At 71.1% G+C, this 211749-nt stretch carries 192 protein-coding genes and 2 pseudogenes; 93 read left to right on the top strand and 101 right to left on the bottom strand.

The annotated features are described in order from the left end of the window. The coding region (locus AB0J93_RS22030; protein WP_363924193.1) for a glycoside hydrolase at positions 1-1385 on the top strand (1385 nt) is incomplete at its 5' end. A 91-nt stretch (positions 1386-1476) separates the two neighbouring features. Here AB0J93_RS22030 and AB0J93_RS22035 read toward each other — a convergent pair. Then, entirely contained in the window at positions 1477-1971 is a 495-nt protein-coding gene (locus AB0J93_RS22035) for a YcxB family protein (RefSeq protein WP_363924194.1), read from the bottom strand. A 272-nt stretch (positions 1972-2243) separates the two neighbouring features. Beyond that, complete coding sequence (locus AB0J93_RS22040) at positions 2244-2537, bottom strand: ATP-binding cassette domain-containing protein (protein ID WP_363924195.1); 294 nt, start codon at positions 2535-2537, stop codon at positions 2244-2246. A 204-nt stretch (positions 2538-2741) separates the two neighbouring features. On the opposite strand from AB0J93_RS22040, the gene AB0J93_RS22045 reads away from it, so the two are divergent. From AB0J93_RS22045 to AB0J93_RS22055, 3 genes are all read left to right on the top strand, one after another. Further along, positions 2742-3767 (top strand): pyridoxal-phosphate dependent enzyme, encoded by a 1026-nt coding sequence (locus AB0J93_RS22045; protein ID WP_363924196.1) that lies wholly within the window; start codon positions 2742-2744, stop codon positions 3765-3767. Positions 3768-3961: 194 nt separating this feature from the next. Then, on the top strand, positions 3962-4846 hold the full coding sequence (locus tag AB0J93_RS22050; protein ID WP_363924197.1) for a mechanosensitive ion channel family protein: 885 nt from the start codon (positions 3962-3964) through the stop codon (positions 4844-4846). A gap of 105 nt (positions 4847-4951) precedes the next feature. Further along, the gene (locus AB0J93_RS22055) at positions 4952-5323 is read left to right on the top strand and encodes a DUF1330 domain-containing protein (protein ID WP_363924198.1); all 372 of its coding nucleotides are present in this window, start codon (positions 4952-4954) and stop codon (positions 5321-5323) included. Positions 5324-5455: 132 nt separating this feature from the next. On the opposite strand, the gene AB0J93_RS22060 is transcribed toward AB0J93_RS22055, so the two are convergent. The 3 genes from AB0J93_RS22060 to AB0J93_RS22070 all read right to left on the bottom strand — a co-directional run bounded on the left by AB0J93_RS22060 (position 5456) and on the right by AB0J93_RS22070 (position 9308). Further along, positions 5456-6625: an MFS transporter gene (locus AB0J93_RS22060; protein ID WP_363924199.1), complete on the bottom strand. Its 1170-nt coding sequence runs from the start codon at positions 6623-6625 to the stop codon at positions 5456-5458. Positions 6626-6778: 153 nt separating this feature from the next. Continuing rightward, on the bottom strand, positions 6779-7975 hold the full coding sequence (locus tag AB0J93_RS22065; protein ID WP_363924201.1) for an MFS transporter: 1197 nt from the start codon (positions 7973-7975) through the stop codon (positions 6779-6781). A 283-nt stretch (positions 7976-8258) separates the two neighbouring features. After that, positions 8259-9308 (bottom strand): zinc-binding dehydrogenase, encoded by a 1050-nt coding sequence (locus AB0J93_RS22070; protein WP_363924202.1) that lies wholly within the window; start codon positions 9306-9308, stop codon positions 8259-8261. A gap of 72 nt (positions 9309-9380) precedes the next feature. Between AB0J93_RS22070 and AB0J93_RS22075 the strand changes: the two genes are divergently transcribed. Genes AB0J93_RS22075 through AB0J93_RS22085 form a run of 3 tightly spaced genes read left to right on the top strand, consistent with a single transcriptional unit; the run spans position 9381 to position 10566 of the window. After that, entirely contained in the window at positions 9381-9974 is a 594-nt protein-coding gene (locus tag AB0J93_RS22075) for a helix-turn-helix domain-containing protein (RefSeq protein WP_363924203.1), read from the top strand. Continuing rightward, a complete protein-coding gene (locus tag AB0J93_RS22080) occupies positions 9971-10156 on the top strand; it encodes a hypothetical protein (protein ID WP_363924204.1) in 186 nt (61 codons plus the stop codon). Before AB0J93_RS22075 ends, AB0J93_RS22080 begins: the two co-directional genes overlap by 4 nt. Before the next feature lie 2 nt (positions 10157-10158). Further along, a complete protein-coding gene (locus tag AB0J93_RS22085; protein WP_363924205.1) occupies positions 10159-10566 on the top strand; it encodes an alpha/beta fold hydrolase in 408 nt (135 codons plus the stop codon). Positions 10567-10658: 92 nt separating this feature from the next. Here AB0J93_RS22085 and AB0J93_RS22090 read toward each other — a convergent pair whose 3' ends face one another. The 3 genes from AB0J93_RS22090 to AB0J93_RS22100 form a co-directional block, all read right to left on the bottom strand. Beyond that, the gene (locus AB0J93_RS22090) at positions 10659-10949 is read right to left on the bottom strand and encodes a DUF427 domain-containing protein (protein WP_363924206.1); all 291 of its coding nucleotides are present in this window, start codon (positions 10947-10949) and stop codon (positions 10659-10661) included. Positions 10950-10977: 28 nt separating this feature from the next. Further along, entirely contained in the window at positions 10978-11475 is a 498-nt protein-coding gene (locus tag AB0J93_RS22095) for a metallophosphoesterase (protein WP_363924207.1), read from the bottom strand. A gap of 112 nt (positions 11476-11587) precedes the next feature. Further along, positions 11588-12169, bottom strand: coding sequence for a TetR/AcrR family transcriptional regulator (locus AB0J93_RS22100; RefSeq protein ID WP_363924208.1), 582 nt, complete (start codon positions 12167-12169; stop codon positions 11588-11590). 67 nt (positions 12170-12236) lie between these two features. Between AB0J93_RS22100 and AB0J93_RS22105 the strand changes: the two genes are divergently transcribed. The 4 genes from AB0J93_RS22105 (at position 12237) to AB0J93_RS22120 (ending at position 15776) form a co-directional block, all read left to right on the top strand. Beyond that, entirely contained in the window at positions 12237-13250 is a 1014-nt protein-coding gene (locus AB0J93_RS22105; protein ID WP_363924209.1) for a hypothetical protein, read from the top strand. 60 nt (positions 13251-13310) lie between these two features. Continuing rightward, positions 13311-14426 carry a MerR family transcriptional regulator gene (locus tag AB0J93_RS22110; protein WP_363924210.1) on the top strand — a complete coding sequence of 372 codons (1116 nt, stop codon included), beginning with the start codon at positions 13311-13313 and terminating at the stop codon, positions 14424-14426. Between the two features lie 92 nt (positions 14427-14518). Continuing rightward, positions 14519-15613: a winged helix DNA-binding domain-containing protein gene (locus AB0J93_RS22115; RefSeq protein WP_363924211.1), complete on the top strand. Its 1095-nt coding sequence runs from the start codon at positions 14519-14521 to the stop codon at positions 15611-15613. A 16-nt stretch (positions 15614-15629) separates the two neighbouring features. After that, entirely contained in the window at positions 15630-15776 is a 147-nt protein-coding gene (locus AB0J93_RS22120) for a hypothetical protein (RefSeq protein WP_363924212.1), read from the top strand. Here AB0J93_RS22120 and AB0J93_RS22125 read toward each other — a convergent pair. The 3 genes from AB0J93_RS22125 to AB0J93_RS22135 all read right to left on the bottom strand — a co-directional run bounded on the left by AB0J93_RS22125 (position 15763) and on the right by AB0J93_RS22135 (position 18243). Further along, positions 15763-16140, bottom strand: coding sequence for a hypothetical protein (locus AB0J93_RS22125; protein WP_363924213.1), 378 nt, complete (start codon positions 16138-16140; stop codon positions 15763-15765). The two genes, AB0J93_RS22120 and AB0J93_RS22125, sit on opposite strands and share 14 nt — an antisense overlap. A gap of 669 nt (positions 16141-16809) precedes the next feature. Then, on the bottom strand, positions 16810-17607 hold the full coding sequence (locus AB0J93_RS22130; RefSeq protein WP_363924214.1) for a GDSL-type esterase/lipase family protein: 798 nt from the start codon (positions 17605-17607) through the stop codon (positions 16810-16812). Positions 17608-17610: 3 nt separating this feature from the next. Continuing rightward, positions 17611-18243, bottom strand: coding sequence for an NAD(P)-binding oxidoreductase (locus AB0J93_RS22135; protein ID WP_363924215.1), 633 nt, complete (start codon positions 18241-18243; stop codon positions 17611-17613). A gap of 68 nt (positions 18244-18311) precedes the next feature. Here AB0J93_RS22135 and AB0J93_RS22140 point away from each other — a divergent pair, with 68 nt between their 5' ends. Continuing rightward, entirely contained in the window at positions 18312-18926 is a 615-nt protein-coding gene (locus AB0J93_RS22140) for a TetR/AcrR family transcriptional regulator (protein WP_363924216.1), read from the top strand. Positions 18927-19052: 126 nt separating this feature from the next. Further along, complete coding sequence (locus tag AB0J93_RS22145; RefSeq protein WP_363924217.1) at positions 19053-19460, top strand: nitroreductase family deazaflavin-dependent oxidoreductase; 408 nt, start codon at positions 19053-19055, stop codon at positions 19458-19460. A 65-nt stretch (positions 19461-19525) separates the two neighbouring features. On the opposite strand, the gene AB0J93_RS22150 is transcribed toward AB0J93_RS22145, so the two are convergent. From AB0J93_RS22150 to AB0J93_RS22160, 3 genes and pseudogenes are all read right to left on the bottom strand, one after another. Then, positions 19526-20209: a hypothetical protein gene (locus tag AB0J93_RS22150; protein WP_363924218.1), complete on the bottom strand. Its 684-nt coding sequence runs from the start codon at positions 20207-20209 to the stop codon at positions 19526-19528. 57 nt (positions 20210-20266) lie between these two features. Beyond that, positions 20267-20798 (bottom strand): annotated as a pseudogene (locus tag AB0J93_RS22155) (GNAT family N-acetyltransferase). Positions 20799-20849: 51 nt separating this feature from the next. Continuing rightward, positions 20850-21688: pseudogene (locus AB0J93_RS22160) on the bottom strand (aminoglycoside phosphotransferase family protein). A 184-nt stretch (positions 21689-21872) separates the two neighbouring features. On the opposite strand from AB0J93_RS22160, the gene AB0J93_RS22165 reads away from it, so the two are divergent. Beyond that, entirely contained in the window at positions 21873-22202 is a 330-nt protein-coding gene (locus tag AB0J93_RS22165) for a hypothetical protein (RefSeq protein ID WP_363924219.1), read from the top strand. 58 nt (positions 22203-22260) lie between these two features. Next, positions 22261-22620, top strand: a complete 360-nt coding sequence (locus AB0J93_RS22170; RefSeq protein WP_363924220.1) for a VOC family protein — start codon at positions 22261-22263, stop codon at positions 22618-22620. A gap of 107 nt (positions 22621-22727) precedes the next feature. On the opposite strand, the gene AB0J93_RS22175 is transcribed toward AB0J93_RS22170, so the two are convergent. Further along, positions 22728-22955, bottom strand: coding sequence for a hypothetical protein (locus AB0J93_RS22175; RefSeq protein WP_363924221.1), 228 nt, complete (start codon positions 22953-22955; stop codon positions 22728-22730). Between the two features lie 132 nt (positions 22956-23087). Between AB0J93_RS22175 and AB0J93_RS22180 the strand changes: the two genes are divergently transcribed. The 7 genes from AB0J93_RS22180 (at position 23088) to AB0J93_RS22210 (ending at position 29327) form a co-directional block, all read left to right on the top strand. Continuing rightward, positions 23088-23585 carry a DinB family protein gene (locus AB0J93_RS22180; protein WP_363924222.1) on the top strand — a complete coding sequence of 166 codons (498 nt, stop codon included), beginning with the start codon at positions 23088-23090 and terminating at the stop codon, positions 23583-23585. An 86-nt stretch (positions 23586-23671) separates the two neighbouring features. Then, positions 23672-25249 (top strand): phenylacetate--CoA ligase family protein, encoded by a 1578-nt coding sequence (locus AB0J93_RS22185; protein ID WP_363924223.1) that lies wholly within the window; start codon positions 23672-23674, stop codon positions 25247-25249. A 2-nt stretch (positions 25250-25251) separates the two neighbouring features. Next, positions 25252-25692: a DUF4188 domain-containing protein gene (locus AB0J93_RS22190; protein ID WP_363924383.1), complete on the top strand. Its 441-nt coding sequence runs from the start codon at positions 25252-25254 to the stop codon at positions 25690-25692. Then, positions 25689-26762, top strand: a complete 1074-nt coding sequence (locus AB0J93_RS22195; protein ID WP_363924224.1) for a hypothetical protein — start codon at positions 25689-25691, stop codon at positions 26760-26762. Before AB0J93_RS22190 ends, AB0J93_RS22195 begins: the two co-directional genes overlap by 4 nt. Beyond that, positions 26763-27722 carry a nitroreductase gene (locus AB0J93_RS22200; RefSeq protein WP_363924225.1) on the top strand — a complete coding sequence of 320 codons (960 nt, stop codon included), beginning with the start codon at positions 26763-26765 and terminating at the stop codon, positions 27720-27722. A 184-nt stretch (positions 27723-27906) separates the two neighbouring features. Further along, positions 27907-28749, top strand: coding sequence for a PHP domain-containing protein (locus tag AB0J93_RS22205; protein ID WP_363924226.1), 843 nt, complete (start codon positions 27907-27909; stop codon positions 28747-28749). Continuing rightward, the gene (locus AB0J93_RS22210; RefSeq protein WP_363924227.1) at positions 28746-29327 is read left to right on the top strand and encodes a histidine phosphatase family protein; all 582 of its coding nucleotides are present in this window, start codon (positions 28746-28748) and stop codon (positions 29325-29327) included. The genes AB0J93_RS22205 and AB0J93_RS22210 overlap by 4 nt, the downstream gene beginning before the upstream one ends. A 116-nt stretch (positions 29328-29443) precedes the next feature. On the opposite strand, the gene AB0J93_RS22215 is transcribed toward AB0J93_RS22210, so the two are convergent. The 4 genes from AB0J93_RS22215 to AB0J93_RS22230 form a co-directional block, all read right to left on the bottom strand. Continuing rightward, positions 29444-30262, bottom strand: coding sequence for an S-methyl-5'-thioadenosine phosphorylase (locus AB0J93_RS22215; RefSeq protein WP_363924228.1), 819 nt, complete (start codon positions 30260-30262; stop codon positions 29444-29446). Next, a complete protein-coding gene (locus tag AB0J93_RS22220) occupies positions 30259-32031 on the bottom strand; it encodes a DUF1996 domain-containing protein (protein WP_363924229.1) in 1773 nt (590 codons plus the stop codon). The genes AB0J93_RS22215 and AB0J93_RS22220 overlap by 4 nt, the downstream gene beginning before the upstream one ends. 153 nt (positions 32032-32184) lie before the next feature. Next, complete coding sequence (locus AB0J93_RS22225) at positions 32185-33573, bottom strand: hypothetical protein (protein ID WP_363924231.1); 1389 nt, start codon at positions 33571-33573, stop codon at positions 32185-32187. Beyond that, positions 33570-34619, bottom strand: coding sequence for an NAD-dependent epimerase/dehydratase family protein (locus AB0J93_RS22230; protein ID WP_363924232.1), 1050 nt, complete (start codon positions 34617-34619; stop codon positions 33570-33572). The genes AB0J93_RS22225 and AB0J93_RS22230 overlap by 4 nt, the downstream gene beginning before the upstream one ends. Positions 34620-34743: 124 nt before the next feature. Here AB0J93_RS22230 and AB0J93_RS22235 point away from each other — a divergent pair, with 124 nt between their 5' ends. Genes AB0J93_RS22235 through AB0J93_RS22265 form a run of 7 tightly spaced genes read left to right on the top strand, consistent with a single transcriptional unit; the run spans position 34744 to position 40099 of the window. Next, positions 34744-35403 carry a glycosyltransferase family 2 protein gene (locus AB0J93_RS22235; RefSeq protein ID WP_363924233.1) on the top strand — a complete coding sequence of 220 codons (660 nt, stop codon included), beginning with the start codon at positions 34744-34746 and terminating at the stop codon, positions 35401-35403. Then, complete coding sequence (locus tag AB0J93_RS22240) at positions 35400-36059, top strand: TIGR04282 family arsenosugar biosynthesis glycosyltransferase (RefSeq protein WP_363924234.1); 660 nt, start codon at positions 35400-35402, stop codon at positions 36057-36059. Before AB0J93_RS22235 ends, AB0J93_RS22240 begins: the two co-directional genes overlap by 4 nt. Next, positions 36056-36697 (top strand): class I SAM-dependent methyltransferase, encoded by a 642-nt coding sequence (locus AB0J93_RS22245; protein ID WP_363924235.1) that lies wholly within the window; start codon positions 36056-36058, stop codon positions 36695-36697. The genes AB0J93_RS22240 and AB0J93_RS22245 overlap by 4 nt, the downstream gene beginning before the upstream one ends. Continuing rightward, positions 36670-37908 carry a molybdopterin-dependent oxidoreductase gene (locus AB0J93_RS22250; protein WP_363924236.1) on the top strand — a complete coding sequence of 413 codons (1239 nt, stop codon included), beginning with the start codon at positions 36670-36672 and terminating at the stop codon, positions 37906-37908. Before AB0J93_RS22245 ends, AB0J93_RS22250 begins: the two co-directional genes overlap by 28 nt. Beyond that, positions 37905-38351 (top strand): hypothetical protein, encoded by a 447-nt coding sequence (locus tag AB0J93_RS22255; protein WP_363924237.1) that lies wholly within the window; start codon positions 37905-37907, stop codon positions 38349-38351. Before AB0J93_RS22250 ends, AB0J93_RS22255 begins: the two co-directional genes overlap by 4 nt. A 24-nt stretch (positions 38352-38375) precedes the next feature. After that, positions 38376-39086, top strand: a complete 711-nt coding sequence (locus AB0J93_RS22260; protein WP_363924238.1) for a response regulator transcription factor — start codon at positions 38376-38378, stop codon at positions 39084-39086. Beyond that, positions 39083-40099 carry a HAMP domain-containing sensor histidine kinase gene (locus tag AB0J93_RS22265; protein WP_363924239.1) on the top strand — a complete coding sequence of 339 codons (1017 nt, stop codon included), beginning with the start codon at positions 39083-39085 and terminating at the stop codon, positions 40097-40099. Before AB0J93_RS22260 ends, AB0J93_RS22265 begins: the two co-directional genes overlap by 4 nt. Before the next feature lie 43 nt (positions 40100-40142). On the opposite strand, the gene AB0J93_RS22270 is transcribed toward AB0J93_RS22265, so the two are convergent. Next, the gene (locus AB0J93_RS22270; RefSeq protein ID WP_363924240.1) at positions 40143-40355 is read right to left on the bottom strand and encodes a DNA-binding protein; all 213 of its coding nucleotides are present in this window, start codon (positions 40353-40355) and stop codon (positions 40143-40145) included. Between the two features lie 45 nt (positions 40356-40400). Then, positions 40401-41384: a sigma-70 family RNA polymerase sigma factor gene (locus AB0J93_RS22275; protein WP_363924241.1), complete on the bottom strand. Its 984-nt coding sequence runs from the start codon at positions 41382-41384 to the stop codon at positions 40401-40403. Positions 41385-41502: 118 nt separating this feature from the next. On the opposite strand from AB0J93_RS22275, the gene AB0J93_RS22280 reads away from it, so the two are divergent. After that, positions 41503-42126: a maleylpyruvate isomerase family mycothiol-dependent enzyme gene (locus tag AB0J93_RS22280; protein ID WP_363924242.1), complete on the top strand. Its 624-nt coding sequence runs from the start codon at positions 41503-41505 to the stop codon at positions 42124-42126. A gap of 42 nt (positions 42127-42168) precedes the next feature. On the opposite strand, the gene AB0J93_RS22285 is transcribed toward AB0J93_RS22280, so the two are convergent. The 3 genes from AB0J93_RS22285 to coaD all read right to left on the bottom strand — a co-directional run bounded on the left by AB0J93_RS22285 (position 42169) and on the right by coaD (position 44495). After that, a complete protein-coding gene (locus AB0J93_RS22285) occupies positions 42169-42765 on the bottom strand; it encodes a GNAT family N-acetyltransferase (protein WP_363924243.1) in 597 nt (198 codons plus the stop codon). Between the two features lie 140 nt (positions 42766-42905). After that, positions 42906-43904, bottom strand: a complete 999-nt coding sequence (locus AB0J93_RS22290) for an RNA polymerase subunit sigma-70 (protein WP_363924244.1) — start codon at positions 43902-43904, stop codon at positions 42906-42908. Between the two features lie 87 nt (positions 43905-43991). Beyond that, entirely contained in the window at positions 43992-44495 is a 504-nt protein-coding gene (gene coaD, locus AB0J93_RS22295) for a pantetheine-phosphate adenylyltransferase (protein WP_363924245.1), read from the bottom strand. 119 nt (positions 44496-44614) lie between these two features. Here coaD and AB0J93_RS22300 point away from each other — a divergent pair, with 119 nt between their 5' ends. Further along, positions 44615-45169: a hypothetical protein gene (locus AB0J93_RS22300; RefSeq protein WP_363924246.1), complete on the top strand. Its 555-nt coding sequence runs from the start codon at positions 44615-44617 to the stop codon at positions 45167-45169. Positions 45170-45214: 45 nt separating this feature from the next. Here the strand turns inward: AB0J93_RS22300 and AB0J93_RS22305 are convergent, their stop codons facing one another. Beyond that, a complete protein-coding gene (locus AB0J93_RS22305; RefSeq protein WP_363924247.1) occupies positions 45215-45844 on the bottom strand; it encodes a GNAT family N-acetyltransferase in 630 nt (209 codons plus the stop codon). Between the two features lie 21 nt (positions 45845-45865). Then, positions 45866-47473: a DHA2 family efflux MFS transporter permease subunit gene (locus AB0J93_RS22310; RefSeq protein ID WP_363924248.1), complete on the bottom strand. Its 1608-nt coding sequence runs from the start codon at positions 47471-47473 to the stop codon at positions 45866-45868. 196 nt (positions 47474-47669) lie between these two features. Between AB0J93_RS22310 and AB0J93_RS22315 the strand changes: the two genes are divergently transcribed. Both AB0J93_RS22315 and AB0J93_RS22320 read left to right on the top strand, forming a co-directional pair. Continuing rightward, positions 47670-48251: an XRE family transcriptional regulator gene (locus tag AB0J93_RS22315; RefSeq protein ID WP_363924249.1), complete on the top strand. Its 582-nt coding sequence runs from the start codon at positions 47670-47672 to the stop codon at positions 48249-48251. A 135-nt stretch (positions 48252-48386) separates the two neighbouring features. Beyond that, complete coding sequence (locus tag AB0J93_RS22320) at positions 48387-49283, top strand: methyltransferase (protein WP_363924250.1); 897 nt, start codon at positions 48387-48389, stop codon at positions 49281-49283. A gap of 148 nt (positions 49284-49431) precedes the next feature. Here AB0J93_RS22320 and AB0J93_RS22325 read toward each other — a convergent pair whose 3' ends face one another. Next, positions 49432-49578 carry a hypothetical protein gene (locus AB0J93_RS22325; protein WP_363924251.1) on the bottom strand — a complete coding sequence of 49 codons (147 nt, stop codon included), beginning with the start codon at positions 49576-49578 and terminating at the stop codon, positions 49432-49434. Between the two features lie 283 nt (positions 49579-49861). Between AB0J93_RS22325 and AB0J93_RS22330 the strand changes: the two genes are divergently transcribed. Both AB0J93_RS22330 and AB0J93_RS22335 read left to right on the top strand, forming a co-directional pair. Then, a complete protein-coding gene (locus AB0J93_RS22330) occupies positions 49862-51100 on the top strand; it encodes a serine hydrolase domain-containing protein (RefSeq protein ID WP_363924384.1) in 1239 nt (412 codons plus the stop codon). Positions 51101-51289: 189 nt separating this feature from the next. Further along, positions 51290-52486 (top strand): FAD-dependent oxidoreductase, encoded by a 1197-nt coding sequence (locus AB0J93_RS22335; protein ID WP_363924252.1) that lies wholly within the window; start codon positions 51290-51292, stop codon positions 52484-52486. Positions 52487-52519: 33 nt separating this feature from the next. Here AB0J93_RS22335 and AB0J93_RS22340 read toward each other — a convergent pair whose 3' ends face one another. The 11 genes from AB0J93_RS22340 to adhE all read right to left on the bottom strand — a co-directional run bounded on the left by AB0J93_RS22340 (position 52520) and on the right by adhE (position 67048). Next, positions 52520-53080, bottom strand: a complete 561-nt coding sequence (locus tag AB0J93_RS22340; RefSeq protein WP_363924254.1) for a GNAT family N-acetyltransferase — start codon at positions 53078-53080, stop codon at positions 52520-52522. 11 nt (positions 53081-53091) lie between these two features. Next, the gene (locus AB0J93_RS22345; protein ID WP_363924255.1) at positions 53092-55479 is read right to left on the bottom strand and encodes an ATP-binding cassette domain-containing protein; all 2388 of its coding nucleotides are present in this window, start codon (positions 55477-55479) and stop codon (positions 53092-53094) included. Further along, on the bottom strand, positions 55476-56420 hold the full coding sequence (locus AB0J93_RS22350) for an ABC transporter permease (protein ID WP_363924256.1): 945 nt from the start codon (positions 56418-56420) through the stop codon (positions 55476-55478). The genes AB0J93_RS22345 and AB0J93_RS22350 overlap by 4 nt, the downstream gene beginning before the upstream one ends. Beyond that, positions 56417-57982, bottom strand: coding sequence for an ABC transporter substrate-binding protein (locus AB0J93_RS22355; protein ID WP_363924257.1), 1566 nt, complete (start codon positions 57980-57982; stop codon positions 56417-56419). Before AB0J93_RS22355 ends, AB0J93_RS22350 begins: the two co-directional genes overlap by 4 nt. Before the next feature lie 29 nt (positions 57983-58011). Further along, positions 58012-58815, bottom strand: a complete 804-nt coding sequence (locus AB0J93_RS22360) for a class I SAM-dependent methyltransferase (RefSeq protein ID WP_363924258.1) — start codon at positions 58813-58815, stop codon at positions 58012-58014. Beyond that, complete coding sequence (locus AB0J93_RS22365; protein ID WP_363924259.1) at positions 58812-60062, bottom strand: MFS transporter; 1251 nt, start codon at positions 60060-60062, stop codon at positions 58812-58814. Before AB0J93_RS22365 ends, AB0J93_RS22360 begins: the two co-directional genes overlap by 4 nt. Then, positions 60059-61081: a dipeptide epimerase gene (locus AB0J93_RS22370; RefSeq protein ID WP_363924260.1), complete on the bottom strand. Its 1023-nt coding sequence runs from the start codon at positions 61079-61081 to the stop codon at positions 60059-60061. The genes AB0J93_RS22365 and AB0J93_RS22370 overlap by 4 nt, the downstream gene beginning before the upstream one ends. Then, a complete protein-coding gene (locus tag AB0J93_RS22375) occupies positions 61078-62154 on the bottom strand; it encodes a PLP-dependent cysteine synthase family protein (RefSeq protein WP_363924261.1) in 1077 nt (358 codons plus the stop codon). Before AB0J93_RS22375 ends, AB0J93_RS22370 begins: the two co-directional genes overlap by 4 nt. Further along, on the bottom strand, positions 62148-62993 hold the full coding sequence (locus AB0J93_RS22380) for a DUF364 domain-containing protein (protein WP_363924262.1): 846 nt from the start codon (positions 62991-62993) through the stop codon (positions 62148-62150). The genes AB0J93_RS22375 and AB0J93_RS22380 overlap by 7 nt, the downstream gene beginning before the upstream one ends. Then, complete coding sequence (locus AB0J93_RS22385) at positions 62990-64264, bottom strand: ATP-grasp domain-containing protein (RefSeq protein ID WP_363924263.1); 1275 nt, start codon at positions 64262-64264, stop codon at positions 62990-62992. Before AB0J93_RS22385 ends, AB0J93_RS22380 begins: the two co-directional genes overlap by 4 nt. 123 nt (positions 64265-64387) lie before the next feature. Then, a complete protein-coding gene (gene adhE / locus AB0J93_RS22390; RefSeq protein WP_363924264.1) occupies positions 64388-67048 on the bottom strand; it encodes a bifunctional acetaldehyde-CoA/alcohol dehydrogenase in 2661 nt (886 codons plus the stop codon). Between the two features lie 171 nt (positions 67049-67219). Here adhE and pflB point away from each other — a divergent pair, with 171 nt between their 5' ends. From pflB to AB0J93_RS22410, 4 genes are all read left to right on the top strand, one after another. After that, positions 67220-69499, top strand: coding sequence for a formate C-acetyltransferase (pflB, locus tag AB0J93_RS22395; RefSeq protein ID WP_363924265.1), 2280 nt, complete (start codon positions 67220-67222; stop codon positions 69497-69499). Beyond that, positions 69499-70278 carry a pyruvate formate-lyase-activating protein gene (pflA, locus tag AB0J93_RS22400; RefSeq protein WP_363924266.1) on the top strand — a complete coding sequence of 260 codons (780 nt, stop codon included), beginning with the start codon at positions 69499-69501 and terminating at the stop codon, positions 70276-70278. The genes pflB and pflA overlap by 1 nt, the downstream gene beginning before the upstream one ends. 107 nt (positions 70279-70385) lie before the next feature. Beyond that, positions 70386-71069, top strand: coding sequence for a GntR family transcriptional regulator (locus AB0J93_RS22405; protein WP_363924267.1), 684 nt, complete (start codon positions 70386-70388; stop codon positions 71067-71069). Positions 71070-71122: 53 nt separating this feature from the next. Next, on the top strand, positions 71123-71608 hold the full coding sequence (locus tag AB0J93_RS22410) for a MarR family transcriptional regulator (protein WP_363924268.1): 486 nt from the start codon (positions 71123-71125) through the stop codon (positions 71606-71608). Between the two features lie 54 nt (positions 71609-71662). Here AB0J93_RS22410 and AB0J93_RS22415 read toward each other — a convergent pair whose 3' ends face one another. The 6 genes from AB0J93_RS22415 to AB0J93_RS22440 form a co-directional block, all read right to left on the bottom strand. Beyond that, the gene (locus tag AB0J93_RS22415; RefSeq protein WP_363924269.1) at positions 71663-72988 is read right to left on the bottom strand and encodes a HAMP domain-containing sensor histidine kinase; all 1326 of its coding nucleotides are present in this window, start codon (positions 72986-72988) and stop codon (positions 71663-71665) included. Beyond that, on the bottom strand, positions 72988-73644 hold the full coding sequence (locus AB0J93_RS22420; protein ID WP_363924270.1) for a response regulator transcription factor: 657 nt from the start codon (positions 73642-73644) through the stop codon (positions 72988-72990). Before AB0J93_RS22420 ends, AB0J93_RS22415 begins: the two co-directional genes overlap by 1 nt. Positions 73645-73773: 129 nt before the next feature. Then, positions 73774-75141 (bottom strand): cytochrome P450, encoded by a 1368-nt coding sequence (locus AB0J93_RS22425; protein WP_363924271.1) that lies wholly within the window; start codon positions 75139-75141, stop codon positions 73774-73776. After that, a complete protein-coding gene (locus AB0J93_RS22430; RefSeq protein ID WP_363924272.1) occupies positions 75138-76217 on the bottom strand; it encodes an alpha-hydroxy acid oxidase in 1080 nt (359 codons plus the stop codon). Before AB0J93_RS22430 ends, AB0J93_RS22425 begins: the two co-directional genes overlap by 4 nt. A 46-nt stretch (positions 76218-76263) precedes the next feature. Beyond that, positions 76264-77844: an FAD-dependent oxidoreductase gene (locus tag AB0J93_RS22435; RefSeq protein ID WP_363924273.1), complete on the bottom strand. Its 1581-nt coding sequence runs from the start codon at positions 77842-77844 to the stop codon at positions 76264-76266. Positions 77845-77913: 69 nt separating this feature from the next. Beyond that, positions 77914-79428 carry an aromatic amino acid ammonia-lyase gene (locus tag AB0J93_RS22440; RefSeq protein WP_363924274.1) on the bottom strand — a complete coding sequence of 505 codons (1515 nt, stop codon included), beginning with the start codon at positions 79426-79428 and terminating at the stop codon, positions 77914-77916. A gap of 73 nt (positions 79429-79501) precedes the next feature. On the opposite strand from AB0J93_RS22440, the gene AB0J93_RS22445 reads away from it, so the two are divergent. Both AB0J93_RS22445 and AB0J93_RS22450 read left to right on the top strand, forming a co-directional pair. Then, entirely contained in the window at positions 79502-81073 is a 1572-nt protein-coding gene (locus AB0J93_RS22445; RefSeq protein ID WP_363924275.1) for an NAD(P)-binding domain-containing protein, read from the top strand. Then, on the top strand, positions 81070-82623 hold the full coding sequence (locus AB0J93_RS22450; RefSeq protein ID WP_363924276.1) for an AMP-binding protein: 1554 nt from the start codon (positions 81070-81072) through the stop codon (positions 82621-82623). Before AB0J93_RS22445 ends, AB0J93_RS22450 begins: the two co-directional genes overlap by 4 nt. A gap of 35 nt (positions 82624-82658) precedes the next feature. Here AB0J93_RS22450 and AB0J93_RS22455 read toward each other — a convergent pair whose 3' ends face one another. Further along, complete coding sequence (locus AB0J93_RS22455; RefSeq protein ID WP_363924277.1) at positions 82659-83849, bottom strand: hypothetical protein; 1191 nt, start codon at positions 83847-83849, stop codon at positions 82659-82661. Between the two features lie 23 nt (positions 83850-83872). Here AB0J93_RS22455 and AB0J93_RS22460 point away from each other — a divergent pair, with 23 nt between their 5' ends. From AB0J93_RS22460 to AB0J93_RS22475, 4 genes are all read left to right on the top strand, one after another. Then, positions 83873-84907, top strand: a complete 1035-nt coding sequence (locus AB0J93_RS22460; protein ID WP_363924278.1) for a hypothetical protein — start codon at positions 83873-83875, stop codon at positions 84905-84907. 110 nt (positions 84908-85017) lie between these two features. After that, positions 85018-86085, top strand: a complete 1068-nt coding sequence (locus AB0J93_RS22465; RefSeq protein ID WP_363924279.1) for a PHB depolymerase family esterase — start codon at positions 85018-85020, stop codon at positions 86083-86085. A 578-nt stretch (positions 86086-86663) separates the two neighbouring features. Beyond that, complete coding sequence (locus AB0J93_RS22470) at positions 86664-87899, top strand: alpha/beta fold hydrolase (RefSeq protein ID WP_363924280.1); 1236 nt, start codon at positions 86664-86666, stop codon at positions 87897-87899. A 126-nt stretch (positions 87900-88025) separates the two neighbouring features. Beyond that, the gene (locus AB0J93_RS22475) at positions 88026-89432 is read left to right on the top strand and encodes an FAD-dependent monooxygenase (RefSeq protein ID WP_363924281.1); all 1407 of its coding nucleotides are present in this window, start codon (positions 88026-88028) and stop codon (positions 89430-89432) included. Here AB0J93_RS22475 and AB0J93_RS22480 read toward each other — a convergent pair whose 3' ends face one another. Continuing rightward, a complete protein-coding gene (locus tag AB0J93_RS22480) occupies positions 89433-90662 on the bottom strand; it encodes an alpha/beta fold hydrolase (RefSeq protein ID WP_363924282.1) in 1230 nt (409 codons plus the stop codon). It lies immediately after the preceding gene. 323 nt (positions 90663-90985) lie between these two features. Between AB0J93_RS22480 and AB0J93_RS22485 the strand changes: the two genes are divergently transcribed. Continuing rightward, positions 90986-92455, top strand: a complete 1470-nt coding sequence (locus AB0J93_RS22485; RefSeq protein ID WP_363924283.1) for a dynamin family protein — start codon at positions 90986-90988, stop codon at positions 92453-92455. Between the two features lie 95 nt (positions 92456-92550). On the opposite strand, the gene AB0J93_RS22490 is transcribed toward AB0J93_RS22485, so the two are convergent. Beyond that, positions 92551-94446 carry an Hsp70 family protein gene (locus AB0J93_RS22490; RefSeq protein WP_363924284.1) on the bottom strand — a complete coding sequence of 632 codons (1896 nt, stop codon included), beginning with the start codon at positions 94444-94446 and terminating at the stop codon, positions 92551-92553. A 482-nt stretch (positions 94447-94928) separates the two neighbouring features. Here AB0J93_RS22490 and AB0J93_RS22495 point away from each other — a divergent pair, with 482 nt between their 5' ends. After that, positions 94929-95579: a hypothetical protein gene (locus tag AB0J93_RS22495; RefSeq protein WP_363924285.1), complete on the top strand. Its 651-nt coding sequence runs from the start codon at positions 94929-94931 to the stop codon at positions 95577-95579. A 91-nt stretch (positions 95580-95670) separates the two neighbouring features. On the opposite strand, the gene AB0J93_RS22500 is transcribed toward AB0J93_RS22495, so the two are convergent. The 4 genes from AB0J93_RS22500 to AB0J93_RS22515 all read right to left on the bottom strand — a co-directional run bounded on the left by AB0J93_RS22500 (position 95671) and on the right by AB0J93_RS22515 (position 103110). Further along, on the bottom strand, positions 95671-97485 hold the full coding sequence (locus AB0J93_RS22500; RefSeq protein ID WP_363924286.1) for a dynamin family protein: 1815 nt from the start codon (positions 97483-97485) through the stop codon (positions 95671-95673). Between the two features lie 154 nt (positions 97486-97639). After that, complete coding sequence (locus AB0J93_RS22505) at positions 97640-99211, bottom strand: hypothetical protein (RefSeq protein ID WP_363924287.1); 1572 nt, start codon at positions 99209-99211, stop codon at positions 97640-97642. Positions 99212-99350: 139 nt separating this feature from the next. After that, positions 99351-101681 carry a helix-turn-helix transcriptional regulator gene (locus AB0J93_RS22510; protein ID WP_363924288.1) on the bottom strand — a complete coding sequence of 777 codons (2331 nt, stop codon included), beginning with the start codon at positions 101679-101681 and terminating at the stop codon, positions 99351-99353. 82 nt (positions 101682-101763) lie between these two features. After that, complete coding sequence (locus AB0J93_RS22515) at positions 101764-103110, bottom strand: ferredoxin reductase family protein (RefSeq protein ID WP_363924289.1); 1347 nt, start codon at positions 103108-103110, stop codon at positions 101764-101766. Between the two features lie 339 nt (positions 103111-103449). Here AB0J93_RS22515 and AB0J93_RS22520 point away from each other — a divergent pair, with 339 nt between their 5' ends. Together AB0J93_RS22520 and AB0J93_RS22525 are read left to right on the top strand one after the other, a co-directional pair. After that, a complete protein-coding gene (locus AB0J93_RS22520; protein WP_363924290.1) occupies positions 103450-104697 on the top strand; it encodes an NAD(P)/FAD-dependent oxidoreductase in 1248 nt (415 codons plus the stop codon). A 7-nt stretch (positions 104698-104704) separates the two neighbouring features. Beyond that, entirely contained in the window at positions 104705-105223 is a 519-nt protein-coding gene (locus tag AB0J93_RS22525) for a MarR family transcriptional regulator (protein WP_363924291.1), read from the top strand. On the opposite strand, the gene AB0J93_RS22530 is transcribed toward AB0J93_RS22525, so the two are convergent. Continuing rightward, the gene (locus tag AB0J93_RS22530; protein WP_363924292.1) at positions 105224-105880 is read right to left on the bottom strand and encodes a hypothetical protein; all 657 of its coding nucleotides are present in this window, start codon (positions 105878-105880) and stop codon (positions 105224-105226) included. A gap of 284 nt (positions 105881-106164) precedes the next feature. Between AB0J93_RS22530 and AB0J93_RS22535 the strand changes: the two genes are divergently transcribed. The 5 genes from AB0J93_RS22535 (at position 106165) to AB0J93_RS22555 (ending at position 111986) form a co-directional block, all read left to right on the top strand. Continuing rightward, positions 106165-108234: a serine hydrolase domain-containing protein gene (locus AB0J93_RS22535; RefSeq protein ID WP_363924293.1), complete on the top strand. Its 2070-nt coding sequence runs from the start codon at positions 106165-106167 to the stop codon at positions 108232-108234. Positions 108235-108276: 42 nt separating this feature from the next. Next, positions 108277-109647 carry a histidine kinase gene (locus AB0J93_RS22540; RefSeq protein ID WP_363924294.1) on the top strand — a complete coding sequence of 457 codons (1371 nt, stop codon included), beginning with the start codon at positions 108277-108279 and terminating at the stop codon, positions 109645-109647. After that, positions 109644-110300: a response regulator transcription factor gene (locus tag AB0J93_RS22545; protein WP_363924295.1), complete on the top strand. Its 657-nt coding sequence runs from the start codon at positions 109644-109646 to the stop codon at positions 110298-110300. The genes AB0J93_RS22540 and AB0J93_RS22545 overlap by 4 nt, the downstream gene beginning before the upstream one ends. Before the next feature lie 45 nt (positions 110301-110345). Continuing rightward, positions 110346-110969, top strand: coding sequence for a DUF6518 family protein (locus tag AB0J93_RS22550; protein WP_363924296.1), 624 nt, complete (start codon positions 110346-110348; stop codon positions 110967-110969). Positions 110970-111056: 87 nt separating this feature from the next. Continuing rightward, positions 111057-111986, top strand: a complete 930-nt coding sequence (locus tag AB0J93_RS22555; protein WP_363924297.1) for an alpha/beta hydrolase — start codon at positions 111057-111059, stop codon at positions 111984-111986. 32 nt (positions 111987-112018) lie between these two features. Here AB0J93_RS22555 and AB0J93_RS22560 read toward each other — a convergent pair whose 3' ends face one another. After that, a complete protein-coding gene (locus tag AB0J93_RS22560) occupies positions 112019-112285 on the bottom strand; it encodes a metal-sensitive transcriptional regulator (protein WP_099846331.1) in 267 nt (88 codons plus the stop codon). Between the two features lie 165 nt (positions 112286-112450). On the opposite strand from AB0J93_RS22560, the gene AB0J93_RS22565 reads away from it, so the two are divergent. The 4 genes from AB0J93_RS22565 (at position 112451) to AB0J93_RS22580 (ending at position 116681) form a co-directional block, all read left to right on the top strand. Continuing rightward, a complete protein-coding gene (locus AB0J93_RS22565) occupies positions 112451-113041 on the top strand; it encodes a rhodanese-like domain-containing protein (protein ID WP_363924298.1) in 591 nt (196 codons plus the stop codon). Then, a complete protein-coding gene (gene sulP / locus AB0J93_RS22570) occupies positions 113038-114798 on the top strand; it encodes a sulfate permease (RefSeq protein ID WP_363924299.1) in 1761 nt (586 codons plus the stop codon). The genes AB0J93_RS22565 and sulP overlap by 4 nt, the downstream gene beginning before the upstream one ends. Before the next feature lie 2 nt (positions 114799-114800). Then, a complete protein-coding gene (locus AB0J93_RS22575; RefSeq protein ID WP_363924300.1) occupies positions 114801-115217 on the top strand; it encodes a carbonic anhydrase in 417 nt (138 codons plus the stop codon). A gap of 78 nt (positions 115218-115295) precedes the next feature. Next, entirely contained in the window at positions 115296-116681 is a 1386-nt protein-coding gene (locus tag AB0J93_RS22580) for a rhodanese-like domain-containing protein (RefSeq protein ID WP_363924301.1), read from the top strand. Between the two features lie 114 nt (positions 116682-116795). Here AB0J93_RS22580 and hisC read toward each other — a convergent pair whose 3' ends face one another. From hisC to AB0J93_RS22615, 7 genes are all read right to left on the bottom strand, one after another. Continuing rightward, positions 116796-117869 carry a histidinol-phosphate transaminase gene (hisC, locus tag AB0J93_RS22585; RefSeq protein ID WP_363924302.1) on the bottom strand — a complete coding sequence of 358 codons (1074 nt, stop codon included), beginning with the start codon at positions 117867-117869 and terminating at the stop codon, positions 116796-116798. Positions 117870-117983: 114 nt separating this feature from the next. Beyond that, on the bottom strand, positions 117984-119210 hold the full coding sequence (locus tag AB0J93_RS22590; RefSeq protein WP_363924303.1) for an ATP-grasp domain-containing protein: 1227 nt from the start codon (positions 119208-119210) through the stop codon (positions 117984-117986). Next, on the bottom strand, positions 119192-120688 hold the full coding sequence (locus AB0J93_RS22595; RefSeq protein WP_363924304.1) for an argininosuccinate lyase: 1497 nt from the start codon (positions 120686-120688) through the stop codon (positions 119192-119194). The genes AB0J93_RS22590 and AB0J93_RS22595 overlap by 19 nt, the downstream gene beginning before the upstream one ends. Then, positions 120685-121737, bottom strand: a complete 1053-nt coding sequence (locus tag AB0J93_RS22600; RefSeq protein WP_363924305.1) for a pyridoxal-phosphate dependent enzyme — start codon at positions 121735-121737, stop codon at positions 120685-120687. The genes AB0J93_RS22595 and AB0J93_RS22600 overlap by 4 nt, the downstream gene beginning before the upstream one ends. 640 nt (positions 121738-122377) lie before the next feature. After that, complete coding sequence (gene xylB / locus AB0J93_RS22605) at positions 122378-123763, bottom strand: xylulokinase (protein WP_363924306.1); 1386 nt, start codon at positions 123761-123763, stop codon at positions 122378-122380. 131 nt (positions 123764-123894) lie between these two features. Beyond that, complete coding sequence (locus AB0J93_RS22610; protein ID WP_363924307.1) at positions 123895-125112, bottom strand: ROK family transcriptional regulator; 1218 nt, start codon at positions 125110-125112, stop codon at positions 123895-123897. A gap of 223 nt (positions 125113-125335) precedes the next feature. Further along, positions 125336-126253 carry an NADP-dependent oxidoreductase gene (locus AB0J93_RS22615; protein ID WP_363924308.1) on the bottom strand — a complete coding sequence of 306 codons (918 nt, stop codon included), beginning with the start codon at positions 126251-126253 and terminating at the stop codon, positions 125336-125338. A 108-nt stretch (positions 126254-126361) separates the two neighbouring features. Here AB0J93_RS22615 and AB0J93_RS22620 point away from each other — a divergent pair, with 108 nt between their 5' ends. Further along, the gene (locus AB0J93_RS22620) at positions 126362-126760 is read left to right on the top strand and encodes a helix-turn-helix domain-containing protein (protein WP_363924309.1); all 399 of its coding nucleotides are present in this window, start codon (positions 126362-126364) and stop codon (positions 126758-126760) included. Between the two features lie 46 nt (positions 126761-126806). On the opposite strand, the gene AB0J93_RS22625 is transcribed toward AB0J93_RS22620, so the two are convergent. Together AB0J93_RS22625 and AB0J93_RS22630 are read right to left on the bottom strand one after the other, a co-directional pair. Further along, the gene (locus AB0J93_RS22625; protein WP_363924310.1) at positions 126807-127262 is read right to left on the bottom strand and encodes a DUF3291 domain-containing protein; all 456 of its coding nucleotides are present in this window, start codon (positions 127260-127262) and stop codon (positions 126807-126809) included. Between the two features lie 22 nt (positions 127263-127284). Next, positions 127285-127899 (bottom strand): helix-turn-helix domain-containing protein, encoded by a 615-nt coding sequence (locus tag AB0J93_RS22630; RefSeq protein WP_363924311.1) that lies wholly within the window; start codon positions 127897-127899, stop codon positions 127285-127287. A 195-nt stretch (positions 127900-128094) separates the two neighbouring features. On the opposite strand from AB0J93_RS22630, the gene AB0J93_RS22635 reads away from it, so the two are divergent. From AB0J93_RS22635 to AB0J93_RS22655, 5 genes are all read left to right on the top strand, one after another. Beyond that, a complete protein-coding gene (locus AB0J93_RS22635) occupies positions 128095-128367 on the top strand; it encodes a hypothetical protein (protein ID WP_363924312.1) in 273 nt (90 codons plus the stop codon). A 106-nt stretch (positions 128368-128473) separates the two neighbouring features. Continuing rightward, entirely contained in the window at positions 128474-128887 is a 414-nt protein-coding gene (locus AB0J93_RS22640) for a DUF6069 family protein (RefSeq protein ID WP_363924313.1), read from the top strand. A 34-nt stretch (positions 128888-128921) separates the two neighbouring features. Further along, a complete protein-coding gene (locus AB0J93_RS22645; RefSeq protein ID WP_363924314.1) occupies positions 128922-129275 on the top strand; it encodes a YciI family protein in 354 nt (117 codons plus the stop codon). 20 nt (positions 129276-129295) lie between these two features. Then, a complete protein-coding gene (locus AB0J93_RS22650; RefSeq protein ID WP_363924315.1) occupies positions 129296-130495 on the top strand; it encodes an RNA polymerase sigma factor in 1200 nt (399 codons plus the stop codon). Next, complete coding sequence (locus AB0J93_RS22655; protein WP_363924316.1) at positions 130492-131070, top strand: dihydrofolate reductase family protein; 579 nt, start codon at positions 130492-130494, stop codon at positions 131068-131070. The genes AB0J93_RS22650 and AB0J93_RS22655 overlap by 4 nt, the downstream gene beginning before the upstream one ends. A 195-nt stretch (positions 131071-131265) precedes the next feature. On the opposite strand, the gene AB0J93_RS22660 is transcribed toward AB0J93_RS22655, so the two are convergent. From AB0J93_RS22660 to AB0J93_RS22680, 5 genes are read right to left on the bottom strand one after another with little or no spacing between them, the layout of a single operon-like run. Further along, on the bottom strand, positions 131266-131733 hold the full coding sequence (locus AB0J93_RS22660) for an NUDIX hydrolase (protein WP_363924317.1): 468 nt from the start codon (positions 131731-131733) through the stop codon (positions 131266-131268). 22 nt (positions 131734-131755) lie between these two features. Further along, positions 131756-133018, bottom strand: coding sequence for a DUF1116 domain-containing protein (locus AB0J93_RS22665; protein WP_363924318.1), 1263 nt, complete (start codon positions 133016-133018; stop codon positions 131756-131758). After that, a complete protein-coding gene (locus tag AB0J93_RS22670; RefSeq protein WP_363924319.1) occupies positions 132999-133517 on the bottom strand; it encodes a biotin/lipoyl-containing protein in 519 nt (172 codons plus the stop codon). The genes AB0J93_RS22665 and AB0J93_RS22670 overlap by 20 nt, the downstream gene beginning before the upstream one ends. Then, a complete protein-coding gene (locus tag AB0J93_RS22675; RefSeq protein WP_363924320.1) occupies positions 133510-134514 on the bottom strand; it encodes a transketolase C-terminal domain-containing protein in 1005 nt (334 codons plus the stop codon). The genes AB0J93_RS22670 and AB0J93_RS22675 overlap by 8 nt, the downstream gene beginning before the upstream one ends. Then, positions 134511-135470, bottom strand: coding sequence for a thiamine pyrophosphate-dependent dehydrogenase E1 component subunit alpha (locus AB0J93_RS22680; protein WP_363924321.1), 960 nt, complete (start codon positions 135468-135470; stop codon positions 134511-134513). The genes AB0J93_RS22675 and AB0J93_RS22680 overlap by 4 nt, the downstream gene beginning before the upstream one ends. Before the next feature lie 681 nt (positions 135471-136151). On the opposite strand from AB0J93_RS22680, the gene AB0J93_RS22685 reads away from it, so the two are divergent. From AB0J93_RS22685 to AB0J93_RS22705, 5 genes are read left to right on the top strand one after another with little or no spacing between them, the layout of a single operon-like run. Further along, positions 136152-137057, top strand: coding sequence for an LLM class flavin-dependent oxidoreductase (locus tag AB0J93_RS22685; protein ID WP_363924322.1), 906 nt, complete (start codon positions 136152-136154; stop codon positions 137055-137057). Further along, positions 137054-137665 (top strand): class I SAM-dependent methyltransferase, encoded by a 612-nt coding sequence (locus AB0J93_RS22690; protein WP_363924323.1) that lies wholly within the window; start codon positions 137054-137056, stop codon positions 137663-137665. The genes AB0J93_RS22685 and AB0J93_RS22690 overlap by 4 nt, the downstream gene beginning before the upstream one ends. Then, entirely contained in the window at positions 137662-138663 is a 1002-nt protein-coding gene (locus AB0J93_RS22695; protein WP_363924324.1) for a thiamine pyrophosphate-dependent dehydrogenase E1 component subunit alpha, read from the top strand. Before AB0J93_RS22690 ends, AB0J93_RS22695 begins: the two co-directional genes overlap by 4 nt. Next, positions 138660-139613: a transketolase C-terminal domain-containing protein gene (locus AB0J93_RS22700; protein WP_363924325.1), complete on the top strand. Its 954-nt coding sequence runs from the start codon at positions 138660-138662 to the stop codon at positions 139611-139613. The genes AB0J93_RS22695 and AB0J93_RS22700 overlap by 4 nt, the downstream gene beginning before the upstream one ends. Then, positions 139610-140833, top strand: a complete 1224-nt coding sequence (locus tag AB0J93_RS22705; RefSeq protein ID WP_363924326.1) for a pyridoxal phosphate-dependent aminotransferase — start codon at positions 139610-139612, stop codon at positions 140831-140833. Before AB0J93_RS22700 ends, AB0J93_RS22705 begins: the two co-directional genes overlap by 4 nt. A gap of 41 nt (positions 140834-140874) precedes the next feature. Here the strand turns inward: AB0J93_RS22705 and AB0J93_RS22710 are convergent, their stop codons facing one another. Genes AB0J93_RS22710 through AB0J93_RS22765 form a run of 12 tightly spaced genes read right to left on the bottom strand, consistent with a single transcriptional unit; the run spans position 140875 to position 155322 of the window. Next, positions 140875-142641, bottom strand: coding sequence for a condensation domain-containing protein (locus AB0J93_RS22710; RefSeq protein WP_363924327.1), 1767 nt, complete (start codon positions 142639-142641; stop codon positions 140875-140877). Positions 142642-142691: 50 nt separating this feature from the next. Further along, positions 142692-142919: an acetyl xylan esterase gene (locus AB0J93_RS22715; protein ID WP_093408987.1), complete on the bottom strand. Its 228-nt coding sequence runs from the start codon at positions 142917-142919 to the stop codon at positions 142692-142694. Next, positions 142912-143466, bottom strand: coding sequence for a holo-ACP synthase (locus tag AB0J93_RS22720; protein WP_363924328.1), 555 nt, complete (start codon positions 143464-143466; stop codon positions 142912-142914). The genes AB0J93_RS22715 and AB0J93_RS22720 overlap by 8 nt, the downstream gene beginning before the upstream one ends. After that, entirely contained in the window at positions 143463-144461 is a 999-nt protein-coding gene (locus AB0J93_RS22725; RefSeq protein ID WP_363924329.1) for a nitronate monooxygenase, read from the bottom strand. The genes AB0J93_RS22720 and AB0J93_RS22725 overlap by 4 nt, the downstream gene beginning before the upstream one ends. Further along, complete coding sequence (locus AB0J93_RS22730) at positions 144454-145311, bottom strand: aminoacyl--tRNA ligase-related protein (protein WP_363924330.1); 858 nt, start codon at positions 145309-145311, stop codon at positions 144454-144456. Before AB0J93_RS22730 ends, AB0J93_RS22725 begins: the two co-directional genes overlap by 8 nt. Further along, positions 145308-146183 (bottom strand): diiron oxygenase, encoded by an 876-nt coding sequence (locus AB0J93_RS22735; RefSeq protein ID WP_363924331.1) that lies wholly within the window; start codon positions 146181-146183, stop codon positions 145308-145310. The genes AB0J93_RS22730 and AB0J93_RS22735 overlap by 4 nt, the downstream gene beginning before the upstream one ends. Continuing rightward, positions 146180-147667: a condensation domain-containing protein gene (locus tag AB0J93_RS22740; RefSeq protein WP_363924332.1), complete on the bottom strand. Its 1488-nt coding sequence runs from the start codon at positions 147665-147667 to the stop codon at positions 146180-146182. The genes AB0J93_RS22735 and AB0J93_RS22740 overlap by 4 nt, the downstream gene beginning before the upstream one ends. Then, positions 147664-149451 carry an ABC transporter ATP-binding protein gene (locus AB0J93_RS22745; protein ID WP_363924333.1) on the bottom strand — a complete coding sequence of 596 codons (1788 nt, stop codon included), beginning with the start codon at positions 149449-149451 and terminating at the stop codon, positions 147664-147666. Before AB0J93_RS22745 ends, AB0J93_RS22740 begins: the two co-directional genes overlap by 4 nt. Further along, entirely contained in the window at positions 149448-151331 is a 1884-nt protein-coding gene (locus AB0J93_RS22750) for an ABC transporter ATP-binding protein (protein WP_363924334.1), read from the bottom strand. Before AB0J93_RS22750 ends, AB0J93_RS22745 begins: the two co-directional genes overlap by 4 nt. A 20-nt stretch (positions 151332-151351) precedes the next feature. Beyond that, a complete protein-coding gene (locus tag AB0J93_RS22755; RefSeq protein WP_363924335.1) occupies positions 151352-152395 on the bottom strand; it encodes a methyltransferase in 1044 nt (347 codons plus the stop codon). 2 nt (positions 152396-152397) lie between these two features. Next, a complete protein-coding gene (locus AB0J93_RS22760; protein WP_363924336.1) occupies positions 152398-153393 on the bottom strand; it encodes a methyltransferase in 996 nt (331 codons plus the stop codon). A gap of 21 nt (positions 153394-153414) precedes the next feature. Further along, positions 153415-155322, bottom strand: a complete 1908-nt coding sequence (locus tag AB0J93_RS22765) for a KedN5 family methylcobalamin-dependent radical SAM C-methyltransferase (RefSeq protein ID WP_363924337.1) — start codon at positions 155320-155322, stop codon at positions 153415-153417. A gap of 854 nt (positions 155323-156176) precedes the next feature. Here AB0J93_RS22765 and AB0J93_RS22770 point away from each other — a divergent pair. From AB0J93_RS22770 to AB0J93_RS22790, 5 genes are read left to right on the top strand one after another with little or no spacing between them, the layout of a single operon-like run. Next, positions 156177-157376, top strand: coding sequence for an aminotransferase class III-fold pyridoxal phosphate-dependent enzyme (locus tag AB0J93_RS22770; RefSeq protein WP_363924338.1), 1200 nt, complete (start codon positions 156177-156179; stop codon positions 157374-157376). Positions 157377-157390: 14 nt separating this feature from the next. Further along, complete coding sequence (locus AB0J93_RS22775; protein WP_363924339.1) at positions 157391-157660, top strand: phosphopantetheine-binding protein; 270 nt, start codon at positions 157391-157393, stop codon at positions 157658-157660. Further along, positions 157657-158349, top strand: a complete 693-nt coding sequence (locus AB0J93_RS22780; RefSeq protein ID WP_363924340.1) for an RraA family protein — start codon at positions 157657-157659, stop codon at positions 158347-158349. The genes AB0J93_RS22775 and AB0J93_RS22780 overlap by 4 nt, the downstream gene beginning before the upstream one ends. 10 nt (positions 158350-158359) lie before the next feature. Then, a complete protein-coding gene (locus AB0J93_RS22785; protein WP_363924341.1) occupies positions 158360-159541 on the top strand; it encodes a cytochrome P450 in 1182 nt (393 codons plus the stop codon). Next, positions 159538-160710, top strand: a complete 1173-nt coding sequence (locus AB0J93_RS22790) for a hypothetical protein (RefSeq protein ID WP_363924342.1) — start codon at positions 159538-159540, stop codon at positions 160708-160710. The genes AB0J93_RS22785 and AB0J93_RS22790 overlap by 4 nt, the downstream gene beginning before the upstream one ends. An 89-nt stretch (positions 160711-160799) precedes the next feature. On the opposite strand, the gene AB0J93_RS22795 is transcribed toward AB0J93_RS22790, so the two are convergent. From AB0J93_RS22795 to AB0J93_RS22820, 6 genes are all read right to left on the bottom strand, one after another. Then, complete coding sequence (locus AB0J93_RS22795; protein WP_363924343.1) at positions 160800-161543, bottom strand: alanyl-tRNA editing protein; 744 nt, start codon at positions 161541-161543, stop codon at positions 160800-160802. A gap of 119 nt (positions 161544-161662) precedes the next feature. After that, complete coding sequence (locus AB0J93_RS22800; RefSeq protein WP_363924344.1) at positions 161663-161962, bottom strand: AzlD domain-containing protein; 300 nt, start codon at positions 161960-161962, stop codon at positions 161663-161665. Further along, the gene (locus tag AB0J93_RS22805) at positions 161962-162669 is read right to left on the bottom strand and encodes an AzlC family ABC transporter permease (protein ID WP_363924345.1); all 708 of its coding nucleotides are present in this window, start codon (positions 162667-162669) and stop codon (positions 161962-161964) included. Before AB0J93_RS22805 ends, AB0J93_RS22800 begins: the two co-directional genes overlap by 1 nt. Then, positions 162666-163637, bottom strand: coding sequence for a kinase (locus AB0J93_RS22810; RefSeq protein ID WP_363924346.1), 972 nt, complete (start codon positions 163635-163637; stop codon positions 162666-162668). Before AB0J93_RS22810 ends, AB0J93_RS22805 begins: the two co-directional genes overlap by 4 nt. Positions 163638-163767: 130 nt before the next feature. Then, positions 163768-164478 carry a class I SAM-dependent methyltransferase gene (locus AB0J93_RS22815; RefSeq protein WP_363924347.1) on the bottom strand — a complete coding sequence of 237 codons (711 nt, stop codon included), beginning with the start codon at positions 164476-164478 and terminating at the stop codon, positions 163768-163770. Beyond that, positions 164478-166322, bottom strand: coding sequence for an FAD/NAD(P)-binding protein (locus AB0J93_RS22820; RefSeq protein WP_363924348.1), 1845 nt, complete (start codon positions 166320-166322; stop codon positions 164478-164480). Before AB0J93_RS22820 ends, AB0J93_RS22815 begins: the two co-directional genes overlap by 1 nt. A 758-nt stretch (positions 166323-167080) precedes the next feature. On the opposite strand from AB0J93_RS22820, the gene AB0J93_RS22825 reads away from it, so the two are divergent. Beyond that, the gene (locus AB0J93_RS22825; protein ID WP_363924349.1) at positions 167081-167653 is read left to right on the top strand and encodes an N-acetyltransferase; all 573 of its coding nucleotides are present in this window, start codon (positions 167081-167083) and stop codon (positions 167651-167653) included. 208 nt (positions 167654-167861) lie between these two features. Here the strand turns inward: AB0J93_RS22825 and AB0J93_RS22830 are convergent, their stop codons facing one another. Further along, complete coding sequence (locus tag AB0J93_RS22830) at positions 167862-168170, bottom strand: hypothetical protein (RefSeq protein WP_363924350.1); 309 nt, start codon at positions 168168-168170, stop codon at positions 167862-167864. A gap of 174 nt (positions 168171-168344) precedes the next feature. Then, the gene (locus AB0J93_RS22835; protein ID WP_363924351.1) at positions 168345-168641 is read right to left on the bottom strand and encodes a hypothetical protein; all 297 of its coding nucleotides are present in this window, start codon (positions 168639-168641) and stop codon (positions 168345-168347) included. 85 nt (positions 168642-168726) lie between these two features. Between AB0J93_RS22835 and AB0J93_RS22840 the strand changes: the two genes are divergently transcribed. From AB0J93_RS22840 to AB0J93_RS22865, 6 genes are all read left to right on the top strand, one after another. Then, positions 168727-169575, top strand: coding sequence for a sigma-70 family RNA polymerase sigma factor (locus tag AB0J93_RS22840; RefSeq protein ID WP_363924352.1), 849 nt, complete (start codon positions 168727-168729; stop codon positions 169573-169575). A gap of 305 nt (positions 169576-169880) precedes the next feature. Continuing rightward, entirely contained in the window at positions 169881-170810 is a 930-nt protein-coding gene (locus AB0J93_RS22845) for an ABC transporter ATP-binding protein (RefSeq protein ID WP_363924353.1), read from the top strand. Further along, positions 170807-171538 carry an ABC transporter ATP-binding protein gene (locus AB0J93_RS22850; RefSeq protein WP_363924354.1) on the top strand — a complete coding sequence of 244 codons (732 nt, stop codon included), beginning with the start codon at positions 170807-170809 and terminating at the stop codon, positions 171536-171538. The genes AB0J93_RS22845 and AB0J93_RS22850 overlap by 4 nt, the downstream gene beginning before the upstream one ends. A gap of 7 nt (positions 171539-171545) precedes the next feature. Beyond that, positions 171546-174713: a permease gene (locus AB0J93_RS22855; protein WP_363924355.1), complete on the top strand. Its 3168-nt coding sequence runs from the start codon at positions 171546-171548 to the stop codon at positions 174711-174713. Further along, a complete protein-coding gene (locus AB0J93_RS22860; protein ID WP_363924356.1) occupies positions 174710-177469 on the top strand; it encodes an FtsX-like permease family protein in 2760 nt (919 codons plus the stop codon). Before AB0J93_RS22855 ends, AB0J93_RS22860 begins: the two co-directional genes overlap by 4 nt. Positions 177470-177590: 121 nt before the next feature. Further along, a complete protein-coding gene (locus tag AB0J93_RS22865; protein ID WP_363924357.1) occupies positions 177591-177773 on the top strand; it encodes an antitoxin in 183 nt (60 codons plus the stop codon). A 61-nt stretch (positions 177774-177834) separates the two neighbouring features. Here AB0J93_RS22865 and AB0J93_RS22870 read toward each other — a convergent pair whose 3' ends face one another. Continuing rightward, entirely contained in the window at positions 177835-178638 is an 804-nt protein-coding gene (locus AB0J93_RS22870; protein ID WP_363924358.1) for a hypothetical protein, read from the bottom strand. Between the two features lie 190 nt (positions 178639-178828). Between AB0J93_RS22870 and AB0J93_RS22875 the strand changes: the two genes are divergently transcribed. Continuing rightward, positions 178829-181909 carry a BTAD domain-containing putative transcriptional regulator gene (locus AB0J93_RS22875; protein WP_363924359.1) on the top strand — a complete coding sequence of 1027 codons (3081 nt, stop codon included), beginning with the start codon at positions 178829-178831 and terminating at the stop codon, positions 181907-181909. A gap of 46 nt (positions 181910-181955) precedes the next feature. Here AB0J93_RS22875 and AB0J93_RS22880 read toward each other — a convergent pair whose 3' ends face one another. After that, on the bottom strand, positions 181956-182381 hold the full coding sequence (locus AB0J93_RS22880; protein WP_363924360.1) for a nucleoside deaminase: 426 nt from the start codon (positions 182379-182381) through the stop codon (positions 181956-181958). Between the two features lie 379 nt (positions 182382-182760). On the opposite strand from AB0J93_RS22880, the gene AB0J93_RS22885 reads away from it, so the two are divergent. Further along, the gene (locus AB0J93_RS22885; RefSeq protein ID WP_363924361.1) at positions 182761-183294 is read left to right on the top strand and encodes a DUF402 domain-containing protein; all 534 of its coding nucleotides are present in this window, start codon (positions 182761-182763) and stop codon (positions 183292-183294) included. A gap of 307 nt (positions 183295-183601) precedes the next feature. On the opposite strand, the gene AB0J93_RS22890 is transcribed toward AB0J93_RS22885, so the two are convergent. The 3 genes from AB0J93_RS22890 to AB0J93_RS22900 are packed head-to-tail and all read right to left on the bottom strand — an operon-like array spanning position 183602 to position 194231. Next, positions 183602-185239 (bottom strand): amino acid adenylation domain-containing protein, encoded by a 1638-nt coding sequence (locus AB0J93_RS22890; RefSeq protein ID WP_363924362.1) that lies wholly within the window; start codon positions 185237-185239, stop codon positions 183602-183604. After that, positions 185236-192501: an amino acid adenylation domain-containing protein gene (locus tag AB0J93_RS22895; RefSeq protein WP_363924363.1), complete on the bottom strand. Its 7266-nt coding sequence runs from the start codon at positions 192499-192501 to the stop codon at positions 185236-185238. Before AB0J93_RS22895 ends, AB0J93_RS22890 begins: the two co-directional genes overlap by 4 nt. Continuing rightward, positions 192498-194231 carry a condensation domain-containing protein gene (locus AB0J93_RS22900; protein WP_363924364.1) on the bottom strand — a complete coding sequence of 578 codons (1734 nt, stop codon included), beginning with the start codon at positions 194229-194231 and terminating at the stop codon, positions 192498-192500. The genes AB0J93_RS22895 and AB0J93_RS22900 overlap by 4 nt, the downstream gene beginning before the upstream one ends. A 201-nt stretch (positions 194232-194432) precedes the next feature. On the opposite strand from AB0J93_RS22900, the gene AB0J93_RS22905 reads away from it, so the two are divergent. The 8 genes from AB0J93_RS22905 to AB0J93_RS22940 all read left to right on the top strand — a co-directional run bounded on the left by AB0J93_RS22905 (position 194433) and on the right by AB0J93_RS22940 (position 201277). Next, entirely contained in the window at positions 194433-195530 is a 1098-nt protein-coding gene (locus tag AB0J93_RS22905) for a 3-oxoacyl-[acyl-carrier-protein] synthase III C-terminal domain-containing protein (RefSeq protein WP_363924365.1), read from the top strand. A gap of 26 nt (positions 195531-195556) precedes the next feature. Then, positions 195557-196408 carry a 3-hydroxyacyl-CoA dehydrogenase family protein gene (locus tag AB0J93_RS22910; protein ID WP_363924366.1) on the top strand — a complete coding sequence of 284 codons (852 nt, stop codon included), beginning with the start codon at positions 195557-195559 and terminating at the stop codon, positions 196406-196408. Between the two features lie 31 nt (positions 196409-196439). Further along, entirely contained in the window at positions 196440-196688 is a 249-nt protein-coding gene (locus AB0J93_RS22915) for a phosphopantetheine-binding protein (protein WP_363924367.1), read from the top strand. A 50-nt stretch (positions 196689-196738) separates the two neighbouring features. After that, on the top strand, positions 196739-197848 hold the full coding sequence (locus tag AB0J93_RS22920; protein ID WP_363924368.1) for an acyl-CoA dehydrogenase family protein: 1110 nt from the start codon (positions 196739-196741) through the stop codon (positions 197846-197848). Continuing rightward, positions 197845-198897, top strand: coding sequence for an HAD-IIIC family phosphatase (locus tag AB0J93_RS22925; RefSeq protein ID WP_363924369.1), 1053 nt, complete (start codon positions 197845-197847; stop codon positions 198895-198897). The genes AB0J93_RS22920 and AB0J93_RS22925 overlap by 4 nt, the downstream gene beginning before the upstream one ends. Before the next feature lie 124 nt (positions 198898-199021). Next, a complete protein-coding gene (locus AB0J93_RS22930) occupies positions 199022-199576 on the top strand; it encodes an RNA polymerase sigma factor (RefSeq protein ID WP_363924370.1) in 555 nt (184 codons plus the stop codon). Then, positions 199573-200640, top strand: coding sequence for a hypothetical protein (locus tag AB0J93_RS22935; RefSeq protein ID WP_363924371.1), 1068 nt, complete (start codon positions 199573-199575; stop codon positions 200638-200640). The genes AB0J93_RS22930 and AB0J93_RS22935 overlap by 4 nt, the downstream gene beginning before the upstream one ends. A gap of 241 nt (positions 200641-200881) precedes the next feature. Then, positions 200882-201277, top strand: coding sequence for a VOC family protein (locus AB0J93_RS22940; RefSeq protein ID WP_363924372.1), 396 nt, complete (start codon positions 200882-200884; stop codon positions 201275-201277). Here the strand turns inward: AB0J93_RS22940 and AB0J93_RS22945 are convergent. From AB0J93_RS22945 to AB0J93_RS22955, 3 genes are all read right to left on the bottom strand, one after another. Then, a complete protein-coding gene (locus AB0J93_RS22945; RefSeq protein ID WP_363924373.1) occupies positions 201266-201934 on the bottom strand; it encodes a helix-turn-helix transcriptional regulator in 669 nt (222 codons plus the stop codon). The two genes, AB0J93_RS22940 and AB0J93_RS22945, sit on opposite strands and share 12 nt — an antisense overlap. A gap of 130 nt (positions 201935-202064) precedes the next feature. Next, positions 202065-204548: a tetratricopeptide repeat protein gene (locus AB0J93_RS22950; RefSeq protein WP_363924374.1), complete on the bottom strand. Its 2484-nt coding sequence runs from the start codon at positions 204546-204548 to the stop codon at positions 202065-202067. 86 nt (positions 204549-204634) lie between these two features. Continuing rightward, positions 204635-205081, bottom strand: a complete 447-nt coding sequence (locus AB0J93_RS22955) for an NUDIX domain-containing protein (protein WP_363924375.1) — start codon at positions 205079-205081, stop codon at positions 204635-204637. A gap of 97 nt (positions 205082-205178) precedes the next feature. Here AB0J93_RS22955 and AB0J93_RS22960 point away from each other — a divergent pair, with 97 nt between their 5' ends. After that, a complete protein-coding gene (locus AB0J93_RS22960; protein WP_363924376.1) occupies positions 205179-205898 on the top strand; it encodes a GNAT family N-acetyltransferase in 720 nt (239 codons plus the stop codon). 207 nt (positions 205899-206105) lie between these two features. Then, positions 206106-206642 carry an ATP-binding protein gene (locus tag AB0J93_RS22965; protein ID WP_363924377.1) on the top strand — a complete coding sequence of 179 codons (537 nt, stop codon included), beginning with the start codon at positions 206106-206108 and terminating at the stop codon, positions 206640-206642. 167 nt (positions 206643-206809) lie between these two features. Here the strand turns inward: AB0J93_RS22965 and AB0J93_RS22970 are convergent, their stop codons facing one another. From AB0J93_RS22970 to AB0J93_RS22995, 6 genes are all read right to left on the bottom strand, one after another. After that, positions 206810-207703 carry a cytochrome c biogenesis protein CcdA gene (locus AB0J93_RS22970; protein WP_363924378.1) on the bottom strand — a complete coding sequence of 298 codons (894 nt, stop codon included), beginning with the start codon at positions 207701-207703 and terminating at the stop codon, positions 206810-206812. A gap of 1 nt (position 207704) precedes the next feature. Next, on the bottom strand, positions 207705-208238 hold the full coding sequence (locus AB0J93_RS22975; protein ID WP_363924379.1) for a redoxin domain-containing protein: 534 nt from the start codon (positions 208236-208238) through the stop codon (positions 207705-207707). Positions 208239-208293: 55 nt separating this feature from the next. After that, positions 208294-209046 (bottom strand): zf-HC2 domain-containing protein, encoded by a 753-nt coding sequence (locus AB0J93_RS22980; protein ID WP_363924380.1) that lies wholly within the window; start codon positions 209044-209046, stop codon positions 208294-208296. Further along, a complete protein-coding gene (locus AB0J93_RS22985) occupies positions 209043-209555 on the bottom strand; it encodes an RNA polymerase sigma factor (RefSeq protein WP_363924381.1) in 513 nt (170 codons plus the stop codon). Before AB0J93_RS22985 ends, AB0J93_RS22980 begins: the two co-directional genes overlap by 4 nt. A gap of 141 nt (positions 209556-209696) precedes the next feature. Beyond that, positions 209697-210092 carry a DUF1232 domain-containing protein gene (locus AB0J93_RS22990; RefSeq protein WP_363924385.1) on the bottom strand — a complete coding sequence of 132 codons (396 nt, stop codon included), beginning with the start codon at positions 210090-210092 and terminating at the stop codon, positions 209697-209699. Between the two features lie 131 nt (positions 210093-210223). Next, complete coding sequence (locus AB0J93_RS22995; protein ID WP_363924382.1) at positions 210224-210739, bottom strand: GNAT family N-acetyltransferase; 516 nt, start codon at positions 210737-210739, stop codon at positions 210224-210226. Between the last annotated feature and the right edge of the window lie 1010 nt (positions 210740-211749).

The raw sequence follows: 211749 nt of genomic DNA on the forward strand, positions 1-211749 counted from the left end.
CCACCTCATTCGGCTTCAACGGCTCCTGGACCAGCAGCAACCCCGCCCCCACCAGCTTCACCCTCAACGGCGTGGCCTGCACCGGCGGCGTCACCCCCACCACCCCACCCACCACCACCCCACCGCCGTCGCCCACCACCCCACCCCCGACCGGGCCGGCGGACATCACGGTCAACAGCGCCACCCGGTACCAGACGATCGACGGATTCGGGGCCGCGACCTCGATCTGGGGCAACGGCACCTGGTCGACGGCCGAGACCCAGACGCTGGTCGGGTTGGGCCCCAACCAACTGGGCCTGTCGATCGTCCGTACCGGCATCTCACCGGAATCCGGTGAGTGGCCGGTCCACGTGAACGCCCTGCGGACAGCCAAGTCGTACGGATCCGATGTGAAGATCCTCGCCTCGCCGTGGACCGCACCGGCGGCGTGGAAGACGAACAACAGCCGGACCAACGGCGGCAAGCTGAGGACCGACTACTACGACGACTACGCGAACCATCTGAACGGCTACGTCCAGTCCATGCGCAACCAGGGCATCACGATCGACGTCACCTCGGTGCAGAACGAGCCGGACTGGCACCCGGACTACGACTCGATGGACTGGAGCGGCACCGAGCTGCGCAACTTCGTACGCGACCACGGGACGCGGGTACAGAACACCAGGCTGATGGTCGCCGAGGCGGTGAACCTCAACTACACCTACACCGATCCGACCCTCAACGACGCGACCGCCCGCAACAACATCGGCTACATCGGCGGCCACCTGTACGGCACCGAGGCCTCCGGCCGGCTGCGGTCCTACCCGCTGGCCGACCAGCACAACAAGCCGGTGTGGATGACCGAGTGGAACCTGCACGAGGCCGACGGCAACGGTTCCAACATCTGGGGCAACCCCAGCAACCAGACGGTCTGGAACGAGACGCTCGACGACATCATGCGTACGGTGCACCGGTCGATGGAGTCCAACTGGTCCGCCTACGTGTGGTGGTACGGCAAGCGCTACTACTCCTTCATCGGCGACGGCGAGGCGGCCTTCGGCACCAGCGCCGGTGCCCCACTCAAGCGGGGGTACGCGTTCTCGCAGTACGCCAAGTACGTCCGCCCCGGCTACCAGCGGGTCGCCCTGACCAAGAGCGCCAAGGCTTCACCGTTGGAGGTGACCGCCTACACCGGCGGCGGAAAGACCACGCTGGTGATCCTGAACCGCTCGACCAGCGCGGTCAACAATGCGGTGATCCAGGTGCCGCAGAACGTATCCCGGGCCGAGCACCACCTCACCTCGCAGAACGCCAACGCGGCCAGTCAGCCGGTCACCGTCAACGGCGGACAGGTCTCCGTCAACGTCGGCGCCCGCAGCATCTCCACGGTCGTGCTCACCCCCTGACAGCGCTCAGCCCACCCGGGACGTGCGGAGGGTGTCCGCAGGCCCCGGGTGACCACCAGGCCCGGCCGCCCACGCCTCACCGCGGATCAGGTCAGGTGCGGAGCAGCCCACGGTCGGCCAGGAAGCCGCGCAGCGTCTCCGCGTCCTCGGCGGACATCAGCCGGCGTGGGATCACGGTCGCCGGCATCCGCCCCACGTACACGATCCAGAACTCAGGGGTGGCCCTCACCTGGGTCACCCCGTCCCAGGCGATGCCGCCGGACTCCGAGCCGCTGCGCATCATGATGTTGTCCTCGGTGATGTCGTAGCCGCCCTCCACGGCGTAGCCACTGGAGCGGCGTCGGGCCCGCCACCGCAGCCACGGCCAGTACAGCATCGCCAGCAGACCACCCAGGCCCAGCGTCATCCACACCGACAGAGTCTGCGCGCCCCACCCGAACCCCCGCGAGACGACAAAACCGATCACACCGACCGCTACCAGCATCGCGCCGATCAGGCGGTACCTCCGCGCCTGAGCACCGCTGAGCGCAGCGGCCACCCGGCCCGGATAGGCGGGATCGGCGGGTACGTCGAAACGGATGTGCACGCCAGCACGATAGTGCCTCCGCCGGCCCGGCAGTGGTTCACTGGTACAGGACGGACAGCGGCACTCCGAGGGCGATGGCCACGAGCGAGCCGAGTAGACCGGTGAGAGTGCCTTCGAGTACGACGGCCTTGCCGGCGGGAGACAGATCCCGCACCTTGTCGGCGTGGTCGCGATGCCGACGCGGCCCAGAAGCTCCAGCGCGAGCGGCCGGCGGCGGCGCGCCGGGACCGTGCCGCGGAAGTCCATCGGCAGCATCACGTTCTCCGCGACGGTCAGCGTCGACAGCGACTGGAAGGACTGGAACACCGGCCCGACCGCGCGCCGCCGCCACGCCGCCAACTGGGCCTCGGGCACCTCGTGCACCGCGGTCCGGCCACCCGGATCTGCCCGGCGGTCGGCCGGTCGATCCCGGCGAGCAAATTCAACAGTGTCGTCTTACCGCTGCCCGATCGGCCCACCACCGCCGTGAACTCGCCGGCGTCGACCGAGATGTCCACCCCGCTCAGCGCGGGAAACTCCCCGCCCGGAACCGGAGACGTCTTCGCCACGCCGCACACGTGGATCACTGGTTCGTCCGCCCGCGGATTCCCGGTCGAGCCGTTCGTTCCGTGACGCGTCAAGGTCAACGCCCACCCTTGTCAGGCCGAAGGTCAGCGTCCGCCACTCTGCCGGACGCTCCGCCGCGGTACCGGCACCCGACAGGACCGTGAAAGATCTCCCCGGCACACGAGTGCCCACGCCACGGCCGGTCGCCGCTACGCTGCTCAGTCGTGCAGAAGACCCGCCTCGACACCGCTCGGATCCGGGCGGCTCGCCACGTCATCGACCCGGTCTTCCTCGACACCCCGCTGTACCGGTGCGAGCCACTGGAGCCCGACCTGGGGTGCGCCGTGAGCATCAAGCTCGAAACAGCGAACCCGGTCCGCAGCTTCAAGGCCCGCGGCACCGAACTCGTCGCGAGCCGGCTCGCAGACGACGGCCAACACGCGGTGGTGTGCGCCAGCGTGGGCAACCTCGGCCAGGCCCTCGCCTGGTCCGGTCGCGGCCGAGGACTCGACGTCACAGTCGTGGCCACCCGCCATGCGACCGTCGCCAAGCTCGATCGCATCCGGGCCCTGGGCGCCACGCTGGAGTTGGTCGACGGTGATCACGAGCTGGCCCGCGACCGGGCGGCGGCCATCGCCCAGCAGCGCGGCATCCGGCTCCTCGAAGACAGCCTGGACATCGAGACCTGCGAAGGCGCGGGCACCATCGGCCTGGAACTGGTGGAGACCGCGCCGCCCTTCGACGCTGTGTTGGTCGCACTCGGCGGCGGGGCGCTGGCCACGGGCGTGGGACACGTCCTGAAGGAGCAGGCACCCCACGTCGAGGTGCTCTGCGTCCAGCCGCAGGGCGCACCGGCGATGACCCGCTCCTGGCATCAGCGGCACGTCGTCACCACCGAGTCGACAAACACCATCGCCGACGGCGTCGCCGGCCGGCGCCCCATCCCGGCCGTCCTGGACGACCTGCTCCTGGTCGCCGACGACGCCATCCTCGTCCAGGAAACCTCGATCATCACCGCCATGCGGATGCTCCTCGACCAGGCCGGCCTCGTCGTCGAACCGTCAGCCGCGCTCGGTGTCGCCGCGCTCCTCGAAGATCCTGACCGCTTCGCCGGCCGACACGTGACCACCATTGTCTGCGGCAGCAACGTCGACGTGGCCGCCTACCACCGCTGGGTCCGCCCGCAGCCGGGCACCCGTCGACCCTTCCTCCGTACGGTCGACGCGGGCCGCGTCGGCAAGACCCGCTGAGCGCCCGGCCCGGGCGCAGGCTCCACCCGGCCCGGATGGTGTGTCGCGCAATCCCAGATTCCCCTGCCGGCGGCTGCCTATGGTGAAGGCGCGACGGACACACACCGGTCGGCCGCCGAGGACGATGGGCAGCAAGCACCATGGCGCGGTTCCTGGAAATACTGTGGGACACGAGCAGCGTGAACGGTCGCCTCGTGACCAGCGTCGTCCTGGTGCTGCTCGCTTTCGTCGTCGCCGTCCTGGCCGGCCGCCTGAGCACGATGAGGGTGAACGACACCACCAACCGCTACTACCTCCGCAAGGCGGTGCACTACCTGACCGTCGTAGCGCTGCTGTTCGCGCTGGCGCTGCTGTGGCGGCCGTTCGCCGGCCGCGTCGGCGTGGTCGTCGGCCTGCTCGCCGCCGGTCTCGCGCTGGCCCTGCAGGAGGTCCTCGGCGCATTCGCCGGCTGGATCAGCATCCTCACCGGCCGACAGTTCCGCGTCGGTGACCGCATCCAAATGTGCGGCGTACGCGGCGACGTCCTGGACATCACGCCACTACGGACCCGGATCCTGGAAAGCGACTCCTCCTCCGACCCGGAATCCTGGATCCGCGGCCGCCAGTACACCGGGCGAGTGGTGTCCCTGTCGAACCGTTTCGTGTTCACCGCGCCGGTGTTCAACAGCAGCATGGTCCTGGACCACCTGTGGGAAGAGTTGACCCTGCCGGTCCCCTACGAGGCGGACTGGCACCTGGCGGAACGCATCCTGTGCGAAGAGGCGCAGAACATCTCCTCGACCGCCGAGGCGCAGCGCGCAATCGAGCAGATGCGCCACCGCTACCCGGTCGCCGAGGCCGAGGTGGATCCCCGGGTCTTCATCCGCGCCACCCCGAACTGGATAGAACTGTCCGCCCGGTTCGTGGTGCCGGTCCGCGCCGCCCGACAGGTCAAGGACCAGGTCACCCGACGAGTGCTCGACCGCTTCAGCGAAAACGGCCTCCGGGTCGCCTCCGTGACCCAGGACATCACCGTCCATCCGCCCCAGCCACCAGGAAGTCCCACGCAACCCGCCGCACCTGTACCCGGGCGCACCTGAGCGTCCGTCAGCTACCCACGACGCCCTCGGCCGGACACCCGGTGGCTTTCCCGTCGCCGCAGTCTGTGGTCTGATGTCGCCACCTTGACGGATGGAGACGCGGACATGGCCGTCGACCCGACCGGTCGGGATCTGAAGGCATTCCTCGCCACCGATCCCGCGGCGCCTGTGGTGATGCTCAACCTACTGCGCTTCGACGAGGGTGGGCGGGAGTCGTACGAGCGCTACGCCACCGCGCTACGCGAGACCTTCCTGCCCCGCCACGGCGGCGAGGTGCTCTACGCCGGTGACGGCGGAACGGCCCTGGTCGCGGAGGAGGGTCAGGCGTGGGACGCGGTGCTGCTGGTGCGGTACCCGAGCCGGACGGCTTTCAGCCGGATGGTCGCCGACCCGGAGTACCAGCAGGTCACAAGGTGGCGAACGGTCGCCTTGCGGGAGGCGGTGCTGCAACCGACCACACCCTGGGTCAGCGGCTGACCGGCGGTCGACACCGGCCCTGCGGGGCGGGTCGGACGCCGAGCGAATCAGCGAACTCAGCCGCTACCCTTGACCCGGGGGCCAGGAAAGCCGAACTCACGCCACCCGGTCTCCGCTTCGTGGCAATGGCTGTCACCGGGAGCGGAACCCACGGTTCGGCTCATGTGCTGTCTGCGTGTGCTGCCGGCCGACCGGACGGCGAGAACCGAGGGTGAAAGCCAACCCACCCAACGCCGCGGTGACCGCGCACAGCAGGAGCGCCGCTCGATAACCGAGGTTCTCCACCGCCAGGCCCGCCAGGATGCCGGAGACCAGGAGGCCCGCGGTGGACGCGTTGGCGTAGAGGGTGGTGGCGCGGCCGGTTGCCGGAGCAAGAAGGTCCTGGAAGTAACGAATGCCGGCGGCCCCGACGATGGCGATCCCGACGCCGCGCAGCACCTGCCCGATGATCAGCAGCAGCATGCTCGAGGATACGACCGTCAGGGCGAAATAGCACACGAAGGAACCGAAGCCGCCGAGGATCAGAGCTCGCTGACTGACCCCTGCGGGAACGACGGCCAGCCCCAGCGTGGCCACCACCTCGACCGCAGCGCACACGCTGAAGAGGACGCCGACCGACGCGGGCTGCTGATGCAGGACGCGCGTGACGAACAGCGGCAGCGCCAGGCTGCCTGCGAACATGGCGGTGAAGAACAGGGTGACGCTCAGGGTGAGCAGCACAGGGACGCGGCCCGACGAGGCGCTGACGACCGCCGCAGACCCGGGCCGTGGCACGCCAAGAACAGCCAGGGCGGAGGCGAGAAACACCCCGGCCGCCACCCAGAACAGCCACGAATAGCCGCCCCGGGAGAGCACGAGCGCACCTAGCAACGGCCCGACGGCCCACGCCAGGGACCAGGCCGAGCGCAGCAGCGGCGCGGAACGCTGCCCGGCGGTCCCCTCCCCGAGCACGGCGCGGGCCAGGGCGAACAGCTGCGGAAAGGCCGCCCCCATCGCCGCGAGCACCGTCGCTGCCATCAACAGCAGCGCCAGGTAACTCTGAACCCGGGACAGCAGCAGGTAACCCGCCGCGCCCAGGAGGATGACGACGATCGTGTACGCCCGCGCGGGCCGTCGATCGAACAGTCGCCCGAGCCACCAGCTGATGGTGATCCCGCCGACTGCGAGCACTGAGCTCCACACGCCGATCTGCAGCGGTGTCAAACCGACCACATCGGCGCCGAAGAGAACGATGTAGGAGTTGACCATCGAGTCGGCGATGCCGAGTAGGAAGACACCGGTCAGAAGCGCGACGAAGGGCACGTGATCTTCGTACCGGGCTTGTCGTTCCGGCGACATCGATTAATCTCCGTGACCATCGATGGCCGAGCAGAACCCGTCCTCCGCTGTCGTGCGACCCTCGTGCACGCTCATCGGATACTGCTGCCGGCCCGGGGGCGGTGCCCTGTCTGCTGCTCAGGCGTGCGCGGGCTGGCGGCCGAACGCGCGCATCGCCAGCGCACCGACGAACGGGCCGGGAGCGAGCAGCAGGAACGCCCAACGCCAGCCGACCGCGTCGGCCAGGACGGGCACGAGTTGGATGGTGACGACGGTCAGGGCGAAACCGATGGCCGTCTGCGCGGTGAGCGCGGTTCCGACGTACCGCCTGTCGGCGACCTCGCTCAGGGCGGTCGAGAAGACACCGGAATCCGCGACCACCGCGGCGCCCCACACCACCCCCAGCAGTACGACGGCGCCGGGCGGCGCGGTGAAGAACAGCGGCGAGGTTAGGCAGCACGCGCCGCTGACCACCAGGGCGGTGAACGCGGCCCGGGGTCGTCCGAACCGGTCGGCGGCCCAGCCGCCGACGAGACATCCGGCGACCCCGGCGAGGCCGATGGCCAGGAACGCGAGCAGGCTGACGTTCGCGTCGTCGCGACCGGTCCGGGCGGCCGTGCCCGCGATCAGGAAGCTGGGCAGCCAGGTCCACAGCGCGTACAGCTCCCACATGTGTCCGAAGTAGCCCAGGTTCACCAGCCGGGGACCACGCCGGCCGAACATCGCCAGGGCGTACCGGGGGTACGGACGCGGTGGCGTGCCGGGAGCGAACTGCGGGCCCTCCCGCACCAGGGTCACGGCCACCACCGCACCGAGCAGCGCGCAGCCGGCCGCGGTGGCCATCACGCCGCGCCACGGCAGATCGCCCAGTCCGCCGATCAGGTGCGGTAGCGCCGAGCCGAGGGTCAGCGCACCGATCATGACGCCGAACGCGAGCCCTCGGCGGGCCGGCGGCGCCCAGGATCCGGTCAGCTTCATGCCGACCGGGTAGACCCCGGCCAGGAAGACACCGGTGAGGAAGCGCAGCGGGATGGCCCCGGCCAGCCCGTCGACGGTGAGGGCGAAGAGGCCGGTGCAGGCGGCGGCGAGCGTCGCGCAGCCGGCCATCAGCAGGTGCGGCCTGATCCGGTCGGCCAGGTTCAGCACTGTCGACGTGACGGCACCGGCGACGAAGCCGAGTTGGACGGACGCGGTCAGCCACACGGATGCGGCGGCGCTGATCTGCCACGACTCGCGTAGTGCCGGCACCACGGCGGAGGCCGAGAACCACACCGCGAGGCTGAGCACCTGCACGGCAGCGATCAGCGCACGCTGTACCCCGGGTCGTGACGTCATCTGCGCTCCTCGACTGCCACCGTAGATCATCTTGGTGCGCAGCGAACTGAGGGCCACTGCCCGCGCGCAGCCGCAGCGAATGCTGGCGGCCGGGTCCAACCGACGTTCCCGTGAGCGTCCATCCCGGTGGCCCGCTACCTGCGGTGACGCCACACACAACCGCTAAACCGTCCTAGGAGGGTAGGATCATTGCGGTCTCCTCGGGACGGCCGTGCACTCCGATCCCGCCGTGGCCGGCGCCGCCGGGCTGCGCGGCCCGATGCTGCACGGGCCGGACGGGTCCCTACGGGACCAGGACGATCTTTCCCACGTGACGTCGACGGGCGAGTTCCTCCTGGGCTTCAGCGGCCTGGTGCAGTGGGAAGGTCGCCGCGATGACGGGCGCGATCTCACCCCGCCGGGCCAGGTCCATCAGCAGCTCGAAGTGTGCGGGGCTGTGCATCGCGGAGCCGATCAACTGTGCGTTGTGCAGGTAGAGGCGGCGCACGTCGAAGCCCACCTGGTAGCCGCCGAGTGCGCCGGCGATGACCCATCGGCCGCCGTCGCGCAGCAGGGGCAGGCCCTCACTCACGAGGTCTCCGGCGACCACGTCGAGCCCGACGTCGATGCCGTCGGGGGCGATGGCGCGGACCTGCTCGACGACGCCCTTCGCGCGGTCCACCACCTCGTGTGCTCCCGCCGCGCGCACCGAGTCGATCTTCGCTCCGCTGCTGATGGCGAAGACCCGCGCGCCACGCGCCCGGGCGATCTGCACCAGCGCCAACCCCACGCCGCCGGAGGCTCCCGAGACCAGGACGGTCTCCCCCGCCCGCAGCCGGCCCCGCTCGATCATGCCCAGCGCCGTGCCGTACGCGGTCGGCAACGCCGCGAGCTGATCGTCCGCGAGCGGTGACGCCGTCATGTCGTGCACCTGCCGCGCCGGTGCGGTCACGTACTCGGCGTAACCACCGTCGCGTTCGCTGCCCATCAGGCCCACCGGGTTCGCGTCCGGCCCCTCGGCGTCGTAGATCGCCGGATCGACGACCACCCGGCGGCCGACGAGGCTCCCGTCCACGTCGGGCCCCACCGACACGACCCGGCCGGCCACGTCGGCACCCTGGATGCGAGGGAACTCGATCGGCCCCCGCCAGCCCGAGGGCGCCTTCGGGTCCCCCGGCCGACCGTAGGCGCCCTCCCTGGTCCACAGGTCGGTGTTGTTCAGCGCCACCGCGCTGACCTGGACCAGCACCTCCCCCGCCGCCAGGGCGGGCACGGCCACCTCCGCCTCGGTCAGCACGTCCGGCCCACCGTGCCGGGCGATCCGCATGGCACGCATGGTCGTCGGCACCGCCATCAGCTGCCCCCTCCTGAAGTACACTGATCTGTGAACCACCAGCGTACAGCGATCGGTGAGGAGGAGCCCCGCATGACGGAAACTCGGGCCCGGACCCCGGCTGGCCGGCGCATCCTCGCGGCCGCCGAGGAACTCTTCTACGACCGCGGAATCACCGCCGTCGGCGTGGATCTCATCGCCGAGCACTCGGGTCTGACCAAACGGACCCTGTACAACCAGTTCGGCTCGAAAGATCAGCTCATCACCGCCTACCTCACCGAGCGCGACCAGCGCTGGCGGTCGCTCGTCCGCGACACCGTCGACGCATGCGCCGACCCGGTCGACGCGGTCACCGCACCGTTCGACGCGCTGCGGATCTGGAGCAGGACGAACACCCGAGGGTGCGCCTTCATCAACGCGCTGGCCGAACTCCCGGACCCCGCGCATGCCGCCCACCGCATCGCCGCGAACCAGAAGCACTGGCTGCTGAATCTCTTCAGGCAACTCGCCACCGCGGCGGGCTGCACGCGACCCGTACCCCTCGCCACCCGACTCCTCGTGCTACACGAGGGCGCTCTCGCCACCCAACCACTCGCCCTCGACACCCTCACCGTAAGCGTCGACGTGGCGCGCAGCCTCGTTCGCGCGAGCCTCCCGACCGGCGGAAGGAACGGCGCGCACCGATGACCCCGACCGTCCCGCTCGCCCATGACGTCGATGGCGTCGGACCACTCCTCGTCGCGATCCACGGCATGACCGAGGACCGCCACTTCTGGAATCGGGTGCCGCTGGCCTCCTACTTCCGCACGGTCCGCTCGACCTGCGCGGCCACGGAGGCTCGCCGCGGGTGGCACCGTACGATCCGCTGAGCATGGCCGACGACCTCCACGAACTCGTCCGCGCCCTGGGCATCGAGCAACGCCCGCTGGTCGTGGGGCACTCCTACGGCGGGGTGGTGGCCACTGCCTACGCTGCCCGCTTCCCGGCGCGCGGTGCGGTCACCGTTGATCAGACACTCGATGTGAAGCCGCTGCCGGCACGGATGGCGCAGGCCCTGCGGGGCGAGAATTTCGCCGACGTCATGGCGATGCGGCAGCCCATTCCCTTCCTGTCGCTACACGGGCTGCCCGTAACCGACGAGTATTCGGCCTGGCTGCGCAGCCGGATCCCCGGCGCGGTCGTCGAAACGTCGCCGACCGTCACCCACTACCCCCACCTGGCCGACCCTTCCTGGTTCGTGCAGCGGCTGATCGCCTTCGACCGCGCCCACTCGGGGTGACATGCGGCGGGTGCCGTCCGGTCGTCGGCCGGGCGACGCTGCGGCCTGCCGCCGTCGCGACCGTCGCGCAGCCGCAGGGACATGACCCGGAGTCAGTCGTCCCCGACGACCTTGACGTCCTTCCAGAACGCGACCCGGTCGCGGATCATCTCGGCCTCGGGCAGCGGCTGCGGGTAGTACCAGACGGCGTCCACACTGGTCTGCCCGTCGTGCTCCAGCGTGTAGTACGACGCGGTGCCCTTCCACGGGCAGACCGTGTGGGTGTCGGAGTCCCTCAGCAGGTCGTCGCGGAGCGCGGCACGGGGGAAGTAGTGGTTGCCCTCGACCACGACGGTGTCCGGGCTCTCGGCGACGACCAGGTCGTTCCAGATGGCTTTCGGCATGCTTCCAGACTAGGTCGGCCCGCGCCGGCTAGCGCGGCACCTCGTGCAGGGTGACGGCGTCGAGCCGACCGCCGGTCAGTTCTGCGGTGAGGTACGTCGCGTACGGCTGGCGGCGCCGGTCGGTCGGCGAGCCGGGGTTGAGCAACCGCAGACCACCGGGGGCCTCGCTGTCCCAGGGGATGTGGGAGTGGCCGAAGACGAGCAGGTCGCAGTCGGGAAAGCGAGCCGCGCACCGCCGCTCCCGGCCGCTGGCCGGGCCGGTCTCGTGCACCACCGCGATGCGCATCCCGCCGACGTCCACGCGGGCGATCTCCGGGAGTCGGGCCCGCAGGTCGGGACCGTCGTTGTTGCCGTGGACGCCGATCAGTCGGGCGCTGCGCCGCTCCAGGTCGTCGAGCAACTCGGCGCTGACCCAGTCGCCGGCATGGATGACAAGGTCGGCGGCGTCGACGGCAGCCCACAGCCCGGGCGGCAGGTCACGGGCACGTTTCGGCAGGTGGGTGTCCGCCATGATGACCAACCGCACCTGGTCAGCGTAGCCCCGCCCCGGCTCGGGACGGCCCATCCTGATCGACCGCCGGCCGGTGGGTCGGGCGTCGCGGGGACCGGGCCACGCGGACCCGTCGCGCGTGCGAGGGTCAGACGCGGCCGCGTACGAGCGGCAGGAAGACCTCGTCGACGATTTCGATCAGGACCTCGTCGGGGACCGACGGGATCCCGCGCGTCGCGTACTCGGCTCTCAGCAGCATCATCGGCGTGGCCGCGACCCGCGGGTGCACGGCCGACGGTGGTGCCTCACCGCGGGCGACCGCGCGGTCGAGGATGGTCAGCCAGGCGCGGTCCATGGTATCCGCGCCTGATCGTTCGCGCATGAGGTCGAGCAGCGCCGGGTCGTCCGCCGCCGCGGCAAGCAGGCTGCGCAGGACCGCCCCGTGCGGCGAGGACCACGTCTCGTTCGCCTTCCGCAACATCTCGAGCGCATCGCCCCGCAGGGTGCCCGTGTCGGGGTTCGGCATCGCGATGTCGGAGAGGTGGCGGTACGCCGCGATGCCCAGCGCCGCACGATGCGGCCATCGGCGGTAGATGGCGTTCTTGTTGGTCCCGGCCCGGGCGGCGACCCGGTCCATGGTCATCCCCGCGTAGCCGGACCGGCGTAGTTCCACGGCCGCCGCCTGCAGGATCGCCCGTTCCAGTTCCTCGCCCCGGCGTCTGGTGCCCATGGCTTGCAGGGTACTAGACGTACCCTATAAGGTACGCCAAGTACCCTGTAGGCGAGGAGAGCTGCCCGTGCGCGTCTTCGGCATGAACTACGACACCGGCTTCGTGAGCGCCGGATCCACCACCCACGAGCCGTTCGTCCCCGAGACCGTGCGGCGCGACCTGCATGTCATCCGCGAGGAGTTGCACTGCGACGCGGTACGCCTCACCGGCGGTGTCCAGGATCGACTGGAGTTGGCCGCGCGACTCGCCGCCGAGGCGGGGCTCGAGGTGTGGTACTCCCCCTTCACCAACGGCCTCGACCGCGACGAACTGATGGCGTTCCTGCTCGACGGCGCCGAGCGGGCCGAGCGGCTCCGCCGCACCGGCGCCTCGGTCGTGTACCTCACCGGCTCCGAGATCTCCCTGTTCACCGACGGTTTCCTGCCCGGTCGCGACCTGGTCGAGCGGCTGACACTGTTCGCCGATCCGATGCGCATGCGGGAGGCGGTCCCGGTTGCCCGAGCCGCCGTACGCGAATTTCTCGCCGAGGTGGTGCCTGCGGTGCGCCAGCGGTTCGGCGGCCCCGTCGGCTACGCCTCGATCCCACTGGAGGACGTCGACTGGGCACCGTTCGACATCATCGCCAGCGACGCCGGCTACCGTGACGCGACGAACGCCGCGGTGTTTCCGCAGACCCTGGCCGCAGCGGTGGGGCAGGGCAAACCGTACGCCGTCACCGAGTTCGGCTGCTGCACCTTCCGGGGTGCGGCCGACGTCGCGGGCGCGACGGAGCCGGTGACCTACGACGAACACGGCCGCGCCGCGAAGCTCACCACCGAACTGGAACGTGACGAGCAGGGCCAGGCCCGCTACCTGCTGGACCTGCTACACGACTACGAGCGTGGCGGGGTGGAGGCGGCGTTCGTGTACACGTTCGCGAACCGGCACCTACCCACCACCGGCGACCCGGCGCACGACTACGACCTGGCCGCACGCGGCATCGTGCGGGTCCTGCCCGACGGCTCATGGACGCCGAAGGCAGCCTTCCACGCCCTAGCCGAGTACGGCCGCGCTCGCGCGCAGACGTTGGAGCGGACCTGAGGAAGATCGGGCGGCGGCGAGCCTTGTTCCTCACGCGGCGTGATGCCCGATAGTCGTGCCATGGCAGAGCACCTGACCGTGGGACGGGTGGCGGAGCTGGCCGGCGTCAGCGTCCGCACCCTGCACCACTACGACGAGATCGGCCTCCTCGAACCGTCCACTCGAACCGCGGCCGGACACCGGGCCTACTCCGTCGACGATGTGGAGCGGCTCCGGGAGGTGCTCGCCTACCGGCGGCTCGGCTTCGGGCTGCGCGAGATCGCGGACCTGGTCGACGATCCGACCACGGACGCGGTCGCGCATCTGTGCCGGCTGCGGGGCCTGCTGATGGATCAGCGTGATCGCGCTGCCGCTATGGTGACGGCCATCGACCGGGAGCTGGAGGCACGGGCGAGGGGAATCAGGACGACACCGGAGGAGCAGCTGAGAGTGTTCGGGGCCCAGTTGTACGACGCCATCGGATCCGCTTACCCCGCGACGCGACGCACCGAGCCACGAATCGCCGCGCGCATCTGGGCTGCGCTGGGTGACGCCCGGACGGTGCTGAACGTCGGAGCCGGCACCGGCTCGTACGAACCACCCGACCGCGACGTCACGGCGGTGGAGCCGTCGGCGGTGATGCGGGCGCAGCGGCCCCCGGGTGCGGCACCGTGCGTGGCCGCGGCCGCGGAGAGTCTGCCGTTCGAGGACCAGTCCTTCGACGCCGCGATGGCGGTCAGCACCGTCCACCACTGGCCGGACCCGGTCGCCGGGCTGCGTGAGATGCGGCGGGTGGCCCGCCGCGTGGTGGTGTTCACCTACGACGCCGACGACACCCGCTGGCGGCAGCGATTCTGGCTCACCCGCGACTACCTGCCCGAGTTCGCCGACCTGCTCGTCGGGTGGCCGTCGCTGGCCGACCTGACCGGCGCGATCGGCGGCCACGCCGAGCCGGTGCTGGTGCCGTGGGACTGCGCCGACGGCTTCTTCGAGGCGTACTGGCGCCGGCCCGAGGCGTACCTCGACGACCACGTACGCCGCGCGGTGTCGGTGTGGACCAGAGTCGGACCGCAGGCCGAGCAGCGGGCGGTCGGCGGGCTCCGGGAAGACCTGGCCTCAGGCCGGTGGGCCGAGCGCAACCGCGACCTCGTCGCCCTCGACGCGGCAGAACTCGGTCTCCGTCTGCTGGTGGCCTGAACCAACCGGGCCACATCCGGACGCGACAGTGGAGCTGTCGCACCCTCAGGTCCGCCCGGAAGATGTCCGGGGTGGGCGATAGCGTCGGCGCCATGAGCGTGCTCGACCGCCGTGCCCTCAACCGGGCCCTGCTGGCCCGTCAGCTCCTGCTGCGCCGGCACGACATGCCGGTCGCCGACGCCCTTGAGCACCTGGTGGGGTTGCAGGCGCAGGAGCCGTTGGAGCCCTACGTCGGGTTGTGGAGCCGGCTGGCCGACTTCCAGCCGTCGGCGCTGGCCGAGCTGCTGCTGAGCCGCCGGGCGGTCCGCACCCTGCTGATGCGCCGCACCCTGCATCTGGTGACCGCAGGCGACTGCGTCACGCTGCGGCCGGTGCACCAGGCGATGCTGGTCTCACGCATGTGGTCGACGTTGCGCCGCGCGCTGCCCGGCGTCGACCTCGACGAGCTGACGAAACTGGGCAGACCGCTGTTCGAGGAGCGGCCACGCATGCTCACCGAGGCGGCCCGCATGATCGCCGACCGTTGGCCGGGTGTGCAGGCGCGCACGTTGGGCGACGCGCTCAGCACGCTCGTGCCGCTCGTGCAGGTGCCACCGCGTGGTGTCTGGGGCCAACGCGCCGCCGCGTACAACACCACCATCGAGGCGTGGTTGGGTCGGCCGTTGCCGCCGGAGTCGCCCGCCACCGTCGACGCGCTGGTCCTGCGTTACCTCGCCGCGTACGGTCCGGCGGCCACCGCCGACATCCGCGCCTGGTGCGGGTTGGGCGGGCTGCGGGAAGCCGTCCAACGGTTGCGCCCGTCGCTGCGGACGTTCCGCGACGAGCGCGGCCGCGAGCTGCTCGACGTGCCCGACGGCGCGCTGCCCGACCCGCAAACCCCGGTACCGCCGCGGTTCCTGCCGGCGTTCGACAACGCGGTGCTCGGCTACGACGACCGCAGCCGCGTCATCGACACCGAACATCGCGGGCTGAGCGTCACCGGCGCACGCTTCCTGCTGGTCGACGGACGGGTCTCGGGCACCTGGGCGGTCACCGCCGACGACGGCGCGACGACGTTACGGATCACGCCGCTGCGCGGCCTCACGCCGGATGAGCGCGACGCCGTCGTCGCCGAGGGCGAGAGCCTGCTGACCATGTTTCAGCCCCAGCCACCCCACCCCAACCGCGTCTCGATCATCGACGCCTGACACCAGGGTGGACGCCGTGGCTACTCGCGAGACCTCGCCGCCCACGGTGTCGCGGCCGGCCGCGTCCAGCATCGGCTCCAGCGACCGTTCGATGGGGGCAGTGCTCGGGCAGTTCTGGTCGTTGGCACCGGTCGGGGCCGTCGGCGGGCTCAGGGCACCGTGATCGGGATGATGGTCTCCGGGTCGTTGATCGTGACCTGCCCATTGAGCGGCGGCACCTGCGAGACCTGCATGTAGTGGTTGCCGAGACCGATCGGGTCGTCGAGCGGTACCGGCTTGTCGACGGCCACGAAGGTGAACTGCACAGTGCTGCTCGACTGTGCCTGCGGTCCCGGGACGGTGCACACCAGCGCCGTCTGGGTGGCGTCCGGACGTACCGCGCAACCGTTCCAGTCATCGCCCGCCGGCCGGACCTGGACCGGCAGGATGAGCAGGATCTCCAGTCGGGCGACGTCGACAGCGCCGTCATTGGTGACGGCGACCGTCAGCCGGCCGGTGAAGCCGTCGCCCTGCTGACGGAACGACAAGGCGGAGGGTACGACGGACAGCAGGGTGGCACCAGTTCCTGACCGCTGCGGCGGAAGGCGACGATCTGGCTGCCGCCGGCCTCCGGTCCTTCACCACACATCACATGAGCGACGTAGTCCTCGGTACCGTCGTGATCGACGTCAGCCGAGACATAGGACAAGACGTTCACCGCTCGGCTGGAGGCATCGCGAACGTACTGGCCGTCCCGGACGGACATCCGCCCCTTGGCGCAGCTGGCGTCCGCGGTCGCGCCCCAGGTCGGGACCGTGATGGTGGCCGACCTGAAGGGGCCAAGGCTCGAACTTGGCTCGCCTGCCTGCTGTTCGGTCGGCAGCGCCGTCGGCAGCGGTCCGGGGTCGGCTCCTGGAGGCGTCGGTGGGCTGTCGGTGCCGACGGTGACGGCGGTGCCCAGTGCCACGGCGGCGACCGCGAGTCCGGCGACGGCGGTGGCGATGCGGCGTCGACGCCAGCGCGACACCTGCAGATACGCCGAACGAAGCAGCGCCGGTGTCCTGGCCCGGACAGACGCGTCAAAGTCAGGAGCACGAGGGTCCACGTCCGTCTCTTCTCGGCTGAGCATCAGGGGTGATCTAACAGCCAAGACGACCAGAAGCGGGAAAAAAGGTTGCGGCGTACGACGGCTTTCCTTGACCCATTGCCTTGCCGTACTACGTGGCCAGCCATTCAGCGGCGAGTTCGGTGATGATCGCGCCGCCCCGGTCGTTGAGGTGAATGTGGTCGACGTGCAGTTCGCGTCCGCCGTTACGGGCGACCTCGTCCCAACTTCGACCGAACAGGTAGTGCTGGGTCGCCGCGCCGAAGGCCAGCGGGAAACTGAAGTCGTACGGTGCGGGGTCGCCGACGCGCTGCCGGAGGATGTCGGCCAGCTGCTCGTGTACGGGCAGGTAGTCGACCTGGGCGCGGGTCGCGGTCTGCATGATCACGGTGTTGTACGTGCTGAGCTCCCGGTTGAGTTCGGCGTCGAGGTCCTCGCCCAACGGCGGCAGGGACAGCAGCGCGATCCGGGCGGTGGTGCGGGACTTGACCCGGTCGACGATCGCGCTGAGGTTGTCCCGGTACTGATCCAGCGGTACGTCGTCGCGCACGTCGTTGCCGCCGATCAGGATCAGGACCGCGGCGGGGCGGCACGCGATGATGTCGGTATCGACCCGCTGGCGTAGGTCGGCGCTGGTGTTGCCGTTGATGCCGGCGTTGACGAACTCGTATCCGCGATGTTCGGGCCGTTCGCGAAGCGCACTCACCCAGTCGGCGCCGAGCCGACCCTGGGTCGAGCTGGAGCCGGCTGCGACGACGGTGGGGGGCGCGCCCGGAGCGCGGCCGTCGGCGCAGGCTTCGGTTGGTGGGTTGGCGGCCGGCCGACCGAAGGCGAGGTATCCGACGGTGCCTGCGGCGCCGAGTACGCCGACGAGCAGCAGGCACCCGGCGATGATGATCCGCTTCTTCATCCGTCAGTACCCCAGCGAGATGGTGTGGCCGGCGGTGGTGGGGTCGTCCAGTGCGGCGAGGATGGCATGTGCGAGATCGACGCGGGCAATGGTGAAGCCTCCGCGGACGTTGCGGTCGACGGCGGTACGGTAGGGACGGTGTCTGCCGTCGGTGAGGCGGGGCGGGCGCAGGATCGTCCAGTCGAGCGCACTGTCGCGGACTGCCTGCTCGGCGCGAGCGAAGTCGGCGAATTCCTCGCGGAGGTAGCGCCGCAGCATCGGCTTGACCACGGTTCGGGTGAACGGGCCGTCCCCGGCGTCGACGACGTGTCCGCTCGCGGTGACGACGATCAGGCGCCGGGTGCCCTCGGCGCGCATCGCAGTGATGATCGCGGAGGCGCCGTCGGCACACACCGAGGCATCCGTTCCGACGCGTGGGCCCAGTGCCGACACGATCGCGTCCTGGCCGGTCACGGCTGGCCGGATCGCCTCGGGGTTCATGGCATCGGCGATCACCGGTTCGAGTCGTGGGTGGTCGATCTGCGGCAGACGCGCCGGGTCGCGCACGACAGCGGTGACGTGGTGGCCGGCAGCGAGCGCCTGGCGCGTGACATGTCGTCCAGTGCCGCCGGTGGCGCCGAAGACGGTGAGGCGCATGCATGCCTCCAAGGGGTTAGTGATTACTAACCCCGATAATGGGCTAGTAATCACTAACCTGTCAACCGATGAGACGAGGCGACATGAGCACCCGGGAGCGGATCCTCGACGCGGCCGAGAAGATCCTGCGGACGCGCGGCGTCGCGCTGGCCACGACGAAGGAGATCGCGCAGGCCTCGAAGGTCTCGGAACCCACGCTCTACAAGTACTTCGACGACAAGGAGCGGCTGCTGCTCGCCGTCCTCAAGGAAAGGCTGCCCGGCCCGTCCCGGATCTCGGTCCGGCCAGGCGTCGGCGATGTCGAGGACAACCTCGCCGAACTCGCGCACGCGGCCCTGGACTTCTACCAGCAGTCGATACCCATGCTGGGCGCGCTCCTCGCCGACCCGAAGCGCATGGCCGCACACCGGGTGGCGATGAACCGGCACGGCGGTGGCCCCGACAAGGCGGCCGCCATCTTCGCCAACTACCTCCAGGCCGAGCAGGCCATCGACCGCATCCGCCCCGACGCCGACCCGAACGCCGTCGCGTCCCTCCTGGTCGGCGCGTGCTTCCACGCCGCGTTCCTGCGCTACTACGCGGAAGGGCCGACCGCCACCGCTGCTCCGCGCGCCACCGCCGAGGCGTTGACCCGGTCCGTTGTCCGTCCACTCCTGCCGTTGTCCGCGTCCCATGGGCAGTGACCACCAGCCACGGAGAGTCGGTAGCCGAAGCTCGCGTGGTGCCCGGTCGCGTCACGGTGTGAGGCGGAGCCGGAACTGTCAGAATCGGACTCAAGGAGCCGGTACGCACTTTGTCGAGGGGAATACATGAGCGACTGGAACGACAAGGTCATCGCCGAGTTTCGCGCCAACGGCGGGCAGGTGGGTGGTCACTTCGCTGGCGAGCCGCTGCTGCTGTTGCACACGGTCGGCGCCAAGAGCGGGCAGCCTCGCGTACACCCGATGATGTACCAGAAGGTGGACGGCGGCTATGCCGTGTTCGCGTCCAAAGCCGGCGCGCCCACCAACCCGGACTGGTACCACAACCTGCTCGCTCATCCGCACACTCGAGCGGAGATCGGGACGGACACGGTCGAGTTGGTCGCCCGAGTCGCCACCGGGGGCGAGCGGGAACGGATCTGGAACGCGCAGAAGGCCGCGTATCCAATCTTCGCTGACTACGAGCGGAAGACCACCCGCCAGATCCCCGTCGTCGTACTGGAACCTGCGCCGTAGCGGGCCAGGGGCGGGACTCGGAAAGGTCGACACGTCCCGGTCACGATGCCGAGGTCAAGGGCCGGTCAGGTCGCTGCGGCGCCCGGGTATCCGATCGCGGTGATCTCCCCGTACAGCCCGGCAACGGTCACGTCCGGATTCAGAGCCTGCACCACGACGTCGCTTAGCGGGCGGTGCGCGACGATGTGCTCGACGGCCTTCCGGTTCACCTCGATCTCGTAGTAGTCCTCGGCGAACTGTGCGTACTGGTCGACGATGTCGTCGAGCAGAACCTCGAGCAGGTCGGTGCCGTCCGGGGCGTTGCCGTCGTACGCTCCGCCGGTTGCCGGGAAGGTGATGCCTTGGCCTGTGTACCAGCGGTCGTCACCGCAGAGCCGCCACAGGACAGCGGTGGCGAGGAACTGTCCCTCCTCGTCGCCGAACGCCGGCTCCTCGATCTGCGGACGGAACACCGACGGAATGCCGTCGAGCAGACCGGGCCACAGCTCTCGGTCCGCATCGCGGTAGGGCGTCATCGCCGACTCATGGTCGAACACCCGGATGAACGCGCCGTCGGCGGTGAACACGACCGCCCACTCGTCACCGCTGCCGTTGTTCATCACTGCCGCCTCGTCGTCACCCCAGGCGCGGGTGTACGCGTAGTAGGGCTCACCACTGTCGACGATGCAGTCCAGCACGGCAAGTGCCTTGCAGCGATCCCGCAGCACGTCGATGGAAGGCAGCTTGGCGGCGATGTCGTACACGGTCACCCGGAGAACCTACGCGCAACCGCACCACGCGAAGATGGTCGGGCGGTCCCCTGCCGGTCAGCCGGCCAGCTTCTCGAAAAGTTCGTTCGTCGTGTCGTAGTACCTCGCCGTCCGGCCGACGTACGTCATGCCGAGCCGCCGGCAAACGGCCTGGGAGGCGTGGTTGTCCGGGTTCGTGACCGCGATGACCCTCGTCAGACCCAGTCTGAACGCGTCGTCCAGGACCGCCGCCGCTGCTTCGGTGGCGGTAGCCGTGCCCCCAGGCGTCCGGATGCAGGTGCCAGCCGATCTCGACATCGGTCGGGCCGCCGGTAGGTTCGCCAGCCGACAGGGGAATCGGTTTGAGCAGGAGGTTCCCTACCAGCTGGCGGTCCGTCGCGGTGGTGATGGCCCAGATCCCGTGGATCGAATCGTCGATGGCGCGTCGGCGTGCGATCGAGGCGAGAGCGTCCTCGCGGCTGTTCATGAGTGTCGGCTGCGCGCCCAGGTATCGCACCACCTCCCAGCGGGACTCGAGATCCAGAAGGAAGTCGGCGTCCTCCTCGTGCCAGGGACGCAGCAGCAGGCGATCGCTCGCGATGGTGCGCATCTCACCCAACCTAGTGCTCCGGCCGGGGCCGAGGGAGTAACAGGGCGGGTATCACTGTTGCGGCCCCGGCTTGGTGACAGTGCTGGCCATGTATTCGGAGAGGATCTCGGCGAGGATGCGTTGCGCGTTCGCGAACTCTGCTGCGTCCTCGGGAGCGTCGAAGGTCGAGGAGAAGGTGGCGAGGGTTTTCCAGAGGGCCCAGCCACGGCCGCGCGCCCACGTCGCATCATCCACCGACAGTCGGGCGCGGAGTGCCTGCCGGCCGTCGGCGGTCAGCAACGTCCAGGCGATCGCCAGATCGCAGGCCGGGTCGCCGACGCCGCATGTCCCGAAGTCAATGACGGCCGCCAGCTGGCCGTCAGCAAGCAGAAGGTTGCCCTGGGCGATGTCCCCATGGAACCACCGGTCGACACCGTCCCAGCGGGCGTCGAGTGCCGTCGCCCAGATCTCGCGCACCAGCTCGGCATCGACGTGGTCGTCCAACTCTGCGAGCGCCTGCTCAACGGCCGCGGACCGCCAGCGGCATCGACGGCCCGCAAGGCCGCCAGGAACTCCGCCAGGTCGATCGCGAATCGCGCCGGGTCGGCGATGCGGTCCGGGCTGGCCGGCTCGCCGCCGAGCCATCGGTAGATCGACCACGGGTAGGGATAGTCCACATCTGGCTTGCCTCTCGCCACCGGGGTGGGAATGGGCAGCGGCAGCCGAGCAGCGAGGGCCGGCAGCCACCGATGCTCCTTGTCGACCGCCAGGGCGTACTCGGCAGCGCTGGGTAGACGCACCAGCAGGTCGGGACCGAGGTGGAAGGTCCAGTTGTCCCAGCCACCGTTGGCCACCGACTCGATCGGGAGGTCGGCCAGGTGCGGGAACTGGTCGGCGACGAGCCGACGCACCTGTTCCGCGTCGACGGTGATGCGCTGCGGCACGGGGCCGAGATCCGGAACGTCACTCACTGAATCGTCCTCGTCTGACTGTGGAGGTCTGAGCGCGATCTGGTACGCGAGCGACAGTAGCCCGTCGATCAGTCATCGAACGTGGCGTACGGTGCGATGGCACCGGTTGTCGGTGGGGGTCGCCATGGATGAGCAGGACTTCTGGGTACGGCTGGAGTTCCGCATCTGCACGGAGTTCCAGGGCTTCGAGGACCGGCACCTTCGGCGGTACTGGTGCGACGGTCTGGTAGCCGAGCAGTACGAGTTGCTGACCGCCGAACCGAGTATCCGTGGCCGGGCCTGGTGCGGGCCCAGCGGCCAGGAGCCTTGGCGGTTCGTGCTGCGCATCGGCCGAGGCCCCCGAACGCGTGCGGAGATCCCTTGGCCGGCGCTGCTTCCCAGGGAGCAGGCAACGGGATGGCTGTCCGCCGACCCGCGACGCAGGACCATGCTGATAAGCCCTGCGGTCGGCTAGCCCTGTGCGACAGTGGTTCATGCCGTTGAGCAGATACGACCTCAGAGCGTCGGTCGCGGTGTCCGACATCCAACGGGCGATCGCGTTCTACGAAGGCAAGCTCGGCCTCCAGGCATTACAGTCCGGCCCCAGCGCCCAGATCGCCGACGGCAGCCGCATCTATGGTTGCGGTGGCAGGATGGCGCTGAATGTCTACCAGTCGGTCACTGCCGGGAAAAGCCCGGCGACCCTGGCGACCTGGTACGTCGACGACATCGACCAGATCGTCGACGAGCTCGTCTCGTCCGGCGTCGACATCATCCGGTACGACCAGTTGGACCATGACGCCAGGGGAATCACCGCTCGGGCCGGCGGTGGACGCATCGCGTGGTTCCAGGATCTCGACGGCAACACCTTCGCCCTCGAATCCGACGCCTGACGCCCCGGCTACAGGCTGCCGGCGGAAGGTCTCCGACTCGCTGGGACGCAGCCCGGCCGCCAGGTCAGACGATGCCGCCGAATCAGCCATAGGTCGCTGAGGGGGCCCTACCGGCGTCGGTTGCGGGGATGCTTCTTGGCCGTCCGCTCGTTGCCGTGTTTGTAGTTGCCGGTGACGCGCGCCATCAACTCCTGCGGATCCTCGGTGTTGACGTCGATCAGGAATCGGGCCGCGGCGGCACCCCGAAGCACCACGGCGGGGCGGCCGTGATGGAGCAGTTCCACGTCCCCGTTCTTGCGGAGTCGATAGGTGAATCCCTCAGGTACGCCGGGCATCGCCGTATCGTCCTCGCCAGCAGCGCCACACGCGACCGAATTACGCTGCCGACCAGGGCCCTCGGTCGCCGCACCGAGCCGCCGCCCGCGATGCCGCTGCCGGCCCGCTACCGAAGGTGGGATGCTTCGGCCATGGTTTCCTTTCCGCCCACCTTCGCCGAGCAGGTCGTCGCACAGCCCGCCAAGGCCCAGTTCGAGGCGTTCATCGACGAGCACCGCAGAGCGCTCACCGACTGTCTGGACGGGCTCACCGAGGAACAGGCCCGCCGGTCGTTGGTGGCCTCCCGGACCACGCTGCTGGGTCTGGTGAAGCACGCGACCTTCGTCGAGAAGGTCTGGTTCGACGAGGCCGTCACGTGCCGGTCGCGCGCTGAGATCGGCATCCCGGCGACGCCGGACGACTCGTTCATCCTCGATGACGGCGACACGATCGCCGCCGTCCAGCGCGCGCACCGCGAAGCCTGCGCGGCGTCACGGCAGGCGACGTCGTCCCTGGGTCTGGACGACATGTTGCGCGGCAACCGGCGGGGCCCGCTGCCGCTGCGGTGGGTGTACCTGCACGTGTTGCGCGAACTCGCCCAGCACTGTGGGCACGCCGACATCCTCCGCGAGCAGTTGCTCAACGAGTAACACGTGAAGCCGGCTGGGTAGGGGTACTCAGCGGGGACCGTGCGCGGGCTCAGGTGTCGACGTTCCGGCGTGGACAGGATGTCGTCATGGCCGAACTGCCACACCGACACTCCGCTCTGCGTACCGCCGAATCTCCGTTGCCGGCCGTGGCCGCGCGGGCCCGGCAGGCCATCCTGGCGACCCTCGGCCGGCTGGTCGCCGCGCTGAGCCGGCTCGCCGGCCACCATCCCGCCGGGTGGCGGTGGCTGGCGCGGCGGCATCATCCGGTGCTGGACCGGCTGGCTGCGGCGAACGCAGCGACGATCTGCGTACGAGCAGCCCGGCAGGTGCCCGCCTACCGGGCCTTCCTGCGGGCCCGCCCCGCCGGTACCCGGCGCCGGTTGGGCGACTTTCCGGAGACCGACAAGCTCGGCTACGTGATGGCCTACGACGCCGCGGCGCGTTGCTGGGGAGGACGGTTGCCCACCCGTGGGGTGGTGGTCGACGAGTCGGCCGGCTCGTCCGGGCAGCCGTTCAACTGGCCCCGCGGGGAGCGGGAACTGCGCGCGGTGCACCGCGACATCGCCGGCTACACCGGGCTGGTGTTTCCGATGCGCCGACCGTTCGTCATCAACGCCTACTCGATGGGCGCCTGGGCGACCGGGACGACGACCGGCGCCGCGATGGCCCGCATCGCCGTGGTGAAGAACACCGGCCCGGACCTCGGGAAGATCGTCGACACGCTCCGTGAATTCGGTCCCGACTTCGACTACCTGGTGACCGCGTACCCGCCGTTCCTGAAACACCTGCGCGACCGGCTCGACGCCGAGGGCTTCCCGTGGTCGCGGTACCGCATCTTCGCCAGTTGCGGCGGCGAGGGAATGACCGAGGCACTGCGCGACTACCTGGAGCAGCGGTTCGCGCTGGTGCGTTCGGCGTACGGGGCTTCGGACCTGACCATCGGCATCGGTGCGGAGACCCGGCTGACGGTGTGGCTGCGACGGCGGTTGCAGACCGATCGCGCCCTGCGGACCGCGCTGCTCGGCGCCGACGAGCAGCGGCTGCCGATGGTGTTCCAGTACAACCCGTTCAGCACCTACCTGGAGACCAACGAGCGACGGGAACTGGTCTGCACGGTCACCACCGACGTGCTGCAACCTCGGTTGCGCTACAACATCGGGGACGAGGCGCTGCTGGTGCCGTACCGGCGGATCGTCGAGCTGGCGCAGGCCGACCCGGTACGCGGGGCCGAGTTCCGCACCACCGTCTCGGTCGAGCGGATGACCCTGCCGGTGCTGCTGCTGTTCGGGCGGCGCGATTCCACGGTCTCCTACCTGGGAGCCAACCTCTACCCCCAGGACGTCGAGTACGGCCTCTACACCGGCAATCCGCACGCCGCCGAGATCAACCGGTTCTGTCTGGCGTTGGTCGAGGACGCGGCGCTGGAGACCCGGCCGGTGATCCACCTCGAACTGCGTCGCCCGTTGGCCGCCGCGCAGCGCGACACGCTCGCCGCCGCGTGCCGCAGCGGTGTCCGCCGGCATCTCACCTCGGTCTCGCGGGACTTCGCCCAGTCTCTCGTGGAGGACCCGACCGCCGGTGACCTGCGGGTGGAGTTGCACGAACCCGGCAGTGGCCCGTTCGCCGGGCAGCAGAAGATCAAGAACGTCTACCTGGTGAGGTGACCATGCGTACCCGCGACTTCTCCCGCGCTCCCGCCCAGGCCCGCGCCGGTGCCATGTTCATCGGTGGGACCCGGTACGCCAATCTCCTGGTGCTGCTGCGGCTGGCGCCGGCCTGGTTCCGGATGGTCCGGGACATGCGCCGGATGTCCGGCTACTGCTGGCACACGGTCTACTGGCAGTTCCCGTTGACCCTCGGCACCATCGCGTTCTTCACCGACCGTGACGCGATGCTGCGGTTCGCCCGTACCCGCCATCACCGCCGGCTGATGGTCTGGTTGACCGACGGCACCCGCAATGCCACCGCCGGGTTCATCCGGCTCTACAGCGCCGCTCCGGACGGGTACTCCAACGGAGCGTGGCGGGCCGAAAGCTCGGAGATGGGACACATCACGACCTTCACCCCGCTGGGCGCGGAGACGACCGGTCCGGCGGTCCGGCGGTGAACAGCCACCGGTTCGACCGCGTCAACTGCCGCCGGGACCTGCGGCAGTTCCTGGCGTTCACCGATCGGCTGTACGCCGACGAGCCGCGTCACGTACCCGTCCCCCGGCAGCAGATCCGGCGGTGGTGGCGCGACGGCGTACCGCTGTACCTGCTGCGCGACGCCGCCGGCACGGTGATCGGCCGCACCACCCTGCACACCGACTCGGCCTTCGACGCCAAGCTGGGCCGTCGGTGCCAACTGTTCGGGCTGACCGAGTTCACCGCGCCGGCCGCCGGGCCGCTGTTCGACGCGATGACCGCACACACCGACGCCGACCGGGATCTGCTGTTCGGCCCGGTGGCGCTGCTACCCAACCAGGCCGGCGGGGTGATCACCTCCGGCTACGCCGAGCGGGGCTTCGTCGACAGCGCCTGGAACCCGCCGCGCTACGTCGCCGCCTACGAGGCGTACGGGTTCCACCGCCGGTTCGAGTCCGACACCTGGATCTGCCCGGTGCCCGCCCCAGCGCAGCCGGCCCGCGTCGAGCCGGACGACGCGCGGCTGGAGCTGCACCGAGGTGATGTCCGGCGGCTCGACGACCAGCTCGACCTGCTGCGCGGGATGCTGAACGCCTCCTTCGCCCAGCTCGGCTACTACACCCCGATCTCCGCCGGACAGCTACGGCGGCAGACCGACGGCCTGGCGTACCTGCTCGACGAGTCACTGCTGCTCTACCTGACCCGCGACGGGCGGCCGGTGGCGTTCGTGCTCTGCGTACCGGACATCAGCGAGTTCCTGGTCACCGTCCGCGGCGACCTGCACCCGGTCAACCAGTTGCGGTTGCTGGCCGCGCGTCGCCGCTACCGGCGAGAGGCGGTGCTGATCGTCAAGGGGGTCCTGCCGCAGTACCAGGGACGCGGCTACCAGCGGCTGCTCTCCGCGCACCTGCACCGCAACCTGTACGCCGCCGGCTACACCACACTGCGCAGCACGTACGTCGGGCGGGACAACCCGGCGTCGGCCGCCCAGTACCGGCGGCTCGGCGGTCGCCCGCTGCACGGGTACACCTTCTACGCGAAGGAGCGGTAGGTGGACCTCGCCGCCTTCCGCGCGCTGGAGCCGTTGTGTTGGCGGGCTCCGAGCGCGCACAACACCCAGCCGTGGCGGCTGCGCTACGAACCCGGGGCGATCCACGTCGGGTGGCACCCGGCCCACACGCTGCCGGCGGCCGACCCCACCGGCCGGGACCTGCGACTGTCCCTCGGCGCGTTCGTCGAGACCTGCCTGATCGTCGCCGCCGATGCCGGCCTGCGGCTGGAGTACGTCGCCGACCACGACGAGCGGCACCGCTGGGTGGGTCGGCTGCGGCCCGCGCGGTGCCGCTACCCGACGCCCTTCCGTACCACCGATGTGTGGGAGCGTCGTACCGACCGGGGCCACTTCGCCGCCGGCCCGGCGCGGGACACGCTCGCGGCGGTCGACGCGGTTGCCCGACAGGCGGGCGGCGGCGTCCGTGCCGTGCCGTACCCGGATCGTCTCGGTGCCCTGCTGCGCGCCGCCGACCGCCGGCTGTACGCGGACCCGGCTGTCGTCGCCGAGCTGCGCCGCTGGCTGCGGCTCGATCCGACGCATCCGGACTACCACACCGACGGGCTCAACGACCGCTGCCTCGCGTTGTCGCGGACCGCCTCGGCCGGGCTGCGCGCGGTGCTGGCCGCGTACCCGGTGCTGCGGCCGCTGGGATTGCCGACGCTGCTCGCCGCCGCCGACGACCCGCTCGCACGCGGCGGCGCGGTGCTGGTCCTCGTCGGCCCGGCGGACCTCGACCGACCTGGCCAGGTCGAGTTCGGCCGGGTGCTGCTGCGGGTCTGGCTGGCCCTGCACACCACCGGCCTGGCAGCGCATCCGCTGAGCCAGCTCATCGACGTCGCCACCACCCGGACGGCGCTCGGTGCGCTGCTGGACGTCGCACCGGACCGGCTGTTGCACGTCGCCCGGGTGGGTCGGCCCAAGCGTCCGGCGCCCCGTTCGGCGCGCCGGCTCGGCTGATCTGACCGCAACCCGAGTCACGGCAGCAGGGGTACGGTCACCGTGTTGGCCACGGCTCCTTCCAATGCGCGGCAGGATGCCCGTCGCAGATGGAAATGGCCGATCGTCCTGTTCGGTCATCCGACCGGTCGGCGGGGCAGTTGCCGACCGCGCCTGACCCCCCGGCGACCGCGGAGGTTCTCTGATGCCCTTACCCCCGGACAGTCATGTGCACAGCGAGTGGTCGTGGGACACCCCGGTCGGCGACATGGAAGGGTCGTGCGTGCGGGCCGTCGAGCTCGGGTTGCCCGCGATCACGTTCACCGAACACCTGGACCACACCGCCTGGCGTGTCGCGACCGAGGGTCCGTACGTCTCGGACCACCTGACGGCACTCGCCGACGCGAGCGGAATGCTGACGCCGCCCGCGTTCGATGCCGCCGGATACCTGGAAGCGGTGGAACGCTGCCGGGAACGATTCCCTCAGCTACGCATCCTCAGCGGTCTCGAGCTGGGCGAACCCCATCGCCACGCCGATCAGATCGCGCGGGTACTGGCCACCGGCCGGTTCGACCGCCTCCTCGGTTCCCTGCACACCCTCCCTGATCAGGAAGGCTTCGCCGAGCCCTGGGCGATCTATCCGCACCGGGATCCCTACGAGCTGGTCCGGGCGTACCTCGCCGACGTTGCCACCATGGTCACGACCAGCGACATGTTCTCCGTGCTGGCGCACATCGACTACCCGGTCCGCTCCTGGCCGACCGACGACGTCGGCCCCTTCGATCCCACCGACTTCGAAGACGAGTTCCGCGAGACGTTGCGGGTGACCGCGCTGTCTGGTCGGGCTCTGGAAGTCAACACCCGGCTGCCGTTGCACGCGACCGTGCTCAGCTGGTGGCACGAGGAAGGTGGCGACGCGATCACCTTCGGCAGCGACGCGCATCTGCCGGCCTTCGTCGGACACGGCTTCCGGGAGGCCGCGCAGCTGGCGGAGGCGCACGGCTTCAGACCCGGCAGGAGCCCCCACGACCTCTGGGGTCGGGGATGAGCGGCATCCGGACGCCGACCGAGATCGTGCTGGTCCGGCACGCCCGGTCCGTCCCACCGACCGCCGACGGTCCGGACGAGTTCACCCGCCCGCTGACCACGGACGGGCTGCGGCAGGCGCAGGAGCTGGTAACGGCGCTCACCGAGCTGCGGCCGGTAGCGGTGTGGTCCAGCCCGTACCGGCGCGCGATCCAGACCGTCCAGCCGACCGCCGACGCGCTCAGCCTGCCCGTACGCACCGTGATGGAGCTGCGCGAATGGGACGACGGCCTCGCCTTCACCGAGGTCTGGGAGCGGCATTACGTCAGGAGTTGGGCGGACCTCTGCTACGCGCGCCCGGGAGGTGAGAGCCTCGAGCAGCTCAGCGTCCGCGCCGTCGAGGCCGTGCGGACGCTCGTACGCCGCCACCCTGGCCGGGTCGTTCTCGTCGGCAGCCACGGCACCTTCATCTGCCGGGCGTTGGCCGGCTTCGGCGTGCCGGTCAGCTGGACCACGGTGCGGCAGATGCCGATGCCCGCGGTCTACCGGCTTCGCTTCACCTACCCGAGCACCAGTCCAGAGGTGTCCGGATGGACCTGATCACCACGGCCCGGAGCTGCCCGGTCACCGGCACGTCCGGCTCAGCCGACCTCCGCCACGGTAGGAGAAGGCCGGCTGAGTCGGGCGGACGAGGGTTTCCCGGCGCCGGGCCACCGTCAGGGCAGCTCGAACGGGAGGGTGATGCCGTCCAGGCTGTGCGGACAGGGACAGTCCCGCTCGACCGGGAGCGCGGCGACCGCGTCGAGCAGCAGCCCGCGCAGCCGCTCGGTGTTCTCGCCGAAGACCCGGAACACCTCCTGCTGGGTCACCCCGTGACCGCTCTCCACGCCGGCGTCCAGATCGGTCACCAGAGCGATGGAGCTGTAGCAGAGGGCCAGTTCCCGGGCGAGAATCGCCTCCGGGTGGCCGGTCATGTTGATGACCGCGCCGCCGATCGCCGTGTACCACCGGGATTCGGCGCGGGTGGAGAAGCGCGGCCCCTCCACCACCACCATGGTCCCGCCGTCGTGCGCGGGCACCGACCGGCCGGTGGCAGCCGTCAGCAGGGTACGCCGCCCGACCGGGCAGTACGGGTCGGCGAAGGAGACATGCACCGCACCCTGCTCGTAGTACGTCTGCACCCGGCCGCTGGTCCGGTCGATGAGCTGATCGGGTACCACGAACGTGCCGGGCCCGAGTTCCGGCCGCAGGCCACCCACGGCGCACGGCGCGAGCACCTGGCGTACCCCGAGCGACCGCAACGCCCACAGGTTGGCCCGGTAGGGGATCCGGTGCGGAGGATGCCGGTGGTCGCGGCCGTGCCTCGGGAGGAACGCCACCGTACGGCCACCGATGTCGGCGATCGTCACCGCGTCGGAGGGTGCGCCGTACGGCGTCTGGACGACAAGTTCGGTGGCGCCGTCGAGCAGCGCGTAGAGGCCCGAGCCGCCGATGACGGCAAGCTCGGCGGTCGGGGCCGCTGTCCGGGGATTCACGAGCAGTTCCTGCCCTTGTTGATGCAGGTGACGATGTGCTTCATCGTGCGGGTGGAGTTGACGTTTATGAAGTCGTCGTGGTCGGAGAAGGGGTTGTGGTTCTCCTCGGGGAAGGAGTCCAGCGCGTACTGACCCTTCTCCTGCACGTCCCGGGGGATGTCGTAGGAGATGGTGATCCGTAGCTGCGGGATCGCCCGGAAGCCCTGCGGGCAGGCGCCGGTGGCCGGGTCGGCGAAGGCGACATGGCTGCGGTGGTTTTCGCTGTCGATGTTCCGGCCGTCCCAGCAGCCCGGGAAGTCGTGCACGCGCTGCACCTGGCTGCCGACCGGGCAGATCGGGTACTTGTCGGCGAGCCGGTCGGCGAAGCCGGAGCACGTCCACGAGGGGCGGGCGTTAGCCGGACCGCGGCTGGTGGGCTTGGCGTCGCCGGTGAGCGCGCGCAGGAACCTGGGCATCGGCACGACCTTGCTGACCGGGTTGCCCCGGTACTCGATGAGCACCTGGGCGGGACGGACGATGCCACCGGTGTTGCCGGGCAGTTCGAAATCGGGCCCCTGGGGTTCCGGCAGCGCGGACGCCGTCGGGCTGGGTGCGTTGCCCGGTGTGGTGGGTTGCGGGTTGCCGGTCGCCTGGTCGAGGGTGCAGGCGGCGAGCGCCTCCAGGCCCTGGGGCCGGGTGGTGTGGCGTCCGATGGCGATGCCGATCCGGTCGAGCACGGCGATCCGCTTGGCCTTCAGCGGGCCGACGATCGCGTTGTCCACGAAGTTGGGGCCGCCCTGACCTCGGCTGGTGGCGATCCGTTCGGTGGCCTCGGAGATCTGCCGGTCGAGCTCGTCGAGGTTGCGGTTGACCTCGGCGACGGCCGGGGCCGGAACTCCGGGCAGCCTGCCCCGCACAGTGGGGCAGCGCAGCCGTGGGTTCGCGACAGGGCCCGCCGTGGCGCTGGCGGCGTGGCTGGGGCCGTGCATCGAGGCGTGCATGCCGTCGTAGCTCACATCGCAGTCGACAAGTGACACCAGGCCGGGCGGTCGGGCCGCGCCGGCGGAGCGCAGAGCGCTGCTGATGCTTCGGATCAGCATTGCGCGGCGGGTCCGCAGCGCGTCGAGGACCTGCGTGTTGAGGGCGGCGTCGACGCGACCTCGGCTGGCGGCCATCCGCCGGCCGGCCTGTGCGTGCAGACGATCCAGTTCCGCGAGGCGCCGGTCGACGGTGTCGCGGACCCGGAGGGGGACGGCGGGCAGCCGGTCCCGCACGGAGGGACAGACGATCATCGGTTCGGTCCGGGCGAGGGCCTGCGCCACCCGGTCGCCGCTGCGGACCGTTCGGTCGATGCGTACGACGGGCCAGAAGTACGACGACCTGTCGCCGTTCTTGCAGGTGGTGCCGGATGCGGCAAGGTCGGCGTCGGACGAGTCCGCGGTGATGGCCAGGTTGCCGACGAAGTCGTGCACATGTTCGGCACCGTTCTTGACCCCGGGCTGTGCGACCGGGTTGTCCGGGCTGAACTTGCCGTTCCCGTTGGTACCGCAGTCAACGGTGAACCGGCCGGTGGCGGCGCCGAAGGCCGGCTTCGGGTTCGGCACGTTGGGCCGTACGTTCTCGATCGGCGCGAACTGCGCGAGGTTTGTCGCCGCGTCCGCGGTGCCGTTGCCGCCGCCGGAGACGAAGGTGACGGTGAGCGCGCCGGTGGCGGCGAGCACCGCCGCCGCCATGGCGATCCGGACCGCTCTGGCCGGGGTCGGCCGGTAGCGGCCGTTTCCTCTTCTCATGGGTTCTCCTCAACGTCACTGACACGTCGGCTGCGGTGGTGCCACCGACACCGCGGGATACGGTCCCTTGTGTGGGGAAGGGTCAATATCCGGCGGGTATGTCACTGTTTGGTAAGAACTTCCGCCACCTGGCGCCGGCGACCGCCGCCGGGCCTACCACGACGTCAGGAGCAGATGGTTGATTGCGAGGGCCACCGCTGCCTGCGCCGCGAGCCAGGTGCGGCGGCCGGTGGCAGGGATCAGAGCGGCACCGGCCATCAGCCACCCGGTGAAGGGCAACCAGATGCGTTCGACCTCGGCCTTGCTGTAGCCGGACAGGTCCGCGGCGACGATCGCCGCCGCCGCCGCGACGGGCAGCAACCAGCAGGCGTACCCGAGGGTGTCGTGCTGCGGACGCAGCAGACCATCCACCGGCCGCAGCGACGAGGCCGCCTGCCATCCGGCGACTGCTGCACGGCGGAGGATGACGGCGGCCGCCGGGCCGGCGGCGACGACCAGGATCGCGAGATTGGCCCAGACCCAGTAGCCGTACGCTCGCCGGCTGGCGATGCCCTGGTAGTAGCGCTCGATGACCAGGTGATAGCCGGTCAGCCAGTCGAAGCCGGCGACCGTGAACGCGCCCGCGACCAGTGCCACGCCGGCGAGCGCCCACCACGCGGTGGACCGGTGCCGGCGCCCCAGGAGCACGACCGCCACCGCGATCGGGACCATCAGCACCAGTCCGTAGGAGAGGTAACAGCCGAAACCCAACAGCGCGCCACCGACGAGCGCGCCGACGGCACTCCGCCGGGTGACGCCGTACGCCAGCAACGCGACGCCGGTGGCGGTCACCCCGGCGAACAGACCGTCGGCGGAGACTCCGGACCAGACCGCCCCCGGGAACAACGCCGCGAACGGCAGCACGGCCCGCGCCGCGTCGGCGGTGCCGAGCAGCCGCACGGTGTGCGGCACGGCGACGGCGGTGAGCGCTGCCGTCAGGACGCACAGCGCCCCCGCCCAGCCGCCACCGCTCAACCCGACCCGGTCCAGCCAGACGAACACCAGCAGCGCTGCGGGCGGGTGGCCGGACACGTGGGTGGTCCAGGAATCCGGTTGGAAATCGAGGATCCGGGTGGTGAAGGCGCCCAGCATGGCGGGGATGTCGGTGACGCCGGGAACCTCGTGCAGGTACTCGTGGTCGGTGGTCAGCCGGCCGGCGATGCCGCGCTGCCAGCCGTCGACCAGTGCCAGCGACAGCGTCCAGGCCACCGCGGTGGCGTAGGACAGGACGAGCAGCCGCCGCCAGGGCAGCCGGGCCACCAGCGCGGGTCCGCGCCAGCAGACCAGCACGGCCACCGCCAACGCCAGCGGGGTGCCGGGGCCGACGTGCGGCTGCCAGTGCGCGTACAGCGGCGCCGCACTGGCGTGCACCGGACGTCCCAGCAGGTGGAGCAGGCCGCCGATACCGGCGGCGGCGGCGAACAGCCCGACGGCGACCAGGACGGCGATCAGGTCGGCCCGGGCGGTGGTACGCCGCAGTCGGGCGCGCAGCGCCGTACTCATCCGCGCAGTGGTGCGTGGGCGAACTGCCGGACTCCGTCGGCGAGGCGGACCGCCGCGCGGAATCCGAGTTCGGCCTGGGCACGGGCCGGTGAGGCGACCACGTGGCGTACGTCGCCGAGCCGGAACTCGCCGGTCACCACCGGCGTGGGCCCGCCGGCGGCCCGGGCGAGTTCGGCGGCCATCTCCCCGATGCTGGCCGGGTGGCCGGAGGCGACGTTGTAGGCCCGCCAGCCGGTGCGGCTACCGGTGGCTGTCACCGCCGCGAGGTTGGCCGTCGCCACGTCGTCGACGTGGACGAAGTCGCGTCGCTGGCGGCCGTCCTCGAACACGCGCGGGGCCCGTCCCGCGGCCAGCGCGGACCGGAAGATCGCGGCGACGCCGCTGTACGGCGTGTCGCGCGGCATGCCGGGGCCGTACACGTTGTGGTACCGCAACGCCACCGCGGTGCCACCGGTCTGCCGGCACCAGGCCGCCGTGAGGTGTTCCTGGGCGACCTTGGTGGCGGCGTACCCGCTGCGCGGGTCCAGTGGTGCCTCCTCGTCGATGAGTCCCGGCTCCACGGTCGCGCCGCAGGCGGAGCAGGCGGGCTCGAATCGCCGGGCGGCCAGGTCGGTGGCAGCGCGTGGGGCTGGGCGTACCGCACCGTGCCGGGCGCAGGTGTAGGCACCCTCGCCGTAGACGACCATCGAGCTGGCCAGCACGAACCGTTGAATGCCCGCACGGGCCATCTCGGCGAGCAGTACGGCGGTGCCGAGATCGTTGCAGCCGACGTACTCGGGCAGGTCGTCCAGGTCCACGCCGAGCCCGACCATGGCCGCCTGGTGCACGACCACGTCGACGCCGGTCAGGGCGGCGGCGACGGCGGCCCGGTCGCGCAGGTCGACCCGGCGCAGCGGGGCGCCGGCCACGGCGTCCGGCAGCGGCGCGCGGTGCGCTCCCGGATGGCCGGCGTCCACGACGGACACCTGATGACCGGCACGGTGCAGCGCGGTGACGACATGGGTCCCGATGAAACCGGCTCCGCCGGTGACGAGTACGTGGGTCACGGCGACGACGCTAGAACCAGCCGGGCGCCGGAGTCGGCCGTGACGGGCAGCCGTCAGCGTCTCGTAAGACTTCATCATCGGCTGGTAATACCTGGCCCGCTCGATCCTGATTAGCGTCCGCGACATGACCGATGTGGTTCTTCCCTGCCGTGACGAGGCACCGGCACTGCCCGGCCTGCTGGCCCGGATACCAGCCGGCTACCGGCCGATCGTGGTGGACAACGGCTCGACCGACGACTCGGCCGAGGTGGCTCGCGCCCACGGCGCGGAGGTGATCAGCGTGGCCGACCCCGGCTACGGTGCCGCCGTGCACGCCGGTGTCGTGGCGGCCGACCCCGTCGACGGGGTGGTGTGCGTGATGGACGCCGACGGCTCCTTCGACCCGGCGCAACTGCCCCGACTGGCCGCGTGCGTACGCACCGGTCAGGCGCAGCTGGCCACCGGCCGACGCCGCCCCGTCGGGCGGGGAGTGTGGCCGCTGCACGCCCGGGCCGCCAACGCCGTCCTCGCCCTCCGGCTGCGCCGCACGACCGGTCTGAACGTTCACGACATCGGCCCGATGCGGGCGGTACGCCGCGACGACCTGCTGGCACTGGGGCTGCGTGACCGGCGGTTCGGCTACCCGTTGGAGCTGCTGATCGAGGCGGGCCGGGCCGGTTGGCGGGTAGTCGAGATCGACGTCGACTACCACCCGAGGGCAGCCGGCACCCGCTCGAAGGTGACCGGCACCCTGCTCGGCACCGCCCGTGCCGTACGCGACATGAGCGCGGTGCTGGCCCGGTGACGGCCCCCCAGGTTCTGGTGCTGGCCAAGGCACCGACACCCGGACGGGTCAAGACGCGGCTCTGCCCACCCTGCACCCCCGAGCAGGCCGCCCGGGTCGCCGCCGCCGCGCTGGCCGACACCCTCGACACCGTCACCACCGCCACGGCCGGTTCCCGGGTTCTCGTCCTCGACGGCGACCACCCTGCCCCGCCGGGTTGGGCGACGCTTCCCCAGCGCGGCGAGGCCCTCGGCGACCGCCTCGCCAACGCGTTCGCGGATGCCCGGACACCCGGCACACCCGCCGTGCTGATCGGCATGGACACCCCGCAGCTCCGGGTCGGGCACCTCGACACGGCCCGGGAGCTGCTCGCCACGGCGGGCGGCCCGGACGCGGTGCTCGGCCCGGCCGCCGATGGCGGATGGTGGACGTTGGGCCTGCGCGATCCCGGCCACGCCACCGTGCTGCGCGCCATCGCGACCTCCACGGCGACCACCGGCCGGCATACCTTGATCGCGTTGCGTCGTCGCGGCCTGCGGGTACGCCTGCTGCCCTGTCTGTCCGACGTGGACACCGCAGCCGACGCCCACGCCGTGGCCACGTTGTGCCCGCCGGGCAGCCGGTTCGCCCGCGCCGTCGCCGCCGAGGTGCCGCATCCCGCACCGGTCGCCCGGTGAACGCCGTCGCGGTCTTCGACACCGCGATCGACCGGGCCGCGGCCGGCATTCCGGCCGCGTTCACGGCCCGGCACCCCAGCGGCGGTGTTCACCGATTCGACCCGGCCGCCTGGTGCCGTGACGTGATCGCCGGCGACGATGCGCTGATCGGGTGCTGCACCGGCCACACCCTCGACGTCGGCTGCGGCCCCGGCCGGCTCACCGGCGCCCTCATCGACGCCGGCCGGCCGGCCCTCGGCATCGACGTCAGCGCCAGCGCGGTTCGGCTGGCCCGCCGTCGTGGCGCGCCCGCCCTGCAACGCGACGTCTTCGGTCCGGTGCCCGGTGCCGGCCGCTGGCGGCACCTGCTGCTGGCCGACGGCAACATCGGCATCGGCGGTGACCCGCACCGGCTGCTTCGTCGTTGCCGTCAACTGCTGGCCGCCGACGGGCACCTCCATGCGGAGCTGGCACCGGCGGGCACGCCGGCCTGGTCCGGAACCGCGACGGTGCAGACCCCGGACGGGGCCGACCGTGCGCTGCCCTGGGCCTGCGTACCCCTCGACGGCCTTCCCGGGCTGGCCGACGCCACCGCGATGCGCGTGCTCGACACCTGGACGGAGGCGGGTCGGTGGTTCGCCACCCTGACACCCCGGTGACCGGCCGCGCGACGATGCTGCGGCGCCTCGCCCGGTGGTGCCTGGCACCGTTGCCGGCGCCGCCGGTGGCGCTGCGGCGCGGACCGCTGCGCCCCGGGGTGTTCCGGTCCCGGCTACGGTCGACCCGGCTGACCGGCCAGCTCGGCGTCGCCCTCGGTCTGATGTTCGGCATCTGCTTCGTCACCGGTCTGCTCAGTCATCTGATCCAGCACCCGCCGGGCTGGTTCTGGTGGCCGGCCCGCCCGGTCGGGCTCTACCGGTTCACGCAGGGCCTGCACGTGGCGACCGGGCTCGCCTCGATTCCGCTGCTCGGCGCCAAGCTGTGGTCGGTGTACCCGCGCCTGTTCAGTTGGCCGCCGGTCCGCTCGATCGCCCACGCGGCCGAACGTGCAGGCACCGGCGTGCTTGTCGCCGCAGCACTGTTCCTGCTGGTCAGCGGCGTGCTCAACGTCTCCCGCTGGTACCCGGCGATGCCGTTCTTCTTCACCGCCGGGCACTACTGGGTGGCCTGGCTGGCGGTCGGCGGGCTCCTGGTGCACATCGGCGTACAGCTACCGGCGGTCCGCGCCGCGCTCGCCCGCCCCACCGACGAGCCACGGCAGGACGGGCTGAACCGGCGTGCCCTGCTCGGCGGCGTCGCCGCCGCGTCCGGGCTGATCACCCTGACCACGGTTGGGCAGACGATCCGACCGTTGAGCGGTCTCGCGGTGCTCGCCCCACGCCACCCCGGTACGGGGCCACAGGGCCTTCCGGTGAATCGGACCGCGGACGGTGCCGCAGTGCGCGCCGCAGCCCTGGATCCGGCGTACCGGCTGTGGGTCGTCGGACCGGGTCGCCGCGTCGGCCTGGACCTCGCCGCCCTCTACGGGCTTCCGCAGTACACCGCGGAGCTGCCGATCGCCTGCGTGGAGGGCTGGAGTGCCACCGGGACGTGGACCGGCGTGCGGTTACGCGACCTGGTCGCGCTGGTGGGTGTCGATCCCCGACGCTCGTCGGCCCTGGTCGAGTCACTCCAGACGGGCGGCCGCTACCGGGCCTGCACGGTGCCGCCGGAACACCTGCGCGACCCGCTTACCCTGGTCGCGCTGCGGTTGGGCGGCGAGCCCCTGCACCTCGACCACGGCTATCCGGCGCGGCTGATCGCACCCAATCGGCCCGGCGTGCTGCAAACCAAATGGATCAGCCGGATCACCGTACCGGGGACACGATGAGGACCCGGACCGGGTTGGTCGTCGGTGGTTGCCTGCTCATGGCGTACGCCGTCGTCGGCGCTCTCACCGACGCCGACCTGGCGCCGGCCGGGGTGCTGCTCTTCCTGGCCGCCGTGCTGGTGGGCCACGACGTGGTCTGGATGGCGGCGGTCCTGACCGTCGGTGCCGCGCTGACCCGCGTTCCACCACGCTGCCGGCCGGCGGTCCGCACTGCCGCGATCACCGCCGCAGCGGTCACCGTGGTGGGACTGCCTCTCGCCCTGGGGTTCGGTCGCTCCGCCGACAACGCCTCGGTGCTGCCGTTGCCGTACGGTCGCAACCTGGTCGCCGTCCTGCTCGTCGTCGCCGGCACGACGCTGCTGGCCTGCGTGGTGCCGGTCCGGCGGCGCGAGGCGGCAGCAGACCGTAAGGAATCCGAAAGACCCGCCGAGGGTCGTCCGTGACCCCCGGTCGATAGCGTGGTGCGGATGGGACACCGGGTGTTAGTGGTCGACGACGACCCGACGGTCAGTGACGTCGTCCGACGTTACTTGGAGCAGGCCGGCTGCGAGGTCCAGCTGGCCGCCGACGGCGCCGACGGCCTCGCCGCGATCGCCGCCCAGCGCCCCGACCTCGTGGTGCTCGACCTGATGATGCCCGGGATCGACGGCCTTGAGGTCTGCCGCCGGATCCGGCGGCAGTTGCCCGACCTGCCGGTGGTCATGCTCACCGCGCTCGGTGAGGAGGCCGACCGGGTCCTCGGGCTCGAGGTCGGCGCCGACGACTATGTCACCAAGCCCTTCTCCCCTCGCGAACTCGTGCTGCGGATCCGCTCCGTGCTGCGCCGCACCGCCGCGCAGACCGCCCACCCCAGCGTCTCGGCGAAGCTGACCGACGCGGCGCTGACCGTCGACACCGCCCGCCGCGTCGCGACCATGGATGGTGCACCGTTGTCGCTGACCGCCCGGGAGATCGATCTGCTGATCTTCTTCATGCGCCATCCCGGGCGGGCGTGGTCGCGCAGCGACCTGCTGGACAAGGTCTGGGGATGGCAGTTCGGCGACCAGTCGACGGTCACCGTCCACGTCCGCCGGCTGCGCGAAAAGATCGAGAACGACCCGGCCGACCCGCAACGCATCCGCACCGTCTGGGGCGTCGGATACCGGTACGACCCACTCGATGAGGAAGCCGGCCAGTGACCGACACGCTGCTCATCGGGCTGTACGCCCTCGCCGCCGGAGGTGTCGTCGGTTTGGCCGGCGCCGCGGCGCTGCGGCTGCTGCGCGGCCGATCGATTCTCGTGCACATCCTGGTGCTGCTCACGGTGACCGTCCTCGCCGTGGTCGCCGGCGTCGCCACGGTCGCGCAGGCGATGTTCCTGTCCGCGCACGACCTGTGGGTCGTTCTCGTCACGGTCAGCGCCTCCGCGGTGATCAGCCTCGCCGTCGGCGCCGTTTTCGGCAGCCGGCTGGCCGCTGCCGCGGTCTGGGCCCGGGCAGCCCGGGAGCGCGAACGGCGGCTGGAGGCCGGCCGCCGCGAACTCGTCGCGTGGGTGTCACACGACCTGCGTACCCCGCTGGCCGGGTTGCGGGCCATGGCCGAGGCCCTGGAGGACCGCATCATCCACGACCCGGCCATCGTCGACGAGTACCACCGGCGGATCCGGGTGGAGACCGACCGGATGGCCCAGCTCGTCGACGACCTGTTCGAGCTGTCCCGGATCAACGCCGGCGCGCTGCGGCTCATGCCCACCACCGTGCCGTTGCGCGACGTGGTGTCCGACGCGATCGCCGGCGTCGCGCCACTTGCCGCCCGCCGCCGGATCCATCTGGTGGCCGCGGACAGCGGCTGGCCCAGCGTGCGGGCAGGCGAACGCGAACTCGCCCGGATCGTCAGCAACCTGCTGATCAACTCCGTCCGGTACACCCCGGAGGACGGCACCGTGCACATCGCCGCCGGCCACGAGACCGACAACGTGTGGTTGGCCGTCTCCGACACCTGTGGCGGCATCCCCGGCGAAGACCTGGACCGGGTCTTCGACGTCGCGTTCCGCGGTGAACGCGCCCGCACCCCCGCAGCGGCCGATTCCGGCGGTGGCGGCGGACTCGGCCTGGCCATCGTGCGCGGCCTCGTCGAAGCGCACGGCGGCCGGGTGAACGTACGCAACACCGACCGCGGCTGCCGGTTCGAGGTACGCCTGCCCGCCACCTGACGCGAGCCGGCGCGAAGATCCAGCCGGCGGTGAGCCGCTACCGTCAGTCGGCGAAGGTGAGGTCACGTTCGGTCAGTGCCGCCGCCAGGATGCCGATCGCCTTCGGCCCGACGCCGTGCAGGGCGAGCAGATCGCGGCGGCTGTGGGCGGCCACCTGATCGAGGGTCGTGATGCCGGCTTCGAGTAGGGCGCTGTTGGCCGGTCGGCCGATCGGCGGCAGGTCACCGATCTGCGCCGGCACATGGCGGGTACTCATGCGATCACGATAGTCCGGCCGTCCGCCGATCGAGGGTCCCCGGCGTCACCACCCAGCCGGTTGCCCGGGCTGCGGGAGCCCGAACAGCGGCACCAGCCGATCGGCGTCGAGGTACGTGACGATGTTGGTGACCAGGTCGTCAACGACATCGAGCAGTACGAGGGCGAACGGCCGGTGGTCTCCGGCCGGGTCGGGGCGCGTCTGCCAGAACGCCGGTGATCCGTTCGCCTGCACCGGCCACAGCCGGGCCCCCGCGCAGGACGCCTGCGGGTCCAGCAAGGCCAGGCGGATCTCGTCCCGGCCGCGGAGCCACCACGCGAAGGGCGGCATCGACATGGTGGCGTCCTGGTGCAGCAGCGACACCAGCGTGTGAATGTCATGGCGTTCGAACGCGGTGCAGTAGCTGTCGAGCAGGTCCCGGTGGGCCGGGTCGGCCGGTCGCCACGGATCGCTGGGCGCGGGGTTGTTCGCCCGCAGCGTCGCCCGCGCCCGTTGCAGCGAGCTGTTCACCGCGGCCACCGTGGTCTCAAGTAGCTGCGCCACCTCCCCTGCCGGCCAGCACAACACGTCCCGCAGGATCAGGACGGCGCGCTGCCGGGGCGGCAGGTGTTGGAGCACGGCGACGAACGCCAGCCGGATGGTCTCGCGTTGAACGGCCAGTTCCTCCGGGCTGTCGGTCGCCGGTAGGGCACGGCCGTCCGGCATCGGATGAATCCACCGCTGGTCCGCCACCGGCGGGCCGAGGACGGCGCCGGCGTGGGCAGCCGGGCCCAGGTCCATGGCCAGAACCCGGCGCTGCGCGCTGCGGAGCATGTCCAGGCAGACGTTCGTCGCGATGCGGTACAGCCACGTGCGCAGCGATGCTCTTCGCTGGTCGTAACGGTCGTAGGACCGCCACGCCCGTACCAGCGTCTCCTGCGCCGCGTCCTCGGCCTCGAAACCGGAGCCGAGCATCCGGTAGCAGTAGCCGGTGAGCTCCGCCCGGAACCGCTCCAGCTCGGCACCCTCGTCGGTCGACGTCTCGAACATCCCCCCGACCCTACGCATCGGGGACGACAACGGCGGACCGATGAATTCGCCGCGTCCCCTCCGTATGTCATGCAGCACGTCCCTGGTGAAGACGGACAGCGACGATGAAGGGCTGACAGTGACTGAAGAAGACATCCGGGCGGCGGTGACCGCGGAACGGAGCGAACAGGCGGACCTGCTCGCCACCCTGCGACCGGACCAGTGGGACGCACCGACCCTGTGCGCCGGCTGGCGGGTCCGCGAGGTCGTTGCCCACACCACGATGCCGTTCCGGACCTCGCTCGGCCGGACGCTCGTGGAGTTGGCCAAGGCAGGCGGCCGATTCAACCGGATGGCCGACCGGTGCGCACGGCGCGACGCGGCTCGCATGACCAGTGCGCAACTCCTGGCGGCGCTCCGTGACAACGTCGCGCATCCCTGGAAACCGCCGGGTGGTGGTGCGCTCGGAGCCCTGTCCCACGACGTCATCCACGGGCTCGACATCACCGTCGGCCTCGGGTTGGGCCGGCGAATTCCGCCCGACCGCATGGCCATGGTCCTCGCCGGGCTGGCGCCCAGGAACGTCGCGTTCTTCGGCACGGACCTCACCGGGGTGACGCTGCGGGCAACCGACCTGGACTGGTCTCACGGCAGCGGGACGCCGGTGCGCGGGCTGGCCCAGGATCTCCTGCTCGTGATCTGCGGACGCCGCCTCCCACCAGGCCATCTGGAAGGCGAGGCCGCCAGCCGTTTCACGCGGTGACCAGCCGGCCGGGCCGAGCGTCGGCAGCTCGGCCCGGCCGGGTCACCGACTGCGCACTGGTCGAGGTACGCCCGCCCCGCCGGATCTCGTCCCCTGGTGCCACGTCTCGGCGAGCAGGGCGTACGTGTAGCCGTCCACCCAGCCCAGCTCGGCGTGCCAGGAGTCGCCGACACCGTGCTGCTCGCGACGCATGCCGATCTTCTCGAGGATCCGCACGGAGGCCAGGTTGTCCGCGAAGCAGCCAGCGGTGATCCGTCGCACGCCCAGCCGGTCGAACGCGTACGCCACCATCGCGCTGACCGCCTCGGTCGCGTAACCCTGGCCGCCGTACGCCGGGTCGAAGATGTAGCCGAGCTCGGCCTCGGTCCGCGTCGGCATACCGGGTTGCCCCATGCCGTCGACCACGTCGAGCGAAACGGTCCCGATCACCACGCCGTCGCGGACCACCGCCCTGCTGTGGTCGTCGGGGTCCTTTGCCGCGCGCTGCCACGCCGCCCGGAAGGAGGCAGGGTCGACCTCGGTGCGCAGCAGCCAGCGGGTGACCTCCGGCCGGTTGCGGTATTCCAGGATGCGGTCGATGTCCTCGTCACGCACGGGACGGAGCTCAAGACGTTCGGTGTGTAGGTTCGCGCTGGCCACGAGTGGCACGTTAGCGACGTGCACCACCGCGACACCTCCGAATTATCGACCTCGCCGGCGTCGCACCGGTCGGGCCACCCGGGTGGAGCAGGGTGCATGGGATGGATACACACCCCTGCCGTGGACTGCCCTCACCGGGGCTACGCGGTGCCGTCGGCCGGCAGGCGGTCCGGTAGCCCGAGCCGCGGGAACTGGTCGTCGTGGAACGTGACGATCTCGGTGATCGCTCCGCCGGTGACCCGCAGCACGTCGATCGTCAGCGGCAGGTACGCGCCCTCCCGCTTCCGCCAGTGGTAGAAGGCGACGGCGGGCTGCCGGTTCACGCAGGTCTGAACGGCACGCAGGCCGGTCATGCCGACGAAGCCGCTGCCGACCCAGTCGCTCACCACCGCGTCACGGCCCACGTGCAGGCCCGGAGTGGGCGGCATCGAGCAGCGGACGTCGTCGCGCAGCAGCCCGGCGAGCCGGTCGATGTCCGTGGCCACGCTGGCGTCGGTGTAGCGGCGCACCAGCTCCCGGGTTCCGGCGTCCTCCCCACCGCCGGTCCAGTCCTGCCGCTCGGCGGGCAGGTGCTCCCGCATGCCCGCGCGGGCCCGCTGCAACGCGCTGTTGACGGAGTTGACCGAGTCGCCGAGCAGCTCCGCGACGTGCTTCGCCGGCCAGCCGAGGACGTCCCGAAGGATCAGCACAGCCCGCGGGCGCGGCGCCAGGTGCTGGACCGCGACGAGGTAGGCCAGCTCGATCGTCTCCCGCGCGACAGCGACCACCTCCGGCTCGTCCGCGACGCCCGCGGCCAGCTCGTCGAGCAGCCGGTCCGGGTAGGGCTGCAACCACCGCACCTCGCCGCCGGTCGCCGGCTCCGGACGGCACTTGGCGAGCAGGTCCAGGCAGGCGTTGGTGGCGATCCGGTACAGCCAGGCCCGGAACGACGACCGCCCCGCAAAGGTCTCCCGCCGCCGCCAGGCCCGCAGGAACGTCTCCTGCACGGTGTCCTCCGCATCCTCGAACGATCCGAGCATCCGGTAACAATGCACGTGCAGCTCCCGGCGGTGCCGCTGCGCCAGCCCCGAGAACGCCGATTCGTCGATCTCATCCAGACCGCCCACACCCAGCTCCTTCGGCCGCGCGTCCACACCCATCGCGTCATCCTTCCGTCTCGCCGTGTTCCGTCGTAGGTATGACCGATGAGGGCGCGAGAACTCATCACCAGGGCCGGTCGGCGCGGGTCAGCCTCCCAGCGTGCGTACCGCCGTCGACGACAGCCTGGTCAGCTCGGGCCGCGCGGGCAGAAACACCGTGGGGACACCAAGCGACTGGTTCATCGCGGCGAGTCGGTACTCGGCCTGGAGGTCGGTGGTGTTGCGTACGCCTCGGACGATCACTGCCACCTGATGGCCACGACAGTAGTCGGAGGTCAAACCGCTCCAGGCCACCACCGTGACGGAGGTCCACTCGACCGGCAGGACAGCCCGGACAGCGGCGGCTCGCTCCTCCTCGTCGACGCCCGGATGCTTGTCGCTGTTGACGGCGACCAGCACGACCACTTCGTCGAAGAGGTCACGTGCGCGGCGTACCACATTCAGATGCCCGGCAGTGAAGGGATCGAAGCTGCCGGGGTAGACGGCGCGTACGGGACCGGCGGTGTATGCCCTCGTCCCTGGCCCTGCCGATGGTGCGGGTGTCACGACCGCGACCGAGGGAACCGGAGCCGCATTCCTGTCGGTGCTCATGGCCCGACTGTAGGCTGCCCGATCCGCTGGTCCCCATGGGCGGGACGGGCTTGACGCGCCTACGTCCGTGAAGCATGGTCGATTGACCGTCTCGAATGCCTTTACCACGGGGAGAACTGATGAAGGCCCTCGTCACCACCGCCCTCGCTGCCGCTCTGCTCCTCCTGAGCACGGGCAGCGCGCCCGCCGTCCAGCCGGCAGCCGACCCGGCCTGCACCGGGCAGATCCACCCCAACCCGGGATTCGAGCGTGGCACCACCGGCTGGGAGGCCGGCCCCCGCATCGTCGTGCTCGGCGACACGATCCGGCCCGCGCGCACCGGCCGCGCGTACGCCACCTTCGCCGGGTTGGACGTGAGCCGTTCCGACCTGCTGCGCACCACCGTCGCGGTGCCGGCCAACTGTGACCTGACAATCCGCTTCTGGGTCCGCACCACCACCACCGAAACCAGCCGCAGCGATTACCTGAACGTCGGGCTGGTGGCCACCGGCATCCCCCCGAAGACCCGGTTCTCCCTGGCCTTCGACGGAGGAGCAGAGTGGCGGCAGTACAGCATGTCGACCGGGACCGCGCCGACCGAGCGCACCGCGACGGTCAGCTTCCTCGCCAGCGAGTCGGCCGGCAACGGCGTCACGACCTTCGACGTCGACAACGTGACCTTCAGGTTGAGCTGACCAGCGAGGGCGTCCTCCCCGACCCGCGCCGCCGGCTCGGTGCCCCTATGTGTCGAGCAGGAGCGCTTCGGCTCCCACCGGTCGGAAGCCGGCCGCCTGGAAAGCGCGTACGCTGCGTGCGTTGCCGGCGGCCTGCTGCGCCCAGACGGGCTGGCCGTCGGGCACCAGATGCCGGGCGGCGGTCGCCAGTGCCCGCCCGAGGCCCCGGCTCCGATGCCCTTCGTCGACCTCGATCGCCGTTTCCCAGCGACCTGCCACACCACGGCCGAGGATGACGATTCCGCCGTCGGCCGCCCAGACGAGCAGGTCGTCACGACGCCTACCTGCCCTCGTCCGACGTGGATGATCCGCGTTCACCACTTCTGTCAGCTCCAGTGGCGGCTCACCGGCGAGCGGGCCCGCCACTGTCAAGAGGTCGATCGTGTCCATGGAGCGCCGGGTGCGGTCGAGCAGCGCGCGCAGAAAGGCCGGATTCATCGCGACCGCCAGGGGGTCGCAGTCGAGGGAGGCCAGGATCCGGCGTACCCACACCGGGTCCTCGTCGGTGAAGACCACGGAGTGGGCGGTGAAGGCGACCACTCCGGCGTCGCGACTGCTTGGCTGTGGCACCACGGTGATGCCGCCGTCCGGTGCCGGGAACTGCCCCTGAGCTGCCGCATCCAGGATGTCGGCCAACTCGGTGCCGCTGTCGGATGGTCACCGCGCGACGGTCCCGGTGGCTTCGGTCACCTCGGCCGGTAGGGCGGGGCGGCGCTGAGGACCGCTGGCCAAGATGACGAGGAACATGCCAGCCATGACGACGGCGCCAACCACCATTGCCTGCCGCCACCCGTCCACGAAGGCCTGCTGCGCGGCGTGGATCACCTGCGGACTGTGGGAGCTCGACTCCCCGGCTGCCTCCAGAGCGTTGGCGATGCCTTCACGAGCGGTACTGGCGGTGTCTGCGGGAATGCCGTGCAGCTTGTCGCCGATCGAACTGCGGTAGCCGGCCGACAGTAGCGCGCCGAGCATGGCGACTCCGAGCGCGGTGCCGAACTCACGGGTGATGTCGTTGAGTGCGGAGGCGACACCCTGCTTCGCAACGGGCAGGGAACTGGTGATCGCCTCGGTGGAGGGAGCCATCGAGAAGCCCATGCCAACGCCCATGGCGAGCATGCCGGGCAGGACGGAGAGGTAGCCGCCGTCCACGGAGACGACCAGGGCCATCAGTGTCAGACCGACTCCACCGAGCGCGACACCGAGGGCCACGGTGGATCGGGAGCCGATGCGGGCGGCCAACCGGGGGGCCAGAGCGGACGTCATCATCATCAGTACCGCCATGGGCATCATCGCGAGGGTCGACAGCAGTCCCGACCAGCCGAGCACGGCCTGGAAGAACGGAAAGAGGACCACGGCGATGCCTGCCTGGACGCCGAAGACGACCAGGAGCGTGAGCGAACCGCCAGCCAGGCCCCGCTCGCGGAACAGGCGGACGTCCAGCAGCGAGGCGTCGCGACGCCGCAATTCCCAGGTCACGAACGCGATCAGTGCGGCGAGGCCGACGAGGAGACTGATCACCGTGACGGGGTCGCCCCAGCCGCGTTCCGGTGCCTCGTGCAGCACGTAGATGAGCCCGACCACGGCCACGCTGGAGGTGAGCGCGCCGACGAGGTCGAAGGAGTGGCCGGAGTACTCGCGGGAGTTGGGCACCGACCTCACCGCCATGGCCAGGGCCACGATGATCAGGGCCACCGGCAGGACGAACAGCCAGCGCCAGGAGGCCACGTCGACGAGCAGGGCGGAGAGAAACATGCCGAGGATGCCGCCGCCACCGGCGATGCCCGTCCACACACCGATCGCCTTGCCGCGTTCGTGTTCGGGGAACGTGGAGGTGATCACCGCCAGGGTGATCGGCATGATCATCGCAGCGCTGACACCACTGAGCACACGCGCCGCGAGCATGATCTCGGCGTTCGGGGCGAGGCCCGCCGCGACGCTCGCGGCACCGAATATGACCAGCCCGACGATCAGCATGGGCTTGCGGCCCAACCGGTCGCCCAAGGCGCCGAGCGGGAGTAGCAGCGCGGCCAGGGTGAGGGTGTAGGTGTTGATGATCCACAGGACGGTGGTCTGTCCGGCGCCGAAGTCGACTGCGAGATGGGTCTGGGCCACGTTCAGGCCCGAGACGGAGGCGATGACGGCCATCAAGGCGACGGAGACCGCGATCAGGATCATGCGGAGCTGACTGACACTTGGCGCGCTTCCGCTGACCACAGCGCCGCCCCGCGCCGCGGTGGTCGGCGGTGCCGGCTGGTACGTACTCATGGATTCCTCTCAACAAGGACGTGCGGTATCGGTCGGCGGACCGGGGGCGGGCTCCGGAGCGGGTCCAGGCCCTGCCGAGCGCGGCGTAGGGTGCGCCGTACGAAGGTCAGCCGACCGTGCTGCCGTTGCCGCGGCGAGGCCGCATGGCATGCAGGACGCTAACCACGTACTGCATTGGAGGCATATAATCTTGCTTATGACGCAAGATGATGGCGACCTGGACAGCCTCGTACGCAAACGGATCCGCGCTCTGCGGGTCGCACAGGGCTGGTCCCTGGAAGAACTGGCCACCCGGGCCCGGCTCAGTCAGTCCTCGCTCAGCCGCATCGAGAACGGCCAGCGCCGCCTCGCCCTGGACCAGCTCGTCACGCTCGCACGCGCCCTCGACACCACCCTGGACCAGCTCGTGGAGACCGCCTCCGACGACATCGTCACCAGTCCGATGATCGATGCCGCCCGCGGGTCGATGCGCTGGCCCATCAAGGCCGACCCGGGCATGTCCGTCGTCCGCCAGCGGATGACGGAACCGCCACCGGACAATCCGGCCCGCATGCGCGCCCACCCTGGGCGTGAATGGCTCGTGGTCCTCTCCGGCACGGCGGTCCTGATGCTCGGCCACCGTCGCTTCCGTCTCGAGACCAACCAGGCGGCCGAGTTCCCCACCATGCTGCCGCACGCCATCGGTGCCGACGGCCGCCCGTGCGAGATCCTGGGCATCTTCGACCGCGACGCCCGCCGTGGGCACCAGCAGCACGAGAGCGAGAACCTGCGACGGTGACGCGACGTTCGGTGCACCATCGCAGCCGCAGCGCGCGACGATCGTTCTTGCGTGTCAGGCAGCCCTGTCACCCATCGTCTTGCGTAATCCGAAAGCGATCGCGCCGCGTCCGCATGATCGTCTTAACGTCGCGGTATGACCCACGCAGCCCACCATGAACGCCACGATGCCGGACCGGCGGAGATCCTCGACTTGGAGGCCGACGTCCTCGCGGCGCACCTCACCGAGATCACGGCCTGGCTACCACTCGACACTGCCCCGCGCCAGATCGTGGATCTGGGTAGCGGCACCGGAGCCGGAACCTTTGCACTTCTCGACCGTTTCCCCGAGGCGCATGTGACCGCGGTCGACTCCTCGGCCGGGCACCTTCAGCGTCTGCGGGACAAGGCGTACGGCCGAGGTCAGACGAAGCGGGTGCGGACCGTTCAGGTGGACCTCGACGAGCCCGACTGGCCCGCGCTCGGCATCCCGGACCTGGTGTGGGCCTCCGCTTCGATGCACCACCTAGCCCGCCCCGAACAGGTCCTGCGCGCGGTCCACGACCTGTTGCCCGAGGGCGGACTGTTCGCCGTCGTGGAACTGTCCGCCTTCCCGCGATTCCTCCCCGAGAACGCCCCGGATGACCGGCCCGGTCTGGAGGAGCGCTGTCACGCCGCCGGCGACCGCGTCCACGCCGAGCACCTCCCCCACCGGGGCGCCGACTGGGGGCCGATGCTCACCGCCGCCGGATTCACCGTCGAAGGTGAGCGCCGACTGACCGTGCACATCAAGGGCTCAGACGACCAACAGGTCGGCGTCTACGCCCAGGCCAGCCTCCAGCGCATCCGCCACGGCGTCGCCGACGCCCTCGCCCCCGAGGACCTCGCCGCACTCGACCGGCTGCTGGACACCGACAGCCAGCACAGCATCCTGCGCCGCAGTGATCTCGCCGTTCGGACCGAGCGCACCGTCTGGGCCGCACGCCGACCGATACCGTCGAGTCGCTCCGCAACCACGCCACCCGCCGGTTCACCGCAGCCAACGAACCCCTGAGCACGCCGACTCCGTCACCGTCAGCGAGGGCATCTTGACCACCCCGCCCGCGGCGTGAACCAGGGGCGGCGACAACCGTAGGAGCCCTGCCAGCGCGAAGGCGAACGGTGGCGGGGCTCCTCCTCAGACGAACACGGTGAGTTCGTACCTACCCGGTGATCACCGGCCAGGCGTAGGCCAGCAGGGCGCACGCCGCGCCAAGCAGCGCGAGCGAGACACCTCGGGTGCGGAGGGGCAACGCGGCGAGCACGAGCAGGATGACCGCGACGACATAGAGGAACGCCTGCACCGACATGGAAGTCTCCTTCGGGGGTTGACTGACGGGCGGATCGCTCCCTACCCCCGTCGTCCCGGCCGCCAAACCTCTGCCTGCCTGGGATGACGACGGCAGGACGCAGCGCCCCGACCGTTGCCGCTCGGCCCGGGGAGTCGGTACACGACAGCCCGGCGGTGCGTCGATCGGTTGACTGCCGTTCGTTCCGCAGCGGGAGCCGGATCTCCCGCCTGAGCAGGATGCGGCCAGGGGCGGGCCCGGCGAACATGTCACTATGTCACGTACATTTCGGACACTGAAGATCGTGGCGTCCAGCGTCGCGCTGGTGACCACGATCGCCGTCGTACCCGCCTCCGCCACAGCGCAGCCGAGCCCGTCCGCCCGACCGGCCGCCGGCGGACCGGATCGCGCCGAGTTGCGCACCGCACTCGCCGCGGTGCCCGCAGCCGGCGTCCCAGGGGTGCTGGTCGCCGTGCGCGACGGCCGGCACGACTGGCGTAACGCCGCAGGCCAGGCGTTCCTGACCAGACCTCGACCGATGCAGCCACAGATGCGACACCGGATCGGCAGCGTCACCAAGACGTTCGTCGCCACCACCGTGCTCCAGCTCGTCGACGAGGGCCGGCTGAGCCTCGACGACCCGATCGGGCGGTGGCTGCCCGACGTCGTGCCGGGTGACCTCGGCACCCAGGTCACCGTCCGGATGCTGCTCAACCACACCAGCGGCATCGGCAACTACACCAACGCGATGATCGACTCGTACGCGGCGATCAACCGGATGCAGGTCGACACGTACGCTCCGGCGGACCTCGTGGCCACGGGCCTGGCCATGCCGCCGACCAACGCCCCCGGTGCCCAGTTCAACTACTCGAACACCAACTACATCCTGGCCGGCCTGCTGATCGAAAAAATCACCGGCAAGGATGCGGCGGCCGAGGTGCAGCGGCGCATCCTGCGGCCGCTGAGGCTCACCGGGACATCGTTTCCCGGCACCGACCCGCGGATCCGTGGCCCGCACAGTGGCGCCTACTTCGCCCCGCTCGGCGTACGCGACCTCAGCGAGTTCAACATGAGCTGGGCGTGGACGGCAGGCGAGATGATCGCCACCACGGCAGACCTGAACACCTTCTTCCGGGCGCTGCTCGGCGGTGACCTGATCAGCCCGGCCAGCCTCGATGAGATGCTCACCGGGGTACCGATCCTGCCCGAGCAGCCCGAAGCCGGCGGCTACGGGCTCGGCATCTACTCGCTGCCCACGCCGTGCGGCGAGTTCTGGGGCCATGACGGCGCGGTCCTCGGTCACCTGACGTTCTCCCTGCACAGCCGGGACGGCGCTCGCCAGGTGTCGTCCGGGATCAACATCAGCCACTACCAGCTCGGCCTACCCGACCTGCACCCGATCGACGTCGCCTGGAACACGTTGCTGCGAACCGCGATATGCCCGACCGACGAGGCGGGCAGCCGTGCGGCAGCGGCCGTTCCGCCGTTGCCCAGCGTGACCCGGATGCCGGGCAACGACGACGCGACGGTGGCGGTGCCCTGACGCGAGTCTGCTCCTTGGTGATCCCCTGACGGCCTGTTGATCCCGTCAGGGGATCACGCCGTTGCAGCGACGCCGCGGACCAGTCAGGACGACAGCGGCAGCGGGACCTGACGTGACGTGAGCCACGACTGTCACACGCCGGGTGCTGTCGGTGTCTTGGGGTCGAACCGTCCGCGAAGGGAGTCAGACATGGCAGGCAACACCAGGGTGGTAGTGGTCGGCGGCGGATTCGCCGGCGTGATGGCGGCCAATCGCCTGTTGCAGCGCGACGACGTCACCGTGACCGTGGTGAATCCGCGGCCGGACTTCGTCATCCGGCTCCGGCTGCACCACGTGGTCGCCGGTGTCCACGAGGCGGTCGTGCCCTACCGGCAGGTGCTGGCCGAGAAGGTGCGGCTGGTCCAGGACACCGTCACGGCAATCGACGCGGCGCAGCGCAGCGTGACGCTGCGGGGCAGCGGCACACTCGGCTACGACTACCTCGTCTACGCGGCGGGCAGCGCGAGCGCCGAACCACGCGTTCCCGGCGCGGCCGAGTTCGCCTACCCGATGGCCACCCTTGAGGCAGCAAAGCGGCTGCGCTCGATCCTCGACGACCGGCCGGCGGCGACCCCGGTGACGGTCGTCGGCGCCGGGCCGACCGGCATCGAAACCGCCGCCGAGCTGGCCGAGCGGGGACACCGGGTCAGTCTGGTCTGCGGGGACACGCTCGGCGCGTACCTGCACCCACGGGCCCGACGCGCCGCCACCAGGTCGCTCACCAGGATCGGCGTGGCCGTCCTGGCCGGTCCCGGCACCACCGTCACCGAGGTCATGCGGGACGCGGTGCGGCTCGGTGACGGTCGTACGCTGCCGAGCGCGATCACCATCTGGACCGCGGGCTTCGGGGTGCCGGATCTGGCCACGCGCAGCGGCTTGCGGACCGACGCCATCGGGCGCCTGATCACCGACGAGACGCTGACCAGCGCCGACGACGAACGCATCGTCGCGGCCGGGGACTCGGCGGCGCCGTCCGGCGTGCCGTACCGGATGAGCGCGTACACGGCGAGTTGCCTCGGCGCGCACGCCGCGGACACGGTGCTGCGGCGCATCGCGGGCACCGCCCCCGAGCCGGCGAGCGTCTTCTTCGGCGCCATGTGTGTCGGCCTGGGCACCCATGCCGGCATCTACCAACTTGCCGGCCGGGACGACACCGCGAACAGGATGTTCGTCGGTGGCCGCTTCGGCGCGGGACTCAAGGCTCTGACCTACCGGTTCGCCGTTGGTCACCTCACCAAAGAGGCCCGCAAGCCCGGATCGCACCGGTGGCTCGGCAACAACAAGCGTCGGCAACTGCTCCAGGCGGAGGCGGCCCCGGCACGGGCTGCCGCTGACCACTCGGCGTAGCGCCACGTGGTCTGCCCGGTCGCACGATGGCGGCTAACGGGGGCGGCCGGGCAGCGCGATCTCGAAGTGGACGGTCTGATAGGTGTCGTCGCGGCCGTCACGCGGGTCGTGGATCGGCGTGGCCACGCTCCGCCAGAACGGTTCGGCACCGTCGACGCGCGGATCCGTGTGCAGGTAGAGCGCCTGGTAGCGGGGTTGCCGGGCGACGAAGTCGACGGCGAGGCCGACGAGTGCCCGGGCGAGGCCACTGCGTCGGTGTTCGGGCCGGACGTAGACCCGGAACAGCTGCGCGGTGGTCTCGTCCGGGTAGCGCTGGGCGAGGAAGCGCGGGTGGGGTGGGCACGTGGGCCCGCCGGCCCGCACCGCAGTGGTGCCGACGACCTCGTCGCCCTTGGTCGCGACGAACAGGGCGTGGTGCTCGGGCGTGAGGTAGGTGCCGCCGAGGTCGATGACGTCCCGGTGCCAGTCGGGCCGGTAGCCGTAGCCGAAGTCGCGGTAGAAGGTGTCGAGCATGACGCTGCGCGCCCCGTCGAGGTGCCGTAGGTCGGCCGTCTGGACGTCGTACGGGCCGACGTGGGATCGGTGCTGCTGCATGGTTCCTCCGGTCATGGGTTCGACGGCGCCGCGGCGGTCGCCGGGTCGATGTACAGAAGCGCGCGGGTCAGCGGGTGGTGTGCGTGGTCGAGCAGGGCGTCGGCCGGGCCGCTGTCGACGACGGTTCCGTCGTCGAGAACGACGATGTGGTCGGCGAGGTGAGCCACGACGTCGCGGTCGTGGCTGATCATGACCACGGTCAGTCCGAGGGTGCGTCGCAGCTCGTCGAGGAGCGTGAGGATGCCGTGCCGGGTGACGCTGTCGAGCCCGGCGGTCGTCTCGTCGCAGAGCAGGACGCGCGGCTCGCTGGCGAGAGCACGGGCGAGCGCCGCGCGGTGCAGTTCGCCGCCGGAGAGCCGGTCGGGACGTTGGATCACGGTGTGTTCGGCGAGGCCCACCCGTTCGAGCAGGTGCAGGGCAATGTGACGGGCCTGGTCCGGTGTGGCGTCCCGCAGGCGTCGCGCGGGCCCGGCGATCTGGTCGAGCACCGGCCGGTAGGGGTCGAAGCTGGCGCGGGCGTCCTGGAACACGTACTGGATGGCGCCGAGTTCGGCTGGTTGGCGTCGGTCGAGGTACGCGGCGAGGCGGTGCTCGGCGAGGATCACCTGGCCGGTACGGGCGGGGTGCAGGCCGGCGATACAGCGGGCCAGGGTCGTTTTGCCGCTTCCGGACCGGCCGACCACCGCCAGGCACCGTCCGGCGGGGACGGCCAGGCTGACGTCGCGGAGCACGTCGCGGTGTCGACCGCCGTCGCGGTGGGCGGCGCTCAGGCCGGTGACCCGCAGCAGCGGCCGGTCCTCGCCGACCACCGCCGCTGGCCCGGCCGGTGGCGTGGCGAGCAGTTGCCGGGTGTGCCGGTGCCGTGGCAGGGCGAGCACTTCGGCGGCCGGGCCGGTTTCGACGGCAGCGCCCCGGTGCAGCACGAGGATCTGGTCGGCGACGGCTCGTACCAGGTGCAGGTCGTGGCTGAGCAGGATGACGGCGATGCCGTCACGGGCGAGTGTCGTCAGTTCCCGGGCGACGTCCCTGCGGGTCAGCGCGTCCTGGCCGGTGGTGGGTTCGTCGGCGATGAGCAGGACGGCGTGGGCCAGCAGGGCGTGGGCGATGACGAGACGTTGTTGCTGACCGCCGGAGAGCTGGTGCGGGAAGCGGCGCAGGAACCGGCGGTCGGTCGGCAGGCTGACGCGTTCGAGGGTGGCCGTCACCGTGCGTCGGCGGACGCTGCGGCTGTCGCCGGGTGCCTGGTGCCGGGCGATCTCGTGGAGCACGGCACCGATGCGGCGTACGGGATTGAGGGCGGCACCGGGTTGCTGGGGTACGTAGCCGACAGTGCCGGGCGTGGGCGGGCTGGTGGTCGTGACGGGCCGGCCGGCCAGGGTGATGGCGCCGGTGAGGGTGACGCCGGGGGCGGCCTCGCCGAGCAGGGCCCGGGCGGTGGTGGTCTTGCCGCTGCCGGATCCGCCGATGACGGCGAGGATCTCGCCGGCTCGCAGGGTGAAGGAGACGCCGTCGACCAACGTCCGGTCGACGGTCGTGGCCGCCAGCTCCCGCACCTGGAGAAGGGAGTTGTCCACGCGCGGACGGCTACCGGTCGTGGCTGGTACGGACGGTGGTGCGCTGGGGATGGCGGGGGTGACCAGCATCCGGTCGGTGACCAGGTTGAAACCGACGGCCAGGCAGATGATCAGCGCGGCCGGCACGGCGACGGCCCAGGGTTGCAGGAACAGACCGGTGCGATTGCGGTCCACCATGACGGCCCAGTCCGCGGCGTCGGGTGCCACGCCGATGCCCAGGAAGCTGGCGGTGGCCACCAGGTAGATGGCGCCGATGAACCGGACGCCGGCGTCGGCCAGCAGGATCCGGCGGATGCCGGTGCCGACGTAGCCGGGGCCGCGCCGCCACCAGGTCTCGCGGTACAGGCGCATCGCCTCCATGGCCGGTCCGTGGGCCAGCGGCAGTGCGGCGGCGCGGGTGATCCGGGCGATCTCCGGCAACCCGATCAGCGCGACGATCCCGACGAGGGTGAGGGGCCCGGGCGGCGCGGTGGCGGCCAGCAGGATCAGCAGCAACAGCGACGGCACGGCAAGCGTCAGGTCGAGGGGGCGCATGAGCAACTCGTCGACCCACCGGCGGCGGGTGGACGCGGCCAGCAGGCCGACCGGCACGCCGACGAGGTACGCCAGCAGCGTCGCGCAGACGGCGACCCCGACGACGGACCGGCCGCCGAGCAGGACCTGCTGCCACACGTCACGGCCGACGAAGTCGGTGCCCAGCACACCGTCGCCGGAGAACGGGAACGTCCGGTCGCCCGGCTCGCCGGCCAGCGGTGGGCCGAACACGGCCAGCGCGAGCGGCACCGCGAGCAGCACCGCCCCGGTCAGGGTGCGCAGCCGCCTCATCGCACGGCCCCGATCCGGGGTGCGAGGCGGAACGCCACCAGGTCGGCGGCCAGGTTCACCACTACGGTGGTCACGGCCACGAGGACGCACAGCGCCTGCACGCTGGGGATGTCGCGGGTGGACACGGCGTCGACGAGGGCGGTGCCGAGGCCGGGGATGACGAACACCGCCTCGACGACGATGACGCCGCCGAGCAGCCAGTCGGTGGTGCGGGCGAGTTGCTGCACCACCGGCGCCAACGCGCCGGGCAGGGCGTGGCGCAACCAGAGGCGGCTGCCGGTGATGCCGAGTCGTCGGGCGTGGCGCACGTGCTCGCCGCGCAGGGCGTCGAGCATACCGGCGCGGGTGAGTCGGCTGATGGTGCAGATCGGTCGGGCGAGCAGCACGAGCAGCGGCAGCACGAGCACGGACGGCCGGGCGAGCAGGTCGGCGCCGAACGCGGTGGGCGGTAGCCAGCCGAGTTGGACCCCGAAGACGGCGATGAGCAGGATCGCCAGGGCGAACTCGGGCACCGCGTACAGCGCGACCGACACCGCGGACACGACCCGGTCCAGTCGCCCGCCTTCCCGGCGGGCCGCCAGCATGCCCAGCGCGATGGCGAGCGGTACCAACGCGAGGAGGGTCACCGCCGCCAACAGCAGCGTGGCGCCCGCGCTGTCGGCGAGGCGCTCGACGATGGGCCGCTGCGAGATCAGCGAGACGCCGAGGTCGCCGCGGATCAGGTCGGTCAGCCAGTCGAGGTAGCGCTGCCAGGCCGGTCGGTCGAGGTCCAGGTGTGCCCGGATCGCGGCGATGCGGGCCGGGTCGGGATGGTCGCCGGCGATCACCACGGCGGCGTCACCGGGCAGCGCCTCGGTGAGCACGAACACGATGGTGGTGATCCCGGCGACCTGCCCGAGGCCGAGCAGCAACCGCCCGGCGGCGTAGCGGGGCAGACTCACCCCAGCCAGACCTTGTCGAAGCGGGCCCAGTCGAGGGTGTTGGCCGGGGCGTCGGCGGACACCCCACCGACGCCGGGCGCGGTGGCGACGAGGAAGTCCGCGAAGCCCCAGATCAGGAATCCGCCCTCGGCGTGCAGGCTGCGCTGCATGTCGCCGTACGCCTGCCGGCGGGTTGCTTCGTCGGCGCTGGAGATGGCCTTGGCGTAGAGGGCGTCGAACTCGGGGCGGGCCCATCGGGTGGCGTTGGTGGTGGAGTTGGTCAGCAGCCGCTGTGAGATGTGCGTTTCGATGGGCATGGCACCGGAGCGGTACGAGGCCAGCACTCCGGAGTTCAGGATGTCCTTCCAGTAGGTGTCCTTGTTGCCCATCGCGGTTTCGATGACGAGCCCGGCCTGCTTGGCCTGTTCGGCGAAGACGCTGGCGGCCTCGACGAAACCGCTGGCCACCGCCGCGGTGTCAAGGGTGATGCGCAACCCCTTGGCGCCGGCCTTGTCGATGAGGAACCGCGCCCGGTCGAGGTCGCGGGTGCGCTGGGCGATGTCGTCGGCGTAGTACTGGTAGCCCTTGCCGAACAGGTCGTTGCCGACCTGCCCGGAACCGGCGAGGACGGTGTCGACCAGTTGTTGGCGGTCGGTGAGCAGGAACATGGCCTCACGCAGGTCGCGGTTGTCGAACGGCGGCCGGTCGACCTTCATGGCGAACGACTGCATAGTGCTGTTCGGCATCCGGGTGACGGTCATCCGGCCGCTGCCGGCGTGGGTACGCGCGGTGGTGGGGGTGACGTCGTGCGCGTACTCCACCTGGCCGGCGAGCAGGGCGTTGACCCGGGCCGACTCCTCATTGCTGATCAGGTACTCCAGCTCGTCAAGATGCGCGGCGCCCTCCCAGTAGCCGTCGTACCGCTTGAGCAGCAGCGACCGGCCGGGCTGCCAGGAGTCGAAGGTGAACGGCCCGGAACCGACGGGCCGCTCGAAGCTGTCGGTGCCCTCGGGGACGATGTACGCGCCGAACGCGGCCAGGGCGTTGGGGAACTCGGCGAACGGTCGCTTGAGGGCCAACTCCAGGGTGCGGTCGTCGACGGCACGGCTGTTGGGCAGGTCGATCAGGTCGAGGCTGGCCTTGGCGCGGAACGCCTTCTCCGGGTCGAGGATCCTGGCGTAGCTGTAGAGCACGTCGGCGGAGCGCACCGGCCTGCCGTCGTGGAACGTGGCCTGGCGCAGAGTGATCCGCCAGCGGGTGAGGTCGCCGCTGGGCTCCCAGCGTTCGGCGAGGCGGGGCCGGATGGAGACGTCCGGGCCGTAGTCGGCGAGCTTGTCGAACATCGCCTTGGCGCGCGACGCCTCGTTGAACAGGTTCGCCAGGTGCGGGTCCAGCGTCTCGTTGACCCCGCCGCCGGCGAACGCCGCCCGCAGCCGACCGCCGCGCCGGGGCTGCCCGGCCGAGGTGCTGGCCGCGTCGTTACCCGGCCCGCAGCCGGTCAGCAGGGCGGCGGAGACGGCGGCGGCACCGCCGAGCAGGCCGCGGCGAGACAGTCTCGGCACGGTGACGGGCGGGTGAATCATGATGGGTCCTTTCGGTACGGAGGTGAGAGTCACGCCGCGTCGTCGCGGCGGCGGGCGACCAGGTGCAGGCGGTCGCCGGACATGACGGTCGACAGCGCGGCCGCCGGATGCCAGGGCGGGTCGGTCCGCGGCCCGGGGGCGTCGAACAGGGCCACGACGTCGAACCCGGCGGTGTCGAGCAGGTACCGCAGTTCGGCGGGGAACAGCAGCCGCCATGCCGAGGTCTGCACCAACGGTCGCGGGCAGGCCGGCCAGGTCCAGACGCGTTCGCGGCGCAGCAGTTGCTCGCGGTGGTCGATCCACAGCCGCGTCGCGGCGGTGTACGTGACGTCGCGCCAGGTCACGCTGCGGGTCCGGGTGCCGTCGAGGAGTTCGGTGTTGCCGAGGAAGAACGCGCCGTTGCGCATCTCCGCCAGCAGCAGCCCACCGGGGCGCAGGTGCCGGTGACAGCGCCGCAGGAACGCGGTCAGGTCGGCGTTGTGGTGGCAGTACAGCAGTGCGCTGTCCAGGCAGGTGACGACGTCGAAGTGGTCGGTCAGGGCAAAGGTGCGCATGTCGGCGCGCACGAAGCGGACGCCGGGATGGCGGCGCTGGGCGTAGGTCAGCATCGGCACCGACGTGTCCAGCCCGGTGGCGGTGTAGCCGAGGGTGGCGAGGTGCCCGGCGTCGCGGCCGGTACCGCAACCGACGTCGAGCAGCCGGGGCGCGGCGACGGTGCGGTCGGCGAACCGGCGTACGAGGTCGTCGACGAACCGGGCGGCAACGTGGTCCGGGTCGGGAAACTGCTGTTCGTACAGCTCCGGGTGGTCGGTGAGGAGATTCTCCCCGCTCATGACACGCCCGCCGACGCCGCCGCCGGTGCTGCCGGTGCCGGCATGAGCAGGCCGCCACGGCGCAGCAGCCACACCGCACCCGCCGATGCCAGCCCGACGCCGGCGGTGAGCAGCCACGCCGCTGCGGGCACGCCGGCGTCTCCGGAGGTGCCCACCGCCGCGCCGACGGCGGCGGTGCAGCCGGCGGCGAGAATCCCGGACACCAGGTAGAACAGGCCGAAGTAGGTGCCCGTCAGCCCAGGCCCGGCGAAGGCGGGGATCAGCTCCAGCACGAACGGCTGGGTGATCATCACCCCGAGGGTGAGCAGGACGGCAGCGGCCAGCACGGGCAGCAGCCGCAGCACCGGTGGTGCCGACTCCACCCGCAGCAGCGGCAGCAGGAAACCGGCTCCCATGACGGCCATACCCACGGTGATGCTCGTGCCGCGGCTGACGCGGCGATGCAGCCAGCCGGTCAGGGGCAGTTGCAGGGTGAGCGTGACGACGGTGGAGACGACGAACAGCACCGCGACCGCCACGGGCTGCCCGGTGACGTGTTCCGCCTGCACCGGCAGGATCAGGTACAGCTGGGTCTGCAACGCGAACATGCCGGCCAGCGCCACGCTGAAGGCCAGGAACCGGCGGTCGGCGATGCCGGTGCGCCAGTCCTGCCAGACGGTGGCCGCGCTGGACGTCACCGGTTGGGCGGGCAGCCAGATGGCCTGCGCCACGGTGAGCGCGGCGAACACCGCCGCGGCGGTCAACGCGGCGACCCGGAAGTCGACAAGCAGCAGTGCGGCGCCGAGCAGTGGGCCGAGCAGCGCGCCGGCACTGGCGAACACGTTGAACAACGCGAACGCCTCGGCGCGCCGGTCGGCGGCGGCCTGCGCCACGTAGGTGCGCACGGCCGGGTTGAACAGCGCCCCGGCCAGCCCGGACAGGATCGACGCGGCCAGCAGCAGCGGCAATGACGTGCTGAGGGCGAACAGTCCGAAGCCGACGGTGCGCAGGGCGCAACCGGTGATGATGACGCTGCGGGCACCGAGCCGGTCGGCGGCCGAGCCACCCAGCAGGAACAACCCCTGCTGACTGAGGTTCCGTACACCGAGCACGATGCCGATCACGGCGGCGGACAGGCCGACGTCGTCGGCCAGGTAGCCGGCGAGGTAGGGCAGCAGCAGGTAGAAGCCGACGTTGACGCCGAGCTGGTTGACCACCAGCAGTCGGATCGGCAGCGGGAAACTGCGCAGGGTGGCCCACGTGGTCATCGGGCCGCCCGCACGCCGAGACCGGGTTCGTCGGTCAGCCGCAGGACACCGTCGTGGCCGCCGATGCCGGTCCACGGATCGTCGGCGAGCAGCAGGTGCCCGTCCAGGTCGATCCAGCGGGCGTCGCCGGTGAGGTGCACCGCTGGTGCGATGCCCAGCGAGCTGGCCACCAGGCAACCCAGCATGAGATCCATGCCGTACGCGCGGGCCGTGGCGGCGATCTGCTGTGCGGCGTGGATGCCGCCACACTTCGCGAGCTTGATGTTGATGCCGGCGACCGTGCCCGCCAGGGCGTCGAGGTGCGCCAGCGTGGCGGCGTCCTCGTCGGCGATGACCGGCACGTCGGTACGCGCGCTGATCCAGGCGAGTAGCTGCGGTGTTCCGGGCGCGATGGGTTGTTCGACGGCGTCGATGCGGTGCGGGCGCATCGTGTCGAGCAGCCGCACGGTCTGCTCGGCTGTCCAGGCGCCGTTGGGGTCGAGGACGAGCCGGGCCTGCGGCATGGCGGCGCGTACGGCGGCGATGCGGGCCGGGTCGGCGGGGTCGCCGCACTTGACCTTGACGAGCTGGAAGCCGCGCCGCGCCAGCGCCCGGGCGGTGGTGGCAGCGTCCTCCGGAGCGACCATGCCGATGGTGTGGGCCGTGGGTGCCGGGGAGAGGTCCGGCCGGCCGAGCCACTGATGCACCGGCATCCCGGCGCGCCGGCCCACCAGATCGTGGACGGCGGCGTCCAGCGCCGCCAGCACCCCGGCGGGCAGGTCGGCGGCGAGCGCGGGCAGGTCCGCAAGCAGCGATTCGGGTGCACCGTAGCCGTGCGTCCGGTCGGTGAGCCCGGCGAGCAGATCGAGGATGGTGGGCAGGTCGAGGCCGTAGTAGACGCTCGTGACGACCTCGCCGTGGCCGGTGACGCCGTCGTGGGACAGGTCGACCTGGACGGCGTCGCGGCCCGGCATCGTCGCGCGGGAGATCCGCAGTGGCTCGCGTAGCCGCAGCGGGTAGGTGCGCCAGCCGAGCCTCATGCCGGCACCGCCAGGCGGCGCAGCGGGTCGAGGACGGTCCGGCAGCGACTCCACCGGGTGACCTCGACGGCGTTCGGGTACGGGATCTCGATCGGGTGGCCCGGTGCGGGGGCGAACAGCCCGTGGGTGGCGCAGAACGCGTCGTCGTAGATCGAGTCGAGGTAGCGGTGCGGACCGTCCGGGAAGATCGTCACCACCCGAGCGCCGGGCTGCATGCGGCTGATCCACGCGGCGACCCGGGCGACCGCGCCGGTGCTCCAACCGCCGGTGACGAAGGCCGAGCGCGCCAGGCGGCGGCAGCTGTCCACCGCCTCCACCGGGCCGATCCAGTGCACCTCGTCGAAGGCGGTGTAGTCGACGTTGCGGGGAAAGATGCTGCTGCCCAGCCCGCGCATGAGCCGTGGCCGCGCGGGTTGGCCGAAGATCGTCGAGCCGACGGTGTCGACACCGACGAGCCGCATCCGGGGCCAGTGCCGCCGCAACGCCCGGGCCAGACCGGCGCTGTGCCCGCCGGTGCCCACGCTGCACACCAGCACGTCGACGGCCTCGACCTGCCCGGTGAGCTCGGCGGCGAGGGTCCGGTAGCCGGCGGCGTTGTCCGGGTTGTGGTACTGGTCGGGCCAGTAGGCGTCCGGCGTGCCTGCCAGGATCTCGTGCAGTCGGTCCAGGCGGGCCTGCTGCCACCCGCCGACCGGGTGCGGCCGCTCGACCACCTCGACCACCGCCCCGTAGGCGGTCAGCAGCGCCCGCATCGGTCGTTCGATGTCGCGGTCCACCACGACGATGACCGGGTGGCCCAGGGCCTGTCCGGCGAACGCCAGCCCGATGCCGAGGGTGCCGCTTGTGGACTCCACCACGGTGGCTCCCGGCCGGAGGTCACCGCGCTGCCGGGCGGCCTGCAGCATGGCCACGGCGGCGCGTGCTTTCATGCCGCCCGGGTTCAGATACTCCACCTTGGCGTGGAAGCCACCGTGCGGGTGCGGCAGCGGGGTGTCGACGAACGCCACCGGGGAGCGCCCCAGCAGGTCCAGCAGGTGCGGTGCGCACGTTCTCGGCGCGGCGTCGGTCAGCATGGCGACCCGGCGGCGCGGTAGCGGTAGACCGTCGTCGGTCCGCCGTCGAGCCAGAAGAACGGGTACGGTTCGGCGGACACGGCGCTGAGCCCGGCGCCGAGGAAGCACGGCAGGACGGCGCTGCCGGTCTGCGCGAAGGCCACCATCGGTTTGCCGGTGGTGCGGGCGTGCCGCAGCAGCGGCTCGAAGGTGCCGTTGCCGAGGGTCATGCCGGACACCAGCAGGGCGTCGCAGCGTTCCAGCAGGGCGGCGGCGTCCGGCAGGCACGGCTCGTCCCACTCGGTGCTGCCGCCGGCCAGATCGCAGGGCAGATAGCCGATGCCGCGGCGGCGTAGCTGGCCGAGCAGGGAGTTGACCACGCCGACGACCAGGACCTGCTGTCCCGGGGCCACCGGTATCAGGTCCACCACCGCGGCGGCTCTGGCGGTCGACTTGGCCAGCGAGGTGCCGGCGGGGATGGTGACCGTGTCGTCGGCGACGTGTGTGTGCGGGCGGGCGGCGGCGAGGTAGGCGTCCAGAGCCGCGACGCGGACCGCCGGCACCGGGTGGGTGAGCAGTTCCGCCACACTGCGGCCCACGCAGTCGTACGCGACGTCGTCGGTCAGCTCGTCCGGCTCCGTCGCGCAGGAACCGACGGTGGCGCCCACCCGCAGACTCAGCACGTGGTTGCGGTAGCTGCGGCCGCGTCCAGCGTGCCGGGCACCTTGCCGGGTGGTGAACGCGACGCTGATCTGCTCGGTGGCCGGATCGGGACCGAATCGGGCGGTGCTGACGGCTTCGATCAGGTCCGTCACCGACCTGAACGGCTCACCGGTCTCCACCGGCGTCGGTGTCGTCACGCCAGCGCTCCGGCCAGGTCGTCGGCGTATCGGACGCTCAGGCCGGCGACCAGTTCCTCGGCCCGGGTGCGGGCGCCGGGGCCGGTGGTGTCCACCGTCATGACGTGGCCGAGGTAGGTGTTGTTGCTCACCGCGTCGCCCGTGCGGTGCCCGGCGGGCTTCACCGCCCAGTCGACGACGTCGGGCGCTGCGGCCAGCGTGGCCGCACCGTCGATCCCGGCGACGGTTCCGGCGCGGGGCGGCAGCAGGAACGAGATGGCCGCGCTGCGCACGCCCGTGTCGGTCACCGCGAGGTCCGGCTGTTCCCCGAGGGCGAGCTGGGTGTACACCATGGGCAGATCCACCCCGGTCGCCCGCCGCACCAGCTCGGTGATCTGGTTGCCCGCCGGGCGTGGGTTGATCTCCACCACCCGCGGTCCGGCGGCCGTCATCCGCAGCTCGGTGTGCGCCACTCCCCGGTCGAACCCGACCGCGGCCAGGGCGGCGACCGCCATGTCGCACACCGCGGTGAATGTCGCGGCGTCGAGCGCGGCGGGGAACATGTGCCCCGTCTCGACGAACCACGGCTCGCCGGCCAGGCTCTTGTCCGTCACGCCGAGCACCGTCGTCGTGCCGTCGACGGTGACGGTCTCGACGCTGACCTCCGGCCCGACCAGCACCTCTTCCAGCAGCACCTGCGGTGACCGCTGTTGGCCACGGGCGTTGACCGGGAACGCGTCGAGGGCGTCGAAGGCCTCGCGCAGTTCGGTCCGGTCGGTCACCAGCCGGACGAACATCCCGGCGCACAGGTCGACCGGCTTGATGACCAGCGGGAAGCCCAGCGTACGCGCGGCGGTCTCGGTACCCGGCCAGTCCTCGGTGACCGCGAACGTCGGACCGGGCAGGCCGGCCGCCTGCATCCGTTGCCGCGCCAGGTCCTTGCGGCAGGCGTACTCGACGGCCTCCGGTCGGGCGCCCGGCAGGCCCAGGTGTGCGGCGAGCCGGGCTGCCGTGCCGAGGTAGTAGTCGCACGAGGTGATGACGCCGTCGAACCGCAGCACCTCGTGCAGCCGCTGGATCTGGGACAGCAGCATGTCCAGGTGGTTGGTGTCGGCGGTGATCACGTTGTCCGCGGCGAGCAGCGGGTGCACCCCGTCGCCGCCGCTCTGGCCCAGGTAGTGGTGCAGGTTCCTGGTCAGGAACGTGAACCGATGCCCCGCTTCCCGGATCGCCCGGGGCAGCAGGGTGCTCATCGCACCGACCCAGCTCTCAATCACCAGCAGATGTCCCACCGCGCACTCCCGATGTTCAGGGGATCCCCGACCACCAGACGATAACGGTTGTCATTTGCGATGGCTAGCCGGGTCCCCCGGTCACCACCGAGGAGACCCGCCCGCTGCGACCGGCGGCGGTGCTCACCTGCCGTGGTACGCGGCCCGCATGAGGTCCTGCATGTCGTCGAGCATGGGCATCCGCGGGTTGGCCGGAGCGCACTGGTCCTCGTAGGCGTTGAGGGCCTGTTGCGGCAGTGCGGCGAGGAAAGCCGCCTCGTCGACGCCCACGGCCTGGAAGGACGGCTCGATGCCGACGGCGTCGCGCAGCCGCTCCACCGCGACGGCGTACGACTCGACCCCCTCCTGCGCGGTGGCCGCCGGCAGGCCCAGCATCCGGGCGATGTCCTGGAACCGCTCCGGCGCCCGGTAGTCCTCGTACTTGGGCCATCCGGTCAGCTTGGCCGGTGTCGTGCCGTTGTAGCGGATGACGTGCGGCATCAGGATCGCGTTGGTGCGTCCGTGCGCCACGTGGAAGGTGGCACCCAGGGTGTGCGACATGGCGTGCACGATGCCCAGGAAGGCGCTGCCGAAGGCCATGCCGGCGATGGTTCCCGCGTTGTGCATCTTCTCCCGGGCCTCGGCGTCGGCCGCGCCGTCGCGCACCGCCCGCTCCAGGTAGGTGAAGATCAGCTTGATGGCCTGCAACGCGAGTCCGTCGGTGAAGTCGTTGGCGTAGACGGAGACGTACGACTCGGTGGCGTGGGTCAGCGCGTCGAAGCCGCTGTCCGCCGTGATGGTGGGCGGCAGGTCGGCGGCGAGCACCGGGTCGACGATGGCCACGCTCGGCGTCAGGGCGTAGTCGGCGAGGGGGAACTTCTTGCCGGTGGCGGTGTCGGTGATGACCGCGAACGGAGTCACCTCGGCGCCCGTGCCGGAGGTGGTGGGGATGCAGACCAGGCGGGCCCGCTCCCCCAGCGTCGGGAACTTGAAGGCCCGTTTGCGGATGTCGAAGAACTTCTCCCGCATGTCGGCGAAGACCACCTCCGGGTGCTCGTAGCGCAGCCACATCACCTTGGCGGCGTCCATCGCCGAGCCGCCGCCCAACGCGACGATCGTGTCGGGCTGGAAGGACCGCATCAGCTCCGCGCCCCGGTCCACCGTGCCGACGCTCGGCTCCGGTTCGACATCGTCGATGATCTGCAACGCCACCCGCTCGGGCCGCTGCTGCAGGACGGTGATCAGCCGGTCGACGTACCCCAGCCGGGTCATGGTGTGGTCGGTGACCACGGTGACCCGGTGCACGTCGGGCAGGTCGGCCAGGTAGCGGATCGCGTTCGCCTCGAAGTAGATCTTCGGCGGGACCTTGAACCACTGCAGGTTGTTGGTCCGGCGGCCGATCCGCTTGACGTTGACCAGGTCGACCGCGGTGACGTTGTTGGACACCGAGTTGCGTCCGTAGCTGCCGCAGCCCAACGTCAACGAGGGCAGGAACGCGTTGTACATGTCGCCGATGCCGCCCTGCGACGCGGGAGCGTTCCAGATGATGCGCACCGCCTTGACCCGCCGCCCGTACTCCTCGACGAGCTGCGCGTCCTCGGTGTGGATGACCGCGCTGTGACCGAGGCCGTTCAGCTCGACCATCTGCTCGGCGTACCGGATGCCGTCCTCGGTGGACTCGGCGCGCAGCACCGCCAGCACGGGGCAGAGCTTCTCCCGGGTGAGCGGTTCGGCCGGGCCGACGTGGTCCACCTCGACCAGGATCACCGACGTGTCGGCCGGCACGGTCAGGCCGGCACGCTCGGCGATCCACGCTGCGCTCTGGCCGACGACCTGCGGGTTGAGCCGCCCACCGGCGCAGTCGGTGCCACCGGCCGCCACGCCGAAGATCAGCTCCTCGATCCGGCGCTTCTCGTCGGGAGTGGCCCGGTGGGCGTGCAGTCGCTGGAACTCGGCCATCGCCGCGGGATACACCTCGGCATCGACGATCACCGCCTGCTCGGAGGCGCAGATCATGCCGTTGTCGAACGACTTCGACAGCACGATGTCATGCACCGCCCGGCGCAGCTTCGCGCCACGATGGACGTACGCCGGCACATTGCCGGCGCCCACGCCGAGCGCCGGCTTCCCGGACGAGTACGCCGCCCGCACCATGCCGTTGCCGCCGGTGGCCAGGATCGTGGACACGCCGGGGTGCTTCATCAGCGCGCCGGTGGCCTCGACGGAGGGCTGCTCGATCCACTGGATGCAGTGCTCGGGTGCGCCCGCGGCGACGGCGGCGTCCCGGACCACCCGGGCCGCCTCGGCGCTGCACCGCTGGGCGGCCGGGTGGAAGGCGAAGATCATCGGGTTGCGGGTCTTCAGGCCGAGCAGCGCCTTGAAGATGGTCGTCGACGTGGGATTGGTGACCGGAGTGACGGCGCAGACCACGCCGACCGGCTCGGCGATCTCGACGATGCCGTTGATCTCGTCACGGGAGATGACCCCGACCGTCTTCAGGCCCGCCATGTGATTGGTGACGTGCTCACACGCAAAGATGTTCTTGACGGCCTTGTCCTCGAAAACGCCACGGCCGGTCTCGGTCACCGCCATCCGCGCCAGATCGGCGTGCCGGCTCAGCGCCGCCACGGAGGCCTTCGCCACGATCCGGTCGACGCGCTCCTGGTCGAAGGCGGCGTAGTCGTCCAGGGCCTTGAGTCCATTGCCGACCAACGTGTCGATGGCCGGCCCGGGCGTGCTGGCCGTCCCGTTTCGCGGCGGCGGGGCCGAGGCGGGCAGGAGGCTCGTCGCGGTCGCGGCGGTCATACCTATCACTCCGATCGTCGATGCCGGGTCACGTCGTCCGGTCACACCCTGATCGTCGCCGCCGCACCGGGACCCGCGCCGGTGGCTAGCGGCCCGGACCGCCCGGGTCTTTCGCCCCTGACCGACCGGCCATCCCCGCGAGAGGCTCGAAGAGAGCTTCCAGGAGGAGACATGGTCCAGCAGCACAGCCCGGCGGTCCGGCCCGAGCAGCGCGCGACGGCGCGGCCCGACCCGTGGCGCGGCTTCCACGGCGACGCCTGGCGCGACACTGTCGACGTCGCCGCGTTCGTCCGCGACAACGTCACCCCGTACCACGGCGACGCCCGGTTCCTCGCCGGGCCGACCCCCCGCACCACGCAGCTGTGGAACCGGCTGCGTGACCTGTTCGTCATCGAACGCGAGCGCGGGATCTACGACGTCGACCCGCATACCCCCGCCACGATCACCTCGCACGCGCCCGGCTGGATCGACCGGGATTCCGAGCTGATCGTCGGGCTGCAAACCGACGCGCCGCTGCGCCGGGCGATCATGCCCAACGGTGGGCTGCGGATGGTGGAGAACGGGCTGACCGCGTACGGCTTCGAGATGGACCCACTGGTGCGCCGCATCTTCACCACGTACCGCAAGACCCACAACGCCGGAGTCTTCGACGCCTACCCCGCCGACGTGCTGGCGGCGCGGCGCTCGCACATCGTCACCGGGCTTCCCGACGCGTACGGCCGTGGCCGGATCATCGGCGACTACCGGCGGGTCGCGCTCTACGGCGTCGACCGCCTCGTCGCCGAGCGCCAGGCGATCAAGGCGTCCCTGGACGATCACCCCTGCACCGAGGACATCATCCGCGACCGTGAGGAGCTGGCCGAGCAGATCCGCGCCCTCGGTGAGCTCAAGGAGATGGCGGCCGGCTACGGCTACGACATCAGCGCGCCCGCCGCCACCGGCCGCGAGGCGATCCAGTGGCTCTACTTCGCCTACCTGGCCGCCACCAAGGAACAGAACGGCGCCGCCATGTCGCTGGGCCGCACCTCGACCTTCGTCGACGTGTTCCTGGACCGCGACATCGCCGAGGGCCGGCTCACCGAGTCCGCCGCCCAGGAGCTGATCGACGACTTCGTGATCAAGCTGCGGATCATCCGGTTCCTGCGCACCCCCGAGTACGACGAGTTGTTCTCCGGCGACCCCACCTGGGTGACCGAGGCGATCGGTGGCGTCGGCGCGGACGGTCGGCCGCTGGTGACCCGCACCAGCTTCCGGTATCTGCAGACGCTGTACAACCTCGGTCCGGCGCCCGAGCCGAACCTGACCGTGCTCTGGTCGGCCGACCTGCCCACCGGTTTCAAACGCTTCTGCGCGCAGGTGTCGCTGGACACCAGCGCCATCCAGTACGAGAACGACGACCTGATCCGGCCGGTGTACTCCGACGACACCGCGATCGCCTGCTGCGTGTCGGCGATGCGCGTCGGCAAGGACATGCAGTACTTCGGCGCCCGCGCCAACCTCGCCAAGGCCCTGCTCTACGCGATCAACGGCGGTCGGGACGAGATCACCGGCGAGCAGGTCGCGCCCGCGACCCCGCCCGTCACCGACGACGTGCTGGACTACGACACCGTCCTGGCCGCGTTCGACCGGACCCTCGACTGGCTCGCCCGCACCTACGTACGCGCGCTCAACGTCATCCACTACATGCACGACAAGTACGCCTACGAGCGGCTGGAGATGGCGCTGCACGAGCACCCGGTGCACCGCTTCCTCGCCACCGGAATCGCCGGGCTCTCCGTCGCCGTGGACAGCCTCTCGGCGATCCGGCACGCCCAGGTCAAGGTGCTGCGCGACGGCACCGGCCTGGTCACCGACTACACCGTCGACGGCGACTACCCGGCCTTCGGCAACAACGACGAGCGGGCCGACGCGATCGCCGTCGACCTGGTGGAGCGCTTCATGGACAAGGTTCGGGCGCAGCCGACGTACCGGGGTGCCGAGCCGAGCCTGTCTGTGCTCACCATCACGTCGAACGTGGTCTACGGCAAACACACCGGCAACACCCCGGACGGTCGTCGGGCCGGCGAGCCGTTCGCTCCCGGCGCGAACCCGATGAACGGCCGGGACACTCACGGCCTGGTCGCGGCGGCGCTGTCGGTCGCCAAGCTGCCGTACGCCAGCGCCCGTGACGGCATCTCGCTCACCACCACGGTCACCCCGGACGGGCTCGGCCGCACCCGCGACGAGCAGATCGACAATCTCGTGGGGGTGCTCGACGGTTACGCCGACGCCGGCGGCTTCCACCTCAACGTCAACGTCCTCGACCGGGTCACCCTCGAAGACGCCATGGCGTACCCCGAGCGGTACCCGCAGCTGACCATCCGGGTCTCCGGGTACGCGGTGAACTTCGTCCGGTTGACCCGCGAGCAGCAGCGCGACGTCATCTCCCGCACCTTCCACGGCCGGCTCTGATGACGACGATCGTCTGGCCGTCGCGCCCGCACGTCGTCCCCGCCGGTGCGGTGGTCGGGTCCGTCCACTCCTTCGACACGTCGACCGGAGTGGACGGGCCCGGCACCCGCTTCGTCGCGTTCCTCGCCGGCTGCCCACTGCGCTGCCGCTTCTGCCACAGCCCCGACACCTGGTTCCAGCGCAGCGGACGGGCCATGACCGTGGACGAGCTGGTCACCGAGATCCGGCGGTACGAACGGTTCATCAAGGTGGCCGGTGGTGGCGTCACGCTCAGCGGCGGCGAACCGCTGCAACAGGCGCGGTTCACCGCTGCCGTGCTGCGCAGGTGCAAGGACATGGGCCTGCACACCGCACTGGACACCAGCGGTTTCCTGGGCGACCGCGCCACCCCGGAACTGCTCGACGCGACGGATCTGGTGCTGTTGGACATCAAGAGCTGGGACCCGGCGACCTACCGCCGGGTCACCCGGACCGGTGCGGTCGCGCCGACGCTGCGGTTCGCCCGCCGTCTCGCCGAGCGGGGCACCCCGATCTGGATCCGCTTCGTCCTGGTGCCGGGCCTCACCGACGACCCGGCCAACGTGGCCGGCGTCGCCGACTTCGTCGCCACGCTGCCCACCGTGCAGCGGGTGGAGGTGCTGCCGTTCCACCGGCTCGGCGAGCACAAGTACCGCGCGCTGGGGCTTCCGTTTCCCTGCGGCGACACCGAGCCCCCCACGCCCGAACTGCTCGACCGGGTGCGTGCCCAGTTCGCGGAGCGGGGCCTGCTGACCCGGTGACCGGCCGGCCGGCTCCCGATGCGGGCAAGGGTCCGACTGCCGAGGTGTCAGAGCACCGCGAGGCGAGCCTGGTTGACAGCGGGAGCACCCGGTGTGCAACATATCGCATGCCTGTTCCACGGGGGCCCGGACTCGCTCCCCGGTCACTTCTTCGCGACGAGGCCTACCGGGCGATCCGCGACGCCATCGTCGGCGGCACGCTGGCCCCCGGCGAACGCCTCAACGACAGCGACCTGGTCGAGTGGCTCGGCGTCAGCCGCACCCCGGTCCGGGAGGCGCTGGCACGCCTGGAGCAGGCGGGTCTCGTACAGACCAAACCCGGGCGCTACACGATGGTCAGCCCGCTGGACGTCCGCGCCGCCCGAAACGCCCAGTCGGTCACGGCCGCCATGCACGAACTGGCGGTACGCGAGGCCCTGCCCAACCTCTCCACCGACGAGATCGACGTCATGCGCGAGGCCAACGCACGGTTCGCCGAGGCGCTGCGGCGCAACGACGTGGACGCGGCCGTTGCCGCCGACGACGACTTCCACGCCGTCGCGGTGCAGGCCAGCACCAACCAGGCCCTGCGCGACGTGCTCGAACAGTTCACCCCGGTGCTGCGTCGCCTGGAGCGAGTGCGTTTCTCCTCACTCAGCGGCCGGGAGTCGGTCGCCCAGCACGACCGGATCATCGCGCTGTGCGAGGCCGGAGATGTCGGGGGTGCGGCAGCCGCCACCCGCGCCAACTGGGAGACCCTCGCTCCCCTGCTCGACACCGACGACCCCGGTCACTCCGGGTCGACCGGCTGACGGAGCAGGCGTCCCACACTCTCGCAGGTCAGGCCGGGACGTACGCTTGCGGCATGCCTGACGAACCTCGGTGGTTGACCGACCACGAGCGCGACGCCTGGCTTGCGCTGGCCAAACTCATGTTCAACCTGCCGAGCGCCCTCGACGCCCAACTTCTGCGCGACAACCACCTCACGCTGTTCGACTACTTCGTGCTCAGTGGCCTGTCCATGACGCCCGGACGCACCATGCGGCTCAGTGATCTGGCTGGCCAGATCAGTTGCTCGCTCTCCCGACTGTCGAACGTCGTCAAGCGCCTCGAACAGCGGGGCCTGCTCCGCCGCGCGCCCGACCCGGACAGCCCCCGCTACACCGTGGCCACGCTCACCGACGCCGGGTGGGACCTGGTGGTCGCCGCAGCGCCCGGGCACGTCGCAGCCGTGCGTCACTACGTCATCGACGGCCTCACCGCGAGCCAGATCGACGTCCTGCGCGAGGTGGCCTGCCACGTGACCCGGCAGATATCCGAGACCCCGGAGGCCACCGCGCGCTCCCGCTGACGCCGGCGGTAGGTGTCGTCCCGCACGTCCCGAACGGTTGGATGCCCTGCCCGGTCAGCCGTCGCCGGGGACCGATGCGGGCGTCGGCGGCGCGAGCGTCGACGCGGCCGGTTGCGGGATCGTCCCGACCGGCAGCCGGACGGCGAACCGGGCGCCCCGACCAGGATGGCCGCGGGCGTCGATGGTGCCCCCGTGCCCGGTGACCACCTCCCGAAGCAGCGCCAAGCCGAGTCCGGTGTGCCGCCGCTCCGGGCCCGCACCGCTGTAGAACCGGTCGAAGATGCGGTCGGCCGGATCGAAGCCGTTGCCGGTGTCGGCGACGATCAACTCCGCCACCTCGTGGGCGGGCAGGCGCACTGTCACGTCGATCCGCCCGCCGGCCGGGGTGTGCGTGAGGGCGTTGGTCAGCAGTTCGCTGATCACCCGCCGCAGCGCCGATTCCACCCCGGCGACCGGGACCGGCACGTCCGGGCGGCTGAGGGTGAGGGTCACCCCCTGTTCGCCGGCCCGGTCGTTCTCGGCGAGCACAGCGGCCTCGGCGAGGGCTGCCAGGTCCACCGGGTCGGCGGCCGGCCGGTCACCCGGTGCTGCGGCCAGCCGGGCGGAGAGCAGCAGGTCGTTGACGACCTCGCCGAGCCGTCTGGTGGTGCCGGTCAGGCGATTCAGCTCCGACTGGTACTCGACGGGCAGGTCGGCCGCGCCGGCCCGCCGCGCCAGCAGTTGGGCCCGGGTGTGCACCTGCGCGATGGGCGTACGCAGTTCGTGGCTGACGTCGGCGATGAACCGGCGCTGCCGGGCGAGGGAGTCGGCCAGCGGCGCGACGGCGAGCCGACCCACCACCGACCCGCTGGCGACGGCGACGACCAGCCCGAGCAGTTCCGCGACGGCGAGCGCGACGAGCAGGTGGCGCCGGTCGGCGAGCTGGTACCGGGCGTCGAAGATCGCCTGCACGACGTCCTCGCCGCGGGTCTCGGTCAGGACGAAGTAAACCGTGCCGTTGCGCGTGATCGTCGTCTCCGCCGGGATTCCGGTGCTGGCCGTGGTGGTCATCGCCGTCGCCAGCGGGAACCCGGCCGGCGCCGGCACCGTACCGCCGCTGATCTCGCCGTCGCGGAGCAGGAACAGCCAGGTGCAACCGGGCGGACCGGACGGGTCGCTGCGGCTTGCGGTGTAGGCGAGTTCCCGTTTGATCTGACGCTCCTGGCCACGGACCAGCATGCCGTAGGCGAGCACGCCGACCACCGTGACCAGGACGGTCACCGCGAGCCCGACCAGCACGCCGACCCGGCGACGGGCCCGGGCCACCACGATGCGCTCGGCCACCATCCAGGAGAGGCCGGCCCGTGCCGGCCGCCGCAGCCGCACCTTCCGCCACGGCATCACAGCTCACCGAGCCGGTAGCCGAGGCCGTGCACGGTGCGGACCGCCGTCCGGCCGAGCTTGCGGCGCAGGTAGTACACGTAGGTGTCGACGATGGAGGTCGCCGCCGCCTCGTCGAAGACCCGGCGGCGCAGCTCGGAGCGGGTGTGCACCGCCCGGGGGCGCACGGCGAGCACGCGGAGCAGTTCGAACTCCCGGGCGGACAGTGCCACCCGGGTGCCGTCCGCCAGCACCACGTCCCGCAGGCCGAGGTCGAGCCGGCCGGTACCGATCGGCAGCGCCTCGGCGCCGTCGGACGTACGTCTGCAGAGCGCCCGGATCCGGGCACTCAGTTCGTCCAGGTCGAACGGCTTGATCAGGTAGTCGTCGGCGCCCGCGTTCAGGCCGGCGACCCGGTCGTCGACGGTGCCGAGCGCGGTGAGCAGCAACGCGCGGGCCCCGATCGCGCGGGAACGCAGCCGGGTCAGCAGGTTGAGCCCGTCGAGCGCCGGCAGCAGCCGATCGATCACCATCACGTCGTAGGGTCGGGTGAGCCCGAGATGCAGGCCCCGTTGTCCGTCCCGGGCCACGTCGACCTCGTACCCCTCGTCGGCCAGCACCTCGGTGAGCATGTCCGCGAGTTCCGCGTCGTCCTCCACCAGGAGCAGCCGGTGCACGCCTGGTGATACCCCGCTTACCTGTAGCACATGTCGAGAATCCCACACCGATCCTCGACATCGATTGTGACCAATGTCTCTATGTTGTCTCGATCGGGCATCGCCGCCGTCCCGATCGACCTTCCGTGGTCAGCGTCGGACCTCCTCGACGTGGCTCGCGCAAAGGCGCTGGCGCCGGGCGTCGAGCACCATCCAGGTGCCCAGCGCCAGTTGGACGAGGCTGCGCCACACGTCGGACCAGAGGTCGCCCCAGCGCATCACCGACAGCCGGGCCCGTGCGGGCGGGCGGGCGCCGGTCGGGACGAGGAAGCAGGGTCCGCGGTTCGGCAGCGACCGGGTGTGCCGCACGGTGGAGACCAGGGCGTACCGGCGCAGTACCTCCCGGGTCACCGCGCGCATCATCACCGGCGCGATGCCGCGTGCCGGGCAGGCCCGGTTGGCGGTGACACCGAAGGGGACGAAGTGTGCGGCCCGGCGGTCGAGGGTCAGCCAGCGGGCCGGCTCGAAAGCGTCGTCGGCCGCCGGTCCGCTGCGCTGGTAGGCCAGGTAGTTGAAGAGCAGCACCGAGCCGGCCGGGATGGTGAGCCCCGCGTCGACCTCGATCGGACCGGACGTGATCCGGTGCGCCACCCCGAAGAGCGGATGCACCCGCAGCGTCTCGTCGATCACCCGGTCCAGGGCGGCGTCACCGTCGGGACCGTCGAGGGTGGCGACCAGGTCACGCTGCACCGCCGGATGTTGCGCCACGGCGAGCAGGAGGTGCGCCATCGCCTCCGACATCTGCACGACGGCGGTGTTGAAGAAGGTGCCCTGGAGGTACCACGCGGTCTCCTCGGCGGTGAAGGGTTCCGGCAGCGTCACCGGCGCGGTGCCGGCCTCGACCCGGGCCCGCAGATAGCGGGTCAGCCGGTCGCGCCGGTCCAGGTGCCGCAGCCCGCAACACTTGAGCGCGGTGACCACGTCGTCGGCGTTGGCCACGATCAGCGCCCGGACGTCCGGCGGGCACGCCGCGCCGAAGACGAGTTCGTAGTACACCTCCGCCCAGATCGGCATCATCAGGTCCCGCAGCCGGACGTGGCAGGTCCGGCCGGCCGGCAGTTCGTCGAGGATCCGTCGGGTCGCCGCGCCGGCCAACTCGGTCGAGCGCCGGTGCGACACCGCGACCACCCGCCTGGTCGTCCGGGCGACCGTGCGGTAACGCTCGCCCGGCTCCAGGTGTTCCTGGTGCATCTGCGGCCCGGGCGCCAGCCAGTACCAGAACAGGTCGGAGATGCCGGCGCCCCGGCTACGCCCGCTGGCCGCCGGATGGGAGTAGATTCGAACGAAGTGCTCGGGCCCGATCCCGGGGCCGGGCACCGGGATCCCCTCGGCACCGTTCACCCGCCTGAAGATCCACTCACGGAGCCGGATCACCGCCGGTGGCAGCCGGCGCGGCAGCAGCCACCCCACGGCCAGCAGACCGGCCAGGCAGCACAGCAGCACCAGCGGGCGGGTCATCCCGGCACCCGGTCGAGGATCAGCTCGCGGGTGAGGTCGGCGGGGCGGACCGCACCGGCAAGCGTCATGGCCCGGGCCAGCTCGGCGCGGAGCAGGTCGAGCAGCTGTCCGACGCCGTGCTGTCCCCGGGCCGCCAGCGCCCAGACCACCGGTCGGCCGATCCCGACCGCGACGGCCCCGAGCGCCAGCGCGGTGAGGATGTCGGTCCCCCGGCGGATGCCGCCGTCGAGCAGGACGGGGATGCGTCCACCGACCGCCGCCACCACCGCCGGCAGGGCGTCGATGCTCGCCGGTACCCCGTCGAGCTGCCGCCCCCCGTGGTTGGAGACCAGCACGGCGTCCACGCCGTGCGCGACTGCGAGCCGGGCGTCGGCGGGGTGCAGGATCCCCTTCAGCACGATGGGCAGCCGGGTCGTCCCGCGCAGCCACTCGATCCGCGCCCAGTCGAGGGTGGCGTCCATGACGATGTCCCGGATCCGGCCGGTCTCCGGATCACGCATGTTCTCGCAGCAGTAGCCGGCCGGCAGGTCGAGGAAGCCGTTGCGCAGGTCGCGGTCGCGGCGGCCGAAGACCGGCGAGTCGACCGTGACCACCAGGGCGCGGCAGCCGGCCGCCTCAGCCCGCCTGATCACCGAGGCGGTGAAGCCGAGATCCGGCTGTGGATAGAGCTGGAACCAAAGCCGCGCCGGTCGGTGCGACGGGTCACTGGCGTCGGCCACCGCCTCGATCGGCGTGGTGGCGGCCATGCTCACCACCAGGACGGTGCCGGCCGCCCCGACCGCCCGGGCCGTCGCCACCTCCCCCTCCGGGTGGGCCAGCCGGTGAAACGCGGTCGGAGAGACCAACACCGGCATGGGCAGTGTCTCGCCGAACAGTTCGGTCCGCAGGTCGCGCTCGCCGCCGCCGCGGAGCACCCGGGGCAGGATCCGGTACGCGTCGAAGGCCGTCTCGTTGGCCCGCAGCGTCCGCTCGTCCCCGGCGCCACCGGCGAAGAAGTCCCGGTGCACCGGATCGAGCCGCAGCCGCGCCTCCGCCTCCAGATCGCCGAGACGGTGCAGGGGACCCGGATCGGCCACGGCTGGATGGCACGGGGTCACCTGCGCCGGCACTGAGGGCACGGTGTCAGCCCACCGTCGTCGTCAGGCAGCGGTTCAGGAAGGCGACCAGCGGCGCCCGGTGCACCTGCGGCTTGTTCCACTGGTTCTCCAGGTTCTCCGCCAGGTGGTGCTCCGCCGTCACCTGGCCGCCGCGGTGGTGGCGCACCACCGGATGCAGGTACGCCGCGTCGTGGGCCTGGCCGGCCGTGTCCTGGGCGATCCGGCTCACCGAGATGTCGAAGGGGTCGACCTGGTCGTGGTCGGGACCGTACTCAAGGGTGACGACGAACGCGTGCTCGACCGGATGGTCGGCGGTGGCCAGCCCAGCCTGCCCGAGGTAGTCGACCGGCAGCTCCTCGTGGTAGCGGGCGCTCGGCCCGGCGACGGTGAGCACGTCGGCGAGCACCGCGAACTGCTGCCAGAGGCCGGAGGAACGGTTGACCCGCTCGATGATCGCGTCGGCCGCCGCCTCGGCGGTCGCGTCGAGCTTCTCCGCCGGCCACGGATTGTCGTGGTAGCGGTGTTCCAGGATGCGGTGCAGTGCCCGCACCCCGTACCGGAATCCATGGATGAAGCCGTTCGTCGACTTCTTGAAGTCGCGCTCCTGGGTCAGGGTGCCGGCGAAGAAGAGACCCGGCACGTTCACCGACTCGAACGCCGGGGTCTGGGCCGGGAAACGATCGTTGATCACCAGCGTCGGGCGGCAGTCCTCGGCGAAGATCGACGGGTCGAAGCGGAAACCGGTGCAGGCCAGCACCCGGTCGTAGCGCAACTCCTTGGTGACCTCGTTGGCCCGGGAGAAACCGAAGGTCACCCGGTAGCCGTCGCCGTCCCGCTCGATGCCGCGCACGTGCCCGTCCAGGATCGCGTTCGCCGACTTGAGCTGGTAGGTGTCCAGGAAGTTGTTGTTCACCGCCCGCAGGTGTCCGACGTAGTGGGTCCGCCACGCCATCCGGACCGAACTCGGCCCCGCCACATGGACCAGGGTGGTGGTCTCCATCAGGCTGTCCGCGGTCTCGAAAGCGGAGTTGCCCTTTCCGATGATCAGCACCCGCTGGTCGAGGAAGTCGCGCGGGTCGACCGGCATCTCGTCGTACCGCTCCGCCAGCTCGATGCCGGGGATCGGCGCGACGTACGGCTGCGCGACCCCGGTCGCCACGACGACCCGACGCGCCCGGTACGTCGTACCCGCCTCGTCGGTGACCACGAAGCCACCGTCGCCGGACCGGGCGACCCGGACCACCCGGGTCTGGTAGCGGACCCGGACCCCGGTGGCCGCCGCGAAGTCCGCCAGGTAGCGGACCATCACCTCGGCGTCCGGGAAGTAGCGCTCGGTGTAACGGGTGAACCGCAGCGCCGGGTCGTCGCTGAGCAGCGAGTTCCAGTCCAGCCGCAGGTTCAGCTCCGGATCGTCGGAACCGGTGTGCGGCTTGTTGATCGAGATGAGTTGACGGTGCCGGGGAAACCGCGTGAAGAAGTCGCCGGGAACCTCGGCGGACTCCAGTACCAGGTAGTCCCGCCGGCCGTCCCGTTCGAGGAGCGCCCCGAGCTGAAGTCCGGCCGGCCCCGCCCCGATGATCAGATAGTCGAGCATCTCTCCGGTCACCAGGCGACGGTACGAAGGCGAACTCAGAGAAAAATCAGCCCGGGACGCGGTCGTCGCCGTCGATGCCGATCAGCCCGGTGGCTCGGTCAGCAGGTCGAGCAGGTCGGCGACGCGGCGGACATCGTCGTCGAGCGGGCGGTCCGGGTCGATCGCCGGCACGATCTCCGCGAGCCGCTCCAGCAGGGCGACGCAGGCCGGTGCGGTAGGGGTACGCGCACCGACGTGGACCGCCTGGCGCAGCCCCACCGCAAGCGTTCCGCAGATCAGCCGCAGCAGCCGCGCCTGGTCCACGGCGCGCAGCGCGGCCTGGGTACCGAACGGGACGACGTCCTGGTTGTGCAGATTCGTCGGCAGACTCTGCATCCCGGCCGGGGTGGCCTGCCGGCGGATCTCCACGACCATCGCGGTCGCGGCGAGTTGGGCACCCTGTAGCCCGTGCTGCCGTCCCGGCCCGGCCGCGAGCATCGGCGGCAGCCCACCGTTGCGGACCGGGTCGACCAGGAGGTCGAGTTGGCGCTCGACCAGGTTGCCGAGCTGCGCGGCCACGGTCGCCAGCACGTCGGCGGCGAAGGCCGCCGGCTGGCCGAAGAAGTTGCCGCCGTGCAGCACCAGGTCGTCGTCGGGGAAGAACAGCGGGTTGTCGCTGACGCTGCGCAGATCCGACTCCACCACGCCGTCGACGTACCGCAACGCATCCTCGGCCGCGCCGAGCAACTGCGGGGTGCAGCGGATGCTGTACGCCTCCTGGAGCGGACGCCCACCCGACGGCACCGCACCGGCGAGGCACTGCCGCATCCGGGCGCCGACGTCGACCGCGCCGGGATGCCCGTACGCGGCCAGCAGCCGGGGATGCAGGAACTGGCCGGGGTCGCAGCCGAGCACGTCGACGAGCAGGCAGCTCAGCAGCTGGGCGGCCCGGTGCGCGCGGCGGATGTCGTCCAGGGCCAGCGCGGTGGCGGCGGTGGTCACCGAGGTGCCGTTCACCAGCGCCAGCGCGTCGCGTCCGTCCAGGAGCAGCGGTGTCAGACCGGCCGTGGCGAGCGCCTCGGCGGCGGGCATCCGGTCACCGTCCAGACAGGCCCAGCCCCGGCCCCGCAGCGACTGGGTGGCGTAGGCGAGCGGGATCAGGTCACCGCTGGCCCCGACCGACCCGAGGCGGGGCATCGCCGGCACGAACGGCGTACCGAACATCGCGGCGAGCCCCTCGACGACCCGGAGCGAGACGCCGGAGGTGCCCTGGCCCAGCGACCAGACCCGGACCAGCATCGCCGCCCGGACCACCTCCGGGTCGATGTCCGGGCCCTGACCGGCGCCGAGGTGGGCGAGGGTGTTGTCGCACTGGTCCGCGTCGTCGTCGCGGCCGGCGAAACCGACGAGCGCGCCGAACCCGGTGGTGGCACCGTAGACCTGACGGTCGTCGCCGAGGACCGCTCGCAGGTGGTCGCGGGAGCGGCGCACCCGGTCGCGTACCTCGGCGGTGATGTCGACGGTGACCTCTGTCGCGGCCCGGCGCAGGTCTGCCACCCGCAGCGGACGGGCCAGGTCGATCGGGCTGACCGCGTCGGACGCGGTGGGGGTCGTCATCGGGCCGACCGTAGCCGCGGATTCTCAGAGCGGTCTGAGTTATCTCTGATGACCGGTCGCTAGCGTCCGGCGCATGACGCACGCCTACCTGATCATCGGCGCCGGGCCGGCGGGACTGCAACTCGGCGCGTTGCTCGAACGCGACGGTCATGACTACGTCGTCCTGGAGGCTGGCGCCGCGCCCGGCACCTTCTTCCGCCGCTATCCGCGACACCGCAAGCTGATCTCCATCAACAAGGTCCACACCGGTTGCGACGATCCGGAGTTCAACCTGCGGATGGACTGGAACTCGCTGCTCAGCGACGATCCGGAGCTGCGGTTCAGCCGGTACAGCCAGCGGTACTTCCCGGCCGCCGACGACCTGCTGCGCTACCTCGCCGACTTCGCCACGGCGACCGGGGTGCGGGTCCGCTACCGGACCCGGGTGGTCCGGATCGGCCGCGACGACGACGGCTTCCACGCCCTCGACGCCGACGGCCGCACCTGGCGGGGACGCCGACTGGTCGTCGCGACCGGCGTCTCGCAGCTGCACCTGCCGGCCATCGACGGGATCGAGACCGCCGAACGGTACGACACGGTGAGCGTCGACCCGGCCGACTTCGTCAACCAACGCGTCATGATCATCGGCAAGGGGAACTCCGGCTTCGAGACCGCCGACGCGCTGATGGAGACCGCCGCCGTGGTGCACCTGGCCGGGCCCCGCTCGGTCCGCTTCGCCTGGCAGTCACACTACGTCGGGCACCTGCGCGCGGTGAACAACAACTTCCTCGACACCTACCAGTTGAAGTCGCAGAACGCCGTGCTTGACGGCACTGTGGAGAGCATCCACCGTCGGCCCGAGGGCGGCTACCTGGTCCGCTTCCGGTACGCCCGCACGGTCGAGGCGGTCCGGGAGATCCGCTACGACCGGGTGATCGCCTGCACCGGATTCCGTTTCGACGCAAGCATCTTCGACGAGAGCTGCCGACCCCGGCTGGTGATCGACGACCGCTTCCCGGAGCAGACCTCGGCGTACGAGTCGACCACGGTCCCCGACCTCTACTTCGCCGGCACCGTCACCCAGCAGCGCGACTTCAAGAAATCGACGAGCGGCTTCATCCACGGCTTCCGGTACGGGGTACGGGCGCTGCACCGCATCCTCGCCTCCCGCTACCACGACACGCAATGGCCGACCACCCGCCTGGCGGCGACCCCCGAGGCGATCACCGACGCGATCATCGCCCGGGTCAACCGCTCCTCGGCGCTCTGGCAGCAGTTCGGGGTGCTCGGCGACGTGGTGACGGTCCGCGACGACACCGCGTACTACCACGAGGAGGTGCCGATGGCGTACCTCGCCGACGGTGGGCTGGGCGCCGGCTGGGCGCTCGCCGTCACCCTCGAGTACGGGCCGGACCACGATTCCGTCGACCCGTTCGACATCTCGGTGCCCCGGGTGGCGGAGAACGACGCGTACGCCGCGCACCGGGCCACGTACCTGCACCCGGTCGTGCGGCACTACCGGGACGGGCAGGTGGTGGCCGTGCACCACCTGGCGGAGAACCTGGAGAACGAGTGGAACCTGCCCACCGTGCACCAGCAGCCGCTGGCGGTCTTCGTCAAGGAGTCCCTGGCCGGTGTCGCCCCTGCGGCGGGAGCATCCGGGTGACGACGGGAGCCGAACCGGGCCATCCGCAGGCGATCCTCGACCTGCTGGACAGCGGGCGGGTCCGCCCGGTCATCGAGCACGGTTCGCGTACCGTCGGTGCCGACGAGTTGTCCGAGCTGGTCGCCCGGATCGCCGCAGGGCTACGGACGGCGGGAATCGGTCCCGGTGTCGGGGTGGCGGTGGCGCTGGGTGTGTCTCCGGAGGCGTTCGCCGCCATCGTCGCGGCACAGGTGGTCGGCGCCCGGGTCGCCGGGGTGCGCCCCGGACTCCCTCCCGATCACCTCCGGCACCTGCTCGGCCACCAGATCTCGGCGGTGCTCGTCGACCGCTCGACCGCGACCCCGCAGCTGCGGTCGGCCACCGCCGACCTTGCCCTGCTCGGCATCGGCCCGGTCGACGGGACACCCGACCTGACCGCCACGCGGGCCGACGTCACCCCGCCGCTCCCTGCCGGACGTCCGGACGGCATCGCCCGGGTCGTCTACACCAGCGGCAGCACCGGCAACCCGAAGGGCTGCCTCCAGACGTACGCGTCACTCGACGCCGCCTGGGCGGCTCACCCGGACCGGTGGCCACCGGCGGTCCGCGACCTCGCCGGCAACCTCGACCGCTACCTGGTCTTCGGCTCGCTGAGCAGCCAGGTGATGCTGGAGTACGGCATTCTCACCCTGGCCGCCGGGGGCACCATGGTGATCGCCGAAGCACCCCGGGCCGGGAAGCCGTTCTTCCCCGACGCACTGGTCCGGCACCGGGCGTCGGCCAGTGTGATCACCGTGCCCCGGCTGGCGAAGCTGGTCGCCGCCCAGCGCGCCGCACCGGCCGACCTCGGCGCACTGCGCGCCCTGCTGGTCTCGGGCTCCCCGCTGCACCCGGCCCGGCTCGACGAGGCGCTCTCCGTGCTCGGGCCGGTCGTCTACCACGGCTACGGCCAGACCGAGACCGGCATGATCTCCATGCTGACCCCGGCGGAGATGCTCGCCGCACCGGCCCTGCTCGCCTCGGTGGGCCGCCCGCCGACCGCGGTCGAGGTGCAGGTCCGCGACACCGCCGGCCGGCCGGTCCCGGCCGGGGTCGAGGGGGAGATCTTCGTCCGCACCCCGTCCCAGGCGAGCGGTTACTGGAACGACCCGGCAGAGACGGCCGAGGTCTTCACCGACGGTTGGGTACGCACCCGTGACCTCGGACGGCTGGACCGCGACGGCTACCTGCACCTGCTGGGACGGGCCCGGGACGTCATCATCGTCAACGCCGACCTCCAGTACGCCGGCCCGATCGAACGGGTCCTGGCCAGCTCCGCCGACGTCGTCGAGGCGTACGTGGTGGCCGCACCCGACGAGGAGACCGGCGAGGCGGTGCACGCCTTCGTGGTGCCCGCGCCGGGCCGGCAGCCGGATCCGGACGTGCTACGCGAGCTGGTCCACAAGCAGCTCGGCGAGCCCTGCACTCCCCGGAAGATCACCTTCATCGCCGAGGCACCGGTCACGGCCGCCGGCAAGCCCGACAAGCGACGCCTGGCCGGCCTACCCGACGGGCGCGACGCGGACGGGTGACGGGCGGCGTCCCAGGCGCGCCGCGTGACGCGTGTTCACTGGACGGTGGTCTCGACCTCGGACAGGAGCCTCTGCACGGCGCTGCCGTGCGCAACGGCCCGGTCGTGCAGGCGGGCAGCGGGCCCGGGCCCCCACAGGCGGGCGGCCAACTGTTGGTACTCCGAGAGTTTGGGCATCTTGCTGTCCAGGCGGAACAGGATGGCCAGCGGGCGGCGGCGCCACCAGCGGCTGATCCAGTCGATCGGTTGCGTCAGCAGCAGTGCACCGTAGCTTGTCGGCACGGTCGGCGCGGTGGCCACCGCGACCGCCTTCTCCGTCAGGTTGAGCATCTCGGTCACGGAGACCGCCTCGCGCCCCGGGCCGCTCGCCTCCTCCAGCAGGGTTCGGTAGCGGGTCAGCAGTTTGCGGCGTTCGCGGATCGTGTCGGCGGCCTGCAACTCGGCCTTGAAGTCAGCGAAGTAGCGGCGGTATCCACTGAACTCGTCGCGGACTCGGAGCACCTGCTCGGGAATGTCGTCGAGACCGGACGCGCGGGACAGCACGAGCGCGGCGATCGGCGGGATCGGGATCGTCGACATGGCCGTCCACTCGGCGACGACGTCGCCTCCGGTGAGCGGTTCCTGGAGCGATTCGGCGATCCTGTCGTACAGCTGACGCGGCAGCGACCGGTAGGTCTTCTGCAGGGTGCCGGCGACGAACGGCACGCGGTCGAAGTCGGGAAAGTAGTCGAGGCCGTGCGCGGCGGCCACCACCAGGTAGCCGTTGCCCCGGTACATCCGCTCCTTGGCCACGGCCTCGCCCGCGCTGGCGAAGCTGCCGAGCCCGTCGAGCTGGGCGAGAAGATTGTTCAGCCCGGTCGTGTAGTCCAGACCGGTCACCGCGCCGGTCTCGCCGGCCACGGACGGGTCGTCGCCGTCGCCGTCGGCCACCCGCATCGCGAGTTCGTCGGGCAGTCGCAGCGCGATCCGGCGCAGTTCGTCGCGCGGCAGTTTCGGCACAAATGTCCGGTACAGTCCCTCCCGGGCGAGCTGGCTGCTGAGGCCACTGACGTACTCGTTCGAGGCACCCAGTGCCTCCATGCGGTCGAGCAGCACCGCGGCCTCGCAGAGCGAGCAGAGATCGAGGAACCTGGGGAGGGTCAGCGCCTCCGGCCGGGACAGGACGCCGCTGGCGTTGGCCATCAGTGTCTGCGTCACCAGCGCCACATTCTGTCCGTTTGCGGCCACGGCGTCCATTCTAGGATCGACCCATGATGCTGGGCTCGACGGGCGTCGAAGCTACCGAGTTCACCGGAACAGACCTTTGCGCCGTACGCGACCTGGTGGCGGGCGGCCAGATCGTCCTGCTCCGCGACGAGGTGCCCGCAGACAGCCAGACGGATCAGTGGCCACAGGACATCGTCGAGTCGGTCGGTGAGTGTGCCGCGGTGCCGCTGTCCATCCTGACCGGCGCGGGCGGACCGCGCTATCCGCTGGTGATCGGCCCACGCGAGAGCATCCGTTACCTGTGCTCCTACGCCGACCGCATGCCACCGCCGCCATTTCCGTACGAGGCCCGGCCGGTGGTGACCGACTACCGGGAGTTCCGGGATCTGTGGGTGGCCGAGCCGGGCCGGTTCACGCCGGACACCGACGGCTACGCCATCGGCCACGCGCTGGCTCTCCTGCATTCCCGCAACATCCTGCACGGCGACGCGCATCGCGGTAACTGGCTGTTCGACCGCGAGGGTCGGGCGATGGCGGCCGACCCGAAGCCGGTTTTCCTTCGTTGTCCGCCGAGCCCGGAGCAGTGCGCGACCGACATCCGTCCACTGCTGCCCGCCCTGGACTCGAACGGCTGGATAAGCTTCCAGCTCAGCTACCGCAGGACCTGGCCGGAGGAGGGCCGGGTCATCGACCTGATCCAGCTCACCGACCGCACCGGCTGGGCAGCCGCGTTCCGCACCAGGGACTACCAGCGCGCCGCCGAGCTGATGGGCCGCCAGCTCACCGGCGAGTGCACCCCGATCGTGCGAGTCATGCTGCTCGCCAACCGGGCGATCGCGCGCAGCCGCACCGGCCGCCACGACGACGCGTGGCGGGACATCGCCGACGCCGCCCGACTGGCGCAGGAGCGCAGCCCGCATGTGGCCAGCGGACTCGCCATCGCCGTGGCCGTCGTGTCGGCCGACCAGGGCGACCGGTCGGTGGCACTGCACGCGCTGTCGATGGTGACCGGGCAGCCCGAGCAGTTGCTCACCCGGTTGGAGCCGAGCGACGCACAGCTGCCGATCATGAACATGTGAACCGGCGGCCGACGCCGAGGACCAACCGCCACGACCAGTGACACCGTGTCACATGCGGTCATGACACCACGCCACTGACGCCTCGGCCGCGTCCGCGCTGTGATGGGTACATGTCCACCACCCCTGCCATCGAGCCCGCGAGGAATGCCGACATCGTGCCCCGCCGCCCCCGGCGGTGGCTGCGGATCCTCTCCGGCATCTTCGTCACCGTCGTGGCCGTCGCCAGTCTCGGCGTCGCCGCTCTCCAGCTCGGCCTGCCCTGGCAGATGGGCGAGGGCGACCGTAACCACGTCTACCAGGGCCCCGCTGGTTCGCAGCGTTACCAGGTTCATCTCCCGCCCCAATACGACGGGACGACCCGGTTGCCGGTCGTCATGGCGATCCACGGTTGCGCGATGACCGGCTACGGGTGGAACTCGATGAAAGCCACCACGCAGTTCAACAGCCTGGCCGACCGGGAAGGCTTCATCGTCGTCTACCCCACGCAGTTGATCTCCCGCAACGTGATCGCCTGCTGGAACTCGGCTGATCCCCGCGAGCAGCAGCGGCACACCGGCGAACCCGCGCTGCTGGCCGGTGTCGCCCGCCAGGTGGTCGAGGAGTACCACGCGGATCCGGATCAGGTGCACGTGGCCGGCGCGTCGTCGGGGGCGGGCACCGCCGTCATCCTCGCCGCGACCTACCCCGACGTCTTCGCCACGGTGACCTCGGTCGCCGGCGGCGAGTACGGGCTCAACCAGGTCGACCCGGACCACCCGGACTCGACATCGCCGGTGGACACGGCACGTCAGGCCTGGGCGCAGATGGGCGAGCGGGCCCGGCGGGTGCCGCTGCTGATCATCCAGGGTGAGCAGGACGAGGTCGTGCCGCCCCTGGTCGCCACCCGACTCGCCACGCACTGGACCGCGGTGGGCGATCTCATCGACGACGGGCTGACCAACGACAGCCTCGGCTCGACCGAGGAGACCGTGTCCGTTCCCGCCGCTGCGGGACGACACCCGTACACGCACACGACGATCACCGCGTCGGACGGCTCGTCGATCGTCGAGTCGTACCACGTCCAGGGCATGGGGCACGCCTGGCCGGGCCCGGACGGCGACGGCAGATACACCGACCGCGCGGGCCCCGACGCAAGCGAGATCGCGTGGCGGTTCGCCGAGCGCCACCCGATGCCATGAGGACTGCTGCCACTTCTTGATCCACTCAGGAGAGCGCCGGTCACTCCTCAGGACTGTCGGACGAGTTCCACGGAAGGGTAAGCAGGTCCGCCCAGCGGGTTCGACAGGCGCCAGGACACCACCAGCAACCGGTGAGGATTGCGTCCCCTGACCACCGAAAACCTGTCGCCATACGACGAACTGCTCACCGATGACAACCTTTTCATCGTCGACGCGGACGGTCCCACAGCGGCGGCTGTCGCGTCGACGAGCGCGCGGCGGGCAACGACGAGCCCCACCCGGGTCGGCGGCGGCCTCGGCCGATCACGACGACCGTGCCGCCGACCTGACCAACCTCTGCGCGGCGTTGCGGACCCGGTTCTCCCGACACTGGAGAATGCCGCGGTGGGTCTCGTCGTCGGGGACCGCCCGAGGGAACCTTCGCCGAGCGGTAACCCGACGGTTCGTGACATGTCCCGGCCATGCAGACTCGCGGCGCGCCTGACCCGATGACTCAGCCCGCCCACCCCGGGTCTCCGACCAGTTACCGAAAAGGCTCAATTAATCGTTATCTGCCGATCAATCTATAGTTGTAAACGATGACTGACGGCGTGTTCCGCTTCGAATCATTCGACTTGGATGTCATACGCGGCCGGCTCAGCCGCAATGGCCAACCGATCCATGTCGAACCGCGCGCCTTCGCCCTGCTTTGTCATCTCGTCCAGAATCGTGATCGAGTGGTGACGAAGGCCGAGTTGCTCGATGCGGTGTGGCGTGGGCGTTTCGTCACCGAGGCCGCGCTCACCACCGCCCTCCGCACGGCCCGCCGGGCGGTCGGTGACGACGGCAGCCGACAGCGACTCATTCGCACCCTCCAACGACGCGGCTACCAGTTCGTCGCTCCCACGACACCGGGCCCGGCCGGCGCGGCTACGGGTTCCGGCCCCACCGTTTCGGTCCCCGGCCCGCCGGCCCGGTCGCGGGCGTCCGGCGCGGACCGCGAGGTCATCCGCTTCTGCCGGGCCAGGGACGGCACCCGCATCGCCTATGCGGTCAGCGGCGACGGTCCGCCCCTGGTCAGAACCGCCAACTGGCTGACCCGCATCGACGTGGAACGAACAGTGGACATGTGGTCGCACTGGTTCGACGGCCTCACCCGGGATCGCCAACTGATCCGCTACGACGAGCGCGGCTCCGGCCTGTCCGACTGGACCTCACCGGGCATCACGGTGGAGGACTGGATCGCCGACCTCGACGCGGTGATCGATGCGATGGAACTCGACCGGATCCCCCTGCTCGGCGTGTCGCAGGGCGGGGCGGTTGCGCTGGCGTACGCAGCGCAACGTCCCGAGCGGGTCAGCAGGCTGATCCTCGCCGGCGCCTACGCCAGGGGGCGGCTCGTCCGCGCCGCTGACGACAACGAACGCGACGCGGCAGCCGTCGACCTGGACGTCGCCCGGCTCGGTTGGCTCACCCAGGATCGCAGTCTGCTGCGCTTCTTCGCGTCCCAGTTCCAGGCAGACGCCGCTCCGGAGCGGTGGGACGAATTCGTGGCCCTACAGCGACAGACCACCTCCGCGGAGAACGGGGTCCGGTTCCTGGAGGCCCTGGCCCACATCGACGTCTCGGCCCTCGCCCACCAGGTGAGGTGCCCGACACTGATCATTCACTCCCGGGAAGATCAACGAGTGCCGGTCGCGGAGGCCGCGAAACTGGCCTCCCTCATCCCGGACAACCGCCTCGTCCTGCTCGAGAGCCGCAACCATCTGCTCACCGGTTCCGAACCGGCCTGGGCCCAGTTCCTGCACCACGTCAACAGTTTCCTCGCGGCCTGACCACGGTCGGGTGCCCTCTCCTCAGCGAAGCCTCAGACCTTCACCAAGTGTCGGCTCCGCAGCTGGACGGATGCTCGAAGCGACCGGCCGCCCGGCCGGGTCCGGGACGAGGCGGAGTGGCTAGAGATGATCGAGCGCCGAGGTGGTAGGGCCGTTGTCATCGGAGCGAGCATCGCGGGTTTGGCGACCGGGCGGGTGCTGAGTGACCACTTCGACCAGGTGACCATCATCGAACGCGACCGCCTGCCCGAGGAGCCGGTCGTGCGGCGAGGCGTGCCCCAGGGCCGTCACGCCCACGTGTTGATGGCCGCGGGTATGCGGCTGTTCAGTCACTGGTTACCCGGCCTGGTCGATGATCTGGTGTCCGGCGGTGCGGTCCCCGTACGCAGCGGTGACCTGCTCTGGCACCAGGGCGGTGACTACTGGCGAATGCCCGACGCCGGCCACCCGGGCATCTCGATGAGTCGGCCGCTGCTCGAGGGCTCGATCCGCCGACAGCTCGTGCGGGACAGGCCCAACGTGTCCGTCACCGACCAGACGGCGGTGGACAGGCTCATCGTTGCCGACGGGCGGGTGATCGGGGTCCGCTGCGAGGGCACGGAGCACCGGGCCGACCTGGTCGTCGCCTGCACCGGCCGGAATACCAGGTTCCTGGACCACCTTTCCCAGGACGGGTTTTCCGTACCCGAGGTCTCGGCCATCCACCTCGACATGGCCTACGGAACCCGGCTAATGCGCCGGGACCCGGATCAGCACGACAGCGTCCTTGCGCTTGTCGTCGCCGATCCGGCCGGTGGCCACCGGATCGGCACCCTGGTGCCGGTGGAGGGGGACCGATGGATCGTCACCCTCGGCGCGTTCCACGGTGATGCGCCGCCCACCGACCAGGCCGAGTTCGAGCAGTTCGCCCGTGCCCTGCCGGCGCCCGTACTCGCCGACATCCTGACCCGGTCCAAGGCCCTGACCCCGGTACTGACGCTCCGGATGCCCACCAGCCAGCGCCGCCACGTGGAACGGATGAGACGCAGCCCGGCCGGATTCGTGGTGCTGGGCGATGCGATCTGCAGCTTCAATCCGGTCTATGGACAGGGAATGTCGTCGTCGGCTCTCCAGGCCAGTGCACTCGGTCGGGCCATCGAGCGGCACGGCCCCACCTCACCGGCGCTGCCGAAAGACTTCTACCGACGGGCCGCCAAGGTTGTCGACGTGCCATGGCGGATCGCGGCGGCCGCCGACTTCGCCGATCCCCGAACCAGCGGGGTGAGGCCGCGCGGCACCGACCTCGTCAACCGCTACATCGCGACGGTGATCCGGGCATGCCACACGTCCGTACCGGTGACCCTGCGCGTGCTGCGGGTACAGAACCTGCTGGCGCGCCCGGAATCTCTGATGACCCCCGTCATGGCCGTCCGGGTGTTGCTGGCCGCCCGCCGCTCGTCCGCTGCGGACCGGTACCCGCGCCGCTGGCTCGCGCGGCCGCGTGCGGCCAGTGGGCCGACCCCGGACACCGGGGGCGAGGACGAGAACCGGTGACTATTCGCCAAGGAATTCCTCGATGTGGAACAGAAACTCGTGCCACGCCGGCTCGGCAGCGGTGAGCAGGTGATTCCGGCTGTTCAGCAGCACCAACTGACTGTCCGGAATGAGTGCCGCCAGCTCTCTGGCCTGCGAGACCGGTACCCGCGCGTCGTCACGGGAGTGGATGATCAGAGTCGGACACTGCACCCGGTGCGCGATGTCGGACACATCGATCTGGGCGAACTCCTCCAGGAAGCGGACCCCGTTCTCCGGTGAGGTCGTCTGCCGCTGGAAGGCGGTGAACTCCTGCCACTCCTCAGGCGTTCCGTCGGGCAGGAACTGGGAGGCGAAGACCCGCAGGAATCGTGGATCCTGATGGAGCCAGCCGACCCGGGCCAGGCTCAGGTCGAGTGCCGCCGCGTCAGCCTCGGCGACGCTACCGGCCCTGACCCGACGTCCACGCGCGTACGCGCCCGCCAGGATCAGTCTGCTGACACGTTCGGGACGACGGACGGCGTACGCCACCGCCACCGCGCCACCCTGCGAGACACCGAGCAACGGAAACCGGTCAAGCCCCACCGCGTCGACCACGGTTTCCAGATCATCGACCCAGTCGTCGAAGGTGTAGCTCGGCGCCACCCAGTCCGACAGGCCACAGCCCCGCTCGTCATATCGGATCAGCTGCCGATCACGCGCGAGACCGTTCAGCCAGTGCGACCACACCGGGGTCGCCCACTCCAGTTCGAGGTGGGTCATCCAGTTGGCGGCCTTGAGCAGTGGTGGGCCCGAGCCGGCCGTGGCGTACGCGATGCTGGTGCCGTCGTCCGCGTTGCAGAACCGGATGGTCTGGCTTTCCACGCCGGTAAACGGTCCCGTCGGTCCGGGCGCGACGTCCGAGCCCCGAACGGTTCCCACCGTCGGTCCGGCCGCGAGCAGGGTCGTCGGGCCAACGAACTGATAGCCCCGCCGATGAACAGTGCGGATCATCTGCTGCTGGCTGCCCGTGTCACCCACCGCCAGTCGCGCGGTCCGCAGCCCCGTGGTGAGGGCGGCCTCGCTGACGAAGCGGTTACCCCACACCTCGTCGAGCAGCTCGTTCTTCGTGACAACTCGGTCCCGGTGTCTGACCAGGTGCAACAGGAGATCGAGGGCGCGCGGCTCGACGTGCACCGCCGAACCGGCCCGGCGGAGCTGGTGACGAAACGCATCCAGCTCGTAGTCACCGAAGCGATAGGTCTCTCCCACAGTGCGCTGAGCGTACTGTCCGCATCGGCCGGAACTCCATGACGGCCCCACGACAACTCCCCCCGGCCGCAGATCCGTGACGCGTGCCGGCCGCGCGCCTGGCGGGCTCAGAGGTTCGTCAGGCAAACCTCAGACTTCCGCCAAGTGGTGACTCGGCAGCGAGCCGATGCTTCAAGAGACGCAGCCGACCCGGGTGAGCGACGGTCGTCGTGGTGACGTCGGCAGGAGCACGGAACGTAGTCCGGACAACGACGAGGTGAGGATGTGGGGTCCGAGTTGGTCTGGATCCATCTGCTCGAACCGCACCCCCACGCGGGGTACGCATGAGCCTTGTCGACCGTACGCGGGCGGTGCTCGACCACGCCGTCGACGTATACCGCGGCACGCCGCACGAAGCGCGACTGGACGCCCTGCGCGACCGGCTCGACGAACCACTTCGGGTGGCTATCGCCGGCCGCATCAAGGCGGGAAAGTCGACCCTGCTCAACGCCTTGGTCGGGGAACGGCTGGCACCCACCGACGCGGGTGAGTGCACCCGCGTCGTCACCTGGTACCAGGACGGACACACCTACCAGATCGTGGCCCATCCCCACCAGGGCCTGCCACGACAGGTCCGATTCAGCCGCGAAGCCGGTGCCATCGACATCGACCTCGGCGATCTCAGCTCGGACGACGTGGCACAGCTGGAGGTCAGCTGGCCCTCGCAGGCGCTGCGACCCATGACGCTCATCGACACACCCGGTATCGGATCGCTGTCCGAGCAGGTCTCGCAACGGTCCTGGGACCTGCTCGTCCCGGACGACCAGGAAACTCCCGCGGACGCGGTGATCTACCTGATGCGGCACCTACACAGCAACGACGTGGACTTCCTCCGCGCCTTCCACGATGTGGAGGTGTCCCGACCCAACCCGGTCAACGCCATCGGGGTCCTCTCTCGGGCCGACGAGATCGCCGTTGGCCGGCTCGACGCGATGGCGTCGGCACGTCGGATCGCCGGCCGGCTGGGCACCGACCCGAGCGTCCGGAAGTTGGTCCAGTCCGTCGTTCCCGTGGCTGGTCTGCTCGCCGAGACCGCAGCGACCCTCACCGAGGTGGAGTTCGCCCGGCTGCGCCGCATCTCGGAGCTGCCGGCCGCCGAGACCGAGCAGCTGCTGCTCTCCGCCGACAGATTCGTCCAGTCCATGCCCGAGCTGGGGATGACCTCAATCGAACGGGAGGAGTTGCTTGCCCGCTTCGGCATGTTCGGCCTACGCCTCTCCGCCGCCCTGCTCAGACACGGCACCTGCGGCACCGCCACCGAACTGGCCCGGGAACTGACCGAACGCAGCGGGCTGGCGCAGCTGCGAGAGGTCCTCGGGTCGCTGTTCCTCGAACGTCGGGACGTACTCAAGTCGAGGTCGGCCCTGCTCGCACTGGCCGAGGTCACCCGCCTGCACCCGCGGTCAGGTAGTGGGAGTGTCGCGGGAAAGGTGGAGGAGATCATCGCCTCCGCGCACCCGTTCAACGAGCTTCGAGTGCTCTCCGGCCTGCGGGCCGGCTGGGTGACCGGAAAGCCCGACGTCGTAGCCGAACTGGAACAGCTCATCGGCGGCAGCGGCGCCGCACCCCACCAGCGGCTCCGGCTACCGCCGGATGCCTCCGACGCCGAGCTGGACGCGGCAACCGACGGTGCGCTGGCGCGTTGGCAGCGCCGCGCCGAGAACCCGTTGACCTCGCCACCGATGGCGGTCGCCGCCCGGGTTGCCGTCCGTTCCTGCGAAGGCATGATCGCCGACCGACACCGGTCGCGGTAGGGAACGTGCGCCCGGTCCGCCCGGAACGCCGAGGTGGCGCGGAGCGGGCCCGACGAGTCGATCGTCAGGCCCGCTCGCCGTTCCTGTTCGGCCGATCAGTAGCGTTGGATCGGGAAACAGTTGCCGGTGTGGTAGCTGCCGTCGTAGGCCCTGGCCAACTGGTGCCCGTTGCGCGCGACCCGGGCACAGATCTTCTCGGCGTCACCGACGGCCTGGAAGTCCTTGTCCGAGGTTCGGCGTATCGAGGGCTGCTGGTCCTCGAAGTAGTAGACGCCGTGGCTGGTGGCCTGGCTGCCCATCGTGTCCTCGTCGGGCGTCGTGCCATCGCCGCCGTAGAGATGCAGGTGGAAGCCGTTGTTGATGTCCGGTTTGCTGCCGTTCCACTCCGCGTCGAACCACACCGTGAAGGTGCCGTCCTGCACCGTCGCCCTGGTGATGCAGACCCAGCGGGTGCTCTGCTTCAACTCCGTACAATCCTCGTCCGGCGGTACCTCACCGGCCGGCGGCGCGTCTGCAGCCGGCGGCTCGTTCTTCGGCTGGCCCGCAGCGGCGGCGAGATCGTTGCCAGCGTTGTCCTGATTCTCCTGACCGGTCCGGTTGACCAGCGCCCAGGCCGTTCCGCCACCGACCAGCAGGAGCACGGCCACGGCTGCCGCGACCAGCAGCGGACCGCGTCGCCGGCCTCCGCCCGCGGTCGACGGCGCAGTGGGAATCCGCCCGGTGGAGTCGACGTCGTGCGTCGTCGCGGTGCCCGGCACGGTCGCGGCCCCGTACCCGGTCGGTGGCCAGCTCCGGACGGGCCGCTCCGGCACCGCCGGGGCCCGATTGGAGTACGCGGGCATCGTGGCGGTCGGCGCGGGTGCGACGTCCGCATCCGTGGACCGGGCAGCCGCAGGAATGGGCACCTCGTGCGCGGTGCCGGGAGCGGCGATCCCGGTACTCGCCTGCCAGGCGGCACCGAGCGCGACGGCGTGCTTGGGGTGGGCGTCCACCGCCACGGGTCGGTCCAACTCCGAGCCGACCAACTGCGCGACAATCGGCATCCTCGACGAGCCGCCGACCAGTAGCACCGAGTGCAGATCCTGCGGGGCCACCCCCGCGGAACGGACCGCTCGCCGCAACGACTCGATCGAGCCGTGCAGCGCCGGGCGAACCATGGCTTCCAGTTCGGCGCGGGTCAGCCGGACCTCGGTGTTGATGTTCGGCAGCAGTACCGGAATCGAGGCATCCGTGTCGGCGGAGAGCGCCTCCTTCGCCTGCACGCATTCGTCACGCAGCCGCGCGACCGCCGCGATCACCGAAGGGTCGTCCTCGTCCAACTCCCCCAACTTGTCGCCGATGGCGGCGGCAACGTGAGCGAAGATCGCGGCGTCGAAGTCGATGCCACCGAGCCGCTCGATCCCCTCCGGGGCACCGATCAGGTCGAAACCGCTCGCCGTCTTGCGCAGCACCGCCGCGTCGAACGTCCCGCCACCGAGGTCGTAGACGGCGACCACCGCACCCGGCTCCAGCCGCTGCTGGTGCGCGTAGAACACGGCCGCCGCCTCCGGCTCGGTGGTGAAGGTGACCGGCTGCTCGATGCCGGCCAACCGGACCGTCTGATGCATCAGGTCCATCTTGTACGGTCCCCAGTTGGCCGGGCGGGAGACGCAGATCGCGGCCGGCTCTCCGCCCTCGCGGGACACCACCTCGTCGACGGCGGCCCGCAACATGCGGGCCATCAGCGCCTCCGCCGAGTACGGCACCCCACCGAGCAGAATCGGCGTGGAGTCGCCGAGGCGTCGCTTGAACTCCCGGGCCACCCGGTTCGGCTCACTCAGCCCCCGGCGGTTGGCGCTGTCGCCGGTCAGGAACGTCTCGTCGGCGCGAAGCAGCACCACCGAGGGAATCGCCGCCGAGTGGCTCCCGAGTGCAGCGATCTCTGCGCGGCCGTCGCGCCAGACGGCCGCAGCGGTGTATGTGGTTCCCAGGTCGATGCCGAGTGCGTACATCCCAATGCTCCGGAGTTCGTCGAAGATGAATCGTTTGCCGTAACGGACTGTCGGTCAGCGACCGAACCGGACCACCCGGAAGCCCGGTGGCCAGCATGTCTGTGCAGGGCGGCCGCGCGAGCTTGGCGCTGCCGGCAGGGCAGCGCCCCGCCGGGGGGCGGCATCGCAACATCACCGACCAGTGACCGGCCGGGGCGGATCCAATGTGCGACACCAGACACCCAGGGCGGGCTCGCTCATCGCATGGATCACGTCCTCCGCCGTCCCTGTTCTTCGCTCGTGGCGCACCAGGCCCCCGTGGGCTCTCCGCTCAGCGGCACCGGCCACTGACGCCGAAGCACCCCGACAGGGTGCCAGCGGGAGCCGGTACGGGGCATCGGGGTAATCCCCCTCGCGGCCCCCAGGGTGGAAACTCGGGCGATAGGGGAACGTCTGGGGATGTCCCCCTGCCATTGCCGGTGATGCTTTCCTACTGTGGTGACATGGCACCGGCGCGATCCCTCCATGAGATCATCACGGGGTTGACCGGCGATGCCGGAACTTCGGGCGATCTCGCTACCGTCCTGCGGGCCAACGGCCATCCGGACCTGCCACCGGATCTCGTCGCCGAGGCCGTGGTCAGCTTCGCCGACACCGCCCCGGCCGAGATCGCCGAGCATCTGGCCCCGTTCGTCACGGCACACGGTCCGATCGCCGACGGCGACGCCGCGGCGGGCGACGTCGGACAGCTGACCGACCTGCTCGCCACCGCTCCCGCGGCGGAGCCAGACGTGACCTCTCCCCGGGAGATGTCGGATATCGACGCGCCTGCCGATAACGGCGGCCCGGACCCGGCGGATCTACTCGATGAGGAAGGACACGACACCGAGGACGTGCCGAGCGGACCCGCCTCCGTGCCGCCGGACACCGGCTTCGGCCTTGGCGCCGACACCACCCGGATGGAGCGGGCGGACGAGATGGCATTCGATGCCGTGGCGGCGGAGTCAGCACCGGACGGGAATGTCGATACGCCGCAGCGGACGACTCTCGACGAGCCGGTGGCGCACGACGAGCCGGCGGTGGACGGCGATCCGTGGGCCACCCTCGCGTTGCCCGAGGACGCACCGGAGATCGACGACATCGACGGCACCTGAGAGCGACCGCCGACGGACGGTCGAGGCGAGGCGGCTCCTGGCCGAGGGCGACCCGCCGGTCCTGTCACCTGTCGATCCGAGTCGGCCCAGGTCAGGACACGATCGCCGCTGCGTGTTCTCGCACCTGCCGCAGCCGGTCGAGTTCCGCGGCGAGATCGCGTAGGCGGGTCTCGCGCTCGGTCTTGGTGCGCTGTGCCGCCTCTGCCGCGGCGCTCAGTGCCCGCGTGTTGGACCGGGACAACTCCTCGGCGAGGCCGCTGTAGTGGTCGCGCAGTTGCCGCTGGATCCGGCGCAGGGTGTCCCGGGAGTCCTTGGTCATCACGAAGCTGACCTCGTCGCAGTAGCGCCGGATGGCGTTGCGGGCCTGGTTCTGCCGGCTCGTCCGTTGCCGCTTCTTCTCCTCGCGCAGACCCTTGCGGCCCATCACCAGACCGATTCCGACGCCGATCGGGCCGAGGGCGACGCCGGCCAGGGTGCCGAGCATGGTGAACATCAACGCCCCACCGTAGGCGCTCTTGAGCGCCACCATCGCCTGCTTCCCGACCTTCATCTTCGCCAGTTCGATCTTGTGCTCGAACTGCGCGGCGCCGGCCACCGACACCGGGTCGGTGACCGCCACCTGGCGAAGAGCCTGACCTGCGGCCTCCTGAAAGTGGGTGGCCACGTCGTCGCTGAGAACGATCGACCGGTCCCGGAGCACCATGTAGTTGGCGAGCAGCTCATCGGAAACCCGGGCCTGTAGCCATCGCTCCGTCTCCTCCCAGACATCGGCGGGATCGCCTTCCTCGATCCGCGCGTCGGCTTCCTCGACCAGCCGACGAAACCTGCCGCGCAGGTCGTGATCGATGTCGGAGCTGAGATCGGCGATGCCGTCGCTGAGCGTCTGCTGCCACTTCGCCGCAGCGGTCTTGAGCGCCTCGACCCGCCGCTTCACCTCAGCGAGGTCGTCGATCACCTTCGCCGCAGCGGCAGGGTCCGCCAGCGCGGCGCGTTCCGCCTCGAACTCGCTCTCGATCTGCTCGCAGACCCCGACGACCGAGGCTCCCGCCTGGGCAGCGGCCCTGCTGGCTGCTCCGCCGGCGACCCGCTGCGCCACGAACTTGACCAGGTCAGGGAACCCTGACTCGACGTTGAGTTCCTTGTCGCCGCGGGCGACGGCGCGCCGCCGGAGGTCGGAGGAGACGGCGATGATCGGCGTGTCCCCCGCACCGCTCAGATGTCCCGCGTCGAGATCGCGGATCTTGCGCCAGTGCGGATAGAAGTCGGTCTTGGTCAGTACGCACACGGCAGTACCGCACACCTCTTGGGCCTGGCGCAGGAACTGCAACTCGCTACTGGTGAGTTCCTGCGCCGCGTCGGTGACGAACAGGAGCGCGTCGGCCATCGAGGCCGCGGTCAGGCTGGCCGCCGAATGCACGGAGCCGAGGCCGCCGACTCCGGGAGTGTCGACGATGACGAGGCCGCTGGAGAGCAGCTGACGCGGCAGCCGGATCTCTACCCCGGTCACGCCGGCCACCATGTCTGCGGTCTGCTTCTCCAGCACGAACTCCCGTACCTGGTCGAGCGGTACCGGCTCGCGTCGCGGCGGGATCTCGTCGAACAGCAGCTGAGCGGACGTCTTCTCGCCGTATCGGATGTAGGTCGGCAGGGCGGTGGCCACATCGTCGCTGACCGGGCAGACGTCGTGCCCGACCAGCCCGTTCACCAGCGAACTCTTGCCCTGCTTGAACTCGCCCACCACGACGATGTGTACCACCGGGTCGGCCAGGCCGGCACGGACGACGGCAAGCCTGCGGGCGAGGTCCGCGCGGCCGTACGCCTCGCAGGCGCGGTGCGCGAGGTCGACGATCCGGGTCGCCTGCCGCAGCGTGCCGTCGGCGTCAGGTGACGCAATGGTTGCGGTCAACGTCGTTCCTACCCGTCACATAGGGGTACGGCGCACCGAGCTCGGTCGATCGGTTGCCACGGTCGTGGCGTGGTGGTTCACGCACCCACCACGCCACGATGTCCTCATCCGGCTCGCCGTACGGTCTTCACGAAGTGCTGTCCGAGCCTCGGGCTCAGGCGCCGAGGCTGGGGGCCGGCTCAGGGCCGTCGCCCGAGTCTCCGACAGTGGTGTCGTTGTTGCTGAACGCGTCCACGTCGTTGAACGAATCGTCGTTGTTGAACGAGTCGTCGTTGTTGAACGAGTCGTCGTTGTTGAACGAGTCGTCGACGGACTGGTCGTTGAAGGAGTCGTTGTTCGACTGGTCGTTGAACGAGTCCTGCGTGGTTGCGGCGTCACCGCCGGCGGACAGCGACGAGTCCTTCACACCATCGGCGTTGACGTTCTGCTGGCTGCCCCCACCGAAGTTGAAGTTGATCGGCCCCAGGGCGCCACCGGCCCCGCCGCCGGCGTTGCCGCCGACACCATCGCCCCCGGCGGCGCTCCCACCGCTGGCGGTGCCGCCCGCGCCGCCGGCCCCGCCGTCGCCGCCGTCACCCTCTCCCTCGCCGCTGCCGCTGCCCTTGCCGCGTAGACCGACACCGACGCCGGTGCCGACCCCGACGCCGGCCGCACCGTCACCGCCGCTTCCGCCGTCCGCGGATGCCGCACCGCCGGTGCCGCCGGCACCACCGCTGCCGCCCGCGGTGCCGCCCGCGCCGCCGCTGGTGTCGATGTCGAGCTGAGCGGTCTGGTTGTTGTCCCCCACCACGGCCTTGTCGACGTCGTCGCCGACGATGCCGAAGTTGTCGCCCAGGATCGCCTTGTCGACGTCGCCGTCGGCCTGGACGCCCGAGTTGGTGCCGGTGTTGACGACGCCGTCGATGTCGTCACCCGCCGTCACCGCGTTGTCGCCGGTGTTCCCCACCACGTCGCCATTCTTCGAGGTGCCGAGAAAGGCACCGTCGCCGGTAGCGCCGAGCACGTCGCCGTCGCCGGTGCCGACCACCGAGCCGTCGCCTGCGGTGACCTTGTCCCCGTCGACGAACTCCACCGACGAATTGTCGCCTGTGGCGGCGAAGGCGTCGTCTCCCGCCGCCACCGAACCTCCGGTCGCAGCGACCTGATCCCCATCGCCCTGCTGGGCGACCGCACCGTCGCCGGTGGCGGCGTTGACGTCGCCATCCCCGGTGCTGCCGACGTTGCCGTCGCCGGCCTGGTTGAGGTTGGTGGAGTCGATGTCGATGTCGCCGAGCACCTCGCCGTCCACATCCAGGTCCACCGAGTTGTCGATGTCACTGGAGTTGTCGGTGAAGGTACGGGAGTTGTCCACGACATTCTGGGTGGTGAAGGTCTGGGTGACGTTGCTGACCTGCTGCACGGTCTGCACGGCCGGGGCCGAGGCCGCCGCGCCGGCTCCCCCGCCACCGCTGAAACCCCCGCCACCGCCACCGCTGAAACCGCCGCCACCGCCACCACTGAAGCCGCCGCCACCGCCGGCGGGGCCGCCACCGCTGCCGAAGGCGGCCTCGTTGACGATCTGGTTGACATCTACCGCCGCGAGGGATGCGGCGTCGATGTCGTTGGCGGCGAAGGATCCGGCGGGATCGGCAAGGAACTTCGCGGTTTCCGCCTCGCTACTGAAGACCTTCTCGAAGAGCGCCCGGATGTTCTCGATGATCAACGGAGTTACTTCCACAGTAGACATGGCTTCCTGCTCTGCTCGGGGCCGGTCACACCGGCCGGACGCTTAGAAGCTTGCGGCTCGCGGCCGGTGCCTCGCATCGGGGCTATCCCCGTTCTCGGCGCCGGGGATTAGGGGACCGATTCCGCCAGGCCTCAGTTGGCTACGGCTCCGCAGGAAGACGGCTGCGCAGGGCGGCGATCATCTCCGCTCTGCTTCCGGCCCCCAACTTGGCCCGGATCCGGGCGACGTGGTGCTCCACCGTCTTCGGGGAGACGTACAGCTGCGAACCGATCTCCCGATGGGTACGGCCCGCCAGCACCAACCGGGCCACCTCCACCTCCCGGTCGGACAAGCTGCCCCGACCCGCGTCCTGAGCCGAGCCAGCCACAGAGACCTCCACAAAGGACAGCTCCCGAGCGCGCTCCAGCAGACGACGCGCGGCCGAAGGGTCGCTGGTCCGGATCGCGGCATGACCGAGCAGCCGGGACGACTCCCACGGCAGGCCGACCGCTTCGAGCTCAGCGGCGTCCGCCAGCACACCGTCCGGGCAAACATCGCCAGCGAATGCGGCGCTCCACCGGATGGCGGCCCGGCACTGGGCCTGTTGCCGGCTGCCCAAGGGTTCGAGGCTGCCGAGGTGACTGGCAGCGGCAGTCGATGCCCGCTGGTCCTCGCCGACAATGGCGATCTGCAGTCGGATCCAGCCGAGCGACACCGCCCAGTCCAGCGGCCGATCGAGCCGGCCCACCACCGCCTCGAGGTCGTCGAGAACCGGTGTGATCCGCCGATGCTGCCGCAGTCGCGCTGCGGCGACCAGAATCTCCTCGATCATCTCCAGGTGCGTCAGATCCACCGCACGCCGGGCGAGGACCGGTTCGGCGTACGCCCACGCCGCGCGGAGTTGGGCGATGTCGCCCCGGCGCCGGGCGATCCCGGCGGTGAGACACGCGAACGTCAGACGTTCCCGGCCCGGCAACGGCACACCGGAAAGGCGTTGGAGTTCGGCCAGGGCGGTGTCGTACCGGCCGGCCCGTAACCGGGCCCAGGCCAGGAGTGTCCGGTGCCGGTTGTGGGCCGCCGGTCCGCCGAGCCCCGCGGTCAACGCCCGCTCCAGCAGGTGCTCGGCGGTGGCGACGTCACCGGCGGTCACCGCGACCACCGCACCGAGCGCGTGTGGCAGATCGGGAACCGGAACCGCTGGCGGCGCCTGCTCGTAGGCCTCGGCGGCCTCGATCAGCAGCGGCAGGGCATCGGTGGGTCTGCCGATCGCCAGCGCCGCCTCGGCGAGGAGACGCAACGGCAGCTGCCCCTCACCCGTTGCCGCAGATCGCGCCGGTTCCGGCTGGCCGGTCGCCATCAGTGCCGGGACGGCCAGGACCGGACCGGGAGGGCTGGCACTGGTCAGCGCTTTGGCAGCGCGGCCCGGGCGACCGTCGTAGGCCGCGGCGACACCGGCGACAAGCCGCAGTCGAGCGGCATCCGTCGGGGACCCGGTGGCGGCGTCCACGTCCACGGGCAGGCCCAGCAGGATCGCCGCCTCCGCCCTGCCGGCGGCCACGGCGGCCGGGTCGGCGCCGGCGTCGAGCGCCTCGTCGTACCAGAACAAGGCACGGTCGGGCGTGGCGAAGCGAAGCTGGTCCCCGGCCTGCTGGTAAACGGTAGCCGCGGTGGGGGTACGGGCGCGGGCCGCCTGCAGTTGCTCTGCGGCGCGAACCGGGTCGGCACCGCCGGCCAGCAGTGCCCTCGCCACGGTGTCGTGCAGCCGGCGACGTTCCGGCGGTGACAGGTCGGCGAGGACCGCGCGAGCGACGGCCGGGATCATCCGCTCACCGCCGGGCACCAGCAGCCCCTGATCGTGCAGCGAGCGTGTTGCCGCGGCCGCCTGCGCCGGGCTCAGCCCAGCGGCCGTGCAGACGACATCGTCATCGAGATCCAGACCGAGCGCGAGAATCGCGGCCAGTTCGGCGGTGTCGCGCCCGGTACCGGCGAGTCGGCGTTGCAGACGGGCGACAAGCGCGGGTGGCGTGCCATCCGGGGTAGCCGCCACCGCCTCGGCCACGGCGGCCAACCCTGCCGAGGCATCGTGGACCGCGGCCACATGTTCGGCCGTCACCGGACGGCCGAGCACGGCGGCTACCAGTGCGGCAAGGGTGTCGTGGGCGAGCGGGCCGAGGTGTTCGACGGTACCCAGGGCCGCGACCGCCTCGTCGAGGTCAGCCAGTTCCGGCCCCTTGATCGTGGGGCGGCGGCTGATCGCCATCGGCACCCCGGTACGGGCGGCGGCGGCCAACATCAGCAGCACTTCCTCCGGCAGCCGGTGCGCGTCGTCGACCACGACCATCGCGCCTTCGGTACGGGCCCGGGCGACGAGGGTGGCCAACTCCTCGGCGGACGTGGCGGCGGCCGGGAGGACGGGCCGCCCGGAGGCTGCGGCGACCTCACCGAGCCGGCGGGTGCGCCCGGCCCCGTCAACACCCACCACCACAGTCACCCGTACGCTTTCCCTTCGCCCTTGTCGTCCCGGCAGTTCTTTGTTGATGGGGGCGCGGCTGCCCTGCGGTGTACCAGGGAGGTCACCCGCCAGCGAGGCGGAAGAGTTCCGCGTGGACCTGGCGCTTCGGGACACCGAGCCGACGCAGGGTATCCAGCACGGCCAGGGTGAGCGGCGGTGGACCGCAGATGAACACGTCCCGTTCGGTGACGTCGGGTACCAGCTTGGCGAGGTTTGCCGGCGCGAAGGGATTGTTGTCCGGTCCGGTGCGCCCGGCCAGCAGGTGTAGTCGAGCACCGCGGGCCTGGGCGAGATTCTGCAACTCTCCGAGCAGAACGGCCTTGGCGGCGTCCCGGACGCGGTAGAGGATGACCACGTCGGTCAGGTCCGGGTCCTCCAGCAGGGCACGGATCGGCGTGATGCCGATTCCGCCGGCGATCAGCAGGGTCGACTCACGGACACGCTGCGACGCGGTGAGTGCGCCGTACGGTCCTTCGGCGAAGACCCGGTTGCCGGCCCGTAGACCACGTAGTCCTGAGCTGGTGGTGCCGACGCCTTTCGCGGTCAGCCGTAGGGAGCGGCCGTCCGGGGCGGCGGACAGGGAGAACGGGTTGACCTGCCACCAACGGTTGTGTCCGGGAAAACGCCACAGGAAGAAGTGCCCGGCGCGGGCGGGCAGCAGGTGTAGGTCGCGGCCGGTGATGTGCACCGAGACCGCGTTGTCCGGTTCGGGAACCACAGCGGCGACCCGCAGGCGGTGCCGGGCGTTGCGGATCAGCGGGAGGAAAAGCCGGCCGACGAGCAGTGCGCCGATGGCGAAGGCCCAGAGACCCCACCAGTAGATCTGGCTCAGCGCGTTGCCGGTGAACGAGGTTCCCTTGTACACCTGATGCAGCACCGCGAGCAGGACCGCCGCGTAGAGCAGCAGATGAATCGCGTGCCAGACCTCGTACGGCAGGCGCTTACGCGCAGCCTGCACCGAGAACCCGACAACGACGAGCATGACGGCGACGGCGATCATGCCCAGCAGGACCGGCAGCTGCCGGGACAGGGTCACCGTCTCACTCAGGAACGAGACGTTGCTGTAGGTGGCGAATCCCAGCAGCACGACCACCGGGTGCAACACGGCGAGCCAGAAAGTCGTGAGACCGGTCCATCGGTGCCAGATGGTGAGGTGGTCCATGCCGAAACCGCGGTCCAGCAACGGCAGGCGCGCGATCAGCAGCAGTTGCACGACCATCGCGAAGGCCAGATACAGGCCGAGCAGACGGCCTATCGCACCGAGGACGTTGTACGCCGGCGGCCCGGCCAGGAAGAACATCGCATGGATCACGACGACGTTGACAAGGAGGAAGACCGTGGTCGCGACGCGCGCGACACTCGTGGCGTGGAAAGTTGTCGACATCGGTGGCTGAGAGACAGCAGTCATCCCGTCTTCCTGTCGGTCCGTCATGTCAGGGGCACCGCGATCCTCGCGTCGTCGCTGGCCCCGCGTCGGTCCGGCCCACCGGGCCGCCATTCGTGGCATCGACATCGGCAACGGAAGCCTGGTCCGTTCTCATATGCGGGGCCTTCCTCGGCAACCGGGGCCTGCGACGTCAGACCCAGCCATAGCTTCCCGGTCCCACACCTTCGGAGCTTGGGGAACATCTGAGGAACTGCTGAGGGTCGAGCCGGACCAGCGACACCACGAACCGGCACTTGACGGTACGGGCAAGAGCCGGGCTGACAAGCTTGCCCAGATTATCTTAGTCATTAAGATAACTGCATGAGCGTATCGACTGACTTCTCGGTGGCCATCGCCGGCGCCGGCCTCTCCGGCCTCTGTCTCGCCCAGTACCTGATGCGCGCCGGCATCGACGTGCACGTCTACGAGCAGGACTCGGGCCCCTTCGTCCGGCGGCAGGGCTACCGGATCATCCTCGACCGGTACGGTCTGGCGGCGCTGCGCGAGAGCCTGCCCCGCCCGCTGTACCGCCTGGCGCTTACCACCGGCGACGAGCCCGGTGGGCAGCTGCGCTTCACCGACAGCCGGCTGCGGGACGCATTCACCATCACCTTCAAGGACGAGCCGTACGCGACCCGCCAGGTCGACCGGCTGACCCTGCGGTCGATCCTGCAGTCCGGGCTGGACGGGCGCATCCACTACGGCAAGACCGCCGTCGCGGTGGACAGTGACGACCCGGCCCGGCTACGGCTGCGGTTCTCCGACGGCGGAGCCGCCGCGGCGAACGTCGTCGTGGGCGCGGACGGCGTCGGCTCGGCGCTGCGCGCGCAGCTGATGCCGGACGCGCATCCGGCGGACACCCCGATGGTCGGCATCTACGGCCGGTCGCCCCTGCGGCGCAACGGCGAGAGCGTCATTCCGGACGCGCTGCGTACCAGCGGGGTCCTGGCCATCGCCGACCGGCCCGGCCGCGCCTTCTTCTTCACCTCGATGCGGTTCGGCGAGCGCCCGCGGGAGGCGTTCGCGCGTCTGGCCCCGGGCAGCTACGCGCCCACCGGCGATGACTACGTCATGTGGGCCCTGCTGCTCCGCCAGGAGGAGGTGCCCATCGACGTACGCGGGCACCTGCTGGCGCTCTGGAAACAGGCCGCAGTGATGAGCGAGGACTTCCACCCGCTCATCCGACGGCTGGTCGACACGGCCGAGGTGGACGCCACGGTGCTCAACCTTTTCGCCACCGGCCAACGCCCACACCAGTGGGCGGCGCCCAGGGCGACGATGATGGGTGACGCCGTGCACGTCATGCCACCGTTCGGTGCTCAGGGCGGCAACACCGCGCTCCGCGACGCCGCCCTGCTCGGCCAACGGCTGGTCGAGGCCCGAACGAACGGCACGCCGGTGGAGGAGGCGATCGCCGGCTACCAGAACGAGATGGTGCCGTACGCCTTCCGCGCCGTCGACACCGCCGCCAGGCTGATGCGCCGACTCACCGGGGGCGCCGCCGCACCGCACTGGGTGCTGACCCGCGTGTTACCTCGCTTGCACCGGGTGACCGTACCGGAGGCATGATGGCGTCATGTCCCACGAGCCGGCCCGTGCCTCCGCGATCGCCGACCTCATGCGCGCCGGGCGGGAGACGTCGCGGCTGTCCATGGTGTTCCGGTACGCCATCGCGGAGCGGCTGGGCCTCACCGTGAGCGACCTGGAGTGCCTGGACCACCTGGCCGATGTCGGCTCCGCCACCGCGGGGCAGGTCGCCGAGCGGACCAACCTCACCACCGGGGCGGTGACCAGCATGCTCCGCCGGCTCCAGCAGGCGGGCTACGTGACGGCCGAGCGCGATCCGGCGGACCGGCGGCGGGTGATCGTCACCCTGCGGCCCGAGCGAATCGCCGAGTTGACGCGACCGTACGAGCGGTTCGCCGAGCGGGCGGAGCGGCTCATCGAGGGCTACAGCGTCGAGGAGGTCTCGCTGCTGGTCCGGCACTACGACCGCATGCAGGCGATGTACCTCGCCGAGTTGGACCGCATCCGCGGCGACCCCGACGAAGGTGGGAATCGCGGAGCCGCGGTGCGGAGCCGCGCGGTGAAGTGATCAGTTTCGGTCGGGTGCCGGGCCGTTGTCGTTGAACCGGAAGCTGCTCGCCGGTGGCGCGTCGCCCAACTCCTCCAGGATCAGCCCGGAGTCCCGCGACGTCCGCAGGTAGGCGGAGTTGTTGCTGATCAGGAACCCCTCGTCCGCGTCGGCGGCGGAGATGGTGAACTGCTGGCGCGGCTCGTCCTCCCGGCAGGCGGCACCTTCCACCACCAGCGGTCGGCCGCCGCCCGGGTTGCGGACCTGCCAGCAGACCGGCTCACCGGTGCCGGGGCCGCCGCCGGCCCCACGGTACGACCGGATCAGGAAGTTCTGCCCGCTCAGCGGGGTCGGCACGAACAACTGCCGACCGCTGTCGTCGTCCACCTCGGCCAGGCGGCCGTCGTCGGTCAACGACAGTCCCGCCTCGAAGCCGTCGACCCGGGTGATGGTGATCTGGCGGGTACCGGACAACTCCGCCGGGGTGGCGGTCGGCACCGGGCTGGTCGGCGCCGACGCCGTGGGCATGGGCACCGCCGTGGTGGCCTCGGCGATCGGCGTCCTGGTGGCCGTCGGCGACGGGGAGACCTCGTCGGTGGCACTCGTGCCACCGCAACCTGCGGCTCCCACGGCCAGCGCCACCAGCCCCACGCCGGCAAACCAGTTTCGCATCGACATCCTCGCTCCCCCATCCCGGCCGTGCGGGCACGCACCACGCACCCCCAGGTCCACCTCGTCGACGGTCGGCGCACCGCCCCCAGAACGTCCTCGTTGATCGACGTACCCGGCAGGGCGGGCGGGTATGCGACACCGCCCCGGGTTGCTACTCAGGTCGTAAGTCGAATGCCGTCCTGCGCCAGATGTCGCGCCGACGGCACTCACGCAGGCTGGCACCAGGCCCCGGGTGACGCCGTACGGAAGCTTTCCGGACACCCGTGCGGCCCGGAAGGTGGCAGCGGACCGTGACCCACGAGACCGTTACCCGACCTCGCCCAACCCGATCCCGGTCGCGCCGCGTACGAGTCGGCGCGGCCCTGGCCACGGCGGTCGCCGTCGCCGCGACGGTGATGGGGTGCGGCACGTCGCAAGCCGACCCGGCACCGCCCGGTTCCGCACCGGCTGTCCCGGGAGCATCGGCCGCCCCCGCCGCGTTGACCGGCGCGAACGTCAACGCCTGGCTCGACGGGCTGCTGCCGGCCGCACTGGCGCGTACCGGCGTCGCCGGCGCGAGCGTCGCCGTGGTCCGGGACGGCGAGATGCTCACCGCCCGGGGATACGGACACGCCGACACCGGTGGCGGTGACGCGGATGCGGTACCGGTCGATCCCGACCGGCACCTGTTCCGGGTGGGATCGGTGTCCAAGCTGGTCACCGCCACCGCGGTGCTGCAACTCGTGCAGAGCGGCAAGCTCCAGCTGGACACCGACGTCGCCGAGTACCTCGATTTCACCGTGCCCCGCCGCTACCCGCAGGACGTCACGCTGCGGCACCTGCTCACCCACACCGCCGGGTTCGAGGAGCGGATCGCCGGTCTCATCGGCACCACCGGCAACGACGTCGACCTGCGGGCCGCCCTGACCGACGACCCACCGGAGCAGATCTACCAGCCGGGCACGGTGCCGGCCTACTCCAACTACGGCAACGCGCTGGCCGGCTACATCGTCGAGCGGGCCAGTGGCGTCCGCTTCGAGGAGTACGTCGCCGGCAACGTGCTGGCCCGCGCCGGCATGACGTCGTCGACCTTCGAACAGCCGTTGCCCCCGCACCTGACCGACCGGATGTCCAACGGGTACGAACGCGCCGGTGCGCCCGCCGCACCGTTCGAGATCGTGAGCACTCCCCCGGCCGGCGCGCTCAGTGCCCCGGCAACGGACATGGCCCGGTTCATGCTCGCCCAACTGGGCGAGCGGGTGGGTGCGGCGCCGCTGCTCGACGCGCCGACGCGGGAACTCATGCAGCGCCCGGCACTCGACTCAACGTCGCTCGGCACGCTCGCCGAGGGCCCTCGGATGACCCTCGGCTACTTCGACGAGAGCCGCAACGGGCACCGCATCCTCGGCCACGGCGGCGACACCCTCTACTTCCACTCCCACTTGCAGCTCTACCCCGACGACCGGACCGGCATCTACCTCTCGCTGAACAGCACCGGGGAGGGTGCGCTGGACAGTCACGAGCTGCGGCAGGCCGCCCTGAACGGCTTCGCCGACCGCTACTTCCCCGCCGAGGCCACGCAACAGGTCGCAGGCACGCAACCGGCCGGAAGCACACAGCCGGCCGGTGGTGTCGACCCGGCCTCCGCCGCCGAGCACGCCGCGCTGGCCGCCGGGACGTACGAGAGTTCGCGGGCGGTACGGGGCAACTTCCTGACCATGATGGGGCTGGTCGGGCGTACCACCGTCAGCGTCACCGACGGTGACCGGCTGCTGTTCGAGCCCGCGCCGCTGTCCGACTCCCCCGCGCTGTACGAGGAGGTCTCGCCGTGGGTGTGGCGCGAGGTCGGCGGGCAGCGCACCGTGGCGATGCGGGTGGCCGACGGCCGGGTGGAGGCGATCAGCTTCGACTCCGCGTTCGCGCTGCTGCCGGTGCCGTCCGAACGCGACTCGGCGCTGGTGCTAACGGTGCTCGCCGCATCCACCGTGGTCCTGCTGCTCGTGGCCCTCTCGTGGCCGGTACGCGCCATCGTCCGCCGCCGCCTCGGCCGCGCGCCCCGGGACCGGGCCGGCCGGACCGCACGGATCCTCACCCGGGTCGCCGTGGGCGGCACACTGCTCGCCCTCGCCGGCTGGGCGGTGAGCCTGGTCAGCATCATGGGTCTGCAGGACGTCTCCGCGACCAGCCTGCGGGTGGTGCAGCTGCTGCAGCTGATCGGCCTGCTCGGGGTGCTGCCGGCCGCGGTCCGGCTGGTCGACGACATCCGAGGCCGGGCCGGCTGGCACCGGATCACCGGCAGCGTGGCGGTGCTGCTCGCGCTGGCCGGCACGGGTTGGTTCGCCGTCGAGTTCATGCTGCTGGCCCCTAGCATCTCCTACTGACCGACACGAACCGGAACGATCCGGAGCGAGGATGGCCATCGCATGTCCGACCACAGCGGCACCGTCACGGACGCCGTCGACGTCCCGGGCCCACCCCGGCTGACCAAGTGGTTCGACGAGCGGCTGACCCGGGTCGGGGTGACCGGCCGGTTCGCGCGGGACTGCCTGCTCGCGGCGCTGCTCACCGTGCTGACGTTCCTGATCCTGACGCTGTTGTTCCGGATCGTGGCACCGGCGCAGGGTCTCACCTTCGGCCCGGCGCGGGCCTGGCTGGTCATCGCCCTGTGCAGCGGGCAGGCGATGCTGCTGTGCCTGCGTCGGGTCCGGCCGCTGCTCTGCCTCGCGCTCGTCGTCGGCGTCCAGGTGCCGGTCATCGTCCTGTCGGTGCCCGAGGCGACGATCCGCGGCATCGCACCGTTCGTCGCGGCGTACACCGTCGGCACGCTGCTCCCGGTTCGTCCGGCGCTGCTGGCTGCCGGCGCCGCCGTGGTGGTTGAGACGGCCAGCGCGGCCGTGGCGGTACGCACCGCCGGCGCGGCCGAACTCGCCGTCGGTGAACCAGGTTCCGGGCCGCTCGCCACGAGCGTCGGCCAGCTCGCCGCGAGCGCGTTGACCTATCTCGGTCTCGTCTTCGTCGGCAGCTACGTGGCCACCTACCGGCGCTACCTGCAACTGGTGCGGGTCCGGGCGGACGAGGCGGTGCGGGCGCAGCAGGCCACGGTGCGCGCGGCGATCGGCGCGGAACGCGCTCGGATGGCGCGCGAGTTGCACGACGTCGCCGCCCATCACCTGTCCGGCATGGTGGTGCAGGCGGCGGCCGCCGAGCGGCTGATCGACCCGGACCCGTCGGCGGCGAAGACCGCGGTGGCGTGGATCCGGTCCCAGGGCAAGGAGACGCTTGACAATCTCCGGCTCGTCGTGGGAGTGCTGCGTGGTCGCCCAGGTGACAGCGACGGCAACGATCCGGTGCCCGGGTTGGCCATGCTCGACGATCTCGTCCGCGGTGCCCGGCAGCTCGGCACCCCGGTCGAGTTCGTCCGGCACGGGCCGCATCGCGACGTGCCGCCGATCGCCGACGTCGCGCTGTACCGGATCGTCCAGGAGTCGCTCTCCAACGCCCGCCAGCACGCCCCGGGCGCACCGGTACGCGTGGAGCTGCGCTTCCGGTCCCGGAAGGTGTCGGTGGAGGTGCACAACGGCCGGTCGATCCGGCGGGCCGAGCCGAGGTCGTCGACCACCGGCGGGGTCGGGCTGGTGGGCATGCGCGAGCGGGCACATCTTATCGGCGGGCAGTTCACCGCCGGCCCGACGGCGACCGGCGGATGGTCGGTCGCGGTGACGGTGCCGACGACCGGGGACGATGCCCGCGCCACCGGGGCGACCGCGAACGCGAACGGAGACAACCGGAGATGATCACAGTGATGCTCGTCGACGACCAGTCCGTCGTACGGGCCGGCTTCCGGGTCATCCTCGAACAGGCCGGCGACATCGAGGTGGTGGGTGAGGCGTCGAGCGGGTCCGCGGCCGTCGAACTGGCCCGCCGGCTCCGACCCGAGGTCATCTGCATGGACGTACGCATGCCCGGCGGTGACGGTCTCACCGCGACCCGCCGGATCGTCGCCGAGGCGGTCGGGTCGCCGCCGGCCGTGCTGGTGGTCACCACCTTCGACCTCGACGAGTACGTCTTCGGCGCGCTGGAGTCCGGTGCCAGCGGCTTCATCCTCAAGGACTGTGAGCCGGAGGAGCTGATCGAGGCGGTGCGGCGCCTCGCTGACGGTCAGGGGCTCGTCGACCAGGCCGTGACCCGACGCGTCATCGCCGAGTTCGCCCGCCGTACCCCGGCACCGGCGACCGATGCCGCCGCCGCGCATCAGCTCACCGCGCGGGAGGTCGAGATCATCGGTCTACTCGCCCACGGCCTGTCGAACGTCGAGATCGCCGACGAGCTGTTCATCGAGACCAGCACGGTCAAGTCGCATCTCGGCCGCGCCATGGCCAAGATCGGCGTGCGGGACCGGCTCCAGACGGTCGTCTGGGCCTACCGCAACGGCGTCGCACCGCGTTGACCCGCGATGTGCGGGGCCGGTGCATACCCGGTATGCTCCCCCGGCATGCGGCCTGAACCCGACAACCGGCAGGTGGCGCTCGCGGCGGTACTGGGCGGTCTGCTGCTCGGCTGCCTCGACTTCATCTGGATCAAATACGTGCCGTATCCCGTCGGTGACCTGGGCAACTCCAGCGCGGTGTGGGCGGTCGCCGCGTTCTTCTTCGGCCTCTGGGTCCGGTCGGGCCGGCTGCGCGCGGCGGTGGGCGCCGCCGTCGCGCTCGTGGTCGCGGTGCCCGGCTACTACGCCACGGCGGCCCTGGTGCAGGGCGACGACTGGGCCGTGCTGTGGGCACCGACGTCCCTGCTCTGGATGTGCTTCGGTGTCCTCGCCGGAGTGCTCTTCGGCGTCGCGGGAGTGTGGGCACACCGGCCCGGCTGGCAACAGATCGTCGGGCCGGCGCTGCCGGCCGCGGTGCTGTTCGCCGAGGCGGGACTGGAGATCCGCCGGATCGGCCACCCGAACTACGGCGACGACCCGATCTGGGACGCCCTGATCAGGATCGCGCTCGGCCTGCTGGTGCTCGCCCTGGCCGGGCGGACGAACCGGCAACGCGCGCTGGCCCTCGCCGTGGCGTTGCCACTGGCGCTGGCTGGCTTCGCGGCATTCCTGCTGGCTGGCTTCCGCTGACGCAGCGAGCGACGTTCCTTACGGTCGACTGCGGGGCCTGCGGCGGGGGGCGGGCCGGCATTGACGGCTCCCAGCACACTGCGTCCCATGGGCGTTGGCACCGGAACCTGTGAGGTGACGTTCCACCACGGTGACGTCCGGCTGGCGGGCACCCTGAGCGTGCCCGATCACCCCGGCCGGCGGCCCGGTGTCGTCATGATCGGCGGCTCCGGGCCGGCCGATCGCCACAACGACGTGCTGTTCCCACCGATCCGTCAGCATCTGCTCGAGGCCGGCATCGCGGTGCTGTCGTACGACAAGCGCGGTGTCGGCGCCTCGTCCGGCGACTGGATCGCTTCGTCCCTGGACGACCTGGCGGCCGACGCGGACGCGGCCGTCCGCTTCCTGCGGGCCCAGCCCGCGATCGAGGGGCGGGCCGTGGGCATTGTCGGCCACAGCGAGGGCGGGTGGGTCGGGCTACGGGCCGCCGCAGCGCTGGTGACCGATGTCGCGTTCGTGGTCACGAGTGGCTGCCCGGGGATGTCCCCGGCCGTGCAGGACCGCTACGCGCTGGTCAACCTGCTGCGGCAGGTCGGTCAGGTGGTGGAGGCGGACATCGACCGGGTATTGGCGCTGCACGACCGGCTCGTGGCGGCCGGTCGGCGCGGCGCCAGCTTCGCCGAGGCGACCCGGATCGTACGCACCGAGATGCCCGCCGGCCTGCCCGCGTACTGGCATGACGTGGACGAGCGGCTGTGGGAGTTCATGAAGCGCAAGCAGGACCACGACCCGGTCCCCGACCAGGTGCGGCTGCGCTGCCCACACCTGGCCACGTTCGGCGGCGCCGACCAGATCGTGCCGGTCGCGGAGAGCGTCCACCTGTTCGGCGGCGCGGCCTGCCGCACCGACCGGGATCCCCGGGCGACGCTTACCGTGCAGGTCTTCCCGGGTGCCGATCATCGGCTGCTCCGTGCCGACGGCACCTTCGCCGACGGCTACCTGGACACCCTCGCCGGCTGGATCCTCGCGCGGATCTGAGGCCATCGGGCGCGGTGGCTCGACGGCGGAACTCAGGCCAGCGACAGGAAGAGCTTCTCCATCTGTTCGAGGTTGGCCTTGCGGTCCTCCCCGGCGGAGCCGCTGACGCACTGTTCCAGACCGCTCGCGATGATCTTGAAGCCGGCGCGGTCCAGCGCCCGCGAGACCGCCGCGAGCTGGGTCACCACCTCGGCGCAGTCCCGGCCGTCTTCGAGCATGCCGATGACGCCGCGAATCTGACCCTCGGCACGGCGAAGTCGCTTGACCACGTCACCGACCGCATCCTCGTCGACCTGCATTCCCCACCCCTTCCCACGTCGTCGAACAACAGTACACCGGGGGGTATTTCCCGCCGGCTGACCACGAGCGACCCGGGGGTCATTTGCGGTTCACCGATTCTTGGTCAATACTCGAGGCAAGATACCCCCAGGGGTATGTAGCCGAGCCTGAGGATGGAGTGTCCCGTGACCGCCAGGAGCAGTTCCCCGACCATCGACGTGCCCACCGCACGAGCCCTGATCGCCAACAACCCCGACGTGCTGATCGTCGACGTGCGTACCCCGGGCGAGTTCGAGACCGCGCACGTCCCCGCCTCGATCAACCTGCCGCTCGACCAGGTCGACGCGCACCTGGGTCGGATCGTCAACGACGCGGGCGGCCGGATCCTGCTGATGTGCCAGTCCGGCAACCGGGCCACGACGGCCTGCACCCGACTGGCCGACGCCGGTCTGACCGACGCCACCGTCATCACCGGCGGCATGAACGCCTGGGTCGCCGCGGGTGGGGCGGTCGAGCGCGGCCGGCAGCGGTGGAGTCTGGAACGCCAGGTCCGCCTCGTCGCCGGCGGGGTCGTGCTGCTCGCCGTCATCGCCAGTGTCTGGGTGCCCGCCGCCCGATTCGTGGCCGGCTTCATCGGCGCCGGCCTGACCTTCGCCGCCCTGACCGACACCTGCGCGATGGGCGCGATGCTGTCCCGGCTGCCCTACAACCGCGGCGCCGGTTGCGACGTCGACCGGTCCCTGGCGCGGCTGCGCAACGAACGGCAACAGGCGTGAACGGTACGGACGTCCGGCAGGACCGCTCCGGCGTGGCCCGGGTGGTGCCCCTGCTCGGATGGTTGCGCCACTACGACCGCCACACCCTGCGCCACGACCTGATCGCCGGTCTGACCGTGGCGGTCATGCTGGTGCCGCAGAGCATGGCCTATGCCGCGCTGGCCGGTATGCCCCCGGTCACCGGCCTCTACGCCTCGATCGTGCCGTTGCTGGTCTACGCGCTGCTGGGCAGTTCCGGATCGCTGGCCGTCGGGCCGGTGGCCATCACCGCGTTGATGACCGGCACCGCACTGGCTCCTCTCGCCGGCAGCGACCCCGCCCGTTACGCCGCCCTCGCCGGCCTGCTCGCCCTGCTGGTCGGCGCGATCCAGGTGCTGATGGGTGTGCTCCGGCTCGGTGCCCTGGTCAACTTCATGTCCCACTCGGTGCTGTCCGGGTTCACCTCCGCCGCCGCGATCGTGATCGCGGCCAGCCAGGTGAAGGACCTGCTCGGACTCGACGCCGGGCGCGCGGAGACCTTTCCGGAGATCGCCGCGTCGCTCTGGCGTTCGGCCACCACCGTCCACCCGCTGACGGTCCTCGTCTCGCTGACCAGCGTCGCCGGTCTGCTGCTGCTGCGCCGCTACCTGCCGAAACTGCCCGGCGCCCTGCTCGTGGTGGCGGGCGTCACCGTGGCCAGCGCCGCATTCGCCCTCGGCACGCACGGCGTACGGATCCTCACCGAGGTCCCCGGCGGGCTGCCCGCCCCGGCCGTCCCCGCCCTGGGCGGCTCGGACGTGACGGCATTGCTGCCCGCCGCCGTGGCGATCGCACTTGTCGCCTACATGGAGGGCATCGCCGTGGCCAAGTCCCTCGCGGCGCGGAGCCGCCAGCAGATCAGCCCCAACCAGGAACTCGCGGCGGTCGGCTCGGCAAACGTCGCGGCCGGCCTGTTCCAGGCGTTCCCGGTGGCCGGCGGTTTCTCCCGCAGCGCGGTGAACTTCTCCGCCGGGGCACGTACCCCGCTGGCCAGTGTGGTCACCGCCCTGATGGTGGCCCTGACCGCGGTGTTCCTGACGCCGGCCTTCCACCACCTGCCCAAGGCGGTGCTCGCCGCCATCGTGGTGGTCGCGGTGCTCGGGCTGGTCGACCGCCGGTCGGCGGTGACCGCGTGGCGGACCCGCCGCTCGGACGGCCTGACCCTCGCGCTCACCTTCGTGGTCACCCTGCTGTTCGGGGTCGAACCCGGTCTCGCCGCCGGCGTGGCGTTCGCCCTGGCGGTCTTCCTGTGGCGTTCGGCCCGGCCGCATCTGGCCGAACTCGGCCGGGTGCCGGGCACGCAGACGTACCGCAACGTGGCGCGCTACGCGGGCCTGGTCACCGACCCCCGGGTCGCGATCGTCCGGGTGGACGGGCCGCTGTACTTCGCCAACGCCCAGTTCCTGGAGGACCGGCTGCTCAGCCTGGCCGAGCAACGGCCGGAACTGACGTCACTGGTGCTCGACGCGAGCGCGATCAGCGACACCGATGTCGACGGTGCCCACGCCGTCGCCGAGCTGCACCAACGTCTCGCGTCCCGGGGCGTGGCGCTGCACCTGGCAACGGTCCGTGGGCCGGTGCGTGACCTGCTCGGGCGGGCCGGCGTGTGGCAGACGGTGCATGGCGCCGGTCAGGTGCACCCTGACCTGACCGCAGCGCTGACGGCCACCGGCGGCGGGGTGACGCAGCCGGTGCCCGGCACACCCGTACGGCCGCCGTCACCACAGGAGGTGTTCTAGCCGTGCCCGACCGGTTCGCCACGTTGCTGAGCTGCATCGACGGCCGCATCCAGCGCCCCCTCGACGAGTGGGTGCGACAACATCTCGACGTCGAGTACCTCGACACCATCACCGAGCCCGGACCGGAGGCGGTGCTGGCCACCACGGGTGAGGCCAGACTGGACGCCCTGCTCGACAAGGTGCGGGTCTCCCAGCGCGCCCACGGCAGCGCGACGCTTGTCGTCGCCGCGCACTCCGACTGCGCGGGGAACCCAGTCAGCGTGGCCGAGCATCATCGCCAACTGCGTGCCGGCCTGTCCCGGTTGGCCGCCCGGCTGCCGGGCACCCGCATCCTCGCCGTGCACGCGGGTCGCTGCGGCCACCAGTGTTGGGCACCCGAACTCGTGGCGGAGGTGACCCCGCCGGAGACCGGACCGTAGCACTTTGCCCACTGCATACCCCCGGGGGTATACAGGAAGAGAACCCATCAACCGTGCTCGTTGTGAAGGAGTTTGACCGTGCTGTTCACCCAGTACTACCTGGACTGCCTCTCCCAGGCGTCGTACCTGATCGCCGACGACACCACCGGCCGGGCGGTCCTGGTCGACCCGCGCCGCGACGTCGAGGAGTACCTCACCGACTCCCGGTCCCGGGGGCTCACCATCGAGGGAGTGATCAACACCCATTTCCACGCCGACTTTCTCGCCGGCCATCTGGAGGTGGCGGCGGCGACCGGCGCCTGGATCGGGTACGGCCGACGCGCCGAGACCGAGTACCCGATCCGCAAGCTGACCGACGGCGACCGGATCAGCCTCGGCGAGGTGACCCTGCAGATCCTGGAAACACCCGGCCACACCCCGGAGTCGATCAGCGTGCTGGTGTACGAACACGCCGACGACACCGTCCCGTACGGAGTGCTGACCGGTGACGCGCTGTTCATCGGTGACGTGGGCCGGCCCGACCTGCTCGCCTCGCTCGGCGTCACCGCCGACGAGCTGGGCAGCATGCTCTACCACAGCGTGCACCACAAGCTCATGAACCTGCCCGACCAGGTGCGGGTCTTCCCGGCCCACGGCGCGGGCTCGGCCTGCGGCAAGAACCTGTCGACCGAACGGCAGTCCACCATCGGCGAGCAGCGCCGCACCAACTACGCCTGCGCGCCGATGAGCGAGGAACAGTTCGTCGCGCTGGTCACCGGCGGTCAGCCGGCGGCACCGGGGTACTTCGCCTTCGACGCGGTGCTCAACCGCAAGGCCCGCGAGCTGTTCGACCACGCCCGCGCCGCCCGGCCGCTCACCCCCGCCGAGTTCCTCGCCGCCCGGGCCGACGGCGCCATCGTCGTCGACACCCGCGACCCGCACGAGTACGCCGCCGGGTACCTCCGTGGCGCGATCAACATCCCCGCCGACGGCCGCTTCGCCGAGACCGCCGGTAGCGTCGTGGCACCGGAGCGCACCATCCTCGTCGTCGCCCACCAGGACCGCGAGGAGGAGATCGTGACCCGCCTCGCCCGGATCGGCTTCGACCATGTCGCCGGTTACCTACGCGACCCCGAGCACGCGTTCCGCGAGATGGTCGCCGAGCTGACCCCGGCCAGCCGGGTCACCGCCACCGAGCTGCGCGACGCCCTCGACCGGGCCGAGCCGCCGCGCGTACTCGACGTGCGCAACGCCGGCGAGCGCGAGCAGGGCACCATCGACGGGTCGCTGCACATCCCGCTGGCCGAACTGCCCCGGCGACTCGACGAGGTGCCCGACGACCGGCCCGTCGTCGTGCACTGCGCCGGGGGCTACCGCTCCTCGGTCGCGGCCAGCCTGTTGCGGGAGGCCGGCCGTACCGACGTCTCCGACCTGCTCGGCGGCTTCGGCGCCTGGCAGGCGTTGCGGCAACCCACCGCGGCCTGAGCCCGGCCGGTGAGGGCGTGGCCGCCGCCACGACGGTCCCGCCCTCGCCGCTACCGGCCCGATCTCCGGGTCCGGTGCGGGCAGCCGGAGCCCGGGTCGACCTGCTCCGGGCCCTCAGCCGTGCAGCTTGAGGGCCCGGAGCAGGTCGTCGTTCTCCTCGGGGGTGCCGATCGACAGCCGGACGCCGCCGTCGATCACGCTGCTGCGGTCCCGCAGCCTGATGCCCTGCGCGGCCAGGGCGGCGCACAGCCGCTGCGGCTCCTCGGTCCGCAGCAGCAGGAAATTCGCGTCCGACGGAAACACCTCGATCACGGCCGACAGCTGCGTCAGGGCGTTGCGCACGCGATCCCGCTCGGCGAGGATGCGTTCGATGTTGCGCCGGCCGTGGGCGATGCCCGCGGGTGAGATCGCCGCGCCGATCGCGCGGATCGCCGTGACGGTGAGGGGGTATGGCGGCATGATGCGGCGCAGTACTCCGATGACCTCCGGATGGGCGAGTGTGATGCCGCAGCGCTCACCGGCGAGGCTGTACTCCTTGGACAGCGAGCGCACGACGACGAGACTGGGATGCTCGGCGATGTCGCCCGCGAGTGACGGCTGTCCCGAGTAGTCGAGGTAGAGCTCGTCGACGACCACCATCGCCCGGCCGCGCAGCCGCTCGGCGAGCCGCAGTACCGCTGCCCGGTCCATCAGGTTGGCGGTCGGGTTGTTCGGTGAGCAGACGAAGACGAGCTTGATCCCCGGGTCGGCGTCGCAGGCGGCCAGCATCGCGTCGGCATCGAGCTGGTACGACCCGGACACCAGGGGCACCCGGCACACCGCAGCGCCCTGGATGGCCGCGGCCGTCTCGTACATGACGAAGGTCGGCGGTGTGATCAGGATGCCGTCCCGACCGGCCGCACAGAACGCGCGGACCAGCAGGTCGATGGACTCGTCCGCGCCGCGCGACAGGAAGAGCTGTTCCACCGGCAGTCCGTAGATCTCGGCGAAGCGGCCCAGCAGCGACGGCGGTTGCGGTTCCGGGTACCGGTTGAGGCCCTCCTGCTCGGCCCCGCCCGGGTACGGCGGATAGGGGTTCTCGTTCGCGTCGAGGTGGATCCGGGTGGCCTGCTCGGCCTCGACGCGCGCCGAACTGTAGGGCCGCATCGCGTAGATCTCTGGCCGGACCAGCGAAACGATGTCATCCACGAGCTGCGCGATCCTCTCCGGCCGGGCCGGGTCCGCCCCGGTAGCCGCAGGGTACCGCCCACCCAGACCGGTCCCGTCGGTGCGTGGGGCGTCGGCGGACCGGGCCGCGGTCACTCAGTCCTCGGACTGTTCGGCGAGCCGTACGGTCAGTTGACTCAGCGCCGTGTCGGCTTGGCGGGCGGCCTCGGGGCCGGTGTCGGCAGCGGTGATGACCGAGCCGATCCGGTCGGTGAACGCCCCGGTCACCGTGACGCGATCCCCGACCGTCACGCCGATGTTGATCGCGCGGACCGCGGCGGCCCGTCCTGCCGGCTCGACCCCGTCGATCTCGGCTATCTCCCCGCTTGCCGGCGCGATCAGGAATCGGATCGCGGCGTGCCCGTGGCGCAGCGGACGCAGTTTGGGCAGGTCGCCGCTTGCCCGCGCGATGACGCAGTCCACCAGGTCGATGCCGAGGGCCGCGCGCACCAGCTCAGGGATCAGACCGCCGGCGAGGCGTGGGTTCACCTCGATGATCATCGGGCCGTCGGGGCTCAGCCGAAGCTCGGTGTGCGTCGCGCCCCAGGTGAGACCGAGCGCCTGTAGCGCGGCGCGGGTGCACCCGGTCAGCGCGGCAGCCGCCGCCGGCTCCAGTTCCGCGGGGAAGTCGTGACCGGTCTCGACGAAGTGTGGCGGCGGGCCGAGGTGTTTGGCGGTCAGGCCCACCGGCTCACCGTCGAAGAACTCCGCGGAGAACTCGGGACCGCTGACAAAGCGCTCGACCAGGACTCTCGGCTCGACCGGCAGACCCCGCTCGTTGACCCTGGTGGCGAACAACCGGGTCGCGTGTTCGACGGCCTCGCGGTCGGTACGGCACAGCCGCACCCCCACCGAGCCCGAGCCCCGCACCGGCTTCACCACCACGGGACAGCCGAGTTCGGCCGCGACCACCTTCGCCTCGGCCGGAGTACGGATCACGCGGAAGTCGGGCACGGGTACGCCCGCCGCCAGCAGCGCCTCCCGTTGCCGCCCCTTGTCCCGGGCCCGCTCGACGGCGACGGGATCGGGGCCGGTGAGACCCAGCCGCAGTGCCGCCCCGGCGGCCACCGGGACGAAGTACTCGGAGCTGGAGGTGACGCCCGCGACCGACCCCAGCTGCTGACAGGCGCCCGCGACCGCCTCGACGTCGCCGGTGTCGAGCACGAGCGACTGAATCCCGTCCTGGTGCAGGTACGGGTACCGGGACGGATCGCGGGCGAGCATCACCGGACGTAGACCCCGGTGCCGCGCCGCGCGGCAGTAGAGCCGTCCGGTCCCCGTGGTGTTGCTCTCCACGAACACCATCACCGCCGAGGTGTCCACCGATCCTCCTTCTGCCGGTCGGGTACGGTCCGGCCGGACCGCAGCGCACCAACGGCGCTGGCCAGTTCGGCGCGCGCGGCGGTCAGCCGCGTCAATTCCCGCAGAGTCCCGTCGCGCAGGACCCGCAACCTGCCGTACACGTCGTCGAATCCGCGCTGCCAGTCACCGGGGCCACCGCCGGCGTCGGTGAGGCTCACCGCGACCGCCGGGTCGGCGACCTTGGCGGCGGCCGGGAACCGCCGCGCCACCCAGTCGGAGCCGATCGGCTCGCCATCGGCGTCGGCCAGCAGCTCCCGGATGGCCGCGCCGACGGTGTGGTGCGCGGTCCGGAAGGGCATGCCGTCGTGGACCAGTCGGTTGGCCACCGCCGTGGCCGTGGTGATCCCCTCCACCGCCCGCTGTCGCATCCGGGCGGGACGTGGTCGGGCGCCGCTGACGAGGACCTGACCCAGCTGTACGACGTCGGTGGCGGCTCGCAGACCCGGCCAGGCGAGTCCGACCGCCTCGGTGCCGACCTCGATGGAGTTGGTGAAGGGTGCGCCCTTCATCGCGGTGACCGCGCCCACCCAGGACGAACTCACTCTCCCCACGGCGGCCGTGACGTGTTCCAGCAGAAAGGCGTTGCGTTTCTGGGGCATCGCCGAGCTGCCACCGACGAGGCGGTCGGGAAACTGAATGAAGCCGAACTCCTCGGTACTCCACAGCTGCAGGTCGGTGCCGAGCCGGCTGAGCACGACGGCCACGCCGGTGGCGTCCGCCAGCAGCCGCAGCGACACGTCCCGGCTGGCGATGGCGTCCAGGGCGTGCACCGGTGGTTCCTCGAATCCCAGCAGCGCGGCGACCCGCGCCGGATCGATCGGCAGGTCGCTTCCGGCGACCGCACCGGCGCCCATCGGGCAGCGCCGTAGTCCCCTGGCCGAGTCCCAGGCCGACTCGATCTCCCGGGTCAGCCCGGCCGCGACGCCGGTGAGGTAGTAGCCGTAGGTGATCGGCATTGCCGCCTGGTAGTGGGTGTGCACCGGCATCACGACGTCGCGGTACTCGCGGCCCCGGCTCAGCAGCACCGCGACGAGCCTCGTCGTCTCCTGCAGGAAGGTCAGCAGCCACTCGCGCAACCGGGTGAGGGTGACCGTGGCCTTCATGTCGTTGCGGGACCGTCCGGTGTGCAGTACGCCGCCGACGTCCTCGCCGAGTTCCGCGGTGAGGTACTGCTCGTAGGCCAGATACAGCCCGCGCGGCATGCGGGCGTCGGCGAGGGCGGCGAACCGGCTGTCGCGTAGCTGCTCGATAAGCGTCGCCAGCGCGACCGCCGCCTCGGGCTCGATCAGCCGCCGCTCGCGGAGCATGACCACGTGAGCCAGATCCACCAGCGTGGTGCGGTCGAGTTCCTCGGCGATCTCGGCCGGCGTCGGCTCACCGTAGATCTGCCGCTGCGTCCGCAGGCCGATCGGCTCCTTGATCCGGCCGGTGTCGCTCATCGCGCCGCCACGCTGCTGGTGCCGTGGTGTTCGAGGACCTCGCGCAGGCTCCGTCGTCCCCAGTTGAACCAGGACCACTCCGCGTGCTCGGCACGGGGGTGGTTCGTCTCCACCGGCCGGTCCCCGCTCGGGTCGGTCGAGTGCCCCTGCTCGGCCAGCCACCGGTCGTCGTAGACGGTGGACTGGTAGCGGTAGCCCTGGTCGGGCAGCATGACCACGGTCACCGCGTCGGGGTTCGTCATCGCCGTACGCTCGGCCACGAGAAAGGCGGCACCGCTGGTCGGCCCCTGGAAGACGGCGTGCTCGCGGTGCAGTTTCCGGGTGGCCCGGTATGCCTGACCAGCGCTGCACCAGTGCACCTGGTCGAACGCGGTGTGGTCGAGGTTGGACGGGATCAGACTGTTTCCCAGACCGCGCAGGGATCGCGCTCCGTCGGGCTGGCCGAAGAGCACACTGCGGTGTGTGTCGACGCCGATCAGCCGCAGGTCGGGATTGACCGATCGGAGAAAGGACGCGGTGCCGCACATGGATCCGCCCGACCCGACTGGTCCGATCAGCATGTCGACCTGAGGCAGGGCCTCGGTGAGCAACTCGGCCACCAGGCGGTAGGAGCGGGGATTGTCCGGGTTCGCATACTGCTCGGGGCAGAACGAGTCGTCGTGTTCGGCGCGGATCTCGGCGAGCCGTTCCAGTCGCGATCCCTGGTAGCCGCCGCTTGCCGCCATGTGCCGGACGATCTCCACCGTTGCGCCGAGGTCGGTCAGCCGCCGGTGGAGTTCGTCATCGATCACCGGGTCGCTGACCAGGATCAGGCGTCGGCGCAGCAGCGCGGCCTGCATGGCGAGGGCGAGTCCGAACGTGCCCGAGGTGGTCTCCACGATGAGCGTGTCGGGACCGATGTCGCCGCGCGCGACAGCCTGCCGCAGGATGTAGCGTGCCGGGATCATCTTCATCAAGGCGAACACGACGCCGAAGAGGTTGGGCCCCAGTCGGACGATCTGCGGCTGTTCGACTCCCGCGGTGATCTCCTCCAACACTGAGGATCTCATCCCCATCCTTCCGTCTTGGCCAGCTCCGCACGCAACACTTCGGTACGGGTGATGCCGGCATGTGTCATGACCCGGAAGACACCGACGGGCATCGCGACCAAGCCATGACGAGGCTCACCGAGCCGTCATGGAGGGCACCCTGAAGCAGCTCGCCGTGGTGTCCAATAGCAGCGTCAGCGCCGACCCTGCCCGACCGAAAAGGTGAGTTGAATCCGTCGCGACAACATTTTGCGCGAGGGGCGTCGGCTGATGTGTGGCAGCATTTCGCGGATGTCCAAAAACGCTCCCCGAAGTCGGGACACACTGCGACCGCCGCGGCACCTCGTGGTGCCGTACCAACCCAGTTGCAAACAGTAGCGTCGGCCACCAAACCTGTCAATGCATCTTCTACCACCTACGAATGACTTGGTCAGGGGGTTTCGACCCGCTTCTGAGCACGAGTGCTGTCAACATTCGGTGCGCGGATTGGTCAGCCCTCGTGGCAAGTGTGCAAAATTAACACCCGCTGCCGTCCAGAACCATGAGACGATTGTCAAATCGAGCCAGCGCGTATAGTACGATCGCCCGCACCGAGGCTGGCGTCGTCATTGTTGGTGATGAATGAAAAGGCGTCGCCGATTCGACGAGCGGGCGCTTTCCGTCAGGTCAGCAGCCGAAGTGCCCGTTGGCGGACGTCGACATAGCGTTCGTACACCTCCGGGGTGCCGGCGGCGGCCACCTCCTCGGCCGCGACCGGCCACTGCGGCGGATCGGCTGCACCGGACAGTGCCCAGGCCGCCTGACGTGCCGCGCCGAGCGCGACGTACTCGCCGGGGCTCGGTACGCACACGGGCACGCCGAACAGTGCCGGTGCGACCGCCCGTACCGCGCGTGACCTGGCCGCGCCGCCGATCAGCAGCACCCGGTCGACCGGGATGCCCTGGGCACGGAGGGCGTCGAGGGCGTCGGCGAGGCCACCGAGCATGCCCTCCACCGCGGCCCGCGCCAGGTTCGCCGCCGACGCGTTCGCCCGGGTCAGCCCGGCGAGCAGACCGCGGGAGTCGGGCAGGTTGGGGGTGCGCTCCCCGTCCAGGTACGGCAGGAGCGTCAACCCGTCCGCGCCGGGCGGCGCCGAGAGCGCCAACTCGTCGAGTTCGGCCAGCGACCGGCCCAGCAGGTCGGCGACCGCGACCAGCACCCTCGCCGCGTTGAGCGTGCACACCAGCGGCAGGAACCGACCTGTCGCGTCGGCGTAACCCGCCACCAGCCCGCTCGGGTCGGCGGTCGGCACCTCACTCACCCCGAACGCGCACCCCGAGGTGCCCAGCGACACCACCACGTCGCCGGGTCGCAGGCCGACGCCGAGTGCCGCGCCCATGGTGTCGCCGGTGCCGGCCGCGAGTATCGCACCGGAGGCGGTCTCGCCGACCGTCTCGGCGGGCCCGGCGACGCGGGGCAGCGCCACGTCCCGGCCGAAGGCGAGCGTCACCAGGTCCCGCCGGTACTCTCCGGTCGCCGGTGACCAGTACCCGGTGCCGGAGGCCTCGCCGCGATCGGTCGTCGGCTCTCCCCCGCCCGCGCGCAGCCGGTGGGTGAGCCAGTCGTGCGGCAGCAGCACCGTGCTGGTCCGGGCCGCGAGTTCCGGCTCGGTGCGGGCGAACCAGCGCAGTTTGGTGACCGTGAAGCTGGCCACCGGCACCAGCCCGACCGCGTCGGCCCACGCCTGCGGACCTCCGAATTCGCCGGTGAGGTCGACCGCGGCGCGCGCCGAGCGGGTGTCGTTCCACAGCAGCGCGGGGCGCACCACCTCGCCAGCCTCGTCGAGGCAGATCATGCCCTGCTGCTGCCCGCCGACGCCGATCGCGGCCACGCCGTCCAGCAGCCCGGCGCTGGCCCGCTCGAAGGCGGCCCACCACAGGTGCGGGTCGACCTCGGTCCCGTCGGGGTGCGGGGCACGACCCTCGCGGAGCACCTCGCCGGTGTCCGCGTCGCACACCACGACCTTGGTCGACTGGGTGGACGAGTCGACGCCGGCAACAAGTGTCATCGCACGCTCCACAGGGGTCCGGTGCCGGTGGGTCGAGGCACTCGAGCGATGCTGTCGCGGCCGACTCTACGGGCACGAACCAGTTAGTTCAATGACCTTCCAAAGTGGTCGGGCGATGCCGGTCCGCGAGTTCAGGACCGGAGCACCACCCGGTCGTACGTCGCGGAGTGCTGCAACGCGAGCAGCACCGCACCGCGTACCTCCGCGTCACGGCCGAGGGTGGAAACCTGGATCTCCACAGCACGCCGAGCCGGACCGAGCGCGCACTCCGTCGCCATCGCCCGCAGGTGGGGCAGCAGCAGATCGGAGATCGCGGCGAGGCCACCGCCGAGAACCAGGATCGCCGGGTTGTAGGCGTTGATGACCCACGATGCGGCCAGACCCAGATTTCGACCCACCTCCGTCACCGCCTCGGTCGCCACGGCGTCACCGCAGCGTGCGGCGGCGGCCACGTCCCGCACGTCGAAGCCGTCGTCCAGCACCGACACCCGGCCGGCCGCGATCGTCTCCCGCGCGAGCCGGACCAGCGCCGGCCCGGACGCCACCGTCTCCAGGCAACCCACGTTGCCGCAGTTGCACGGCACGGTACCGCCCGGCATCCGGCAGTGTCCGATCTCGCCGGCCGTGCCGCCGGTACCGTGGAGCACCTGTCCGGCGCAGAGCACCGCCGCCGACAGGCCGGTACCCACGTACAGCAACGCCAGGTCCCCGACCTTGCCGCCGACGCCTTCGAGATGCTCCGCGACCGCCGCCGCCTGACCGGCGTTGTGCAGGTAGACCGGCACATCGAGCGCGGCGGTCAACACCTCGCCGACGGGTACGTCGCGCCACCCGAGGTTCGGCGCCAGCAGGCAGACACCGCGGTGGAAGTCGGTGAGCCCGGGCAGCACCACACCGACGGCGGCGATCCGCCCGTCCGGAACCGCCGCCCCGACGACGCGCGTCGCCTGCGCCGCAACCTCTCCCAGCACCGTCTCGGGCTCGCCGGTCGGAGTGTCGAACTCACTGCGCCCCAGCTCGTGCCCGTCGGCGTCGCTTACCGCCACCGTGGTACGCCGGGCGCCGATGTGCGCGCCGACGACGAGGTGCGAGGCGGCGTTGAACTCCAGCAGGATCGGTGGGCGGCCGCCACCGACCGCGGTGGCCCCTCGGCCGACCTCCCGGACCAGACCGTCGGCGATCAGCTCGTCGATGATCGCGGAAACGGTCGGCTTGGCCAACGTCGTGACCCGCGCGATGCCGGCTCTCGAGATCCGTCCGCCCGCTCTGAGGGCAGCAAGCACGAGCGATCTGTTCACCTCGCGCACGACGTTCTGGTCAGCGCCACGTCGAGGCCCTGCGCCCTCCATCGCCTCACGCTACCCGCGCCGATCACCTGATCGAAGACCGGACCTGCCCGGCTGAGCGCCGCACGCGACGCCCGCGCCTCACGTCGCGCTCGAAGCGGCCACATCGACTGACAGCACCCGCCTCAGCGGGGTGGAGCAGACCGTTCCCGGCCGTCGCCCAGGTGCCCGCTCCTCAGCCGAGATTCGAGGCGAGGTCGGAGTGGGGTGGTGATTCCGGGCGGGGTCAGGGAACGATCACGACGCCGCCCCGCACGCCACCCTGGGCCAGTCGGTGGTGCGCGGCCGCCGCCTCCGCGAACGAGTAGACCCCGGCCACCCGTAGCGGGATCTCGCCGCGTTCCACCAGTTTCACCAGTTCGCCGAGCCGGGTGCCGTCCGGAAGCACCTCAAGTGCGAACGTCCGGATCCCTCGTACCGGTTCCGGGCGTAGCGGGGGTGAGGCGGCCACATAACCGCCGCCGTCACTGACCAGCTCCATCAGCGACGGCCCGATCACCGCCAGGTCGACGACCGCGTCGAAGCTGCCCGCCGCCGCCCGGGCCGGATCCTCCGAGCGTGGCACGAACGCCGCTCCCTGCGACTCGACGAACTCGCGGTCGTCGACCCCCGCCAACCCGGTGGCGTGCAGGCCCGCGACTCGGGCCAGTGCCAAGGTGAATCCGCCGACCTGCCCGGCGGCACCGGTCACCAGCACGGACGAGCCCGCCGGAAGCGCGAGCAGATCGAGGGCCTGCGCGGCGGTGAGGCCGTTGGTCGGCAGGGTGGCGGCCTCGGTGGCGGCAATCCCGGTGGGTGCGGTGGTCAGCCAGGCGGCGTCGAGGACGATGTACTCGGCGTGCGCGCCGACCGTGGTCCGCAGCCAGGGTGAGAAGCCGATGACCTCGTCGTCCACAGTGAAGCCGCCGACCGACGGGCCGATCGCGTCGATCGTCCCGGCCACATCCCAGCCGGGCACGTACGGCAGCCCGACCGGCAGCGGTGCCGGGAATCGACCGGAGCGGATCATGAGGTCGACCGGGTGCAGCACGGATGCGGCCACCCGTACTCGCAGCTGCCCCGGTCCCGGTTCCGGCACCGGCACATCCGCCACCACCCGCAGAACCTCCGGCCCTCCGAACTGTGCATAGCTGACTGCGCGCATCGCCGTGCCTCCGCTCAATGTCCTGGTCGCCACCACGGTAGGTACCCTTGGGCACTGTCAGAAAGTAGGTACCTGAAAGTTCCTAGGGCACCGGTGAGGTGGTGGGTGATGGCGACGACGACCGCTGAGCAACGACGTGAACAGGCCAAACGCGACTATGACGCCTTCCTCGCGGCCTGCCCGACCAGGCAACTGCTGAGCACGCTCACCGACAAGTGGGCGGCGCTGGTCATCGCGGCGCTCGCCGGTGGTCCGCAGCGGCACAGCGAACTTGCCCGCCGCATCGCCGGGGTCAGTCAGAAGATGCTCACTCAGACCCTGCGCACGCTGGAACGCGATGGTCTGCTCACCCGTACCGTGACCGCCTCGGTGCCGGCCCGCGTCGACTACGCCCTCACCCCGATCGGACACGACCTGCTTCCGCTGATGGTCGCGATCAAGACCTGGGCAGAGACCCACATGGACCGCGTCTTCCAGGCCCGCTCCGAGTTCGACGCACGATCATGAGGTGCGGGCCGCCACCGACCCTGTTCGCCGCCGTCTGCCCAGGCGCTCACGCGGCCCGCTCGCCGGGCGCGGGGTACGGCTCGCGGAGGGTGAACGCCTCCGGCGACGGGCCACTGCCCAGCAGTTCCAGCCGTTCGGCGGCCTCGGTGAGTGTCGGCAGGACGCCGGCGGGAATCCACCAGAGCACGAGGTGGGGCCGGTCGAGCGGGATGAACCACTCCCGCCGTCGGCGCATCGGCTCCAGGTGCGCGGTCCGGTACACGAAGCCACGCAGCGACTCGATCGACTGCCACACGGTCAGGTTCACGATGATGTCCGGTTCGAAGGGCCGTAGCGCGGTCGCGTCGCCGGACTCGTCCTGTAGTCGCCAGACGTAACCGGGCGAACGCTCGGCCAGATCGTTGACCTCGGGGAGCAGGGCGACGAAGTCGGCAAGCTCGGGGCTGTCGAGAGGAGCGCGCAGCCGAGCGATGTTCAGTTGCGCCACGTGATGGTCGGCCATGCGACCAAGCCTACGTTCTATGTCAATCCTTATTGTCTTTAGATTGGATCGCGACGCAGCACCCGGTCGGTCCGGGGTCGAGCCGAACGTCCCAGCGGTCATCCACCAGACCGTCGAGCAGTGCCAGGTTCAGACCGCAGACCAGCGCGGGGTACGTCTGGGCCAGTGCGTGGAACGGACAGTTACGCAGCCGGATCGTCCGATCGGCGTCCACGAACGGCTCGTAGCCGAGCGTCCCCAGGCGCTCGAACACCTCTCCACCGGCGAGCTTCGCGCCCACCTCGCGGGCCGCCGCATGGACCGCCGGTTCCACACCGGACCGCTCGACCGCAGCCGCCAGCACATCGGCCAACAGCCGGTAGTCGCGCGGCGGCAGCGTCACCGCGTGTTCGGCGGCGGACCGGCGGTACAGCTTGGCCGGCCGGCCCGCACCCGGCCCACCGCTGCGCGGCGCGTAGGCCGTCTCCAGCAGCCCCGCCTCGGCCAGCTTGTCCAGATGGAAGGCGGCCAGGGTACGGCCGATGCCCACCGCCTCGGCAGCCTCGTTACGGCTCACCGGTTCCGCCCGCGCGACGACGTACTCGTACACTGCCCGGCGCACCGGCTCCCGCAGCGCCCCGACGGCCTCCAACGACATGCTGCCGACGCTACCCGTGCCGCCTCGTCAGAACCTCGGCCGCCGCTCCGGCGGGACGACACCGTACGGCCGGCAGGCGTCATGTCAGCCAGACGTAATCCGCCCGCACTTGCGGAAGACGCGCGCTGCGCCCCGCCTGCCTCAGGTCGGCGAACCGCCCTAGTCTGCTGCCATGGCGAGCACTGAACTGGAGAGTTGATCGTGCCGGACGCCGACGCCCTGCGTGCCTGGTTGTCGGTCAACCACGCCACGTCACCCGGCGTCTGGCCGGCCCTGACCAGGAAGGGCAGCTCGGTCACCACTCTGACCTGGCAGCAGGCGGTCGACGAGGCCCTGTGTTTCGGTTGGATCGACGGGCAGGCCCGGAAGCGGGACCAGGAACGGAAGATCGGCGAGTTCGTCGCCATGTTGGCCCGTCACGAGACGTTCCATCCGCAGAGAGCCAGGCCGCAACCCGCGCCGGACTGAACTTTCTCAAAGAATCCTGGCGTACCTGTCGATCGGGGTTGATCGTCTTCGTAGCTCTGGTGAGAGCCCGGCACCGAGCCGGGCGATACGCCTCCTGGAGGGCACGATGAGCACCACCACGAACAGCACCCGCACCACCATGTCGGCCATCGGTGCGTTGATCGGGACCGGTGTCACCGCCACGGCTGCCGCCAGCGCCGCCACGATGGCCGTCGCCGCCGCCGGCAACGCGGCGGGCGTCAGCCTCGACATCGGCGGCGCCCCGATCCCGGTCACCGGGTTCGGCGTGCTGACCGCCGTCTTCTCGCTGATCGGCGTGGTCCTCGCCACGCTGCTGTCCCGATTCGCCCGCCGTCCGCGGCGCACCTTCGTCCGAACGACGGTGGTGCTGACCGTGCTGTCGCTGGTGCCGGATGTGATCGTCGACGCCGGTCCGGCCACCAAGGCCCTGCTGATGCTCACCCACCTGGTCGCGGCCGCGATCGTGATCCCCGCTGTCGCGCGCCGCCTGGCCGCCTGACCACACCCACCCATCGAGCTACCGGAGGATCGTCATGAAGCAGTACCTGCTGTCCGTGCATTTCGTCGAGGGCGCGCCGGAGCCGTCCGACGAGGAGATGCAGACCATGTTCAGGGAGACCGGTCGGGTCAACGACGAGATGCAGGCCGCCGGTGCCTGGGTCTTCGGCGGCGGGCTCCGCACACCGGACAGTGCCACCGTCGTGCGGATCGAGAACGGTGCCACCACCATGAGCGACGGGCCGTTCGCCGAGACCAAGGAACACATCGCCGGCTTCTGGGTCATCAAGTGCGCCGACCTGGACGAGGCGCTCGCCTGGGCCGAGAAGTGCGCCGCGGCCTGCGGCCCGATCGAGGTCCGCCCGTTCGACGACCTGTCCCAGGCCTGAATCAGGGCCGGTCACCCGACATGGACCTGGCGAGCGTCTACCGCGCGGAGTACGGCCGCTGCGTCGCCACTCTGGCCCGCCTCCTCGGCGACATCCACCTCGCCGAGGAGGCGGTGCAGGACGCCTTCACCACCGCGCTGCAGAAGTGGCAGACCCTGCCGCCGAATCCCGGCGCCTGGATCGTGACGACCGCCCGGAACCGGGCCGTCGACCGGCTCCGCCGGGAGACAACGCGCGAGGCCCGGCACGCCGAATCCCTGCTACTGCACCAACAGGACGAGCCCCAGGAGGTGGGACCGGTGCGGGACGACCAACTGCGACTCATCTTCACCTGCTGCCACCCGGCGCTCGCCCCCGACGCGCGTACCGCCCTCACGCTCCGCCTCCTCGGCGGCCTCGACGTACCAGAGATCGCCCGGGCGTACCTGATCCAGGAGGCGACCGTCGCCCAGCGGATCGTGCGCGCCAAGAAGAAGATCCGCGACGCCGGCATCCCGTACCGGGTGCCCGCCGAACACGAACTGCCGGATCGGCTACCGCCCGTGCTCACCGTGCTCTACCTGATGTTCAACGAGGGCTACACGACCACCGCCGGGCCGCTGATCAGGACGGACCTGTGCGCCGAGGCGATCCGGCTCGCCCGCGAACTCGCCGCGCTGATGCCCGACGAGCCGGAGGTGCTCGGCCTGCTCGCCCTGCTGCTGCTGACCGAGGCACGCCGCCCGGCCCGGCTCGGCCCGACCGGCGAACTGGTCCCGCTGGCCGAGCAGGACCGTTCGTTGTGGGACCGGACCCTCATCGCCGAGGGCCACGACCTGGTCCGTCGTTGCCTGCGGCGCAACCGGCCAGGGCCGTACCAGATCCAGGCCGCGATCAGCGCGGTGCACACCGACGGCGCCGCCACCGACTGGCGACAGGTCCTGGCACTGTACGACCAACTGCTCGCGCTGGCGCCCACCCCGATCGTCGCGCTCAACCGTGCGGTCGCGGTGGCTGAGGTACACGGACCGGCGGTGGCCCTCGCCGCGTTGGCGGACATCGACCTCCCCGGCTACCACCGGTTGCCCGCCACCCGCGCCGAACTGCTGGCCCGGCTCGGCCGCGACACAGCGGCGCGTGCCGCCTACGACGAGGCCATGGCGCTGGCCACCAACGAGACCGAACGCGCCTTTCTACAGCGGCGTCGCACCGAACTCACCCGTACGAGGAGACCATCATGACCGTCACCTACACCTTCGACGTCTTCGCCAGCCTCGACGGCTACGGCACCACAAGTGGCGACTGGGGCGGCTACTGGGGCAAGCAGGGCCCCGAGTTGCTCGCGCACCGCCTCGCCGAGTACAGCGCAGAGCAGCGCATGGTCCTCGGAGCCGACACGTACCGGGTGTTCGCGCGGCTGCTGGCCGAGAGCACCGAGGAGTCCGAGGTGCGGGACGCCTGGGTCACCCGGATGCGCAACCTCCCGGCGACGGTGGTGTCGACCACCCTCGACGGTCCTCTCGACTGGCCGGACGCGACCATCGCGCACGGCGACGCCGTCGACGTCGTCGCCCGGTTGAAGGAGGAGTCCGACGTGCCCCTGCGGTCGCACGGCAGCCTGTCGATGAACCGGGCGCTGATGGCCGCCGGTCTGGTTGACCGCGTCCAGGTGACGATCTTCCCGGTGATCACGGGTCAGACCGGTACGGAGCCGATCTTCCAGGGTGCGGCCGACTTCGACCTGGAACTGATCGAGAGCCGGACCCTTGACGGCCGCACCCAGGAACTCACCTACCGACCTACCCTGCACGCCTGACTCCGCCCGACCCTCGGACGCAGCCTCGCGAGGTTGCTCCACCACGGCTATCTGTCAGGGCTCTGTCAGGTAGCCGTGCGGCGCGCCACCTTCCTGCTCGAATCAGGGACATCGCTCGGATCCGCGTGGGGGAAGGGTTCCCGTGCACGGCAGGGCAGATGTGGGTGGCTCGCGCCCGTCTCGACTGAGCAGTGCTCAGTGCTGAATGAGCCCGCCGGCCGGGACCGCAGGGACGTGACCGGTCTCCGGACGCGTCCACGCCAGGGCGAGACCGATGTCGACGAGGGAGGACCGGCGCAGGTGCACCACGTCCGGTATCGGCGTCCAGACCGACTCGGCGGTCGCACCGTTCGGCTCCGGCCGGAGGACGCCCCCGGTGATGCGGACCTGGTAGAAGATGCCCACGTTCTGGTGCTCCTGCCCTGACCACGCCTCGGTGGCGGGAATGACTCTGGAGTCCACGCCCAGCAGACGTGCGACCACCGCGTCGTAGCCGGTCTCCTCGCCGACCTCCCGGATCACCGCGTCGAACGGATCCTCCGCGTGCTCCACCTTGCCGCCCGGAAGGGTCCAGGTCGTTTCACCAGCCGGCGACACGTGACGGGCGAGCAGCACTCGATCATCCTCGACGCACACGGCGTACGCGGCCAGCCGGAAACTCATCACCGCACCTCCCGAGGGGACCTTAACGTCCGGGCGACGACGACACCCCCGTGGTCGCACCGAGCACGGCCGAAGCCTGGTGGAATGGCGCGGTGGGCAGTTCGGCGATGCCGCCGCCGATCTGGCCGACGCCCGGCCGGCGGTGCACGATGCCGGTGTTGACCGACGGGCCGAAGCCGGCACGCGCCACCCGGTGCACATCGATGCCGGTGGCGGCCCCTCGGAACTCGTCGCCGGCCAACCTGAACCGGTCGCCCGGCTCGGTGGTGATCTCGCGCATCCGGGCGGTGTGCCGCGCGACATCCGCCGCCGACCAGCCCAGTTGCACGGCGACGACGGGGCTGGTGGCGAGCGCCATGGCACCGAGACCCACGACCTCCATGACGAAGGAGTCACCCGCGATCGGATGGGCGTCCGCCGGGCGGTACCCGTCGAAGAGCACGACCTCGCCCACCGGCGCTTCGGTGACGAACCACTTGTCGCCGGCACCGCTGACCCGGATGCCGAATTCGTTGCCGTTGGAGGCCAGCGTCGTCACGATCGGACTGTGCTCGCGGGCGTGTGCGGTGTCGGCGAGGAGGCGGGCCGCAGGCGTGGCGAATGCCCCGAACAGGTGCAGGTTGGCGCGGCACCAGCGGGCCACGCGGGCCACGTCCGGGCCCGATAGCTGTCGCCCCAGCAGGGTGGCGAAGACCTGGGTCAGCAGGAGGGAACTGCCCGCGACCGTGCGGGCGTGACATTCGTCGCCGCGTCGCAGGGACTCGGCCATGATGCGGGTCACGTTGATCGGTGTCAGCCGGGCCACCTGGTCGAGCACCGGTGCGACGACCTCAGCGATCCACCGGATCTGGTCGAGTACCTGCTGCTCGTGACAGCCGAAGCGCAGGCACGCGCCGGCACCGTTCTCCAGCGGCCCGAACGCCTGCCGCCCGTCGGTGTCCGTCACGACGACGACTGGCATGGACGGCGACAGCACCCCCGTCATCGGCACCACGGCACCCGCGTCGACCGAGGGCACCAGCCGCACCTCGCGGCGGTCGATCAGCCGCTCGGCGGCGGCCGGGCTGTCGGCCTGTTCTTCGAGAAGCAGTGCGCCCACGATGGCCGACCGCATCGGTGCCGGCGCGTCCGCGACGTCCAGCGGCGGGCCGGGGTGCAGGAAGGTGCGGTGATCCAGGTCCGCGCAGACGGCACCGGCGAGGTGCGCTCCGGCCACGTTCACCTGGACGCTCTCCCAGCCGGGGGACGGCTGCTCCGGGTCGTGGTCAGCGGGCGGGCCGGGCATGGCCGTCCCCTCGCGACGCCGCGGTGGTCTCCGGTGCGTCGAGCGGCGGCCCGACCGGACCACCGGCCAGCAGAGCCTCCACGTCGCTGCGGCGGATCAGCGCGCGGCCCAGCGTGGCCAGGTCCTGTTCGTCGAGACCGTGTTCCCGCATGAGAGTCCGCGCGGGTTCCGTGATCACCAGGGCGGCGGGCGTGGCCCGTGGGGCTTGCGGCGTAACGTCGGCCTCCTCCCGGCCCGGGTCGGTGACCGGCGACGGCGACGGCTGCGACGACGGCGTCAGTACCGCCACGACCTGCCCCGGCCGGCAGTCGGCGCCGGCCGGCAACCGGCGGTTCAGCACCCCGGTGTGCTCGGAGACCAGATCCTCCAGGGCCTTCGACGTCTCGACCGTCGCCACCGTCGCGCCGCTCTGCACCGTTGCGCCGTCATCGACCAGCCACTCGACCAGCACGTACGACGCGTCGTTCGTGTTCAGCCGGGGGATTCGGATGTCAACCATGGACCAGCTCCTTGACGGCGTGCCGGATCGTGTCGCTCTGCACCAGCACCTGGCGTTCCAGGTGGGCTGCGGCGGGAATGATGCTGTCGAGGGAATGGATCAAACGGATCGGCGCGGCCAGGGTGCCCCACAGTGGTGGGTACAGAGCCGCAGCGACCTCGGCACCCCACGTGCCCCCGGCGGTGCTCTCCTCGATCACCGCCACCCGCCGTGCCGCTGCGGTCAAGCCCAGCAGGGGTGCCCGGTCCACCGGGTAGAGCCGGGACACGACGAGCAGCTCGGCCACGATCTCGTCGTGCAGAAGCAGCTCACGCAGCGCCTCGACGGCGCGGTGCACCATCGCGCCGGAGGTGATCAGTACGCAGTCCGGCGGCACCGGGTCGTGCAGGCGGATCCGGGCCACGCCGTCGGTGAGGTCGTAGCCGAAGAGGTCGTCGACCACGCCGCCGGCGAACATCCGTTCGCCGTAGAGGACCTTGCCCTCGAACAGGACGGCGGGTACGCCGTCGTCGAGGATCCGGGTGAGCAGCGTGTGGTTGTCGTGCAAGGGAGACGCCTCGTAGAGGGCCAGCCCGGGTACTCCGATGAGATGTTTCTGCGGGGTCTGGCTGTGGGTGGGCCCGTAGCCACGATTCCCACCGGTCGGGCACCGCACCACCAGACGCAGCGGCAGGTCGCGGCCGTACATCGCGGTCGACTTGCTGGCGAAGTTGACCAACTGGTCGAAGGCGAGCGTGACGAAGTCGGCGAACATGATCTCCGCAATGGCCGTGTCGCCGGCCAGTGCGAGCCCGCTGGCCACCCCCACCAGCGCGCCTTCGCTGATCGGTGTGTTGCGCACCCGGTGGGGATACCGGGTGGAGAGTCCGCGCGTGACCTTGAAGGCACCACCGTACGGATCGCAGACGTCCTCGCCGAGCAGCATGGCCCGCTCGTCCTCGGCGAACAGCCGGTGCAGCGCGGTGTTGAGATCGCCGGCCACCCGGGGGGCGGTCACCGCGGGCTCCACGCCGTGAGCGGCCGGGCGAGCACCTCGGCGACGACCCGTTCGACCCGCCGCGACTGCTCCGCGTCGATCCGTTCGAACTGCTCGGGATGCCCGGCCGCGTACCCGACGACCCAGTCCGCCGCGCGGACCGCGCGCAACTCGGCCGGGGAGCGGGAATCGTCTCCCTTGCTGTGCGGGCCGAGGCGGTGGGTGACGAACTCGACGACGAGCGGCCGTGACGCCCGGCGCACCTGCTCCACCAGCGGCCGCAGGGCCGCTCGCAGCCGGGTCACATCGGAGCCGGTGAACCGTTCGTACGCGATGCCGAAGGCCGCCGCCCGGCCGCCGATGTCGCCCGCCATCTGTTGCCCGGTCGGTGTCGACTGGGCGATGCCGTTGTTCTCCGTGACGACGAGCAGCGGCAGCTCCCACAGGGCGGCGATGTTCAGAGCTTCGTAGACGGCGCCCTCACCCCACGTGCCGTCACCGGTGTAGACGCAGGCGAGCGCTCCCGGCGTGGACCGCTTCAGGTGCAATGCCACGCCGGCGGCGACCGGCAGGCTCTGCCCCTGCACGCCGGTGGACAGGAATCGTTCGCGGAGCAGATGCTGGCTGCCGCCGACGCCGCCGCAGACCGCACCGGCGCGGCCGAGCAACTCGGCGAGCAGCCCTTCGGGGTCTGCGTACCGGGCCAGGTAGTGGCCGTGGCCACGGTGATTGCTGAAGACGTGGTCGTGGTCGTGCAGCAGGGACGTCAGGGCCACGGGCACGTACTCCTGCCCGAGACAGGTGTGTGTCGTGCCGTGCAGGAATCCCTGCTCGAAAAGTTTGAGCAGGTTTTTCTCGAAATGCCGAATGAGCAGCATGGACGACAGGTCCGCGTCCGACAGTCGGCTGAGCGACGGCGGGCCGGCACCGTCGTCGAGCACCGCGGTGGTATTGCGCGACCCAGCATTGTTGATCATGCGCCTTCGTTCCCCCGTCGGCGTGAAAGCGATCTGTCAAAGCGCGCGCGACGTCCGATGATAGCGGCTGGATACGTAAAGCGTTGCCTGCCGCGGTGCGGACCGACCGATGCGCGGGCTCCCGGATGACAATAGCCAGCTCGTCAAGGCACAGCGGCGGTCCACTATGCTTTTCCGTGACCCCGGGCCGCCCTAGAGATAGGTGCTTCTCACTGCGCGGGATGCTGGTTGACGACCCGACGCCGGCCACGGTTCCATCATCGAGGCGTCTCGACCGATTGTCACGACGTCGCACCGGAGGCTCAACAGAGACAGGTGGCTACCGTCTTCAGGCGACGCCACACCGGTCGTTAAACGGGGGATTCAAATAGCACACATCGCGTACGCCCATGCCGTCGCACCACAATTGGCGACCGCAACGAGGGCTTGGTCAGCAACTACCTGGACGTGACGTCAGGTGCGCCGGTGCGCGCCCTGACGACAAATCTGTGCGAACTGAACGGACGCTAGGAAACAATTCGCGTCGTCGGTCGCCACCACCCGGAAATGACACCGCGACCGCCGTCGGGAACGGCCTGCCGCCGTCTGGTGCTGCCATATTCGTGCGGCCGGCGGTGCGTGCCGTGTGCCTCGACCCGCGGGACAGGAGCACTCGATGAGTCAGTCCACCATCCGTACGCGATGGCCTCTGCCGTGACGGCCGCACAGCTGAATTTCGGCTTCAAGGTCGCCCAGCAGTTGATCAGTTGGTCGGATCTGCAACGGCTCTGGTCCGCCGCGGACGCCGACGGCGGTTGGGAAGATGCCTGGCTCTACGACCATTTTCAGCCGGTCAACGCCGCACCCGAGGGCAGTTGCCTGGAAGCGTGGACCCTGCTGGCCGCGCTGGCGACCCAGACCACACGATTGCGGATCGGCGTCCTCGTGACCGGGAACGTCTACCGGCATCCCGCCGTGCTGGCGCACATGCTCGCCACCGTCGACCACGTCTCCGCCGGGCGGGTCGAGTTCGGCTTCGGTGCGGGCTGGCATGCCGAGGAATGCCGGCGGCTCGGCATACCCCTGCCCGCCCCGGCGGAACGGCTCGCCCGTTGGGACGAGGCATGCACCGTCGTGCACCGGCTCTGCACCGAGGACACGGTCCACTTCGCCGGCCGGTACTACCAGCTGGAGGGCGCCGGTCTGAATCCGCGCCCGACCACCCGGCCCCGCTTCGTCCTCGGGGCCTCCGGACCGCGCGCCCTGAAGGTCGTGGCCCGGCACGCCGACGTCTGGAATGTGGCCGACGGTCAGGTCAGCACGTTGCGTCGGGGTCGGGACATCCTGGCCAAGCACTGTGTCGACGCCGGACGCGACCCCGCCGAGATCACCCTGTCGGCGCAACTGCACGTCGCAGCCGGGGATCTGCTCGCCGCCCGGTTCTGGACGGCACGCCTGGTGGCCGCCGGAGCCCGGCACGTCGTGTTCAGCCTGCCGCCCGAGGCGTCGCCGGCGCTGTTACGTCGGCTGGTGTCCGACGTCATCACACCCGTACGGAACGAGTGGCACGCGAAATCCCGTCCCGACGCGTCGGAGGTGGCGCCATGACGACCCGCAGCGCGGTACCCGCCCGGGTGCACCGCGCCCTCACCCGCGCGTCCGAGTTCGGCTTCCACGGCGCCTGCGAGGACCCGGTGGGCCCGCTGCTGGCCACGTTGGCGGCTGCGGTCCCACCCAACGGTCGGATCCTGGAACTCGGCACCGGTACGGGTGTCGGCACCGCCTGGCTGGCCGAGGGGCTCGGCCGGCGCGACGACGCCCGGCTGGAGACGGTCGAACTGGACGAGTCCCTGGCTGCGGCCGTCCGGGCCGACGACTGGCCGGCGACCGTCACGATCCACACGGGTGACGCCGAGGCGTTGCTGCCCACGCTCGGCCGGTTCGACCTCATCTTCGCCGACGCCGTCGCGGGGAAGTGGACCGGCCTCGACCTGACGATCGACGCGCTGGCGCCCGGTGGGTTGCTCCTCGTCGACGACATGGACCTGGGGCGCTACACCGATCCGCAGCACCGCGCCGCGGTGCTGCGGGTGGAGCAGGCGCTGGCCGACGACCCGCGGCTCGTCTCGGCGCGGATCGCGGCCGGCACCGGCCTGACCATCAGCACCAGACGAGGCGACCTTCCGTACGACAGGCGAGATGAGGAGACCCTATGACCATGGCCGTCGCCCCGGCCAGGAGCGCCGGACCGGCCGCGCCGGACCCGGTCGCGATGTTCACCAGCATGGTGCTGATCCGGGTGTTCGAGGAGCGGATGATGGAGTTGCGCACCGCCGGTGAGGTGATCGGGCCGGTGCATCCGTACGTCGGCCAGGAGGCCATCGCCGTCGGGGTGTGCGCGGCGATGGCCGAGGTCGACTCCCTGGTCAGCCACTACCGGGGGCACGGGCATGCGATCGCCCGCGGGGTGGATCTCGACGCGCTCACCGCGGAATTGTTCGGCCGTGCCGCCGGCCTGTGCGGCGGCAAGGCGGCCGCGCTGATCAGTGACAGCCGGACCAATCTCCTGATGTCCAGCGGCATCGTCGGCGCGGGCGTACCCGTCGCCGCCGGTGCCGCCATGGCCGCCCAGGTACGCGGTGAGCCGGCGGTAAGCGTCGCGTTCATCGGCGACGGCGCCCTGGGCAGCGGGGCGGTGCACGAGACCCTCACCATCGCCGCCGTGCAACGGCTGCCGCTGGTGCTGGTGTGCGAGCACAACGGATACCAGGCCGGCAACCGCACCGAGGAGGTCTACCCCGAGGTGTCGCTGCTGCGCCTGGCGGAGGCGCACCGGGTCCGCGCGGTGGGAGTCGACGGCAACGACGTGGCGGCCGTCGCCGCGGCGGCCCGCGACGCCGTGGAACTCGCCCGTGGCGGCGGCGGTCCGACGTTCATCGAGGCCAGGACCTACCTGACCCGGTTCCACCTGCAATTCGAGCGCCCTTCGTCGGAGGTGCGGCCATCCGACGAGATGGCGGCATGGCGGGCGCGGGATCCGATCGACACCGCTCGGCAGAGTCCGCCCCTGCGCGACAGGCTGTCGGACGCGGACGTCGAGGCCATCTGGGAGCAGGCCCGCGAGCGGGTCGAGCGCGCCGTCGAGACCGCCCGCAGCTCGGCGTGGCCGGCACCGGAGGACGCGGCGACGCATGTCTGGGCGGAGGGATCGTGAACGAAGTCGGTCTGCTGGATCTCGTCCTCGAGGAGGAGTTCACCCGGGATCCGAATCTGGTGTTCCTGGCCACCAACTCGCCGGCGTCGCTACGTCGGCGCTTCGGCTCGGACCGGGTGCGCATCTGCGCGATCTCCGAACAGGCGATGACCGGCATGGCGGTCGGCGCGGCGATGAGCGGCCTGCGGCCCATCGTCGACCTGAACCGCGCCTCCTTCGCCATGCTGGTGATGGACCAACTGGTCAACCACGCCGGCCGGATGCACTATCTCTCCGGCGGCCAGTATCAGGTGCCGATGATCGTGACGTCGGCGACCCGCGGGCGACAGCAGCTCGGCCCGCAGAACGAGCAGTGTCCGTACGGCATCTTCATGCAGACACCGGGTCTCGCCGTGGTCGTACCCGGCTCGTTGCGGGACGCGTGCGCGTTGCTCCGCGGCGCGACGCGGTGGCCCGGCCCGGTCCTGTACTTCGTCGCGCCGGAGCTGAACCGTCAGCGCGGGCTGAGTGCCGCGCTCGCCGCCGCGCCCCTACGGTTCGGCGAGGCCGCGCACCTGCGCCACGGCGATGCGGCCACGATCGTGGCGATCGGTGGAGCCGTCAAGGTCGCGGCGGACGCGGCCGACGCGCTCGCCGCCGACGGCGTGCACTGTGACGTCCTCGACCCCCGCACGCTGGTCCCGCTGGACACTGCGGCGCTGGCCGCCTCGGTCCGCCGTACCGGGCGGCTGGTGTTCGTCGACGACGGCCCGCGCTCCGGCGCGCCCGCGCAGATCCTGTCCCGGCTGCTCGACGAGCCCGGGGTGGCGGCCGCGACCGGTGGACGGATCGGGTTCGTCTGCCAGCCCGACGTTCCGGTGCCGTCCTCTCCCCCGCTCGAAGAGGCGATGTGGCCGACCGAGGGACGAATTCGCGCCGAGGTGCAGCGGGTGCTGGGCGAGCCGGAATGACCGAGGCCCTGCGTACGCTGGCAACTGCGCCGCCGCCGTCCCGCGTGGCGGTGGCGCAGCCTCCGCTGCGCAATCTGCGGCGACACTCGGCGTTCGCGGTGCAGCGTCAGGCGGACGAGCTGGCCGCCACCGGTCGGGACGTCATCCACCTCGAACTCGGCGAGCCCGACCTGCCGACGGCGGCCCACATCGTGTCGGCGATGGTCAGCAGTGCGCGCGACGGTTGGACGCACTACACGGCGCCGGCCGGTGATCCGGAGGTACGCGAGCACCTCGCCGGACACTACGCGCGGCTGCTGCGGATGCCGGTGGCCGCCGACCAGGTGCTGCTCGTGCCCGGCAGCAACATGGTCCTGCACTTCGCCCTGCTGACCCTCGTCGCCCCCGGTGACGAGGTGCTGCTGCCGGATCCGGGTTTCCCGGTCTACGCCGAGTTGGTGCGGCTCGCCGGTGGAGTGCCGGTCGGCTACCCGCTGCGCAGTGCGGCCGGCTTCGTCCCCGACATCGCCGACCTGGCCGCCCGGGTCACCGCCCGGACCCGCCTGCTGGTGGTCAACTCGCCGCACAATCCCACGGGGGCCGTCCTGCTCCCGGAGACCGCCCGGGAGCTGACGGACCTCGTCCGGCGGCACTCCTTCTACGTGCTGCGCGACGAGGCGTACCGAGGGTTGGACTGGTCCGGTGTGGACACGGATGCGTTGCTCGCCGAGTTGCCACCGGAACGCGTCATCGTCTCGGAGACGTTGTCGAAGAGCCATGCCATGTGCGGCTGGCGGGCCGGGATCATGGTGTCTCCCCCGCACCTCGCCGCCGACTTCACGGTACTGCTGACCAACACGAACTGCTGCATGCCGGCGTTCGTCCAGCGGGCGCTGCCGGCGGCGCTGACCGCGCCCGAGACGGCCATCTGGTCGGCGAGGTACGCCACCGAGTACCGCGCTCGCCGTGACCTCACCGTGGCCCGGCTGCTCGACATGCCCGCGGTGCGACTCACCCCGCCGATGGGTGCCTTCTACGCGTTCCCCGACATCAGCGACGCGGGTCTGCCGGACGTGGTCTTCGCTCAGCGGTTGCTCGCCGAGACGGGAGTCGCCGTCATGCCGGGCAGTAGCTATGGCCGGCACGGCAGGGGCCATGTCCGGCTGTCGTTCACCCAGACACCGGACCGCCTGACGGAGGCGCTCGACCGGATGCACCGGTTCATGGAGTCACTGGCGTGACGCCGGGGCCACGACCGTTCCCCGGTCGTGGCCCGGATCGGTCAGCAACCAGCGCCGGCCGCGACCCAGGCCGCGCGACGAACCGCCGGATCGACCGAGAGCCGACCGGTGGTGCCCTCGGCCCGCCGTCCCGTCTCCTCGACGAGCACCGGGCACTTCTCCCACGCCAGCCGGTCGTCCGGATCATCCGGCCCGTGGGCGCATCGGACGTAGCGGGACGGTGCGCGTACATCCGTCCGCTCGCCGAGCGCGGCGACGAACATCTCGTGCAGGTCGCCGAGGTCGCCGATCTGCGGCCCGGCGAGATAGCCGACCAACCCGGAACCGGTCAGGGTCGGGTCCTCGTCCGGGAAGACCCCGCCCACGGCGCCCTCGGGAAGCAGGTCGCGCCACAGTGCGCGGGTGCCGGCCAGGTCGACCCATCCGTCGGGGCCGCGCACCCAGTCCGGGCCGCGTGCGACCGACGGCACCCCCACGGCCTCGGAGATCAGCTGCGCGGTGAGGTCGTCGGTCGCCGCGGCGATCACCACCCGTTCGATGCCGTGCAGGAGCGCGACGATGTCGTCCGTCGGCACGTACGCGGTGTCACAGAGCATCGACAGCCGGGTCGCCGCGCCGGCGGTGGCCACGGTCAGGAACACCCGGGCGTCCATCAGGTCCCAACCGCCGGCCTGCTCGATCCTCGTGGCGGCGGCGAGTCGGCGTATCGTCCGCTCGTCCGCCGGGTCGGTCGGCACACCCGACGGGACGCTGTCGCGTACGTCGTTGAAGTAGACGCCGATGCCCAGGACCGCGCCACGGGCGAGGTGCTCCGCCGCCCTCAGGTGCCAGGCCGCCTCGGGATCGTAGTAACCGAACCGGTACGCGCCCACCCCTGCCAGGAAGGTCCGCCGAACGATCCGCGCGAAGGAGTCCTGGGCCAGGTCGACCCGGACTATGCCGTCTCCGGCGACCGTGCCGACCAGCCGTTCCCGCTCCGCGTCGCGGTTGGCGCAGATGAGCTGCACGGGCACGACGTCGTGGCCGGTGTACCGGCCCAACACGAGAGCCTGCGCCGCCAGCAGCACCGCTGACGAGGTGACCCGCAGGCGTACGGCGGCAGCGGCGGCAGCGGCGGTGACCGCCTCGCTGTACATGATCACCCGACGGAACCGGTGTTCGCCGGTGTCGTGGGTGCGGTAGTCGAAGATGGAGGCGGGAATGGTCCGGAAGGTACGGGCCCAGTGCCGCAGGGCTGTCGCGCTCGTGGCCTGCCCCGCCTCGGATCGCTCGTAGGCGGCCTGGTCGACGGGCCGGCACTCGGGAAGCGGCGGCCGTTTCCCGGCCAACAGCTCCGCGAGATCCGCCATGACCAGGTCGGCGCCGGTGTGGTCGACCGCCAGATGACTGAACACCACCGCCACGAACCGCGGTCGGTCGTCCTCGGTCAGCACCGCGATCCGTACCGGCCACTCGTGCACCGGCAACACCAGGCCGGCGAGTTGGTACATCCGCGTCCAGGCGGCCGCGTCCGCCGACGCGTGTCCGGCGGTGGACAACGGCTCCACCGCGACCGGCAGCTCGCCGCAGCCCTGCACCGTCTGCCGCAGGGTCGAGTCAGCGAACTCGAACACGGTCCGCAGGGTCTCGTGCCGGCGGAGCAGTTCACCGAGCGCCTCGGCGACGTCGGTCAGACCGCACCGCTGCGGCACCGGCAGAACCCGCCCCGCGTTGAAGTACGGATCGTGCTCCCCCATGAACTGGATGCAGGACCAGATGGCCCGCTGCCCCCAGGTCGCTTCCGCCTCGACGGTCCGTTCGTCCGACACCCTGACGAGAAGGCAATCCGGCATTTTGTCGTCCCCCCGTGCGGCGGGCCTCATTCGGCCGGCAGGAACCGCTTGCGGATCCGCCCCAGTGTCCGGAAGTCGTCGACGCTCAACTGCTGCAGGTCGATCGGACTGCCGGAGACCTCCTCCAGGAGGTAGACGAAGTCCAGGAAGTCCAGCGAATCGATCAAGCGTGCCTCGATGAGGTCGTCGTCCTCACCGATGTCGCCGGTCAGCGACGGGTTCCTGCTCCGGATCCACTCGCGGATCTCATCCATGTGGGTACTCCTCGATCGAGTCGGGGTCAGCGGACCCGGCCACCGCGATCGCGGCGGCCCAGCCGTCCTGATGGGTGATGCTCACCGCAACCGACCGCACGCCGCGGTGCTCGGCGTGCCGGCCGGCCCGGCCGGACAACCGCACGACTGGAGCGCCGTGCGGCAGCCGCAGCACCTCGATGTCGTGCCAGGCCACGAGGTCGTCCGGGCGCAACGCCTTGACGACCGCCTCCTTGGCGGCGACCCGGCCGGCCGCCCGTTCGGGTAGGTCGCCGCGGACGAGTCGCAACTGCTGCAGTTCCGGCCCGGTGAACATGTCGGCCAGCCAGCGGTCGCCGTGGTCGTCGATCGCCCGCCGGACCCGCTCGACCGCGACCAGGTCGAGGCCGACGTCCGGTGCACCGCCGACCAGCCGGCGCAGTGCCTCGGCAGGGCCGCCGCCCGGACCGCGACCGTCGAGATCCGGGTCCGGCAGATCCCCACGCTGCGGACCTCGGCCCGCCAGGTCCCGACCGTCCGGTGAACCCGGCGACGCGGTGCGGGTCACGGCGCACCCCCGACCCGGGCGACGGGTTCACCGGTGGCCGGCGTTCCCGTCAGGCGTGACACGATCTGCGCGGCCGGCTCCACCGCCGTCACCCAGCGTGAGCCGGTACCCGCGTAGCGGGCCATCTCGGCGATCCGGCCCTGCGTCTCGACGGTCGGCACGGCAGCGGACCCGCACGGCACCGGCAACCGCCGGCCGGTGACCGTGGTCCAGGCGACGAACCGGCCGGCCGGCGGTTCCGCCGCTTGCGTGACGGCCGAGCGCAGCACCCGATGCCGGCGGCCCGGCCAGCCGATCGCGAACCGGTCGGTGACGGTGGTCGCGTCGTCGCCGGCGCCGACGATGGCGGCCTGGTAGTCCGGATGCGCGGTCGCCTCCGCCGCGACCACGAACGCCGTGCCGCACAGGCATCCACTCGCGCCGGCCCGTAGGTGCTCCGCGACCTGGTCGGCGCGCTGGATACCACCGGCGGCCAGCACCGGCACCGGCACGCCGCGGTCAAGCACCTCGGTCAGCAGCTCGGCGACCGGCCGGTCCCCCAGATGATGTCCGCCGGCCTCGACGCCCTGCAAGGCGAGCACGTCGGCGCCATCCGCCACCGCCCGCTGCGCGTCGGCGGCGGACCCGACCTGGACGAGCACGGTGTGCCCCGCGTCGTGCACCCGGGGTATCAGCCACGACGGCGGCAGGCCGTACACGTTGATCACCAGTTTGCGGTCGGCAGCGTCCAGCACCGCGGCGATCTGCGTGGGCAGCGTCGCGCCGGCGACCTCCGGGATCACGTTGACGCCGAAGGTGGCCGCAGTGCTCTCCGCCGTGCGGCGGACCAGCGCGGCGGCGGCAGCCGGGGCGAAGCGGTACAGCGCCACCGTGCCCAACGCACCGGCTTCGGCCACGGCAGCGGCCAGGGCGGGGCCGGTCACCCCGCCCATGCCGGCCTGCACCAGAGGCAGCCGGACGCCGAGCACGCCGACGCTGCCCGGGACGTCAGCCACTGGCCCGCTCCGCGACCGCGAGCGCGGCCCGCACCGACCCGTGCGCGCACACCATCGCGTGAACCCAGCGTTCGACCCCGAAGGCGGTGCACGAGCTGTACGCGTTGTCGGCACCGATCCGGATGTCGAGCCGCTCACCGAAGAAGTTGCGGTGCCGGTTCACCGAGGCGATGGCGGTGCCGTCCACGGTGACGAACTCGTGCTTGACCGGGTCCAGCATGGCCAGCCGGGCCCGGGATCCGGTCCGGTCGTAGAACGGGTCGTTGGCGGCCTCCACCGTCACCGGCACGCCGAGCCGGTTCGCGAGGTCGAGGATCATCTCGCGGGAGACGTCCAGGTGCCCGGCGGCACCGTCCTGGTCCCCGACGAACAGGATCTCCCGCATGTGGAAGCCCCAGAGCCGACGCAGGCCCTCGAACCGCTCCTCGTTGCGGAAACACCGGCCGGTCGCGGTCAGCCGTACCGGGGCGTCGAGGCGTACGCCCGTCATGGCGGTGAGCAGCCCGTAGCAGGTCGCGGAGGGTAGGAGGTAGCCGGTCGGCACGGCGGTCAGCGCGGTGGGGTCGGCACCGGCGGCGGCCTCGGCGGTCGCCTCGGGGGTCAGGCGGGCGGCCAGCACGCCCAGGTGCGGGAAGTTGCGGAAGTAGTCGAGTCGGGCGAGGTCCGCCGCCGGCAGTAGCGGCGGCCCGACCACGGGTGCGGCGCCGAACCGGTCCGCCACCTCGACGAAGAGCCCGTCGAGGAGGTGGAAGAGCCGAGCCTGGTCGGGGTCGAGCACGATCAACCCGGGGCCGGGGTCGCGCAACGCCGGCACGGTGCCCGGGTGGGCTTCGGTCGGGCCCGCGGTCATGCCAGCACCCCGATCCGTCGGTAGAAGCTGTACGCGCGCCCGGCGAAGGCGTCGTGCACCGCCCGGCGTCCCGGGTCGGCCAACAGTCGCTGCCGGAACGCCGCGGGCCGGTCGATACCCGCGTCCCGGTAGGCGTCCACGCTGTACATCTGGTGCAGTGAGGATTCGATGTACCGGGCCACGTACCGGCGGGCCTGCTCCACCTCGGCGGGCTCGCAGGTGGCCTGCAACCGGTCGAACAGGACCCGGACGAGGTGGCAGCCGAACGCGATGTGCCGTGACTCGTCCTGGTGGTGCACCCGGTTGATGGCCCGGATCGTCTCCGGCAGGGTGGCGTCGGCCGCCATCCGGCTGTTGAAGTAGTCGACGATGATCTCGAAGATCAGGATCCGGCTGAACACGATGAAGTGGTCGACGACCGGGCTGGCCGGCTCGCGGGGGAAGGCCATCGTCCGGTCCGGATAGATCTTCCCGCCGTAGCGCAGGCAGAACTCGGCGAAGAACCACATGTGCTCGTTCTCCTCACCGAGGAAGTGATGGAAGAACGGGGTGGGGATCTCGAATCCGGGAGTGTGTATCCGCGCCACGACCTCCGTCATGAGGTCCCGGATGCCGTGCACGTTCAGGCTGTAGAAGTGGATGCTCTCCCACTTGGACAGCGCCAGTCGCTGCGCCGGCGACAGGTCGGCGGCCGCCTCGGTGCCGTGCACGGTCATCAGGTCGGCACTCATCCACGGAATGCCCTCGTCGATGTGATCCGGCCACTCGAACGTCTGGTAAGGGTTGTAGTAGTTCTCCTCGGCGGTGTGGGTGAGGCGGTCCACCGCGGTCCGCATCTCGTCGTCCCAGGTCAGTTCGGTCACAGCGGTCATACGGCGCCTCCGGTGGTTGAAGACCTCTGCACGATCTCGGGTGTGTCCTGCGGTGCTCCGGTGGGCGCTTCGAGGCGTACCCAGTCCGGACCGCTGCGGGTCCAGCCGGGCCCGCGTCGTACCACGGTGAGCCCGGCGACCGCGGCGAGGTCGGAGATCCGCAGATCGTCGGCCTCCACGGCGGTGACCAGGATCTCCTCGGCGGCGCGCAGCAGGGCGAACGCCGTGTCGCGGGCCAGGTGTGCGGTGTCCGCGAGCAGGTACAGCTGGCCGGTGTCGGGGGCCGCGCCGGTGGCGAAGAACGCCTTGGCGTCCACCTTGGCGTGCGAACCGACCACGAAGGTGCGGGTCCGCGAGCTGAGACTGCGCGGGCCGTCGGGCGCGGCCGGCAGCCGGGGCCAGGCACCGGAGGCCCGGATGTCGTTGAAGTAGGCGGACAGGTCCATCGGGGCGCCCCGGGCCAGGCCGGCCTGTTCCCGCAGCTGGCGAACGGCCGCCGGATCGTAGTGCCCGTACCGGTACGCCGCCATCGCCTGCATGTGGCCCCGCCGCACGGTGTCGGCGAAGGAGTCCCCGTCCAGATCGAGCAGGAGCAGGCCGTCCTGGGCCGCCGGGCCGACCATGGTGCGGAACCGCCGGTCGTGCCGGTTGGCGACGATGAGCTGAAGTGCGACGCGGTCGTGGCCGGTGTGCACCCCGAGCAGGACGCCACACGCCACGGTCAGCACGCTGGCCGTGCTCACCCCCCACCGGTGGGCGAGTTCCGTGGCGGCCACCGCCAGGGCCGGCGACTCCATGCCGACCCGGACGAACCGCAACGTCTCCGGTTCCCGTGGCGGGAAGTCGAACAGCGTCCGTGGTGCCTGTGCCAGCGTCCGGGCCCAGTACTCGACCGACTCGGCTCCCCGGCCGACCCCGGCACCGTCGCGTTCGAACGCCACCCGGTCCAGCGGCTGCGTCGGCACGTCACCGGGGTCGGCGCCGGCGACCAGGGCGGCCCAGTCGTCGGTGAGCACCCGGATCGACCAGGCGTCCACGGCCAGGTGCGACAGGGCCAGCGCCAACTGGGTGGCCACTCCGTCGCGGAGCACCACCGCGCAGCGGAAGGGCAACTCCTCGGCGTACCGGAAGGCGCGAGCCGCGAGGTCGGCGGCGACCTGCTGCGCCACCTGCGACGCGTCGTCGCCGGCCTCGTGCACGTCGACGACGAGCTCGCCGGCCGCCACGACGGTCTGTCGGGCGCCGTCCGGGGTGTCCGTGATCGTGGTGCGCAGCGCCTCGTGCCGCTCCACCAGCCGGCGCAGCGCGTCACCGACCCGGTCCAGGTCGGGGTCGCCGTCGATCGGCAGGACGTACGGGATGTTGAAGTACGGGTCGTCCTCGTCGAGCCAGCGTACGGTCCGCCAGATCGACTCCTGCCCCCAGCTCAACGCCGCCTCGGCGGTACGGGTGCCGGCGAACGGCACGGTCATCGGCGCGGTCACGTGGACACCCGCGCCTGCATGCCGAACAGCTCCGCGTACAGACCGCCGCGCGCCATCAGCTCGGCGTGGCTGCCGCTCTCGGCCACCCGACCACCGTCGAGCACGACGATCAGATCCGCCATGCGTACGGTGGAGAACCGGTGCGACACGAAAAGCGTGACGCCGCCGTTGACCGCACCCACCCGGCCGGCGGAGTCCCGGTACCGCTCGAAGATGGCGTGTTCGGCGGCCGCGTCCAGGGCCGCCGCCGGCTCGTCGAGGACCAGCAGCAGCGGTCGGTCGCGCATCATCGTCCGGGCCAGCCCGAGCCGTTGCCACTGACCGCCGGAGAGTTCCGCGCCGTCGCCGTACCCCTTCCCGAGCAGGCCGTCCAGGCCGCCGGGTACCGCGGCCACCGCGCCGCCGGCCTCGGCCCGGTCGACGGCGTCGGCGATCGCGTCGCGGTCGTCGACGCGCGTCACGTCACCGAGCCCGACGCTCTCCCGCACCAGCAGTTCGAAGCGTGCGAAGTCCTGGAACAGCGGGGCCACCCGCTTTCGCCATTCTTCGTCCGGCACGTCGGACAGGTCGCTGTGGTCCAGCAGGATCCGCCCGGACACCGGCTGGTACAGCCCGCAGAGGAGCTTGACCAGTGTGCTCTTGCCGGCGCCGTTCTCACCGACGATGGCAACCGATCCCCCGGCCGGCAACCGCAGGTTGATGTCGCGGAGCACGAGTCGGTCCGTTCCCGGGTAGTGGAAGCTGACGTTGTCCAGCACGATGCCGTCGTTCAGGCGCTCCGGCACCGTGGACGACGCCGCGTCCACCTTGGTCGCTCCGCCGGCCGAGCGGCGCAGCCGGGTCAGCCGCGCCACCGTCCTGCCGACGCCCTGCAACAGCGCGAGCAGGTTGAGGGCGCTCGCCACCTGCACCGCCACCTGCACCGCCAGGGTGATCACCAGGACCACGTCGCCCACGTCGGCTCGCCCGTCGCGTACCTGGGAGATGATCAGCACCACCGCGCCGCCGTACGCCAGCGCGAACACCGACTGACCGGCGGAACGCAGCGTCGCCGCCCGGCGGTGCGCCCGCCAGAGCAGTCGGGTCGAGGCCGACCAGGCCCGTTCGTGCCGGTGCAGCAGTTCCTGTTCGCCGTGGAACAGGCGGATCTCCTTGATCGCGGCCGGAGTGGTGGCCAGTTCCAGCAGGTGCCGTGCCTGGCGGGTGGTTTCCGCGGCGTTCTCCTTGGCGGCGTCGATGGTCGCCTGGGCCCGCTTGCCGATGAACACCGGCGCAAGAGCCGCGACGGGCAGCAGGAGCAACCACGGGTTCAGCATCGCCAGCACGACGGTCGTGACGAGAACCTGAAGCAACAGGCCGCCGAGCTGCAGCACCGCCTCCAGCGCGACCCGGGTGCGGACCAGTTCCTCCTGCACCATCGTCACGCCGTCGGCGAACTCCGGGTCGTCCACCCGTTCCAGTCCGTGGCCCGCGTTGACGTGCCGTAGCAGTTCCTCGTTGAGTGCCACCTCGGCCAGCTCGCCGACCTCGAAGTACGACAGGTGCGCGAAGTGGCCCAGCATCAGCTCGAAGGTGAGCAGCACCGCGACGACCAGCGCGGCGATGGTGGCTGCGGAGACGTCGCCGCTCAGCGCGGCGTTGGTGAGATCCCGCAGGCCCAGTGCGATGAACGGGGTCGCGGCGTACCCCAGGAGCATCAACACGCCCGACCGGATGAGCCGGCCACGGTCCAGGCGGGCCGCCAGGCCCAGCATGAAGCGGGCGGTACGCAGCAGCCCTATCATGCGGTCACCTCCACGACCGGCTCGTCGTCGTCGGAGAAGCGTCTCGCCTGTAGCCGGAACAGCTCGGCGTACTGGCCGCTGGCCGCCATCAGCTCGTCGTGGCTGCCCTGCTCGGTGACCCGCCCACCGTCCAGGACGATGATCTGGTCGGCGCGTCGTACGGTCGAGAACCGGTGCGAGATGATCACCGTGGTGAGTCCGCGGGTCAGCTCGAGGAACCGGTCGTAGAACTCGACCTCCGCGCGGACGTCGAGCTGGGCCGTGGGTTCGTCGAGCACCAGGACGGACGCGCCGTGCCGCACCGCGAACAGCGCCCGGGCCAGGGCAATCCGCTGCCACTGGCCCCCGGAGAGGTCGGTGCCGCCCGCGTACTGTCGGGACAGGATCGTGTCCAGGCCGTGCGGCAGGGCGTCGATCACTTCCTCGGCTCCCGCCCGGCGGGCGGCGGCGAGCAGACCTTCCCGATCGTCGAGGTGGTCCGCCGCACCCAGGCCGATGTTGGCCGCCGCGTCCAGCTCGTAGTGCACGTAGTCCTGGAAGATGACGGCGAGGCGCTGTTGCCAGTCCCGCGGTGAATACTGGCGCAGGTCGACGCCGTCGACCGAGATCGCGCCGCTGGTCGGGTCGTAGAGCCGGGCCAGCAGCTTGACCAGCGTGGTCTTGCCGGCACCGTTGAGCCCGACGATGGCGGTGCTACGCCCGGCCGGCAGGGTGCAGGAGACACCGTCGAGCACCGGGCTGCCGGCCTCGCCGTACCGGAACACCACGTCGTCGAACCGGATCCGGCCGACCGGCCCGGCCGGCACCGGCCGGTCACCGGCGACGCCGGCCCGGCCCTCGGCGGCGGTCCGCTCGAACGTGGTCAACGCCTGGTACGCCTGCATGCCGTACTGGGTCTGCACGTCCGACTCCGGGAAGAACACCCCGAACCGGATCGGGATCAGCACACCCTGAATGGCGATACCCAACTGGGTCAGCGTCAGCGTGCCGCTACCGGCGGCCCCGGCCAGCCAATACAACACGGTCGCGCCGCCGACAAGCGCGACGGCGGCGTACGCGAGGAACGGGCGCAGCAGGATCCGGCGGCGGCCGACCCACAGCGGATCCAGGTAGGAGCGCGAGTCGGCCCGATGCCGGCGCTGGTACCAGTCCAGCAGCCCGAACATCCGCATCTCCTTGGCCACCTTGATGCTGGTACCGAAGGAGCGGAGATACATCACCCGCTGCCGGCTCGACAGCAGACTGACCCAGAGTGCGCCGAAGCGGCCGAGGGAACCGCGCTGGCCGTACCGGACGATCAACGCGGTCGCCCCGATCAGCAGCGCGGCGGGTACCGAGAGCACGAACCCCACCAGGACGACCGCACCGGTGAGCTGGCTGTACCGCGCGATCAACGCCAACGCGCCCGCGACCGCGTCGCCCGGCGTGGGCAGCACCCGGTCGTAGCCGCCCCGCGCCTCACCGAGCAGGCCGCTGATGTCGGGCCGCTCGAGCACCGCGATCGGGGCTTCGGCAAGGGCCGCGCGGCCCAGCCGCCCGGCACAGAAGCCGTCCACCCGCCGGATCACCACCTCCCCCAGAGCCGACTGGAACGGCACCAGCATCTGCTGGAGAACGAAGGCGGCCACCGCGATCGTCAGGCTGAGCACGATGGTGCGCCAGGCCTCCGGAGCACCACCGGCGACGGCCGGAAGGTCACCGAGTACCCGGCCGGTCCAGATGATGAATGCCATCGGCAGTACGCCGATCAGCAGGTTGAGCAGGACCGCGGCGATGATCACTCCGGCACCGGCCCGGGGCAGCAGCCGGAAGATGGCCGACCACCGTTCCCGGGTCGGTCGCGTCCAACCGCGTACGCGTTCGGTCAGGGTGGGAGACACGGCCACCAACTTCCTCTCGGTCATCGACGGGCCCGCCGGCCGATGACGGCGGTGCGATCGGCTGCGGTCGGCCGACAATCCACGTAGTCGAAGCCGGTCTCGGCGAACATTGCCCGCAGCTCCGCCACGGACCAGCACTTGCCGGGGGTCGAGTGCATGAGCAGCACCGAGTACTCCGCCACCGGCAAAGGCCCTGATCGGTCGTCATTGATGTGGGTGTCGTGCACCACCACCCAACCGCCCGGCGGCAGGGCGGCGGCCGAGTTCGCCAGGAGCCGGCGGATCTCGCCGGCTCCCCAGTCGTGCAGCACGTGCGAGTACAGGTGGGCGTCGTACTCACCGGGCAGGCCGGCGAACATGTCGCCGGGCACGACACCGACCCGGTCCGCGTAGCCGCGCGTGGCCAGCAGAGTGCGGGCGACGCCGTCCACCGGCGGCCGTTCGAGGACATCGACCCGCAGGCCGGGCAGTCGCTGCACCAGCGCCGAGCCGTAGATCCCGGAGCCACCGCCCACATCCAGGACCGCGCGGGCGGGCAGGTCCGCGATCGCCTCGGCCAGGGCCGGGCCCAGGTAGGCGCCCCGCGCGTCCATCGCGGCCGTGATCGACGCGGCGAACTCCGGCGACGCCAGCCGGTCCGACCACGCCTCTTGGCCGCCGGCACCGGCCCACGCCGCGGGGCGTCCGGAACGAAGGACCGCGAGCAGGTCCCGGCAGGTGGGCCGCTCCCGCAGCGAGGCGTAGTAGGCCCGCAGGTCGTACGGCGAGCCGGCGACCAGATGCTCCCGGGCGACCCTGGTCGGCACGATCCGGTCGCCGACGCGGGCCAGCAACCCACGCGCGACGAGGTAGGTGATCGTCACGTCGGCCGCCCGCAGGTCGAGCTGATGCGCGCCGCACACCTGCTCGGCCCCGGCCGGGTCGTCGTGCTCGCGCTCGTACCGGTCGAGCCAGGTGAACAGGTCCAGCTCCGCGACGACCACGATGAGCAGGTCGGCGGCGTACACGCCGTCGCGGAGCCGGTACAGCTCGGTGGGATCGGTGACGACCGGTTCGTGGAGCACCGTCACTCCGGCTTGCGCGCGATCAGCACGTGTGACGAGGCCCCGGCGATCGGCTCCACCTGAGGCTCACCGAAGCCGTTGTCGATGATCAGCCGGCTGAGCTCGGCCACGCTGAAGTCCCGTCCGCCCTCCCACAGCACCATCGACGAGACGTTGTGCAGCGCGGAGAAGAGGGGCCCGGTGCGGTCCTCGTTGAGCAGGTTGCCGTTGACGATCAGCCGGCCGCCCGGCGCGAGCGCACGGTGCGCCCGCCGGAGCATGTCGGCGGCGGTCTCCCGGCGCTCGGAGTGCAGCATGTTGGACATGAGCACAGCCGCGAGGCCGGTGCCGTACTCCTCCCGGGTGTAGTCGCGTCCGACCACGCTGACCCGGTCGGCCATTCCGTGTTCGGCGATCACCTTGCTGGCCAGCGGCACCGCGTCCGGCAGTTCCCAGATGACGGAGGTGAGCCCGGGGTGCCGCCGGCACAGGGCCATCGAGTAGGCACCGCAGCCCCCGCCGAGATCGACAAGTGCACCCTCCAGCGGGCCGGGTACGCACACCGCCAGTTCCTCGGCGAGTCGGGTGGCGTACCGGAAGAAGCCGACCTCCAGGTCGGCGAGGTAGGCCGGGTCCTCGGTCAGCCGGATGTCGTGGCCCAGGGCCGGCCCGCCGTTGCGGACCACATCGGTCAGCCGCGCCCAGGCCCGGGCCCAGCGGCCCATGGTCCGTACCCACTCGACCAGGCAGTCGTCGGTGTCGCCGGTGAGCAGCCGGCTGGACAGCTCAGTGTTGGCGTACACCGCTCCGGTGCGGCTGAGCAACCGCAGTGCCACGCCGGCGTCGAGTACCGCCTCGGTGGCTTCCGGGTGCCATCCGCGGGCGGTGGCCAGTTCCGCCGCGGTGGCCGGCTGGTCGGCGAGCGCGGTGAAGACGTCCAGCTCGGCGAGGGTGTAGAGCACCTCCGCCTGCCAGGTGCCGACGGTCAGCTGCGTCACGTGCCGCATACCCAGGTCCATGTGTCTCTCCGATCGCTCGAGTCATCCGGCCACGTCCTGGGCCAGCCGGCCGCCCAGGACGTCCCGCTCCGGCCGGCCGAGGAAGTAGGCCGACTGTTCGTGATTCGTGGTGGCCACGAACGCGGCAAAACCCACCTTGTAGTAGAAGGAGGTGACCAGCCGCCGTGGTTCGATCGGCACCGTGTCGCCGCGTCCGATCGCCTCCACCAGGCGCGGCACGTCGAACTCGAACTCGACCGGCGCGCCACGCAGGAACGCCTCGCCGTCGACGTCGACCAGGTCCAACCCGGCCGCCTCGGGGCTGCCCGGCTCGGCACAGGTGGGCTGGGTGACGATGTCGTACCGGAAGGCCTCGTCCAGGCACCGGCGGGCCGATTCCGGCACCAGCGGGCGTACCGCCTCCTGCCACCACCGGCTGAGCACCGTCTTGGCGCGTGGGTCGCCGTACATGTAGACCAGCGCCGGACTGACCGCGCCGAACTCGGCGGCGGCATTGGCTGCGGCCTCCCGCAGCGGCGCCGAGTCGGTGTCGTCCTGGCGCTCCAACCAGTCGGCGAAGTTCAGCAGCAACGTGGACTGACTGAGCCCGGCGTACACCCGGGCCGGTGCCCAGACGTGCCGTAGCACCAGGTTCTCCGCCAGCACCCGGGCGTAGAAGATGAACCGGCGGGCCTCGAGATTCTCCCGCAGCGGCATGGTGTGGTGGGCCAGGACGTACTCGAAGTCGTCGGTGTCACCTCGGACGGTCACGAAGCCGTAGGCTTCCTTCTTGTCGAAGTACTCGGTGTTCGGCAGCAGGAGCATCGGATAGACCGCGATCCGGGACACGTGCTCGGCGAGGCTGTCGTACCCCCGCAGGAACGACTGCAGGCTCTCCCCCGGCGCTCCCCAGATCAGCTCCGCGTAGCAGTCCAACTCCTCCGCCTTGAGCCACTCGACGAGGTCGCGCCAGTCGTTGACCTTCATGTTGCGGCGGTTCATCAGCTTGAGGGCGTCGTCGGAGAGGGTCTGCAGGGCCAGGGTGAACGAGCTGCGCATCCCGGCGTTCTTCATGTCCCGGACGATCTCGTAGAACACCTTCGACTTGTTCTTGGCCCAGGACGTCTCCAGCGTGCGCGGGTAACCGTAGCGCTCACGGATCTCCAGCAGGTCCGCGACGAACTCGGCGTCGATCGGCAGCATGCCGAAGTTCGCGTCGCAGAGCACCACCGTGTGCACCTTGTGCTGGGCGAGGAACTCCAACTCGTCGCGGAGACGCTGGCGGGAGAAGGCCCGCACCCGCTGGCCGACCGCGCCGCCCCAGTAACAGAACGAGCACTTGTACGGGCATCCCCGGTTGGTCTCCATCAGCGCGACGTCGTACCGGAACTCACCGGCGTCGTCGAGCAGCGGGATGGCTCCGGTCAGCAGGGGTGACGGGATGACGTCCAGGTCCTCCAGGCGCGGCCGGTCCGGTGTGGTCACCACCGCGCCGTCCGGATCCTGGAAGGAGATTCCGTCGATGTCGCCCAGCGACCGCGGCGAGCGCCCATCGAGGTAGGCCGTGACCAGGTCGGTGAAGACGAACTCGCCCTCACCGTTGACCACCACGTCGACCTCGGGAACCATCGCGAAGGTCCGCTGGGCCCGATTGGCCACGTGGGTGCCTCCGAAGATCACCCAGCCGTCCGGGCGAAGCTGCTTGAACGTCTCGGCCAGGACTCCGAACTCGCGGTAGTTCCAGCCGAGCACGGAGAACGCCAGGACATCGGGCGCGCCGTCCCGGAATAGATCTTGGGAGAGCGCGGAAAGCTTCATCCCGCCCCGGTAATTTCGAATCTCTATCTCGGTTTCCCGCGCAATCCGTTCGTCGGCGAGCGCGGTGGCCTTGAGGTATCCGGCGGCGAGGGGCATGGATTCCATCGGCGTGTCCCAAACGCCTTGCTGCACGAGCCAAACCTGCCGTTTGGCACTGTCAATGGGCACGCGAACTCCTCATCGGGCACAACTCACAGCCGTTCACCGCGGACCCGTACGGCCGAGCAGGCACGACGGTCAGAACGGAGTTGGAGAGTGGGTGGCGCTCACCGACACGGAGGCACGCACACCCGGCCACGAGATCGTCGCGACGCGTTCGCAGCAAACCCCCGTTGTTCGGCACCGGTCGCCTGTTTGCCATCGACGACCAGCACATCTGCGCTCACGGACGAGCGATGGCCGTCCGTGGGCGCGCTCCCATGGTGGGATAGCGGCCTGACGGGTGTCAATGCTGCTGACGTTCGCTGTCCGCCAATCCGCCTCTCACCTGTGGCTCTGCCAGCATTGCGGTGTCCGCATGCTGGAACGGGACACTTCCGGAAGGCGCTACGCAGTCCGCGCCGGCAACCAACCGCCCGCGACGCGGCAGTCCATCCTGATCTCGAAAAGGCGGTGGTGCGGAGACGGCCACCACGAAGGCGCTCAGCGAACCGAAGAGACCGCGGAAATGCGACAGCATTTCGGTTGACCGTACGCGCCGGGTTGGTCTAGCGTCTGTCGCGTGTTCGGGTGGTTCGGGGGAAACACCACGACTTCGCGTTCATAACGGGCGGTCATCTCCTAGCACCGGCCAGGCGCGCAATCCGCGCCGGCGTCGGGTGCGGCCCAAGCTCTGCGTCGACCTCAGCCGGCCAACGTGCCCTGCCCAGCTGCGGACCATCGGGTCCCGCTGAGCCCGTCCGCCGGTTGCTGACCTTCAGCGTCGCCGGCATCCACGCGTCGCCGCGTGCCACTGCGTCCGGGACCTCTTCGAGGAGTTTGAGCCTGTGAGCAACGCCGTACTGGACCGTGAGACCACCTCATACCTCAGCCGGCTCGACGAAGGCGGCGTCCTACCAGGCCGGTTCCTGCTCGTCGACGCGGAGAACGCGACGCTCCGGCTGGCGGACCCGGCCGGGCGGCAACGGTCCTGCACCGACTTCATGTCCGCGTTCGCCGCGGTCAATTTCGGCCACCGCAATCCGGCCATCGTGGCGGCGATGCGACGGCCGTCGGACCTCGCCGCCCCGTTCCAGACGGCCGACGCCGAACTGGTCGCGCGTTGGCTGTGCCGCCGACTCGGTGGCACCGCCGATCGGCGGGTCCTGTTCCAGATCGGTGGCAGTTTCGCGGTCTCCACCGCGTTGGCCCTGGCCCGCCGGCACCGTCCCGGCCGGGTGCTGGGCGTCCGAGGCGCCTTCCACGGGCTGGGCGTCGACGCGGCCGCCGTCACCACCGTCCAGCGGGAGTTCTCCCTGCAGGACACCGGCTTCGTCGAGTTGCTCGACACCGAGGTCGGGCACCTCACTCCCGGGGAGGTGCCCGAGGACTGGTCCGGCGTCTCCTGCGTCATCTACGAACCGGTGCAGGGTGCCAACGGCTACGTGCCGCTCGACGTCGACTGGCTGCGCCGGCTCTCCGAGTCGGCGCGCTCGGCCGGGGTGCTGCTGATCTCCGACGAGATCCAGTGCGGCTTCCACCGGCACGGCCCCTTCAGCCCGTCCACCACCGCCGGCCTCGACCCGGACGTGGTGCTGTTCAGCAAGTCACTTACCAACGGGATGTACCCGCTCTCCGCCGTGGTCTACAAGCAGCACCTGGAGCGGGACGCGGCGGCCGTCTACCTGGCGCACACCTTCCAGACCGGGACCATGGGCCCGGCCGCGGCGATCGCGGTCGCGGCCTATCTCGACAGTCACGACGTCGCCGCTATGGCAGCCGCCGTCGAGCGTCCGCTGCGGGATCTGGCCGACCGGCTCGCCGCCGCCGGACTCGCCGACGAGGTGCACGTCACCGGCCCGGCGCTGTCCTTCCGCCCGACCGAACGGACCAGCCGTGCGTTGGTGGCGGCCGCCTTCGAGGCGGGCGTCCTGGTGTTCGCCGGTGGCCGGCACGGTGAACGGATCCGGATCGCACCGCCGCTGACGGTGCCGGCTGATCAACTGCGCGCCGGCGTGGACACGCTGTGGAACGTACTCAACGGATGACCGGGAGGCAGCAGATGGAACGAGAACAGTTCTACCGTGAGGTGGTCGGGTTCCTGACCCGAACCGCTTCCGAGGCGGGCACGAACCCCCCGCCCGCCGACATCGATCCGGACGACAACTTGTTCGATCTCGGGCTGGTCAACTCCTTCTCGATGATCCGGATGATCGTCTTCGTCGAGGAGACCACCGGGGTGGCGGTCGATCTCGCCGACCACGAGCTGGAGACCTTCTACACCCTCCGCGGCCTGTACGACGTCGTCGCCGGAACGGAAGAACGGGTATGACCGTCACCGAGCAGCGGCCCACCGACGAGGGACACATCGACCGGATCCGTCGTCGCTTCGCGACCGTCGGCTGCGCCCAGCTCGCGGACGCCGCGCCCGAGTTCGTGGTGCCGCTGCACCTGCCGGCGGTGCCGCGCAACGGCCGGCCACGCATCTGCGGGCCGGTCTTCCCCGTGGCCACGACCGACGACATGCTCCCGGCGCTGCAGGCACTGGCCCAGACACCGCCCGGGCACGTGCTGTTCATCCACAACACCGTCACGCGCTCCGAGGCGATCGTCGGCGACATCTTCCTCACCTCCGCGGCGGTGCAGCGGCTCGGCGGAATCGTGGTCGACGGCGCCGTACGCGACCTGACCGACCTCGCCGCCATCGACATGCCGGTCTTCTCCACGCAGGTGACATTCGTGTCGGCGCGCACCACCAGCCAACGCGTCACCGACCTGCCGCAGACCGTCGAGGTGGCCGGCGTGGCCGTGCGCCCCGGCGACTGGCTGTTCGGTGACCCGGACGGTTTCCTGCTGCTTCCCGCCGACCGGGTCGGCGCGGTGTTCGCCGCGGGTGCGGTCCTGCGCGACCGCGAGGAGGCGCTGAAGAAGGCCATGCAGGACGACGGAAAGACCCTCGCCGACCTGACCCACCTGGGCGACTTCCTGGACGGCACCGGCGACCTGGGCTTCACACCCTGAGGAGGGTTCCATGCCGACGGTCGATCTGACCGCCGGGCCGGCCGGTGAACTGAACTTCGCCGATCCGGTCTTCCAGACCAATCCCTGGCCGCTGTACGACTGGCACCGCGAGCACCAACCGGTGTCGTTCGTTCCCGCCCTGGACTCGTACTTCGTGGTCGGGTACGACCTGGTGCGCCGGGTCGTCACCTCGCCGGACTTCACCGTCTACCACCCGTTCCGCACCAGCCGGCGGGCGTTCGGGCCGTCCATGCTCGACCAGGAGGGGTCGGCGCACACCCGGGCTCGGGCGGCGACGGCCGGGGTCCTGCGTCCCCGGAAGGTGGCCGAGTTCGCCCGCGACATCATCGCTCCGCTGGCCGCGGCGACTCTGGACGACCTGCTGGCCGACGCCCGCCCGGACCTCGCCGACCGGCTGGCCACCACCCTGCCGATGCGGGTGGTGTGCCGCTTCATGGGGCTGCCCGACGGGGACGCCGAGTGGCTGCACGAGGCCATGCGACCCCTCGTCGAGTACGTCGACCACGCGCCGGTGCCGCTGGCGACGGTGGTGCAGCGGCGGCGGGAACTCGCCGCGTACTTCCGCAGCCGGATCGCCGCCGGCACGGATCACGCAGGCATCCTCGCCGTCCTCGCCGCCGACGAGGTGCTGACGGAGGCCGACGTCGTCAACAACGCGATCCTGCTGCTGGCCGCGGGTACCGAGACGACCGCGGCGGCGATCACCAACCTCTTCGCCCGGCTGGCCGGGGATCCCGCGCTGTACGCCGGGGTGGCCGCCGACCCTGCACTGGTCCCGGCGGTCGTCGCCGAGACGCTGCGGCACGAGCCACCGCTGCATGTGACGTTGCGGTTCGCGGCTTCCGACGTCGAGTTGGCCGGCGTACCGATTCCACGGGCCACTCCGGTCCAGGTCTGCCTGGCCGCCGCCAACCGGGACCCGGGGATCTATCCGGACCCGCACCGGTTCGATCACACCCGCCGGGACCGACCGTCCCTGGCCTTCGGTGCCGGCCGGCACGTCTGCCTCGGCATGGGTCTCGCCCAGGCCGAGCTGGAAGTCGTGCTGGCGGCGCTGGTGGAGCGGGTGGCGGAGGTGCACCCGCTCGGTCCCATCCCTGCGGTACGCGGACGCGGCTTCCGCGCCGCCACCGGACTGCGGCTGGACTGTCGGCCCCGGAGCCGACGATGAGCGCCCCGATCGTGACGCCGGCACCACGGGTGTGGCAGGCCGAGGTCCGCCTCACGCCGGACGGCCGGCGGTGTTTCGACGATCTGCTCCCCTACTGCCTCGACGAGGCATGGTCGTGGGAATGTGATCACGCCGACCAGCTCACTGTGGTCTACCACGTCGACGACAGCGTGGCAGAGAAGGTCGGTAAGCGGCTGACCGAGGCCCTGGAGCGGGCCCGCGTCGTGCCGGCGCGGCAGGCCCGGGTCGTGTACGACGCCTGGTCCGCCGACGTGGCCCCGGTCGCCGGTGCCGACGGCGGCCCGCCCCGCTTCGCCGTCGGGCCCGGCCTGGCCGTGCACGGTCCAGGTTCGGCCCGGCTCGTCCGTGCCCTGGACGGGCTCTTTCTCCGCCTGGCCCGGCGCTGGGGTGCCGAGGAGTACCTGGTCCCCCATCTGGTGGCCTGGGAGACCATCGAGCGGGCCGGTTACGCCCGTACCTTCCCGCAGCACCTGACCACCTGCGCGGTGGTGGCCTCCGACCTGCCGGCACTGGACCGCTTCGCCCGGGCCCGCACCGCCGCCGAGCGGCGGGCCGAGCTGCGGGAGGCGCCGGTGGCGGTGGCACCGACCGTGTGCCTGCACCTGTTCGCCGCGCTCGGCGGCACCCGGCTCAGCGAGCCGCTGATCGCCACCGCCCGTCAGTCGTGCGGTCGGTATGAGGCCGGCACCACGGCCGAGGCCACCCGGCTCTGGTCGTTCGACATGCGCGAGGTGGTCTACGTGGGTGACCGGGCCGGCGCCCGCCGCTTCCGCGACCGGGCGCTCACCGATCTCACCGAGGTGGTCCGGGAGTTGGGGCTGCCGGCACGGGTCGGCTCGGCCAACGACCCGTTCTTCACCGACAGCCGTGCCGACCTCGCCGGTTACCAGGCCACCTGGGATCTCAAGCAGGAGGTGTGCGGGCGGATGGTGGGCAGCGGTGCCGCTGTCGCGGTCAGCTCCGTCAACCTGCACCAACAGCACTTCGGTCAGGGCTTCGCGATGACCGAAGCCACCGGAGCGACGGCGTCGTCGGCGTGTGTCGGCTTCGGCATGGACCGCTGGCTGCACTGGGTCCACGGCTACCTCGGCGATGATCCGCGGCAGTGGCCCGAGATCCTGCGGCGCGAACTGCCCGACGCCCGCTGACCGGTGTGCGGTTGGGGCGATGCTGCTGGCGCAGCAGCGGTCGACGGCGAAGGCCGGTGGCGTCACCACCACCGGCCCAACTCCGGGCGTCAGGAACTCAGTTTGATCCGGACCCGCCGGTTCTGCCGGCCCTTGCTCTCGACCTTGGTGACGCTCACCCGCCCGATCTGGCCGGTCGACGCCACGTGGGTGCCCCCGTCGGCCTGCACGTCGAGCCCGACGATGTCGACCACCCGCACCTGAGGCAGTTCCGGTGGTGCCTTGAACTGGGTCCGCACCAGGTCGGGAGTCGCGTTCGCCTCCTCCCGGGAGAGCATCCGAACGACGATCTTGCGGTCCGCGGCGATCTCGGCATTCACCGCGTCCTCCAGGCTCTGTTTGAAGCCCGGCGGGATCTCCGGCAGGTTGAAGTCCATCCGGGCCTCACCGGGCTCCATGTTGCTACCGGTCACCAGGACGTTGAAGTCGCGGAAGACGGTGCCACAGAGCACGTGCAGGCCCGAGTGGGTGCGCATCAGCGAGGTACGGCGGTCGTCGTCGATCGCACCGGTCACCGTGGTGCCGACCGGGGGCACCGGATCCCCGGGCGCAGGCAACAGGTAGAGGTCGTCGCCCTTGCGGGTGCCGACGATCCGCGTCTGCACGCCCTGCCAGATCAGCACGCCGTGGTCCGGCGGCTGACCGCCACCGCCGGGATAGAACGCGGACCGGTCCAGCACGATGCCGTGGTCGGGATCCGCCGGATCCGACGACAGGACCGTGCAGTCCCATTCGCGGAGTGTGACGTCTGCCCAGTCCAGCCGTTGGGTCCGGCCGTGGTGATCAATACCCATAGGTTGATGGGGAGGGCGACCGTCGGCGGCCCGCCACTCCGTCCCCCTTCAGCACTCGTGTGGTCATCTGCACCACGATTATTCGTGCGGTGGACACCGAGGACAAACACCCGGTGGCGCTAAGTGATCAGACGCAGCACGGCCGCGGTACCGGCGCCGAGCGCGACGACCAGTAGGAACGGTGCCCGCAGCAACGCCGCCACCAGGGCGACGCCGAATCCGGCGGCGCGCGCGTCGATCACCAGGTCGTGGCCGGCGGCGAAGGTCTGCACCGCGACCAGGGCAGCCAGCAGCGCCACCGGCAGCAACGCCGAGGCCTCCTGCACCTGTGGCTGCTCCAGCACCGACCTGGGTACGCAGAGCCCGACGAGCTTGAGCAGGTACACCCCGAGGGTGCCCAGCAGGATCGCGGTCCACATCAGCGGTCACCCGCCGAGCGGGCAGCGAACGCCGCGACGACGGCGGTCAACCCGGCCACCAGTACCGGCATCCCGGCCGGCACCAACGGCACCATGATCAGCGCGATCACCGCCGCGGCGACGGCGAGTGCCCACAGCCGCCGGCCGCGCAGTCGCGGCAGCAGCAGGGCGACGAACGCGGCCGGTGCGGCCACGTCGAGTCCGAGTGCTTCCGGGTCGGGCAGCACGTGTGCGCCGAGCGCACCGGCCAGCGTGGCGATGTTCCAGAGGACAAGGACGGAGATCCCGGTGGCCCAGAACGCCAGACGGGCCTCGCGCGGGTCGTTGCGGGCCATCGCCATCGCCGAACTCTCGTCGAGCACCAGGTGCGCGCCGACCAGACGCCGTACCCCGCGAAGCCGCAGCAGGGACGCCAGATTCAGGCCGTAGAGGCTGTTCCGCACCCCCAACAGGGTGGCCGTCGCCGCGCCGGTCAGTGCCCCACCCCCGGCACCCATCACCCCGATCACGGCGAACTGCGACGCACCGGAGAACATCAGCAGCGACAGCGCACAGGTCTGCGCGACGGAGAAGCCGGCCAGTACCGACAGCGCGCCGAAGGAGAGCCCGAGCGCGCCGACGGCCACGCCGACCCCGACCGCGTCGCGGAGGACGGCGGTACGCGCCCGCGGCCAACTCCGATCCGCGATCGTGCCTGTCGTACTCACGTCGGCATCCCTTCGCGTACCTGCTCGCGCAGCTCGGTCAGCCCTTCGCCGCACCGGCTCACGCGCCCGACGGCGGCGGGCACGCTCGGATAGTCGGCGGCGCCGAGGGTGCGGAAAACCCGCACCTTTCCGGGCAGCTCGGCGCAGCGGGCGAGGGCGGCGGCGGTCCGCTCCTCGCCCTCTCGGTGTTCGCCGAGCAGGATACCGAGGTAGGTACCGCTGTGTGCGATGGCCAGCCCTAGGCCGCCGACCTCACGGCACAGCCGACGCATCTGCGCGAAGTCGGCACGGGGATGTTGGTGCACGTGCAACTCGGCGCTGCGGGTGGCGATCCGGCCGACCGTGGTCAGGTCACCGGTGCGCACGGCGGCGGCCAGCTCGTCGAGCAGCGCCCGGTACTCGTGGCGGACCCGCATCGGGGGCAGGGCGGTTGCCCGGTTGAACCGGATCGTGTCGACCATGCCGCCGAGGTCGTGCGCCACGATGGTGAGCGGCGGCAGGAAACCGAGCTCTTCCCGCAGCCGCACCTCTCGATGGTGGTAGCTGACGATGCCCGGATGCATCACCCCGTCGGAGGGCTCCACGTCGCGCAGGAAACCCTCGATCGCCGCGGCGTCCAGGGAAATGCCGATGGCGTCGGCGATGGCCCGGGCGGTGGCCACCAGGTCGGCCGAGGAACTGGCCAGGCCCTTGCCCTCCGGCAGCGCACCGCCGAGTTCCACCACGCCGCCGCCGGATATCCCGTACGTCCGCAGCAGGCGCGTCGCCAGCCGGCGGGCCTTGGTCTTGTGCGCCGGCCGCACCTCGACCTCCGGGCTGTCCGGGAGGTAGTGGAATGCCGCGTGTGCCCACCCGTCCATCGGAAGGGTCACCAGGAAGTGGCGTTCCTCCTCGGGCAGGACACCCTGCAGCAGTTCCCCGAACGTTCCGTTGGCTGTCCCGAAGCCCGTTACCTTCCCCAGATACATCGAGTCCCCGTTTGATTGGTGTCAGTTGTCGGTGAAATGCAGGATGCGCGGTCGGTCGACACCGGCAAGGGCGGCGCCGACCTGCTCGCGTGGGGCCGAGGTTATCCGCGCACTGCGCGGCGCGGACCCGTCACCGCCTGGCCCGCTTCCGAATGGTGAAGGCGAGGCTCTCGTGCTCGTGGAACCAGGGCCGGTAACCGGCGTGCGGAGGCTCCGTCCAGCGCAGCAGTTCCACCGTGGCGACTTCGTCGCTGACCCCACTGGCCGACAAATACGCCGCCAGATCGTCGCGGTCGTAGAACTTGCAGTAGAAATCGGCGTGGTCGAGGTACTCCTTGGGCCCGGTCTCGACCATGCCGGGGTCGGTGACCTGGCAGTCGTTCATGGTCCACATGTTCGCCACGATGTGCCCGCCGGGCCGGCAGATCCGGTACAGCTCCTGGAGCGCCTTGACCGGCTCGGTGAGGTGGCCCAGCAGGTCCCAGCAGAAGATGCCGTCCACGGATTCGTCGGGCAGTCCGGTGGCGAAGACGTCCACCGCGCGGAGGACGACATTGTCGGCGTTCGCCTTGGCGATCACCCGACGGGCGAGGTTCATCGCGTTGACGGACGTGTCGCCGCCGATCACCACCGTCGCCGCCTGCGCCAACGGGGACAGGTTCCGTCCGTCGCCACACGGGAGGTCCAGCACGACCATCGCGTCGTGGTCGGCGAAGAGCTTCGCGGCGTTCACCACGTACGGCACTGGCGGATCGCCCCAGAGGTTGGGGTGCCCGTCGAGCTGATAGGCCTCGTTCCACTGGTGTTTGGCAGCCTCGTCGGCCTCGGCCAGGGTGCTCATCACTGCAGTCCTTTCTGCTTGTGGAACATCTCCGCGACGCAGCGGTGTGCGTCGACGAAAGCGCGGGAGTATCCCGGGGTGGGGATCAGGTGGTTGTAGAAGGTGGCGCCCTCGCACAGCGGCCCGATCAACCAGAGACGGGGATCGGCACCGCCCTCGCCCACCGGATGAAGATTCGCGTCGACGTCGGCGGCGTGCACGACGGCGCTTGCGGGCGCGTGCCGCCGCAGGCGTCCTCGTCGGTACAACGAGCGCACCAATGGGCTGGCCGAGGAGTGCACGGTCGGCCAGGGCGAGCTGCCGGCGCAGAGCCAGTCGGCGTGTTCGCGGTGCACCGTGGCCAGGCGGGTGGAGGTCAGCTCCCAGCGACCGGTGCCGGGGTCGAAGGCGGTGCGCGGCGCGGGCCCCAGCGGAAACCGGATCAGGCCGGCCTCCGCCAGGGTGACCAGTTCGTGGTGGCGATCCTTCTGCGGGCCGACGACGGCCCGGTTCATCAGGGGCACGACCTGCCCGAAGAAGTGCTCCCGGGAGCCCGGGGTGAGCCCTTGGGCGGCGACCGCGTCGCGCAGGAAGTCCCGGACGTCGCGGACCGCCTCCAGGGCGGCCTTGACCGGGCTGCCCAGCACTCCCCGGTCGGCCTCGTCGAGGTCGGCCCGGACGGTGGCCAGCAACCACCGCTGGTACGTGTCGCTGTCGTCCAGGCGCGCGGCGGCTGCGCCGTCCCAGAGTTCGGCGGGATCGATCCCGCCGTGCAGCCGGTCGAGCGAGTCCACCGCGGCGACCAGCTTGCCGTCACCCGCGGCCTCGGCCAGTCCGGCGGCCAACTGCTCCTGCGCGTCCGGTCCGTCCCTGAGCAGGGTGCGGCACCGGTGGTACGCGATCCGCATCTCGATCATCAGCAGCGGCAGGATCGCCCGGTCGACGTCGATCGGCCCGGTGTCGCGCAGTCGGCGCACCGCGGCCCGGGTGAGCGCGATCGGTGGGAAGGCGGTGGAGATCCCCGCCCGGTCCGGCCGGGCCCGGAAGGGCATGCCTGATCGGGAGTACAGCAGTATCCGCGGTTCGGCGCCGCTCGGCTGGTACCGCAGAGCGCCGCTCTGCCGCTCGAACCTCCCGCCGCGTCCGACCGTGAGGGTGGCGATGACGTCCATGGCCGACAGTCCGAAGCCGGCGACCGCGACGGTCTCGTCCGCGCCGATCACGTCCAGCCGCCGGGGCAGCGGGTACGGGTCGGTGATCCGGCGGTGCGCCCCGGCCTCCTCGGCACCGTCCGGCGGCGGTTCGTTGCCGGTGTGTCCGATCGTCAGGAAGGCGTAGTCGGTGCGGACCTGGGTGCCGTCGGCCAGGGTGATGGTCACGCCGCCGCGCTGGTCGGAGTCGAGGTCGACGGCGGCCGAACGGTGCACCGTGACCCGCATGCCGTCGGGAACGCCGCGGCGGACCTCGTCGAAGAACCAGCGCAGGTATTCGCCGAGGACGCGTCGGGGCAGGAAATCGGTGGCCCGGACCGGGCGGCCGGCGGGCCCGAGAGTGTGCCCGTCCTCGGCCAGCCGGAGGCCACGCTCGGTCACCCAGCTGTGCAGATCCGGGCCGACCGGCCCGCAGTACGACCCGACCGACTCGTCGTCGGGATACATGGATATCTCACCGCAGAGCGTATTGAGCAGCAGGTAATCCGGCTGGTCGGTGCCGTGCAGGCCCTGACCGTCCGAGAGCGGGTCGATGATCTCCACTCGGGTGGGCGCACCGGGTACACCGAGTCGGGCGAGCGCGACGATACGCTCGAAGACGCTGCATCCTCTCGAGCCCAGACCAACAATTGCCACCGCATACTCGGACGGCATTCGACTCTTCCCCCGTGACACGAAACGAACGACACGCCGCCACCGCGACGTTCAGAAAGGACTCGCCGCAGCCTCATTCACGGCAGGCGAGCATTCCGGATGAACATTCGACTCACTCCGGCGGGGCGACGCCAACGTGCCCCGAATCTCTCTGGCGAACAGCAAAATCCACATCGAGTGGACGTAAAAATAGTATCCAGCGAATCCTATATCGACGTGACGGCGGTCCGTCAACAGACATCCACATGTTGGACGCGGTCCATGGTGGCGCGTACAGAGACTGTGCACATGCGCATTTGCATTCGCGGTGCGGCAGACATTACCGGCCCGCATCCGGGCCTGTCAATCCCGGTAAATCATCGGGGTGCCGTTATGCAGACATCCTTCAGGTGGCCGGGTCTTTGATCATTAGTAGCAGGCGAGGGATATACCTCGCGGTGCGGTCGCCACTTTCGGGTCGAGTTCCCGGGCTGCCCACCCGGTCGGCGATGTCGATCGCGTCCTCCGCACCACGGTAGCCCCGGAATCCAGGCTACCGGCAGGACCGCGTGCCCGGTCATCGGCAAGACCGAGCGGCGAGCGGCGCAGCCCGCTGAACTCCCACTGGCCGGCCTCAGCCCCCGAAGGTCCGCCTCGCCGTCGTGGTCCTGCCACCGAGACGCTGCGCGACGTGCGGTCAGTGACACGAGCGAGTCCGCCCACCGGCGGAGTCGATAATCGGTCGGCGTGCGACGGCGGAGTGAATAGAGTCAGCGGCTGTGCGACCACCTGACATCACCGTTGCGACCGTGGCGGACCGTGCGCGTGTCCTCAGCTCGCTGGTCGCCTCGTTCCCCGAAGACCCTGTCCTGCGGTATCTCTTCCCTGACGAGGGGACCTACCCGCGATATGCGGCCACCTTCTTCGGGCACCTCTTCGACAAGCGTGTCCAGAAGGGAACTATCTGGACGATAGAGCACGGCGCATCGACCGCCATCTGGGAACCTCCCACAGCCGGAGACGCGTCCTCGGACGACGCCCTCTCCGCTCACCTGCCCGCCGACGCGCTCGCCCGCGTCCGCGCCTACGACCGGGCCGTGCACGCCGCCCTACCGACCTACCCGTTCTGGTACCTCGGTGTCCTGGGCACTCACCCCGACAGCGCCGGTCGCCGGTGGGGCCGCGCTGTCATGGGCGTTGGGCTCAGCCGAGCAGCCGCGGACGGTCTACCCGCGGTCCTGGAGACCAGCAATCCGGCCAACGTCGAGATGTACCGCCGTGCCGGATGGCAGGTCGTACATGCCCTGACCGAGCCCCTGTCCATCTGGGTCATGCAGCAGCAGCCGGCCTGAGAACGGCGACGGCCTCCGTTCCTCCGCCGCCAGACGGTCCTGGTGCCAGCGCGGCAGTTCGGCCAACCGGTGCCAACCAGGTTGACGACGTCGGGTAGCGCGCTCATCGGCGGCTGACAGCGGATGGCCGACCAGGGACTCGGCTGCCGGAAGGACGAGGCGTGCTGGCCCAGTTGGCTCTTGAGGGCATGCCGCCGAGTAGCGACACTTACTCGCTATGAGTGCTAAGGGTCACCGGCACCCGCGTCAACTGAGCGACGAGGTGGCGGAACGACGCGAGCGACGCGACACGCGGATTCGCGCGGAACGGATCGAGCTCGCGATGGCGGAGATGGATGACAAACCGCCGACCGACGACATCGAGTTCGGGCCTGGCCGTGATACGCGGGTACGCCGCGGAGGACTGCCTGGCCTCGGCAAAGGTCGGTGAACCACCTGCCGGGCCGGTCACCTTCGCGACGTCAGCGAGGAGACGAGCGCCGGCATGGCCGACCACGCCCCGCCCGTCGGCCCTCACGATGAGCTCCGCGCATGCTCCGGTGGCCCTCAATCGGCACGTGCCCGTCCGTGCGGCCGACCGCGGATCTTCGACAAGCCAGAGCATCCCAGATCGGAAGGCACTCCCCCTCGAAGGTGTTGGCCAGGATGCAGCCCACGGTCGCGACGAGCAGTCCATTGTCGAGTACGTCGGTCAACGGGAGTACCGCCCCAGTACGGTGGCCGGCTGTGGCGGCACCGGACCGTTCGCCCATCGCGCGATCTCGGTCCGAAAGGCGAGGGCCTCCGGGATGTCCAGAAGCGGGTTGGCGCCGGCGCCAGCCAGTTGCAGGGTCAGCAGGAACTCGGGGCCGTCACCCACCCGCACCGCCGTGTAGTCGATACCGGTCGGCGCTGCCGCCTCGATGGCGGCAAAGAGCTTCCTGAGTGCCTCCTCGACACGTGGGACCTGCGGGGCCTCGGTGTTGAATCGGACGATCTGTAGGCTCATGGTGGCTCCTTACGGGCGTGCCTGTCGGGTAGTGGACCTCTCTCGCCACTCCTGACGCTGAGCACGTATGGAAGGTGACCCGTCCGTGGAACTCGTTGACCAGTTCGAGGCGGCCCGGCCCAGGCTGATGTCGCTGGCCTACCGAATCGTCGGATCGCAACACGATGCCGAGGACGCGGTCCAGACCACGTGGACCCGGGTTCAGGCAGCCGACCCGGCAGAGGTGATCAACCCGGAGGGCTGGTTCACCACGGTGACCGCGCGGCTGTGCCTCGACCTGCTGCGGCGCCGCGAACGACGGGGCGAACTTCCGCTGATCGCCGATGACCTGCCCAGCGAACAGTTGAGCGCCGACGAGGCGTACCTGCGCCGCGAAGAGGTGTCCCGAGCGCTGCTCGTGCTCCTTGCCGAACTGTCCCCCGGGCAGCGGGTGGCGTATGTGCTCCACGATCTCTTCGCGGTGCCCTTTGCCCAGGTGGCCGCCGTGCTGGGCACGAGCGCGGTCGCCGCGAAGAAGCTGGCCAGCCGTGCGCGCGGCCGGATCCGCCAGGCTCCACCGGACGAGCCCGGCCGGAGCGCCGAACACGTCGAGATCATCGAGGCTTTTCTGGCGGCCGCGCGAGGTGGTGACCTCACCCGGCTCGTCTCCCTGCTGGCGCCCGACGCTGTCCGGACCGCCGACCGTCGGCTTCTGCCACCGGGTGGGCAGACCACCGTCCACGGTGCCGCAGCGATCGCTGATGAAACCAGGGCGTTCGCCGACCGGATCGCCGCCGCCGTCCCGATCCTCGTCGCCGGTCATCCCGGTGCGGTCATCGCACCCGGCGGACACGCGTACGCGCTCATCCGCTTCCGCATCGACGCAGGGCTCGTCACCAGAGTCGAGATCACCCCTTACCAGCCCGGCACGACGTTCCTCGACGTCGCGGCCTGACCCGACACCGCCCGCCCCGTCGACCACGTGCCGTGGTGCAGCCAGGACGTACGGCGGGGCGGCGGCCAGGCGGGGTCGGCGGTGCCGTGGTGTGTTTGCGACGGTGGGAACAGGAAAGCCGCCCTGGGGCATGGTCAACGGGGCCAGCGGTTGCGAAACTGCTTCAATCTGCGTCAGCACGGGCAATCGAGGCTCTTGACGCATCAGGTGACCATGCGTTCCGGCCTGGCGACACGACGTGTCCGATCGGGCCTGACCGCTACCCGAGGCTGGCTCGGCGTCGGCACGACCGGACGGAGGACGCAATGTCCAGCACACCGCTGTCCCTGCCGCAGCCATCCGCGCGGGCGCCCGAGTTCGGCCGGGACGCGCTCATCGTCTGTGAGAACCTGGTGCGGATCTACCAGAGCGGTTCGATCGAGGTGCAGGCACTGCAGGGGCTGGACCTGGCGGTGGAGAGCGGTGAGCTGGTCGCCGTCGTCGGTGCCTCCGGGTCGGGCAAGTCGACGCTGCTGTCCATCCTGGCCGGCATCGACGCCCCCACCGCCGGGCGGGTCCGGGTCGACCGGTGGAACCTGCTGGCGATGTCCCGCGCGGACCGGGTGGACTACCGGCGGCACACCGTCGGGTTCGTACGGCAGCAGACGGCGAGCAACCTGATCCCCTACCTGACCGCACGGGAGATGGTGGACCTGCCGATGACGGCGGCCCGTACCGCGAAGGAGGAGCGCCGGGAGCGCGCGGCCGAACTGTTGGACAGCCTCGGTGTCGCCGACTGCGCCGATCGGCGCCCCGGGCAACTGTCCGGAGGGCAGCAGATGCGGGTCGCGATCGCGGTGGCGCTGGCCAACCAGCCGCGGGTCCTGCTCGCCGACGAGCCGACCGGCGAGCTGGACGCCGCCACGTCCGCGGAGGTCTTCGGCGTGCTGCGGGACGTCAACCGGCGCTACGGCGTCACGGTTGTCGTGGTGACCCACGACCCGCAGGTCAGCGGTCAGGTCGAACGGACCGTCGCGATCCGGGACGGGCGCACCAGCAGTGAGGTGCTGCGCCGCACCACCACCAACGAGGTGGGCGACACGCACACGATCGCCGAGGAGTACGCCGTGATGGACCGGGCCGGGCGGGTGCAGGTGCCCCGCGACTTCCGCCAGGCGCTGGCGCTGACCCGACGGGTCCGGCTGGCCCTGGAACCCGACCACATCACGATCCGCCCCTCGGGAAGCGGCGAATGAGCAGCGAGCCGCTGCTGCGCGTGCGTGACGTGCACCGGCGCTTCCGCACCGGACCGACGGTGGTACACGCCCTGCGCGGCGTGTCGTTCGACGTGGCCGCCGGTTCCATGGTGGTGCTCGTCGGCCGGTCCGGCTCAGGCAAGACCACCCTGCTCAACACCGTCGGCGGCCTGGATCGCCCGGACGCCGGCACCGTGCACGTCGACGGCACCGAGGTGACCGCGCTCGACGAGGACGGCCTGTCCCGGCTGCGGCGCGAGAAGGTGTCGTACGTCTTCCAGAGCTTCGGGTTGATCCCGGTGCTGTCGGCCGCGGAGAACGTCGCCGCCCCGCTGCGGCTGGCCCGCGTCGCCCCGGCCGAGCGCGAGCGGCGGGTCGAGTTGCTGCTGGAGCTGGTCGGCTTGGCCGACCACGCCCGGCAGCGGCCGGCGGAGCTGTCCGGCGGCCAGCAGCAGCGGGTGGCGATCGCCCGCGCGCTGGCCGCCTCACCCCGGCTGCTGATCGCCGACGAGCCCACCGGGCAACTGGACGCCGAGACGGGCCTGTCGGTGATGGCCCTGCTGCGCGGGGTGGTCGAATCCGAAGGCGTCACCGCACTCGTGTCCACCCACGATCCGGTGATGATGGCCTTGGCCGACCGGGTGATCCACATCCACGACGGGCAGCTGGACGAGCTCGACGAGGAGGCAGCCGGGCAACCGGCCGAGCCCGTGCCGGACGCCAGGTGACGTGCCGATGCTGAGGCTGGTCTGCCGGCGTGCCCGCGCGCAGTGGCCGTTGCTGGCGGCCCTCATCGGGGTCGTCACGGTCGGTGCGACCCTGCTGGGCACCGGCACCCTGCTGAGCACCCGAACCGCCGAGCGGGCGCTTGAGGTCGCCATGGCCCGCGCCGCCCCCACCGCGGTCGACGTGACCGTCTACACCGGCACCGTCGAGGGCCGGGACGCGCTGTCCGTCGCCGCCGACACCCGCACCGTGGTGGCTGCCGCGCTCGCACCGTTCCCGGTGACCACCACCGCGCGGGCGTCGACGGTGCTGCGGGCGCTGCCGCCCGCACTCGCCCCGGGCACCACCGTCGGAGCACAGGCGTACCTGTCGGGGCTGGACGATCTGCCGGCCCGAGCCGAGCTGGTCACCGGGCGCTGGCCGCACGACCGTGGTGACGCGGTGGTGCTGGAGTCCACGGCCCACCTGCTCGGCCTCACCCTCGGCGAGCGGGTGCGCCTCGGCGCCGAACTGGCCCACGCGCCCGTCCCGCCCATCGACGTCACCGTCGTCGGTGTGGTACGCCCGTTGCCTGGGCGCGGCTGGGACCGCGACCCGCTGGCCGCGGCAGGCTCCGCCCTTGGCCACCAGGACGGCCGCTTCCGGCAGCCGGTCAACGCCTACGGCCCGTTCCTCGTCGACTTCGCCGACCTGGTCACCACCGGTGCCACCGTCGACCGGATGGAGGTCACCGCCCATCCGGACCTGTCCCACGCCAACCGTGGCGACCTGGAGACGGTGGCCGGGGCCGTCCGCAGGGCCGACCGCCGGCTGGCCGGCACCCTCGGCGACCGCGTCCGGCTCGCACGGGTCGCCTCCGACCTGCCGCTGACCCTGCGGTCCGCCGACGACCAACGGCACGTCACCGCCGCCGTCGTGCTCGCCATCGCCGTCCTCGGCGGTGTGCTTGCCGCGACGGCACTCGTCCTCGCCGGCCGGCTGACCGCGGGCATCCGCGCCGACGAGACCGCCCTGCGGTCCGCCCTCGGCACCAGTCGCCGCCAACTCGCCGCCACCGCGACACTCGATGCCGGGCTCGTCGCCACTGTCGCCGCCGCGCTCGCGCTACCGGCCTCGTCGGCCCTGCACGCCGGCCTGACCCACCTTCCTCCGCTGGACGGCGCCGGTCTGACCGTCCGGCCGGCCATCACCGGTGCCCAGGTCCTCGCGGTCGCTGGCGGCGCGCTGGTACTCGCCGCTGTCCTCACCGTCCTGGCGATCCGGCCCGGCCCGACAGCCGGCGACCGGCGCACCCGCCGCGAACTGCTGGCCCGATCCGGCGCCGACGTGATGCTCGCGGTGTTCGCCGCCGCCGGATGGTGGCAGTTGTACGCGCAGCCCTCCGCCGCCAGCCCGCGCGCCGACGCGGTCCGGGTGTTCGCACCGGCGCTGCTGCTCACCGCAGGTGCCGCCCTGGCGCTGCGGGTGATACTGCCCGCCCTGCGCGGAGCTGACCGGCTGGCGTACCGCGCCCGTGGACTGGCGCTTCCGCTGGCGGTCGCCGAGGCCGCCCGCCGGCCCCAGGCGGTCGCCGCCGGGCTGCTCGTCGGGCTGGCCTGCGCCACAGCAACCTTCGGCCTCGCCTTCCACACCACATGGCACCAGTCGCAGCGCGACCAGGCCGCGGTTTCCGTCGGCACCGACCTGGCACTCACCCTCAGCACGGCGCCGGTGGCCGGAGAGGGCGCGGTCGTCGGCGCGGCCACCGCGGGGGCGGTGAGTCCGGCCCTCGACCGTGGTACCGCGGTCGGTCAGTGGCTCGGCACCGCCGGCGATGCGCCGCGCCTGGTCGCCGTCGACACCACCCGCGCCGACGCGCTGCTACGCGGGCGGCTCGACCACGACCGCACCTGGACGGACGTGGCAGCGATGCTCGCCCCACAGACCCGCGCCACCGGACTCACCATTGCCGCCGGTGCCCCGCTCGTACTGAGCGGAACCGCGACCGGCGACACGGCGCTCGCCGTGACGCCCCAACTGCTGCTGCAGGACGCCACCGGTCTGCGCATACCGTGTACCGGTCCCCCGGTGCCGCTCGACGGCCGGGAGCACCGGCTGCCCGCATGCGCGACCACCGACGGACTGCGCCTCGTCGCGGTGTCCCTGCCGGTCACGACGGACCCGGCCGGGTCCGCGGTCGGCGGCCGCACCGCCATAGCCGTCACCCTCACCGTGCCGCCCGCCGGATCGGCTGATGGATCGGATTGGACCGCCACATCCGCGCCGCCGGTCCCGAGCAAATTGCGGGACCCGACCGTGGTGCTCGCCGCCACGCCGACGGGGACCACGCTGCGGATGGCGGCGACCGTCGACCTCGGCGGCGCCCCGGACGCCGCCCGCAACCTCGTCGCCACCGCCTTCCCGGACCCCGGCCCGGTGCCGGTCGCCGTCTCCGCCCGCTTCGCCAGCGAGGTCGGTGCCGACAGCGGCAGCCAGCTCAGCGTCACGGTCGGCACCACGCCTGTTTCGATCGTCGTCACCGAGGTCGTGCCGACCGTACCGTCCGCCCCCGGCGCCGTCGCCGTCCTGGCCGACCTGGACACGCTGTCCCGCGCACGCGCCCTCCTCGGCGACCTGACCTTCCCGGTCGACGCCTGGTGGGTCGGCCACCCAGCCGGTCCCGGTGTCGCCGAGCGGGCCACCGCCCTGCACCTGGGCACCGTCACGACCCGCGAGGCGGAGACCGCCCGCCTCACCGGCGGCCCGCTGCACGCCGCGCTACCGGCCGCGCTCCGGCTCATCGTCCCGGCGGCGGCCCTGCTGCTGCTCGCCGGCGTCGTCCTGCACGTCACCTACGATCTCCAGGTCCGCGCCGTCGAGGTGGCGCGGCTACGCGGCCTGGGAATGTCCCGGCGCGGCATCCGGGCCGTGCTGACCGGCCAGCACGTCGGCGTTCTGCTGCCCCTGCTCGCGGCGGGCGCGGCCGTCGGCGCGCTGGCCACCCGCATCGTCGCTCCCCTGCTCGTACGCTCCGACACCGGCGCCGCGCCTGTCCCGCCCGTCCAGCCACACTGGCCGTGGCCGGCCGAGGCCGCGCTGCTGGCCGTACTGCTGGCCGGATGCCTGCTGGCGGTCGCCGTCGTGGTCATCGGCCAGGTCCGCCGGGCCGACGCCGCGCACCTGCGGGTGGCGCCGTGAACCGGTGGCTGACCCGCCGGTGGCCGGCGCCGCACTGGCCCAGCGTCCGTGGCCGTGGCCGTACCGACGCCGGACCGCTGCTGCTCACCGCCGCCGTCATCGCGGTCGTCGCGCTGCTCGCCGGGGCCGTGCCGGCGCTGCTGCGTGCCGCCGCCGACAACGCCGTCCAGGACACGGTCCGCCGCGCCGGCCACGACTCGAACGTCCTCGTACGCGCCAACTGGGAGCGCGACGACGGCCCGACCGGCGGGCGGTTCCGGATGCCGCGCCTCGCCGAGGACGTCGACAACTTCCGGGACCGGGCGACATACACGCTCGGGCCCGACCTGGACGCCGCGCTGCTCCCGCCCACCACCGTGGTCAGCGGCCCGATCCTCAACATCACCGACGGCAGCGTGCCGCGTACCTTCCAGCTCACCTACCTGGCCGGTGACGGTGGCGGCCCGGACGTGACCTGGATCGCCGGCAGCGCGCCCGGCCCCGCCATCCCCGAAGAGTCCATCGAGATCCCCTACGACGGGCCGCCCTGGCCGGTGCAGGTCGGCCTCTCCGAGGCGGACGCCGCCGAACTCGACCTCGGCCCCGGCGACCGCATACCGGTCGAGGACGGCCAGGGTCGCGACAAAGACGTCCGGATCAGCGGGATCTACCGACCGGCGGACAGCGGCGACCCAGCCTGGCGACTCGCCCCGGCGCTCCTGCGCCCCGTGCCCGGCGCCGACGGCGTGGGCACCACCCGGTTCGCCGGCCTGCTGTCGCGTGAGTCGCTGCCGGACGCCCGGCTCGCCTTCGACGAGGACCAACTGCGACGCACCGTCCACTTCGCCCCCGAACCCGACGCGCTCACCTGGGCCGCCACCGCGACGCTCGGCGACCAGGTGGTCAAGCTCAAGGCAGCCTCCGGCGCATCAGGCGTCCGCGATCAGTCCCTGCGGTACGAATCGCAGCTCGACGCCGTCCTGCGCGACGCCCGTACCCAGATCAACGCCGCCTCCACGCAGGCCGCGGTCCTGCTCGCCGGGATCCTGACCGCCACGGTACTCGTCCTGCTGCTCACCGCCGACCTGCTGGCCCGCCGTCGTACCCCGGCGCTGAGCGCCGCCCGGCAGCGTGGAGCGGCGCTACCCGACCTCGGTGCGGAACTGATCATCGAGTCCACCGTGGTGTCCCTGTCGGCCGCCGCGGTCGGGCTCGCGCTCGCCCGCACGGCCGCACCGGACGCCTCCTGGACCTGGACCGTTCCCGTGGTCCTGGCCGGTGCCGTCGCCGGGCCAGCGTTCGGCACCCTCGCCGCGGCCAGCGCCGGCCACGGCCGGCACCAACCCGCCAACCCGGCCGCTCGGCGCTGGATCCTGGCCACCAGCCAGCTGCGCCGCGCCGCCCTGGAGGCCGCTGTGCTGATCGCCGCGGTCGCCGCCTTCGTCACCCTGCACCAGCGCGGGCTGCTTCCCGTCGCCGCCGACGGCGACACCGGCGAACTGGCCGGCGACCTGGTCCTACCGATCAGCGCCGTGGCTCTGGGCGTGCTCGCCGGCGCGCTCGTCCTGCTGCGGCTGCTGCCCGTCGGAGTGCGGTTCGCGCTCCGACAGGCCCTGCGCTCGCGCCGCCCGCTGGCCGTGTTCGGTGCCGCCCGGGCGGCCGCCACGGCCGGACGCGCGCTGCCGCTGCTGGTTCTGGTCAGCGCCACGGCGCTCGCGTCGTTCGCGCTTGTCGTCGGCACCACCGTCGCCCGGGGTCTGGCCGACGGCGCCTGGAACACCGTCGGTGCCGACGCCCGCCTCGACGTCGGTGCCGACGCCGAGGCCGCGACGCCCGCACTCGCCGAGCGCATCGCTGCCGCACCCGGGGTGGAACAGGTCGTCGTCGCGCAGGTGACCGACTCGTCGCGCATCTTCACCGAATCGACACTGCTCACCCCACGCCTGGTCGTCGTGGACGCCGCCGCGTTCCAGCGCCTGCTGGCCACCACTCCGCTGCCCGACGCGCCAGCGCTGGCCCGGCTCACGACACCCGGTCCCGGCACCGTGGACGTCCCCGTGCTGGTCCGATCGAGCGACGGCGGCCTGCCGGCCGGCACGCGGCTGCAGCTGACCCGGGACGACGCCCCGGCGATCCGCCTCGCCGTGGTCGGTACCGCGCCCTCCGTCGGCGGCGCCGACGACGTCGTCATCGTGGACGCCGCTGCCTTCGCCGGCGCAGGGCTGCCCGCCGTACCCAATACCGTCTGGGTGACCGGCCCCGGCGCGGCGCAGGCGGTGTCGAACAGCGGCGTCGCCGACGACGTCGTGCTGCGCGCGGACGTCCTGCGGGCACAGCGGGTGGCTCCGCTGACCGCAGGGATCCTCCGGCTGGCGTGGACGACCGCCGCGGTGTTGCTGACGCTGGGGCTGCTCGGCCTCACGCTCGCCGCCGCCGCGGGCGCGTCGGAGCGGTGGCAGACCCTCGGCCGCCTGCGGACCCTCGGCCTGCGGCCACGCGACGCCCGCTGGGTAGCCGCCGGAGAACTGCTGCCGCCAGTCGTGGTCGTCGCGGTGTGCGGTCCGCTGCTCGGGGCGCTGCTCGCCCGCCTGACGCTCGGCCCGCTCGAGCTACGGCTGCTCACCGGCCAGGCCGTCGACCCGGCGGCGGTCCTGCCGTGGTGGCTGCTCGGCCTGATGGGCGTGGCGCTGCTGGCGGCGGCCGCCGCGGTCGTACCTGTCGAGTCGGCGCTGCGGCGACGTGACCGGCTGAGCGAGGTGCTCCGCGCCGGCGAGTGAGCGGCCAGTGGTAGATGGGCAGTCATGGGCGGCACCGGGCGATTCGTCCGACCTGTCGGCGTTTGTGGCGCCGGGCCAGGGGAACTGACAACGGTGACCCCCTAGAAGAAGGAGGATCCTCGTGGGTGACTTCATGAACAAGGCCAAGGACCTCGCGGACAAGCACGACAAGCAGGTCGACCAAGGGCTGGAGCGGGCCGGTGACATGGCCGACAAGCGCACCGGCGGCAAGTACGACAAGCACATCGACAAGGGCGTGGACCAGGCCCAGGCGCGTACCGGTGAGGGCGACCAGGTGCGCTGACGCCAACACCGGTGCCGGGCCACCCCTCGGGGTGGCCCGGCACCGGCGACGAATCCGCCCGCTACCCGGTGTATTTGCCGTTACGGGTGTCACCCGAGGTGGCGTCGTAGAGCACCTTGCGGTAGCGGTGCACCGAGCCCTTCTTCACCTTCTGCCAGTGCCAGGACGGCACCGCGTGGTCGTGGTGCTTCTTGTACGAACCCGCCTGCTTGTAGTAGATCCGGTGACGGGCGTAACCGCCGCAGTTGGCCAGATAGCTGTGGGAGTACCTGGCCATGCCGCCGAAGTCTGACGAGTAGTAGGTCCGCTGCGGATGCCACACCGAGCCCGGGTCGGGGTAACCGGGCAGCTCGGCCCAGTGGTACGAGTTCCAGTACAGGTCCCAGCAGGTCGACACCGCCGCCGTGGCCGCGCCGCCCGACGACGGCACGGCGAGGTTCTCCGCGACCACCGGCGAGGGCACGATGCGCCGGTCACTGAGTCCCGGCGGAGTCGGTGTACCCGGCAGTGGCTCCGACAACAACTCGCGCGGCACCGGCACGTCCTTCGGGGTGATGCTCAGGTACGCCGCCAACATGCTTGTCGCGTCGTCGCTGACCAGCGGCCCGTTCCGGTCGATCTGGCCATCCTCGCGCAGGCCCCAGTCCCCCGATTCCTCGTCCCGGGAGAACGTGACCCGTACCCCGTTGCGATAGGCCAGCCGGGCCAGCTCGACCTCCCGGTCCTCCGGCTCCTCGGCGTACGCCCCCGGTTTCGGATCGGCGGCAGTCGGCGCGGCCGAGGCGGTCGGAGCGTTCACCGCGACCAGGGTCGGCAGGACGACCAGCACGGCGAGCACCGCACGGCCCGACAGCAGGCTCCTCATGACAACTCCTCGTCTCCGTTGATCGGTACGCGGACCGGACGGCCCGCTGCGGCACCCATGGTCGGAGGCGGGGTTCACAGCGCCGTCAAGGTGACGTCAATCGGTGCTGTCGCAACGGCGACGCTGACGTACCCACCACGTCCCGCCAGGCGCCAAATGGAGGTGGACCAGTCTCACCGGAAGGCGTCGGATGAGCAGAGAAGGTCGGCTGCTGAACCACAGGTGCACCCTTGTCGTGGCCGCCGCCGGCTACGGCAAGACCAGCTTCGTACGCGCACGGCTGCGCGACCGGACGGTGCACTGGTTCGACGGCGCGGACGCCGGCCCGCTGGTCACCGACCACCCTCGGCGGCTCGCCGACCTCGGTGCCCGATGCGCGGAAGACCAGGCCGGTCACGATCCGGTCTGGCTCGTCCTCGACGACGTACCCCCACTGTCCCACCGCCAGCTACGGGCTCTCGTCGACACCGTGGACGCGCTGCCACACCGACTGCGGGTCACGGTGCTGACCCGCCATCCGCCGGCGATGCCCCGGCGTCCGACGGGTCTGTTGGTCGAACTCGGCCCAGCTGACCTGGCGCTCACCGCCGAACAGGTGGCGAGCCTCCTCGTCGCGGACCACGGCACGGCCGACCCGACGCTCGCGGCACGGGTGCACGCCGCCACCGCCGGCTGGCCGGTGCTGGTCGCGCTGGCGGCGAAGTCGGCCGGCATCAGCGGCGCCGACCTCGACGACCTGGCCGGACCCGGTACCGCTTTGGAGTCCTACCTGATGCGGGAGGTGCTCGCCGGCCTGCCGGCCGAGGCGGAGCGGCTGCTGCGGGACGCCGCTCACCTCGACCCCGTCCACCCCGATCTGTGTCAACATCTCGGGCACCGGCGGGCCTGCCATCTGTTGACCTGGCTCGCCCGCGCCGGCATCGTCGCTCCGACGGCCGTCGACGGGCAGCAGTACCGCCAGGTCCCGGTCGTCACCGACGTCGTCCGGCGCTGCCTGCCGCTGACCGGGGCGCGGCGGACCCGGCTTTACGCGCGTTCGGCGACGTGGTACGCCGACCGCGGACACCTCGTGCCGGCACTGCGGTCGTCCGGTCGCAGTGGTGCCGTCGAGACCACCGTCCGGCTGCTCGCCGAGCACGGCGCCACGATGCTCGCCTCGGGCGGAGCCGCGACCATCGCCGAAGCCTGCCGGTCACTGCCCGGACGGGTGCTCACGCCGCCGCTACGACTGCTGCACGGAGAGGCCCTCCAGATCCGAGGCGACTTCGACGCGGCCCTCGCCACCTACGACACCCTCGCCGCGCGACAGTCGCGGCTGGTCGCGGCGCTCGCCTGGCGGTACGGGCTCGTGCACTATCTGCGCGGCGAGCCGGGACGCGCCCTCGACATCTTCCAGCGCGGCCGACTCGATCCGCTTGCGTCCACCGACAACGTGCGCCTGCTCGCCTGGACCGCGGCGGCGTACTGGACGACCGGAGACGCCACGGCCTGCCGGGACCATGCCCGCCGGGCCCTGGCTGCGGCGGTCGCGGTCGGTGGCGACGACGCACTCGCCGCCGCGCACGCGGCGTTGGCGTTGGCGGCAAAACTGAGCGGGGACCGCTGCGCCGCCGACGAGCATCACGAGAAGGCGCTGCGGGCCGCCGAGGCGGCCCGCGACACCGTGCAGGTGACCCGGATCCGCGCCAATCGCGCGTCGGCACTGGTGGGCGAGAGCCGCTACGCGGAGGCGCTGGCCCAGCTGCGGCCGGCGGTGGAACTGGCCGAGTCCAACGGTTACGCGGCGATGCTCGCGCTGGCCCTCTGCAACGAGGGCACCGCGTACTTCCATCTGGGACAACTGGCACAGGCCGCCGCCTGCTACGAGCGGGCCGTGCCGATCCTGCAACGGATGGGGTCGCACAAGGTCGCGTACGCCCTGGTGGGAATCGGTGAGATCCACGCCCTGCGGGGCCGTGGGAGCCTGGCGCGAGCGGCCTTCGAGGAGGCGCTGCGGGCCAGCGAACCGGTGAACGATCACCAGGCCCAGGTGCCCGCCTTCGCCGGGCTCGCCCGGGTCCTGGCCACCGAGGACGCTGCCACGGCGATCACCATGGCCCAACGTGCGGTGGCCCTGGAACGCGGACCCGACTCCGCCGCCGCCCGGCTGGCACTCGGCTGGGTGGCGCTGGCCACGGGTGACCGGGATCGGGCGGTCGAGGTCGCGTCGACGGCCGCCGAGGCTGCCCGTCGGCACCGTGATCACGCCGCATTGGCCGAGGCACTGGAACTTCGCGGTGCCGCCGCCACCGACCTCGACGACACGCGCCGGGCCTGGCGGGAGGCGGCGATGATCCTGCGGGACATCCAGGCACAGGTGGCGGCGGACCGGCTGGCGGTGCTGCTCGGTCGGCTGCCCGGGACAGGTCCGCAGGAGCGTGCCGGCGGTCACCTGGCCGCCGAGCGGCTGACGGCGGTCGGCGTACCTCCGCCGGGCATCGACAGTCGGCACCACACCGTCCGGGTCCGCATCCGCACCCTCGGCAGGTTCGAGCTGCGGGTGAACGGGGGGCCGGTGCTGGCCACGGCATGGCAGTCCCGCAAGGCGCAGGACCTGCTGCGGATCCTCGCCGCCCGACGCGGCCGGCCGGTGCCGCGCGAGCAACTCGGCGAGTTGCTCTGGCCCGACCAGGATCCGGGCCGGGTCAGCCACCGACTGTCCGTGGCCCTGTCCACCCTCCGCTCGGTGCTCGATCCCGACCGTCGCGCACCGACGGACCACTTCGTCGTCGCGGCGCACGCCAGCCTGGCCCTAGATCTCGGTCACGTGGACCTCGACATCGAGCAGTTCGTGGCCGATGCCGCCTACGGCCTCCGACTCGCCGAACAGGGGGCCGTCGAGGACGCCCGCACCGTGCTGCTGCTCGCCGAGCAGCTCTACCGGGGCGACTTCCTGGAGGACACCGCGTACGAGGACTGGGCGACGTCGACCCGGGACCAGGCGCGTCGCGTCTACCTCCGGGTGGTGCGCACGCTGGCGTCGCTGGCGCGGCAGCTGGGTCAGCTCGACGAGACCGTGCGGCTGCTCAGCCGCGCCCTGGAGGTGGAACCCCACGACGAGCGGGTGCACGCCGAGTTCATCGGTACGTTGGTGGCAGCAGGTCGACACGGTGAAGCCGACCAGGCGTACCGGCGCTACGGCGATGCGATGTCCGCCATCGGGGTACGCCCGCGCACCCGGGACCAGTTGGGAGCGGGTGAGGCCGCGACCGCGTCCTCCTGCTCTGCTTGACCCGGCAGCCGGCCCGCCGCCAGGTGTCTGCATACTCACCGTCCGATCAGTAGTGCTCCTCGATCGGTCGACGGGCCTCGGCGAACAGCGCCGGTCCGTCGTACCGGACCGGGGCCGGAGCCGGGGTGGACGGTTTGACGCTCTCGAACTGCTCGGCGGAGAGCGCGAACACCACCCGGCCCAGGCCGGAGCGTTCGATGGCGGTGGCGCACATCGGACAGGGTTGGCAGCTGGTGTACATCGTGGTGCCGGCCGCCACGTCCGGGTCGAGTTCCCGGGCTGCCCAGCGGGCCAGCTTCAGCTCGGGGTGGGCGGTGATGTCGGCCTCGGAGACCACCGTGTTGTGGTCAAAGATCAGCACCTCACCGTCGGGTCCGACCAGTAGCGAGCCGAACGGACGTTCGCCGGCCGCGCCGGCTCGGTCGGCGATGTCGATCGCCTGCCGGAGAAACGCCTCGTCGTCGGAATTCATCTGTCCTCCGTGGGTTGCAGTTCCGCGCAGGCCGCGGGGCCACTGCGCACGCGACGTCTCCGCGAATGCTACGGAGTCGCGTCTCCCCACGGGATCTTCGCGATCGCCGGCGCCGACTGCGAAGCCCAGCAGGTCACCGAGCCGGCTTGGCTGGTGGTAGGCGACATCGTCCACCAGCACCCGTTCGAAGCTCGCCCAGTCCAAGCCCACCGCCACCCGCTATCCTGCCCGACCCGACCGCAGCTCTCCCCCGACGGCCGCCTCCGCCCGGTTGCGCCGTTCCTGGAACTGTTACCCACCGCACCCACGTCAACCGGTTAGGGCCTGTCCTGCCGATCATGGTTGATCGTCGAGTCGTCGACCTGCGAAGCTGTTGCGTGTGACTGATGGTTCCGAGCGTGAACCGACGCCTGTGACCGTGGTGCGCGACGGGAAGCTGCGCGCGGCGGGGCTGCGTCTTGGCGACGCCATCGTCTACGACTGGGGATTTCACCTCGACAATCGACCGTATGAGCAGCGCAGCTTCGTGCTGCTCGATGATGGGTTCCAGATCAATCAGCCGGTCATATTTCCAGCCGAGCAGCAGGGCTGGTGGTACTGCGACCTGGTGCGAGTCGCTGATCATGGGAGCGTAGTCACGGTTGACGACTTGTGGATCGACGTGATCGTGGGACCTGGCGACCATCCCTACCGGGTCTTGGATCTCGACGAGTACGCCGCGGCCATGCAAGACGGCGCCATCAGCGTGGGTGAGGCGACCGAGGGACTCATACGGACTCAGCGTTTCCTTGATCGACGTCTCAACCGACGGCACGACCCGCAACGCTCCTGGCCGGACTTCCCACCCGCCAATATCACCGACCTGCTGCACGCCGTATTTCCTCAAGACTGGTCCCTCATCGGCGCCGGATGAACGTCAGTCCCGCTCAGCTGCACAACACCGCATCAGCCAACTCGAACAACGCCTCAGCCCTGGCGGTCAGACAACGATGCAACTCCGTACGAAACGTCGCGAGGTCCCCCACCGCGCCTGCGCGCCCGACGTCATGCACACTGATCATCCCGCAGCCCTTGGTCCTGATCTTCTTCCCTAGACAAGAAGAATGATCAACCAAGGGCTGCGGCCATGATCAGCCAGGGCCGATACAAACCGACCACAGGTTAAAGATCAAGCTAGGCCCTGTCCTGTCGCTCACCCGGCCCGGGCCGCGCCGACGGGCTCACCCCGGGGCACCGAGCGTGTGGGTGCTGCCGGTCCGCGCCGGCCAGGGCAGTGCGGCGCGGTCGAGCTTGCCGTTGGCGGTGGCGGGAAAGCCGTCCACGAACACGACCGCCGCCGGAACCATGTAGTCCGGCAGCGCCGCCGCCGCGTGCCGACGCAGCTCCCGTACGGTCGGCCGGCAGCCGGCTGCCGGCTGGATGTAGGCCACCAGCACCCGGTCGCCGTCCCGGTCCGGCCGGGCCAGCGCCACCACGTCCCGCACCTCAGCATGCCCGCGGAGGCGGTGCTCGACCTCCCCGAGCTCGACCCGCGCGCCGCGGATCTTCACCTGCCCGTCGACCCGGCCGAGGATGGTCAGCACACCGTCGGGGCCGAAGCTCGCCCGGTCGCCGGTGCGGTACAGCCGACCCTCTGGGTTGGGTCCGAGTGTGTCCGGGATGAACCGCTGCCGGGTCAGTTCCGGCTGGCCGTGGTAGCCGATCGCGAGGACATCGCCGCCGATGAGCAGGTCGCCCGGGACGCCGACCGGGCACGGCCGCAGGTTCTCGTCGACCACCCAATACTGGGCGTTGTCGATGGGCCGACCGTACGGGACGCTCCGCCAGGCCGGGTCGACCGCCCCGACCTCGTACCAGTTCGCCCACACGGTTGTCTCGGTCGTGCCGCCGAGGTTGACGATCGTCGCCCGGGTGAAGACCGACCGCACGTCGTCCGGCAGGGTCAGCGGTGGGAAATCGCCGGCGAGGTAGACCAGGCGAAGGTCGCCCGTCCCGGCGTCGGCGCGGTGTCCGTCGAGCAACGGCGCGAGGTGGGCCAGCGTCGTCGGTGCGGAGTTCCAGAACGTCACCGGCTCGCGTAGCAGGACGTCGAGCAGCAGTTCCGGGTCGCGTCGCTGCGCATCGTCGGCGATGTACACGCCGGCCCCGTACCCAGGCAGGCCGAGCAGGTCGAAGACGGACAGGTCGAAGCTGAACGAGGCGACCGACAGGCCGAGGTCGTGCGGGCCGAAACCGTGGGTGCGCTGGCACCAGGCGAAGAGGTTGTGCAGCGACCGGTGCGCCACCTCGACGCCGTTGGGTCGGCCGGTGGTGCCGGAGGTGAAGACCACATAGGCGGTGGAGTCGGCGTCGGTGCCGGGTTCGGGGCCGCACAGTTCACGGCGGTCCGGGACAGGGTGGTCGGCGGCCACCGCAGCTACCCCGGCCGGTACCGACCAGCTGTCCCCGCCGGCCGCGACGACCAGTACCCGCGCGCCGGCCTCGGCCAGGAGGGTGTGTGCCCGCTCGGCCGGGAGGGCCGGCTCCACCGGCAGGTAGTAGCCGCCCGCCTTCAGCACGCCGTACACGGCGACCGCCAGCTGCGGGCCGCGCGGCACCCGGATCCCGACCGGTGTCTGCGGTCCGACCCCGCGGTCGCGCAGTGCCCACGCCAGCCGGTTGGCACGCCGGTCCAGCTCGGCGAAGGTCAACGTGCCGCCGGCCCAGCGCACCGCCACCGCGTCCGGTCGGAGCCGGGCCTGTGCCTCGAACCGCCGGTGCACGGGGCCGTCCGCGGTGAACCCGCGGCTGGTGGCGTTCCACGCCCGCTGCTGCGCGGTAGGCCCGAGTGCGGCCGTGCCGGTCGTCGTCGTGATCATCGGGAGCCACCCAGCACCGCGCCGATCACGTCGGTCAGGTGCTTGAGCAGGGGCGGTTTCATGATCCCGATGTGGTCTCCGGGTACCCGGTGCAGTTCGATGCCACCGTCGATCAGCTCCTCCCACCGGGCGTAGTAGTCGCTGAAGGCCTGGCCGGAGGTCACCACGTGTCGGCTGTCGGCGAGCGCGTCGCTGACGATGAGGTGCAGCTTGCCGGCGTAGACCGGGTTCGGGTACTCGATCAGGGCCTGAAGCGATTCCCGCCAGACGCGGACCATCCGCGGCCAGGCGGTGCCGACGCCGCGCTCGGGCAGCGCCATACCCTCGCTGTCGTCGATGTCGTTGGCGACCCGTCCGTACAGATCCATGATCTCGGCGCGGCGTTCGGGTGTGTCCATCTGCGGCCCACCCCGGTCGATCTCCAGGACCAGCTGCTCCAGCCGGCGCACGAAGCCCATCTGCTCGTAGAACTTCGGCCTGGTCTTTGCGTCCAGCACCGGGTCGAGAAGCATGAAGATCACCTCCTCGCCGGCGTCGAGCAGCATGGTGGCGAGCGCCGCCGCAATGGTGCTGCCGCCGCACCAGCTGAAGAGCCGGTACGGCCCGTGCGGCTGGACGGCCCGCAGCTCGTCGAAGTGCCGGCGGGCCATCTCGTCGGCGGTGGGGATCCTCGCGTTGTCACCGTGCGGTTTCGGCCACTCGAACGCGGCCAGCGGCAGTTCGGGGTCCAGATAGGGCAGGAAGCGCTGGAACCAGTGGGCGCTGCCGCCGCCCGGGTGGATGCAGAACAGCGGCGCGCCGGTGCCGCGACGCAGCCACAGCATCGCGCAGTTGCGGCTACCGGCCTCGGCCGGCTGCTCCGGGACGCCGACCACCCTGTCAACGATCGCGGCAGCCAGCCGCGCGACGGTCTGGTGCTCCAGGAAGGCGCGGAACGTCAGCTCCACGCCGTGCGATTCCCGCAGCAGCGAGATGATTCGCATCATCGCCATCGAGTGGCCGCCGAGGTCGAAGAAGTCGTCGTCGACGCCGACCCGGTCCAGCCGCAGCGCCTGCTCCCAGGCACCGGCGATCGCCCGCTCCAGCGGCGTCCGCGGCGCCACCCGCTCCAGTTGCGCGGCGACCGGCTCCGGCTCGGCCGCTACCAGCGCAGCGCGATCGACCTTGCCGGAGGCGTTGACCGGGAACTGGGCGACGATGTGGCAGCGGGTCGGCACCAGGTGTGCCGGCAGCCGGCGGCGGACGTGATCGCGCAGTTCGGCAGCCGAGGGGGCAGCGCCGCCGGTGCCGCCGGTGAGCCGGACGAACGCCACCAGCGTCGCGTCCTCGGTGCCCGCCGCGGCGACCGCGACCGCCGCGGCGGCGACGGCCGGATGCACCTGCAACGCGTGCTCCACCTCGCCGAGTTCGATCCGGAAACCGCGGACGCTGACCTGCTGGTCGCCGCGGCCGTGGAAGTACAGGGAGCCGTCGTCCGCGCGGGACACCACGTCGCCGGTGCGGTACATCCGGCTGCCGGGCGCTCCGTTCGGGTCCGGGACGAACCGGTCCGCGGTCAGGCCGGGTCGGCCGAGGTAACCGCGGGCCAGCCCCGCGCCGGCGACGTACAACTCGCCGCGCACCCCGGCGGGCAGTGGTCGCAGCTCGGCGTCCAGGACGTCGCAACGCACGTTCGCCAGCGGGGTGCCGATCGGCGGTACCCGGTCCGGCGTGCCGGCGAGGACCGGCGCATAAGTGGCATATACGCATGTTTCGGTGGGGCCGTAGACGTTGACGAACGCGGCGTGCCGCGCCCACCGGTCGGCCTGCGCCGCGGGGCACGCCTCGCCCCCGACGAGGGTGATCCGCAGCTTCGGGAAGTCCGCCGGGTCCAACCGACTCAGCATCGACGGCGGCAGGAGGATGTGGGTGAGGCTGGCTGCCTCGCCGCGCAGGTCGCCCGGGTCGCGGCCGACCCCGGGCAGGACCAGCTCGGCGCCGGCGGTGAGCGCGGCGAGCAACTCGGACACCGATGCGTCGAAGCTCGCCGAGAAGAACTGCAGCATCCGGTCGCCCGGCCGGACGTCGAAGATCTCCTGCTGGGCGTACCGGAGGTTGCGGGCGGCCCGATGCGGCACGGCGACGCCCTTGGGGCGCCCGGTCGAGCCGGACGTGTAGGTGACGTACGCCAGGTCGTCCGGTGACACGGTCTCCTGCGGCGCGGTGACCGGCAGGTCCAGCAGGGCGGACTCGTGAGTCACGTCGACGGTCGGCACCTGCGCGGAACCGGCCCCGGTGAGGCCGGCCGGTGGCGGGCCGGCGGTGAGAACCACTGCGGCCGCCGCGTTGTCGAGCATGAACCGCAGCCGCTCGACCGGGTACTGCGGGTCCAGCGGTAGGAACGCGCCGCCCGCCTTGAGGACGGCCAGGATGCTGACGGCGAGGTCGGGTGTGCGCGGCAGGCAGACGCCGACGACGGTGTTCGGGCCGACGCCGAGCGCGCGCAGTCGGTGCGCCAGCCGGTTGGCGCGCAGGTCCAGCTCGGCGTAGTAGACCGTGACGGCGCCCTGCCGCAGCGCGACCGCGGTGGGTGTGGACCGGGCCTGCCGCGCGATCAGCCGGTGCACCGGTTCGTCGGAGGGCCAGGTTCGGTCGGAGCGGTTCGGCGCGACGAGGACCCGGTCGCGGTCGACCGGTGCCAGCGTCACGGTGCGCGGCCCCGTGGCCGGTGCCGCGTCCGGAAGGGCAGCCGGGTCGCGATCCGGGCCGGCGGCCATCGCGGCGAGCACCTGGCGGTAGGTGCGGGCGACCAGTTCCAGGTACGGCCGTCGGATCCGGCTCGGTCGGCCCACCAGGCACAGGCGGCCGGGGAACGACACCGCGGAGAACGGCAGCTCACTCGGGCTGAAGTCGGACTCGAAACCGATGCCGGAGCTCCAGTCAATCATGTGGAAGTCCAGGTACGTGAAGCTGACGTCGACGAGTGCCGAGAGGTGCCGACCGTCGCGTCGCATCGCCGCCATCGGGTAGCGCCGGTGTGGCCACAGCCGGGCCTCCTGCGCGAAGACCGCCCGTACCAGGTCCGGCCAGCTCGCGACGGTCAGATCGGCGGGGAACGGCACCGTGTTCAGGTACATGCCGATCACCTCGTCACCGCGCGGCGCCTCCGGCCGGCCGTTGACGACCAGCCCGGCGGAGAAGCGCTGCCGCCCGGTGACCACGCCCCAGGCCGTGAGGTGGGCGGCGTGCAGCACGCTCTTCAGCGACACACCCGCGTCGGCCGCCAGCCGGCGCAGCGCCGGTTCCAGGTCGGCGTACCCGACGTCGATCGAGTCCGGCGCGTCGTCGGTCCGGTCCGCGCCGGCCTCCGGATCGCCCCACCCGGCCGGGATCTCCAGCTTGTCGGCGGCCGTGATGGTGGCGGTCCAGAAGTCCCGATCGGCGGCCGATGCCAGCGACTCCTGCTCGGCGGCGATGAAGTCGGCGAACCGGACGGCGGGGGGCGGCGCCGGCTGCGGGGTGCCGCCCCGGCGCAGCGTCCGGTAGGTCTGGATCAGCTCACCGACCACCGACGTCTGGCTCCACCCGTCCAGGATGGCGTGGCACTCGACGTGGGTGAGCCACCACTCGCGTTCTCCGGTGCGGTGCGCCGTGTAGCGCAGCAGCGGCGGCATGGCCAGGTCGAACGGCACGTCGCGCTGGGCGATCAGGAACTCGTCCAGGACCTGGCGCTGCGCGGCCGGGGGCAGGTCGCGCAGGTCGTCCAGCTCCACGGGAATCTCGGCGGTGCCGTGCACCAGCTGCAGCGCCCGGGTGTAGCCGGTGAGGGCGAACGAGGTGCGCAGGATCTCGTGCCGCTGCACCAGCAACGCCGCGGCCGCGCGCAGGTCGGCCAGGTCGAACGGCAGCTCGTCGTCGATGCGGTAGCAGCTGACGTTGACGTAGACCGGTCGCTGAGCGGCCAGCATCTCGTACACCATCCCGGCCTGGATCTCGCCCATCGGGTACGCGTCCACCAGGCCCGGCGGCAGCAGCGCACGGTCGGCGTCGGACAGCAGCGCGAACGACGCCACGGCCGACGGGCCGGCGGTCGGCTCGGCCGGTTCCCGCGTACCGACCAGTTCGGCCAGCTCGGCCACCGTTGCGTGACTGAACAGGTCGTGCACCGACACCGGCAGGCCGACTGCCCGCAGCGCACCGACGGCCCGGATCGCCCGCATCGAGTCACCGCCGAGGGTGAAGAACGAGTCGTGCCGGCCGATCGTGTCGACGCCCAGCGCGTCGGTGAACGCGTCCGCGAGCAGCCGCTCGAGCTGGGTGAGCGGCTCCGCTTCGGCGGGCCCGACGTGCGCAGGCGGTGCCGGCAGCGCCCGCACGTCGACCTTGCCGGCGGCGGTCAACGGCAGTGCGTCGAGGACGATCCAGCGCGTGGGCACCAGGTTCAGCGGCAGCCGGGCCCGGGCGTACGCCGCGACCCCGTTCGGATCGACCGGGCCTTCGAGGTAGGCGACGAGCCGGTCGTCGTGCACGGTGACCACGGCGGCCGCGACGTCCGGGTACGCAGTGAGTACCGCCTCGACCTCGCCCGGTTCGATGCGGTTGCCGTGCAGCTTCACCTGCCGGTCCAGCCGGCCCAGGTATTCGATCGTGCCGTCGGCGCGGTGCCGGACCAGGTCGCCGGTGCGGTAGAGCCGCCCCCCGATGCCGAACGGGTCGGGAACGAACCGGTCGGCCGTGTCCGCCGGGCGCAGATAGCCACGGGCGAGCTGGACGCCGGCCAGCACCAGCTCGCCGGGCACGCCGACCGGCTGCAGGCGCAGGTCCGCATCGACGACGTAGGCGCGGGTGTTGGCCACCGGCCGGCCGATCGTGACCGGCTCCCCGGGCCGGCACCGGGCCGCGGTCACGTCGATCGTGGCTTCGGTGGGACCGTAGAGGTTGTACAACGGGCAGCCGATCTGCGTCTGCACGGCCGCCGCCACCTCGGCGGGCAGCGGCTCGCCGCTGGCGAAGAGCCGCCGCACCGACGGCAGCCGGCCGGGCAGCTCGTCGAGGAAGGCCCGCAGCATCGACGGCACGAAGTGCAGCGTGGTCACGCCGTGCTCAGCGATCACCGCGGCCAGGTACGCCGGGTCGCGGTGCCCGCCCGGGCGGGCGACCACAAGCGTCGCGCCGGTCACCAACGGCCAGAGCAGCTCCCAGACCGAGACGTCGAAGCCGTACGGCGTCTTGTGCAGCACCCGGTCCGTGCCGTCGAGGGGGTACTCGCGCTGCATCCAGCTCAGCCGGTTCACCAGCGCCCGCTGGGTGATCACCACACCCTTGGGTCGGCCGGTCGAGCCGGAGGTGTGCAACACATACGCCGGATGGTCCGGGTGGAGGTCGGCGCCGAGCGGACCGTCCGGGCCGTCCGGGGCGCCGTCGACGGCGTCCGGCCGGACCAGCGTCCGCGCGGCTTGACCGACGGTCGTCCGGTCGGTCACCACGATCCGGACCGCGGCCTCGGTGAGCTGGTCTTCCAGCCGCAGGGCCGGGCTCTCGGTGTCCAGCGGCAGGTAGGCCCCGCCGGCCGTGAGCACGGCCAGCAGCGCGGTCACCAACTCCGGGCCGCGTTCCAGACACACCCCGACCACCGACTCGGGACCGACGCCGAGCGCGCGCAGCCGGTGCGCCAGCGCGGTGACACGGGTGTCCAGCTCGGCGTAGGACAGGCTGCGGTCCCCGGCCCGTACCGCCACCGCGTCCGGGGTGGCGGCCACCTGGGCCCGGAACAGCTCCGGCACCGTGCCGGCCGGCACGTCGGACGCGGTGTCGTTCCAGCTGTCGAGCAGCAGCTCGCGCTCGGCCGGCGGCAGGATGGTGATGGCGGACAGCGGGGTGTCGGGTGCCGCGGCGACACCCGCCAGCAGCTGCCCGATCTGCGCGGCGAACCGCTCGATCGTGCCGCGGTCGAACAGCCTGGTCGCGTAGACCAGGGCGCCGGCGAACGCGCCGTCCGGGCCGGGGGCCGCCCACATGGTCAGGTCGACCTTGGCGTCGGCGAACGGAATCGGTACCTGCTCGACGTCCAGGCCGCGTGCCTGGAAGCCGCCCGGCCCGGCCTCCTGCCAGACGAGCATCGTCGAGAACAGCGGGGTGCGCGCGGGGTCGCGGACCGGTGCCAGGTCATCGACGAGTTGATCGAACGGCAGCTCCTGGTGGGCCATCGCGCCCAACGCGGCACCACGGACCCGGTCGATCAGGTCGCCGAACGTCGGGTCGCCGGCCAGGTCGGCCCGCACCACGACGGTGTCGAGGAAGAGTCCGATCAGGTCATGCGTGTCGTCGTGCCCACGGCCGGCGACCGGCGTTCCGATCGTGACGTCGGTCCGGCCGCTCCACCGCCCGAGGACGACCGCGTACGCCGCCAGCAGGACCATGAACGGTGTGGCGCGGTGGGACCGGGCGAGCCGGCCCAGCGCCGCCGCCACGCTGGTGGGCACGGTGAACGGCACGATGTCGCCGGCGGCGTCGCGTACCGCCGGCCGCGGCCGGTCGGTCGGCAGGTCCACCGGTGTGGCATCGGCGAGCTGCCGACGCCAGTACGGGAGCTGGGTGCCGCGCAGCTCGGCGATCCGCTGCCCCTGCCAGGCCGCGACGTCGGCGTACTGCACCGGCAGCGGGGCGAGGGGGGCCGGTCGATTGTCGAGGGCGGCGGTGTAGCGGCGGCACAGTTCGTCCACCAGCAGGCTTTCCGACCAGAGGTCCATCGCGATGTGGTGGGTGGTGAGCAGCAGCAGGTTCTGGTCCGGTTCGCGCCGGACGAGCAGCGCGCGGAAGACCGGCCCGGCAGCCAGGTCAACCGGCTCGCGGTCGACCGACATGAGCTGGTTGAGCAGCGTGCACTGGGTCTCGCTGTCGAGGTGGGTGAGGTCCCGGACCGGCAACGACACCGGGGCGGGCGGCTCGATCAGCTGCACCGGCTCGCCGTCAGGACCGGCCGGGTAGCGGGTGCGCAGCACCTCGTGCCGCGCCACCAGCCCGTCCAGCGCGGCCTGTAACGCGGCGACGTCGAGCCGGCTGCCGGGATGGTCGACCAGGTGCAGCGCGATCTGGACCACGTACTCGACACCACCGGGACGCAGCTGGTCGAGAATCCACAGCCGGCGCTGCGCGGGTGACAGCGGCGGCGCGACGGCCCGTGACACCTGAGGGATACCCGGCTCGGTGAGCGTCTCCAGGCCATGCAGCCGGCGCTCCAGCAGCTGTTCGTGCAGGCTGGGCGACTCCAACATCTCGGTCATCGGGTTCCTTTCGGGGCGGCCCGGAGCAGTACGCCCTGCACCTGGCTGGTGGACATTCGGCCGACGTCGGCGCGGACAGCGGCGGTGACCGCGGCCGCGAGTTCGGCCACCGTGGCGGCCTCGAACAGAACCTGCACGGGGAGATCGACGGCGAACGTGCGCCGCAGCGCGGCGCGCACCCGGATCACCAGCAGCGAGTTGCCGCCGAGGTCGAAGAAGTCGTCGTCGGCGGCGATGTCGTCGACGTCGAGCAGAGCCGACCAGATTCCGGCGACGGCCTGCTCGACCGGGCCGGACGGCGACACCGGGGCGGCTGCCGGCTGTGTCGTCGGGGTGGTCGACGTGGTCGACGTGGTCGGCGTGGTCGGCGCGCCGGGCGCCGGGGCCGGCTGGATCGCGCGGACCTGCGGTGCGCCGGCCAGCCGCTCGAGCAGCGTCACGTAGTCCTCGGCGAGCCGCTGCATCGTCGTCCGGTCGAACAGCCCGACGGCGTACTCCAGCATGCACTGCAGGTCGCCGGCTGCGGAGCGGAAGACCGTGAACACCAGGTCGAACTTGGCGGCGGTGGCAGTCGTCGGCAGTGGCTCCACCGCGGCGCCGCCGAGCGTGCCGGGTGTACCGGAGGTGTGCAGGACCTGGAACATGATGTCGAACAGCGGGTTGCGGGCGGGGTCCCGGCCGGGCCGGACCGCGGCCACGACGTCCTCGAACGCGACGTCGTTGTGCATCAGTGCGCTCAGCACCGTCTCGCGCACCCGGTGCAGCACCTCGACAAACGACGGCCCGCCGGACAGGTCGGTCCGCAGCACCAGGGTGTTGATGAAGAAGCCGATCAGGTCCTCGGTCTCCGGCTCGTCCCGCCCGGCGTCGGCTAGCCCGACCGCGATGTCGGTGCGGCCGGTCCGGTGCGCCAGCAGCACCTGGAACGCCGCCAGCAGCGTCATGAACGCGGTCGTGCCGTGCCGCTCGCCGGTGGCGTCGACCAGCCGGGCGACGTGCCGCGGCACGTCGACGGTGAACACGTCGCCGCGGCGGTCGCGGCCGGCATCGCGCGGCCGGTCGGTGGGCAGCATGACCGGGTCGAGTCCGGCGAGCTGGTCCCGCCAGTACTCGATGCCGGACGTGCCGGCAGCCTCCCGCCGACGCCGCTGCCAGGCCGCGACGTCGGCGTACTGCACCGGTGGTGGCGCCGGCCGGGGCCGGCCGGCCGCGAGCGCGCGGTACGCCTGATCCAGCTCGCGCATCAGGATGTCGCACGACCAACCGTCGGCCGCGATGTGGTGCAGGGTGAGCCCGACCAGATGCTCGGTGGGCGCGAGCCGTACCACGACGACCCGCAGCGGGTGTTCCCGGCGCAGGTCGAACGGCCGGGCCGCCGCCGCGTCGAGCAGCGCCGCCGCCCGGGTCGCGGCATGCGGATCCCCCACCGGGCCGCCGGTCAGGTCCACGACCGTGACATCGGCCGGCCCGGGTGGATCGACGACCTGCACCGGATCGCCGGCGTCGTCCTCGTACCGGGTGCGCAGCACCTCGTGCCGGCGGACGACCTCGGTCACGGCGCGCCCGAACACTGCGGGATCCCATGCTCCACGCAGGCGCATGTGTGACCGGATGAGATACCCGGTACCGCCGCTGTGCAGCCGGTCGAGGAACCACAGCCGTTCCTGCCCGGGCGACAGCCGCAGCACGCCGGTGCGCGGCACCGGCTGGATCGACGGCGGGACGTTCATCGCGGTACCAACTCGGGCCGACATCAGTGGCCCCCCTTCACCGGCGATCGGCATCGGCATTGGTTCCGAGAGTGGTGCCCACGGGCGGGCCGGGACCAGAGCCGCACCAGCAGTCCCGCCTCTGCCCGTCCTTCTCTGCCAGCGGCCGGGCGGGGACGGCAGAGTCGGCAGGGTCAGCGGAAACCGGGGAGAGGCGGCGACATGTCCGGGACGTTCGCCCTACGCACGGTGGCGTCGTTCCTGCCGGAACGGTCGGTCGCGGTGGCCGAGCTACCGGAACTGGCGTATCTGGGGCCGGCCGAGCGGCAGCTCTGCGCCGACCTCGGGATCGAGCGGATCCGCACCGATCCGGAGCTGGACGCGTTCCACCTCGCCGCTGGCGCCGCCGGCAGGGCACTTGTCGCCGCCGGCCTCGGCGCAGACCAGATCGGGGCCCTGGTCGCGGTCGAGTCCCGTGCGCCGGCCACGCTGATGAGCTCCGCCGAGACCCGGCTGCAGGCACACCTCGGCGCCGACCGGGCGCTGACCTTCTCCGTCGGCGGGCTGGGCTGCGTGTCAATGACGCCGGCGCTGCTGGTGGCGCGCGGCCTGCTGGCCGCCGATCCGGAGCTGAGCGACGTCCTCGTCGTGCACGGCAGTACGCCGGCCACGCCGCGGCGCTACCGGCACCCGGTCACGGTCAGCGGCGACGGGGGCATGGCCGCGGTCGTGTCGAGGGACGGGCCGCTACGCGTTCTCGACGTGCTGCAGGAGACCAACGGCCACTACTGGGACCTGTTCCGGGTGGACTACCGGGACCGCCCGTCGGCCCGCTGGTCCGAGCAGTGCCGCGATCTCCAGGAGTACTCCTTCACGCTGACGCTGGAGAGCCGTGACCGACTGGGCGCGCTGTACCGACGCCTGCTGGACCGCAACGGGCTCGCGCCGGCGGACGTCGCCCGGCATGTGTGCCACAACCTGTCCCTGGGCGGGTTCCGGTTCCTCGAGGAGACGCTCGGCGTGACGATCGCGGCGGCCTGCCACGACAACCTGCGCGACCTGGGCCATCTCGGCGCGAACGACGTCCTGCTCAACCTGGCGACCGAGATCGGGGCCGGGCGGCTGCGCGACGGTGAGCGGGCCGTGCTGATCAGCGCCAGCCCCGTGGCCGCCTGGAGCATGGTGCTGGTCGAGGTCGACGGCGATCCCGGTGCCGTCACGGTCGGTGACCGGCTCGGACCGGAGCCGGGCCCAGCCGGGCCCAGCCGACGCCCGACGGCGTTCCTGGACACCGCACCAGCCCCCGTGGCGGACGTGTGAGCCAACCTGAGGAGAGGAACCCGACCATGAGCGTTGTCGGCGTTGCCGGAGCCGGCGTGATGGGGATCGGCGTAACCCAGAACCTGGCCCAGACCGGGCATCGGGTGGTGCTCGTGGACACCGAACAGCAGGTTCTCGACGCGGCTCTCCAGAAGATCGAGGCACAGATGCGGATGAGCCGGATGCTCGGCGGTCCCGCCGTGGACTCGGCTGCGGCGATGGCGTTGATCAGCACCGGCGTGAATCCGAAAGCGCTCGCCGAGGTGGATTTCGTCATCGAGAACATCCCCGAGAAGTGGGACCTCAAACGAGCCCTGTACCTGGAGATGGACCGGATCTGCAAACCGGCGACGGTGTTCGTCGTCAACACGTCCGCGATTCCGATCACCGAGTTCGCAGCGGTGACCGGCCGACCGGAGCAGTTGGTCGGCGTGCATTTCATGAACCCGGTGCCCATGAAGACCGCCGTGGAGCTCATCGCGGCTGAGCACACCTCGGCCGAGACGGTTCGGCGTACCCGTGAACTGCTGAATGCGATGGGCAAGAAGGCCATCGACGTCAAGGACGTCTGCGGCTTCATCTCCAACCGCATCCTGATGTTGACCGTCAACGAAGCGGCCTTCCTGGTTGATCAGGGCGTCGCCACCGCCGAAGCGGTCGACGAGGTCTTTCGGAGCTGTTTCGGCCACCCGATGGGCCCGTTGGAGACTGCCGACCTCATCGGCGTCGACACCATCCTCCACAGCATCGAGGTGCTCTACCAGCACTACCGCGACAGCAAGTACCGGCCCTGCCCGCTGCTGCGCACCATGGCCAACTCCGGCCGGCACGGGCGCAAGTCCGGACGTGGCTTCTACGAGTACGGCCCGACCGCCTGAGTACCCGGCTACCCGTACAGGAGGGGAACACATGTCCCACAACGACCCCGGCGCCGTCGTCGCCGCGTTCCTCCAGCAGCGTTTCCCGCAGGTGGAGATCGCCCACGATGAGGACATCTTCGCGCTCGGCCTCGTCAACTCGTTGTTCGCACTGGAGCTGGTGATGTTCGTGGAGAAGACTTTCGGCTTCACCTTGCCCAGCGACGAGATGCGGATCGACAGCTTCCGCAGCATCGACGCGATCGGGGCGTTGGTCGGCCGTCAGACCGCGACGGTCTGACGGCGGTACCGGCGATGTCACCAACGGCTGCGAGCACCGAACGCGTACCGATGGATCGGGCTGCGGCCCGCTGCTTCGCTCGGGCCTACCTCGCACCGCTGGCCACCCGGTTCGATCAGGCCGGCAGCATTCCGTCGGAGACGCTCGACGGTATCGGCGCGGCCGGGCTGTGGGCGCCGTTCATCCCGGTCGAGTACGGCGGGCAGGGCGCCTCGATGCTGACCGTGGGCCAGGTGCACGAGGAGATCGGACACGCCTGCTCGTCGGTGCGCAGCCTGCTCACCGTGCACGGGATGGTCTCCTGGGCGGTGCTGAGGTTCGGCACGCCCGGACAGCGGCAGCAGTGGCTTCCGCGCCTGGCGAACGGATCGGTGCTGGGGGCGTTCTGCCTGTCCGAGCCGGACGTCGGCAGCGACGCCGTGAATCTGACCAGCCGAGCGGTCCGGGACGGACGTGGATGGGTCCTCGACGGGACCAAGACGTGGATCACCGGAGGCCAACGGGCGCACCTGTTCCTGGTGTTCGCGCGAACCGGCAACGGCATCGGCGCTTTCCTGGTGCCCCGCGACAGCGACGGGCTGGCGGTGACGCCGATCCCCGGCATGCTCGGCACTCGCGGCAGCATGCTCGCCCGGCTCACCATGAGCGGTGTGCGGGTGGGACCGGACGCCCTCGTCGGCCCGGACGGCTTCGCCACCGGCATGGTGATGACCGGTGTGTTGGACTTCGGCCGCTACAGCGTGGCCGCCGGATCAGTCGGCATCCTCCAGGCCTGCCTGGACGCCTGCGCCCACTACACCGAGCATCGCAAGGTCGCCGGCGTCGCGTTGCGCGACAGGCAACTCATCCAGGCGAAGCTCTCCGACATGGTCACCGACACCCGGGCCGCGCGTTTGCTCTACGAGGCCGCCGGGCGGCTGAAGGACCAGGGCGACGCGGACACCCTGATGGCCACCTGGGTGGCCAAGTACTTCGCCTCGACCGCAGCGGCCCGGCATGCCGCCGAGGCAGTGCAGATCCACGGTGCTGTCGGCTGCCGCCCTGGCCATCTCGTGGAGCGCTTGTACCGCGACGCCAAGGTCATGGAGATCATCGAAGGCAGCAACGAGATCCAGCGGATCACGATCGCGGCCGACGCGTACCGGAAGGATGTTCGGTGACTGACGACTCGTCCGAGGAGGAGCGTCGCGGCCGGATCAAGTGTGTGGTCTGGGACCTCGACCAGACGATCTGGACCGGCGTCCTGCTGGAGGACGCGACGGTGACGGTGAAGCCGGAGGTCGTCGAGGCGATCGAGACGCTCGACCGGTTGGGGATTCTGCACTCCATCGCCAGCAAGAACGATCACCAGGCGGCCTGGACACAGCTAGAGCGAAGTGGTCTCGCCGAGATGTTCCTCTGCCCGCAGATCGGGTGGAACGCCAAGTCACACTCCGTTCAGCAGATCGCCGAGAAGCTCAACATCGGGCTCGACACGATCGCCTTCGTCGACGATCAGGAGTTCGAGCGGGCGGAGGTCGCCTCGGCGTGTCCGCAGGTGCTCTGCCTGGACCCGGCGGAACTCGCCGAGGCGATGCGCACGCCGGTGTTCCAGCCACGCTTCATCACCGACGAGTCGCGGGAACGCCGCCAGATGTACCGCAACCAGATCAGACGCGACGACGAGGAGGAACGATTCGTCGGCACCCCCGACGAGTTCCTCTCCCAGTTGGGACTGGTCGTACGGATCGAATCCGCCACCCGGGCCGACCTGCAACGGGCCCAGGAACTGACGGTCCGCACCAACCAGCTGAATTCGACCGGTCGGACGTACTCCTACGACGACCTCGACAAGTCACGTACCTCGGACGACCACCGTCTCTATGTCGTCGCCCTCGACGACCGCTTCGGCTCCTACGGCAAGATCGGACTCGTGCTGATCGAGACGTCGGTAAAGGTCTGGCGTCTACGGTTGTTGCTGATGTCGTGCCGCGTGATCTCCCGCGGCGTCGGGGGGATCGTGCTCAGCCACCTGATGCGGCAGGCCCGGGACGCCTGCGTCGAACTGCAAGCGGACCTGGTCGAGACCGGCCGGAACAGGATGATGCAGATCACCTATGCCTTCGCCGGCTTCCGCGAGATCGGTCGGGCCGATCAGCAGGTGACGCTGCGCGCTGACCTGGACGTCATTCCGCCCGCGCCGCCCTTCGTCCGGCTGATCACGGATTGACCACCGCGCTACCGAAGTCAGCACCGCAGGTCGGCCAGGTCCGGCCGACGTCACGGGCCCGCAACCCCACTGGCCGGCGGTACCGTGGTGTCACGATGAGCCCGGTGCCGGACATGCCGTAGACGTGAGCTCTGAGGACCGGTTTCGGCGCGTCTACGCCGGCAACTTCCAAGCGCTTCTCGCGTACGCGTCACGTCGTGTCGAGCAGCCGGACGACGCCGCCGACGTGGTCGCGGAGACCTTCCTGGTGGCGTGGCGGCGCAGCGCCGACCTGCCCTGCGACGATGAGATCCGGCTGTGGCTGTACGGGGTGGCCCGCCGAGTACTGGCGAACCACCACCGCAGCGGAACCCGCCGTGAGCGGTTGGGTGAGCGACTCCGGCAACGCCTGACCGCGGTGTCCACACCCGACCCGGGCAGTGAGGTGCCGCAGCGGCTTGCCGTGCAGGCCGCGCTGCGCCGGCTCAACGACACGGACCGGGAGATGTTGCTGCTCACCGTATGGGAGGGCCTGCAGCCCCGGGAGGCGGCAGCGGTGGTCGGGGTGAGCCCGACCGCGGCCCGGACCCGCCTGTCACGAGCGCGGGCCCGGCTGCGCGAACTCATCGGTGACGACCCTGACGCACCCGGACATGTACTCGATGTCCTGGCCGTACCCGTCCCGAAGGAGGGCAGATGACCGACGAGCACCTCGACCGCCTGGTTCGAGACGCCGACCCCTATCGACCTGAGATCATCCAGCGCCTCGACGGGGCGGATCAGCATCTCCTGGAGGAGATCATGTCCACCCCGAAACTCGACTCGGTGCCGGCGAGACCGCCGCGCCGTACCCTCGTCCGTCAACTCGCCGGCGCCACGGCCGCTGCGGCGGCCGTGGCCAGCATCATCGCCGCCTCGTCGCTCTGGTCCGCCCAGCCTGACGACGGGTACGCCGGACCGACCGGCCTGCCCAGCGTCGGCACGGCGGCGATCAGCGGGTGGGAACTCGACCTGAAGGCTGCGCAGGAGCACCCGCGCCTGCTCATCGATGAGCCGGGCTGGATAGCGACAAGCGTCTACGGATTCGCCGAGGAGAACGGCAGCATCGAATTCCGCAACGGCGACCGTAGCCTGCAGATGAACTGGTACCCGGACGAGCAGTACCAGGGCTACTACGACGACCGGCTACAGGTCAGCGAACCAGAGGTGACCACCGTGGCGACCCGGCCGGCCAGCATCTTCACCTACAGCGAGAACGACATGTCGGCCATGCTCAAGCCGCAGGACGGCACGTTCGTCGAGTTGCGCACCGGGGGCAACTGGACGCGGGCCATCTTCGACGGGATCCTCACCCACGTGATCAAGGTGGATGCCAAGTCGTTCCTCAAGGCGTTGCCGTCGGAGATCGTCACGCCGGGCGACGTCCGTGAGGAAGCCGCCAAGATACTCGCCGACATGCCGTCCCCGCCGGGCTTCGACGTGTCGATACTGGACAACGCCGGCGCCAACGACCCGTACCAGTTCGGCGCCGCAGTGACCGGCAGGGTCACCTGCGACTGGATCGCCGAGTGGATCCGGGCCGACGCTGCCGGCGACGAACACGCGGTCAAGCAGGCAGCAGCCGCGTTGCGCAGCAGCCGCCAGTGGAAGGTGCTGCACGACATGAACGACGAGGGCGACTACCCCGAGGTCGTCTGGGAGATCGCCGACAAGGTCGCCGACGGTGATGTCCCAAAGCAGTACAAGGACGGCCTCGGCTGCTGACCCAGCCGGCGGCTAGCGGACCTACGACCGGCGCCTCCGAAGCGCCGGTCGTAGCGGTCCTGACACGGGCGACGCTGACCGGCACGAACCGCAACCGCTCCGCTTCCTCAAGGCGGACGTCGCGCACGTGCATGAGCGCGAACCCGAGCACGTTGCGGCCAGGCCACCGGGCTGTCATGTGGTCGCTCGGTGTCCGAATCGTTCAAGACTTCTTCGGCCGCATGCTCGTACGGTCGGAGTCATGGCACCCACCTTCAACGCGATCGGCCTTGCGGTGGCCGACATGGCAGCGTCTCTTTCCTTCTATCGCCGGCTGGGCCTGGAGTTTCCGGCCGGCGCCGAGCAGGAGGCGCACGTCGAGACGACGGTCGAGGGCGGTATCCGTCTCATGTGGGACACGCACGCCTCGTTGCAGTCCTTCGATCCGGATTACCAGCCGGGACAGCCCTCCGGTGGCTGGGCCTTTCTCTGCACGGACGCCGACGAGGTGGACCGATGCCACGCCGACCTGGTCGCCGCCGGATACCCGTCGGTCAACGCGCCCTGGGACGCACCGTGGGGGCAGCGTTATGCACAGGTGCGCGATCCAGACGGCAACGTCGTGGACCTTTTCGCCTGGACCCCGTCACCGCAGTAGGGCGCTCAGTGACACTCCGGCCATCGCCCGTACCTCCCGTGCGAGGTGAGCCTGGTCGGCGTAACCCGCATCGACTGCCACCGTCGCGAACGACCGACCGGACCGGGCCAACGTGAGGGCCCGCTGCAACCGCAGAATCCGCTGCAAGGTCTTCGGCCCGTAACCGAACGCGGCGGTGCAGCGCCGCTGCAACTGGCGGGCGCTCAGACCGCACCGTACGGCGACCGATCCCACCGACAACCCGGCCGACGCGGCACCGGCCAAGGTCACCATCGCCCGGTCGGCTCCTTGCCAGCGCCGGCTCACCGCTTCGGACAGCGCGGTGGCAGGATCATCAGCCTCGGCGATGGCCCGCACCGCGGCCGCCGGCCACATCGCGTCCAACGGCACACGCCGATCCACCAACTCGTCGGCGGGCACGCCCAACACACCGGGCCCGGTGCCCGCGCCGAACCGCAGCGCTTCATACCGACGGCCGGGCAGGGCCGGCTCGACCTGGGCGGTCGTATCCGGACCGGCCACGAACACCGTGCCGTCGCGCCAGATGATGTCGAGACACCCGTCCGGCACAATGCGCTTCGGCCCACCACCCGGCGGCGTGACACTGCGCCACACCACGACGTACGGCAGCGTTGTCGACGGTCGTTCCTCGTACACGCCCTCGACCCTCCCACGCGACCACGACAACCCACGGCCGCCCCGCCCCGCCACAGGTTCGACCAACTCTCCCGGCGTAGCGTCGTGAGCGCCGCTTGTCGAGCAGTCGATGATGAGTGGTTCGGGCCGGTCAGGACGCTTCGGCTTTGGCTGCTCGCTCCGTGGTGGCGATCCGTTGCAGGCGCTGCCGGATGAAGTCGTCGAGCGTCGATGCCGCAGGGTGGCGGTGCAGAACGTAGAGTCGTCGGGCCTCGGCGGCGTAGCGGCGGGCGGCCGCCCGCCGGTGGAGAGTCACGCTGACCCGTGCCAGGCCGTGGTACGCCGCGGCGAGCGCGATGTCGTCGGGGCAGCTGGCCGCCGCCGCAGCCGCCTGCTGGAATGCCCGCCGCGCGGCGAGTCGCCGGCCCTGGCGCAGGAGCGTCTCCGCCAGCGCGTTGAGGATCAACGCGCTACTGCCGGGATCACCCAGCTCCCGGGCGAGATCGAGCGCCTGCTCATACTGGTCCCGGGCGGGCGCGAGCCGGTCCAGGTCCCGCAGGGAGTCGGCGTGCTCCCAGAGTGCGCCGACCAGCAGTGTCCGGTCCCCCAGTCGGGTCAGCCTGTCGATGGTGCGCTGGTGGTGCTCCGTCGCTTCGTCGACCCGTCGCTCTGCTGCGGCGATCCGGCCCAGCCCTGAGTGTGCGGCCGCCTCGGCCTGGTCGTCACCGTGGCGCAGGGCCAGGTCGAGGGCCTTGCGGCAGGCGTCGGCCGCCTCGGCGTACTGCCGCTGTTCATGCAGGACAGTGCCGATGCCGTACCAGATCCTTCCCTGTAGCGGCTCGTCACCTGCCATCACCGACTGGTCAAGTGCCTCACGGTAGAACGGCATGGCCCGCGCCCGCTCGCCCTGCCAGAAGGCGACCATGCCGAGCAGCAGCAGCGCCCTCGCCTGGCAGCGGCGGTCGTGCGCCCTGCGCGCGGCGGCCAGCGCCCGTTCCCCGTATGCGCGCGCCGGGGCGTACCGACTGCGCCGGAGCTCAACGCCCGCCAGATCGTGTAGCGCGGCGCCCAGTGCCGCCTGATCGTCGACGGCCGTCGCGGCCCGCACTGCCGCCTCATGGATGACGGCTGCCGTCGACAGCATGCCGATCGTGTCCAGGTGCCGGCTGAGGATCGCGGCCAGGTCGACCGTGTGCCGGGGCAGGTTGCGTTCCGCGGTGGCGACCACGCGCGCCAGCACCGGAATCTCGCGATCCAGCCAGGCCCGGGCGGTTTCGGGCTCGATCACGTCCGGGACCCTGACGCCGGACGAGGGAACTGCGGGCAGCGTGGCGCGTAGCGACGGGTACGACACTCCGACGGCGACCGAGGCGCTCGCGCGGTAGTAATCGAACAGCACGCGGCGTGCCTCGTCCACCGCGTCCTCCTGGTCGGCGAGGTCCAGTGCGTATTGGCGGAGCAGGTCGTGCAGGGCGAAACGTCCACCGCCCCGTGGCTCGACCAGACTCGCTCGGGCGAGTTCGTTCAACAGGTGCCGCGACGTGTCCGGCGTGGCGGACGTCATCGCCGCGAGGGCGTACGCGTCGACGTCGGGCCCGGGATGCACCCCGATCATGCGCAGCGCGCGTCGTTCGGCTTCGCCCGGGAGCCGGCGGTACGACCAGGAGAAGACCGTTCGGATCGCACTGTACGGGTCCCCGGAAGGGCTCAGTACGGTCATCGCCGTGGTCTCGACGAGTTCCTGGGTGAGCTGGGCCAAGGGTTCGCCGGGATACTCCGCCAGCCGCCGCGCGGCGATGCGTAGGGCGAGCGGCAATCCGGCGCAGTTGTCGGCCACCGCGCGAAGAGCGTCCGGCTCGGCCCCGGCCCGCGGGCCAACCAGTTTGGCGAGCAGGGCCAGTGAGTCCGCGTCCGGCATCCGGGACAGGTTGATCCGGGTGACGTCGGTGGTGGTCGACAGTCCGGCGAGCGTGTCCCGGCTGGTGATCAGAACCATGGTCGGCCCGGTGCCGGGGAGCAGCGGACGGACCTGGTCCGCCGAGGCCGCGTTGTCGAGCACGACGAGCATCCGACGGCCGGCGACCAGAGTGCGGTACTGCGCGGTGCGCTCGTCGAGACCCTCCGGAATCGACGGGCCGGCGACACCGAGACCGGCGAGGAACACGGCCAGGGCCTCCCGAGGTGGTACGGCTTGATCGGGGTGATAGCCCTGCAAGTTGACGTGCAGTTGCCCATCGGGGAAGTGCGCGCGGCTTCGATGGGCCCAGTGCATGGCCAGCGCGGTCTTGCCCACTCCTGCGGTCCCGCAGATCAGCACGACGGCAGGTGTGGTGGCGGATCGGCGCCGCTGCCGGCCGAGCTGCGCGACCTCGGCGGCCCGGCCGGTGAAGTACCGTGTGGTCGCCTCGAGCTGCGCGGGCATCGGGGTGGCGTTCGCGTTCGTGCCTCGGTCCTGGTGCCGTAGCGCTCCGGTCACGGTCGCCGCAGCGGTGATGACCGCCAACAGCAGGCTCAGTATGGACGCGACCTGATCACTCTGCCCGAGGCCGATGCGCAGAAACAGCCACGCCAGGAAGCCCTCGACCCCGAGGACCAGGAGTAGAACTGCGACGGTTACCGACAGTCGCCACCTCATCGCTCAATGGTATCGATCGGTGTCGGCCACCGTGACTTGCGAGGATCGTGACGTGTCGGTACCGCGAGAAAGAACAGACCTACGCGTCACCACCCACGCACCAGCAGGCTTTCGCCTCGGCCGATCGCTGCCAGCGCCGCTGCCACGTAGTCGGCGAGGTCCGGCGGCAGCGCTGACGCCGTCGCCCAGTACAGCTCACTGCATTTGCCGGGCTCCGCTATGAACGGCTCCCCGATCCAGCTATCCACCTCGAAGAACAGATGGAAGTACTCACGATCGTCGGAGCGCTCCGGTGCGGAGTGCAGGAGCAGCGCAAGACGGCAGCTGTGCGGATCGGCCTCGATCCCGAGCTCCTCTCGCAGCTCCCGCACGAGGCCGGTGACCGCATCCTCGCCTCCGTCGAGATGTCCAGCCGGCAGGCTGAGCTGACCGTCCCGGTAGCCGGTCGACGCACGGCGGATCAGCAGCACCCGACCCCGGTCACGGAGAATGCCGTACACGGCAGCGGCGACACGGAAAGGCTCAGTCGGCACACCCGGACCCTACGTCCAGCCGGCCAGAAGAGGGTGCCGTCCCTGACAGCTGCGAACTCGGTGGCGTGAACTCCGGGCCAGGCGTGAGGATGCGTCCATGGCCGATGATCCGTTGCTCGCTCGGGCTCGTCAGGTCTGGCTCGAGATGGCTGACGTCCCGATGGCCTTTCCCGTTGACGGCGGCGTCGGCGTGGCTGTCTCGGCCGGGTCGCGGCTCTGTCCGACGGGCTGGGTCGGGATCGTCGCGTTGGGCGACGCCGCCATCGTCACCGTGCCGGCAGGCAGCCGGGCCGGGACCGTTCGCGCGGTCCTGCAGGGTCTCCCGGTCGAGGTTCTGACCGACCCGGACCGGCTGGGCGCTGTCCTGCCCGTCGCCGAGGTGCTGGGGCCGGCACGCCTGGCTTACCTCGACGAAGGCGACTTCCAGCCGGCCGGAATCGATACGGTGGATGTGGTTGCTGCGGACCATGCCGATCTCGTCAGGCTGATGGCCTCGGTCACGGCTGACGACGCCAACGAATGCGGGTTGGCCGATATCACCTCTTCAGCGTTCGTGGTGCGCCGCGGGCATCACGTTGTCGCGGCGGCTGGCTACCGACGCTGGCCGGGGCGGGTGGCCCAGATGTGCGTACTCACGGCGCCGGCTTACCGCGGGCGTGGCCTGGCACGTGCCGCTGCCTCCGCCGCAACCGCGGACGGCTTGGCGAACCATCTGCTGCCGCAGTGGCGGGCTCGACCGGAGCCGTCGCGCCGAGTGGCGCGGGCGCTGGGATTCCGCCAACTCGGTGCTCAGTTGAGCATCCGGATCGGAACCTGAGCCCACACGCCGGATCGCCGGCTACGCCGCCGGCTGTGCCGAACGCGGCGCGAGTCACGCGACCTGCGCCGGACTCGCGCAGTCGGTCTGGGCGGTAGCGCAAGCCGTCCGTCCCGTCACGGCACCGAGATCACCTATGGTGACGCGCGGGGGGCGGCATGAACAGGTGTCAGCATTGATGGGTACGTCGGCCGTGAGCGGGGGGCGATGAGGCAACCGATACTGTTCCTGACTGTGGGACTCCCCTGCACCGGGAAAACCACTGCTGCGCGGCGCATCGAGCGAGAGCGGCAAGCACTTCGGCTCACGAAGGACGAGTGGGTGAAGGCGCTCTACGGGCACGAGAACCCACCAGTGGCTCAGGCCGTGATCGAAGGACGGCTCATCCAGATCGGCTTACGCGCCCTCGAACTCGGCACCAACGTCGTGATCGACTACGGCCTCTGGAGTCGAGACGAGCGCTCCGCCCTACGGCAGGCAGCAGCGGACCTCGGCGCGACGGTGGAGCTGCGCTACTTCGCGCTCACCCCGGCCGAGCAGCGCAGACGACTCGATCGGCGCCAAGCCGAAGCACCGCACACGACATGGCCCATGTCCGACGAGGAACTCGCCGAGTGGGCCGCCAACATCGACATCCCCACGCCCGGCGAACTCGACGGCAGCGAACCCATCGATGACCCGCCGGCCGGATTCGCGACGTGGCACGAATGGCGCACACACCGCTGGCCACCGTCGGCCTCCTGAACTCGCCGGACCCAGCGCTGCGGAACTCTGATCCCCTTGGGAACGGGCATTGGAATGGCTGCTGTCACAATGACACCGACGGGCATGGGCCCGCTCAGCGCAACTGTCGTCGCCCGCGGAGTGCAAGCCAGTGGTCGCCTCGGGCTGTGGGAATGGGCACGGGTCAGTCAGGTGGTTTCCCGATGCCGGTCGGGGTGGGTTGTCGCGTGGGATGGGACCCGGCGTCGTCGTTGGCGCCACCAGCTGAGGGCGGCGCCGGCCAGGAGAGCACCCAGGATCACCGTCAGGGTCCCGGCGCCGATGTGGTCGAGCAGGGTGGCCAGCCAGCGCTGGCCGGAGGCGGCGGCCGCGATGATCGGGTCGTTGGTCGTGGCGTCGCGCAGGATCCGGATCTCGAACCAGCCGTACCAGGCCACGTAGGCGCCGGCGGCCACGAGCAGCGCGCCACCTAGGCGGGACAGCAGCGGTGTCGCGCGGCGGATCCGGCGGAGCAGCCCGTCGCGGGCCAGGGCGACGGCGAGCGCGGCGACCGTAACGGTCAGTCCCATGCCGATCGCGTACGCGAGAAACAGTCCTACCCCGGCCAAGGTCGAGCCGGCCCGGAAGCTGCTCACCACGATGGCCAGGAACGGGCCGATCGTGCACGACAGCGACGCCGCCGCGTAGGCGGCGCCGAAGACCACCATGGACGGCAGTGACCGGCGCACCGTCGGGGCGGACGAGACCGCCAGCCGCAGGCCCGGGAGCTGCCGTCCGGCCAGCAGCCAACCGCCGAGTCCGACCAGCACCACACCCAAGGTGACGGTGACCCAGGGCAGGTGTCTCTGCACCGTGCCCGCCACAGGGGTGAGCACCAGACCGAACAGACCGAAGACGGCGACGAAACCGGCGGTCATCGCGGCGGTGGCGGTCAGGGCGCGGACGACTGTCGTACCACGGTTGGTCTCCGCCTCGCCGGCCACCAGCAGCGACAGATACGCCGGCAGCAGCGCGAACCCGCACGGGTTGACCGCGGCGAGCATCCCGGCGGCCACCGCCAGACCCAACGGTGCATCGCCCATCTCAGCCGGCCAGCAGCGGGTCGAGCACGTCGGGCAGCTTGTCGACGTCGGCGCGGCCGCGTTCGACGACCGTTCCCTCGCTGTCGAGCACCACGAAGGTGCTCTGCTCGGTCATCGTGAACCGCTTCCACACCACACCCTGCTCGTCGGCCAGCTGCGGAAACCCGGACAGCTTGGCCATCCGCACGAAGTCGTGCATCGCCGGCACCGTGTCCAACCCGGCCACCCCGACCACGGTGACCTTGCCCTCGTACCTGGCCGCGAGGTCGCTGACCGGTCGCGCCTGGGCCAGGCAGGTCGGGCACCACGGGGCCCAGAACCACAGCAGCGCCGGCTTGCCCGCCAGGCTGCGACCATCGAAGCTGCCGCCGTCGAGGGTGGCGACGGTGAAGTCGTAGCTGCCGGTCCCCGCGTCGGCGGCCCCGCTGGTCGAGCTGTCCGGCGCGCCCGCCTGGTCACCGGCGTCGTCCGCGCAGCCGGCCAGCAGCAGCGCGCCGACCACCAGCAGGGCAAGGAATGCCTGTCGTATCTTCATCGATGCTCCATTCGTGTCTGCCGACCGGTCGGCATGTGGCCCACCGATCCTCGGTTCAGATCAGATCGAGATTCTTGGCGGCCTGACGTACGAGCTCCTCGTCCTCGCCGAGCACCAGCGCGGTGTGCGGGCGACGGGAGCACAGGACGACGACACCGTCGAGGTGCATCATCGCGGCACCGTCGGTCCCGATCGGGTTCTCCGCCCGTGGGGAAACCGGGAACGGTCTGTCACTGACGTAGACGAGCAGCCGACGACCGGTGTCGTCCCGGTAGGCGTACCCGGTGACCGGCTGTCCGGCCAGATCGCCGGCACTGGCACCGGCGCCGGACAGGCGCAACGCCGACAGGTCCGGGCCCGACCGGGCCGGAATGATCGTGCCTGGCAGGCGGCCGTCATGGTAGCCGGCCACGGCGACGGAGAGCTGCGGTGCCGGCGCGGACCCGCCGTCCCGCCCGACGATCACCGCGCCGAGGACCGCGACCAGGACCAGCGCGACGGCGGCCAGCGCCCACGACCGCCGGGCATGCTGGCGCCAGCTGAGCGAGGACAACCACCCGCCGAACGCGGAGCGCTCGCCCGATGGGACGTGCCGCTCGGCGACGACTCCGGCCAGTCGGGCGGCCAGGTGCACCGGTACCGACTCTCGGGCCAGGTGGGCCAGCGCCCGGCCACGACGTCCGGCGTCGACCTCGGCCCAGCAGCCGTCGCAGGTCAGCAGATGCGCCTCGAACGCCTCGCGCCTCCCGTCTGGCAGCTCACCGGCCAGGTAGCCGCCGACGGTGGCATCGTCGTACTGGTGCCTCACTCCGCCGTCACCCCCTGCCGGTGCAGCAGCTCCGCGAGCTTCTTGTGCCCGCGGTGCACCCGGGCCAGTATCGTGCCGCGCGGCGCACCGGTCATCGCCGCGACCTCGGCGGCGGTGAACCCGCACAGGTCCATCAACGCGATCGCCTCCCGCTGCGCGGCCGGCAGCCGCCACAACGCGCGGTGCACCTGCTCACGGACGAGCCCACTCATCGCCTCACCCGCGGTGTCGCTACCCGACGTCACCGTCGTCCCGGCGTCGGGGTCCAGGACCTCCACCGGACGGACGGACCCGTACCGCCATCCGGCGCGGGCAGCGTTCAGGCAGACCGTCGCCAGCCAAGCCCGCACGTCATCCGGTGGCCGGCGTCGCCACCCCCGCAACGCACGCAGGTACGTCTCCTGCACCAGGTCCTCGGCCTGCGACCGCGACCGGGTCAGCCGCCGGGCCAGGTTGTAGAGCAGATCCAGATGCTCATGCATCGCCTCAACAAACTCGTCGTCGCTCATCCACCCACCCATCCGACCGGGTAGGACCCGCCGCCGGCGCATCTGATTGCATCAGTCTTGCCTCCTGATACACCGAAGGCGTCGGCCGATCCTCGCCGGTGGCGGCGTCGCCGGTCACCTCACCTTCGGCCTGCTCCTCGGTCAGCGTGGCGGCGCGCTGAGCAGCCGTTCGAGCAGCAGCGGTTCGCCGGGCCAGGCCGCGACGATTACGTGTCGAGGTACTTGGCGTGCGGCGTAGCGCAGGGCGAGCGCGACGACGACGATGTCGTCGAGAGGGCCGATGACGGGCAGGAACTCGGGGATCAGGTCGACGGGGCTGGCTACCCAGATCCCGGCGATCAGCACGGCGATCTTCGCGCGGCGGGGCACTCGCCGGTCGGTGCGCAGTCGACGGACGGTGGTGACGCAGTCGGGGACGAAGGCGGCCAGGTCACGCATGATGCCGGGTGGCAGGCGGCGGGCGAGCAGGATCAGCAGCGCCCAGGAGGCAAGCAGCAGCATGACCGCGATGGCCAGGCCGACGAGCCAGTCACGCACGATCACGGCCTCAGCATGCCACTGGCGTCACAGGTGGGCGATCTGCTCAGGTAGCGGCGCCAGCTGCCGCCGGCCTTGGTGACCTGCCCGGGTGGCCGTTGGTGAGGCGCGAGTGCCGACCCGGCCGCCGTTCATTCCGCGCCGAGGCCGCGGCGGTACGTCCGTACGTGGTCACCGTCGGGGGCGGGCCGCTGCGTTCCAGCTTCCCATCCCAGCCGCTCGTAGAATCCGGTCGCCCCCATGGGCCCCGTCGACGTCTGTGCCTCGGCCCAGCGGGCGCCGGCGTCGCGGACCAGTTCGACGAAACGATCGACCAGGAGCACGCCGATGCCGGTCTTGCGCCAGTCCGGCCGTACCGCCAGCGCGGTCATGACCGCCACGTGTGCAGCCGCAGCAGGCCCGGCTCGCTGCGGTGTCACCACGGCCGCCCGGCGGCGGGCCAGCCGACAGGCCCACGGCCGGACCCGCGTTCGCAGGACACGGAGAGCGACACGGGGCCGAAGCACCAACGCGACAAGCCCGGCGAGGGTGAGGGACGCCATCGCGCGTCGGTCCTGGGCCAGCTCGATGGTGTAACCGGCGTGATCACTCGTACCTAGCACAAACCCGACAAGTTCGTCCTGCGGGGCAGCGGTGTCGACGGCCACCACACCCACCCCGTGTGATGAGCTCAAGACAGTGCGGTGCCAGCAGCGGACAAAGCGGGCTCCGAGCGACGGAAACAGTCCCATCGGAAGCAGCTCGACATGGGCGCGGGACATCGCCGGGAGATCCTCATCCCGTGCCGGACGCAGAGCAAGCCGGCCGCCAACCCGATCGGCAGCCGCCAGGCGCGGGGCCGGCGGTGCCACGAGGCTACTGCGGAGATCCTCGATCATCACGCGAGGAATGCGCACGACATCAACCCCCACTCATCAGGGCCAGGCACTCCTGCCCGGAGACCTGACCATGCCCGCACGGACGGACGGCCCCGGCGGACGGCCGGTGGCGTTGCTCGTCACCACGGGTGGTGTGCTGGCGGAGAGGGCCGGCTGGTCACCAGGTCGTACGGCCGGCTCTGGTTGCCGGGAACGTCTTTCCGCTACCCGGGTTCGGTGCCCGTCGGCTGCGGCGCGTCACCACGGCTGCCTTGTGCGGGGGTTCTCGGCCATTTCGCCAGTCGTCTGGGTCAGGTTCTGCTGGCTCATCCTGGCCTCCTCGTCACCTCGACCAGCCCTCGGCCACGTCTACCCGTCAGGGACGTCGGGACACCGGGAGACCGGCGACGGTGGGGCGCCCGACCGGCGTAAGGGCAAAATGGCCACCATTCCGGCGTAACGCGGCGTTCGGGTAGTCACTACCCAGTATCCGGCGCTCACCGGACACGGACAGTGACATCATGTCCCCTGCGATCGTGACACCGCGTCACTGACGCCTCGGGCGCGTCCGTGCTGTCATGGGGACGCGCTTGGTCCAGCAGTCCACCTGCCGGCAACTCGCCTCCATGATCGCCACACTGCGGTCGACCACCCCTGAGTGTGACCACGGCCAGGCGAACGGCTGAGGGGTGCAGTTGATGTACAACGGCCCATCGCCCCGGAGCCCATCGGGCCGGCGGCACCGTTGCGAGCGCCATGGCCCATGCCATCACCCCAGCCGTAACCGGGCGAGGCAGTGG

It is taken from the genome of Micromonospora sp. NPDC049374, assembly GCF_040677165.1.
GTDB lineage: Bacteria > Actinomycetota > Actinomycetes > Mycobacteriales > Micromonosporaceae > Micromonospora.

Bases quoted from the DNA above. Each gene is read 5' to 3' on its own strand.
- AB0J93_RS22055 (WP_363924198.1), top strand. From the start codon at position 4,952: ATGGCCGTCGACCCGACCGGTCGGGATCTGAAGGCATTCCTCGCCACC.
- AB0J93_RS22065 (WP_363924201.1), bottom strand. From the start codon at position 7,975: ATGACGTCACGACCCGGGGTACAGCGTGCGCTGATCGCTGCCGTGCAG.
- AB0J93_RS22070 (WP_363924202.1), bottom strand. From the start codon at position 9,308: ATGGCGGTGCCGACGACCATGCGTGCCATGCGGATCGCCCGGCACGGT.
- AB0J93_RS22075 (WP_363924203.1), top strand. From the start codon at position 9,381: ATGACGGAAACTCGGGCCCGGACCCCGGCTGGCCGGCGCATCCTCGCG.
- AB0J93_RS22080 (WP_363924204.1), top strand. From the start codon at position 9,971: ATGACCCCGACCGTCCCGCTCGCCCATGACGTCGATGGCGTCGGACCA.
- AB0J93_RS22085 (WP_363924205.1), top strand. From the start codon at position 10,159: ATGGCCGACGACCTCCACGAACTCGTCCGCGCCCTGGGCATCGAGCAA.
- AB0J93_RS22090 (WP_363924206.1), bottom strand. From the start codon at position 10,949: ATGCCGAAAGCCATCTGGAACGACCTGGTCGTCGCCGAGAGCCCGGAC.
- AB0J93_RS22100 (WP_363924208.1), bottom strand. From the start codon at position 12,169: ATGGGCACCAGACGCCGGGGCGAGGAACTGGAACGGGCGATCCTGCAG.
- AB0J93_RS22110 (WP_363924210.1), top strand. From the start codon at position 13,311: ATGGCAGAGCACCTGACCGTGGGACGGGTGGCGGAGCTGGCCGGCGTC.
- AB0J93_RS22115 (WP_363924211.1), top strand. From the start codon at position 14,519: ATGAGCGTGCTCGACCGCCGTGCCCTCAACCGGGCCCTGCTGGCCCGT.
- AB0J93_RS22130 (WP_363924214.1), bottom strand. From the start codon at position 17,607: ATGAAGAAGCGGATCATCATCGCCGGGTGCCTGCTGCTCGTCGGCGTA.
- AB0J93_RS22135 (WP_363924215.1), bottom strand. From the start codon at position 18,243: ATGCGCCTCACCGTCTTCGGCGCCACCGGCGGCACTGGACGACATGTC.
- AB0J93_RS22140 (WP_363924216.1), top strand. From the start codon at position 18,312: ATGAGACGAGGCGACATGAGCACCCGGGAGCGGATCCTCGACGCGGCC.
- AB0J93_RS22145 (WP_363924217.1), top strand. From the start codon at position 19,053: ATGAGCGACTGGAACGACAAGGTCATCGCCGAGTTTCGCGCCAACGGC.
- AB0J93_RS22165 (WP_363924219.1), top strand. From the start codon at position 21,873: ATGGATGAGCAGGACTTCTGGGTACGGCTGGAGTTCCGCATCTGCACG.
- AB0J93_RS22175 (WP_363924221.1), bottom strand. From the start codon at position 22,955: ATGCCCGGCGTACCTGAGGGATTCACCTATCGACTCCGCAAGAACGGG.
- AB0J93_RS22180 (WP_363924222.1), top strand. From the start codon at position 23,088: ATGGTTTCCTTTCCGCCCACCTTCGCCGAGCAGGTCGTCGCACAGCCC.
- AB0J93_RS22185 (WP_363924223.1), top strand. From the start codon at position 23,672: ATGGCCGAACTGCCACACCGACACTCCGCTCTGCGTACCGCCGAATCT.
- AB0J93_RS22190 (WP_363924383.1), top strand. From the start codon at position 25,252: ATGCGTACCCGCGACTTCTCCCGCGCTCCCGCCCAGGCCCGCGCCGGT.
- AB0J93_RS22205 (WP_363924226.1), top strand. From the start codon at position 27,907: ATGCCCTTACCCCCGGACAGTCATGTGCACAGCGAGTGGTCGTGGGAC.
- AB0J93_RS22210 (WP_363924227.1), top strand. From the start codon at position 28,746: ATGAGCGGCATCCGGACGCCGACCGAGATCGTGCTGGTCCGGCACGCC.
- AB0J93_RS22220 (WP_363924229.1), bottom strand. From the start codon at position 32,031: ATGAGAAGAGGAAACGGCCGCTACCGGCCGACCCCGGCCAGAGCGGTC.
- AB0J93_RS22225 (WP_363924231.1), bottom strand. From the start codon at position 33,573: ATGAGTACGGCGCTGCGCGCCCGACTGCGGCGTACCACCGCCCGGGCC.
- AB0J93_RS22235 (WP_363924233.1), top strand. From the start codon at position 34,744: ATGACCGATGTGGTTCTTCCCTGCCGTGACGAGGCACCGGCACTGCCC.
- AB0J93_RS22255 (WP_363924237.1), top strand. From the start codon at position 37,905: ATGAGGACCCGGACCGGGTTGGTCGTCGGTGGTTGCCTGCTCATGGCG.
- AB0J93_RS22260 (WP_363924238.1), top strand. From the start codon at position 38,376: ATGGGACACCGGGTGTTAGTGGTCGACGACGACCCGACGGTCAGTGAC.
- AB0J93_RS22270 (WP_363924240.1), bottom strand. From the start codon at position 40,355: ATGAGTACCCGCCATGTGCCGGCGCAGATCGGTGACCTGCCGCCGATC.
- AB0J93_RS22275 (WP_363924241.1), bottom strand. From the start codon at position 41,384: ATGTTCGAGACGTCGACCGACGAGGGTGCCGAGCTGGAGCGGTTCCGG.
- AB0J93_RS22290 (WP_363924244.1), bottom strand. From the start codon at position 43,904: ATGGGTGTGGACGCGCGGCCGAAGGAGCTGGGTGTGGGCGGTCTGGAT.
- coaD (WP_363924245.1), bottom strand. From the start codon at position 44,495: ATGAGCACCGACAGGAATGCGGCTCCGGTTCCCTCGGTCGCGGTCGTG.
- AB0J93_RS22300 (WP_363924246.1), top strand. From the start codon at position 44,615: ATGAAGGCCCTCGTCACCACCGCCCTCGCTGCCGCTCTGCTCCTCCTG.
- AB0J93_RS22310 (WP_363924248.1), bottom strand. From the start codon at position 47,473: ATGAGTACGTACCAGCCGGCACCGCCGACCACCGCGGCGCGGGGCGGC.
- AB0J93_RS22315 (WP_363924249.1), top strand. From the start codon at position 47,670: ATGACGCAAGATGATGGCGACCTGGACAGCCTCGTACGCAAACGGATC.
- AB0J93_RS22320 (WP_363924250.1), top strand. From the start codon at position 48,387: ATGACCCACGCAGCCCACCATGAACGCCACGATGCCGGACCGGCGGAG.
- AB0J93_RS22325 (WP_363924251.1), bottom strand. From the start codon at position 49,578: ATGTCGGTGCAGGCGTTCCTCTATGTCGTCGCGGTCATCCTGCTCGTG.
- AB0J93_RS22335 (WP_363924252.1), top strand. From the start codon at position 51,290: ATGGCAGGCAACACCAGGGTGGTAGTGGTCGGCGGCGGATTCGCCGGC.
- AB0J93_RS22340 (WP_363924254.1), bottom strand. From the start codon at position 53,080: ATGCAGCAGCACCGATCCCACGTCGGCCCGTACGACGTCCAGACGGCC.
- AB0J93_RS22345 (WP_363924255.1), bottom strand. From the start codon at position 55,479: ATGAGGCGGCTGCGCACCCTGACCGGGGCGGTGCTGCTCGCGGTGCCG.
- AB0J93_RS22355 (WP_363924257.1), bottom strand. From the start codon at position 57,982: ATGATTCACCCGCCCGTCACCGTGCCGAGACTGTCTCGCCGCGGCCTG.
- AB0J93_RS22360 (WP_363924258.1), bottom strand. From the start codon at position 58,815: ATGAGCGGGGAGAATCTCCTCACCGACCACCCGGAGCTGTACGAACAG.
- AB0J93_RS22365 (WP_363924259.1), bottom strand. From the start codon at position 60,062: ATGACCACGTGGGCCACCCTGCGCAGTTTCCCGCTGCCGATCCGACTG.
- AB0J93_RS22370 (WP_363924260.1), bottom strand. From the start codon at position 61,081: ATGAGGCTCGGCTGGCGCACCTACCCGCTGCGGCTACGCGAGCCACTG.
- AB0J93_RS22375 (WP_363924261.1), bottom strand. From the start codon at position 62,154: ATGCTGACCGACGCCGCGCCGAGAACGTGCGCACCGCACCTGCTGGAC.
- adhE (WP_363924264.1), bottom strand. From the start codon at position 67,048: ATGACCGCCGCGACCGCGACGAGCCTCCTGCCCGCCTCGGCCCCGCCG.
- pflB (WP_363924265.1), top strand. From the start codon at position 67,220: ATGGTCCAGCAGCACAGCCCGGCGGTCCGGCCCGAGCAGCGCGCGACG.
- pflA (WP_363924266.1), top strand. From the start codon at position 69,499: ATGACGACGATCGTCTGGCCGTCGCGCCCGCACGTCGTCCCCGCCGGT.
- AB0J93_RS22405 (WP_363924267.1), top strand. From the start codon at position 70,386: ATGCCTGTTCCACGGGGGCCCGGACTCGCTCCCCGGTCACTTCTTCGC.
- AB0J93_RS22410 (WP_363924268.1), top strand. From the start codon at position 71,123: ATGCCTGACGAACCTCGGTGGTTGACCGACCACGAGCGCGACGCCTGG.
- AB0J93_RS22415 (WP_363924269.1), bottom strand. From the start codon at position 72,988: ATGCCGTGGCGGAAGGTGCGGCTGCGGCGGCCGGCACGGGCCGGCCTC.
- AB0J93_RS22425 (WP_363924271.1), bottom strand. From the start codon at position 75,141: ATGACCCGCCCGCTGGTGCTGCTGTGCTGCCTGGCCGGTCTGCTGGCC.
- AB0J93_RS22440 (WP_363924274.1), bottom strand. From the start codon at position 79,428: ATGACGACCCCCACCGCGTCCGACGCGGTCAGCCCGATCGACCTGGCC.
- AB0J93_RS22445 (WP_363924275.1), top strand. From the start codon at position 79,502: ATGACGCACGCCTACCTGATCATCGGCGCCGGGCCGGCGGGACTGCAA.
- AB0J93_RS22460 (WP_363924278.1), top strand. From the start codon at position 83,873: ATGATGCTGGGCTCGACGGGCGTCGAAGCTACCGAGTTCACCGGAACA.
- AB0J93_RS22465 (WP_363924279.1), top strand. From the start codon at position 85,018: ATGTCCACCACCCCTGCCATCGAGCCCGCGAGGAATGCCGACATCGTG.
- AB0J93_RS22470 (WP_363924280.1), top strand. From the start codon at position 86,664: ATGACTGACGGCGTGTTCCGCTTCGAATCATTCGACTTGGATGTCATA.
- AB0J93_RS22475 (WP_363924281.1), top strand. From the start codon at position 88,026: ATGATCGAGCGCCGAGGTGGTAGGGCCGTTGTCATCGGAGCGAGCATC.
- AB0J93_RS22485 (WP_363924283.1), top strand. From the start codon at position 90,986: ATGAGCCTTGTCGACCGTACGCGGGCGGTGCTCGACCACGCCGTCGAC.
- AB0J93_RS22490 (WP_363924284.1), bottom strand. From the start codon at position 94,446: ATGTACGCACTCGGCATCGACCTGGGAACCACATACACCGCTGCGGCC.
- AB0J93_RS22495 (WP_363924285.1), top strand. From the start codon at position 94,929: ATGGCACCGGCGCGATCCCTCCATGAGATCATCACGGGGTTGACCGGC.
- AB0J93_RS22505 (WP_363924287.1), bottom strand. From the start codon at position 99,211: ATGTCTACTGTGGAAGTAACTCCGTTGATCATCGAGAACATCCGGGCG.
- AB0J93_RS22515 (WP_363924289.1), bottom strand. From the start codon at position 103,110: ATGACTGCTGTCTCTCAGCCACCGATGTCGACAACTTTCCACGCCACG.
- AB0J93_RS22520 (WP_363924290.1), top strand. From the start codon at position 103,450: ATGAGCGTATCGACTGACTTCTCGGTGGCCATCGCCGGCGCCGGCCTC.
- AB0J93_RS22525 (WP_363924291.1), top strand. From the start codon at position 104,705: ATGTCCCACGAGCCGGCCCGTGCCTCCGCGATCGCCGACCTCATGCGC.
- AB0J93_RS22530 (WP_363924292.1), bottom strand. From the start codon at position 105,880: ATGTCGATGCGAAACTGGTTTGCCGGCGTGGGGCTGGTGGCGCTGGCC.
- AB0J93_RS22540 (WP_363924294.1), top strand. From the start codon at position 108,277: ATGTCCGACCACAGCGGCACCGTCACGGACGCCGTCGACGTCCCGGGC.
- AB0J93_RS22545 (WP_363924295.1), top strand. From the start codon at position 109,644: ATGATCACAGTGATGCTCGTCGACGACCAGTCCGTCGTACGGGCCGGC.
- AB0J93_RS22550 (WP_363924296.1), top strand. From the start codon at position 110,346: ATGCGGCCTGAACCCGACAACCGGCAGGTGGCGCTCGCGGCGGTACTG.
- AB0J93_RS22555 (WP_363924297.1), top strand. From the start codon at position 111,057: ATGGGCGTTGGCACCGGAACCTGTGAGGTGACGTTCCACCACGGTGAC.
- AB0J93_RS22560 (WP_099846331.1), bottom strand. From the start codon at position 112,285: ATGCAGGTCGACGAGGATGCGGTCGGTGACGTGGTCAAGCGACTTCGC.
- AB0J93_RS22595 (WP_363924304.1), bottom strand. From the start codon at position 120,688: ATGAGCGACACCGGCCGGATCAAGGAGCCGATCGGCCTGCGGACGCAG.
- AB0J93_RS22600 (WP_363924305.1), bottom strand. From the start codon at position 121,737: ATGAGATCCTCAGTGTTGGAGGAGATCACCGCGGGAGTCGAACAGCCG.
- xylB (WP_363924306.1), bottom strand. From the start codon at position 123,763: ATGACACTTGTTGCCGGCGTCGACTCGTCCACCCAGTCGACCAAGGTC.
- AB0J93_RS22610 (WP_363924307.1), bottom strand. From the start codon at position 125,112: ATGGAGGGCGCAGGGCCTCGACGTGGCGCTGACCAGAACGTCGTGCGC.
- AB0J93_RS22615 (WP_363924308.1), bottom strand. From the start codon at position 126,253: ATGCGCGCAGTCAGCTATGCACAGTTCGGAGGGCCGGAGGTTCTGCGG.
- AB0J93_RS22620 (WP_363924309.1), top strand. From the start codon at position 126,362: ATGGCGACGACGACCGCTGAGCAACGACGTGAACAGGCCAAACGCGAC.
- AB0J93_RS22625 (WP_363924310.1), bottom strand. From the start codon at position 127,262: ATGGCCGACCATCACGTGGCGCAACTGAACATCGCTCGGCTGCGCGCT.
- AB0J93_RS22630 (WP_363924311.1), bottom strand. From the start codon at position 127,899: ATGTCGTTGGAGGCCGTCGGGGCGCTGCGGGAGCCGGTGCGCCGGGCA.
- AB0J93_RS22640 (WP_363924313.1), top strand. From the start codon at position 128,474: ATGAGCACCACCACGAACAGCACCCGCACCACCATGTCGGCCATCGGT.
- AB0J93_RS22645 (WP_363924314.1), top strand. From the start codon at position 128,922: ATGAAGCAGTACCTGCTGTCCGTGCATTTCGTCGAGGGCGCGCCGGAG.
- AB0J93_RS22650 (WP_363924315.1), top strand. From the start codon at position 129,296: ATGGACCTGGCGAGCGTCTACCGCGCGGAGTACGGCCGCTGCGTCGCC.
- AB0J93_RS22655 (WP_363924316.1), top strand. From the start codon at position 130,492: ATGACCGTCACCTACACCTTCGACGTCTTCGCCAGCCTCGACGGCTAC.
- AB0J93_RS22660 (WP_363924317.1), bottom strand. From the start codon at position 131,733: ATGAGTTTCCGGCTGGCCGCGTACGCCGTGTGCGTCGAGGATGATCGA.
- AB0J93_RS22665 (WP_363924318.1), bottom strand. From the start codon at position 133,018: ATGCCCGGCCCGCCCGCTGACCACGACCCGGAGCAGCCGTCCCCCGGC.
- AB0J93_RS22670 (WP_363924319.1), bottom strand. From the start codon at position 133,517: ATGGTTGACATCCGAATCCCCCGGCTGAACACGAACGACGCGTCGTAC.
- AB0J93_RS22680 (WP_363924321.1), bottom strand. From the start codon at position 135,470: ATGATCAACAATGCTGGGTCGCGCAATACCACCGCGGTGCTCGACGAC.
- AB0J93_RS22685 (WP_363924322.1), top strand. From the start codon at position 136,152: ATGGCCTCTGCCGTGACGGCCGCACAGCTGAATTTCGGCTTCAAGGTC.
- AB0J93_RS22690 (WP_363924323.1), top strand. From the start codon at position 137,054: ATGACGACCCGCAGCGCGGTACCCGCCCGGGTGCACCGCGCCCTCACC.
- AB0J93_RS22695 (WP_363924324.1), top strand. From the start codon at position 137,662: ATGACCATGGCCGTCGCCCCGGCCAGGAGCGCCGGACCGGCCGCGCCG.
- AB0J93_RS22705 (WP_363924326.1), top strand. From the start codon at position 139,610: ATGACCGAGGCCCTGCGTACGCTGGCAACTGCGCCGCCGCCGTCCCGC.
- AB0J93_RS22715 (WP_093408987.1), bottom strand. From the start codon at position 142,919: ATGGATGAGATCCGCGAGTGGATCCGGAGCAGGAACCCGTCGCTGACC.
- AB0J93_RS22730 (WP_363924330.1), bottom strand. From the start codon at position 145,311: ATGACCGCGGGCCCGACCGAAGCCCACCCGGGCACCGTGCCGGCGTTG.
- AB0J93_RS22735 (WP_363924331.1), bottom strand. From the start codon at position 146,183: ATGACCGCTGTGACCGAACTGACCTGGGACGACGAGATGCGGACCGCG.
- AB0J93_RS22745 (WP_363924333.1), bottom strand. From the start codon at position 149,451: ATGATAGGGCTGCTGCGTACCGCCCGCTTCATGCTGGGCCTGGCGGCC.
- AB0J93_RS22760 (WP_363924336.1), bottom strand. From the start codon at position 153,393: ATGGACCTGGGTATGCGGCACGTGACGCAGCTGACCGTCGGCACCTGG.
- AB0J93_RS22775 (WP_363924339.1), top strand. From the start codon at position 157,391: ATGGAACGAGAACAGTTCTACCGTGAGGTGGTCGGGTTCCTGACCCGA.
- AB0J93_RS22780 (WP_363924340.1), top strand. From the start codon at position 157,657: ATGACCGTCACCGAGCAGCGGCCCACCGACGAGGGACACATCGACCGG.
- AB0J93_RS22785 (WP_363924341.1), top strand. From the start codon at position 158,360: ATGCCGACGGTCGATCTGACCGCCGGGCCGGCCGGTGAACTGAACTTC.
- AB0J93_RS22790 (WP_363924342.1), top strand. From the start codon at position 159,538: ATGAGCGCCCCGATCGTGACGCCGGCACCACGGGTGTGGCAGGCCGAG.
- AB0J93_RS22795 (WP_363924343.1), bottom strand. From the start codon at position 161,543: ATGGGTATTGATCACCACGGCCGGACCCAACGGCTGGACTGGGCAGAC.
- AB0J93_RS22800 (WP_363924344.1), bottom strand. From the start codon at position 161,962: ATGTGGACCGCGATCCTGCTGGGCACCCTCGGGGTGTACCTGCTCAAG.
- AB0J93_RS22810 (WP_363924346.1), bottom strand. From the start codon at position 163,637: ATGTATCTGGGGAAGGTAACGGGCTTCGGGACAGCCAACGGAACGTTC.
- AB0J93_RS22815 (WP_363924347.1), bottom strand. From the start codon at position 164,478: ATGAGCACCCTGGCCGAGGCCGACGAGGCTGCCAAACACCAGTGGAAC.
- AB0J93_RS22820 (WP_363924348.1), bottom strand. From the start codon at position 166,322: ATGCCGTCCGAGTATGCGGTGGCAATTGTTGGTCTGGGCTCGAGAGGA.
- AB0J93_RS22835 (WP_363924351.1), bottom strand. From the start codon at position 168,641: ATGAGCCTACAGATCGTCCGATTCAACACCGAGGCCCCGCAGGTCCCA.
- AB0J93_RS22845 (WP_363924353.1), top strand. From the start codon at position 169,881: ATGTCCAGCACACCGCTGTCCCTGCCGCAGCCATCCGCGCGGGCGCCC.
- AB0J93_RS22850 (WP_363924354.1), top strand. From the start codon at position 170,807: ATGAGCAGCGAGCCGCTGCTGCGCGTGCGTGACGTGCACCGGCGCTTC.
- AB0J93_RS22855 (WP_363924355.1), top strand. From the start codon at position 171,546: ATGCTGAGGCTGGTCTGCCGGCGTGCCCGCGCGCAGTGGCCGTTGCTG.
- AB0J93_RS22870 (WP_363924358.1), bottom strand. From the start codon at position 178,638: ATGAGGAGCCTGCTGTCGGGCCGTGCGGTGCTCGCCGTGCTGGTCGTC.
- AB0J93_RS22875 (WP_363924359.1), top strand. From the start codon at position 178,829: ATGAGCAGAGAAGGTCGGCTGCTGAACCACAGGTGCACCCTTGTCGTG.
- AB0J93_RS22880 (WP_363924360.1), bottom strand. From the start codon at position 182,381: ATGAATTCCGACGACGAGGCGTTTCTCCGGCAGGCGATCGACATCGCC.
- AB0J93_RS22890 (WP_363924362.1), bottom strand. From the start codon at position 185,239: ATGATCACGACGACGACCGGCACGGCCGCACTCGGGCCTACCGCGCAG.
- AB0J93_RS22895 (WP_363924363.1), bottom strand. From the start codon at position 192,501: ATGACCGAGATGTTGGAGTCGCCCAGCCTGCACGAACAGCTGCTGGAG.
- AB0J93_RS22900 (WP_363924364.1), bottom strand. From the start codon at position 194,231: ATGAACGTCCCGCCGTCGATCCAGCCGGTGCCGCGCACCGGCGTGCTG.
- AB0J93_RS22905 (WP_363924365.1), top strand. From the start codon at position 194,433: ATGTCCGGGACGTTCGCCCTACGCACGGTGGCGTCGTTCCTGCCGGAA.
- AB0J93_RS22910 (WP_363924366.1), top strand. From the start codon at position 195,557: ATGAGCGTTGTCGGCGTTGCCGGAGCCGGCGTGATGGGGATCGGCGTA.
- AB0J93_RS22915 (WP_363924367.1), top strand. From the start codon at position 196,440: ATGTCCCACAACGACCCCGGCGCCGTCGTCGCCGCGTTCCTCCAGCAG.
- AB0J93_RS22920 (WP_363924368.1), top strand. From the start codon at position 196,739: ATGGATCGGGCTGCGGCCCGCTGCTTCGCTCGGGCCTACCTCGCACCG.
- AB0J93_RS22935 (WP_363924371.1), top strand. From the start codon at position 199,573: ATGACCGACGAGCACCTCGACCGCCTGGTTCGAGACGCCGACCCCTAT.
- AB0J93_RS22940 (WP_363924372.1), top strand. From the start codon at position 200,882: ATGGCACCCACCTTCAACGCGATCGGCCTTGCGGTGGCCGACATGGCA.
- AB0J93_RS22950 (WP_363924374.1), bottom strand. From the start codon at position 204,548: ATGAGGTGGCGACTGTCGGTAACCGTCGCAGTTCTACTCCTGGTCCTC.
- AB0J93_RS22960 (WP_363924376.1), top strand. From the start codon at position 205,179: ATGGCCGATGATCCGTTGCTCGCTCGGGCTCGTCAGGTCTGGCTCGAG.
- AB0J93_RS22965 (WP_363924377.1), top strand. From the start codon at position 206,106: ATGAGGCAACCGATACTGTTCCTGACTGTGGGACTCCCCTGCACCGGG.
- AB0J93_RS22970 (WP_363924378.1), bottom strand. From the start codon at position 207,703: ATGGGCGATGCACCGTTGGGTCTGGCGGTGGCCGCCGGGATGCTCGCC.
- AB0J93_RS22975 (WP_363924379.1), bottom strand. From the start codon at position 208,238: ATGAAGATACGACAGGCATTCCTTGCCCTGCTGGTGGTCGGCGCGCTG.
- AB0J93_RS22985 (WP_363924381.1), bottom strand. From the start codon at position 209,555: ATGAGCGACGACGAGTTTGTTGAGGCGATGCATGAGCATCTGGATCTG.